The following is a 230,686-nucleotide window of genomic DNA, read 5'->3' as shown; positions in this document are numbered from 1 at the left end:
ACCAATGGATGCGGCCAAGGCGATGTGGCTGTTCTACGAGCATCCTGATGCAGAGTTTGATCATATGAAACAAAAATTTATGGATATCCGTAAACGGATTTACAAATATCCTAAGCTGGGACAGAAAGCTAAATTTGTGGCAATTCCAACAACCTCGGGAACAGGCTCAGAAGTAACCTCATTTGCAGTGATTACAGATAAGAATAAAGGCAATACCAAGTATCCGCTGGCCGATTACGAGCTGACACCGGATGTAGCTATTGTAGATCCAGATTTCGTATATAGTCTGCCAAGGGTAGCTGTCGCAGATACAGGTATGGATGTACTGACTCACGCAATCGAAGCCTACGTATCTGTCATGGCAAATGATTATACAGATGGCCTCGCGATCAAAGCGATTCAGCTCGTATTTGAATATCTCGAAGCTTCTGCTCTTACGGGAGATAAGCTGGCAAGAGAGAAAATGCATAACGCATCTACGATTGCCGGAATGGCCTTTGCGAATGCGTTCCTTGGCATCAATCACAGTCTTGCCCACAAATGGGGCGGACAGTATCACACGGCACATGGACGGACCAATGCCATTCTCATGCCGCATGTCATCAGATACAATGCGAAGAAACCGACGAAGTTTGCTTCCTTCCCGAAATATGATCATTTCACAGCAGACCTTCGTTATGCCGAAATTGCACGTATCCTGGGATTACCGGCGAATACGACAGAAGAAGGGATTAACAGCCTGATTCAGGCAATACGCGATTTGAATAAAAAGCTGGGCATACCGGCTTCGTTCCAGGAGCTTGGCTTTGATCCGAAGGATTTTGAAGCGAGAGTCGATTATTTGGCAGACCGGGCATTTGAAGATCAGTGTACTACTGCGAATCCGAAGCTGCCACTTGTCAGTGAGCTGGCAGATGTGTACCGGAATGCTTTCTATGGAAGATTTGATAAATAACCGTGTTCTTCATCGTAAATGGTGAAGCTGTGCTGAGCAGAAGGAATTTCCTTCGTTCAGCACGGCTTTTTTTTCGTATGCTTGTTCCGCACAATATAGGAATGGGAAGCATGACTACAACAGTAAAAATAAAATGGAGTAACAGGCTTAACTTTGTGATATTCATCACATAATTAATGTGATCTGTATAATATAATTTGAAATGTAAGAGAGAAGAAATCCATTTCATAGAACCCAAAAGGCAATTTCACTTCCCTATAAAGAGTGGAGAGAAGGGGAGTGAGCAGGCAGATTAGTGAAAATAATCACAAATAACCTTACCACAATAACAGAGCCGAGGGAGAAAGAGTAACAGCAGGGATGGAATTTCGTACCTGCCTTCATGATCTGTCTAGTGTAACCACGAATCTATTGGAGGGATTACCATGGCGGTAACCGAAAAAGAAATGCAAAACGTACAATCCGGCTGGAGAAGCTTCAAGTCCGGAAAATGGACAAAAGAGGTTAATGTTAATAACTTTTTAGAGAAAAACCTCATTCCGTATGAGGGTGACGAGAGCTTTTTGACAGGTGCGACAGACAATACAAAAGCGCTGTGGGAGATCGTTATGGATCTAACCAAGAAAGAGAGAGATAACGGCGGAGTACTGGATGTGGATGTCAACACCCCTTCAACAATTGTATCCCATCAGCCTGGATACTTGGATAAAGAGAAGGAGCAGATTGTCGGCGTTCAGACGGATGCACCATTTAAGCGTTCCATTCAGCCGTTTGGCGGTATCAAGATGATGATCGATGCTTGTGAAGCCTATGGCTTTAAGCTTCCTGAGCCGATTATTGAAATGTTCACCACGATCAGAAAAACACATAACCAAGGGGTATTTGATGCCTATACGAGTGAAATGAGAAATGCGCGGCGAGCCGGCATCATCACAGGCCTGCCAGATGCCTACGGCCGCGGACGTATTATCGGTGACTACCGAAGAGCAGCGCTGTATGGAATTGACTTTTTAATCAAGGACAAGATGAGAGAGCAGGCTGAGCTGGAAGTTGATGTGATCGATGAAGATGTCATCCGGCTTCGTGAAGAATTGTCTGAACAGATACGAGCGCTGAAAGAGCTGAAGCAGCTTGGTGAAATGCACGGATTCGATATTTCCGGTCCTGCACGTAATGCCAAAGAAGCCTTCCAATGGGTTTACTTCGCTTATCTGGCAGCAATTAAAGAGCAAAATGGTGCAGCGATGTCACTTGGACGTGTCTCTTCCTTCCTGGATATCTATATCCAGAGAGACCTTATAGAAGGAACACTGACTGAAGAGGAAGCACAAGAGCTGGTGGATCATTTTGTCATGAAGCTGAGAATTGTAAAATTCCTGCGTACACCGGATTATAACGAGCTGTTCAGTGGAGATCCAACATGGGTCACGGAATCCATTGGCGGCATGGGGATGGATGGCAAGACACGCGTCACGAAGAACAGCTTCCGCTTCCTGCATACGCTGTACAATCTCGGACCCGCACCAGAGCCAAACTTGACGGTGCTATGGTCAGAGCAGCTGCCAGAAGGGTTCAAGAAGTACTGCGCCAAGGTATCTATCGAAACCAGTTCCATTCAATATGAGAATGACGATCTGATGCGTCCGATCTATGGAGACGATTACGGTATTGCCTGCTGCGTATCTGCAATGCGGATCGGGAAGCAGATGCAATTCTTCGGTGCACGTGCGAACCTTGCTAAGGCGCTGCTGTATGCAATTAACGGCGGTAAAGACGAGAAATCAGGAGCCCAGGTGGGTCCAGAGTATCCGCCAATTACATCTGAAGTACTGAACTATGACGAGGTTATGAAACGCTTCAAGCCGATGATGGAGTGGCTCGCGAAGCTGTATATGAACACGCTGAACGTGATTCACTATATGCATGATAAATACAGCTACGAACGGATTGAAATGGCGCTGCATGATCGTGACATTCTGCGGACGATGGCCTGCGGTATCGCTGGACTGTCTGTAGCAGCCGATTCGCTTAGTGCCATCAAGTATGCAACGGTTCGCCCCATCCGCAACGAGAATGGAATTGCCGTGGATTTCGTTATAGAAGGCGAGTATCCTTGCTACGGTAATAACGACGACAAGGTTGACCAAATCGCAGTGGAGCTCGTCGAGTCCTTCATGACGATGATTCGCAAGCACAAAGCCTATCGGAATGCGATGCCGACACAATCGGTACTGACGATTACATCGAATGTTGTGTACGGCAAGAAGACGGGTACGACACCGGATGGACGTAAAGCAGGAGAGCCTTTTGCCCCAGGAGCGAATCCAATGCACGGACGCGATAAAAAAGGCGCACTGGCTTCCCTCAGTTCCGTTGCCAAACTGCCTTACGAACACAGCCTGGATGGTATTTCCAACACCTTCTCGATCATTCCGAAGGCACTTGGCAAAGAGGAAGAAGCCCGTAAGACCAACCTGACAGCAATGATGGACGGATATTTTGGAAGTGGAGCCCATCACTTGAATGTCAATGTCTTTAATCGAGAGCAGCTGATTGATGCAATGGAGCACCCTGAGAATTATCCACAGCTGACCGTACGGGTATCGGGTTATGCGGTTAACTTTATCAAACTGACACGTGAGCAGCAGCTTGATGTTATTAACCGGACATTCCACGGCAATATGTAACAGCTAACTGCTAGCTACTCAACAATCTGCACAGACGCACAAAGCGGATGCGATAGGAAAAGGGATGGTATAAATGGTCAAAGGTCATGTACATTCACTAGAAACATTTGGTACGGTTGATGGTCCCGGCATCCGCTTCGTGCTGTTCATGCAGGGATGTCTGCTGAAATGCCAGTACTGTCATAACCCTGACACCTGGGCACTGGATGGCGGGAACGCAATGTCACTGGAAGAGGTGATCGCTGAGATTGAGCCTTATATTCATTATTATAAGAGCTCTGGTGGAGGCTTGACTGTCTCTGGCGGTGAACCTACGCTTCAAGCGGCCTTTGTTACTCAGCTGTTCCGCGAGGTCAAGGATCGCTGGAATCTGCATACGACGCTGGATACGAACGGATTTAATGATATGGATCGTATAGATGAGCTCCTTAAGGTAACGGATCTTGTGCTGCTCGATCTGAAGCATATCGATAATGAGAAGCATGAGCGCCTGACAGGCAAATCGAATGTAAGAATGCTGGAGACGGCACGCTGGTTATCGGAACATGGCAAGCAGATGTGGATCCGCCATGTGTATGTTCCTGGCATTCATCATGATGAGAAGGATCTGCTTAATCTGGGCAGGTTTATAGGAACACTGGATGGAGTAGAAAAATTTGAGATTCTTCCCTATCATCAAATGGGAATTTATAAATGGAAGCTGCTAGGCAAAGAATATCCCCTTGAGGGTGTCCCCTCTCCTGAACAAGCGGAAATAGACCGTGCTTATCGTCTCATTGAGACGGGACGCAAGGAAGCAAGCAAGATCGAAATTTGATAAACGTGTCGTAATAACGAACTCCCTTCTAACATGAGAAGGGAGTTTTTACGTATTTTTCGAGGATTTTATCCCTCGATCTTTAAATTGTAGTCCTATCGGACACACAGCAATGTTTTTATAATGAAAATTGTAAAGCAAGTAAGTTACATACAATACAAGCTCATAGAAAGCGGGGGCAAACGAATGTTGAAGAAAAAGTTTGGTTCTATGATGTCGTTAATGCTGGCAGTGTCACTGACACTGGCAGGCTGTGGAGGCAGCACTAATACGGAAACACCTGCTGCGGAGCCTGGAACGTCTGGCGAAACACCGCCGGCAGCTTCGGCTGAGCCGTTTGAAATGACACTTCGGCATACGCAGGTCGGTGCGGACAAGGAACGCCGGCTTGCGATCCTGCAGGACGTGGTTAAGAAGGTGGAGGGGGAAGTCGAAGGCGCATCTTTTACCCTGGATGGAGTTGATTCTGACGTTAACCGCAAAGAAAAGCTGCGGGGCGAAATGGCTGCAGGTAATCCGCCGGATATCTTCGACCTGTTCGGCAGCCCAGATGCGAAGGTATACGCCAAAGAAGGCATGCTTCTCAATCTGACACCGATTCTTGAAGAGCTCGGAATTCAGGATAAATTCTCTTCACTTGAGCCGTTCACTTATGAAGGCAATGTATATGGTCTGCCGGTCGGAGGATCTGGCGAAGGGTTTTTCTACAACAAGGAATATTATGAGTCGAAGGGATGGCAGCCGCCGGCTACCTTTGCCGAATTTGAGCAGCAGCTGGCTGATATTAAGGCAGATGGCAAAGTGCCGCTGGCTGGAGCTTCGAAGGCAGGCTGGGTACCTCTTATGCTGACGAACCATCTCTGGTCGCGATACGCAGGCTCTGATATTACAAACAAGTTTGTTACCGGCGAAGCGGCTTGGACCGATCCGGGTGTTGTCAAGGCCTTTGCTAAGCATCAGGAATGGGTTGATAAAGAGTACTTCAAGAAGGGCGAGCTTGGATTTGAGTATGCGGAATATACGACGCAGTTCACGAGCGGTGAAGCTATCCTGATGTATGACGGTACATGGAAATCCTCCGTATTCAAGGAAGGGCAGTCTGGTGAAGGCTTGATCGGAAAGGTTGGATTCTTCAACTTGCCTCCTGTTGATGGAGGAGTCGGAGACCAAACCTCTCTCATGCGCGATGTGAATAACGGATATGGCTTTGCAGCTTCGGTTGCGGACGATCCACAGAAGCTCGCAGCAGTGAAATCCTTCATCAAGAATATGTTTAATGAAGAAATGCAAATTAGAGGTCTGGTTGAAGACGGTGTACTGCCGGCTATGAAATTCGATGAAGCTGTACTAACCGAAAGTATTACCGATGATTTGATGAAGGAGATCGTTGCTGTCCTTAATGCTTCCGCTACTTCTTTCCCTGCATTTGACTCGCTTGTTCAAGCGGATGTAACGACTGAGATCAGTAATATTCAGATTCAGAAGCTGATTGGCGGCCAAACGACCCCTGAGCAAATGGCAGAGGATCTGCAGAAAGTTCAAGAAGAAGCAAACGCAGCAGTGGAATAAAGAGGCTTAAGCACCGTTACCATTCATAATCGTGATCAGCATAAAACGATAAAATAACAGGACTGCTTACCCCGGATCAGCGTCCGGGGTTTTTTTACACACTAATATGGTATGAGACTGTACATTATTGGCTCTTCCATGGGAGGCTGTTGGCACATGAACAAATCACTCAAGAACCCTTGGGTATACTCCATGTTTATATTACCTGCCTTGATATTGTTTATATTGTTTTTTATTTATCCGATCTTGAATTCGATATACTACAGCTTTACCAGCTGGAATGGCGTATCTGAGAATCCGAAATTTATTGGGTTCGAAAATTATATAAAAGCATTTGGAGATGAGAGATTCTGGGAGTCGGCATTGAATAACGGATGGTTTATTCTTTTTTCGTGCGGTATTCAGGTTCCGCTGATTGTGCTCTTCTCTCTTCTCATTGCGAATGTGAAGCGGCTTAAAGGCCTTTACAAAACGGCGGTGTTCCTTCCCTCCATTATGTCTACAGCAGTTATAGGGATTCTGTGGGGCTTCATCTATGAACCGAATATCGGCTTGTTCAATCAGATATTGGGGTTGTTTGGCATCGAGCCGATCTACTGGCTGTCAGACGAGAAATACGCGATGTTCTCCATCCTGCTGACAAATGCCTGGCAATGGACTGGCTTCTACATCATCATGGTTCTCGCAGCGATTCTCGCCATTCCGCGTGATCTGGATGAAGCAGCTGAGATTGATGGAGCAAACCGGCTGCAAAGAGCATTATCCATAACACTGCCGCTCATCAAGCCTATCATTTCTGTTGTCATTATGCTGTCGATTGCAGGTGCAATGAAGGCAGCAGATATCGTCATTGTCATGACAAAAGGCGGTCCAGCCGGGTCCACAGACGTGCTAGCAACCTACATGATCAAATATGCGATCACGAATTTTAAATACGGCTATGGAAATACCATCGCTGTCCTTATCTTTGTATTTACACTCATTCTGACGGCTCTCTATCAAGTCATGATCGCCCGCCGAAGTGAAAGGATTGAATACTAATGATGCGAACCTTGAGTAAATCAATCCCCCATGTATTTCTGCTCAGCTACTTGCTTGTAATTCTATTTCCATTTCTATTTGTCATCTTCTCATCCGTCAAGAAGGATAACAATGCGATTGCGCTTAATCCGTTTGGCATCCCGCAAGAGTTTGCATTTGAAAATTATGTAGAAGCCTGGGTTAATGCCAAGATCGGAACGTACTTCTTTAACAGCTTATATATTTCAATCCTAGCCTCGGTGGTATCCATCTTGCTTGGCGCGATGTTTGCCTTTGCGGTAACAAGAATGAAGCATGGAAAATGGAACGCTGCCTTCTTCAGCCTGATCCTGGTCGGCATGCTCATTCCGAACAACTCCCTGATGCTGCCCATCTATCTGCTTGTCCGCAAGCTGGGTATCCTGGATACGCATCTCGCGCTCATCATTCCTTATATTGCAAATGCGCTTCCGTTTACGATTATTATACTGGCTGCTTTTATGCGTTCGCTCCCAAGTGAAATCGAGGAAGCTGCCGTTATGGACGGGTTGAGGGCACAGGGGATATTTGCTAGAATAGTGTTACCTCTAACCATTCCAGCGATCGTTACGGTATTTATCGTTAACTTTCTTGGCAACTGGAATGAATTTCTTCTAGCCAACTACTTTTTATCCACGGACACACTTCGTACCCTGCCTGTAGGAATGGTGCAGTTCAGAGATCAGTACCAGATGAACTACGCCCAGATGTCAGCGGGAATTGTCTACAGTGTCGTGCCGGTTATCATTATTTATTCCATTTTGCAAGAGCAGATCATTGAAGGTGTAACCGCAGGTAGCGTCAAAGGGTGACGAGACTTACGCTTATGCTCTTCGACCGGGGAGAAATGCGTTCTTGAACTTGCGTAGCAAACTTGTCGTGGCGTTTCTGGCATTGATCATCATCCCGATGTGTGTCATGGGCTTCGGAACCTTTCTCGTGACATCGAGTACAATTGAGAAAAAATACAGCGAGCAGGCTGAGTATGCGCTGAAGTCGATCAGCTACAGCATCGAAAGCGTGTTTCAGGAAATGAACAATGTAACAGACAATGGAATTGCTACGTCTGTGTTTCAGATGGCGCTTGAATCCGAGAAGCCCGTGAACCTTGGGGAGAGCGATCAGCTCTATCTGAATGCGAGTCAGCGGAATTTTCGCAGCATGCTCTATAATTATCCCGCAATCAGCTATGCATTTCTCTATAATTTGGAGTATTCCGCCAGGGAGAGGATTGTCTCTATTTTTACGAAGGAAGACTTCAAGGCACTGCCTTTCGGGGAGTTTACCAACCATCCGCTCTACAATCAAGTGAAAGAGTTAAATGGTGTGCCTCTGTGGATTGCTCCGCTGGAGCATCCGGAATTCACGGGCTATGAGCCTGTATTTACTCAAATCAGGCTTGTAAAAGAGCTGAGTTTTTTCCAGAACATTGGTGTTCTGGTCGTGCAGATCAAGAATTGGGAAATTGACCGGATCTTCCGTAATCTCAGCATGAGCGGGAATCAGGATACGGAATTCATGATGGTGAACCAAGACGGGCTCGTTGTATATGACCCTTCCGGTTTTTATATTGGACGATACATGTCGGAGCTGATGAGCGAGACCTTTGCAGGCGGGGACGGATATCGCAGCAGCAGGCTGAATTTCGATGGAACAGAGAGCATCCTGTCTCAATACCAGATGAAGGGATATCCATGGCAGCTTGTCTCTGTAACTGAATGGAACTCCTTGGCGAAAGAAACGAATCAGCTGGTCAGCTGGTATGTGATTATTATTATATGCTGTCTATTTGCCGCCCTTATGTTCAATGTCTTTTTTATGAATCGGATTACCGGAACGATTGCAGTCCTTGTACGCTTTATGCGCAGAGTTGAAGATGGGGATTTGAGTGCAAGGATTGAGGGCAAAGGCTACGACGAGCTCCAGCTGCTGGCACAAGGCATCAATGATCTTATGGACAAAATCAGCAGCTTGTTCCGCAGAGTCAAGGCCGAGCAGATGCAGAAGACAAGAGCCGAGCTCCGGGTGCTGCAGGCCCAGATCAAGCCGCACTTCTTGTTCAATACACTAGAGTCCATTAATGGACTTGCGCTTCGCGGGGAACGAAGGAAGGTCAGCGAGATGGTGAACAGGCTGGCTAGCATTTTACGTATCAGCATTCAGGATGTGGAAGAAATTCCGATCAAGGAGGAAGTGAAGCATCTCGAGAACTACTTGGCGATTCAACAATACAGGTTTGCTGAGCTGTTTGAATATGAGATTGATATTCCTGAGAAGCTTGAATCCTTTCCTATTCTTAAGCTTACCCTGCAGCCCCTTGTCGAGAATAGCATTCAGCATGGGTTTGAAGGAATTGATTACGTTGGATTCATCCGGGTAACAGCATGGGAAGATATGGGAAGAGTTGTGCTTGAAGTGCAGGATAATGGAATCGGGATGGCTAACACCGTCCTTGAACGGTTCGAATACATGGCGAAGACGACGGAAATGGAGGATGAACCGATATCACCGGCCATGTCTGAACGTCGTGGTCTTGGAGTGCGGAGTGTAGCCGACCGAATTCGCATTCAATATGGAGAACATTACGGTATATTTATCTGTTCTGCGAGTGGGGCAGGAACGACAATCCGGTGTGTGCTGCCCAAAAACGATTGGGGGGATTCGTCTTGGAATTGAGTGCGCTGCTAATTGATGATGAACAGCCTATACTTGATAACTTGAAGGAGTTTATTGATTGGGAATCGCTCGGAATCAAGGTGGCTGGAGCTGCCCGTACCGGAAATGAAGCGTTAGAGCTGAGTACCCATGTTCAGCCTGATCTCATATTATGTGATATTCGAATGCCTGTCATGGACGGACTAACATTCATTGAACAGTATCGGATAAGAGGCGGGAAAGCAGAGATTCTGCTGCTTACCGGCTACCAGGAGTTTGAATATGCGAGACTTGCATTGCAGCAAGGCGTTCGTGAATACATATGCAAGCCGATCGATTATTTTGAGCTGGAGTCAACCATTGGCGCACTTGCAGTCCGTATCCGCAATAAGAAGCAGCAGGAGCAGCAGGGCACGGTGCGAGAGCTGTATATGAGCAAGTGGATTCGTCGAAAATGGCTGCAGGAAGTATTGCTTGGTGAATCCCATAGTCCCAATCCATGTGAAGATGTGAAGTCAACCGCAGGTGGAAGTCGTTATACACTCATCTTGCTCGTTGCACAGGATTATTTCCTCAATTCCTTGTTATGGTCAGAAGAAGAGCGTAAGCATTGGCATGAGTTGGTTGGTGCAGTAATCGACGATCATTTGGCGGCTTCAACGCCAGCAGGAGAAGTAATCCAGACGCGGGATGGAGAATGGTGTATTGTTATTGAACATGATTCCTCCTTGTCTGAGTCTACTTCCCGTGTCCCTGATCCTGACTTACTCGAAGAGCTGGAACGTAGGTTTACAGATGCATCTGGCATGGCTGCAGAATTGTATGCTTCCGGCAAGAAGGTCTTTGATTACATGCTGGCCGAAGAATATAGAGATGCCCAGCGGGCGCTGATGATGTCTGAGCATTCAGGCACAAGGATTGCAAATATTGATGAGCAGGAGTCAGGCGAAGAGCTTGAATGGATGTCTCGTGTATGGTCGGATCGGTTGACCCTGGCGGTGAGGCAAAAAAATAAAAATGAGGTTACATCGGTGCTGAAGCAAATTTACAGCTTGATGTGCACCGACAAAGGGAGTAACAACGGCAAGGCCATCAAGTATTTCCATTACATTGTTGTTCTCATGCTCCGTGATATGCACGAAATGAAGCTGCTGAAGACAGAAGCAGAAGAACGGATCTGGAATGTGATGTTACAAACGCTTACACTCCGGGAATATTTTGAGCTGTCACTTACCTTGGCAGAAGCTTGTGCAAGCGAGCTGCCGAGGCGCACGGCAGGAGAGCTGGTGGCTACCGCAAGGGATTATATCGCGGCAAGGCTGGATAAAGATCTGGGTATTGAAGAGATGGCAGACCAGCTTGGGATCTGTTCAAGCTACTTCTGCCAGCTATTCAAGAGCCATTTTGGTGTCACTTTTGTTGAATATGTAACGAGAGAAAGGATGGAGTCTGCGAAAGCCATGCTCACCGGAACAGATCGGAGCATCGCTTCGATTGGAGCTGCCGTGGGGTATCGGGAACGGAGATATTTCTCAAAAGTATTTCATAAGTATTATGGAATGAAGCCTTCTGAATTTCGTGAGATGGCAGCCAAGACAAACTGAACTCTTCCAAATCATAAGTAAATGGCGACATAAGAGCAGCGTTTCCGACTTAGGGGATGTTGCTTTTTGTCATTTTTTAGAATGTGTAGAGCAACTTTTTCAGTATAACTGCGTCTAATAATGAGACATGCATCGTGATACAACTAAGTGATTAGAAGGAGTCGAGGAATGAATTTCAAGAAATTATCTATTCTCACCGTCTTTGCCGTTTCACAGGTACTGATGGCTTTTCCAGTGAGTGCACAATCAGACACAGCAGAAGTTCAGCAGGGACAAGCACTTGATCAACAAGCAGCAAGTGTGCAAGAAACCCTGTCCCAAGATGTTAAGAATGACGAGAGTACTTCACACACCAATAACGAAGTGAAGCAGGACACAGAAGCCGCAGAAGGATCCGTAAGCGGAGCTCAGGACATATCTGATGAAGCAGAGCTTCCAGATGATTCTCAAAGTGATGAATCCTCTGAGAAAGACCAGGCTTCACTTCCCGAAGAGGATTCTATAGAGTCGGATGCTGTAGAGCAGCAGCCGGTTTCACAGCAAACTGCTCAGGAGACAAGCTCGGTCAAGGCAAATACAGCAGCGAATACAGCTGTCAGCGCGAGCCAGCTGATCTTATTTTATAATAGCAGCAAGATGATTCAGGACGGTGTTACTTACTACGCTCCACAGCCGATGGTTGTGAAGAGCGGTGTTTCCTATGTGCCTATTCGCGCATTGGTTGATCGAGTCGGATACAAGGTATCATACAATTACAGCACCAAGGAAACGCTGATCATCCAGGGCAGCAACGAACTTCGCTTCAAAACGAACAGCAGCAGCTATACGGTTAACGGCGTTTCGAAGAGCATGAAGGGCGCTTCCTATCAGACGAACAATACATTTATGGTACCGCTGACATCCATTACCCAAGCACTTGGCATAACCTACAGTGTGGATAACATCAATAAACGGATTATTCTGAACCTGTCGAGTAAGCCGCTTGCTAAATTCAGCATTCAGCCGAGCAAGGTGTACGCAGGAGATCAGGTAACTTATGTAACAGCTCCTTATTCTCCGAAAGGTCTTGCGATCATTAATGAACGCTGGGAAGGCAGACAGGATGTATTTGAATCAGAAGGGAACTATACGGTCAGCTATTATGTTCAGGATTCAAGCGGTACATGGAGTGATGCCTATACCGTTACCATTAATGTAGAACGGCCGAATCAGCCGCCGATTCCGATGTTTACAACAGATAAAGAAGAATATAAGATGGGCGAGCTGATTACGTACAAGGACGAGAGTACAGATGACGAGTATATAGTAGATACACAGTGGGACAATAATGCAGCAGCGTTTTTCACACCTGGACCCAAGACGATTCGATTAACGGTTACTGATAATAAAGGGGCAAGCCGGACTTACGAAAAAACGATTATTATCACAAACGAAACGTTGTACACGCTCAATGAGTTTAATCGTCTCTTTACACCGGTTGGGGAGGAATTTGCCTTTGACGGTTCGATTGTCCCGACCTGGGATAAAGTGAGTTATACGTACACGGATCAACCAGGCACACTGATACGAAGCAATAGTCCTGAAACGGTAACCCGTGAAGGGATTCTATATCAGGATCGTGCCGTCGGCAACACGAGATTTTTGCTTCACCATCTCAATAACACCGGCAAAAAAGTGAAGATGTACGTGGTCGCAACGAACAACAACTCGGCTACAGCTACACTTCGCACAGAGAATCTAGGCTTCGCAGGTCCGACCAACATTGCACAGGCTGCAGGCAAAAAAGCGGTGCAAAGATATTTTGAAACGATGCAGGATGGTTCAAAGTGGTCGACTACTCAGCTGAAGCCGGGAGAGAGCAAGCTGATCCTTACCGATCTGAGCATGTCGAGTCTTGGCCAGAGTCAAATTATTTCACTGTATTCTGATGTTTACAGCAATTATCCAATTGACTACAAAGTCATTATGATTGATGAGAAGCTGGATCCGCTGTCTGCAGTGAAGAAGCTGCCGGTTCTTGATCGGGATGGTGTTCATAACCGCGGAACTTATGATAATCCAACTCGCATCATCAGATACAGCGAGACAATTGGCGAGAAGTCACAGCGGCTTGTGATTGGGGATAACAAGGATGACCCGAACGTGGCCGGCGTGGATCCGATGGTAGGGGTAACAGCCTCCAACTCGGGTAACTTCGGTGTCCTGTACAAGATCACACTGGACTCCGTAGCTCCTAATACACTGATCTCCTTTAATCCTCGCGGAGGAACCTATTCGGGCTATGCGATGGTGAATGGAATGCTCATACCTCTGGCGAAGAGTGGAGGAGTAAGTGCTCCGAATGAGCAGGTTGTATTATACCGAACAGGCAGCTATGAGCAAAAGGTCGAAATCTGGTTCACTGCTGCGCCGGCAAGCAGTCTTCCAATCAATCTGTTGTTTACGGCATTGCCGCAAATAGAGGAGTAAGAATTCATTCATACAAGAAAAGAGCTCTACATCAGAGTTCTTTTTTTGTTACGTTTGTGTCGAATACGAATCAATGTACTATACGTGTTCGTTGACGTGACTCTTGATTTCAGGCATTATAAGGGTATGACACAAATAGGTATGACAGGAGGGTTAAGAGTCATGCTGTCCACGGATCAAATTATTGAAGCTATGTCCGGTCAAGGACTTCGAATTACAGATCAGCGCAAGACGCTGGCAAGGCTTTTTGCCGAATCAGAAGGTTATTTGTCACCAAAAGACGTTTATGAATATATGGGCAAATCATACAGCGGACTAAGCTTTGATACGGTCTATCGCAACTTGAGAGTCATGCAGGAGCTCGGCGTACTGGAGCAGGTTATTTTTGAAGACGGGGTTAAATTCAAAGCTTCATGCAGCAGCGGTCATCACCATCATCATTTGATATGTCTGAACTGCCAGAAGACACTGCCGATCGAGTTTTGCCCGATGAATCTTACAGACACGCCGGATCAATTTCAAGTTGTTGAACACAAGTTTGAAATTTTTGGATATTGCAGAGAATGTCAGACTGAAGGCAAAGGCTATAAGAGTACGAAGAAGCCTGCTTCCAAAGGTCATTAATAATGAAGCCTGCTAGATTCATCGCGAAGGCTCCGGTTCAGTTCTATCGCAAATTCATCTCACCGCTGACGCCGCCCAGCTGTCGTTTTTATCCGACCTGTTCTGCTTATGCACTCGAAGCCATTGAGGTGCACGGTGCAGTGAAGGGATCACTCCTTGCGGCGAAACGGATAGCGAAGTGTCATCCTTTACACCCGGGGGGAGTGGACCTCGTCCCTCCCAAGAAGGGCAGTGAAGGAAATACGCCTTCATAGGCTGCGGAACCTTGACATTGATGCTGCCGTTTTGTATGATTTTTCTGAATAAGCTCAATATTATAGATGTACGCATATTTTTCCTATGAAGGGATAAGTACGATCATGCATGCTTTAGTACAGAGAGCCGGGGGAGCTGCAAGCCGGTCTGAAGCAGAGTTCGGAAAATGGTCCTGGAGGAACTGCTTTCGAGCCATATCCGTCCTAGTAGATGGAAGGTAAGGGAGCGGCGCATGCCAGCGTTAGCGGGCACAGTTAAGCAATGAGCTTGACTGGTATGAGCCTGATTTCTTACTTGAGTGTGAAGTGATCAGGGAATTTGGGTGGTACCACGTGAGTGTAACAGACTCTCGTCCCATATGGGATGAGGGTCTTTTTGTGTTGTTTTTACATGGTACCGCAATCCCTTGATTACATATTAATCATTAGGAGGCATACAAAAGTGACAGACAAAAAAACATTCTACATTACAACACCGATTTACTATCCAAGCGACAAGCTGCACATCGGTCATGCTTACACTACAGTAGCGGGAGATGCGATCTCAAGATATAAGCGCCTAAGAGGCTATGAGGTACGTTACCTGACAGGTACAGATGAGCATGGTCAAAAAATCGAGCAAAAAGCGAAGGCAGCAGGCAAAACACCGCAGGAATTTGTTGACCATATTGTCGCAGGAATTCAGGATTTGTGGAAAAAGCTTGATATCACAAACGATGATTTCATTCGGACGACAGAGCCGAGGCATACATCCGTCGTTCAGGACGTGTTTGAGCGACTGGTGCAGCAGGGCGACATTTATAAAGGGGAATACGAAGGCTGGTACAGTATACCTGATGAAACCTATTACACGGAAACACAGCTGGTGGATACCGAGAAGGATGCGAATGGCAAAATTATTGGCGGAAAAAGTCCGGACAGCGGTCATCCCGTCGAGCTCGTCAAAGAGGAAAGCTATTTCTTCAAAATGAGCAAATATGCAGACCGGCTGCTTCAATATTATGAGGAAAATCCGGATTTCATCCAGCCTAAATCCCGCAAGAACGAAATGATTAACAATTTCATCAAGCCGGGTCTTGAGGATCTGGCTGTATCCCGTACAAGCTATGAATGGGGAGTTAAAGTATCCAGTGATCCTAAGCATGTGGTCTACGTATGGATTGATGCACTGCTGAACTACATTACCGCTCTGGGATATGGCAGTGAGGATGCTTCCTTGTACGATAAATTCTGGCCGGCAGATGTTCATCTGATGAGTAAAGAAATCGTCCGCTTCCACACGATATATTGGCCGATTATGCTGATGGCGCTGGATCTTCCGCTGCCGAAGAAGGTATTTGCCCACGGATGGCTGCTGATGAAGGATGGCAAAATGTCCAAATCCAAAGGGAATGTCGTTGATCCCGTGACACTGATTGACCGCTACGGACTGGATTCCCTGCGTTACTACCTGCTGCGTGAGGTACCTTTTGGATCGGATGGTACGTTTACTCCGGAGAGCTTCGTAGAGCGTGTTAACTCGGATCTCGCGAATGACCTCGGCAATCTGCTAAACCGTACTGTGGCGATGGTGCACAAGTATTTTGACGGCAAAACGCCTGCATACCTATCCAGAGTAACTGAATTTGACAGCACGATTGAAGAGCTTGCGCTGAGTACTGTGGAGAAAGTGGAAGAGGCGATGGAGAATCTGGAATTCTCTGTAGCACTGACACTGATTGGTCAATTCATCAGCCGGTGCAACAAATATATTGATGAAACTCAGCCATGGGTGCTTGCTAAGGATGAGGCAAAACGCGAGGAGCTTGCTTCCGTTATGGCCCATCTGGTGGAGAGCTTGCGTGTAGCATCCATCTTGCTGCAGCCGTTCTTAACTCAGGCTCCGCGCAAAATTTGGGAGCAGCTTAACATTCAGGAGGGAGAGCTTACAAGCTGGGACAGCACCAAGCAGGCAGGATTGGTTCCAGCAGGAAATGAGCTTCGCAAGGGTGAGCCGATCTTCCCGAGACTTGATGTAGAGCAGGAGGTTGCCTATATTGCGGGTGCTATGTCAGGCGGAACCAAAGCAGAGCCAGCCAAAGCGGTAGAAGCCGCAGCAGAAGCAACGGAAGGACTGCCGGAGATCGGAATTGAGGACTTTGCCAAAGTAGAGCTGCGTGTTGCTCAGGTTACCGCGTGCGAGCCGGTGAAAAAGGCAGATAAGCTGCTGAAGCTGCAGCTTGATCTCGGTTATGAGCAGCGTCAAGTAGTATCGGGTATTGCGAAGTTCTATACGCCGGAAGAAATGGTAGGCAAGAAAGTCATTTGTGTGACGAATCTGAAGCCGGTGAAGCTGCGCGGCGAATTGTCTCAAGGGATGATTCTCGCTGCCTCTCATGGAGATCAATTGACTCTGGCTACGGTGCCTGAAAATATGCCGAACGGGGCAATCGTGAAGTAACCCCCTTTTTAATGAGTTATGAAATGGGTGCATCCTGCACATAATCTTAAAAAGAGGATTTTAAGCTTATACAATGAAGAGCGTTCCTTTTAGGGAACGCTCTTTTTTTCAGTAAATAGTATTGACAATCTTGGGAGGGATGCTATACTACTATTTGCTAGTAATCATTACGATTACGATTAAATAGATGCGGAGGTCATTATGAAATATAGTTTGACTGGAAAAAAAGTGCGGAATATGGCCGGGGGAGTATTACTTAGCGCTATCATGTTATTTACAGCCGCTTGTGGCAATGATTCAAACGGCAGCTCTCAAGGGCAGATTGAGGAAGATAAGTTCAACGTCGTTACGAGTTTTTATCCAATATATGAATTTGCTAAGACGATAGGCGGGGAAGATGCGAATGTAATCAATTTGCAGCCAGCAGGAGTAGATCCTCATAGCTGGACTCCACGCAGTCAGGATATCGTCAATACATCCAATGCAGGACTGTTTCTGTACAATGGTGCAGGACTTGAAGGATGGGTACCCAACTTCTTGAAGGGACTCGACAGCGATTCTAATGTGAAATCTGTAGAAGTAAGCGAAGGGATCGAGCTGATCGATTCAGAAGGTCATACCCATGATCATGCAGCAGAGGAAGCTGCTGATGAGCATGCCCATGAAGGCGAGGAGCACGCTCATGAAGAAGAGCATGCACATGAAGGTGAAGAATCTCATGAAGAGGAGCACGCTCATGAAGAAGAAGCTCCAGCTTCAGATGATGGTCATAATCATGGTTCCACCGATCCTCATACTTGGATAAGCCCCAAATCAGCTCTGATCATGGCAGAAAATATTAAGGACAGCCTAGTTGAAGCAGATCCTGAGCACCAAGCAGGTTATGAAGAACGCTATGAGGGTCTTAAACAGGAGCTAGAGGATCTGGATGCCAAATTTACAGAGGAGCTCGCAAAAGTACCCAATAAAGAGATTGTAGTATCTCATCAAGCATTTGGTTATCTTGCACGAGATTACGGACTGACTCAGCATTCGATCATGGGGTTATCTCCTGATGCAGAGCCAACGGGACAGGACATTGTGAAGCTAGCTAATCTCGTTGAAGAAGAAGGAATTAAATATATCTTTTTTGAAGAGCTGGTATCGGATAAGCTGGCCAAGACACTTGCTTCAGAAGCGGGTGTACAAACGATGGTACTCAATCCGGTTGAAGGATTGACTGAAGAGCAGCTGCAGAACGGAGAAACTTATTTTACTCAAATGGAGAAAAATTTACAAAATTTAATCACCGCTTTAAAATAAGCGAAGATAATGCTAGGATGATAATAGATTGAACTTGAAATAAAGGATGGAACGTCGATGCAACCAGCTACAGCACTATGCCATGATCCAGTCCTTGAGCTTAACAATCTATGTTTTTCTTACGGTGAACAACAGGTAATTAAGGATCTGAATCTTACCGTGAAAGAACGAGATTTCGTAGGAGTGATTGGTTCGAATGGAGCGGGAAAAACGACGCTGATGCGAATGCTTGTTGGACTGCTGCCCCAAGGATCCGGTGATATTCGGATGTTTGGTACACCGATCGCCAAATTTAAGGACTGGGAACGAATTGGATATGTACCGCAAAAAAATGCCTTTAATCCACTGTTTCCGGCTACAGTAAGAGAAGTCGTACAGTCTGGGCTGTACAACAACAAAAACATATTCCGCAGATTGAGTCAGAAGCATAAGCAGCAATGCGATGATGCGCTTGAAGTCATGCGGATTCAGGATTTGGCTGATAAGAGAATTGGCCAATTGTCTGGCGGTCAACAGCAGCGTACTTTTTTGGCCCGGGCGCTCATTAACCGTCCAGATTTGCTCATTCTTGATGAACCTACAGTAGGTATTGATGCGGAGACGCAGGCAAGCTTCTTCGAGCTGATCACGCATATGCATCAGCATCATCATATGACCTTCTTAATGGTATCGCATGATATCGATATGATTGAAGGTTATCTCGGAAGTGAGCCGGATCAGCAGAACGGCAAGATCAAGTTCTATGTTCGCCATTCACATGATCTGGAGAACTGTGCTCAGACTGATTTACAGCATACATTGTTATAAGGGCCGAAGGAGTCGTGGAAATTGGAAATATTAACGAGTGAATTTTTTCAGCGGGCGCTGGCTGGCGGGATACTGATCGGTATCACAGCCCCGCTGATTGGTTTGTTTCTTGTGCTTCGCAGATTATCGATGATCGGGGACACCTTGTCGCATGTAACCATTGCGGGGGTGGCCCTTGGCTTTTTGCTGGGGGTATATCCGATTGCGGTTGGACTTGTCTTTGCGGTCTTAGCCTCATTTGCCATAGAGAAGCTGCGTAAAGCCTACAAGAGTTATGCTGAATTATCGATCGCCATTATTATGTCCGGGGGAGTAGCGCTGGCTTCTTTATTCTTTACTCTTGGTAAAGGCTATAATGGGGACGTAATGAGTTATTTGTTTGGTAGTATATATACATTGGATATGACGGATTTGACGGTTGTTGGAATCGTAACGGTTATTGTTATTGCTGTAGTGTCTATTTTTCATAAGGAGTTCTTCCTTCTAAGCTTTGAGGAGGATGCCGCTGCCGTTACCGGACTTCCTACAAAATTGTTGAACATGCTGCTTACCGTGATGACAGCACTGGTAATCAGTACAGCTATTAAGATCGTCGGAGCGCTGCTTGTCTCGGCACTGCTGACCATACCGGTTGCCGTCAGTCTCTTGATTGCGAGAAGCTTCAGATCTTCCATTATATTATCTGTCATTATTTCGGAAATTGCCGTTATTGCAGGACTTATCATTGCAGGGGTATGGAATCTCGCTCCTGGAGCAACGATTGTTCTCTTGCTTATTGCGATGCTTATTGTCATTATGCTTGGTAAAAAAGGAATTCGGGCTTAAGATATTTATCTTACCCGAATTCTTTCATTCGTTCTTAGGGAGGCGTTATAGTCATGCCTGATGTGAACGTATTATTAGCCTTCTTGGCAGGGGTTGCTTCCTTCTTATCACCCTGCAGTCTGCCGCTGTATCCGTCCTATCTGTCCTACATAACCGGTTTATCCGTGCAGCAGCTTAAGCACGAGCAGAATAAGCGCGAGGTCCGTATGCGCACGTTAAGCCATACTCTAGCTTTTATCCTGGGCTTTTCCGTCGTATTCTACACACTCGGACTTGGCGCAGGCATCTTTGGAGAATTTTTTCACGAATACAAGGACCTCATTCGAATGCTGTCAGCAATACTTATTATGGTCATGGGCTTATTTCTCATTGGGCTCTTTCAGCCGCAGCTATTGATGAAGGAAAGAAAGCTTGATGTCAAATGGAAGCCGGCTGGCTACCTTGGCTCTTTTATTTTTGGCATTGGCTTTTCTGCTGGCTGGTCTCCTTGCATCGGACCTATTCTTACCGCAATCATCGCGATTGCAGCAACCGAGCCGGGAACCTGGGTTACGCTTATTACAGGCTATACTATAGGATTCGCACTTCCCTTTTTCTTGCTGGCATTCTTTGTTGGAACGACGAGATTTATCAGTAAATATTCAGGTGTACTAATGAAGGTCGGGGGTAGTGTTATGGTTCTGATGGGCATATTGCTCTTTACAGACCGAATGACACAAATTACGATTTGGCTGCAACGAATTACACCGGAATGGATGATATTCTAAAAAATAGTTTCGTTATGTAAGCCCATCAGTCGCTGACTGATGGTTTTTTCACATTATGCAGATGATTGGCAGTGGCTTTTGTCGAAGGCAAACTTAGGTGAAATATTCAATTTTAGCTTGTGGAAAAGCATCGAAGATACGTTCCGTAATAAATTCACGGAGTGCCTGCTGCTGATCTTTAGGGTATACATATTTATATTGTCCCCATTTTCCCCATTTGGTCTCACGTTTCGCTATATCCATTTCCAGCTTGGATTTGGGATAGCGCTGTTCAATCACATTTTTGGCCGTCTTGGTAAAGCGGTGCTGAATCATCTCAAAAGTCAAATCTTTGGTTGCTTCCTGTGGAAGATTTTCTTTAAGCCTTTCCAGCAGCTCGCTATAGCCCTCTTCCCACCCGTCGTACCAAATGATCGGAGCGATAATAAAACCGAGGGGATATCCGGCGTGAGCGATTTTTCCTGCGGCTTCTATACGTTCCTCGAAGCGGGAGGTGGCAGGCTCAAAATTTTTAATTACATATTCAGCATTTACACTAAATCGAATGCGCGTATGGCCGTTATGCTTGATGTTCAGCAGAGGATCTACATGATGATACTTGGTAACGAACCGAAGTCGTCCAAACTCTTCATCCGCCATAAAGCGAATGAGATCACCGAGGCTCCCAGTAATATGTTCGAGCCCGACAGGGTCAGAAGTACAAGCAGCCTCAAACCGGGTGATCTCCGGCTTGCGCTCTTCAATGTAATCCTTCGCTGCATGCAGAATGTCCTCCGTGTTTACATAGACACGAATATAAGGTTTGCTGCCAAGCGTGGTCTGCAGATAGCAGTAGTGACAGTGTCCCATACATCCTGTAGATATCGGAATCGCATATTCGGCAGAGGGCTTGGACTGATCGAATTTAAGCGTTTTGCGAAGGCCCACCACGAGCGTTCTTTTGGCTATACGGTATTTCTCCTGATCTGTCTCTCCCGGCAAGTTCGTAATTCGGTTGTGCGAAGTGGTCATACGATATTCAATATTATTCGCTTTAACCCATTCCATAATGCGTTTGCCTTTTTCATATTCCAATGCCTGTGGTTCAAAATAAACTAAATCAGGAACAAAGGGAGCTGTTGGCTTAAGCTTGCGTTTAGGCTTTTCCGGAACGAGTATTGTCATGGGCAGTTGGCTCCTCTCCCTGTATTCAATTCTTAGTTATTGTGCCATCAGTTTGCACCCATTAAGCGTGGTAAGTTCAGTCATGTAAGAAGTGCTTGTCAGGCTTTAAGACTTGCAAATCGCAAGTGATAACATGTATCATTACAAGAGCAAAGTTGTGCGATCGATCAGACGCTAGTTCATAAATGAAAAGAGGTAAGGCAAATGCCAACGCCCAGTATGGAAGATTATTTGGAGCGAATTTACAAGTTAATTGACGAGAAGGGCTATGCGCGTGTATCCGATATAGCTGAGGGACTGGAAGTCCATCCTTCCTCTGTAACCAAGATGATCCAGAAGCTGGATAAAGATGAATATTTAATCTATGAAAAATACCGCGGACTCGTGCTGACGCCAAAAGGCAAAAAGATTGGCAAGCGTCTAATGGACCGTCATGAGCTGCTTGAGGAATTTTTAACGATGATTGGCGTTAAGAATGAGAATATCTATACCGATGTTGAAGGAATTGAGCATCATTTGAGCTGGGATTCCATTACTTGCATCGAAACCCTTGTCGAATATTTTCGCAGAGACAACACCCGACTAGAGGATTTACAGAATGTTCATAAAGAACTGACCAACGAATCATAGAAGAGCACCGTCCTGATTTATTTGCGGGACAGGTGTTTTTTCTTTTTATACGCAACTATCAGAATAGAATCCGCGTCTATATTCATAGGAAATGGTTTATTTTTCTAATACCAAAGCTATGGAGGACAAGGGTTGTATGAGGAAATGGAAACAATGCATCGCATTATTGCTAGTCTGTTTGCTGGCATTTCAAGGGGGCTCTGTGACATTCGCAGCCAGTACGGCAGGAATTACGATTTATTTGGATGGTGAGGAGCTGGAGTCTGACGTTGCGCCTTATATCGTACCCAAAGTCAATGTCACGATGGTGCCGCTTCGTGTAATCAGTGAAGGCATTGGCGCTTCGGTTAAGTGGAATCAGGCGTCCAAAACCGTTCGGATTCAAGGATTTGGCAACGACCTGTCTTTGACCCAAGGGAAGAGCACGGCGATTGTGAACGGAAAAACGGTACAGCTGTCCGCGAATGTGACCAACACCAAAAACCGTGTGATGGTGCCGATTCGTTTTGTCAGCGAGCATCTGGGCCTGATTGTGAAATGGAATCAATCCGCCAAAACGATTCATCTCACCTCTACGAATTTGTGGCCGACAGATCCGGAAATTCCGGTTGTACCTGGAGAACCAGAGGACAGCGATATGAGAGGCGCATGGATCTCCACCATTAATGGAGACTGGCCGAAATCAGGATCTATGAATAATGTGGAGAAGCAGAAGAGTGATTTCATCCAGGAGCTTGATAAGCTGGAGTCTATGGGAATCAATGCGGTATTTGTTCAGCTGAGAGGTGCCGCTGACGCGATCTATCCTTCCACACTGGTTCCATGGAACAAAGTATTGACTGGCACCCAAGGGGTGGATCCAGGGTATGATCCTGTCAGCTTCATGATCGAGGAAGTACATAAACGGGGGATGGAATTCCATGCCTGGTTTAATCCTTTCCGCGCGAATACGACGGCAGACATTAGCAAGAATGCAGCCAATCATGTAGTGAATGTACATCCGGATTGGATCGTAACCGCTAAGAATCAGATGTACATTAATCCGGGTATCCCAGATGCAAGACAGCATATTATTGATGCCATCATGGAAGTGGTGAATCGTTATGACATCGATGGCGTTCATTTGGACGACTATTTCTACCCATCTAATGTCACTTTTAATGATGCAGCTGCCTTCAAAGCGTATAATTACAACAACTATAAAGATATTAATGACTGGCGTGTAGATAATATTAACAGGTTCGTTCAGTCACTGGGGGAACAGATACAAGCTGTGAAGCCTGGAGTCGAGTATGGAATTAGTCCATTTGGCGTGTGGAGAAACATCGCAGATGATCCGACAGGCTCGAATACGAAGGCAGGCGTGACCGCCTATGATGATATGCATGCGGATGTGCGTACTTGGATTCAGAAAGAGTGGATTGATTATGTTGCACCGCAGATTTATTGGAGCATGTCACTCCAAGCGGCAAGATACGATATTCTGGTTGACTGGTGGGTCGATGAGGTGTCAGGGACCGATGTGGATCTGTATATAGGTCACTCACCTTACAAGCTGGGAACATCCGAAGCGGGCTGGCACACCGCAAATGAAATCATTAATCAGCTCAAATATAATGAGCAGTATGAAGAAGTTGATGGCGACATCTACTTTAGTGCACAATACCTGACCAAGAATCCTCTTGGCTTGATCGGTTTACTGCAAAACTATTACGGAAAATGAAATGACTTTTCTAGAATATTAAAGGCTTCATAAACTGCTGATCTACAACATAAAAAGTCCTTTGACCTTTAGCAGGTCAAAGGACTTTTGCTTTTGCTAATGATATTTAGGAAGCTCATCGTCATTTTTGCTTTTCTTCTGTCCTTCAATGACATGAAAAGGGTAGCTCTTGCGCTTATTCATTGTCTGTCCGGGTTTATGTCCTGACTTACTCCGTTCGAGCTTCGCCATCGTTGCTTTGGAAGGCTTCACTTTAGGGTGTCTGCCGGTCAATGCCCGAGGGGGACGCTTATAGAACCAGAAGATGAGTCCTCCCAGGATCAGGGGGAAGATTAGTTCACTCCATAAACCAGATCGAATAATATCATATAAGCCGAAGACCGCCAATATCATGATGATCCAAAAAGCTACTGCATGCTTAACCATGTCAGATCCTCATCCTTTCACAGGATCAAGATTACCGCTAGTTACACTGAACGTTGCGGGTGATTTTTCAAATTCCGCATCAAGCTCACGCATACGGTTAAAGGAGGCAATCGATACCTCAACCTGCTCGTTCGTTGGTTCTTTGGTTGTAAGAAGCTGAAGCCACAGGCCCGGATAACCAAGGAAGCGAAGAACCGGTATGTCTCTTACTGCGTTTGTAAACTTTAATACTTCAAATGAAACACCGAGTACGATCGGCAAGAGCATGAGCCGCTGTCCTACACGCTCCCATACATTATCGTAAGGAAACGGGATCGAGAATACAGAATAGACAAGCACCCCGACAATGACACTGAGCACCAGGAAGCTGCTTCCGCATCTGTAATGGAGACGGCTGAATTTCTGTACACTCTCCGGAGTGAGCTCAGCTCCAGCTTCATAAGCACTTATTACCTTATGCTCTGCACCATGATATTGAAACAATCGCTTGATGGTTGGTGTCATGGATAAGAAGTACAGGTAAGCAAAGACAAGCAGGATCTTAATAATTCCTTCAATGAAAGTATGACCGAACTGGCTGATCGCCAGGCTGCCGAATAGAAATTCCTCTATGAATACCGGTACCGCCGTCAACACCACTTTGCCAAATACAAAGGATAGGATACCTACGGCAGCAACGCCGATAATCATCGACAGACTCCAGCCTGAATCTTCATTCTCTTGATACTTCGCACGTTCTTCTGGTGTCAGCTCGTCGTCAGCATAAGCATCTGCCGAGTAATTTAAATGCTTCGTTCCCTTGGCGCTGGAGTCTATCAGACTTACAATCCCGCGTAGAAAAGGGACCTTACGTAATTTGGTGACCCAGGATTTATCCTGTTTAGGCACTTCAAGAAAAGTGATTTCTTGGTTTTTACGACGTACTGCAGTGACATTCACATGCTTCCCGCCGAACATGACCCCTTCAATTACGGCTTGACCGCCATAAGCCACTCTTTTTGATTCTTGAGGCAAAGAGCTCACCTTCCTATTCTTAACTTCGATTGTCTACATTGTATCGAATTCCGCCAGCAATTTCTAGTTCTGACTAGTCTTCAGTAATTTGAACATACTACAAGTTATAACAAGGTTTTACATGAGAGTATGCATAGTGACATTTGCTGCAGCTAGGGCCATTCATTGCTTTTGGTTATCAGATGCAAAAGTGTGATCGTGTTTATGTACGAGCTGCAGCCCAAAAAGTTGCGGATCTCTTACTTCCGAGAAGATAAATAAATACATAAGCTGCAGGAGGATGAGTCATGAGTCACTTAGAACAGCGCAGAGAGATTACTAATAAATTTGTATTTGCGTTGGAAATCGGTTTTTTTGCAGGGTTGATCTGGGGAGGTATTCAGTGGATATTTTACTACTTTAACTTTACTGTCGTACCGATAGGTTTTCTGGCAGAGCCTTTTTTCAAGCATGCTTATATTTATAAAATACAGGGACATTTTATCGGGTGGCTGTTTTTCATCGTTTTTTCACTGATTGCATCTATCATATATACGTACCTGTTCCGCAAGCTGAAGGGGCCCATACCCGGTCTGATCTATGGGATCGCCTGGTGGGTCATTCTCTTCGTATGGATTGGTCCCTGGACAGGGATGATGAAGCCTCTAAACCAGCTGACCTGGGATTCCATCTTTAGCGAAGTCTGTTTGTTCCTGCTGTGGGGATTGTTCATCGGTTACAGCATCGCAATGGAGTTTACGGATGAACGTAAAAGAGACACCCAGATGGGCTGATAATAAATCGCTAGCGAATATGCGGTACTACCGAGCCCTCACCACTGCTGCCGTGATGCAAAAAAGCTTCTCAATCCAATATCCGGTATGGTAAAATAGCAGATGGTTATTTGCAGGAAAGGTGGTGCGCGAGGATATGAAACGGATTCTGGTTATGAACGGCCCGAACCTGAATATGCTTGGTGTGCGTGAGCCTGGTATTTATGGTAAGCAAAATCTTCAATGCATTGAAGAAATGCTTCGTGCTCAGGCGGAGAAGCTTTCCGTATCCATTACTTTTTATCAATCGAATCATGAAGGAGAACTTATCGACCGAATTCATGCTTCCTTGGGGGAAGTTGACGGAATATTGCTTAATGCAGGTGCCTTTACTCACTACAGCTATGCTATTCGTGACGCTTTGAGCACAGTTAAAATTCCTACCATCGAACTTCATCTGTCTAATATTCATGCGCGGGAGTCTTTCCGGCATACGTCGGTCATTGCAGCGGTAACGATTGGTCAAATTTCTGGCTTCGGAGCTTACAGCTATGAACATGCCCTAAACGCGATGTATCGCTATTTGGAGACACAAGACGCTTCGATGGATTGAATGAACGAGAGCGAAGAAAGAAGGTATAATCATGGGGAACAACCGAGTGTTGAAATTGCGTAAAGCGATGCAAGAGTCTCAGCTGGAAGCGTTCTTGGTCACCAGTCCTATTAATAGACGATACATGACCGGATTCACGGGTTCAGCAGGGTACGTATTGATTACGCGAGAACAAGCCTATTTGCTTACGGATTTCCGTTACATGACACAAGCTCCTCAGCAGGCGGCAGGCTACACGGTAGTGGAACATGCAGCCAAGCCGATGAGTACGGTTAAAGAGCTCCTGGATAAAGAGGGCATCAAGTCTCTGGGGTTTGAGCAGGATGTCGTCACTTTCTCTACGTATGGGGTTTATTCAGAGCAATTGAAGCCCGTGTCTCTCGTGCCTGTCAGCGGCCTGGTGGAGAAGCTGCGGATTTACAAGGATGAGAACGAGATTGCCATCATGCAGCGTGCTGCGGACTTGGCTGACTCGACTTTTTCGCATATCCAGAATGTGATCAAGCCGGGAATGACAGAGCGTGAAGTAGATCTGGAAATGGAATTCTTCATGCGCAAAAATGGTGCTTCATCATCTTCGTTCGATACGATCGTAGCTTCTGGCGAACGTTCGGCAATGCCGCATGGGGTTGCCAGTAACAAAGTGATTGAAACGTCAGACTTTGTTACGTTTGATTTTGGAGCGCTGCTAGACGGATATTGTTCAGATTTGACACGGACCATTGCAATCGGCAATCCTGCAGCTAAGCTGCTGGAGATTTACGATATTGTATTGGAAGCCCAATTACATACTTTGGAACATATTAAGCCGGGTATGACAGGAAGAGAAGCAGATGCTCTCGCAAGAGATGTGATTACGAAATACGGCTATGGAGACCAGTTTGGCCACAGTACCGGACATGGTCTAGGCATGGAGGTTCATGAATCTCCTAGGCTGTCCAAGCTGAGCGATGATATTCTTCAGCCTGGTATGGTCGTTACCGTGGAGCCGGGTATTTACCTGCCTGGAATCGGCGGTGTACGAATTGAGGATGATGTCGTGATTACAGAATCAGGGATTCGCCTGCTCACGCATTCCAACAAAGAACTTTTGAAGCTGTAACTATTATTAGGAGGGGTTTTTTAGTGATTTCAGTAAACGATTTTAAAACAGGCTTGACAGTAGAGGTTGACGGAGATATCTTTACGGTTCTTGATTTCCAACACGTTAAACCAGGTAAAGGCGCGGCTTTTGTTCGCTCTAAACTTAAAAACCTGCGTAACGGCAACACGGTAGAGAGAACCTTCCGCGCGGGTGAAACGATTGGACGCGCTCAAATCGATAACCGCGGCGTATCTTACCTCTATGCAAGCGGTGATGAGCATACCTTCATGGATAACGAAACTTACGATCAATTTACATTGACTAGCGATCAGCTCGAGTGGGAACTGAACTTCCTCAAAGAGAACATGAACGTGAACATCATCAGCTACCAAGGAGAGATCCTGGGTATTAACCTGCCTAACTCTGTAGAGCTGAAAGTTGTTGAAACTGAGCCTGGAATCAAAGGTAATACAGCAACAGGTGCTACCAAAAATGCAAAAGTGGAAACGGGTCTGAATGTGCAGGTTCCTCTTTTCATTAACGAAGGCGATGTTCTGATCATCGATACTCGCGAAGGTAAATACAACTCCCGCGCGTAATAAATAGACATTTGTAAGATAATAAATATGTAATATCATGCTGTACTATCCTCTGCTTAAGCATTATTCAGCAGGGGATATTGTTTTATTAAGAGAAAGAGAATCCATTTATCGCGAGTTCCATATTTTCACATCAATATCTTTACTGATTTACAGTAAAAAAGGGTTACAACAAAGCGCTATTCGTATTATACTGTTTAGAAGCAAGGTGAGCTTATGCTTACCATGGTTTACAATCTTACGTTACATACTGTAGGGAGTGAGTTCGGTTTGTCTTTGTTCGTAATGAAATTCGGAGGCAGTTCTGTTGGAGATACAGAACGGATGCAACGGGTAGCCAAACGTGTTGCCGAGAAACAGGATGAAGGGCATAAATGTGTAGTTGTCGTTTCCGCAATGGGAGATACAACTGACGATTTGATTGACCAAGCGAAATTGTTAAATAGTAAGCTTCCGGCGCGGGAGCTCGATATGCTGATGACGACAGGTGAGCAAATATCGATCGCGATGCTGTCCATGGCTATTCAGCAGCTCGGCCGAGAAGCAGTTTCATATACAGGCTGGCAGGCAGGATTTGTGACAGAGCCGGTACATGGCAAAGCAAGAATTACGGATATTAACCCGGAGAAGGTGCTGCGTTCACTTGATGAAGGCAAGATCGTCATTGTTGCAGGTTTCCAGGGTATTACGGCGGATGGAGAAATTACGACACTTGGCCGGGGCGGCTCGGATACAACAGCTGTAGCTCTGGCTGCTGCAATCAAGGCGGATGCCTGCGAGATCTACACCGATGTTGATGGCGTATATTCGACAGATCCCCGAATCGTCAAAGTAGCTCGTAAGCTCAAAGAAATTTCGTACGATGAAATGCTTGAATTGGCTCACCTGGGTACCGCGGTCCTGCATCCGCGTGCAGTAGAATATGCGAAGCATTCTAAGGTGCCTTTGGTTGTACGCTCAAGCTTTAACTATAATGAAGGAACGGTTGTGAAGGAGGAAGCGGCATTGGAACAGGGAGTAGTGGTAAGTGGCATCGCTTATGATAAAAACGTAGCACGAATTAGTATTCTGGGAGTAGAGGATATTCCAGGAGTGCTGGCCGGTATGTTCGGTGCACTGGCTCAAGCACAGCTAGACGTAGATATCATCGTACAGAGCGGTATTAGTGACGGTAAAGCGGACTTCTCCTTCACTGTAGCCTTGGATGATCGCGAGCGTGCAATTGAGGTTATCAATAGTATGAAGCAGGTGCTTCCTTATCGTGAAGTTACTTTTGAAGAGAACCTGGTTAAAGTATCTATCGTGGGTGCAGGAATGGTCAGCCATCCTGGCGTAGCCGCTCAAATGTTTGATGTTATTTCTAAACAAGGGGTCAACATTAAGATGGTGAGCACCTCTGAGATTAAAGTCTCTTGTGTCATCGAAGGCAACAAGCTGAATGAAGTTATTCAAGCGCTGCATACAGCTTATAACCTGGACACCGATGTCAAAGCTTTTGTCGGTGGTCCGCAGGACCGCAGATAACGAAGTGTGTTTATCACAAGTATTTTACTAGTTACAAGTTATAATCATAGCTGCCGAGAACTGATCGACGGCCTGGAGATCTGCACATTAATTGTGCAGATCTTTTTTTGTTGTCCAAGGCCGGATCACCTGGTTACTCTCAAGTACAGGCACAATGGAGCTGCTATTCATCTCTAAACAGTAGTCCACATCCAGGGCGTGGCCTTGCTTGATAAGACGTTTGGCCTCGTTTCCTTCATACACTATTTTCTTCAGCTGATCCTTGTTGTGAAGGTACGCCTGATGAACGGTTATACCGAGATCGTTGGAACGCACCTGCTGCTGGGTCATATGTTTTAGATCATCGATGAGCATTCCGGCACATAATCCATCCTCAAGGGCAAATCGATCCTGGCTTCCCGCACATAAGAGAACAACATCTCGATCAAGATGAACCAGGATCTCCGCGCATGCTCTCGCATTGAGAAAGGATGCAGAGAAGACGGTTAGAGCTTTAGAAGCCTTTATGAGCGCTCTTGTTCCACTTGTCGTCGTTAAGATCACATTTTTTCCTTGAATCAGTTCTTTCGTATATTCCAAAGGTGAGTTACCCGCATCAAAGCCTGTTATTTTTTTGCAGAATCGTTCTCCTCCAAGAATCATATCCTCATATTGAAGCTGCTTAGCCTGAGGAACCGTTTCAACCGGAATGACACAGGCTGCCCCGTGGGCGAGCGCCGTAACGATGGTGCTGGAAGTTCGAAATACATCAATAACGACAGCGTTTCGGTGTACCAGATCTTCAGATCTTACCTCACTGACACTCGCAACGACATCTATACGCAAAAAAATCACCTCCCTAACTTGCTTCTTCCACCTCAGTCATTGAAATGGGAGTCTGTTAGCTTACCATATGCACAATGAACAGGGCAGGTGCCTATAGAGAGTAGAAATTCTCTTAATAGAGGTGATATAGACAATTGCTATATTTCCTCTTAATTAATGAAAAAATTGATAGATTCCCGTCATAAAAAACAGGTACAGGCATACATATGGGTTAAGACCAACAAAAACGACCCGGAAGTAGCTCTCAGAAAACGTGCACGAGTTAAGGGGGTGCTTATATGAAATGGCTGGACCTGTTCCCGACTCCATTAAAAACAATATTGGAATATATTCCCCTGCAGCTGCTAGAAACGCTTGAAGAAATAAGAATTCGGGAAGGCAGACCGATGGAGATCAATACCAATGGTGAACATTATTTCGTTACAAAACAAGGTAGCCCGTCTAAAAAGCCAAGTGAAGCGTACAAGCCTTCAAGAGATGACACCTATCGTTTTCTGGATCTAATCAGCAATCATTCCCTTTATACATTGGAAGAAGAATTGAGAAAAGGCTTCATTACAGTTCCAGGCGGACACCGAATTGGACTAGCTGGAAGAACCGTTTTAAAGGGCGGAAAGGTTGAGCACCTGAGAGATATCAGCGGGTACAACATTCGAATTGCGAAGGAAATCAGAGGAGCAGCGGACAGGCTGATGCCACACCTTCTGGACCCTCAGACCTCACGAATCAAGCATACTCTCATCCTATCTCCTCCGCAGCAGGGAAAGACAACACTTCTCCGGGATATGTCAAGACAGATCAGTATGGGAAGCAATGAACGAAAGAGCTTTAAGGTCGGCATTGTGGACGAGCGCTCAGAAATAGCAGGCAGCTATAAAGGGGTCCCGACTTTTGATGTTGGTCCGAGAACCGATGTCATGGATGCTTGTCCGAAGGCCGAAGGAATGATGATGCTGATTCGCTCTATGTCACCGGAAGTACTTATTGTAGATGAGATCGGACGGGAGGAAGACGCAGAGGCGATTAAGGAAGCGCTGGGTGCAGGGATATCCGTCATCGCTTCAGCCCATGGAAGAGATCTATCCGAGCTTAAACGCAGACCTGCGCTGCATGAGCTGATGAGTGAAGATTATTTTCAATTAATCGTTATTCTGGATCGAACAGGAAAAAGGTTTCAGTACAAAATCTCCGATATGAGGCACAAGAGTTTGCATCCTCAAGGCATGCATCAGCAAGGAATGACCACAGGAGGCACTTATGCTTAAGCTGATTGGTTCCGTCCTTATTTTATTGTCAGGGACGCTTGCTGGTTTTTATCAGGCGAATCAATTTGCCTCACGACCGAAGCAGATCAGGGAGCTTACATTGATGCTGCAGCGACTTTTAACAGAGATCAATTACAGCTACAGACCTCTTGCCGAAGCCTTGAGTCAAATTGGTAAACAGGCAAGTGAACCGCTTGGGCGTTTGTTTATCTCGGCTGCGGATCATATGAATTCTTCACAGGGCCTGTCGGCTCAAGAGAGCTTTCAGCATGCGATGAATCGCTATTGGAGCCAAACAGCGATGAAGCAGCCGGAAAAAGAAGCGATTCGCCAACTCAGCTTCAGCCTGGGAACGAGTGACCGGGAAGAGCAGAACAAGCATATCACCCTTGCCATTCAGCAGCTGAATCATGAGGAAGCTTCGGCCCGGAACGATCAAATAAAGTATGAGAAGATGAGCCGCAGTCTTGGACTTCTGGTCGGGGCGCTGATCGTCATCCTGATCTTATAGCGAGGTGCCATACTCAAATGAATTTAGAAGTAAATGCAATATTTCAGATCGCAGGCATCGGAATTATCATAGCGATGATCCATACGGTGCTCAAGCAAATGGGCAAAGAAGATATGGCACACTGGGTTACCGTAATCGGATTTGTTGTTGTGCTCTTCATGGTCGTTCGCATGCTCGACAATTTGCTTCAGGAGATCAAGTCTATATTCTTGTTCCATTAAAGCAGGCTTAAGGTAAACAAAAGGTGATCATAACATGGAAATTATACAAATCGTAGGACTTGGACTAATCGCAACCATCCTGATCTTGATTGTGAAAGAGCAAAAGCCCATGTTTGCGTTTCTGATTGCAACCACAGCTGGGATACTCATTTTTCTGTTCGTTATTGGCAAGATTGGCAGTGTTATTAGCGTACTGGAACGAATGGCGGAATCCTCAGGAATGGATGAAGTACATCTTAAGACCATTCTCAAGATCATTGGCATTGCTTATATCGCAGAATTTGGAGCACAAATTGTAAGAGATGCAGGTCAAGAAAGTATTGCTTCAAAAATCGAGCTTGCCGGCAAAGTGTTGATTCTGGTACTGGCCATACCGATTATCAGCATTATTATCGAAACGGTAATGAAGCTGCTGCCGGTATGAGTGGAGGCGGAGGATAAAGGATGTGATCAATAAGTGGCATCACCGTCAGGATAAACGAATCGTTATCGTATTTGTCATCTGTTTTTTCTTCGCCTTGGGTACGAATGTATTCGCCAGCTCACCCGTTACAGACTGGGCTGGAGAACAATTGGAGCAGTTGCCCACAGAGCAGGTCGAGAGGTATTGGCAGTCTCTCATTAATGATTATGGCGGTTTTTTTCCTGAAGGACAGCTGCCCTCCTTCATGGACATGCTCCTTCCCGGCGGTGAAGGACTCAGCCTGAAAAATATATTCAGCGCGATCGGCAGATTTCTGCTCCATGAAATCCTGTTTAACGGAAAGCTGCTGGTCACTATTATCATGCTGAACATTATGAGCATGATTCTAGAAACGCTACAGACGGCTTTTGAGAAGAGCACGATCAGTAAGGTGGCCTATGCAATCTGTTACATGGTCATCGTCGTCATTTCGATCAACAGCTTTAACGTGGCTATCGGCTATGCAAAGGGTGCCATCGACCAGATGATTGATTTCATGCTTGCGATGATTCCGCTGCTGTTTGCGCTTCTGGCATCTATGGGAAATATCATTACCGTATCGGTTACTCATCCACTGATCGTGTTCATGATTCACACCATCAGTATGGTGATCTATAAGATTGTATTTCCGCTGCTGTTCTTCTCGGCAGTATTGCACCTGGTCAGCTCATTAACTGACAAATTTAAGCTTACTCAGCTTGCGAATCTGCTGCGAATAATCGGCGTGGGGCTGCTCGGTGTGGTCCTGACGATCTTCCTCGGTGTCATATCCGTGCAGGGGGCTACCAGCTCCGTAGCAGATGGCGTGACCATCAGAGCTGCTAAATATGTATCCGGTAATTTCGTTCCTGTTGTGGGGAAGGTGCTCGCCGATGCAACAGATACGGTCATTTCCGCTTCGCTGCTCGTGAAGAACTCGATTGGACTCGCGGGAGTGATCATCATCTTGTTCATCTGCGCATTTCCTGCATTGAAGATACTGACACTGGCACTGATCTATAACGTCGCAGCAGCGATCATGCAGCCACTTGGCAATACACCTATTGTTGGATGCCTCCAAGCGATAGGAAAAAGCTTAATCTATGTATTCGCTGCCCTTGCGGCAGTGAGTCTCATGTTCTTTCTAGCCATCACGATTATGCTGACTGCAGGAAATATGACGGTGATGTTGAGGTGAGAGGATGGAATGGCTCAGCGGCTGGCTCAGGGAATTAATACTGGTGGTGCTTCTCGCCACATTCGTGGATATGCTTCTACCGAACAAATCCATGGAACGATATGTCAAATTAGTGCTGAGTCTGCTTATTCTGCTTACTCTGATTTCACCGATCATCAATTTAATTAACCAGGATTCGAATGAAAGATTAAGTGCCGCCTTAACGGATTGGGGCGGAGGCTCTACAGAGGAGCAGGACATGACACTATCTGAAATTATGGACAAAAGCAGAGAGCTCACACAGCAGCATGAAATGAGTGCCATGGACTGGGCAGCCAATGAGGTTGCGGATCAGATGAAGGCACAGATTGAGCAGGAATCACAGCTGCCCGTAAAGTCGGTTACTGTGCAGCTCGGAGCTCTTGAGAGGTCGGGAAAGAAATCAGGGGAGACCGGGATTACAAGTGTGGAGGTCGCTATTGCTGACACCTATTCAGCGCAACAGGAAGAGCAGCGTCCTCCTGAAGAGACGGATGATGAGCTTGGACCGATCTATATTCAGCCGGTGGAACCAAGTGATATTCATGTGAATGCATCTGAGACGATGAATGCAGAGGATGATCAAGGAACCACCACAGATGACGAAGCCGTTTCAGCCATGACAATGACAGAGATCAGTCTGATTGAAGAGCTGCTTAAACAGGAATGGGAAGTGAATCCTGAGCGGGTTCGGATTCTTATTCCTTCTACAGATAACAATTATTGAATTCAGAATGATATAAGCGAGGTGAATATAACATGGGGAAATTCAGAGATCAGTTAAATAAATGGCTTGGATCAAGCGAGGATGGAGCTGCTAAGCGAGGACAAACGTTTCGCTGGCTAATCATTGTGGGGTTGATCGGCGTTGCCATCGTGATTCTTAGCTCCTTTGTTAACGTCAAAGAGATTGAACCAGAGAACGTAGGGCGAGAACCGCCGCAGGAGACCAGTGTACAGTCAGCCTTTGAGTCTTCCGTCAATGAGGCCACCCCTTTTGATACGATCGAAAGATCGTTTGAGGATAAAATGAAAGGAATTCTTGAGCAAATCGTTGGTGTAGGAACCGTGGATATTATGGTGACTATTGACTCTACCGAAGAGATCATCGTTCAGCGTAACATGCAGGACTCCCAGCAAAACACGGAGGAGACCGACGCGAACGGCGGTGAGCGAAACATTACCCAATATACACGCAACGGTGAGATTGTTACTTACAATGAATCCGGCGATGAGGTGCCGATCATTACGAAGAAGATCAAGCCTCAGGTTCGAGGGGTACTCGTTGTTGCCAAGGGAGCAGAGAACAAAGTGGTTAAGGACCTTATCGTTGAAGCGGTGGAGAAAGGTCTGAACGTTCCGTCGTACAGAATTTCAGTCGTACCCAGAAAACAGCAATAATGCACTGAATTAGTGCCTAATCTTAATCTTGATCCAATGTGGGAGGAATATAAAAAATGAAAAACAAAAGACAAACGATATGGCTCGTATCGATGCTGAGTCTGATGGTTGTTCTATCCGCTTATTATCTATTCACGGATGATTCAGGATCGTCCAATCAGACTGCAGAGTCAGGGCAGATGAGTAATGCCGAAGAAGCTTCTGCTCAAAACACACTGGAAGGGCTTGTCTTGAACGAAGTTGTAACTGAGGAACCAGCAACAGGTGAGCAAACAGACGAAACAGGAGCACCGGTTAACACTTCGGAAGAACCAGCAGCAACCGGGGAACAAACGGATGCGGCAGCACCAAGCACTGAAGGCACAGGTACAGAGACAGAGGCAGCAACGGAAGAAGCAAAGACAGATGAAGATGTACTGAACCAGCTGGAAGCTCAGGATGACCCTAATTCAGCAATCACGGTCTTCGAGAATTACCAATGGGAACGTTCTTCAGAGAATAGCAAGCTCTCAAATGATTTGATGGCTGCAGCATCCGACGCGACAAAAACACCGGAAGAAAATGCAAAGGCTTTGGAACAATTGCGTATATTAGAGGAAAAAAATGAGAAAATACTAGGTATTGAGGAACAGCTCTCCCAGCAGTATGCAAACGCTATTGTTCAAGAGGAAGAGAATGAGTACAAAGTGGTTGTGATCAGCGAGAAGCTGGAGGCGATCGACGCGGTAAACATTGTTGATCTGGTTATCAGCGAGCTGGATGTAACGCAGGACAAAGTCCGGGTTCAATATGTCAAAGAATAAATAAGCTGCAAGCAAGTTGGGAAGCGCCCAGAATCCCTTAATTCTTGGGCTCTTTCCATTTTTAGTGTTTGTGATATAATACATAAAGTTATGACTGTCCGAGTGAATATGGCAGTATGCCGAAGGAGTGAAAATAACAAATGTTTAAATTAAATGAAATCAAAGAATTAATTAAGGTTATTGACGAGTCTTCCGTACAGGAGCTTGAAATTGAGAATGAAGGGTCCAGACTGACCATTCGTAAACCAGGCAAGACTGAAATTGTCCAAGCAGCGGCTGCGGTCAGTGCTTATCCAGTAACAAGCCAGGTTCAGCCTGTACCACAAGCAATCGAAACACCGGCTGCTGCGCCCGTACAGGAACAAGCGACTGCAAACAGCAATTTACATAAAATTGTGTCTCCGATGGTCGGTACGTTCTACTCTGCACCTTCCCCTGAAGCTGGCGTTTTTGTCAATGTTGGCAGCAAGGTTACAGAGAAGTCAACCGTTTGTATTGTAGAAGCGATGAAGCTGATGAATGAAATTGAAGCTGACGTGAAAGGCGAGATTGTAGAAATTCTTGTACAGAATGGACAGCTCGTTGAGTATGGTCAGCCTTTGTTCTTGGTCAAACCGGAGTAAGCTCCTGTTGGTGAAATGACTATAGATAGCAGCGTAAATAGGTCAATGCTCCAAAGGAGGATATGGTAATCATGAAATTTCAAAAAATATTGGTAGCAAACCGCGGAGAAATCGCCGTTCGGATTATTAGAGCTTGCAGGGAAATGGGTATTGCAACGGTAGCTGTTTACTCAGAACCGGATCGTGACGCACTCCATGTCAGACTTGCAGATGAAGCTTATTGTATCGGACCGACTTTATCCAAGGACAGCTACCTTAACATAACTAATATTATGAGCGTAGCCACATTAACTGAATGTGACGCAATTCACCCTGGCTACGGTTTTTTGGCTGAGAATGCAGATTTTGCGGAGATTTGTGAATCCTGCAATGTTGCCTTTATCGGCCCTTCCGCTGATGCCATCACGAAGATGGGGGACAAAGCGGTAGCCAAACAAACGATGAAGGATGCGGGTGTTCCTGTCATTCCGGGCTCTGATGGTCTCGTGGAGAGTGTCGAAGAAGCAGTTATGATCGCCAGAGATATCGGTTATCCTGTAATTATTAAGGCGACTGCAGGCGGCGGAGGTAAAGGAATCCGAATTGCTGAAGACGAGGAAGATCTTGTGAAGCAGATCGTGGCAGCACAGCAGGAAGCCCAGAAGGCTTTTGGCAACGCTGGTGTCTATCTGGAGAAGTTTTTGACGGGAATGAAGCATGTTGAGATTCAGATCATTGCTGACAAGCATGGACATGCGGTTCATTTAGGGGAGAGAGATTGCTCAATCCAGCGCCGAAGACAGAAGCTTATTGAAGAAGCGCCTTGTCCAGTATTGGACCCAGAAACACGTACGAAGATGGGTGATGCCGCCGTACGTGCAGCACTTGCTGTCGATTACTGTGGAGCGGGTACACTGGAATTTCTCCTCAGCCCGAACGGTGAGTTCTACTTCATGGAGATGAATACACGTATTCAGGTTGAGCATCCGGTCACCGAGATGGTCACAGGGATTGACCTGATTAAGGAAATGATTTCAGTCATTGAAGGAAGCCCGCTCTCCTTTGCACAGGAGGATGTCGTCATTGACGGGTGGTCCATTGAATGCAGAGTCAATGCAGAGGATCCGAGCCGTAACTTCATGCCTGCACCGGGTAAGATTGATTTCTATCTTGCACCGGGTGGACCTGGTGTACGGGTAGACAGCGCAGCATATCAAGGCTACAGCATTCCGCCTTTCTATGATTCCATGATTGCCAAGCTGATCGTGTGGGCACCGACTCGTGATGAAGCGATCGCGAAGATGAAGCGCGCCTTGTCCGAATTTGCTGTAGAAGGGATCCCTACGACGATTCCTTTCCATCAAAGACTGCTTGATCATCCGGCCTTCTCCAAAGGTGACTTTGATATCAAATTCTTAGAGGAAAATGAAATTTAAATTTGGCAGGCTTGTTTGTCATAAAGTCCCTCGAATGCTATAGTATGAATAATAAGTACGCATGTCTTTCTTGTGGACGAGGAAACTTACTATTGAAAGGTGTGTTAAATGAGATGAGCACAGTGCCGACTGAATTTGAGAGAACGGATATTGGCGAGATCCAAATTGCGCCGGAAGTTATTGAAGTCATTGCTGGACTTGCAACCCTTGAGGTTGGCGGCGTGGCAGGCATGAGCGGCGGATTTGCAGGCGGATTTGCGGAATTGCTAGGACGTAAGAACCCCTCAAAGGGCGTCAAAGTTGAAGTAGGCCAGCGCGAGGCTGCTGTTGATGTTTCTGTAATTATTGAATATGGACATCGTATTCCGGAAGTCGCTTCCGCAATTCAGCAGAATGTTAAGCGCTCGATTGAGAATATGACGGGACTTACGGTCGTCGAAGTAAACGTTCAGATTCACGATGTTCAATTCAAGAATCAAGAGAAGCTTGACGATCAACCTGAGATCAGCCCTCAGCGCGTGAAATAAAATGATCTGAAACTTATAAACCCCCGGCGTCATGCGCCAGGGGTTTAGTCCATCTTTTTTATACTAGTTGTTGATGTTGGGAGGTTGAATACGTTCGTGGCTAAAATACTGGACAGGCTTCTGTTATTTTTATACAGTTTAGTTGTTGGTGTAGTATCAGTAATTATCATCCTCCTGTTTAGCGGACTTGTACCTGATTTGGATATGTATATTCAGAATGAACAGATGCTCATGGCAGTCATTCTGACTGTGGCGATCATCTTGTTTCTGCTTAGTATCCGATTTTTCTACATTTCTGTACGTAGGGACCATAACACTTATCCTTCGGTTGATCAGAAGACGGAATACGGGGATATTCAAATATCCATGGAGACGATTGAAAATCTGTGTCTGAAAGCTTCATCCAAATTCCGTGGCGTGCGTGAGGTGAAGTCACGTATCCAGGTCGCCCAGTCTGGTCTTGAGATTACAATCCGTGCTGTAGTTGACGGTGAAAGTTCCATTCCGGAGCTGACAAGCGAGCTTCAAAAGGCAGTACATGATCATGTACAAGACATTACTGGGATTCCGGTAGCAGTCGTATCGGTATACATCGCCAATCTTGTGCAATCACCGAACTATAAGAGCCGAGTGGAATAGAGGTGGTTGATGGATGCCGTGGAAGGAAATCTGGGACAGTTATAAAGGCCGGATTTTAGGCATTGCCGGTGGGATTTTTTTAGGTATTATTTATTTGATGGTTGGTTTTTGGGATATGTTGTTCTTTGCACTCGTGGTGTTTATCGGATATACGCTTGGCAGAAGAAGCGATCAGAAGTTTAGCAACGTCATTCCATGGCGCAGCTGGCTTGACTATCTGCTTAATGTTTGGCGTCCGTTCAAATAAACCCTGTGATATGCTTTTCTTACTCCAAAAAAGAGCTGCAGTCTTCATGCCCGTTTTTGGGAAGAATAGCATAAGCACAGGTTTTTTTGTGTGAAGAATACATTGTAAATCACGGATAGATTAGATATGAAGCAGGAGGCAGGAAATGAAAAGACGTTTGGCAAGGGAAATCGTGGTTCAAAGTCTGTATCAGATGGAAATGAATGAGGTCGAGGCGAAAGCTGCAGTGGATATGCTGTTTGAGGAAGCTGCAGAAGAAAATGAAGGTGAAGTGGTTATCAAGAATGAGGCGGTAATGCATGCCTATGTGCTAGAGCATGTACGCGGCATCTGGGAGAACAAAGAAGCACTCGACAGTCTGCTGGCTGATTATTTGAAGGGCTGGCAGGTCAGCCGATTGTCCCGCGTAGACCGCCAAATTCTGAGACTGGCTGCTTACGAGATGTTGTATCGTGAGGACGTCCCTGCCAAGGTAGCAGTAAATGAAGGGATTGAGCTCTCTAAACATTTTGGAACAGATGAGTCAGGGAAATTTGTAAATGGTGTATTAGGAAAAATGATTCAGGATGTTGAAGCTCTGAAGGCTCGTGTTAAATAATAGTGTACGATGATTCTAATGCATAACGGATGTTTATAAAGTTTGGATCCAAGGGAGAGAAGAGACATGACGGCAACAATTATTAGCGGAAAGCAAATTTCAGAAGATATTCGAAATTCGATTACAGAAGAAGTTCAGCAGCTGAAGGCAAAAAATATAGTGCCAGGTCTGGCCGTGGTACTGGTCGGCGAAGATCCTGCATCACAAGTGTATGTTCGCAATAAGGAAAAAGCATGCCATGATTTGGGCTTCTATTCAGAGGTTCATCGTCTTCCAAGTGATACAAGTGAAGAGGATCTTCTTGCTCTTGTTGACAAACTGAATCGTCAAATGAGCATTAACGGTATTCTGGTTCAATTGCCTCTTCCGGGTCATATTGATGAGAAGAAAGTGATCAATGCCATTGCTGTTGAAAAAGATGTGGATGGGTTCCATCCTGTCAATGTGGGTAATCTGGTAATTGGGGACGATAGTCTTCTGCCATGTACACCTGCGGGCGTTATTGAGATGATCAAACGTACAGGAATTGAGATTGCAGGCAAGCATGCTGTTGTTATCGGACGCAGTAATATTGTCGGCAAACCGGTATCTTTACTCCTTCAGCGTGAAAACGCTACGGTGTCGATGTGTCATTCTCGTACCTCAAATATGAAAGAAATTGCGCGTCAGGCTGATATTCTTGTCGTCGCTATTGGACGGGCTAATTTCATCGATGCAAGCTACATCAAGGAAGGTGCCGTTGTTATAGATGTAGGAATGAATCGACTTGAGAACGGAAAGCTTGCAGGCGATGTGGATTTTGCGAGTGCTAGTGAGGTGTCTGGACCCATCACCCCTGTTCCAGGCGGAGTTGGCCCTATGACAATAACGATGCTGATGCAGAATACTCTTCTGTCCGCTAAGCGTGCTCATGGTCTTGTCTAAAAAGGAGTGATTCCTCTGGCTGAAGAGCGCATTTATTCAATTAAAGATTTGAATCGATATATACGAATGAAGCTGGAATCCGATTCTGTCCTGACAGATGTATGGATTCGTGGTGAAATCTCCAATTTCACACATCATTCCAGCGGGCATATGTACTTTACACTGAAGGATGAAGGCAGCCGGATTAAGTCTATCATGTTTGCGACGCACAATCGCAGGCTGCCCTTCATTCCGAAGGAAGGCGCCCGTGTAATTGCACGGGGTAATGTGTCCGTATATGAACGGGATGGACAATATCAATTCTATGCCACACATATGCAGCCTGACGGGATTGGCAGCCTGTATATGGCTTATGAGCAGTTAAAACAGAAGCTGGACGAGGAAGGTTTGTTTGCGCCTGGACGCAAGCGGCCTCTGCCCCGCTATCCCAAATCCATAGGCGTGATTACCTCACCAACTGGAGCAGCAGTGAGAGATATTATTACGACCATCACTCGCAGATTTCCACTGGCTGAGGTTTATTTATATCCTGTGCTTGTCCAAGGGAAGACGGCCGCACCTTCAATCGTACGTGCACTTGATCTAGTCAATGAGATGGCAGAAGTTGACGTCATCATTGTCGGGCGTGGTGGCGGCTCATTAGAAGAGCTGTGGGCCTTTAACGAAGAAATGGTAGCAAGAGCGATTGCAAGATCCGAAATTCCGGTTATTTCTGCAGTCGGTCATGAGACGGATTTTACGATTGCAGATTTTACCGCAGATGTGAGAGCAGCCACACCGACAGCTGCCGCAGAGCTAGCCGTGCCCCATCAGATGGAGCTGAAGGAACAACTCGCTGGTTATCAGCGTAGGCTGAATCAGAGCTTGATAACAAGAGCCAAGCACAATCGAGATAAGCTTGAACGCTTATCCAAGTCTCCGGTTCTCATGAATCCGCGTAGAAGTCTGGTGCAGCATACGGAAAGGCTGGATCAGCTCCATATGAGGTTAACAAGGGCGATGGATTCTCGTAAAAGGTTTGCAAGAGAGAAGCAGGAACGGATGCGGATCTCACTCGTTCGTTTTAACCCGTCTGCACAGGTGTCTTCCGCGAAGAAGGAAATTATGTCGTACAGGAAGCAGCTAGAGACGGCGATGACATCTCTTGTGAAGGTGAGTAGGCAGCAGCTGCAGGGAAATATGAGGCATCTCGATGCACTGAGTCCACTGAAAGTAATGTCAAGAGGCTACAGCCTTGTATATGATGAGCAGGATAAAAAGTTAGTGAAATCAACCAAAGAGGTCGCTCCGGGTGACTTGGTCAAAATTAAACTGGTCGATGGGCAGCTTGCCTGCCAGGTCTGGGAGATAAAGGAGGCAAATGAAGATGGCAAATGAGCAGGAGCTGAATTTTGAAGCTGCGATGGCCGAGCTTGAAGAAGTTGTGAACCAGCTCGAACGGGGAGACGTTCCCCTTGAGCAGGCGATCGAGCTGTTCCAAAGAGGGATGAAACTGTCTCAAATGTGCAACCAGAAGCTCGAACAAGTGGAACGTAAGATTGAAATGATCGTAGAAGAGGATGGAGAGTTTCGGAAGCAGCCTTTTGGAGGTAATGAAGATGAAGGCGGTGTCTCTTTGTGACTAGACCATCCATAGAATTGTATATTCAGGATGTCGCCGACTTGATGGCGCGAGAGCTGAGAACCGTTTTTCCTGAAGCTTGGGATATTCCTGAGCATCTAAAAGAATCGATGCAGTATTCGCTGATGGCCGGAGGGAAAAGGCTTCGCCCAGCGCTTGTAATCGCAGCATGTGAAGCATTTGGCGTGGAGCGGGAAGCCGCTCTGCCGGTTGCTGCTGCCGTAGAGATGATACATACGTACTCTTTGATTCACGATGATTTGCCCGCCATGGATAATGACGATTATCGCAGGGGACGTTTGACCAATCATAAGGTTTACGGGGAAGCGATGGCTATTCTTGCAGGTGATGCACTCCTCACCCACGCTTTTTACAGTGTGATTCAGGCAGCTCGCAAGTTCAATATTCCATCAGATCGCGTACTCACTATTGTGGAGGAGCTCTCTATGCATGCAGGTGCACGAGGTATGGTCGGAGGACAGGTGGCTGATATGGAGGGCGAGCAGGGGATGACTTCCTTATCACAGCTTGAATATATTCATCTTCATAAGACGGGCGACCTCATCATCTTCTCCCTCATGGCTGGAGGCAGAATTGGCGGGGCTGATGATGTACAGCTGGAGGCGCTTCGTTCATTCGGCAGAGACCTTGGTCTTGCGTTCCAGATTCAGGATGATATTCTCGATCTAATCGGAGATGAGCAGAAGCTGGGCAAGAAGACACAGAGTGATGTGAATCAGCAAAAAGTAACTTATCCGTTCTTTATAGGTATGGATCAATCCTTGGCTGAGGTGGAGCGGTTAACGTCTTCTGCAAAAGAAGCGCTGATTACGGGACAGATTCCTGATCCATCTCGACTGCTGGAATTGGCGGATTATTTGATGAAGAGAGATCATTAGTCGTCAAGTGAAAGCATAGACATCAATTCACCTCTAACTGGCGAAATTTATGATTTAAAGTGGATTGTGGTATAATGTAGGCTATGACAATAACTAATTTACAAAAAATTATGAAGGAAAGCGGGGGGTTCACGTGCTCCTTCCACAAATTAAGGGACCAAACGATCTGAAAACATTATCTGTGGATGAACTTGTTTCATTATCGGGGGAGATTCGTCAGTTCCTGATAGAAACAATTTCTCGTACAGGAGGGCACCTGGCATCCAATTTGGGAGTGGTAGAGCTTACGATCGCCCTGCACTACGCTTATAATAGCCCTAAGGATAAAATGATATTTGATGTAGGCCACCAGGCTTACGTTCATAAAATATTGACTGGACGTATGGACAAATTTGACACGCTCAAGAAGTATAAGGGTCTGTCAGGCTTTGTTAAGCGTAATGAAAGTGAACATGATGTCTGGGAAGCTGGACACAGCAGTACTTCCTTGTCAGCTGCTATGGGAATGGCTTATGCAAGGGATCTCAAAGGCGAGGACAACAAGGTTATCGCAATTATTGGGGACGGAGCCCTGACTGGCGGTATGGCTTTTGAAGCGTTGAACCATATCGGACATGAACAGAAGAAGCTCATGGTCATTCTGAACGATAATGAGATGTCTATTGCTCCTAACGTTGGAGCAATGCATAACTATTTGAGCAAGATCCGATCGGACAGACATTATTTGAAAGCCAAGGATGAAGTTGAGCTTGTATTGCGTAAGATTCCGGCAATCGGCGGTACACTTGCGAAGTCTGCAGGCCGGCTCAAAGACAGCTTGAAATATATGATGGTTCCGGGTGTGTTATTTGAAGAACTAGGCTTTACTTATCTAGGACCGGTTGACGGGCATGATATGTCTAAGCTGATCGAGACCTTCAGACAGGCGGACAATGTCAATGGCCCGGTATTCGTTCACGTTCTGACCACCAAAGGCAAGGGATATAAACCGGCTGAGGCGGATTCTTTCAAATGGCACGGTATTTCGCCGTATAAGATCGAATCAGGACAAGTGCTTAAATCCGTAGGCAATCCCATGTATACCGACGTATTTGGAGAAACACTCATTGAGCTCGCTAGAGAAGATGAGCGGATCGTCGCTGTTACTCCGGCCATGCCGGGAGGTTCAGGACTCATTCCATTCAGCAAGGAATTCCCTGAACGGATGGTTGATGTTGGGATCGCGGAACAGCATGCAGCAACGATGTGTGCAGCGCTGGCAATGGAAGGATTAAAGCCGGTATTTGCAGTTTACTCGACCTTCATGCAGCGTGCATATGATCAGATCGTCCATGATATTTGCCGACATAATGCGAATGTGATGTTTGCAATTGATCGGGCTGGCTTTGTCGGCTCGGATGGCGAAACGCACCAAGGTGTTTATGATGTGGCGTTCTTACGTCATATTCCAAATATTGTGGTGATGATGCCGAAGGATGAGAATGAGCTGAGACATATGATGAAGACAGCGCTGGATTACAATGAGGGTCCAATCGCTTATCGATATCCAAGATTGAATGGATTGGGTGTGCCGCTTGATCCAGAGCTGAAGTCCATTCCGATTGGTTCATGGGAAACTCTGCGGCAAGGGGAGAATTACGCGATCATTGCAGCTGGACCTATGATTCCAATTGCGGAAGAAGCGGCAGAGCTGCTGAAACGTGAGGGAATGCAGGTAAGTGTCATTAATGCCAGATTCTTTAAACCACTGGATCAAGAGATGCTGGTATCCTTACATGCGAACGACACGAAAATGATCGTGCTGGAAGAAGCATCTGCAGCGGGGAGCCTCGGAAGCAGTATTCTTGAATTCTATTCAGAAGCAGGGCTGTACGACACCAAGATTCACATCATGGGAATCCCGGATGAGTTCATCGAGCACGGAAGTGTCAAGGAGCAGCGCGAGGAAGTGGGGCTTACGGTACAGGCGGTTATTGAAGAGATGCGGAAGCTGAAGCTTGAGTTCGCCTATGATCTTCCAAAGACCAGCACACCTTCATGATGAATGTGTTTCCGTAAAAATTTAGAAGATGAAATGATATAAACCAAGCCCGAGAATTATAGAGTCCAATAAGGGCAGTTATGCTCATATTGGGCTCTATAGCTATGTGGTTTAATCTACACGACAGGAGAAATTATGTCAGTTCCCAAAGAAAGAATGGATGTCCTGCTGGTAGAGCAGGGATATTACGAAAGCCGCGAGAAGGCCAAGGCAGCAATTATGGCAGGTCTGGTCTATGCCAATGAAGAACGCATTGAGAAACCAGGAATGAAAATTCCCCGTGAGGCTGTCATTCGAGTGAAAGGCGCAGTACATCCTTATGTGGGGCGCGGAGGACTTAAGCTGGAAAAAGCAATTCGTCAATTCCATATTGAGATGAAAGGGCGAACGATGCTTGATATTGGTTCTTCAACAGGCGGGTTTACAGATTGTGCACTGCAGCATGGTGCATCACATGTGTATGCGATCGATGTAGGTTACAATCAATTGGATTGGTCGCTTCGCAACCATCCACAGGTCACGGTTATGGAAAGAACCAATTTTAGGTATGTGACACCTGAGCATTTGACAGGTCCTGTACCGGATACCGCGAGCATTGATGTATCCTTCATCTCTTTAAAGATTATACTTCCACCTCTTATTCAGCTGCTTAAGCAGCCGGCTGATATTGTAGCCTTGATCAAGCCGCAGTTTGAGGCGGGAAGAGAAAAAGTTCCGAAGACAGGGGTTGTCAAAGATCCCAAGGTCCATGCAGAGGTTCTGCGTTCTCTTCTCGAATACGGAAGTGAGCTTGGCCTGGCATTGTCTGATTTGACATTCTCGCCGATTACAGGTGGAGAAGGAAATATTGAGTTTTTGGCCCATTGGCGTCTTGGTGGAGAAGATGTGGAATCTGCGGGACCTGATATTGATCATCTGATTGAGGCCGTGGTTAACGAAGCGAGCCATACCTTTCATTGAAACTCATCTTTTTTAGATGGGTTTCTTTTGCTGGATTCATAAAACCAGCGCATTTCCTAAATTCACAAGAGGATATTTTTTCTGGTTAACGAATATCTCCTTGTGAGAGGTGAGATGGATGGAAGGCCAATATGATAAATTTGTTATCGCTTTTCTCGGGATCATTATTGTATTCTGGGTGTTGTATGGCATTCGCAGATGGCTTCAGGAGCCGGTTCCTGAACAGCTGCCAGAGCTTGTACTCAATGAAGAAATTCAAGAGCATCCCGCACTCGAAATTTTGGAAAGAGAAGGTTATGAGGTCATTGGAGGAAGACTTAAAGTCCCGCTGACCTTCCAGGTAGATAAACAGACTCTGTACAGCCGGCTGTTCATTGATTACGTGGCAGAGAAAGAAGATGAGGTGTTCATTGTGAAGACCTCGAGAAGCCGGATGCCGCAGGAATGGACAGGCTCTGGACTTAGAGACCGCCTGCTGCCCTATTTGCTGCTGTACCCGAACTGTAACGGTTTACTGTATGTAGATACGGACGATAATAACTTGAAGCTAATCACGCTTATAGATGAAGATGATTATATTTGGGAGCATGAAGACGAATATTAATTTATAGCATTGGATGGAGGCAAGTATGAAGGGACAACGACACATCAAAATCAGGGAAATAATTAGTCAAAATGACATTGAGACTCAGGATGACCTTGTCGAGGCATTACGGCAGGCAGGTTATCAGGTAACTCAGGCAACTGTATCTCGTGATATTAAGGAATTGCTGCTCATAAAAATTCCGACCGACGATGGAAGGTATAAATATTCACTCCCTACGGACCAGAGATATAACCCAGGACAAAAATTGAAACGGGCCCTGGTTGATAATTTTCTCAGCGTCGATTATACGACAAATCTGGTGGTCATGAAGTTTTTGCCAGGCACGGCCAATTCGGTGGCCGCACTTCTTGACAGCATTGAGTGGCCGGAAATTATGGGTACGATCAGCGGTGATGATACCATCCTGGTAATATGCAGAAATGAAGAGAACAGCAAGACGGTTATCAATCAAATCATGAGTTACATTTCTTAATCAAAATTTCAAAAAAACAGACGAACGTATGTTTCTTTTTGGTGAGAAATAGTGTAAAGTATACATCGAAGATGAAAATAGCAACAGGTGTTCCCTTCCCTGTAGAAGGGCTGCCACAGTTATCATTGGAGGTGTTGGAACATGCTTTCCACATTATCAATCCGAAATTTAGCCGTTATTGAAGCAGTTGATGTACATTTTCATTCAGGATTTCACGTGTTGACCGGGGAGACGGGCGCAGGTAAATCAATTATTATAGATGCTTTGGGACTGATTGCAGGAGGACGAGGCTCCGCAGATTTAATCCGCTATGGCTGTGACAAGGCCGAGATGGAGGCCTTATTTGAGCTTTCTGCTCATCACCCCGTATGGAACACGCTTACCGAGCTCGGAATACAGGCGGAGCCGGATGAACATCTGGTTATTCGCCGTGAGCTTACAGTTTCCGGTAAGAGCGTATCCCGGATCAATGGTCAGCTCGTGAATCTGACAATGCTTCGCGAAATCGGAGAACAATTAATTAATATCCATGGACAGCATGAGCACCAGAGTTTACTTAGAGCAGAGAAGCATTTAGGTCTGCTCGATACATACGGAGAAACGATCATTCGACCCATCAAGATAAAGTATAGTGAGCAATACAGAGCTTTTGTCAAAGTAGAGAAGGAGCTTAGACAGCTTCAGGAATCCAGTCAAAAAGCATATCAAATGCTTGATATGTATCGATTTCAGCTGGAAGAAATTGCAGCTGCGAGCCTTGTTCCCGGTGAAGATGAATCCCTCGCCGAAGAAAGGGTCAAACTATCTCATAGCGAAAAGATGATGGATTCGGTATCAGGTGCGTATGAGCTGCTTCATGGTTCACAGGGACTCGAAGCCGTGAGCTACGCGATCTCGAAGCTCGAAGATATTAATGAATATGATCACAAAGGTATTCATCCCATACTGGAACAGCTTCAATCTGCATTTTATCAACTGGAGGATGCGGCATTTCAGCTGCGGAGCTACCGGGATGGGATCGAATTTAATCCTGTTCGGTTATCGGAGGTCGAAGAGCGCCTTAATATGATTACCGGATTGAAGCGTAAATATGGTGAAAGTGTAGAATCCATACTTCAGTATTATGTTCAGATTGAACGGGAAACCGATCATTTGGAAAATAAAGATGAACGCTTAGAGAAACTGCTTGCAGAGCGTAATCAATTATTAGAGGGATTATTGGAAACTGCAGAAGAGATGAGTGAGGCACGCAAAATTTGTGCTGAAGAGCTGTCCAATCAGGTGGAGCGTGAGCTCAAGGATCTGCAAATGGAGCGAACTACAATGCGTGCCCAGATTTCCATTATGGAAGATCCTAAGGGTGTGGAGTGGAAAGGGAAGCGCATTCGAATAACCAAGCATGGAATAGACAATGTAGAGTTTCTCATTTCAGCTAACCCTGGAGAGCCCCTAAGACCATTAGGCAAAATTGCATCCGGAGGTGAAATGTCGCGTATTATGCTGGCTCTAAAAAGCATATTTGCACGCCACGATCAAATACCGGTTCTCATATTTGATGAAGTTGATACAGGTGTCAGCGGCAGGGCAGCTCAGTCGATTGCTGAGAAATTGTTTATTTTGTCCTCAACATGCCAAGTGTTCTCAATAACACATTTACCTCAAGTTGCATGTATGGCAGATCATCAATATCTCATTGAGAAGAATGTCCACGATGAACGGACAATGACGCAGGTCGAGTCCTTATCAGAACAGGGCAGAGTGACAGAGCTTGCCCGTATGCTGGGCGGTGTTGAAATTACAGAAAAGACATTGCATCATGCTCAAGAAATGCTGAAACTTGCTGAAGCCAAAAAAGGGGCATAACTGCTGTACGGAACAATGATTGACAGTAATAAAAGGACCTGGCCAAGGTTATGTTATAGTTACGCAATTGGCGACCACCTTTCGTCAAGCGAACGAAGCAAAGGGAGCGTGACAGCCACTTGAAGCCTAGCCTTGGAAAGAAACTAATCGGTCTTATTGTTGTCTTCTCTATCTGTCTTATTGGACAGACCCTATTGCCCGTATTTAGTTACGCATCTTTGCCGGATGAGCTTCATCTGTTTGCCGGACGCGAAACGGATCTTAAAGTAGCAGCTCCAGTCGATGCAAGTGTGTCTGAACATCCTGAAGTTCTGCAAGTCAATCTCAGTAAGAATGGCGGCGGTCTTAAGGATGAATCCAAGTCCCACTCTGTTCATCTGTATCCGCAGCGTGAAGGTGCGACCAAGCTTACTTGGAAGCTATTTGGCAAAATTCCGTTCAAAACAACGGATGTCACGGTCGTTCCTGATCTCAAGGTTGTGCCAGGCGGCCAAACTATTGGTGTCAAAGTAAAATCAGCAGGGATATTAGTGGTGGGTCATCATTTGGTTCATTCCGCTAATAAGACACCGATATCTCCTGGAGAAACCGCGGGTATTAAGCTCGGTGATTTGATTACCCATATGAATGGAAAATCGTTAACTGGGGTCAATGGAGTGGCAGATGCAGTTCTTGAAGCTGGGAAGTCTAAGAAGCCTATTGAGATTACGCTAACTCGTCAAGGAAAAGTGTTGAAGACCAAGCTTACACCAGCATTTGACGAAGAAGATCAGGTATGGCGGCTTGGACTCTACATTAGAGATTCAGCAGCTGGTGTAGGGACTTTAACCTTCTATGCTCCCGATCAAGGTGTGTATGGAGCATTAGGTCACGTAATTACGGACATGAACACACAAACTCCGATTGTTGTGGGTAGTGGAGAGATTGTCCAATCCAATGTTACCTCGATATCCAAGAGTGAATCTGGAGATCCTGGAGAGAAGAGAGCTCATTTCTATAAAGAGAGCAAGATTCTCGGTAACATTGAGCGCAATACTCATTTTGGTATTTTTGGCAAAATGTCAGATAATCCAGAGCACAGCCTATATGGTAAACCGATTCCTGTTGCCTTTGCTCATGAAGTGAAAGAAGGTCCAGCAGAAATTCTTACTGTTGTCGACGGGCAGAAGGTTGAACGCTTTACAGTCGATATCGTTCATGTATCAGATCAGTCGCAGCCGGCAACCAAAGGGATGGTTATTCGAATTACAGATAAACGTCTCATTAACAAAACAGGTGGGATTGTTCAAGGCATGAGTGGAAGCCCGATTGTGCAGAATGGGAAATTGATTGGCGCGGTTACTCACGTGTTCGTGAACGACCCAACGTCAGGATATGGGTGTTTTATTGAATGGATGCTGCAGGATGCTGGTGTGGTCATTCCTCAGAAAAAACAAACAACGAATCTTAAGGCCAGTTAGAGCCTTAAGATTTTTTTGTCGAAATAATAAGAACTTCATCATAAATTGAAATAAAATAAAATATTATAAATCAACGCATATAAAAAATAAAGAAAAATAATTTTCGACAGAAGGATTTTCCTCCCCTATGTCGAAAATCTAAAGAGGTAAGGGAATGACAAATCAATAATCGTCTAAGGGAGGAAATACACTTGCAAAAAATCGAAGTATTATTGGCTGATGATAACAGAGAGTTCACGAATCTGCTGGCTGAATATATATCGGAGCAAGAGGATATGGAGGTAACGGGAATCGCTTATAATGGCGAGGAAGTTCTTCAGCTGCTTAGTGACGGAAGAACCGTTCCTGACGTTTTGATACTTGATATTATTATGCCGCATTTGGATGGCCTTGGTGTTCTGGAGCGTTTGCGCGAGATGGATTTGTCACCGCAGCCTAAAGTGATTATGTTAACTGCATTTGGTCAGGAGAACATAACGCAAAGAGCTGTTCAATTAGGAGCTTCGTATTACATTTTGAAACCATTTGATATGGAAGTGTTGGCAAATCGTGTTCGTCAGCTCATTGGTACTCAAACCATTACAAGCAGCAGCTCACAAGTAATCTCCTCCTCCAACAAGTCAAATGTCGTTCCAATCGGAAAAACAAAAAATCTGGATGCAAGCATTACATCGATTATTCATGAGATTGGTGTGCCTGCTCACATCAAAGGCTATCAGTATTTGCGTGAAGCGATTACGATGGTTTACAACAACATCGAGATCTTGGGCGCAATTACCAAAACATTGTATCCTGCGATCGCTGAGAAATTTAAAACAACACCATCCCGAGTCGAGCGAGCTATACGTCATGCGATTGAAGTCGCTTGGACAAGAGGGAATATTGATTCCATAAGTCATTTATTTGGTTACACCATCAACATCAGCAAATCCAAGCCAACGAACAGCGAATTCATTGCGATGGTAGCGGATAAGCTGAGAATCGAACATAAAGTGTCTTGAAAGGATAAAGATAGATAAATAAGCAGTGCATATGATCTGTTATGGTTTTCCTTGTCCTGAGATAGACGTAAATGAATAAATATACATGCGCTTGCCGAAATTGGAGGTAGGCGCTTTTTCTAGGGAAAAGACACAGGGGAGCGAGGGTACGCTGATGATGTATATGATGATTAGCGTTGCGGTCGTTATTATAATCATTACTGTCCTGAGATGGAAGAAGAGGCAGCGAGCCAAGTTAAGGAGCAATGTCATTTACTTGAAGAATGTTCGGAAACAGCGTACATTACAAAAGTGCTCCAAATGTAATAAAAAAGGTGAGCTTCGATTTTACTCAGACCCAAGTGGAAATGTTACCGGTATGTGTAAAGAGTGTAAGGGGAATTCAAACACTCAAAAAATGCTTCCGCTATGACAATTAACCACATAAGGAGCGTTATGGTATTATTGGTGGTTATTACATTACATTTTGCTTTGCTTTCGTTTTACAATTGTAGTACATTAGCAGAGAATAAGGAGGATTCTAATGTACTCAAGTAGACAAGACGATACGTTATACATCATGACATACACACTAAGCAGCGGAATTAAGGGGACCGTTCCTTTGTCTAGCAAGCAAATTCAGGATTGGCTCCAATGCTATAAAAGCGATACGAAATTCATTGCTGAGATTGGTAAAGAGTTCTTTGGATTGAATCCAACACTCGTATCGGATTTTAAAGTTCATAATCAATTTTCAGATTATCAGAATGTGATTATGCCGGTACAACAGGACAATATGGATCGTTTATCTACCGCATACCGCGCGAACGAAATTCTGATGAAGATTGATTGCAAATGCGGAACCGCTTATGTAACGGAATCTCCTTATAAGCGAACGAAGTGGTACTGCACTAAATGTAAGGAAATTGTATTCCTCGATATGAAGAAGGGCATGGTGGAAACGTCACGAGGAGATGCATATTACATGACCAATAAATATTTCGTGACAAGAGAATAGCCATGCGAGTCCAATATGGTGATGAGGCTTGTCCGACAGCCGAAATATAAAAAGGAGTGACCGACATTTCATACGGACACTCCTTTTTATTAGGTGCTGATTCTCATTCTAATCGAAGTTTGATGCAAAGCGAGTATTTGCCTATTTCCCCTAATGGATATCTAGCACTTAACCTTATGGGGAGGTACGAAGCATTTTCTGCATCTCGGCTCATAGGCTTCTGAATCCCCGATCATGATGACCGGTCCGAGTGTCACAGGTTCTCCATTGACAATTCTTTGAGTGAATACAGCCTCAGGACTTCCGCATACCGCACAAAAGGCAGTTAACTTTTCAATGTCATCGGAAATAGCTAGTAATCCGCCGATATAGCCGAACTCCTTTCCACGATAATCCATATTTAATCCATCGACGATGACATGCTTTCCACAGTAGGCCAGTTCCTCCACAATATCCATAATTTCACGGCTGAAAAACTGTACTTCATCAAAAGCAACCACATCAGCATCCTCGGTTTCGGTCATGATCTGTTTTATAATTTTAGGAGTCAGCTGTTTAGGAATGGCGATGGCAGGCAGCTTATAACCAATTCGGCTTACGATTTCATTAACTTCAAAACGATCATCTTCTGCGGGCTTATAAGCGACAACTTTGCGTCGGCCATATTTAATTAATTTTTGACAGCGTCGAATAAGCTCACCTGATTTCTCGCTGAACATGGGACCTGTAATGACAGTAATGCGACCTTTAGGCACGGTAATAATCTTCCTCTCTCTGTTACTATTCCGCTATAAATATGATTAATTTGAATTCAGTTAAGTATAGGTATCAAAAAAAGTGCCACTCTAGATTAACACATTCAAATGCATTGAAGCCACTTTTTTATCATCATTTAGGAAGTAATACTTGGAAGTGAAGCATACCCCATGGTATTGTTTTAAAGTTGAGGTGAAATAACAATGAATAATGATAAGAATGTACAGAGGCTGCGAGAGAAGTATGAGCAGCTACGTGATCATGCTGAGCTGACAGAGCCGGCTGTCAAGCTGTTTGAAGAAATACTGGGCGAGCTGGAGCACACGGCAGGTCAGAATGAACGACTCCGGAAAGTGATTCTCAAGCAATCCGGAAGCAGCCATAGAATGAACTCGAAATTGCGGGATGCTCTGATGGAGTAAAGAGTGTAAATAAAAAATCTCTTCCTTGTAGAAGAGACGAAGATGGAGCTCTATTTATCATCAGGAGATTCCACAGGCAAGGTTTCTTTGGGCTTCGCAGACAGCCGATCAGGCACGATAATGCCAAGGGTGATTCGCGCGATCATGCCAAATGTGATACCAATGCCTGCAAACATATAAATCACGGTAAAGATTTTGGCAAAGGTCGTTTGCGGTGATAGCTCTGGATGACCCACCGTTGTTAATGTAACAGCAGAGAAGTACAAAGCGTCAATCCAGTCCCATCCCTCCACGCTGGAATAAAAAATAGTGCCAGAGAGCAGCGTCGCGAGCATGACTACGAACAGAGCTAGAAACTTTTTGTCCTTGAAGCCGTGATAAATGCCTTGCAGCAATCGTTTGAGGGTCAGTATGAAGGATATCATGTAAAAAGCGTCTCCTATCCGTATAAGATGTTAATAGAATATTATACCGGAATACGGGAAGAAGGTTAAGCCATGAATATACTATGAGGCAGTATCGGTGTTCTGTTTCCCTTTGAAGCGCGGGCCTACATAATTACGTTTACGGTCACGGAATAATATCCAGCCGCCAAGAAACGTCATACAGCAGCCGAATAGTACAAGCCCGAGTGAAAAAGAAAGCCACTCAAAGGCAGGTCTGGCTACCTCGTCATTGCCATGCTCGGCATAATAGTGAAACAAGGAGTCTTTCATCATAAGGAAGCCCCTCATGGCTCCAAGGCCAGGAATGACAAGAATGATTATGGCGATAAATCGGGAAAGCATGAGCTTCATAAGGAGATACCCCTTTTCATACGCACGTATTTTTCTATATGATACCTTGTCTTCTAGTAACTGTCTATTGAAAGCGGAATTTTTGTTATTCCATAAGCAGAAGAGTACAATAATGCTATATTGGTTAGTTACGATAGATTGGAGGATTTTATAATCATGGCAATTCATTGCGATGTCGCTATATTAGGCGGGGGAACGGGCGGATACGTAGCCGCGATTCGCGCTGCACAGCTCGGTAAAGAGGTTGTCCTCATCGAGAAGGACAAATTAGGTGGAACATGCCTTCATAAGGGCTGCATTCCGAGTAAATCTTTGCTGCGGAGTGCTGAAGTGTATGCAGAGATTAAAGATAGTGCCAGCTATGGGATTGAGACCGCAGAGGCCACACTTGTCTTCCCTAAAGTGCAGGAACGCAAAAATGCAGTGGTAGAACAGCTTCACCAAGGGGTCCAGTATTTGATGCGCAAAAATAAAATTACCGTGCTGCAAGGGAAAGGCAGAGTCATTGGACCATCCATCTTCTCGCCGAAGAGCGGTGCTGTGGCTGTAGAGCTGGACAATGGAGAGATGGAGAATGTAGTTCCCAGCCATCTTATTATTGCGACAGGCTCACGTCCAAGAATATTGCCGGGACTCGAGCCGGATGGCCGGTATATCCTTAGCAGCGACGAGGCGCTGAATCTGGAGGAGCTTCCGGAATCGATCGTCATTATAGGCGGAGGCGTTATAGGGATTGAATGGGCTTCTATGCTGAATGATTTTGATGTGAAGGTAACTGTGGTGGAGGCTGCAGATCAAATCCTGCCGCAGGAGGATGGGGACATCGCTGCTGAGATGCAGCGCCAGCTGACGAAGCGTGGAGTGAGGGTTGTTACCGGCGCAGCTATTGAACCATCAACATATGGAATCCAGGATGGACAAGCTACGATCGAGATGAAGACAAAAAAAGGAACAGAAACGCTTACGGCTTCTCAAATTCTCGTATCGGTTGGACGTACGGCAAATGTGGAAGGAATCGGTATAGAGAATACCGATATCAAGACAAAGAACGGCTTCATTCAAGTGAATGGCAATTTGCAGACAGGGGAGCCGCATATTTATGCAATCGGTGATTGCATAGGTGGACTTCAGCTTGCTCATGCAGCAAGCCATGAAGGCATTCGTGCTGTCAATCACATCGCAGATGCTGCCATGCATGTGTCACCTGATCATCTCATTCCGCGTGCCATCTATTCGAGACCTGAGGCAGCGAGTGTAGGCTACACGGAACAGCAGGCAAGGGAGCTCGGCTACTCCGTCAAGACAGGAAAATTCCCGTTTCAAGCCATTGGAAAATCGCTTGTTTATGGCAATCGGGACGGATTTGCGAAGGTTATCGCAGATGAGGCGACAAATGATATTCTAGGGGTCCATCTTATCGGTACGCATGTGACGGATATGATCAGCGAAGCTGCGCTGGCCATGCTGCTGGATGCTACCCCATGGGAAGTCGGACAACTGATCCATCCACATCCATCCTTGTCTGAAATTATTGGCGAAGCCATGCTGGATGTAGATGGGAATGCAATCGGCATGTAAACGTAACATTACCGTATTTGTATCCATTGAAATATCAACAAACTTCAAAACGTCTTTTCTTTTTGGAAAGAAAACGAGTATAATGAATCTAAGCCAAGTCTTAGTACCAGGTTTTAAGACAAGACAGTACTTAATCTTGAGCTGCTCTCAAAAGGAGGTTTGAAGTTTGAATTCAGACACGACATCTAAACAACACAAACATACGAAGCTTGGACTCTCAGACGGTCAAGTCATTGATATGTACAAATATATGCTGCTTGCACGGAAGTTCGATGAACGCTGCTTGCTGCTGCAACGAGCAGGAAAGATTAATTTTCACGTATCGGGGATCGGTCAGGAGACTGCACAGGTGGCAGCGGCCTTTGCTCTGGATCGTGAGAAGGATTATTTCCTTCCCTACTATCGTGATTATGGGTTTGTTCTGGCCGTCGGGATGACGCCTCGCGATCTGATGCTGTCGGCCTTTGCCAAGGCTGAGGATCCGAACAGCGGGGGACGGCAGATGCCGGGCCATTTTGGAAGCAAGAAGCTGCGAATTGTAACAGGCTCAAGTCCGGTGACTACGCAGGTTCCACACGCGGTGGGCGTTGCTCTGGCTGCAAAGATGCAGAAGAAAGACTTCGTTTCTTTTGTCACCTTCGGTGAAGGCTCCAGCAACCAGGGGGATTTTCATGAAGGAAGCAACTTCGCCGGCGTACACAAGCTGCCAGTCATTATAATGGTGGAGAACAATCAGTATGCTATCTCTGTACCTGTCCACAAGCAGCTGAGCGGTAAAGTAAGTGACCGTGCTTTAGGTTATGGATTCCCTGGCTTCAGAGTCGATGGCAATGATGCCCTGGAAGTTTACGCAGCCGTTAAGGAAGCCAGAGCACGTGCAGTTGCGGGTGAAGGCCCGACCTTAATTGAAGCGATGATGTACAGACTTTCTCCTCATTCCACTTCAGATAATGACCTGGCATACCGGACCAAAGAGGAAGTTGAGGAAAATTGGAAGAAAGACGGACTCGTCAAAATGAAGCAATACCTTATTGATTGTGGTATATGGGATGAAGAGCGTGATGCTGATCTGGCGGCACAGCTTGCACTGGAACTAAAAGAAGCGACGGAATCCGCAGACGCGGCCCCTTATCCTAAACCGGAAGATACACTGCTTCATGTGTATGCTGACGACCATTTGGGAGGGGGACAATAAGATGGCAGTTATGGAGTATATAGATGCAATAAGACTGGCTATGAAAGAGGAAATGGAGCGGGATGAATCCGTATTTGTGCTCGGAGAAGATGTAGGCGTTAAAGGGGGCGTGTTTACCACGACCAAGGGTCTGCAGGATCAATTCGGTGAAATGCGGGTCATGGATACTCCGTTATCCGAATCAGCGATAGCCGGTGTTGCCATCGGTGCGGCGATGTACGGAATGAAGCCGATCGCCGAGATGCAGTACTCGGATTTCATGCTTCCTGCAACGAATCAAATCATCAGTGAAGCTGCGAAGATCAGATATCGCTCAAATAATGATTGGAGCTGTCCCGTTGTGATTCGTGCGCCAATTGGCGGAGGGATATTTGGAGGACTGTATCATTCCCAATGTCCGGAATCGATCTTCTTTGGTACCCCTGGACTCAAGATTGTTGCGCCTTTTACGGCCTATGATGCCAAGGGATTGCTCAAAGCAGCAGTACGCGATCCGGATCCAGTTCTATACTTTGAGAATAAGAAAATGTATCGCTTAACCAAAGAGGAGGTCCCCGAGGACGATTACATCGTACCGATCGGAGTTGCCAATCTGCTGCGTGAAGGGGAAGACATTACCGTGATCGGGTATTCCCAGCCTCTGCACTTTGTAATGCAGGCAGCGGAGGAGCTGGAGAATTTGCAGGGGATTACAGCCCATGTTCTGGACCTTCGTACACTGCAGCCCCTCGATAAGGAAGCGATAATTGCGGCCGCGAAGCACACAGGAAAAGTACTTATTATTCACGAAGATAACAAAACCGGCGGAGTAGGCGCTGAAGTTTCTGCTATAATTAATGAGGAGTGCTTGTTTGATCTGGATGCACCGATAGCACGTCTATGCGGTCCGGATGTTCCGGCCATGCCGATCAGCCCTCCGATGGAAAAATTTTATATGCTCAGTAAAGACAAAGTGAAGGATGCAATGCTTAAACTGGCGATGTATTAATATAAATGGCCTACTCTCGGTGTTTCGATGAGGAGGCCATTTAAGGTAAAGTGACTTGATTGGAGTGAAACAATATGGCAGGACAAAAAAAATGGATTGAAATCGTAATGCCTCAGCTGGCTGAATCATTAGTGTCAGCGACCATTGCAAAATGGCTGAAGAAGCCAGGCGATCCTGTGGAGCAATATGAACCGATCTGCGAAGTCATTACAGATAAGGTTAATGCAGAAATTCCTTCAACCGTCGAAGGAATTATGGGCGAAATTGCAGCTGAGGAAGGAAGAACGGTGGCTGTGGGTGAGCTGATCTGCCGTATGGAGGTTCACGCGGCGGCAGGAACAGGAATCGTCGCAGATTCCTCAACCCATGAGAGCAGCAGTACAGCAGCATCGGAATCCGAACCTCAAGATGCAGACGGTTCGATGCGCGGCCGATACTCCCCTGCAGTACAGAGCCTTGCAGCAGAGCACGGTCTGGATCTGAAGGATGTGCCTGGAACAGGAATGAATGGCAGAATTACTCGCAAGGATGTATTGCGCTATATTCAAGAAGGTGCGCATCGGAATCAGCAGGCGGTGATCTCAAATCATGTGGATCGAGAGTCCACCCAGCAAGAGGATATGCGTTCAGCTGCCGATGCAACCGGGTATGCGGCTGAGCAGGCTATGCCTGTTCGTCATTCAGGGATCCATTTGTCCGAGACACCTAAGATTCCGAAAATCGAGATGGAAGGCTTCCCTCAAGGCAGAGCTGAGCAGTATATTGATGTTACACCTGTACGCAACGCGATCGCCCGGAATATGCGTCAGAGCGTCTCTGAGATTCCGCATGCCTGGACGATGATTGAGGTGGATGTGACCAACCTGGTAACTCTTCGCAACAAACTGAAGGACGAGTTCAAGCGCAGTGAAGGCATTAACCTGACATACCTGTCATTTTTGCTCAAAGCAGTCGTTAACGCAATCAAGGATTATCCGATTATGAACTCGGTATGGGCAGTGGATAAGATTATTGTGAAGCGAGACATCAATATAGCTCTGGCGGTAGGAACGGAAGATTCCGTCATGACACCGGTCATTCAGCGTGCAGATACGAAAAATATTGCAGGACTCGCTCACGAAATTGACGATTTGGCGAGAAGAACGAGAGAAGGTACATTGAAGCTGGATGATATGCAGGGAGGAACCTTTACGGTCAATAATACAGGATCCTTCGGATCGATTCTGTCCTATCCGATTATCAATTATCCGCAGGCAGCCATTCTGACCTTCGAATCCATTGTGAAGCGGCCTGTGGTCATTAATGACATGATTGCGGTACGCTCGATGGCCAATCTCTGTTTATCGCTGGATCATCGAATTCTGGACGGAGTCATATCCGGTCGTTTCCTGCAGCGGGTCAAAGAAAATTTAGAGGGCTATTCGCTCGAAACAAAGCTTTATTAATTCGTAATTATAGACTTTTTGCAGCAGCAATCCCGGAACGTAATTTTTCTCGAAAGGGTGTATATGCGCATGAGCAGACCGCTTGTTGTGAGCTACACAGAATTGATGGATTACGAAGAGGCTTGGAATTTGCAGAAAAAGCTCGTTAAAGAGCTGGATGAAGAGGAGCAGCAGGAACATCTGCTGCTCTTGCAGCATCCACCGACTTATACGATCGGAACACAGCGTCACCCAGAGCACTTGTTATACAGCCCGGAGGAGCTTGCAGACAGAGGCATTACTCTTTTTCAAATCGATCGCGGCGGCGATATTACATATCATGGACCCGGACAACTGGTAGGTTACCCCATACTTCGACTCGGTCGAGAAGAGGCTGTTGACTTGCATGGTTATCTGAGGCTGCTTGAAGAAGTCATCATTCAGTATTTAAGCCGATTTGGAATTGAAGCAGAACGTAAGGAGCAGTATACAGGAGTATGGGTGGACAACCAGAAAATATGTGCAATCGGCGTTAAATTCAATCGCAGTAGACGGACCAGAGGCTTTATTACAAGTCATGGTTTTGCATTTAATATCAAGTCAGGGATTCAGCATGAGGGATTCTCGGGTATTATTCCTTGCGGAATTGAAGAGTACGGTGTCACTTCGCTCGAGGATTGCACAGGCCGGATGTTCTCCGTCGAGAATGTAGCGAATGAGCTGGTGTCCATCTTTGCAAGCTTGTTCTCATTCAATCCGGCTTGGATGCCGGTGATGGCTTCAAAATGATGGAATAATGGAAGGCAAGACGGGTCTGTACGCTGTACTTTATGAATTCGCATAAAAAAGCTCTCTTCCCCTGAGTACGAGAAGAAAGCTTTCTAATGAGCAACTCGGTATTGATTATCCATATAATAGAGGCTCAATAACAATCAATAGAGTAGATGCAATCATAGCAATGAGCATGAGATAGACAATGATTTTGAACCATTTTTTCTGCTGCATTCATTAAAGCTCCTTTATAAATTGAATGTTGTGAATCTGTTTTCATATATTTTGTTATTATGAAATTGATTCGTATAATAAAGTCTATTGTAACGTATCTGCACTTGTTGTGGAAGTCATTGAAGAAGGGAAGTTAACCATGATTAAACAGGAACGGATTGTGGAAGAATTTATTGAGCTTGTCCAGGTGGACAGTGTTACTACACAAGAACAGAACATAGCCAAAGTGTTGACAGACAAATTTAGTAAGCTGGGACTTGAAGTCGCAGAGGATCAATCTAAAGAGCGTACAGGACATGGAGCCGGCAATCTGATTGTGACATGGAAGGCACAAGGCGTGCAGTCAGCACCGAACATATTTTTTACCTGTCACATGGACACGGTAGCTCCTGGTGTAGGCATTAAACCTGTCGTATCCGAAGATGGTTATATTCGCAGCGATGGAACGACCATTCTCGGCGCTGATGATAAGGCCGGAATTGCTGCCTTGTTTGAAGCGATTCGCGTCATTCAGGAAAATGATATTCCTCACGGACAGATTCAATTCGTCATTACAGTTGGAGAAGAATCGGGTCTTATTGGAGTAAGAGGCATGGAGCGAGATGCAATTGACGCGGAGCTGGGCTTTGCTCTGGACTCCACTGGAGAAGTAGGCGGTATATGTGTATCTGCACCGGCTAGGGCTCAGATCAAAATGAAGATCACGGGCAAATCCGCACACGCCGGCGTTAATCCGGAGGATGGAATCAGCGCCATTCAAGTCGCTGCTAAATCCATAGCGGCCATGAAGCTGGGGCGTATCGATCATGAAACAACCGCTAATATTGGCAGCTTCTCGGGGGGCGGCCCGCTGAACGTTGTGTGCGATTATGCGGAGATTGCTGCCGAAGCGAGAAGCATTGTGCAGAGTAAAGTAGAGCAGCAGGTGGAGCACATGCGCGAATCTTTGCTTAATACCTGCCGTGAGTATGGTGCAACAGGCGTATTTGAGAGCGAAATTGCTTATCCTGCATTTAAGCTGACGGAACAAGATGAGGTAGTACAGCTCGCTGCTGCTGCAATCGAGAGCACTGGGTTGAAGCCGGAAACCTTCCCATCCGGCGGCGGCAGCGATGCCAATATCTTCAATGGATTTGGAATTCCAACCGTCAATCTTGCTTTGGGCTATGAGGATATCCATACGACAAACGAACGAATTAAGGTAAGCAGCCTTGTTGATGCAGCGAAGGTTGTTGTATCCATCGTGCAGGAAGCAGCTAAACGTTAATCCATTTTTTTGTTCATGCAGGTCTGGATAGGAATATTTCCTTCCAGGCCTTTTTGAAAGTATTCGAGAAAACTCAGGTTCTCGGGATAGCTCCGATCACTTCTTAATCGTTTGTATAAGCGGGGGAACGTCTTGTCTGCCCTTCATGAGCTCTTTGAGATGGGTTTCAGGTCCGTAATCTATAATCCAATGATTAAGTGTCTTTTTTATTTGATCTGCTTGTCCAATCATAAACAAGCCATTATTTGTTTTATAGCTCTTCATAAGGTGGGCCACTCCTTCAAATTAGGGTTATTATTACACCGTATGCCCACCGCCTTTAAACTATACACATGATTTAACGCCAGAGGAGGTCTTTATTTTGAAATCAAATCCGTACTTGAAACACCCGACATCGAATCCCGCACTGGTAGAAGAAACCATTTCAAGCAAAGAAATTTTTGACGGCAAGATCATTTCACTCCAGGTAGACACCGTAAAGCTGCCAAATGGACAGACCGGAACACGTGAGATTATTAAGCATCCTGGGGCTGTCGCTGTACTTGCGCTCAAGGGGGATAAGATGCTTGTTGTAGATCAGTACCGACAAGCGCTTGGCAGGACGCAGGTTGAAATTCCGGCAGGCAAGCTTGATCCTGGAGAAGACCCGATGGAAGCAGCTGGAAGAGAGCTGAGGGAAGAGACAGGGTATCATGCTCAGGAGCTCAAACCGCTGCCGGCGTTTTATACTTCACCAGGCTTTGCAGATGAGGTCATCTATTTATTTATGGCAGATCATCTTGAGGCAGGCCGTATGCAGCTGGATGAGGATGAATTCCTGGAAGTGATCGAGGTGACATTGGATGAAGCCTATGAGCTGATCCGGGAAGGCCGTATCAGTGATGCTAAGACGATCGTTGCGGTATATGCATGGCACTTGTATCAGCTGACAGGGAAGATATAAATCATGAATCCGAACGTGATAAAGACGGATCCTGTGCTGTCTACCTACTATGCTGATCTTCACATTCATATTGGAAGAACCGGTTATGGCGATGCTGTAAAAATTAGTGGGAGCCGTGATCTGACCTTTGTGGGCATTGCCAAGGAGGCGGCTGAACGCAAAGGGATCGATCTAATTGGTATTATTGATGCCCATTCTCCTGTCGTTCAGCGGGATATTATAGAAGCGCTTGATTCGGGTGAAATGACAGAGATTGATGGCGGAGGAATTGGTTATAAGGGTACAGTCATTCTGCTGGGAACCGAGCTAGAGGTGAGGGAGCCGGGTCGGAAAGAGTTCCATCTTCTTGCCTATTTCAGAACCTTGAAGGAGATGGAATCCTTCACAGACTATCTTTCCCGCTATATGAAAAATGTGAACCTCAGCTCACAGCGTGTGTACGTGCCGGCAATGGAATTACAGCGAGAGATCATATCCCGCGGCGGTATATTTGTCCCTGCACATATTTTTACCCCGCACAAAGGAATCTACGGAAGTACGGCGCATCGAATGGAAGAAGTGCTTGATTTAAGCCTGATCTCGGCTGTGGAACTGGGACTCAGTAGCGATACTGAAATGGCCGGCTATATTAGTGAATTGGACCGATATCCGTTCCTAACGAATTCGGATGCGCACTCCCTTGCCAAGATAGGCAGAGAGTATAATGAACTGGCTATGGCTGAAGCTTCATTCGATGAATTTAAGCTGGCACTTCAGTCACAGGCGGGACGCAGAATTGAAGCTAACTACGGTCTCAATCCGCGCCTTGGCAAATATCATAGAACCTACTGTGCTCTTTGCAGCAGCATATTAGATGAAGAGCAAATCTCAGAAGAACGATGCCCGTATTGTGGAAGGGACACGAAGTTGATACACGGGGTGCTGGATCGGATTCTGTCGATATCGGACCGTGAAACTCCTCTGGTGTCTGATCATAGACCACCGTATCACTATCAGGTGCCTCTTGAGTTTATTCCCGGTCTTGGGAAGGTGAAGCTACGAATGCTGATCGAAGCCTTTGGTTCTGAGATGGCGATATTGCACCGTGTATCCGAGGTGGATCTGGCAAGTATCGTGGGTAACGAATTAGCCGGGCTTATCGTTCGGGCAAGGAATGGTGAGCTTGGTCTATCCGCTGGTGGAGGGGGGACCTATGGAAGAGTCTCTCTATAGATTTCATTTTTAGAGTCATAGAGTAACGGACAAGTTCATAATGTAAGGTATGTAATGAGAAAGGGGACGACCTTAACCATGTTATTTCTCAAGCATACCTTCCGGGATCAAACTCCGCTCTATGTATTTGTCGCTGTTCTGTTTTTAGTCGGGGTCATTTTTGGTGCATTAATGGTGGGTGCGCTTACCCTTGATCAGCAGCAAGATCTGGCAGGGTATCTGGACAACTTTTTTGTTATGATGAATCAAGGAAATAGTTCAGGCAGCACATATATGGATATTGCGATGCTTCATTTAAAGTGGGTTGGTCTGATCTGGGTGCTTGGGCTGTCTGTTATCGGACTACCGGGCATACTAATATTAGATTTTCTAAAGGGAGTCCTTATCGGATTTACCGTTGGCTACATGGTGGGTCAATATTCCTGGAAAGGACTTCTCCTCGCCATGGTCTCTGTAGCACCGCATAATCTGCTCGTCATCCCTGTTATTCTCATATGCAGTGTGGCAGCCATCACCTTCTCGCTTCATATGATCAAGAGCCGTTTCTTCATGAACAGAAGCCGCGGGGTCAAGAGACCGCTGACAAGCTATATCGGGCTGACGATTGCTATGGCCGGACTAATGCTTGCCATTTCATCATTTGAGACTTGGGTAACGCCTCTCCTTATGCAGTGGGTTGCACCTCTGTTTGTATAATGTGACAAGTTGAACAGCCCTCTCTCTCATCGCTTGATATAGTTGACTTTATTAAAGATGAGACCCTATAATAATACAAGTGAGTTTTCGATCATGATGCAGTGATTTCCTAGGGGGAGGGAGAAGATGGAAGCACGAATCGAGAAAATAAAGCAGCAGTTACAATCCCAAGGCTATAAGTTAACGCCCCAGCGGGAAGCCACGGTAAGAGTCTTGCTAGAGAATGAAGAAGATCACTTGAGCGCAGAAGATGTGTTTATGCTCGTCAAGGAAAAAGCTCCCGAAATCGGTCTTGCTACCGTATATCGAACCCTTGAGCTGCTAAATGAGCTGCATGTCGTTGAGAAGATTAACTTTGGTGACGGAGTAGCACGCTATGATTTGCGCGGTGATACGAACAAGCATCATCATCACCATTTGATATGCGTTCAATGCGGCAGCATGGATGAGATACGTGAGGATTGGCTAGGACCGCTTGAAGAACGCTTGGAACGTGAGTTTAATTTTACAGTTCTCGACCATAGGCTTGATTTTCAGGGGATTTGTTTCCGCTGCAAAGACAAGAACGATCAGAAGCCTAATCAATAACATAAAGACTAGCAGATCAGACAAGCTCTCACCGGCTTTTGTTCGGGGGAGCTTTTTAGCGTTCTTATTCATAAATATGTGGTGAGCTTCTATTCTAAAGATATACATTTAGTATCCTGTTAGGTAAGATGGAGATAGAGTGAGAGCAAGCCTGTTTTTCCTTAAAATTTCGCGTTCGTCATAAAGCATGTGAATCGGTCATAGCCTAGACATAGCATGAGTGTAGGCTGGGAAGACTATCCGTGTAAATAAAGGACAAGACGTGAATGAAAGGCGGGATAATTCATGGTTTTTTCACTCCGCAGAATGTTTCGACTCGTTCGATTTCTTATCGTATTTGCTGCACTTGTATACATGTTCTATAATGTGTTCAATCTATTTTCGGAATGGATTACACCGGTGGATCACTACAAAATTCCAGAGGGAAATGCGCTTAAAGTATTTCATCATGAGGAAGGCACAGGCCTTGTTATGGAGAAGACGAGTATGCTCGAACGACTGCGCTTCTTCTATTGGTATGGTGAATAAGGGTGTTGATCTAAAGTCATAATGAAAATTTGTAGTAAGGGAGCGTAATAAAGCCGATGAGGAATTATGTGCAGCCTTACATGAATTATTTACAGGAAGACAAGGGCTCTTCCTTAAGTACACTGGAATCCTACAGACGTGATATAGAGCAGTTTATTGGGTATATGGATAAGGAACAGATTACACAGGCTCAGGACGTTTCACGCAATCAAATTGTGCTGTACATGGGATATTTGAAGAAGCAGAAGAAGGCAGCTTCAACGATTGCTCGTAATGTGGTTTCGATCCGTTCTTTTTTCCATTATTTGATGTATCAGGGTGTTGTGCAGAAAGATCCAACGTATCATTTGGACTCACCCAAATTAGAAAAGTCTCCTCCCAAAATTCTTACCATTGCAGAAGTGGACAGACTACTATCGCTGCCTGACTCTTCAACACCGCCTGGGGCAAGAGACAAAGCCATGCTTGAGCTGCTGTATGCGACGGGGATTAAAGTCTCTGAATTGGTGCAGCTTAATGTGAAGGATTTAAATCCGCAGCTGAGGTTTTTGAGAACCGGCAGCAACAGTGCCAAGGAGCGGGTAATCCCTATAACAGGGGTTGCTGCCCAAGCGACAGCCGAATACGTGAATCATGCCCGGAGTGCGCTGTTGAAGGCGAATGGAGAAGAAGAGGCACTGTTCGTGAATACGAATGGTGCCAGGCTGACCAGGCAGGGAATCTGGAAGATGATTAAGAAGTACGCTGAAGGTGCTGGACTCGCTGAAGGAAGAATTACACCACATACGTTAAGGCATTCCTTTGCGGCTCATCTACTGGAGAATGGCGCCGATTTAAGATCGGTACAGGAAATGATGGGACATGCAGATATTTCAACAACCCAGATGTACAGCCATGTAGTAAAACGAAATATGAAGGACGTATATGATCATTATCACCCGAGAGCGTAATCAATGCTGGGCACTAGATTGAATTGATAATACAGGAAGGGGTATTACGTACATCATGACAAACAATAAACCTAGATTCAAACGCATATGCTTTATCGTACTAGACAGTGTTGGGATTGGAGCATTGCCGGATGCACCCGAATTCGGCGACGAAGGTGCTCATACATTAGGACATATTTTGGAAAAAGTTCCTCATGTGAAGCTGCCGAACATGCAGAAATTAGGACTTGGTAATATCGCCGAAATTCCTCCGCTTGATCCAGTGGACAAGCCTCAGGCTTATTATGGCAAGATGAAAGAGGTATCGGCAGGTAAGGACACGATGACAGGCCATTGGGAGCTGATGGGTCTTAAGATTGACACGCCTTTTAATACATATCCTGATGGATTTCCTCAAGATTTGATTACCGAGTTTGAGAAGCAGACTGGCCGTAAGGTCATCTGTAACAAGCCTGCTTCGGGAACAGAAGTGCTGGACGAATACGGAGAAGAACAGATGAAGACCGGAGCCTGGATCGTATATACTTCGGCGGATAGTGTGTTCCAGATTGCTGCTCATGAAGATATCATCCCTCTCGAGGAACTGTACAAAGCCTGCAAGATTGCCCGTAAGCTGACGCTCGCTCCTGAGCATTCGGTAGGGCGTGTCATTGCACGTCCGTATGTCGGAACTCCAGGTGCTTTTAAACGGACCTCCAATAGACATGATTATGCGGTCAAGCCGCCAGAGCCTACCGTCATGAATGCGCTGCATAGTGCAGGGTATGATGTTATTGCCGTTGGTAAAATCAATGATATTTTTGACGGTGAAGGTGTAACTGAAGCGTATCCGACAAAAAGCAATGAGCATGGTATTGAAGTCACGATCCAGCAGCTGGGACGAGATTTCAATGGTCTTTTGTTCACGAATTTGGTCGATTTTGATTCATTATATGGACATCGCAGAGATCCGGAGGGTTATGCGGGTGCACTAGAAGTGTTCGATCAGGAGCTCCCTAAGATTATGGAGCGTATCAGTGAAGAAGATCTATTGATCATCTCGGCTGATCATGGGAACGATCCGATTCATCGCGGAACAGATCATACACGGGAGTATGTGCCGGTACTTATTTACAGTCCAGCTCTCAAGCAGCCGGGTGACACGATAGGAGTACGGGAGACGTATTCGGATCTGGGAGCTACGATCTCCGATAATTTCGGCGCAACGGCTCCGCTTCATGGGGAGAGCTTTCTGAATCAATTGAAGTAAGAAGAATGGAAATTCAAGCAAAAGGGGCTATTTAGCAAAATGGTAAAAATTCTAACACAAAGCATGGTACAAGAAGCAGCAGCTTTTATTAAAGAAAAAACAAGTGTGAAGCCCGAAATCGGGCTGATCCTTGGTTCCGGACTTGGCATTTTAGCAGAGCTTATTGAGGATGCGGTAGCGATTCCGTATGAAGATATACCTCATTTTCCCGTATCTACGGTTGAGGGACATGTGGGAGAGCTGCTGATTGGTAATATACAGGGCCGCCCGGTTGTCATGATGAAGGGCAGATTCCACATGTATGAAGGCTACGGTCCGGAAGTGACTGCCTTTCCGGTTCGAGTTATGAAGGAGATCGGCGTTGAAAAAATGCTGGTAACCAATGCGGCAGGCGGTGTAAATACCCATTATCATGCAGGCGATCTCATGATTATCTCTGATCATCTGAACTTGACCGGCCGTAACCCATTGGTTGGACCGAATGAGCCTGCTTTTGGTGTTCGTTTCCCTGATATGTCAGAAGCCTACAGCGGTAGACTGCGCAGTCTGGCTAAAACAACAGCTGAAGCACAGGGCTTTAACATTCAGGAAGGGGTATATGCAGGACTTCTCGGTCCCAACTATGAAACTCCAGCCGAAATTGTGATGCTGCGCAAACTTGGGGCTGATGCTGTCGGGATGTCAACCGTCGCAGAAGTCATTGTAGCGCGTCATACTGGTATTGAAGTGCTGGGTATCTCCTGTATTACGAACATGGCAGCCGGAATTCTGGATCAGCCTCTCTCACACGATGAGGTTATGGAAACCGCAGAACAAGTTAAAGGGAAGTTCCTTGGATTAGTTATGGCACTGATCCCATACATGTAAATTTACGAAGAGGGGAAATACACAATGAACCAAGTGAATACGACGATGTACGCTGGAAATATCGAGGAAGCCGCTGCATACATAACAAGCAAGCTGGGTAAATATTCTCCCAAAATTGGCTTGGTGCTGGGCTCAGGGCTCGGAGATTTGGGCGATCAAATCGAAGATGCCGTATATATTCCCTACGATGAAGTACCGCATTTTCCTAAATCTACCGTTGAAGGACATGCAGGACGCTTTGTGATCGGTCAGCTCGAAGGCAAGGATGTTATTATCATGCAGGGGCGTTTTCATTACTATGAGGGATATGACATGCGTACCGTTGTTATGCCCGTTTATGTAATGAAAAGACTTGGTATTCAGACTCTCGTATTAACGAATGCAGCAGGCGGCATGAACCGTGCTTTCAAGGCAGGAGATCTCATGCTCATCTCCGATCATATCAATATGACGGGAGCTAACCCGCTCATCGGACCCAATGATCCGAAGCTGGGAGTTCGTTTTCCAGATATGTCAGCAGCATATGATCCTGAATATCGCATATTGGCGAAGGAGCTGGCTAAAGATATACATGGTGAAGATGGATCCGTACTTGAGCTTCAAGAAGGCGTCTATTGCGGCATTAGTGGACCTACATATTCAACGCCTAAAGAATCCACGATGTTTGCTCTGCTTGGCGGGGATGCAATCGGGATGTCTACTGTAGGCGAAGTCATCGCGGCAAGTCATGCGGGACTGCGTGTACTGGGTATCTCCTGCATTACCGATATGGCGATTGGCGAAGAGCTTGAGCCGCTGACACATGAGCAGGTTGTCGCTGTAGCGAACCGGACAAAGCCGAAATTTATTGGACTGATCCGTGCATTTGTGAGCCGCGTGTAATTCTTTGAATTTGTTAAAAATAAAAGCAGCTAAAGGTGTGATCTAACGTATGAGAGCCGTTGATATCATTCAGAAGAAGCGAGATGGACAGGAGCTGTCAACAGAGGAGATCTCCTATCTGATTCAAGGATACAGCCGTGGAGACATTCCGGACTATCAGATGTCAGCTTGGGCGATGGCTGTCTTTTTCCAGGGCATGACAGCGAAGGAAACCGGGGATTTGACGATGGCGATGGCTAAATCTGGTGATCAGGTGGATCTGTCTCCGATTGCAGGCATTAAGGTAGACAAGCATTCAACGGGTGGCGTTGGTGACAAGACGACCATTGTTCTTGCCCCACTCGTGGCTGCAGCTGGTGTTCCGGTTGCTAAAATGTCCGGACGTGGTCTTGGTCATACCGGCGGCACATTGGACAAGCTGGAATCGATAAGCGGATTTCAGATTGAACTGGATCAAGAGCAGTTCTTCAAGCAGGTTAATGAGGTGGGGGCCGCGGTCATCGGACAAAGCGGCAACATGGCTCCAGCAGACAAGAAGCTGTACGCATTAAGAGATGTGACGGCAACGGTAAATGCGATTCCGCTGATTGCCAGCTCAGTGATGAGTAAGAAGATTGCAGCCGGTGCAGACGCAATTGTACTCGATGTCAAGACTGGCAGCGGTGCATTCATGAAGACGCTTGATGATTCAATCAAGCTGGCAGAAGCGATGGTCGATATCGGGACCCATGTAGGCCGTGAGACGGTAGCTGTCATCAGTGATATGGATCAGCCGCTCGGTCATGGCATCGGTAATGCCTTGGAAATTAAAGAAGCAGTAGAAACGCTGCAAGGAAACGGACCTGAGGATCTGGAAGAGGTCAGCCTGTTCCTGGCATCACATATGCTGGTTCTTGGCGGCAAAGCGGAGTCTGTAGAGGAAGCCCGCGAGAAATTGCGGGATATTCTATCACAAGGACTTGCGTTTGATAAGCTCAAGCAGATGGTCAAAGCGCAACAGGGAGATGTAGGACAAATTGAGGATTTGTCTCTTCTGCCGACCGCTAAGCGCACAATTGAAGTGAAGGCTCCAACGGATGGGTATGTGGCTGGGATTGAGGCTGAGGCCATTGGAATTAGCGCCATGCTGCTTGGCGCCGGCCGTGAAACGACCGATTCCGTCATTGATCATGCGGTTGGAGTAACCCTTGTCAAAAAAGTCGGCGATCAGGTGAAGGCTGGTGAGGTGATTGCGATGCTTCATGCCAATGATGGAAGCGACAGCAAGCTTCAGGAAGCAGAGCAGAAGCTTCAGCAGGCATATAAGATCTCAGAAGCTCCCGTGCCTGAGCAACCTTTGATCTATGCTTTGGTGACGAAGGATGGAGTTCAGCGCTTTGTATGATATATAGGTGGTATAACGAACAAGAAGCTGAAGGGCAGCATCACTGTCCTTCAGCTTCTTTTTATATTCATCTAGCTCTCAATTACATCTTTCGTCGCAAATTTTTAAATCCCCTTCGATTTGAACGGTGGAATGCTGGATATGAAACTCCTGACGCAGCATGTCTTTAGCTTGTTTTAGCAGCAGATCCCGATCGGCCGAATTCGATACAACCAGATGAACAGTCAGCGCTGTATAATCAGAGGTTATTGACCAGCTGTGGAGGTCATGAAGTTCAACTACACAAGGCAGACCAAGAAGCTTGCTGCGGATATCACTTAGATTTACGGATTCTGGCTTGCCTTCCATCAGTACATGCATGGAATCTTTGGTAACTCGGTATCCACTGACAAGTATAAGGACGGCTACGAGCAGACTGGCGATGGGGTCGGCAATAGACCATCCGAAGAACATCATCAGAAGACCTGCTGCAATAGCTCCGATTGATCCTAATAAATCTCCCAGGACATGGAGAAATGCACCTCTCAAGTTCAAGTTCCCTTTGACATCACCACCTGTCATTAATACAACGGCTACGATGACATTAATGATCAGGCCAAGCACAGCAATGGTCAGCATCCCTGTACTTGCCACTTCAGGTGGCGCAGCAAACCGCTGAATCGCTTCCCATATGATCAATACAGAAATGACAAGCAGGGTAATCCCGTTCAGAAAAGCAGCGATAATCTCGAATCGCTTATAGCCATAGGTTTTTGAGCTGCTCGCTGATTTCTCACCAAATTTAAACGCAAAAAGAGCGAGTGCCAGTGCGATCCCGTCGCTTAGCATATGTCCTGCGTCAGCAATCAGGGCCAAGCTATGTGTGATGAGCCCTCCAACCACTTCAATCAACATAAAGCCGGTGATAAGTAAAAAGGAAATTAACAGAGCCTTTTTATTATCCGTATGAATATGAGAATGACCAGGCCCATGGCTGTGATTATGACTGTGGCTGTGATCATGGTTGTGATCGTGTTCATAATCGTCGTGATCGTGATGATGACGCTGTTCGTGAACAGGCCGCTCATTGTGGTCATTTTGATGTGTATGCTTCATCGTCATTCCTCCGCATGATAATTTCTATGATTAGTGTTGTTGCAGACGATAGTGAATCTAAATTTACCTTACCCTTGACCCGTTATTCTATGTAAAGCCGAATGTATGAGAAGCTCTTCATTGGACTTACTGTACTTACTTACCCCTTATGTGATGTTCAATATCTTGTAATTGTAGGAACTGCTATTTTTCATAGACAGACGAATCAATTTCATAATTGATTCAGACAAGGAATAATTTGGAGGATTCCTGACGACAATGAATAGCAGTATAACGAATCAAGCTATCAAGCTACAATGTAGCATTCACATGAGGAGGATAATATTGCCATGAAACAAGGAGCTAGGCTACTCACCGCTATAATATTGTCGGCAGCACTGATCGTTCCAAGCAGCGCATATGCGGAAGAGCCTGCAGGGCCGCAAACGGAGAAGACAACCCCGGCAGTGGATCTTGCGGAAAATGCAAAATCAGCGGTCATGCTGGATGCGGACACAGGAACGATTATTTATGAGAAGAACGGCCATGAGAAACTGCCTCCTGCCAGTATCACGAAGATTATGACCATGCTGTTAACAATGGAAGCCATTGATTCCGGCAAGCTCAAGTGGACTGACAAGGTTCGAGCGAGTGAATATGCATCTTCCATGGGCGGATCTCAGATCTTTCTGGAGCCGGGCGAAGAGATGACCGTGGATGAGATGTTAAAAGGGATTGCCATGGCATCGGGAAACGATGCTTCCGTAGCAATGGCCGAGAAAATTGCCGGCTCTGAAGAAGCATTTGTACAGATGATGAACGATCGAGCAAAAGAGCTGGGCATGAATGATACCCATTTTGCCAATTGTAACGGTCTTCCGGTAGAGAATCATTATTCTTCAGCACATGATATTGCTATTATGAGCAGAGAGCTGCTTAAACATAAAGACATTACCAAATATACCGGAGCCTATCAGGACTATCTGCGAAAAGACAGTGCCAAGCCGTTCTGGCTTGTGAACACGAACAAGCTTGTGCGTTTCTATACTGGTGCCGATGGCTTAAAAACAGGCTATACCTCGGAAGCAAAATTTTGCTTGTCCGCCACAGCAATGAAGGATGGTATGCGTGTCGTCGCGGTCGTGCTGGGTGAGCCTAATACGAAAACGAGAAACAGCGAAGTGTCGAATATGTTCGATTACGCCTTTTCACAATATACGATGAAGCCTATTTATAAACAAGGGGACGTTATCGGTAAAGTGAATATTGAGAAAGGAAACATCAAAGAGCTGGAGCTGGTGGCTGATGAACCTTACAGTGTACTGATGAGAAAAGGCAGCGCCGGGGAAACGACGCAGCAGCTGACTGTCCCTTCTGAAATCAAGGCCCCGATCAAAAAAGGTCAGGTGCTGGGCAAGCTTGTAGTATCTCAGGATAACAAGGTACTCAAGGAGTTTGACATTACAGCAGCGGTAGACGTTGATAAAGCAGGCTTCTGGAAGCTCTTCAAACGGACAACCTCTGATCTTTTCCGCTAAAATAAGCAGCTTTGTTGATTCATGAGACATTTCTTCTAGTTTTGTCGGAGTGCAGGAAAGCTGCAAATCGGCGTAGAAATGGTTGGTCATGACAGGGAGGAGAGTGAGCAAGCATGAATTTACAGGTCAGTATGGAGTATGCACATGGGGTGCTTATTGTACGATTATCTGGAGAGCTCGATCACCACACAGCAGATCTGGTACGTCTACAGATGGATGAGGCGATTGCAAGACAGAACAGCAAGCACCTGATTCTTAGCTTGAAAGACCTTGACTTTATGGATAGTTCAGGACTGGGTGTCATTCTTGGACGCTATAAGTTGATACATCATAAAGGTGGAAAAATGGTCATATCCGGAGCCAATCCTGCTGTATACCGTTTGCTTGAAATGTCAGGCTTGTTCAAAATTATGCCGGTGTTCGAAAACGAGGGAAGCGCCCTCTCGGATCTGGAGGTGGTCTCATGAGCAGTGAGCAGCTATCAAATTTTATGAATTTGCAGTTTGCAGCCAAGTCGGAGAATGAATCATTCGCCAGAGTCGCGGTAGCAGCCTTTATTTCTCAGCTGGATCCGACAATGGACGAGCTGAGCGATTTGAAAACGGTCGTATCCGAGGCCGTGACGAACAGCATCATTCATGGCTACAACAATGACTCTGCCGGGGTCGTAACCATTAAGGCAGAAATTATTGGAGATATGATTACGCTTGTCATTGAAGACCAGGGTCAGGGAATTGAGGACTTGGAGCTGGCGAAGCAGCCGCTGTACACTTCTAAGCCAGAGCTTGAGCGTTCAGGTATGGGATTCACCATAATGGAAAATTTCATGGATGAATGTGAAGTGGTGAGCGAGCCTGGGCGAGGTACTTCGATCATGATGAAGAAACGGATAGAATCCAAGAAAGCACTGTATAATTAGGGGTTGGACCTATGGAAGCAGAAGCGAAACAATCTTCACATACGTATCTGGAGGATGCGGAAGTCAAGCGTCTTATCGCTCTATCCCAAAGCGGAGACCAGGTGGCGCGTGACACGCTTGTCAATTGTAATATTCGTCTCGTATGGTCTGTCGTTCAGCGGTTTATGAACCGGGGATACGAGCCGGAGGATCTGTTTCAGATCGGCTGCATCGGGCTTCTCAAATCAGTAGATAAATTTGATCTGAGCTATGATGTCAAATTTTCGACTTATGCGGTTCCCATGATTATCGGCGAAATTCAGCGTTTCCTGCGTGATGATGGGACGCTGAAGGTCAGCCGATCCCTGAAAGAGACCGCCAATAAGGTTCGCAAGAAGAAGGATGAGCTCTCTAAATACTTAGACAGGCTGCCCACCATCAAGGAGGTTGCAGACGAGCTGGGGATTACCCCTGAGGAGGTTGTATTCGCTCAGGAAGCGAATAAGCCTCCAACTTCCATACACGAAACGGTATTTGAGAATGACGGGGACCCGATTACACTTATGGATCAGATTGCTGATGAATCTCAGGAGCGTTGGTTCGACAAGATGGCCCTTAATGAAGCGATCGGAAATCTGTCTGAGCGGGAGCGACTGATCGTATACCTCCGGTATTACAAGGATCAGACGCAATCTGAAGTAGCTGCCAGACTGGGCATATCGCAGGTTCAAGTGTCTAGACTGGAGAAAAAAATACTGCAGATTATCCGGGAACAAATCGCACAGTAAATATGAAGTGCATATAACAACGACTAACACATATAGGGAGTCTTTTCTCGTTAGAGAAAAGACTCTTTTTTTGTGGGTCAGCTCGATATCAATCCCAAGGAATAGAAAAGCGGAGGAGTCTCCATACTATGAATAATTTCACAGTATAAAGGGGTGAGGTTAGGATGACCGCACCATCCACTCCTATCATTTATGTAAGGCTGCACAGCCGGATCAAGATGAAGCTTGGCGTTACACTCAAGATCAGGCATGTGGCACATGTGCTCACAGATCCGCCTGGCTTGGAAGACAAAGTGCTGGAAGCGGAACTGATGCAGACGGAGAAAAAGGACGGGAGCCTGCTGCTTGTTGATGTGCTTCAGATTATTGGTCAAATACAGAAGACGGTGCCGGGAGCAACGATTGAAACATTGGGCAGCAGCCATACGCTTGTCGAGCTGATCCCTCATGATCGGCCGCCGTCCAAATCGCTGTTTATACTTGTATGGCTCCTGCTGTTCTTTGGCTCGGCGCTGACCATTATGAACTTTCACGCGGATGTAAACATGAAGGAAGTGCATATTCGAATCGTTGAGATGCTGACGGGGTATCGGGATGAGAATCCTTACTTGTTTCAGACGGCATACTCTATTGGTATCGGTTTTGGCATGGCTGTATTTTTTAATCATTTGTTCAAGAAAAAATGGAATGATGAGCCTACCCCGCTGGAGGTCGAGATGTACCTTTACCAGCAAAATGTGGATCAATATGCAGTGAATGAAGAGTACGAACGAATTAAAAAAGAGCGTGCTTCTTCGGGTCAGAAATAATGATGACGGTTCTGGATGGCTGCATACTCATTGTTCTGGGCATTGCAGCAGGAATTGCTGTGGGGAGCGGAGTCATTGCTCTCTTCATCGTACTGGACATGATCCCTCGCTTAGCCCAGCTTACACGTTCATATGACAAAGCATATGCCTATGAAGGAGCTATGATTGCCGGTTCATTCGTTGGAACAGTCGCTGACTTATGGAACTTGAAGGTTTACGGTCTTCCGATTATTTCGATATTCGTTGGCCTGCTGTGCGGTATATTTATCGGTTTGCTCGCAGCAGCTTTAACTGAGGTATTGAACGTCCTGCCCATATTAGCCAAGAGACTGGGTATGAAATCTTATTTATTTGGATTATTAATGGCCATGGTGTTCGGCAAAGTTGCCGGTTCATTATTTGATTGGTTTGTGTACACCAGATAACAGCTGAATGCATACAACAGAAGGAGGAGACATCAAACAAATGTCAGATGAATCGCAGCAAATGACCGAGGAAGAGAAGCAGCTCCAGGAAAAAAAGGAACAAGAAATGTCAGATTCCATTGTGGAGTCGATTGAGTACTGGCAGAATGAGGACGTCATTGATCCTGATTTTGACGTACTGCGAAAGACGCTCAAGTATGTCATGGGCTTTGGAGAAACTTTTGATGTCAATTTCCGCGAGATGACCTTCGGTGGACGTCATACCGGACTTTTGTTCATCACGGGACTTACCAAAGATACGATTTTGACTGAAATTTTAAAGAGACTGTCCTATGTGCCCGAGGATGAGATGACATCCGATGCCTTGGAAAAATACTTTGAATTCTACATTCCCCATATCCAGGTATCCAAGGTAACGAAGCTGAGCGAAGCGTTCATCCAGGCAATGAGCGGTATGAGCGTCTTCTTTGTGGAAGGCGAAACAACAGCACTGATCATTGATACCCGTAGTTATCCTTCACGCGGTCCTGAAGAACCATCATTAGAGCGAGTCGTCAGGGGAGCCAGAGACGGATTTACAGAAACGATGCTGACCAATGTGTCCCTTGTCCGCAGACGTCTGCATGATCCTGGATTTAAGCTGGAGCTGTTCCGTGTAGGGGAAAGAACCAAAACCGATGTGTGCCTTGCTTATATCGACGATATCGTGGACAAGGTCCAGGTTGAGACGATTCGCAAAAAGATCGAGACTATCGATATTGATGGTATTCCGCTTGCTGATAAGCAGCTGGAGGAGATCATCATTAATCGAGGCTGGCATCCGTATCCGCTGGTACGTTATTCCGAGCGTCCCGATTCGGTTGCTTCCCACTTGCTTGAGGGCAGGGTGGTCCTGTTCGTGGATACTTCTCCTAGTGTTATGATTATGCCTACAACCTTTTTTGATCTGTGTCAGCATGCCGAGGAGAACAGGCAGACCCCGTTCATGGGCTCCTATCTGCGAATTATAAGAATTATCGGGATACTAGCCTCGTTGTTCCTGCTGCCTCTATGGATGCTGTTCGTCATTGATCCGGGATTAAAACCGGAGGGTCTGGACTTTATTGGTCCTCAGGAAAATGTAAAGCTTCCGATCATTCTGCAATTTCTCATTGTGGAGTTCGGGATCGATTTAATGCGAATGGCCGCGGTGCATACACCAACGCCGCTTGCCTCGGCAATGGGGCTTGTTGCAGCTATATTAGTCGGAGATGTAGCGGTGAAGACAGGTTTGTTCGTTAATGAGGTCCTGCTGTATATGGCGGTAGCAGCGATCGGGATGTTCGCAACTCCAAGCTATGAACTTGGGCTCGCAAATCGTATGGTCAGACTTATTCTTCTGGCACTCGTCGCGATCTTTAAAGTGCCTGGTCTGGTGGTTGGGACCACTGCAATCATTATTGGTCTCACGCTGCATCGTTCATACAATTCGTCTTATCTATGGCCATTTATACCCTTTAATGCAAAGGGGCTGGCAGCAACGTTCGTTCGTTCTCCAGTGCTTACAGGCAAGAAGAGACCTTCGTTTAACAAGCCTAGAGACAATACCAAGATGCCTTAATGCTGTTAAGATATCAGGCTTATGCCAATCAATATAATACAAATGATCTGCCGAATAATCCATTTCTAACAAAATCAAGAGTCTGCTATACTGATGTAAAAGTTCGATGGAATCTTTTTTCATTCCAGGAAAAGTGGAGGACTAGCGAATATGTATTTACACGGTACTAGCAAAGTTAATGAATCAGGACATCTCGAAATTGGTGGATGCGATACAGTTCAGCTCAAAGAAGAATATGGGACTCCACTATATATCGTTGATGAAACACTTGTCCGCAAGCGGGCTAGAGAATATATGGACGCATTCAGAGCTTCAGGCCTGAAATTTCAGGTAGCTTATGCGAGCAAGGCGTTCAGCGTAACGGCGATGTGCGCACTGGCCGAGCAGGAAGGCCTGTCTCTGGACGTTGTCTCGGATGGAGAGCTCTATACAGCTCTGCAGGCTGGCTTCCCGACAGAACGCATTCACTTCCATGGGAACAACAAAACACCGAATGAAATTGAAATGGCGCTGGATGCCCGTATCGGCTGCTTTGTCGTGGATAATCTGATCGAGCTGCAGATGCTTCAAGCCATGGCTGGTGAGAGGAATCAACAGGTCAATATTTTGCTGCGGGTAACCCCGGGTGTTGAAGCTCATACGCATGAGTATATTTCCACGGGTCAAACCGACTCGAAATTCGGCTTTGATATCGGAAACGGAGCCGCCCTTGAAGCAATAGAACGGGCTGTGAAGCAGCCGAACCTGAAGCTCCTTGGACTCCACTCCCACATTGGTTCGCAGATCTTCGAAGTGGAAGGCTTCCAAATGGCTGTAGAGCGAGTGGCTGCTTTTGCCAAAGAAGTGAAGAGTAAACTGAATGTGGTGTTCCCGGTTGTCAATCTTGGCGGTGGTTTTGGTATCCGTTATTTCGAAGGAGATACACCCCTTCAGGTATCCCAGTATGTCAAGGCGATCACGGATGGAGTGAAGCTGCATTTTGCAGGGATTGCAGAAGAGCTTCCGGAAATATGGGTTGAGCCGGGCCGCAGCATGGTAGGGGAAGCCGGTACAACGTTGTATACGGTAGGTGCAATCAAGAACATCCCTGGTGTACGCAAGTATGTATCGGTGGATGGAGGTATGACAGATAACCCGCGTCCAGCACTCTACGATTCGAAATACGAAGCGATGCTGGCTAACCGCGCTAATGAAGCAACAGAAGAGACTGTCTCTATTGCAGGTAAGGCCTGCGAGAGCGGAGATATGCTGATCTGGGATTTAGACCTTCCTCAGGTGGAATCAGGTGATCTCCTCGCCGTTTCCTGTACAGGTGCTTACAACTATTCCATGGCCAGCAATTACAACCGGATCCGTCGCCCAGCCGTTGTCTTCGTACAGAACGGTGAAAGTGATCTCGTTGTCCGTCGTGAAAGTAATGAAGATATCGTGCGTAACGATATTATCCCGGCAAGAATGAGCAAACAGACCATTAACAGTTGACTTTATACGCACTCTCCTCAAGGCTGTGTCTAGAACGTCAGCTTGCGGGGAGTGTTTTTTAGTTCGAGGTGACTTGGTTCCTGGCTCATCAGCCTCCCGAATAATTGCAAATTGTGGTCAAAGTAGATACAATCAGATAGTGATGCTTGAATTAAGGACAAGGCTTATGTATGGATCATGGCCTGCCTTAGAAAATAGTTGAAGGAAGTGACGCACATGAAAAAAGGAATTATCGAACTTGAAAATGGCGGAACCGTAGAAATTCAATTCCTGCCGGAAGAAGCACCAAATACAGTAGCAAACTTTGAAAAACTGGCTAACAGCGGTTTTTACAACGGCCTTAGCTTTCACCGTGTAATTCCAGGCTTCGTAGCTCAAGGCGGATGCCCGGTTGGCAACGGTACTGGTGGTCCTGGATACTCCATCGACTGCGAAACTGCAACTAACACAACGAAGCATGAAAAAGGTGTTCTCTCCATGGCACATGCCGGCAAAAACACAGGCGGAAGCCAATTCTTTATCGTGTATGAGCCACAGCCGCATTTGGATGGAGTGCATACTGTGTTTGGTAAAGTGACCAAAGGTATGGAGTACATTGACGGCGTGAAGCAAGGCGACAAAATGAAGAGCGTATCTGTATTTGACGCTTAAGTTGAAGCCTCTGTAACGACATAGCAAGAGCAGATTACGACATCCCGCATTCTATATGCGGGATGTTTTTTTATGCCGAGTATCTCGACGAGAATTTATGTAACTGCATTCCACACAGGGAGAGTAAGTTTTTTAATCAAGTAAGCGTATTCTTATTATTGGATGAGAGCTCAGCTGTTGATTTTTCAGTATAGGAGTGCTACTATTTTTCTATTACTAATGTTTCATAAGCTGTAATCCTTCGGGGCAGGGTGAAATTCCCTACCGGCGGTGATGACTTGTCTTCAAGTCTTAGTCCGTGACCCGTGAGCTGGAAGCTAGCGGTGGATCTGGTGCAACTCCAGAACCGACAGTATAGTCTGGATGAGAGAAGGAGAATAGGTACATAACAGACGACTCTATTTGTTGGCGTACCCAGCAGGACTTCTGCCTGTGTGTCAGTAATGATACTCGTGGTTTATTTGCCTTACCTTTAAAGAGATATCCTTAAGGTAGCGGCAGTGTTCTGCTGTATTTTCTATTGAACTCTCTAGCCCCTAGTCTGGCAGTTTAGCCGGATAGGGGCTTTTTTAATTAATGTCTTTTGCTGAAAAGAGGTAAGCATGATGGAAATGATGAATGATGAATTCTACATGTCGCTTGCTCTGGATATGGCAGAAAGAGCGCAGGGACAGACGGGTATCAATCCTGTTGTAGGCTGTGTCGTCGTGAAGGATGGACGAATGGTTGGTCTTGGAGCCCATTTGAAAAGGGGCACAGGCCATGCCGAGGTTCATGCCTTGAACATGGCGGGCAGTGAGGCGGAGGGCAGCACTGTCTATGTTACCCTTGAGCCCTGCAGCCACTACGGAAAGACACCGCCATGCAGCGAAAGGCTGATCAGTGAGAAGGTCAAGAGGGTGGTTGTCGCTTGCGAGGACCCTAATCCGCAGGTGGCAGGCAAGGGGTTTGATATGCTCCGCAGACACGGTATTGAAGTCAAGGTCGGCGTGCTGAGAGATCGGGCCAGACGGCTCAATGAGAAGTTCATTAAATATATTACAACGGGCCTGCCCTTTGTAACGCTCAAGACGGCCTCAACGTTAGACGGAAAGATCGCAACCAAGAGTGGAGACAGCAAATGGATTTCTAACGAACAAGCAAGAGAGCATATTCATATGCTTAGGCATCGTCACCAAGGAATTATGGTCGGGGTAGAAACCGTCATCGCTGATAATCCCGAGTTAACGACCCGGTTATCTGTAGATGGAATTAGTCCCATTCGGATTGTCGTAGATTCAAAGCTGAGAATTCCAATAGATACAAAGCTTGTTCGTGACGGAAATGCCAAAACCGTGATTCTGACGACAGATGAAGCGGAGGCTGATCGTGAGAAGGATCTGGAAAGTTATGGCGTACAAGTGATCCGATGCGGTCCGGGACCGAGGGTTGATCTACTGAGAGCGATGAGCTTGTTAGGTGAAATGGAGATCGGTTCAATATTGCTTGAAGGCGGCGGCACCTTGAACGGCGCGATGCTGGAGGCCAAGCTGATCGATCGCTTGCTGATGTTCATTGCACCGAAAATCGTCGGAGGATATGAGACTCCAGGCAGCTTCCGATTTGAAGGCGTGGAGCGAATGAATGATGCAATTCAATTAAATAAACTCGAAGTCGAGACCGTTGGAGATAATATTTGTGTGACAGGTTTACCTGTGTGGCCGTAAGGCTGATAAGGAGTGGATGCCATGTTTACTGGGCTGATTGAAGAAGTTGGACGAATTCGCAGCGTTGGCCGTAAAGGGGAGGCCATGGTCCTTGGAATTAGTGCCAAGCGAATAATGGATGATCTGAAGATCGGAGACAGTGTAGCTGTCAACGGGGTATGCTTAACCGCCACCTCTATAGAATCTGGAGGCTTCCTGGCAGATGTGATGCCCGAAACGTTCCGTCATACGACCCTACGTCATTTGGGAAGCGGCAGTCCTGTTAATCTTGAGCGGGCCATGTCAGCCGGAGGCCGTTTTGGAGGGCATATTGTACAAGGCCATGTAGATGGAACGGGACAGATTACTGCGATAACCCGAGACCAGAATGCGGTCGTGTTCGAAATTTCGCCGGTGAACAGTGATGTATTCCGGTTTATTATTCCGAAAGGCTCCATCACGATTGAAGGCATCAGCTTGACGGTTGTCGACACGACAGCTTCCTCTTTTACGGTATCCATTATACCGCATACATTAGGGGAGACTGTGCTCGCTCATCGTAGTATTGGAGATATCGTTAATCTTGAGTGTGACATTCTCGGCAAATATGTGAATCATTTGCTGCAGTATGGACAAGGAGCCGGTCCAGCTTCTGGAACGAGTGAGAAGTCGAAATTAAGCTTCGAATTTTTAAGCTCACACGGTTTTAACTGATAGAAATGAAGCAGTAACAAGGAGGGGAATGACATGGATGAGGAATCCATTTTTCATACAATAGAAGCTGCACTTCAGGATCTGCAGCAAGGCAAAGTGGTCATTGTCGTTGATGATGAAGACCGTGAGAATGAGGGTGATTTTGTAGCTCTGGCGGATAAAGCCACTCCGGAAGTCATCAATTTTATGATTACTGAGGGAAGAGGACTTGTCTGTGTGCCGATTACGCACGAACGCGCAGAAGAGCTTGACCTGAAACCTATGGTTCAGCAAAATACGGATTTTCATGGCACAGCCTTCACGGTATCCGTTGATCATAAGCTTACGACGACAGGAATATCGGCACATGAACGTTCCATTACGGTCAAAGCGCTGATCGACTCGGAAGCCACTGGAGCGGATTTCAGAAAGCCTGGCCATATGTTTCCACTGATTGCTAAGAAGGGCGGAGTGCTCAGACGGGCTGGGCATACAGAGGCTGCTGTAGATCTTGCCAGAATGAGTGGATCCTATCCTGCGGGTGTGATCTGTGAGATCATTAAGGAAGACGGATCCATGGCCAGACTACCTGATCTGAAGGAAATTGCGAAGCAGCATGATCTGAAGCTGATCAGCATCAAGGACATGATTGCCTATCGTAACGCCAAGGAGAAGCTGGTTACTCGTGAGGTTTCGGTGAGAATGCCGACTGATTTTGGTGAGTTTCAGGCGATAGCCTATACGAATGAAGTGGATAACAAGGAGCATGTAGCTCTTGTCAAAGGCACACTTAATACGGATGAGCCGGTTCTGGTGCGTGTACATTCCGAGTGTTTGACCGGAGATGTGTTCCATTCTCATCGTTGTGACTGCGGACCACAGTTTGAAGCTGCCCTGCGTCAGATTCATGAGAATGGGAGCGGCGTGCTGCTATATATGCGTCAGGAGGGCCGAGGGATCGGGCTCATCAACAAGCTCAAGGCCTACAAGCTGCAGGAGCAGGGACTTGATACGGTGGATGCGAATCTGAAGCTGGGCTTCCCCGCTGATCTTCGAGATTACGGCATCGGCGCGCAAATTCTCAAAGACTTGGGAATTCGCAAGATTAACCTGCTGACGAACAACCCGCGAAAGATCAAAGGGTTAGAGGGATGCGGTCTCGAAGTTGTTTCAAGAGTGCCGATTCAAATCGCAGAAAATAAAGATAATTCTTCTTATCTGCATACCAAGCAGTCCAAGCTGGGGCATATGCTGAAGTTTGATGATATTGAGCAGAACGAGCAGGAATTCAAATCTTAAGTTAAATACTACTTATTATAAGAAGGGCAGATGAATAATAATGGCTAACTATTTTGAAGGTAATTTAGTCTCCGAAGGATTAAGATATGGCGTTGTGGTTGGACGCTTCAATGAATTTTTAACGAGCAAGCTGCTGTCCGCGTCTCTGGATGCGTTCAAACGTCATGGTGTGCAGGATGATGAGGTTGATGTAGCTTGGGTTCCAGGAGCGTTTGAGATTCCTTTGATTGCTCAAAAAATGGCCGAGAGCGGCAAATATGATGCGGTGATTACACTCGCCACTGTCATCCGCGGCTCTACAACGCATTATGATTATGTTTGTAATGAAATGGCCAAGGGGGTCGCTGCAATTAACCTGAAGACAGGCGTGCCGACCATATTTGGACTGGTTTCTACAGAAAATATTGAACAGGCGATTGAGCGCTCTGGAACAAAAGCAGGAAATAAAGGCTGGGACGCTGCCGTAGCAGCAATTGAGATGGCAAACTTGACGAAACAGCTAAAATAGTGCTTAGTTAATATAAAGCCCTGTACTCAGGCTTCTCTTAGCCGGGGCAGGGCTTTACGTATTTTGTAACATTAGCGGGAGGATGCGTCCATTGACGGTTGTGACTTATAAGCTTGAATCGTTTGAAGGCCCGCTGGACCTTCTATTACATTTGATTGACAAACATGAGATTGACATCCAGGATATACCGATCAGCCGAATAACGGATCAATATATGGATTATATTCACTCCATGCAGGAGCTGGAGCTTGATATTACAAGCGAATTTTTGGTGATGGCAGCTACTCTTCTTGCGATCAAGAGTAAAATATTGCTGCCCAAGCCTCCTGTGTTTCTTGAATTTGAAGACGATCATTTCATGGAGGAAGAGGATGAAGACCCTCGTGCCGAATTGGTTCAGAAGCTTATTGAATACCGAAAATTCAAGAGCATCGCGCGTCATCTGCATGAACGGGAATCGGTTCGTAGTCTTATTTTCTCTAAAGAGCCGGAGGATCTAACGCCTTATGTTCATCATGAACCGTCGAATCCGGTTGAAGGGCTGCATACAGCGGATTTGATTACAGCCTTTCAGAAGGCACTCAGCCGGGCTGCAAGAAATACGACGGTGGCTAGGATTCATCGTGATGAAATATCGGTAAAAGATCGGATCCGGGATGTAGCGGGGACGCTTGGACGTAAAGGGTATGGCAGTAAAATGCTGTTCTCCAAGCTACTGAATGAGGACATGTATCGCCAAGAGATTGTTGTTACTTTTTTGGCTATTTTGGAATTAATGAAAATGAAACAAATTGTATGTTACCAGGAACGATTGTTTGAAGATATCGTGATGGAGTGGAGAGGGGAAAAAGAAAGCGATGGACTTTCCGGCATTGAAGTCGATTATTGAGGGCTTGTTATTCTTATCGGGTGAAGAAGGACTAGGTGTCAAGCAGCTCTCCGAAATTGTCGATCAGCGTCCAGAAGTCGTAACTGATGCGCTTGAGGAACTGAAAAGGGAATATACCAAGCAGGGAAGAGGACTGCAGATATTAAAAATTGCAGGAAACTACCAGATGGGAACCTTGCCTGAGCATGCTGTTTATTTTGAGAAGCTTGCTTATTCCCCTTCCAGATCCTCACTCTCTCAAGCCGCACTTGAAACGTTATCCATTATTGCTTACCGGCAGCCGATAACGAGAGTGGAGATTGAAGAGATCCGCGGAGTTAAGGCAGAACGGGCACTTCATACTTTAACAAGCAAGGATTTGATTCAAGAGGTTGGACGAGCTGATGCCATCGGCCGCCCTATTTTATATGGCACAACGAAAGCCTTCCTCGATTATTTTGGTCTTGGCACGATTAAAGATTTGCCTGAGCCGGCTGTATTCGAAGATGCTGACCCGCTCGAAGAAGAGACACAGCTCTTGTTCGGCAAGCTGGGACAGAACATGTTTGAAGAAGAGCCTTCTGGTGAAGCTCTGGTTGACAATGAGCGTAATAAAGTGGAATAGTGGTAGAATCGATGTCCTTGAGAGGGCATCGTTTTTTTTATGTCCAAATGGTTCGCATGGTTTCCATAATTAAGAACATACTATTGAGGAGTTTTTAATTTTACATATATCAGGGGGAAGACTCGTGTGGATCTGGATTGGGGCAGGCATACTGTTCGTTATCATTCTACTTATTGTGCTCGTACTTGTATCAAGAATACATATCCATCTGGTTGTGAAGTCTGCAAATAATAAGCAGGAGGTTCATGTTCAGCTCAAAATGCTGTACGGAATTCTCCGAATGACCAAGGAAGTCCCCGAACAGAAGATTCAGGAGCTCAAAGCCAAGCTGCTTAAGAAGCTTGAGGGTGCCATGTCAGATCAGCTGAATGGCAGCAATGAGCAAAAAGAATCGGTATTGCCTGATGAGAAGCATGGGAAAAAGGGGATATGGCATCAGTTCTTAGCTTTGCTCAAGAGTGCTTATGCTCTGAAAATATGGGATACGGCTCCTTTTGCATCGATTCGAATCCTGCAGCTCAGATGGAATACTCGTATAGGGACAGAGGATGTTGTATTGACTTCTGTTGCTACAGGTATCTTGTGGGGGATCAAAAATACGCTTCTCGGCTGGTTGTCTCACAAGGTGAGGCTTCTGGAGATGCCGCAGCTTGATATATCGCCGAATTGGACAGAACAATGGGATCTGAAGACGGATTTTGAAATAAGAGCCTGTATTCGCTTTGCCAAAGCGATGAGGCTCAGCAATATGCTCACCAAGCGGTTAGCTGAAGCTCATGGAGGTATTATGGCCTGGCGCAGAGATTTAGAGGAAGAGGCTTAGTCATAGAAAATATTTTAATTTCCAGTCCGCTTTTTGCACATACTGCTCCTGTACCTTGGGAAACCTATAGTTGTCAAACCATTGTTAGAAGGAGGCAATTTATCATGTCGGATCATCCAATTCAAGGATTAATGAAAACAGCGATGGAAAACATCAAGGCGATGGTCGATGTTAACACCATCGTAGGTGATGCAGTTGAGACACCGGATGGCACTGTAATACTGCCAATCAGCCGTGTTGGATTTGGCTTTGCAGCAGGAGGAAGTGATTTTCATCTCGATGCTGAAGCGGAATCTAAGAGCAGCAACAGCAGTGGAAATTCCGCTTCCAAGGCTAACCCGTTCGGAGGCGGCAGCGGCGGAGGTGTATCGATCCGGCCTATCGCATTTCTTGTTGTCGGTAAGCAGGGCGTACACATTGTTCCTCTAGATAATCAAACTCATCTGTTTGAGAAGATCATTGATTCTGCACCTCAGGTCATCGATCAAATTCAGAGCATCTTCCAGAAGAACAATGCGGGTTCAGGAATGGCAGGATCTACAGCTCCAACTTACGAAGTGTAAAAGAAGATGAGTCCCTTCCGAGGCATACGCCTACAGGAGGGGACTTTTTGTTGGACATACTTCCGCCTGTCCATACATAGAATAGTACAAGTTGAATCGAAGGACCCGGAGGGAAGCAAATGAATCTGTTTAAAAAAATGACTATATTGCCTTTGGTATTCTCGTTATTTACCTTACCATTTACAGCTCATGCTGACCATAAACCTGGTCATGTTGAAGCTCCTATGCTCAGTACTCATGCACAGACAGCCGCTCTCATTGATGTAACCTCAGGCCGAATCCTTTACAGCAAAGATGGAGAGAAGGAGATGCGAATTGCCAGTTTGACCAAAATCATGACCGCAATCGTGGCGATTGAGCAAGGGGATTTGAAGAGTACGGTTACAGTTAGTAAAAATGCAGCCGGCAAAGAAGGCTCGTCGCTGTACTTGAAACTAGGAGAAAAGATGACGCTTGAGAATATGCTCTTTGGCTTGATGCTTCGATCAGGCAACGATGCCGCAACGGCCATCGCAGAGCATATTGGAGGTTCAGAGGAAGGCTTTGTATATCTGATGAATAAGAAGGCTGACGAGATCGGACTTGTACATAGCCAGTTTAGAAATCCGCATGGGCTGGATGATGAAGGCCATTATTCAACGGCTGAGGATATGGCCAAGCTGACTGCTTATGCACTGCATAACGTGGATTTTAAGCGGATTGTAGCAACACCGGAACACAAAGCCCCTAATCCCGAAGAATCCTGGGACTATGATTGGCACAATAAAAATAAAATGCTTCGATTGTATGAAGGTGCAGATGGAGTGAAGACCGGATATACCAAAAAGGCTTTGCGCTGTCTCGTAAGCTCTGCAACACGCAATGGACAGCAGCTGGTCGCTGTTACATTAAATGATGGTAATGATTGGAATGATCATGCGAGTATGCTGGATTACGGCTTTGAGCATTATCCACTGAACGAACTGGCAGCCAAGGGACAATCCATTCAGCAGTACGAGTATATTACAGGGAATGCGTTCAAATATCCACTGCTGGCAGGAGAGACCGGTGAGGTTCGAACCAAGCTGGTGCTCTACAATCAGCGGTCGGAATCAGAGTCTCGGAGTGAAACGGCAGACGCCAATTTTGGCCTGAAGGGCCGAATTGAATTTTCATTGAATGGTGTGAAGATCGGTGAGGTTCCGGTCTATGAAAAAGGCAGCTTTATTCCAAAGGACAAAGCAGCAGAAACTATTGCGCTTCCTTATGATCAGTTAAAAGAGAATTCCCTGTTCGGCTCTCTAAAGAGAGTGCTTGACCAGCTCTTTAATTAGAAGGAGCAAGTGATCGAAGTGGGAGGGATCGCCGATGATTAACCTGATTTGGCTTGCCATGATCGTTATCGGATTTGTATTTGCCGCAGCGAAGGGGAATATTGAGCTTGTCACCCAGGCGGCTTTTGATGGGGCAGCGACGGGGGTTACCGTATGCTTCGGATTGATCAGCGTTCTCGTATTCTGGATGGGGATGACGAAGATCGCGGAGGACTCCGGTCTGCTGAGTAAAGTAGCGAAGCTTCTAGGTCCCATTGTATCTTATCTGTTCCCGGATGTGCCGAAGCAGCATCCGGCAATGGGATATATCTTATCCAATATGAGCGCTAACCTGTTTGGACTCGGAAACGCAGCGACACCCATGGGGATTAAAGCGATGCAGCAGCTTCAGGAGCTGAATCCGGACAAAACGACAGCCAGTCCGGCCATGTGTACCTTACTGGCTCTGAATACAGCAAGTATCACCATTATTCCGACCACCCTGATTGCGATTCGTCTGAACTATCATTCGGCTAATCCCGCTGAAATTGTAGGCACGACACTGATGGCGACAGCAATTGCTACATTTGCGGCTATCGCAGCAGATCGATATTTCCGAAGCAGAACACCGACACCTAAGGCACCATCACCTCCAAAAAACCGCCTCAATAAGCCGATCATTGAATCATCCTCGAAAGGGTGAGCTTACATGTTGTCCTTTATTAATCTCATTTCGACATGGGCGATACCTGTCATGATTGCCTTCATTCCTGTATATGCCTATTTCCGAAAAGTGCCAGTATACGAATCATTTGTCGATGGGGCAAAGGAAGGCTTCGGCACGGCGATATCGATCATTCCAAGCTTGGTCGCTATGATGGTAGCCATCAGTGTATTTCGGGCATCAGGCGCACTGGATTTTTTTATAGGGCTCATAGCACCTCTGTTTCAGTGGATGGGTGTTCCTCCCGAGGTGCTTCCGCTGGGCATACTTAGACCGTTAACAGGGACCGGCTCCCTTGCTTTTACGACAGACCTGATTCAAACGCATGGCCCTGACTCTATGATTGGCCGTATTGCTTCCACCATCCAAGGCAGTACGGACACGACACTTTATGTATTAACCGTATATTTTGGAGCCGTTGGAATACGGAATGGCAGATATGCCCTAAAGGTAGGATTGTTCTCCGATATTGTTGGATTTGTGGCTGCCATCACGATTTGTCTGCTCGTATTTGGATAATTGCTGCTTAATAAATGGCCTTCTGAATACCTCTCATACAACGGATGAGAGATTCAGGGGCTATTTTCCTGTCCTTGACCTTGTTATTTCTCTGTCTGATGGGTATCATTAATCCCTGAGGTGACTTATTTAAAATGGAGAGATTACAAAAAATTATCGCACAGGCGGGAATTGCTTCCAGACGCAAGAGCGAAGAGCTCATACTGTCCGGCAAAGTAGAAGTGAATGGAGAAGTTGTGACTGAGCTGGGTACGAAGGCAAATCCCGATGAAGATATCATTACGGTGAACGGCAAGCCGATTCGAAGTGAGAAGAAGATATACCTGATCATGAATAAACCCAAAGGTGTCATCACAAGTGCTTCTGATCCTGAGGGGAGAAAGATTGTTTCGGATTATCTTAAGGGAATCAAGGAGCGCGTCTACCCTGTAGGCCGACTTGATTACGATACAGAAGGGCTTCTACTGCTTACAAACGATGGTGAGTTTGCTCATTTGCTGACACATCCGAAGCACCATGTGCCGAAGACCTATCTGGCGACGGTTAAGGGAGTACCGCACGGTACATCGCTGGACAAGCTCCGTGATGGAATTATGCTTGAGGACGGGATGACTTCTCCGGCTGAAGTGGAGTACAAGGATGTAGATACGGAGAAGAACGAGGCTGTTATTCAAATTACGATTCATGAAGGAAGAAACCGTCAGGTTAGACGGATGTTTGAAGCGATCAATCATCCCGTGACTAGACTGAAGCGGATCTCCTTCGGAGGGCTGCTGCTGCAGAATTTGAAGCGGGGCTTATATCGTCACCTGACAGCAGAGGAGATCAATAATCTTCTTCAGGCGGCCAAATCCGATCCTTCCAAGAAGAAATCACGCAGATAACAACAAAATAGCAGCCACATAGATAACGACGAGAAAGAACTAAAGTGCAGATAACTTGATGCTTTAGTTCTTTTTTTGTGTTCATTCCACTCTAATCATTTCAAGACACATAATTTTCAAAAAACAGACGCAGATTTGTGACAATTTTCGTTATAATTAGGCTAGAAGTTGAATTGGACAAGATTGTCATAAAAGGAGAGTATTTACGATGGGGAGATCAAAGAGAACCGTTCAGGTTGTTATTTTGATATTCATTGTCATTTTAGGTGCTTATGCAATATTCTCTTCTACAGCCAAATCGGATGGCAAGCCTGTTGTAGGGGATTCGGTTCCTGATTTCGAACTGTTGGGCATAGATGAAGCGGTTCACAAGCTGGATCAATTCGAAGGTCAGCCGATGGTCATTAATTTCTGGGGAACCTGGTGTGAGCCCTGTGTTGATGAGATGCCGGCACTGCAGGAGCAGTGGGAGAAATGGAAAGAGCAGGGAGTTGCCTTTATCGGTATCAATGTAGGTGAAGATAAGATGACGGTTAACAATTTTGTGCGTCAGGTTGGGGTTGATTTTCCGATTATGTACGATGAGAAAAAGATCGCGACAAGCCGTTTTGCTGTGGGTCCAATGCCCTCCACTTTCTTTGTTTCCAAGGATGGAAAGATCTCCGAAATATTTGAAGGTCAGCTGAATTTAGACACGCTCGAGTATCATATCCAGCAACTGGTGAATTCAAACTGAGCAAACAGGGGGATTTGAGACATCATGATCCAAAATACAAAATGTGAATGCGGCCATCAGAATCCAGTAGGAACAGTGCTCTGTGAAGCATGCGGCAAGCCTCAGCACCAGGAGGATCTTGAGTCGAGAGAACCGCTGGAAATGCGGTATGACGGGATAGCCAGACGTTCACAGAAGAGCGATCCGACTATCATTGATCTCGTCTGGAATTTCTTCTCCTCCGTCAAAGTAGCTATCTATCTGATTGTAATCACTTTGCTCGGAGCCATGCTGGGGACTATTTATCCGCAGGAAAATGCGTTTATCAATATGGACCCTTCCGTGTATTACAAAGAGACATACGGAACACTCGGGCATATTTATTATTCACTTGGCTTGTCTCATACATACGAATCCTGGTGGTTTATTCTGCTGCTGGTTATGATCGGAGCTTCATTAGTTATATGCAGCTTAGATCGGGTACTACCGCTATACAAGGCATTGAGCAAACAGCGTATTCCGAAGCATATTCAATTCTTAACCAGGCAGAGGGTTACATACCAAACTGCGTTTCCAGATGAGGAAGCAGAAGAATGGATTAAGAAAGCGGTTGCGCCGCTCAAAAAGAAAGGCTATCGAGTAAAAACAGACGGCTCTGCATTGCTTGCTGAGAAATATCGATTTAGCCGCTGGGGACCTTACGTCATTCATATTGGTCTGATCATCTTCCTGCTGGCTGTTCTTGCCAGAGGACTGCCTGGACTGCATATGGACGAGCATATTTCGTTTCCGCAAGGGGAGATCAAGAACATTCCTGATACCACTCTATATCTTGAGAACATTGATTTTAGAGTGGAGTATTACTCGGAGGAAGAAACACCAGAGGAGTTCAGGAATCTTGGCAGGATTGTTCCTAAGCTGTTTGAGACGGAAGCTAAATTGTACGAGTGCACTGCGGATTGTACGGATCCATCCAGGACGCCTCAGCTTCAAGAGGTCACGCATCACTTTATAAGAGTTAACGACCCGCTGGATTATGAGGGCTTAAAGGCTTATCAATATGACTTTGACCTTACGCCGATCCTTCGCTCCGTATCTCCTGAGGTCATCGATCTTGACACTGGAATTTCCTACGGAAAGATTCAATTGGATATGCAGAATCCGGAGCAGCATTTTGAGGCAGGTCCTTATTCACTAACACTGAAAGAGAAGTACATGGATTTTGGACTGAATGATGAAGGAGTACCCGTCTCTAAGTCACCGAATCCGAACGCGCCGGCCTTTTTATTCGCCATTACCGGTCCTGACCTTCCGGAAGAAGGGATACAGTATTTATATTTTCCACTCGAAATTGATAAGGAGCGCTTCCAGCAAGATGTGATTAACGAACGTCTTAACGGTGGCAGTATGCCCCTTGAGCTGAATGTGGATGGAATGGAAAATGTGGATATTATCGAATCGACCTCATATTTGAATATACGAATTGATAAGGCGATGCCGTTTGTATGGGTCGGAGCTTCCATTGTGATGCTTGGTCTGGTTCTCGGATTCTACTGGCAGCATCGGAGAGTATGGATTCGAATAGATAACGGAACTCTCGTGCTGGGTGCACATACGAACAAGAACTGGTTTGGTTTAAGGCGTGAGGTAGCGGATGTGCTACAGCAGCTAGATATTATCGTTGACGAAAAACTCTTGGATAACGGAGGAAACAAAGCGTGAATAACTTACTCGATCTTAGCAGCAATGCGTTTCTGATCTCATTTTTCTTATATTGTGCTGCGTTTATTGTATATGCGATTGCCATTATGGGCCGTAAATTCAGCAACCGGGATCCAATCGTCCATGTGAAAAAATGGGGTAAAATTGGACTGATTACGACCTCGATTGCACTCGTGGCCCAACTGATCTACTTCTTTACACGTTGGGTTGGTGCGGGGCATATTCCCGTGAGTAATATGTATGAGTTTATGTCCTTCTTGTCAATGATGGTCATCATCGCTTTTATTGTCTTGTTTGCGATATACAAAACACCGCTTCTGGGACTGTTTGCACTTCCGATTACCATTATCTTAATGGCCTATGCAGCCGTATTTCCACAGGAGGTTCAGCCGCTTGTTCCTTCCTTGCAGTCGATTTGGCTTAATATTCATGTTACTCTAGCGGCGCTTGGAGAGTCCTTTTTCGCCGTTGGATTTGCGGCAGGTCTTATGTATCTATTGCGGACCGTTAAATTTGACAGTTCTGCGAAATCTGATAAGAAACAGCAAGGATGGGTTGAATTCACGCTGATTGTTATTATTATTGTAATAGGCTTTATCGGTACCGTGTTTGCATTTCGGGCTAGTGGATATGAGGCGGTCTTCACGCAGCAGGAAGTGGCTGACGTTGACACTGGGGGGACCGATAATAGTACAATAGAAAAAGTAATTTATCATATGCCGCCGATTGTGGCACCATACAATAGTGAAACCGAGAGCTACACATCATTCCTTGGAATGAAGGAACCTTTATTTGAAGCTCCTTCCTGGATGAATGGTGTTAATGCAGGACGCAAGCTTAATACAGTGATATGGTCAGTTGTTTCTGGTCTTGTTTTATATGGATTGCTGCGACTTATCGTTCGCAAACCTCTAGGACGAGCGATCAGTCCTCATTTGAAAGATATTGATCCGGATGATCTGGATGAGATTAGTTACCGTGCTATTGCGATTGGCTTCCCGATCTTTACGCTCGGAGCACTCATATTCGCTATGATATGGGCTGAGATCGCATGGGGACGTTTCTGGGGATGGGACCCTAAAGAAGTCTGGGCTTTGATTACATGGCTGTATTATAGTGCTTATCTGCATCTGCGTCTGTCAAAAGGGTGGCAGGGAAGAAATTCAGCGTGGCTTGCAGTGATCGGATTTTTAATTGTGATGTTTACATTAGTTGGCGTGAATTTAATTATCTCAGGTCTCCACTCCTATGCAGGAACAGAATAATACAATCACCGTCATTTTATATATTGTACATTCAACTAGCGCATACTACGGAGACTGGATTTTGGGAAAGTGGGGCGAATCTTGCTAATGGCAGAACATGAGAACCGAATATTGGTCGTCGATGACGAAGAAAGAATTAGAAGATTGTTAAAGATGTATTTGGAGAAGGAAGGCTATGAGATCGACGAAGCTGAGGATGGAGAAACGGCGCTACATAAAGCGACATCTGAAGATTATGGTTTGATTCTGCTTGATGTTATGCTGCCTGGTATCGACGGAATTGAAGTGTGTACCCGGCTGCGGCAAGCCAAGTCAACTCCGGTACTTATGCTGACAGCAAAGGGTGAAGAGATTAACAGAGTCCAAGGATTTGAAGTCGGAGCAGACGATTATGTGGTCAAGCCCTTCAGTCCACGGGAAGTGATATACAGAGTCAAGGCGATTCTTCGCCGTTCATCTGAAACAGCTTATCTATCCAAGGAGAACAACTCGAGCAATAACATCGTGTTTCCACACCTTCTGATTGAGCATGATGCCCACCGGGTTACAGCGAACGGCGAAGAGATCAGCTTAACACCCAAAGAATATGAGCTGCTTCACTATTTGGCCATTTCTCCGGACAAGGTATTCTCACGTGAGGACCTCTTGAAGGATGTTTGGAATTATGAATTTTTCGGAGATCTTCGTACCGTAGATACTCATGTTAAACGTCTGCGCGAAAAATTAAATCGCGTCTCTCCTGAAGCGGCTTCCATGATCACAACGGTGTGGGGCGTTGGCTATAAATTGGAGGTTCCGAAATAAGTGAACTTTTGGAAATCACTCGTTGGAAAGCTATGGTATACGATTATTTTGCTCGTCGCCTGTGTCCTAATGACATTAGGGGTGTTCCTGCTCCCTTATATCGACATTAATTTTTCGGCGGATGAATCCGGTGAGATCAAAAGAATGTTTGTGCTTGTGTGTATCATTGGGTTTAGCTTGACAACGTTCTTTGCGCTGTTTCTATTCACCAAAATTACGCAGCCTATGCAGCAGCTTATTCAAGCCACGAATGATATCCGCAAAGGCAACTATGGGACAAGACTGTCTCTTGTAACGAGTGACGAAATCGGTGAGCTTGCGAGTACATTTAATCATATGGCTGATGAGCTGGAGGATACGATCCGGAATCTGAATCATGAGAAGGAGCGTGTGGCAAGTGTCCTTCGGAGTATGACCGATGCCGTCGTATCCTTCGATGGAGAAGGAAGGCTGATCTCGACCAATCCTCCTGGAGCAAAAGTGATGTCGGTATGGCAGGGTATTGACTGGACTGAGGCAGATGAGAAATTTGCCTCCCAGGTTCATCCTTTTTCGAACATTCAGGATGTTCCTCCACCGCTCAGACCTTTATTTTATTCCGTAGTTACTGAAGGTCAGGACCAGAGTGCTGAGGTTCATGTGAAGCAGAGTGTATGGTCAATCCAAATGGCGCCTCTGCACGTCGAGCAGGGTAGCAGAGGTGCTGTGGCGGTGCTTCGTGATGTGACAGAAGAAGCCCATTTGGAAAAAATGCGGAGTGATTTTATTGCAAACATTTCGCATGAAATTCGAACTCCCCTTTCCATGATTCAGGGATACAGCGAGGCTCTGCTGGACGGTATGGCAGCCTCCCCCAAGGAAAGTGAAGAGCTGTTACAGGTTATACATGATGAATCGCTGCGGATGGGCAGATTGGTTAAGGACTTACTGGATTTAGCTCGTATGGAAGCTGGACATACAGATATTAACTTGCAAAAAATTGATTTGAATCAAATGCTGGAGAGAGTGTATCGGAAGTTCAGCGTAGCGGCCAAGGAACAAGGACTAATCTTAGACTATACTCATCCGGATGAGAGCCTTGTCCTGGAAGCGGCAGATGAAGACAAGCTGGAGCAAGTATTCACGAATCTGCTTGATAATGCATTTAGACACACACCATCCGATAAAAGGATTCAAATTATGGCGAAACAGATGAATGCAAGCTTTATCGAAATTCGAATTAAGGATGAAGGTAAAGGCATTCCACGTGATGATCTTCCCTTTATCTTTGAACGCTTCTACAAAGCAGACAAAGCGAGAGTGCGGGATGTAGGCAGAGGTACGGGTCTCGGGCTGGCGATCGTAAAGCATATTGTTGATGCACATCAAGGAACGATTGAGGTCGACAGCATCCCTGGGGAAGGTACAGAGTTCCGACTTCTTCTTCCTGTGAAGGCAGTTCTGCATCATAAAGCTTAGATCATTAGGTCATTTATATTCGAAATATAGTACATGCATCGTATGAAGCACCCTTATAGGGTGCTTTTTTTGTTGAACAATAGAGATTAATCTTGTTTATCGTGGAACATTTTTGATTTTGCCGAATATATTCAGAGCAGTATGTGTAGGTAAGTGTTGGAGAAATACGTCATAGAAATGAAGTAAGGAGGTTGTGAATAATGTCAAAGAAACGCAAACGAGTCAGTATTCGGTCACTTCTGGGAAGAGGCCCTGATGGCGACGCTTCTAATGACCGTTTTGTCGGGATTTCGATGCGGCTGGATGAATTAGAGCGTTACAGTCAGCTCTTGACCGCTTTACAAAAAACAGCTCCGGCTGCCATATCACAGTCGATTATATTGAACATATCTGCTCTTCAGCGAACTTTGCGGGATCTACTGCAATTTGTCAACAATTCTTCATTTCCTGGCGTCGTAAAGGCACAATTACAGTCTATTCTGGAGCTCACCATTGCCAGTTCAGAGGTAACGCCTTTCGTTAAATTGAACACCATCATTAATTTACAAGACCTGTTGGATGACTTGTTAGAAATTACTTTGCTGCTGCTCATCCTACCTGAAGAGAAGGACCGATTGGTTGGTATTATAAGAGCTACGGGAGTAGCACTGACCACAGCTTCTGAAGGCTTAGGCGGCGGTGGCCAAGGAGCTGCCGGACCACCTGGACCCCAAGGACCACCAGGGCCGCCGGGTGTTCCCGGACCAGCAGGCTCACAAGGTATTCCGGGACCGGCTGGTCCTGCAGGGCCTCCAGGCTTAACTGAGACGGTTGATTTTAATCCAGTGGATTCTGGTGCTTATGAGCCCGGTCAAATTGTAACTTTTGAAGGAAGCTCATATATTGTAAACACAGCGAACCCAGCAGGTATACCCGGATTTTCACCTGAATTTACGCTTCTCGTAAGTGTTGGTCAAACTGGTGCAACTGGAGCTACAGGTTCGACAGGTGCAACTGGGGTAGGCCTAGGTGGAGTAATTACGTATGATCCCTTTGTGGCCCCAGGTTATCCCGCAGGACAGGTGGTTACGTACCTCGGCAGTACGTATATCACGAAAGTGGCAGCACCAACCGGCACGCCAGACACGTCACCGGACTACACGCTGCTAGCAGGAGCCGGGGTAACGGGCAGTCCAGGTGCGACAGGAGCAGGCGTTACGGGAGCGACGGGAACAACAGGGGTCACAGGAGCCACGGGAGCCACAGGAGCAGGGCTAAGTGGAGTAGTGGCATTTGATCCACTGGCAGCACCTGGATATCCCGCAGGTCAGGTGGTTACGTACCTCGGCAGTACGTATATCACGAATGTGGCGGCACCAACCGGCACACCAGGTATATCAGCGAACTACACGCTGCTTGCAGGAGCCGGTGTAACGGGCAGTACAGGTGCGACTGGAGCAGGCGTTACGGGAGCGACGGGAATCACAGGAGTCACGGGAGCCACAGGAATAGGGCTAAGTGGAGTAGTGGCATTTGATCCACTGGCAGCACCTGGATATCCCGCAGGTCAGGTGGTTACGTACCTCGGCAGTACGTATATCTCAAATGTGGCAGCACCATCTGGCACACCAGGTACATCACCGGATTACACGCTGCTAGCAGGAGCCGGGGTAACGGGCAGTCCAGGTGCGACTGGAGCAGGCGTTACGGGAGCGACGGGAATCACAGGAGTCACGGGAGCCACAGGAGCCACAGGAGCAGGGCTAAGTGGAGTTGTAGCATTCGATCCACTGGCGGCACCCGGATATCCCGCAGGTCAGGTGGTTACGTACCTCGGCAGTACGTATATCACGAACGTGGCGGCACCAACCGGCATACCGGGTACATCACCGGATTACACGCTGCTAGCAGGAGCCGGGGTAACTGGAAGTACCGGTGCGACCGGAGCAGGCATTACGGGAGCAACGGGAACAACAGGAACTACAGGAGCCACAGGAGCAGGGCTAAGTGGAGTTGTAGCATTCGATCCACTGGCGGCACCCGGATATCCCGCAGGTCAGGTGGTTACGTACCTCGGCAGTACTTATATCACGAACGTGGCGGCACCAACCGGCACACCGGGTACATCACCGGATTACACGCTGCTAGCAGGAGCCGGGGTAACTGGAAGTACCGGTGCGACCGGAGCAGGCATTACGGGAGCAACGGGAACAACAGGAACTACAGGAGCCACAGGAGCAGGGCTAAGTGGAGTTGTAGCATTCGATCCACTGGCGGCACCCGGATATCCCGCAGGTCAGGTGGTTACGTACCTCGGCAGTACTTATATCACGAACGTGGCGGCACCAACCGGCACACCAGATACGTCACCGGATTACACGCTGTTAGCAGGAGCCGGGGTAACTGGAAGTACTGGTGCGACCGGAGCAGGCATTACGGGAGCGACGGGAATCACAGGTCAGACAGGAGAGACTGGACCGACAGGTGCTACAGGAACAGCGGGAGCTACAGGAAGTACCGGAGTCACGGGAGTTACAGGTCTCACAGGAGAGACTGGACCGACGGGTGCCACAGGCACAGCGGGTGCCACTGGAAGTACCGGAGTTACAGGATCTACCGGACAGACAGGAGAGATTGGAACGACAGGTGCCACAGGAACAGCGGGAGTCACAGGAAGTACCGGAGTTACAGGATCTACCGGACAGATACGTCACCGGATTACACGCTGTTAGCAGGAGCCGGGGTAACTGGAAGTACTGGTGCGACCGGAGCAGGCATTACGGGAGCGACGGGAATCACAGGTCAGACAGGAGAGACTGGACCGACAGGTGCTACAGGAACAGCGGGAGCTACAGGAAGTACCGGAGTCACGGGAGTTACAGGTCTCACAGGAGAGACTGGACCGACGGGTGCCACAGGCACAGCGGGTGCCACTGGAAGTACCGGAGTTACAGGATCTACCGGACAGACAGGAGAGATTGGAACGACAGGTGCCACAGGAACAGCGGGAGTCACAGGAAGTACCGGAGTTACAGGATCTACCGGACAGACAGGAGAGATTGGACCGACTGGTGCCACAGGAACAGCGGGAGTTACTGGAAGTACCGGAGCTACAGGATCTACCGGACAGACAGGAGAGACTGGACCGACGGGTGCCACAGGAACAGCGGGAGTCACAGGAAGTACTGGAGTTACAGGATCTACCGGACAGACAGGAGAGACTGGACCGACGGGTGCCACAGGAACAGCGGGAGTCACAGGAAGTACTGGAGTTACAGGATCTACCGGACAGACAGGAGAGACTGGACCGACTGGTGCTACAGGCACAGCGGGAGCTACAGGAAGTACCGGAGTTACAGGATCTACCGGACAGACAGGATCGACTGGACCGACAGGTGCCACAGGCACAGCGGGAGCTACAGGAAGTACCGGAGTTACAGGATCTACCGGACAGACAGGAGAGACTGGACCGACAGGTGCCACAGGCACAGCGGGAGCCACTGGAAGTACCGGAGTTACAGGAGTCACAGGTCTGACGGGATCGACTGGACCGACAGGTGCTACAGGAACAGCGGGAGTCACAGGATCTACAGGATCTACCGGATCTACAGGATCTACCGGAGCCACAGGAAGTACTGGAGATACAGGAGTCACAGGAAGTACTGGAGCTACAGGAGTCACAGGACTGACGGGATCGACCGGAGGGACAGGAGCCACTGGTTTAACGGGTACAACTGGAGCAACAGGTCTGACGGGAGCTACCGGAATTACCGGGGCCACAGGGACAATTGTAGGTACAGATGGATTCTCAGCATTTCTTCCTGCGCTGTCGACTGCAGCTAGTACTCAATTGGCAGGATGGACGGTTACAACGCCTTATTATGATAGTGCGACATTTGATGAGGTTACAGGAAACTTTACGGTTCCGACAACAGGTCGTTATACGATTAATGCGACGATCAATTATTCTACTACCGCAGCGCTCTCTATATCCTTAGGAGCAGGAGTTAATCCCGCATTTGTAGTACAAAGAACCTCTCCAACAACGACACCATTGATTAGTGGCTTGTTCCCTGTTCTCAACGTTAACGTCGCTTTGCTTCTTACTTTAAGAGCTATTCTTGGAAATGGAACCGTCACACTTACAGGAGATGTCCAGCTTACAGCAGGGGACGTTATAGGACTCTTCTACGCAGCCAATGGGTTAGCTGTTGCTTTGGATCTTGGTGGAGCAGGTACTCCAGGAATTGTCTGGTCCATTCATCGTATTTCGTAACTAAATTAGAGGTTAGATCCGATTGAAAAAGAGCTGGCCGATTGGCCAGCTCTTCTTACTGTTTAATCTATGAATACGATAGCTTAGTCCTATTTTTTGAGAATAATTTCTTTGGCAGAGTTCAGCTCAGGCAGCTGAGTGAGCTTCCCAAGGACTTCTTTAGGAACTTCCTTGTCGACAGTCAGGATCATGATGGCTGCTCCACCCACAATTTTCCGTCCTACCTGCATGGATGCGATGTTAACATCGTTCTCACCAAGCAGAGTACCAACCCGGCCGATAATACCCGGTTTATCATTATGCGAGATGAAGATCTGATGCTCTTCCGGTGCGAAGTCGACAGGGAAATGATCAAGTCTTACGATCCGCTCGCCATATCCCGCAAGTAAGGTTCCAGCGATACGACGTTCTTGTTCTTTCTGATTTTTGAGCGTAACGGTAATCAGGTTTGTAAATCCTTTCGTACGAGGTGCTTGAGATACAACTACATTAATCTCCCGAGTCTTGGCAAGATGCAGGGAATTAACAATATTCGCTTCACTTCCAAGATGGCGTTCAAGAATCCCCTTCAAAATGTAACGCGTCAGCTGCTGAGTGTCCACCTCTGACAATTCTCCTGCATAATCAACATGGATCTCTTGAACAGCTTCATTAGAGATTTGAGCAGCAAAACTACCCAGAGTTTCACCCAGTTTGAAATAAGGCTGGATTACATTCATGACACTTGCTGCAACAGGAGGCATATTAACCGCGTTCTTGAACGGTTCGTTACGCAAAATGTGGAGCACCTGCTCCGATACATCGATTGCTACATTTTCCTGCGCCTCAACAGTGGATGCCCCTAGATGCGGAGTTACAATAATCTTGGGATGAGTCAAGAAAGGATGATCCGCTTGAGGAGGCTCGCTTTCAAATACGTCAAAAGCAGCTCCTGCCACGATCCCTTCGTCAACCGCCTCAACGAGTGCCATTTCATCTATAATCCCGCCGCGAGCACAGTTAATAATACGCATGCCTCTTTTCATAACCTCGAATTGAGGACGGGCAATCATATGCTTGGTTTCAGGTGTCAGTGGTGTATGCACCGTCATGAAGTCGGCCTGACGCACAATTTCATCCACAGTAGCAAGCGTGATTCCCATCTTCTCAGCACGCTCTTGTGTAAGGAATGGGTCATAGCCCAGGATGTTCATACCAAACGCTTTTGCTCTCTTCGCGACTTCGCTTCCGATTCGGCCCATGCCGAGTACGCCAAGCGTCTTGTTTCTTAGCTCAACGCCAAGGAAGGTCTTGCGGTCCCAGGTCCCGTTAATGGTCTTGGCATAAGCTTGGGGAATATGTCTGGCCAGAGCCATCATCATTGCGAAGGTATGCTCACAAGTGGTAATTGTATTGCCGTCAGGTGCATTAATAACGATAATTCCTCTTTCCGTAGCAGCTTCCAAATCAATATTATCGACCCCTACACCTGCACGCCCAACAACCTTCAGGCGAACTCCTGCCTGCATAATCTTACGTGTTACTCTTGTCTGACTGCGGACAAGAAGGGCATCATAGTCACCGATAATTTGTACAAGCTCCTCTTCGCTAAGTCCCGTTTTCTTGTCAACCGTCACATCTTCAGCATCCACCAGCTGCTGAATTCCCAGATCACTGATCGGATCAGATACCAATACTTTTAACATGAATCTCTTCCTCCTTGATCGTTGTAACTAATATAGATTAAGAAGCGGCGCTCTAATATAACATTTGAGCAGGGCCATTTCATAAACTCGGTAAAATAGTAATGCGTCGCAGTAATAGAGTGTGATGCTGTAAGGATGTACACTTCGTGGGAATATTCTGGATACACAAAAAAACTCCCAATCCTCATACTATCTCCGTAGTAAGGGACGAGAGTTGTCGTGGTACCACCCTAATTCGCGATTGCTCTCACAAGCAAAAGCCTCATTGGTCATTCATATATGACCGAATTCTTAACGGGAATCATTCGATTGCATCTACTTAACGTTCAATGCAATAACTCAGGAGTGCTAAAGGTTCTCCGATTAATTACCGATTTCCACCTGCCATCGGCTCTCTGTTATATTACCCGGGCCTTCTCTCCGTCTTCGTATTTCGCATTCATATTGAATTTTTTCATAATGTATCATGGGTTACATCACCATGTCAATAGTTGATGCACTAATCAAGTTGAACGTCGTTATACGTCGATTTGCCTCTGGCTTTGGCAGCTCTTCCGATGTGTTTCTTGAATCTCTCATCTATTTTGGCTATCATTTAATTAGACCACAATTGTTCATTATACAATTTCTAGAATAGGAGTAAGAAGAGGCGATAATGAAGAAACAACAGCGAAGGAAATTTAAGTTGCAAAGGATAGAGCCTCATCAACTGACAGATCGCCTTTTGCTTATCAACTTGTATTTGACACAGGGACTTACCCTAATCATCGGACTGGTATGGATTTTTTTTCAGAAGCGTAATCCGCTTGATATCCTTGCATTACCGGACGGGTGGACCTTCGTCATATACGGCCTAGGGCTCGCTGCGGTTATGCTTATCATTGACTTTCTCTTATCATCCTTCATGCCCGAGGACAGCATGGATGATGGTGGAATTAATAACATGCTGTTTCAGAACAGGCCGATTTGGCATATTGTATGTATAGCTGCTATTGTCTCTGTCTGTGAGGAATTATTGTTCAGAGGAGCAATACAGCATGCCTTTGGTCCATATTGGACAAGCATTATTTTTGCATTGATTCACTTCAGATACCTTAATCACTGGCTTCCAACCGGTTGGGTATTCTTGTCAAGTTATGGTTTGGGATACATCTATGAGCAATCCGGAACACTATGGGCCCCAATATTGTGCCATTTCTTAATTGATTTGATATCCGGACTCGCCATTCGTTTTCGGAGGGGAAAATGACTAATCAACTTAGCAGGGCGGAAACTTACGGCCATCGTAAAAAGAGAGAAACCAAGCAGCGAAGCAAGAAGGATCATCACCAGCCTAATAAACAGGCTCGCAGTGATAACAAGGCGCAGAGCAGAAAGCACAACTCATCAAAGAAGGCAGCTTCTGCTCCTGCTACATTATCAAGAGTGCAGAAGAAACAGCAGCCAAATACAAAAAAATCATCGCAACAAATACAGGAAGCAGAAACTCTCCCTACAAGATCGGACTTATTTCCTTCGCAGCGAGTACGTCTAAGCAAGTGGTTTGTAAATTCACTCATTATCATATTTATACTGCTTACTGGAGCTCTTGTATATTGGGGGATCATTGGCGCACCGCCGCTTCGTACATTGTTATGACTTATAAGTTCTAATCAATTTGAAGAACTTCCTGTATTTATTACGCATGAGTTTGTCGCCATAAGCGAACAATAGATGTGCATTAATCATACAAGGAGGTTTTTATCAAAATGAGAACATCTTCTTTTCTGCTCGGTATTACACTGGGTGCTGTCGCAAGCTCGCTGCTCGCTAGAAATGTACACATGCCTACATCTAAGGATGCCCGCAGAATGCTGAACAACACGAAGGAAAAGATGATGGACATGACCTTTCCTGGTATGGAAAGCATGCTGAGCAAAGCAGGAATTGACTCACATGTCATTGATGCAAAAAGCACTGTTGTAAAGAAGCAGGTTTCACCGAAAGAAAGAGAAGAGAACATGAACTTGATCAAATCCTTTATTCGATCAAACCCTGATGTTAAGAAAGAAGTCGAGCAAGTGCTTAAAGAATCACATACCGTGATTCCAGGCGTGTAAAAAAGCAAGGGATTTGACATGGAATCATTACAGATCCTTTTTTCAAAAGGGCTGCTAATGATTCTTTTTTTATCATTTTTATTGCGTGCAATTGTGGGTATAAAATGATAACATACTTACATAATCCATTTTCAGCACACAACACGAATTAGCAACATATTTTATTTATAACACATGCAGATACAAGGGGAGGATCCTGTATGAAAATAGAACGCTTAAGCCACGATAAGATACGGATTTTCCTTACTTTTGACGATTTAAGCGAGCGAGGCATCCAAAAGGAAGATATGTGGCAAGAGGAGCCTAAAGTTCACGAACTGTTTACAGAAATGATGGATCAAGCATATACAGAACTTGGATTTGATGCTACAGGCCCACTAGCTGTTGAGGTTTTTGCTTTGCCTGCTCAAGGAATGGTCGTTATTGTGACCAGAGGGAAATATGATCGCGAACGTTATGGCGCAGGGCATGAAGATGACATCGCGGATGAAATTTACGAAATGGAAGTGACACTGGAGCAGAGTGATTCCGTTATGTACACTTTCAAGGATTTTGAAGTTCTAATTGAAGCAGCTCATATGCTTCGCAATAAAGTGACTGGAGCCGGTCGATTGTATCATTATCAGGACAAATGGTTCCTGCACCTTGAACCGGATGAAGTTGACTCAGAGCAGCACGGTGCGTTAATTGCTCTGCTTGCTGAATTTGGAGAAGGCAGCTCCGTAACGACGGCAGTCCTTCAGGAATATGGGAAGCTGGTAATGGCGGAGAATGCGATCGCCACAATTTGCGAGCATTTTAAACGTAATGACGCATAATAAATAAATGTTAAGGAAAACAATTTGGAGGGATGAACGGTGCTTCTGTTTTCGGTCTTAACCGCAGCAATTGCTCCGGGACTCGCCTTGCTGACCTATTTCTATCTCAAAGACCGTTACGATGCAGAGCCGCATCATATCGTTATTCGGATGTTTTTTTTCGGTATGCTGACCGTATTCCCAATTATGATTATCCAGCGGGGTCTTGAACTATGGCTTGGTCATAATCCATACCTTCATGCTGGGCTCATCTCAGCTGGTGTGGAAGAAGTGATTAAATGGCTCGTTATGTTTCATTTTATTTTTCACCACACAGAGTTTGACGAACCATATGATGGCATCCTTTATGCAGTAGCCATATCACTTGGATTTGCTACAGTAGAGAATGTATTGTATTCATGGGCTGGAAATGCCTCATTTGGACTTATGCTGTTTCGTGCTCTATTACCGGTCTCGGGACATGCGATGTTCGGTGTTATTATGGGGTACTACACAGGCAGAGCCAAATTCTCTGACTCCCAGAAACTTAGGAACAAATTCCTCGCCATGTCCCTCACCTTGCCAATATTCTGGCATGCGATATATGACATTGTGTTGAATAAGGGCGGAGGCTGGTATTGGTCTATTGTTCCCATTATGGTCATTCTCTGGTATGGTGGGATGGGCAAGGTATACCGGGCAAACAATCGCTCTCCGTTTCGATTCGTTAAGCGAGAAGAAGAGGTTAATCTGTAATTTATATGGACACACTTGTTGTATTCAAGCAGTTTTATAGCTGCTTACAACGAGTGTGTTTTTTTGTTGTCTACATGAATTCAAATGTGCTGAGGAAGGCGGCTTATTGATGAGAGTAAAGGTGAGAATCCGCTGCAAGCAGTGTGGCGAAAGATTTGTGCTTCGGGGGAAGAAGGAACGTGGAAAGATCGAAACCGGCTTCAAGCAATGCATTTGTGATAATCGAGATCGGTTTGAGATTGAAGAAGACGTAATTTGAATTTTAAGCACGATGATGCATAAGCTTCCTTTCTTCTTGTCACAATAAGGTCATCTTACCTGAAGGAAGGAGTAACGATTAAGATGTACAGACGAATAAGCTCGGTTCTGTTTCCTATTATGACAGTGCTGCTCATAGGTGCTATCATCTGGGGATATCAGCTAAACCAGCAAAAGAACAGCGTCATGGTTCAATCCGAGAATCATTATCAAAGAGCGTTTCACGACTTATCCTATAATATGGACCGGATTCACTCCGAGCTGGGAAATACACTTGCGGTCAGCTCTGCATCTGAGGGGATGCATCGTAAGGGACTCATGAATGTTTGGAGACTGAGTAGTGAGGCACAGAACGAAATCGCGCAGCTTCCAATCAGAACACTTCCATTTACGGAAACAGAGGAGCTTCTATCTCGCATTTCCAAGTTTGCTTACCAAGCATCAATTCGTGATTTAACCAAAAATCCGCTGACGGATGAAGAGAAAAAGAACTTGCAAACCTTGTACAAAAATACGGAAGAGATTAACAAAGATCTGGATAATGTACAAATGAGCGTACTCAATGATCACTTGAAGTGGTCGGATGCTGAAATGGCGATGACGAGTGATAAAGAAGTGAAAAATGGAATTGTGGATGGATTCCGCTCGGTCAATAAAAAAGTCGGGGAATATCCACCGCTTGAATGGGGGCCTTCGGTATCGAGCTTGTATGAACAGCGCCAGGTCCGCAAATTGAACGGTGTACCGGTGACCACTGCCGATGTTAAACGCAAAGCACAAAAATTCGCTGATCTGAATCAGGAAGAGATTCAAGTGACCGAGAACGGGAAGGGTACAGATCACAGATCTTATACTGCTTCTGCCGTTCAATCGAATGGACATAAAGTAAGTATGGATTTTACAGCTGACGGTGGTTTGCTCATTTCTTACAATGATGAGAGAGAAGTGGGTCCGAAGAAGGTCGACCGAGAGACGGCAATGAATAAGGCAGATCAATTTCTGGAGAAGAAGGGCTATCGCGAGATGGAGGCGGTTGCTTACAACGAATACGATAATCTTGGGAACTTCACTTATGTTCGTCAGCATGAGGATGTACTGGTATATCCCGAAAAAATTACGGTGCGTGTCGCTCTCGACAATGGCGAAGTTATTGGTCTACAGGCAACAGAGTTTCTGAATGAACACCAAGAGGATCGGGAATTCCCTGCACCGAAAATGAAAATGAAGGATGCCAAGGCGAAGCTGAATCCTGACTTTAAAGTCAGTATGGTACGTAAGGCGCTCATTAAAAATGAGTTCAGCGATGAAGTGATGTGCTATCAGTTTGTGGGCAAAATCAATGGTTCGCAGTATCGGATCTACCTGAACAGCGATACAGGTATAGAAGAAGCAGTTGAGGTTGTCCCAGGACAAACCAACCGCTTATAGTGTTCTTAATATAAGCTTCTCTCTTGTAAAGAGAGGAGCTTATTTGCATATACGTATGATCTTCATCACATGGTATAATATCCCTTAGTGTTATGAATAAGTTCTAAGGTGGAGATTGGCATTGAATCCGAAAGTGAATGAAGTGTTATATGTTCAAATCCCTTCAACAGAGGACAAAGAAAAGAAGCTGGAATACAAGTCAAGAATCGCAGAGGTTGAAGAAGATTTTATTAGTATGGAAGTTCCTATGCTTGAGGGCAAATATTTGCACAGATTGAGAATAGGGGATGAACTGGCGGCTAGCTTTGTGACGGAAGGCGGAGTTAAGCATTTTTTTAATACATATGTAACCGGATTTAAAGAGGATGTTATTCGACTCATCAAGATACGCAGACCTTCAAAAGATGAAATATCTCAAATTCAGCGCCGTAATTATTTACGCGTTCAGGCGAAGCTGGAGCTCGCTGTCAAATTCAAGCATGACTTCACAAGGTTCCTGGCCCACACAGACGATGTAAGCGGGGGAGGACTTTCCTTCTTCGAACACAGCAGCTACAGCGTAGAACAAGGACAGAGTCTGTCGTGCTGGTTATTGCTTCCCTATAAGAATGGCGAGATTGAACATGTTCCCTTTGAAGCTGCAGTGGTAAGAATTCAAGAACTCGAAAGCGGACGACGTTTAGTCATGTTAGAGTTCATAAGCATCACAGATATGGAGCGCCAAAAAATAATTAAATACTGTTTCGAGCGACAACTGGATTTTCGTGGAAGATAAATGAAGCCATGGAATAAGCTCATCTCCCTTAGGGCATAATTTACCAAACTCAAAGTCGGAGGGACTGCAGATGAGCCGCGATCAAGAAGTTAGTCAGGAATATGAGAAGCTGTTCGCCGAATTCAGCAATAAAATGGAGTATGTTATTAAGAGGATAATTATCGTGCTAATCACCCTGTTGGTTATTATTCAAATACTGCTCCATATACCCGGGATCGCCCCTTTATTATCCCCTGTGTTCGACATGGAAGGAATTCCTCTTCAGCCCGCTTTACGATCAGAAATTAAGGGTAATGAAGAGTGAACGCTTTTGCATCAGCTTAGGTTGTGTGGTATAATTTTCACGTCGCAGGCAATGCCTGCTTTTTTCTTGAGGCTTAAGTTTGAGGAGGAATGGCCCGTTGACAAGCCAGAAAGCAGCAGAGAACGGGAAATTGAATGTGGCTATTGACGGTCCGGCAGGTGCGGGAAAGAGTACTGTGGCCAGACGAGTGGCGAGTGAACTCTCATACATATACGTAGATACCGGAGCTATGTATCGAGCGGTTACCTACTATATGCTTCGCCATGAAATTGAACCAGAAGATGTAGATTCAGTTCTTAAGCACTTACGGGAGCTCAGCATAGAGCTTGTCCCGGATGCGAATGGGCAGAAAGTACTTCTTAACGGTGAAGATGTGTCAGGACCTATCCGATCAAGAGAAGTAACCGGGATTGTGTCTCTATATTCTCAGATTGAAGATTTGAGAACGCATCTGGTTGAACTGCAAAGAGTTATGGCACTCCGTAAAGGAGTGGTTATGGATGGCAGAGACATCGGTACTACCGTGTTGCCAGATGCAGAAGTGAAGATTTTTATGACTGCCAGCGTTAAGGAACGTGCACTTCGAAGGTTCAATGAATTGGAGAAGACCGATGATCTGACATTGGAACAGCTTGAATCAGATATTGCTGCTCGGGACAAGCTTGACCAGGAAAGGGAGATTTCTCCACTCCGTCAAGCAGATGATGCCATCGTACTAGATACGACTTCGATGAGTATTGATGAAGTTGTTGAGCATATTGTGTCACGCTGTTACGAAGTCGGGAGAGAGGTCGATTTATGATTTATTCAATCGGTCGGGGTTTGCTGAGATTCATTTATACAGTATTATTCCGTTTAGAAGCTGTAGGTAGAGAAAATATTCCCCGAGACGGTGGAGTGGTGTTATGCTGTAATCACATCAGTAATTACGATCCGCCTACACTTGGGATTAAGATTGAACGCAAGGTAAGGTTTATGGCGAAGAGCGAGCTTTTTGATGTTCCGGTGCTCGGCCCGGTTCTTAAGGCTGTTGGTGCTTTTCCTGTAAAGCGTGGAGGCGTCAGCAAGGAATCGATCAAGACGGCCCTTAACATACTGCGAGACGGACAAGTGCTCGGTATTTTTCCACAAGGAAGCCGTAACAATGATGGAGGAATTGGCAAGAAGGGAGCAGCCAGCTTTGCTTTGCGCAGTGGATCAGCAGTGGTGCCGGCCGCAATCATCGGTGAATATAAGCTGTTCCGCAAGATGAAGATTGTTTATGGTAAACCTGTGAATCTTGATGAGTTCAAAGATGATCCTTCAGGTGATGCGCTGGAAAGGGCTACAGAGAAGATTATGTCCAAGATTGACGAGATGACCAAGACGGGAGTACCTTCTCAGCCATAATAAACGTAGATGCATGATTCATTATATTTTATGGAAAGCTACGAAAGATCAGGTTTATGCAGTCATGTTTTGAACTCTGCCATGGCAGGTTTAAATAAATGGGGTTTTTGAATTGAGGAGGGTATTGATATGTCGGAAGAGATTAAAAATCAAGAAGTAACAGAAGCAGCAACCCAAGATGAGCTGGATTCATTCGTATCTTTGAAAAAAGGGGATACTGTTAAAGGAACCATTGTCAAATTGGAGGATAACCAGGCTTATGTAAGCATTGGATATAAATATGACGGTGTGATTCCAGTTCGCGAGCTTTCTTCCCTGCATGTGGATAACATTGGCGATGCTGTACAAGTAGGCCAAGAGGTAGAATGCAAGGTTGTAAGCATTGATGATGAGAAAGAAAGACTTGTTCTGTCCAAACGTGCAATCGACAGCGAAAATGCATGGGAACAGCTTGAGAAACACTTTGAATCTGGTGAAGTATTCGAAGTTACCGTTTCTGATGTTGTTAAAGGCGGCGTGGTAGCAGACGTAGGCGTACGCGGATTTATCCCGGCGTCTATGGTAGAACGCCATTTCGTAGAAGATTTCAGCGACTACAAAGGACGTACACTTCGCGTTAAAGTTAAAGAGCTTGATCGTGAAGCGAACAAAGTTATCCTTTCCCAAAAAGATGTATTGGAAGCTGAATTCGAAGCGAACAAACAAAAAGTGATCGCTGAGCTGAAAGAGGGCCAAGAGATCGAAGGAACCGTACAGCGTTTGACTCAATTTGGCGCATTCGTTGATGTAGGCGGCGTTGATGGTCTGGTTCACGTATCCGAGATTGCTTGGAATCATGTGGATAAACCAGCTGATGTCCTTTCTGAAGGCGATAAAGTGAATGTTAAGGTTCTGAAAGTAGATCCTGAGAAAGGCAAGATCAGCCTCAGCATCAAAGCAGCTCAACCAGGTCCATGGGAAACGGCTTCTACACAATTTAACACGGGTGATATCGTGTCTGGTGTTGTTAAACGTCTCGTACAATTTGGTGCGTTTGTAGAAATCGCTCCAGGCGTAGAGGGTCTTGTTCATATTTCCCAGATCTCTCACAAGCATATCGGAACTCCGAATGAAGTGCTTAAAGAAGGTCAAGAAGTGCAAGTGAAAATTTTGGAATTGAGCACTGCAGAACAACGTGCTAGCTTGAGCATCAAGGAAACAGAAGAAGCTCCGGCTCCAGCTCCTCGTGCAGAGAAGTCCAAAAATGCACCTCGTGAAGAAATTGACAACCCTAACGTTTCACTGAGCAACCAAGGTCTTAGTATTACACTTGGTGAGCGTTTTGGCGACAAGCTTAGCAAATTCAAATGATTATCACTTTAACATAAGATTTATATCTGGCAGTGTATAGTGGCTAATGGAATTGGCGAACCCTCCGGGGTTCGCCGATTGTCGTTCGAAGCGTGTTTTTTGGATATCAAGGTATCAAAATGCCTGCGTTTTGTTTCGAATCTTTAGTTCTATGTATATAAATGAACTATTTTTTGCTATGATATGAGCGTAAGATGTGACAGGAGGAGTGTATTTATGGCAAGACCCGTTGTGGCTATAGTCGGGCGACCGAATGTGGGGAAGTCAACGATCTTTAACCGAATCATCGGCGACCGGCTGGCCATTGTGGAAGACAAGCCGGGTATCACCCGTGATCGGCTATATGGTGTTGCAGAATGGAACGGCAAGCCTTTCAGCGTCATCGATACCGGAGGTATTGAGATTGACGGTGAGGATATTATTATCAAATCCATCCGTATGCAGGCTGAACTCGCCATCGAAGAAGCGGATGTTATTGTATTTATGTGTGACGCGAAGACAGGTGTTACGCAATCCGATGAAGAAGTAGCACAAATGCTGTATCGCTCAGGCAAGCCAGTAATTGTAGCTGTTAACAAGGTGGACAACATCGGTAGAAGCGATCTGATCTATGAGTTCTACTCATTAGGTTTCGGGGATCCGATTGGTGTATCAGGAAGTCATGGTACCGGAATTGGCGATCTGCTGGACGCCATTACGAACAATCTGCCTGTACTTGAAGATGATGAATACGATGAGGATGTTATTCGTGTTGCTCTGATTGGACGTCCGAATGTAGGGAAATCATCGCTGGTTAATGCGATTTTGGGCGAGGAACGAGTGATTGTCAGTGACATTGCGGGTACAACCCGGGATGCCATCGATACTCCGTTTGAAAAAGATGGACAACGTTATGTATTGATTGATACGGCGGGTATGCGTAAACGCGGGAAGGTATATGAAACGACCGAGAAATACAGCGTAATGCGTGCGATGCGTGCTATTGAACGAGCGGATGTTGTTCTCATCGTGATTAATGGTGAAGAAGGCATTATTGAGCAGGACAAGCATATTGCAGGGTACGCTTATGAGGCGGGCAAAGCCTCCTTGTTTGTTGTGAACAAATGGGATGTTGTCGACAAGGATGACAAAACAATGCATGAATTTGAGAAGAAGATCCGTGATCATTTCCTATTCATGACGTATGCTCCTATCGTATTTTTGTCTGCAAAAACGAAACAGCGTTTACAAAAATTGCTTCCTGTTGTGCAGCATGTTTCTCAGCAGCATGTTATGCGTGTACAGACGCATCTGCTTAACGATGTTGTATCCGATGCAGTTGCAATTAATCCGCCACCAACGGATAAAGGAAGAAGGCTGCGGATTAATTATGTAACACAAGTAGCCGTTAAGCCTCCGACAATCGTTGTATTCGTGAATGATCCAGAATTAATGCATTTCTCATATGAGCGCTACTTGGAGAACAAGATCCGTGCTGCTTTTAATTTTGAAGGTACACCGATTAGAATATTTACTCGGCGCAAGTCTGATGAGAGTTAGGAGAGAATCAATGTGGTTTGGTCAATCACAGCTATAATCGTCAGCTATCTTCTGGGATCGGTAAGCTTTAGCTTTTTATTTGGTAAGCTGATGAAGGGTATTGATATTCGGGATCATGGAAGTGGAAATGCAGGTGCCACGAATACGCTGAGAACACTTGGCAAAGGGCCGGCCATTCTTGTACTGGCCCTGGATATTGCTAAGGGCGTTGCTGCGGTATGGATCGGCAAATGGCTGGGAGGCGATTCGGCCTGGGTGCCAGCACTTTGCGGTATTAGTGCCATTATAGGTCATAACTGGCCGGTATTCTTCCGATTTCGTGGTGGAAAGGGGATCGCGACAGCCATTGGTGTATTAGCGACTCTCTGCTTTTTGCCTGCATTGTATGCAGGGATTATTGCGATTCTATCGATTTTCATTACAAGATATGTATCGCTCGGTTCTTTAATCTTCGTCTTTTTGACGCCATTATTTTTACTTATTCTTCTATATCCTTGGCCCCTATTCTGGTCAAGCTTCATTATTTGTATCTTTGCATTTTGGAGACATCGTACAAATATTACGAAGTTGATTCAGGGTAAGGAGAACAAGTTAGGATCCAGTTCATCGAAGGGAGGAAACCGGGTTGTCTAAAAAAGTAACGCTATTGGTAGCTGGAAGCTGGGGAACCGCACTTGCAAGTGTGCTCGCTGATAATGGACATGATGTATATGTGTGGACGAGAAGTGAACAGCAGGCGGCAGAAATCAATCTGCAGCACACAAACAGTCGTTACCTGCCCGGCGTCACCCTGTCAGATCGTATTGTAGCCTCCAGTGATATGGAAGAAGCAGTAAAGGGCACGAGCGCTATAATTATCGTGGCTCCTTCTTCTGCGATGCGAGCGGTAGTTCTGCAGTTGAAACCGTACTATACGAAGGGTACCCTCATTATTCATGCAACCAAGGGATTTGAGCTTCCCAGCTTGAAAAGGATGTCCACCGTGATTGCGGAAGATTTGGACTGCGCTGAGGGCGATATTGTCGTCTTGTCAGGGCCGAGTCATGCCGAAGAAGTAGTGAAGCGCAATCCTACGACGATTGTTGTGGCAGCATTAAACGATGACAAGGCAAACTACGCAAGAGATCTGTTTATGAATGTTAACTTCAGAGTCTATACCAATCGGGATCAAGTAGGTGTTGAACTGGCTGGGGCACTCAAGAACATCATTGCTCTCGGTGCAGGAATGTCGGATGGTCTCGGATTTGGAGATAATGCCAAGGCCGCGATTATAACGAGAGGACTTGCCGAGATTTCGAGAGTAGGCGTCCAGATGGGAGCGAATCCGCTCACCTTCTCTGGCCTTGCGGGTGTTGGGGATCTTGTCGTGACAGCGACGAGTAAACATAGCCGGAACTGGCGGGCTGGATACGCGCTTGGTCAGGGCAAACCACTGAATGAAGTACTTGAAGCAATGGGGATGGTGGTGGAGGGAATCCGTACAACGGAGGCCGCACACGCCATATCGATCAAATACAATGTACAGATGCCGATTGCTGACCAGCTCTATCAAGTGTTGTTCACAGGCAAGGACAGTCGTACGGCAGTAGAAGCACTTATGGGTCGCGATCCCAAGACGGAGATGGAAGTTATGAAGCTTGAGACCTGGGAGCAATGGCATAAATAACAGATTTAAGCTCGTTCGTTCTTTTCGTAGGCTGGAGCCCTAGAATTGTGGAGTCCATCACCTTTCCCTAAGACAGCTCATATGATATTGTGAGTTTTTGTCTTGAGGAGGGGAATAAATGGGAGATTTTTCTAAGGATGCTTTGGATGCGATTAACAAGAAGACCGGTAAGAAAATATCCGAAGGGGCCGTCAAAAAATTGGCCAATACGGTTAAGCCTTCTACAATGCAAAATGAAGCACAGCTGCGGACACTAATTAAACAGGTCTCTGCAATGGCCAATATACCGGTCAGTGAAGAAACAATTAAAGAAATCGTAAATGCTGTTAAAAAGAGCGGTATGAATCCAAGTAACATGGAAGCAATCATGAAAATGATGATGAAAAAGAAATAAGGTTTGATCTAGAACAAAGAGCGAGGCAGCAGCCTGTGATCTTTGTTCTTTTTTTCTTTTATTTGGAAGTTCAGGTCTGCTTTTCGTGATATAATAGGTCGTGTTTATGGACAAACGTACCTAAAATAATGTTGCAGCGAAAGGGAGCAAATCATGAGTGCAATGGATAAAATGTGGCTGTCCATTATCGCAATTTTGATTATGGGAGTGTCTGTTTTTCTCATTACTTTTGCCAGAGCCAAAACTAAGGGTATAATAAAAGGGATTTTATCCGTCATTGCTTTTATTATCATGTTAGTTGGTTTCTTCAGCGGCGTAGTGTCAATCATGTAGCAGCTATGAGTTAGTTTTTGATTGATCCCTGCTATAACATATAAGCGGCAAGCTTACTGAAGCATCAAGATTTGTACTTAAAGGATAAAAGGGAAGGTGAGCCGATTGGCAGGGCTATTTTCACCAAATGAATGGAGTCATGATGAGGTGCTGGATCGATCTTTGAAATTGTTAATCAACATGTGGAATACAAATGACTATCTCTGGTTATTGGGAGGAAGCAGCAGTTTAATGCTCCAGGGCGTTGAGCTCTCTAAACCACCGAATGACATTGATATTTATGCTGAGCTTCGGGTTGCCAAATTACTGCATAGACTCGCTCGGGACAAGCAAATAGATGAACAGGTTTTGGACCGCAGCGGCACCTATACTTCCCTGCTAAGCCATTACCGCATTGAGGATATCGCAGTTGAGCTGTCCGGCGGGTTTGAGATATGTACTGAGGGGTCGTTTTATCGCACAGAAGTTGAACTGTTAAGCTCCTATGCTGTACCTTACAGTGTCCAGGGAGCGGCGATGGTTAAGCTAACTCCGCTCAGTCATGAGCTGCTATTCAATGTATTACGCCAAAGAGAGGATCGTTATATTCCCATCGCCGCAAAAATGAGCAAGAGCTTGGAGCAGCACATGCCCCTCATTCAAGAGCTCATCGGAAGGAATGTATGGTCCGATCAAGATGTAAGAAGGGTAGAGGAGCTGCTGAATACTAGAATTTAAACGATGGATCCAGTAGGAAACTGCTCAGGAAGGAAGTTAATGATGAATGTGAAGGTAACGTTTTTGCCGGCGCGCAAGGAAATTACAGTCAAGCAGGGCACAACGTTGCTTCAAGCTGGGCGAAGTGCAGGAGTCCATATTCCTACCCGCTGCGGGGGGAAGGCGGGCTGCCTGATGTGCAAGGTAAAGGTCCAAGAGCAGGAACGCAAGAACCTGAGTGATCCGAGTACGGCTGAAATAAACAAACTGGGAACTTGGCTGAATGATGGAACCCGGCTTGCTTGTCAGGCGGTGATCCGTGATTCAGTTGTCGTAGAGCTTCCAGAGGACAAATTAAAGGCCGCCATCCGCAAGCAGCTTGAGAAACAGCAGGCTGAACGTGATGAATTGTGGTGATTTTAGATATTGATTCAGAATAGGAAGGACTTGCGATGTCACATAATCAAGAACGATTCGGTATGGGGAAGCTTCGGTTTGTTGTGCTCGGCGTATTTCTTCTGGCCCTGGTCATGTTGACAGGCTGTATGTATCCGGGGACAAGCAGTGAATCAGAGGCTGTAATTGTGAACTATGATGACAGTGTTAATAGAATTCAGAATGCGATTGACTCCTTCCAGTCAGACCAGCATATTTTGCCTATGATTACGGCTGGTAACGAGACGCCAAGATACGAAAAGTTTCGAATTGATCTGAACAAGCTGGAGCAGCAGGGATATCTGGATGATATACCGAATACTGCATTCGAAAAAGGCGGCAGCGTATATTATCTGCTTCAGAATGAAGAGACAGACCCGGTTGTGAAGGTAATGGAGCTTACGACGGTGCAGCGTGTAAACGATGTTCATCGTTCCGTTCAGACATACAGATCTACACATAATGAGTGGCCTGTGTCAGAGGAGGTTTCCCCGGGTGTATTTCGGGTGGATCTGGACAAGCTGCAGAGCGGTGCCAATCAGTTGCAGGAGTTAAAGAGTGTATACTCCGGAGAAGTTCTTCCGTATCTGCTTGATGATCAAGGAAATGTATATGCCGATTATGCAATAGATATTATGCAGGTGATTGAGCGGGAGAAGCTTACCCCTTCTCAAACTGAGGATCTTAGAGAGATACTTACAGAGCGATCGCATCATGTACCAGTCAAATCATTGCCTTATCATTGGGATGGCACAGCCCCTATTGCAGTACTAGAATAAATATATCCGAAGCCGCCAGATTGGCGGTTTTTTTTGTGCGTAGAGATGGAAGCGCCTTGCGCCCTTGAGAGAGTGCCTCTTTAAGTGAATTACTAGCCTCGAGCCACCTACAAAAAAACTTCAGTGGAATTTTTAGATCCCGAACGACTTTTGCGAAGCAACCGGAGGGAGGGAGGTAAAAATGGAACGTCTGAGAGGAACTAAAAATGGAACGTCGCGAGGAGCTAAAGAAGGAATGCGTTTAGTCCTTTAAGCGAACTACCATCCTCGAGCTACCTAGAAAAAACTTCAGTGGAATTTTTAGATCCTGAACGACTTTTGCGAAGCAACCGGAGGGAGGGAGGTAAAAATGGAACGTCTGACAAGGAGCAATAAACGGAACGTCAGCGAGTAGCTAAAGAAGGAACGTCTTGAGCTTTCAAGCGAATGACCAACCTCGAGCCACCTACAAAAAAACTTCAGTGGAATTTTTAGATCCCGAACGACTTTTGCGAAGCAACCGGAGGGAGGGAGATAAAAATGGAACGTCTGAGAGAGAGTTAAAAATGGAACGTCAGCGAGTAGCTAAAGAAGGAACGCCTTGAGCTTTCAAGTGAATTACCAGCCTCGAGCCACCAACAAAAAAACTTCAGTGGAATTTTTAGATCCCGAACGACTTTTGCGAAGCAACCGGAGAGAGGGAGATAAAAATGGAGCGTTTGAGAGGGAGATAAAAATGGAACGCCTAGATGAACGTTCTAAAAAGCGCCTGCGGTTCATATATTGAGTGTGGATGGACTGCAGAGGGTGACGTCTATCATCAAAGAAATCAGGTCTGGTGATAGAAATTTTAGAAAAGGCGTCATACCGCAGTGGTCATGTACATACTATGATACTAGTCCAAAAGCATGTACGAGTTACGCCGCTCATCTTCTCTCTTTGATCAGAATGTGATTGTCGGCGGCGGACGACTTCCGGGCAATTTTTATAAGCTGTTCTACCGCTTACAGGGTTTAACGTCTGATTGAAAACGAAGCGGATGCTCTTTAGCATTTTTCCTTCGGAGTATTTTTAGGAGGGGATTTCACTTGGAAAAAGTAGACATTTTCAAAGACATTGCCGAACGCACTGGCGGGGACATTTATCTTGGTGTTGTCGGCGCAGTTCGCACAGGAAAATCCACATTCATTAAACGCTTCATGGAAACGATCGTACTGCCAAACATTACAAGCGATTCCGATCGTGTCCGTGCAGTAGACGAATTGCCGCAGAGCGCTGCGGGTAAGACCATCATGACAACAGAGCCGAAGTTTGTGCCTAATACGGCAGTGCAGATCAAAGTGGCCGACGGCCTGGATGTTAATGTGAGACTGGTAGACTGTGTAGGATATGCGGTAGAAGGAGCGAAAGGCTACGAGGATGAGAATGGACCGCGGATGATATCGACGCCTTGGTTCGAAGAGCCGATTCCTTTTCAGGAAGCAGCCGAAATTGGCACACGCAAGGTAATTCAAGAGCATTCCACGCTCGGCGTTGTCGTAACGACAGATGGAACCATTGCCGAGATTCCGCGGGAGTCCTATGTGGAGTCCGAAGAGCGAGTCATCGCTGAGCTCAAAGAGGTCGGTAAGCCATTTGTTCTGATCATCAACTCCATCAAGCCAAAAAGTGAAGAAGCACAGCAGCTTCGTGCCGAGCTAGCAGAGAAATATGATATCCCGGTAATGACTGTAAGTGCAGCGACCATGACCGAAGATGATGTAACCGGCGTACTGAGAGAAGTACTCTATGAGTTCCCGGTTCATGAAGTGAACGTCAACTTGCCGAGCTGGGTCATGGTGTTGAATGAAAATCACTGGCTGCGTTCGAATTATGAAAATTCCGTGCGCGATACAGTCAAAGACATTCGCCGGTTGAGAGATGTCGATCGTGTGGTGTCCCAGTTCATGGAATATGAATTCATTGACCGCGCTGGACTGAGCGGAATGAATATGGGGCAGGGTGTTGCAGAGATTGATCTCTACGCACCCGATGAATTGTATGATCAGATTCTGTATGAAGTGGTGGGCATTGAGATTCGAGGCAAAGACCATCTGTTACAGCTCATGCAGGACTTTGCTCATGCGAAAAAAGAATATGATCGCTTTGCCGAAGCGCTCGAGATGGTGAAAACGACAGGCTACGGCATCGCTGCACCTTCACTGGCTGAAATGGCGCTTGATGAGCCGGAGCTGATCCGTCAGGGAACCAGATTTGGTGTGAGACTGAAAGCGACAGCACCTTCGATTCATATGATTCGCGTGGATGTCGAGTCTGAGTTCGCGCCGATTATAGGCACAGAGAAGCAGAGTGAGGAGCTTGTACGATACCTCATGCAGGACTTTGAGAATGATCCGATCAAGGTATGGGATTCAGATATGTTTGGCCGTTCGCTTCACTCTATCGTGCGTGAGGGCATTCAAGGCAAGATTGCCATGATGCCGGATAATGCAAGATACAAGCTGCAGGAAACACTCGGACGCATTATTAACGAAGGCTCTGGCGGTCTGATCGCCATCATACTGTAAATCTCCAGCATAGTTACTAAAATAACCGAAAGGAAGTATCCTTTTCGGTTATTTTGCTTGTCCATAAACGGTGAAAAGGTCGATTAGCTCATAAAACGACGAAGAATCTATCAATTTTAACTATATATAGCGCTGAATTCACTTGAAATTGTATTCTGACTGTATTACTATAAAGTTTGTCCGTTCAAGAGAAATATAGTCCTGTGACTAGATGTTTACCCCTCTTTGCAGCGGATGTAATGAGCCGGGCATATGAACCTATTAGTATAAAAATAGCCTAGCCACGTATATTTTGCGGTAAAACGGAAACACAGTATAACACTTAAGATATTTCAGGAGGTGAATACACTTGAATAAATCTGATCTGATTGCACAAGTTACAGAGGCAACTGAATTGTCGAAGAAGGATGTTACGAAAGCAGTGGATGCTGTATTCGAAGCGATTTCCGAAGCTCTGCAAAATGGAGATAAAGTACAACTCGTTGGTTTCGGTAACTTTGAAGTACGCGAGCGTTCTGCACGTAAAGGACGTAATCCGCAGACAGGTGAGGAAATCGAAATTCCTGCGAGCAAAATTCCTGCTTTCAAACCAGGTAAAGCGCTCAAAGATGGAATCAAATAAGATTTCTACATACGAGCAGGTAACCAAAAAGACCGTGAATACGTTCACGGCTTTTTTCATTTAATTGAAAAGGGGCAGTGAGCATGGAAATTCCATTAGGCGGCGATTATATCGTGATTAAGGCAAAAGAGAACGGTGTGCACGTCATTGGACTGACCCGAGGACATGATACAAGATTTCATCACACCGAGAAGCTCGATAAAGGTGAAGTCATGATCGCCCAATTCACAGATCATACTTCAGCAATCAAAGTGCGGGGCAAAGCAGAAGTGATGACCAAGCATGGGAAGATCGAAACAGATCAATAACCGCTTATTTTTACGCGACTTCAAATTGCAGGCATAGCCTGCTTTTTTTCTTTGTACAATGAGGTATGGGCCTTGTCTTACGGGCTCACAATAGGAAATGGGAGGCGAATTTTTTGAAGAAGAAAAAAGTCATTCTCATAGTCCTTTCCATCTCATTAAGTACACTCATGCTGCTGGCCACTTTTGTTTCCATTCAAAAAGACTCCTTTCTTCAGGACTCCCGCGAGGTTCTGCAGAACAGGAATCCGATTAGACTGGAGGATCATAATTTGGTCGATTACTTGCATGAATTGAAGCTTACGGCACAGATCAGCAAAGTGAAGTGGAACAGCGGTGTTCTAACCCTTGATTTGAGAGCGGGAGATGAATCAAGTGATCCATCGGATATATATGAAGATATAGCGACTGTCGCGTCCTTTTCCTTTGAGGAGACCGTTAATGTGCAGCAGCTGATGCTGCGGGTTATGGCTGAGGATGAATGGATGGGAAGCCGTCACTTGCTGTTATCGGCAGATATTAGGCGGAGGGAGTGGAGTCTTGAAGCGCTGCAATTGCTCGAAACCTGGAAGAGCGCTAAGCTCCCTGAGGAGCTTAAAATATGGTTTCATATGTCAGAAACGAATTTATGGCGCAGACAGTTCATTTTACGTTGAAAAGGGTTAATGATGCTTGTGCGATCATTTCGATCGTATGCTATAATAGATAAGATTGTGAATATATTCTATTTGAAACAATTTCATATTACCTTTATGGAGTTATGAAATTGATTCGTTACTTATTTAATGGCTCGGAGGATCAGGATGACTACATACCGCGTACCTAATCTTGCAAAAAAATATACAAACTATGATATGATTCAGCGGCATACGGAAATTCCGAATTTTCCTGATGGCCGTGTACGGCTGCTTGAGTTTTTTTTGAATCGTGGACCGGTTTGGTCAGCGGAGCATAGTGAGTTATATTCCCTCGTTACTGCGCTTGTACAAATGGGACTCGATACACATGAGATGATCGATGTTCATGAGGAAGATCTGAAGGAGCAGGAGATGCGATCTCGACAGCTAAAAGTGCTTGGCGGAGATTATTTCAGCGCGAGGTTCTATCAACTGCTGGCTGCAGCAGGTCAAATCTCCATTGTTGCGTCACTTAGTGAAGGAATCTGTATCGTCAACGAACGGAAAATGAATCTGTACAATCGCATGAGACGACAGCTGGTTACAGCTGAGGAATACGTTAACGAATCCGTGCAGCTGAAGAAGCAGCTGTTTCTTTCGTTTCAGAGCATGATTTCCCCAGGAGAAGTCTCGTTGTTCGATCGACTGCTCAGCGCATTTAGTTTATTTGATATGCTTATTGAGGAAATCGAACATGTGAGAGATATGGAGCGCTCTCGTTATCGTCTTGCCTATTATCAGATTCTAAGCCATACGGATTCGAGTGTTAAGGAAGCCCTCAACAGGAATGAGCTTGAGCCTAATGAGTGGATTCAGCTTACACTTAAGCACAGAACACAGGAATTTTTAACGGACAAGCTTCGTCATTCGGTGAATGATACTGAACGATTTATTGAGAATGAAGTAAGCGATCAGGTGGTTGTACAGGAGATCATGAAGATGATGGAATCGTACCGTACATACAGAGCACCTGGCAAAGTTGTTTGATAAGTGAATAAAAGGTGGTTCGAACATGCAGCATGAAGGGGAGAATCCGAAGGAGCAGCACGTTCATTCGGTGTTTCAAAGCATTGCTAGTAAATACGATTTTATGAACGATACGCTCAGCTTCAGGCGTCACAAGGCTTGGCGAAAGTTCACAATGAAGAAGATGAATGTGCAGCGTGGGCAAACGGCACTGGATGTATGCTGCGGGACCTGCGACTGGACGATCAGCCTTGCAGAAGCAAGTGAAACAGGTCACATCAATGGACTGGATTTCAGCAGCAATATGCTTGCAGTCGGACAGGAGAAGGTGGCACAGCAGGGCCGAGATCAGCAAATTACGCTTGTTCAAGGGAATGCCATGCAGCTTCCTTATGAAGATCATTCTTTTGATTATGTAACCATCGGCTTTGGTCTCCGCAATGTCCCGGATCTAAGACAAGTGCTGTTAGAGATGCAGCGGGTCGTCAAGCCGGGCGGAATGGTCGTATGTCTGGAGCTGTCAAAGCCGACCTGGCAGCCATTCAAGGGGATTTATTATTTTTATTTTAGACGTATACTTCCTGTTATGGGCAAGCTTCTTGCTAAACGCTACGAACAGTACAAATGGCTGCCTGACTCTCTAGCGATGTTTCCTGGAAGAGAAGAGCTTGAACAAATCTTCAGAGAAACGGGACTCAAGGATGTGAGGTCCTATCCGCTGACCGGCGGAATCGCAGCATTACATATTGGGAGCAAGGAGAGTCAGCATGTTTAAAAAGATCGCTATTTTTCTGGAAATGATTAAAATAGAGCATACCTTGTTTGCTCTGCCATTTGCGTTTATGGGAGCCATTCTTGGCTCTACTGAAATCAATGGAAGGCTGCCATTCTGGGCAGAGATTGGGTGGATTCTGCTCGCCATGGTGGGAGCCCGAAGTGCAGCCTTCGGTTTAAACCGAATGATTGACCGGGTTATCGATGGCAAAAATCCACGTACAGCCGGAAGAGCCATACCTGCAGGACTGCTCAAGATAAGTGAAGTTGTTATTTTTGTAATCATATCGTTTATTCTGTTATTCTGGGCCGCATCACAGCTCAATCCCTTATCGGTGAAGCTGCTGCCGATCGCGGTGTTTATGCTCGTTATTTACTCTTATACCAAACGGTTTACATGGCTGTGCCATGTTGTTCTCGGTTTGACGATTGGTCTAGCCCCGCTCGGCGGGTGGGTTGCAGTGACCGGGGAAATAAATCTTACTGCGATGGTGCTGTATCTCGCTGCCGCTTTTTGGACGGCAGGCTTTGATATTATATATGCTTGTCAGGATATCGATTTTGACCAGAAGGAAGGCGTGTATTCCATCCCTTCCCGATTTGGAACCCAAGGTGCACTGAATATCGCAAAATATTTTCATATCATAACGGCGATCGGATTTATTGCCTTATTCTTCATGACGGATTTGAGCTGGATATATGCAATAGGTATACTAATATCATGCGGACTTCTTATATATGAGCATATGATTGTGTCACCAAACGATATGAGCCGGGTACAGACCGCATTCTTTACGCTGAACAGCTGGGTCAGCATGGTCATTCTATTGTTTACTCTGATCGATGCGGTGGTGATCTAACCTATGAATAGATTAAAAAGACTCGCAGTCGGCATAACAGGCGCGAGTGGCAGTATATACGGAGTCAGGTTGATTGAGACATTGCTTGATCAGGAATACGAGATACATCTTGTCGTTTCGAATGCAGGCTGGCGTGTGTTAAAAGAAGAACTAGGCTGGAATGTTTCGGACCGGGAAGGGATTTTGAACGAGAAGTTCGGGAACCGTCCCGGTTCTCTTATATATCACCCTGTTAGCGATATAGGAGCTTCCATTGCGAGCGGGTCCTTCTTAATGGATGGAATGATTATTATGCCGTGTTCGATGGGGACGTTGTCAGCGATCGCGCACGGAGCCTCGGATAACCTGATGGCTAGGGCGGCTGATGTCATGATGAAGGAAGGACGTCCACTCGTACTGGTGCCCCGGGAAACACCGCTTCATGCGATTCACCTGGAAAATATGCTGAAGCTGAGCCGGCTTGGTGTCAAAATGATTCCAGCGATGCCGGCATTCTATTATCATCCTAAAACGATGGATGACCTTATCCATTTCTTGGTGGGTAAAGTACTGGATGTTCTTCACATCGAGCATAACTTGTTTAAGAGATGGGGGGAGGAGAATTGAAGGAATTACATCAAGTAACCACCATCGGAAAAATAAGCTATACCAATGCATGGCCCATGTATCATTACTTCGAGCCGGCTGCCCTTATGAATCCGGCAGAGCTGATTACAGAGGTGCCGGCCAGGTTGAATGAACGTATTCATGAAGGAACGCTGGACTTAAGCGCGATGTCGTCCTTTGCATACGGCATGGCATCTGATCGATTACTTCTGTTACCGGATATTTCAGTGAGCAGCCGCGGAGAAGTAAAATCCATCTTGCTATTCAGCAAGGAGCCCATCGAATCTATCGTAAACCGTACGATTGCTCTGACCAATACTTCAGCAACCTCAGTAAATTTGCTCAAAGTGATTATGACGAAGTTCTATGAGGGTAATCCTGATTATATTACGATGGAGCCTGAGCTTGAGCGTATGATGGAAAATGCAGATGCGGCTCTGCTTATTGGAGATCACGCTATCAAAGCGTCCTGGGCAGACCATCCTTATCATGTTTACGATCTTGGTGAGTTATGGTATCGGTATACCGGGCACCAGATGACTTATGCCGTGTGGGCAGTAAATCGAAGCTTCGCGGACAATAATGCAGACACTGTCAAAGAGATAGCTGAGGCGTTTTATAACAGCAAGACAGCGAGCCTGCGGGATCTTGCACCCGTTGTTAGGCATGCAGTACAGCACATTGGCGGTTCTGAAGCCTATTGGTATGCGTATTTTAGAAATTTGGTTTACGATTTTGGCGAAAATGAGTTGCGAGGGCTGCAGCTGTATTTCCGTTATGCACATGAGCTTGGTCTCATGGAGCATGAGGTCCAGGTGGATCTCTGGAATGAGAATAAGCTGATACGGGTGACGGAATGAAACTACTTGATATTTTGACTGCACTAAAGAAGGATATAAGTTATATAGAGAAAGAGTTATACCGCGGTGTAGAAACGAGTGAGCCTCTGCTTGCGGAAACTTCGCTTCATTTGCTTAAGGCAGGCGGCAAACGGCTCAGACCGGTCTTTGTCCTGCTTGGGGGAAAGTTCGGGAACTATGACATTGAGGTATTGAAGCACGTGGCAGTTCCGCTTGAACTGATCCATTCCTCGTCGCTTGTTCATGATGATGTAATCGACAATGCAGAAACAAGACGAGGGCAGCTTACCGTCAAATCGAAATGGGACAATCGTATCGCGATGTATACGGGTGACTACATCTATGCACGTGCCATGTCAATTATAGCGGAGCTGCCTAATCCGCTGATCCATCAGACGATGGCGAAGGCGATGGTGCAAATGACGATCGGCGAGATGGAACAGATCAGGGACTTCTTTAACACCGATCAAAATGTGCGTAACTATTTGCTGCGGATACGCCGCAAAACAGCACTCCTCATCGCAATCAGCTGTCAGCTTGGGGCTGTGGCGGCCGGTGCGGATAAAGAGGTGTGCAGAAGACTCTACAGCTATGGCTATAATGTAGGCATGGCCTTTCAGATTCAGGATGATTTGCTTGATCTAAGAGGCACAGAGAAGCAGCTCGGCAAGCCGCCTGGAAGTGACATGCTTCAAGGCAATATTACGATACCCGTTATTTTCGCATTGCAGGAAGAGCGTATTCGGGAGGATCTGCTCCAGCTTATTCACCGGATTCATGAAGATGGAGACAAGGGGTCCGTGCAAGCTGCAGTAGGCATGATTCGTGAAAGCGATGGAATGGCTAAAGCAGAGGCACTGGCTGACCGATATATGAATAAAGCTCTTGATGCGCTGGAAGGACTTCCTGACATTAAGACGAAGAAAAATCTACGGGATATCGCTCATTTTGTTGTAAAACGTTCATATTAACCTGGCAGGAACATCAAGAAAGCAAGTCGAAAGTCATTATGCAGCTAGCTGGGGCGTGTCTTAAAAATCACTGGAGTGAAATCTGTTTTAGAGTTTAAGACACGCCCTGATTCTTAAACAAAGCCTGGAGGGAATAGACGATGGAGCGTACTTTTTTAATGGTGAAACCAGATGGGGTTCAGCGTGGATTGATTGGGCGCATTATTAGCCGGTTTGAGGACAAGGGGTTTAAGCTGGTGGCAGGCAAGTTTGTACAGGTCACAGATGAACAAGCTAAACGTCACTACGCCGAGCATGATGGCAAACCTTTCTTTGATGACTTGGTGTCCTTCATTACTTCCGGACCTGTATTTGCGATGGTATGGGAAGGCGAAGACATCATCACTCTATCACGGATGCTCATCGGCAAGACGAATGTGAAAGAAGCGCTTCCTGGGACGATTCGGGGGGATTTTGCGGCGATCACACCACATAATTTGATTCATGGCTCTGATTCACCAGAGAGTGCGGCCAGAGAACTCCGTAACTTCTTTGCAGAAGAAGAACTTGTAGCTTATGACAAAACGATTGCTGTCTGGACTTAAAATGTGCGGTTCTTTTCCTAAGAAAGAAGGTTTCAGGTGTCCAATCTAGAGATTGAAACTACGCAATCCGATTACTTGCTATTTATTCGTAATGTAAAACAGGCCACGGGTATTGATCTTTCGCAATATAAAGAAGCTCAAATGAAACGAAGACTTACGACGCTTCGTAACAAGCACGGGCATGAGAGCTTTGCATCCTTTTTTGAAGAAATGACCCGCAACAAAGCTTTATTTCTTGAATTTCTGGATCGGATGACCATCAATGTCTCTGAATTTTGGCGTAACCGGAACAGATGGGAAGTGCTTAAAGATCGCATTCTGCCTAGTCTGACCCGGGATCACCAGAAGCTCAAGATCTGGAGTGCCGCCTGTTCTACTGGGGAAGAGCCTTACACATTGGCTATGATTGTGGATATGTTAGGCTTGTTAAACCAGACGGAATTGCGTGCTACCGATATTGATGAAGGTGCTCTGGCCAGAGCCAGTAAGGGTACATATCTGGAGCGTTCACTGAGAGAGGTACCTGAGTCCGTGTGCAGACGTTATTTTACCGAGGATGGGCTTCAGTATCATATTGATCCTAAGCTGAAACAGGCGGTGCGCTTTAGCAAGCAGAACTTGCTGTCTGATCCATTCGAAGAAGGCTTTGATCTCATTGTTTGCCGAAATGTAATGATATATTTTACGGAAGAGGCCAAGCATTTACTGTATCAAAAGTTCGCCAAAGCGCTTAGACCTGGCGGGGTATTGTTCGTGGGAAGCACAGAGCAGATTTTTTCTCCCGCTCAATATAATCTGGTTTCGGTGGACACCTTTTTTTACCAAAAGTCTGTATAAGTATAGTTCGAGTATGAATTGACCTATACTGGAACTATCTGTGTGAAGACTTTTTGGGGGTAATGAAATGGATAAAAGAACGGTAATCGCTGCATATAGACAAGGACTTATCAATATCCGGGAATGTGCCCAGATTATCGGGCTGGACACGACTCAAATGGAGCGAATGCTTGGTGAGATCAAGCCTCAGTCAGACGCTGATCGACATGAGCTGTCATGGCGGGCCGGACTATCTGCTGGCAAGTAATGAAACCTATACGGAAACGCCTGTCCTATGGTGAGGATAGGCGTTTCTTTGTTTCGCCAATCGCATAACTGGAGTGAGGCGAAATCAGATCCATTCTTGTCAAACATAACATGCTATACTATAATGATCAAAGATTAAACATTTTAGCAGTTTAAAGCTTAACAGTATAAAGGGGGAACGTATTATGAGTCTTCGTTATTTAACCGCAGGGGAAACGCACGGACCCCAATTGACAGCAATCGTAGAGGGACTTCCAAGTAATATGAAAGTGGATTTTGAGGAGCTGAATTTTCAGCTGCATCGCCGCCAGAAGGGATATGGACGCGGGCGTCGGATGCAAATTGAGAAAGATACAGCTGAATTTGTTGGCGGTATTCGCCATGGATATACAACAGGAGCCCCGGTAGCTCTAGTCGTGGAGAACAAGGACTGGACGCACTGGCGCAACATTATGAATATTGAACCGATTGAAGGTACAGATGAAGAGAAGCGCAGAGTGCATCGTCCAAGACCAGGACATGCTGATCTGAATGGCGGACTTAAATACAATCTGAAGGATCTCAGAAATGTGCTTGAGCGTTCCAGTGCTCGGGAAACGACGGTAAGAGTAGCGGTTGGAGCCATTGCACGTCAGCTTCTGGCAGAGTTCGGCATACAGATTGCGGGCCGTGTGCTGCGAATCGGTGAGATTGAAGCTCCGTATGAGGAACTGCCGATTGAAGAGCTGCGCAGCCGCACAGAAGCTTCCTCGGTCCGTGTAACGGATCCTGAAACAGAGAAGAAGATGGAAGCTTACATTGATCAGATCAAGAAAGATGGGGACTCGATTGGCGGCATTGTAGAATGTGTCGTGGAAGGTGTTCCTGTCGGGCTTGGAAGCTATGTACAGTATGATCGTAAGCTTGATGGACGTATTGCTCAGGCTGTCATGTCGATTAATGCCTTCAAAGGTGTCGAGATCGGTATTGGATTTGAAGCGGGTACGATTCCGGGATCACAGGTTCATGATGAAATCCTGTACAGTGAGGATAAGGGATACCATCGTGCATCCAATCGCCTGGGCGGATTTGAAGGCGGTGTGACGAACGGCATGCCTGTCGTTGTACGCGGTGTAATGAAGCCGATTCCTACGTTATACAAACCACTGCAAAGTGTAGATATTGATACAAAAGAGCCGTTTACAGCTCAAGTGGAACGTTCAGATGCTTGCGCAGTTCCTGCTGCCAGTGTAGTCATGGAGCATGTGGTTGCCTGGGAGATCGCAAAGGCATTCCTGGAGAAATTCGGCGGCGATTCCATTGAGGAGATAAGAGCCAATCTGGAGAACTATAATGCCCAGTTGGAGCGTTACTAATCATGAAGACGCTGAATGTTGACCTGGGCGAACGTTCATACCCTATTTATATCGGCAGCGGGCTGCTTGCTAAGACAGGCAGCCATCTGGCTCAGCACGGAGTAAGCAGCAAGAGTCCGATCATGGTTATTACGGACGATCAAATCGCTCCGTATTATTTGCAAATTGTGAAGGACTCCTTGGAGCAAGCAGGCTACAAGGTTGTATCCGCCGTGGTTCAGAGTGGAGAGACGTCCAAGTCTCTCACCGTTTACACGGAAATGATGACCCTAGCGATTGAAGGAGGTCTTGATCGAAGCTCTGCTATTCTAGCCCTTGGCGGTGGAGTCGTCGGTGATTTGGCTGGCTTCGTTGCTGCTACTTATATGCGTGGGATTCGATTTGTGCAGATTCCGACAACAATCCTTGCTCATGACAGCAGCGTAGGGGGCAAAGTAGCGGTCAACCATCCGCTTGCCAAAAATATCATCGGAGCATTTCATCAACCCGAGTTTGTTCTGTATGATGTGGACACGCTGAAGACGCTGCCTCCACGGGAAGTTTCGGCAGGTCTTGCAGAAATGCTGAAGCACGGACTGATTCAAGACGAGGAGTTTGCCTACTGGTGTGAAGAGCATGCGAATAAGCTGCTCTCCTTAGATAAGGATTCACTCGTATATGGTTTGCTGCGCGGCTGTTCGATCAAGGCAGATATCGTATCCCAGGACGAAAGAGAAAATGGGATTCGGGCTACACTGAACCTGGGTCACACCATCGGTCATGCGATTGAAGCGATCGCAGGATATGGCAAATTTCTGCATGGTGAGGCCATCTCGATCGGAATGGTTGGTGCCGCACAGCTCGGCGTATTAAGAGGAGCCGATCCGGTGCTGTACACAACGACGAGGCGCATGCTCGAATCATTGAATTTGCCTACATCACTTCCGGCTGACATGAGTACAGATGATATTCTGGCAGCTATGATGCATGACAAAAAATTTAGAGAAGGCCTAATGGTCTTTATCATCCCGACCAAGATCGGTGAAGTTGTCGTTGCGAATGATGTTCGAGTACAGGACGTCAGGGATGTTATCGATGGGCTGAAAGAAAGAGGCGTAAACGCATGATGTACACAAGAGGTATACGAGGTGCAACAACGGTAACGAGCAACACGGAAGCAGAGATTATGAAGGAAACTTCCAAGCTGCTTCAAGAGATCGTAGAACGTAATCAGCTTGAGCCGGAAGCCATCTGCAGCGTATGGATTACACTTACTCAAGATCTTGATGCTGCCTTTCCGGCCAAGGCGATTCGTGAGCTGACTGGATGGGAGCTAGTGCCCTTAATGTGTTCCTTGGAGGTTCCGGTCAAAGGAGCACTGGAGAAGTGCATTCGCTTTATGATCCATGTGAATACAGAGAAATCACAAAAGGAAATTCAACATGTTTATTTAAACGGTGCGAAGGCACTGCGTCCTGATTTGGCCGCTTCCTCTGGAAGCTAAGGGCAAATCGAACCTTGCCAAAATGGATTAAACTATGTATAGTGAACTGTAGCAGAGATGAGAAGAGTTAAGACGTTTGATGAGTAGAGCAGAGCTTAGCCATTTTCAGAAGGCTGTGGCCGATAGTGCATTCGCATGACGGTAGCATGGCTGGTGAAATGGGAGAAGTCCTTGGCCTTTAAGCATAAGGCAAGGCTTTTGAAGAGTTGAGAAACAAAGAAGAATATGGATACCCTGATGATCTGTAAGTACAGGATTATTGAGCATATATTCTGGTACTGAACTTATGGGCAATCATTGTAGGGGAAGTATATTTTCTTTAGGTTTCTTATTGCCTACATACTCATATAATCGTTAATGAACCTCTACAGTCTCGTAGAGGTTTTTTTGCATACACGCATACTTCTTGAACTTCATCTTTCGCCCATCTTAAGCTCAAGGGAGTGTTTTAAGGATGTTGAATATCGAAGCACAAGAGGTACTTAGGCAAGCCAGGGAATATAATCTGATTCCTGTCGTTAAGCGAATTCTTGCTGATATGGAGACCCCCATCCGGTTATTCAGCCGGTTCGCAGAGCAGGAATACGCATTTTTGTTAGAGAGTGTAGAGGGCGGGAGCAACTGGGCGAGATATTCATTTATCGGCACCGATCCTTTTATTACAATCTCCGGTAAGAACGGAGTTATTACTGTAGAACACGACGGACGTAGACAACAAATGCAAGGCAAACCGATAGAAGAGCTAAAGGTGCTGCTCAGACAGTACCGCAGTCCTATGGTGGACGGATTACCGCCGTTTACGGGCGGAGCGATCGGGTTTTTCGGATATGACCTGCTGCAGTATTACGAGAAGCTGCCGAAGCACGCGGTTGATGATCTTCAGATGGATGATATTCAGTTTATGTTCTGTGATCAGGTCATCGTATTTGACCATGTGAAGCAGCAGCTACTGTTAATAGGCAACGTACATGTTGCACCAGGGGATCGCGATGAGGATATCCTGCGTAATTATCAGCTAGTGGATGAGAAGCTGGAGAAGCTCGCAAGGATCTTGGCAGATGAAGGACCGAAGGAGAATGCCAATCGTCATGCTATGCCAAGTGGAGTTGAACTCGGTGATGTGAAGTCCAACCTGACAAAAGATCAATTTATTTCCAATGTAGAACAGGCTAAGGAATATATCCGTGCAGGGGATATTTTTCAAGTGGTGCTGTCCCAGCGCTTCCATATTGAGACCGAGGTATCTCCGCTTCAGGTATACCGGGTGCTCAGAACACTGAATCCATCACCATATATGTATTATTTAAAGCTGGGTGAGGAAGTGATCGTAGGCACTTCGCCAGAAGCGCTTGTCAAGGTCGATGGAGGAAGGGTACAGACTAGGCCAATCGCTGGCACGAGACCGAGAGGAGAAACGGCTGCGGAAGATGAGCGTCTAGCACAAGACCTGCTTCAGGACGAGAAGGAACGTGCAGAGCACCTGATGCTCGTTGATCTCGGCCGTAATGATATCGGAAAGGTCAGTCAGTTTGGTACCGTAAAGTGCGACTCTTTTATGGAGATTGAGAAATACTCGCACGTCATGCACATGGTGACGAATGTATCTGGCACGATAAGGGAGGATAAGGATTTCTTTGATGCTTTTCTATCCTGTCTTCCGGCGGGTACCGTATCCGGTGCACCGAAGCTGAGAGCCATGCAGATCATTGCGGAGCTGGAGCGTGAAGCACGCGGTGCCTATGCCGGAGCGATCGGATACTTGGGCTTCAGCGGGAATATGGACTCCTGTATCACGATTCGCACGATTATATTCAAGGAAGGCAAGGCCTATGTTCAGGCAGGGGCTGGCATCGTCTGGGATTCGGTTCCCGAGATGGAATATGAAGAGACAGTAAACAAAGCGAAGGCACTCTTAACTGCAATCCGTTATGCTGAACAAATGTTTCCAAAAGCAGCTGTGCCCCTGAGCTACGCGAATCAAGATTATATTTATACACCTAATTGATAAGGAGGAGATCACGATGAGCACCATCATCACTGGAAATGCCGTTCAGCAAAGCCTCATGAACATCATGGAAGGCAGAGATCTGACGCAGATTGAAGCGAGGAATGTCATGAGCCATATTATGAGCGGAGAAGCGACTGCAGCACAAATCGGGGGACTGCTGACGGCTCTGCGCCTAAAAGGAGAAACGGTCGACGAAATCACCGGATTTGCAGAAGCGATGCGTGAATCCTGTGCCAGAGTACTCACAGAGCAGAACAATCTGCTGGATACCTGTGGAACTGGGGGATCAGGGATCAGCAAATTCAATATTTCAACGGCTTCCGCAATCATCGCCTCCTCTTTATCTGTGCGGGTTGCGAAGCATGGGAATCGTTCTGCAAGCGGAAGAGCGGGAAGTGCGGATGTGCTCGAAGCACTAGGAGTTAACATCCATCTGAATCAAGAGCAGGCGAGAGACTGCCTGGATGCGATCAATATTTGTTTTTTATTTGCTCAGGTATATCATCCTTCCATGAAGTACGCAGCTGCACCGCGAAAGGAATTGGGGGTAAGGACGATCTTTAATCTGCTTGGGCCACTTACCAATCCAGCTGGAGCAGACCGCCAAGTACTCGGAGTGTATGACGTAACCAGAACAGAAGCCATTGCAGAATCGCTTGGCAGACTTGGACTGAAACGGGCGCTCGTCGTTGCAAGCTATGACGGACTTGATGAGATCAGTATTTCAGACCGGACGAAGATATCGGAATTAAAGGATGGAGCTGTTCAAACCTACGATATTCATCCCGATGATTTGGGACTCAAGACGTATCCTTTGCAGCAGGTACTTGGAGGAACAGCTACCGAGAATGCAGACATTATTAAACGTGTGCTCTCCGGCGAACAGGGAGGATATCGGGATATCGTTCTAGCGAACGCAGGGGCTTCCATTTATGTAGCAGGACTTGCGGGAAGTATCGCAGAAGGGGTCCACTTGGCCAAAAATGCAATTGATTCCGGCAAAGCATCTGATAAATTGACACAGCTTATTCAGAAGACGGGAGAGTATGATTATGTATCTTGATCGCATTGTAGCAACGAAGAAGGAAGAGGTTGCAGCATTATCCAGCGTATTCGATATAAATGAAGCGGAAAAAAGAATCGCAGCACTACCTGCTGCAAGAGGCTTCGAAAGAGCATTGTCCAAGGAACATGTGAGAGGCATGGGGCTGATCGCTGAAGTAAAGAAAGCTTCTCCATCAAAGGGATTAATCCGAAGTAATTTTGATCCTGTCGACATCGCAAAAGCCTATGAGGCCGCAGGTGCAGATTGTATGTCGGTGCTGACGGATATCCATTACTTTCAAGGGAAGCCCGAATATTTGACAGCAATCCGTCAGCAGGTAAACGTTCCGCTGCTGCGCAAAGATTTTATAATTGATGAGAAACAAATTGCGGAAGCCCGGATCATAGGTGCAGATGCAGTTCTGCTGATTGCAAGCATACTGGATTCAGCTCAGCTGTCCAGATATATAAGCTATGCCCGGGATTTGGGTCTGGATGCACTTGTCGAAGTCCATGATAAGGAGGAGTTGCTAAGTGTTCTGGATATTGGCAGTGCCTCTCTAATCGGGATCAACAACCGAAATCTTCGCACTTTTGAAACTCGCCTTGAGACGACGGCTGAACTGGCAGAGCTTGTGCCTGAGCATGTCACCTTAATCAGCGAGAGCGGTATTCGCACACCGCAAGATGTGGAGTATGTGAAGCAGGCAGGTGCAAAAGGCATCCTTGTCGGCGAGCAGTTTATGCGCCAGGATAATGTGAGTCAGGCTGTTCTTGAGCTTATGGGTGCAGGGGAACAGGTGAGAAAATGACGGTACAGCAGGCTAAACCGCTTCTAAAAATATGTGGACTTCAGGACGTTGAAGTGCTAAAATCAATGAAGCACTTAACTGTCGATTTTATTGGTTTTGTATTCGCGAAGTCGAGGCGCCAAGTATCTGCGGAACATGCAGCACAGCTCTGTAACGTGCTGAATGAATGGGAAGCCGTACCTTCTCCCAGATCAGCAGGGGTTTTTGTTAATCCTGACTGGGAAGAGCTTACAGCAATACTAGATCAAGCTCCGCTAGACGTGATTCAGCTGCATGGACAGGAATCCCCGGATTTTTGTCAGAAGGTCAGAGAAGTGCTTGGGGTACAGGTGTTTAAAGCTTTCTCCATTCACGAGAATCAGACTCCAGGCATGAGTGCCCATGATCAGCTGAACCCGTATAAAGGTAAAGTAGATGCCATTCTGCTCGATACTTACGATGGAGTATATGGCGGAGGATCCGGTAAGACCTTTGCTTGGGAGAAGAGCCTGCCCTATCAGCAGTGGGCTGATCGTACGGGAATTCCGCTGTTTGTAGCCGGCGGACTTGATGCGGAGAACGTAACCGGGCTTGTGCGTCGTTATGCTCCGGACGGAGTAGATGTTTCAAGCGGCGTTGAGACAGATGGACATAAAGACATCGTTAAAATGACAGCTTTTGTGGAGAGGGTGAAGAAGGCATGACGCAATTACCGGATGAATATGGTCGTTTTGGTCCTTTTGGAGGGCGGTATGTGCCGGAAACGTTAATGAATGCCCTGATCGAATTAGAGCAGGAGTATAAGCGTTTTTCAGAGGATCCTGAGTTTAATGAGGAATTGAACTATTTGCTGAAGCAGTATTCGGGCAGGGAGACTCCTCTTTATTATGCAGAACATTTAACCCAGCAGCTTGGCGGGGCCAAAATATATTTGAAGCGTGAGGATCTAAACCATACCGGCGCTCATAAAATTAACAATGCACTGGGGCAAGGCCTGCTTGCTAAGCGCATGGGTAAGAAAAAGGTCATCGCTGAAACAGGAGCAGGACAGCATGGGGTGGCAACGGCAACGGTTGCTGCGCTGCTGGGCTTGGAATGCAAGGTGTTCATGGGAGAAGAGGATACGAAGCGTCAGCAGCTTAATGTATTTCGGATGAACATGCTGGGAGCCGAGGTCGTTCCCGTCACATCAGGTACCCGGACGCTCAAGGATGCAGGGAATGAGGCTCTTAGGTACTGGGTCAGTAATGTAGAGGATACCTTCTATATTCTCGGTTCAGCAGTCGGCCCCCATCCATATCCACTGATGGTTCGTAATTTTCAGCGCGTCATCGGAGACGAAACGAGAAGACAGATTATTGAAGCAGAAGGAAGACTGCCTGATAAGATTGTAGCAGCTGTCGGTGGAGGCTCAAATGCAATCGGCATGTTCTACCCTTTTATAAATGACGACTCCGTAGAGCTTATTGGCTGCGAAGCTGCAGGCAAAGGCGTCGATACGGAATATCATGCGGCCACGATGAGCAAGGGAACACATGGCGTATTCCAAGGCTCCATGAGTCTCTTGCTGCAGGATAAATACGGACAAGTTCAGGAAGCACACTCGATTTCAGCAGGATTGGATTATCCAGGGGTAGGACCCGAGCATTCTTATCTCAAAGAGATCAAGCGTGCTCAGTATGTGCCGATTACTGACAAGGAAGCGCTGGATGCACTTCAATTGCTCAGCCGCACAGAGGGAATTATTCCTGCGCTCGAATCCGCTCACGCAGTGGCAGAGGTGGCCAAGATTGCTCCATCCATGGACAAGGACCAGATTGTGGTTATCTGTTTATCTGGCCGGGGAGACAAGGATGTTGAATCCATCATGAAGTACACGGGAGGTCAACTCTCATGAGCATACAGTTGAATTTAATGGATCTTACGTTTGAGAGACTCAAGTCTGAGAACAAAACAGCACTGATTCCTTTTCTTACGATTGGTGATCCTGACATTGAGACAAGTATCGAAATAATACTCGAGCTGGAAGCAGCAGGAGCTGACGTCATCGAGCTGGGTGTTCCCTACTCGGACCCTCTTGCAGACGGGCCTGTGATCCAGCGGGCTTCTGAGCGTGCCTTGAAGCAGCATATTACGATTCGCACCTGCATGGAGGCAGCAAAACGAGCCAGAGAAGCAGGGGCGAAGCTGCCGTTTGTGCTGTTTACTTATTATAATCCTGTGCTTCAAACCGGACTTGAGACTTTCTTTGAACTGCTGAAGGATCACGATATCAGTGGCATCATTATACCTGATCTGCCAATTGAGGAGTCGGAAGAAATCAGAGTTTATGCAGACAAGGCTAATATTCACCTTATACCCCTGGTGGCACCAACCTCAAAGACTAGAATTGAGAACATTGTCAAAAAAGCAAGAGGATTCATCTACTGTGTTTCATCGCTCGGTGTGACAGGAGAAAGATCCTCGTTCCACCTTGAAGTTGAAGAGTTTATTGACACGGTTAAATCGTACACTACTCTTCCTGTCGCCGTTGGCTTTGGTATTTCAAGCCGTGAGCAGGTGGAGCGATTCTCGAAGCTATGTGACGGTGTTGTCGTAGGGAGTGCGATCGTTAGACAAATTGAGACGAGCATTCCATTACTGTCAGATCCTGCAACCAAGCAAGAGGGGCTTTTGCAAATCCGGAATTTTGTGGCACAATTAAAGCTGTAGCGAATGCTGCAGCTATTCTTATTAAGCATACAGAGGAGGGGCTTTAACATTGAAACCTAAATCACAGATCGTTAACATACCCGTCTATAAACCAGGGAAGCCCATTGAAGAAGTCAAACGTGAACTAGGGTTAAGCGAAGTGATCAAGCTGGCCTCCAATGAGAACCCTTATGGCAGCTCACCAAAAGCAAGAGAAGCAATACAGGCTGAGCTGATGAATTTGAGTATTTATCCTGATGGAAGCGCTGGAGATTTGACTGCTGATCTGGCTGAACATCTTAACGTAGGCAGAGAGCAGATTATTTTCGGTGCAGGCTCGGATGAAGTCATTGCCCTCATTACTAGAGCGTTCCTTGTGAGCGGGGATGAGACAATTATGGCCGACCAGACATTCTCCGTTTATAAGAGCAATGCTGATATTGAAGGTGCGGTAAGCATAGAGGTTCCGCTGGTTGAAGGCAAACATGATCTTGAAGGAATGCTGGAGAAAGTAACCTCAAAGACGAAGATCATCTGGGTATGTAATCCGAACAATCCAACGGGAACGATTGTATCTGAAGCTGAGCTCGTATCTTTCCTGGACCGGGTGCCGCAGGATGTAATGGTCGTTCTTGATGAAGCATATTATGAGTACGTCACGGATGCAGCGTATCCGCAAACGATTCCTCTTCTCGCTAAATACGCTAATCTTGTGGTGCTGCGCACTTTCTCTAAAATATATGGACTTGCTGCGCTTCGCATTGGCTACGGTGTCGCACAGCCTGAGATAATCTCGCTCATCAATAAGGTTAGAGAACCGTTTAATACGAATCGATTAGGACAGTCCGCAGCCCGTGCAGCCCTGAGTGATCAGGCCTTTGTTACGCAATGCCGTGACTTGAACCGTGAAGGAGTAACGTATTTACAGGGCGAATTCGAGCGTCTGGGACTCCACTACTATGCAACACATGGCAACTTTATAATGGTTGATGCAGGCAGACCAGCAGGTGAGATGTTTGATGCGTTGCTGAGACAAGGGATTATTGTTCGTCCTGGTTTTCAAGTCTATCCTGCCTATATCCGAGTTTCTATTGGTACCAAAGAGCAGAACGAGGCTTTCATCAAGGCGCTGGAATATGTGCTGAAGGCTGAAACTACTGGAGTGTAACGGCTGCTTATGAATGAATCAGACAATCATACACAAAAAATAGCCATTTTCGGGGTGGGACTCATTGGTGGGTCCCTTGCCTTGTGTTTCAGAGGAAAACCCGGAATTACCGTCGTAGGATATGCTCACGAGCCTGCACTCCAGGAGCGATACATGCAGAGTGGAGTATTGGATGAAGTAACGTTGTCAATTGAAGAAGCGGCTATGGATGCGGATTATATATTTTTAAGCGTACCGGTGGGCATGCTGAATTACTATCTTGAACTACTTAGCAAGCTTCCACTTAAGAAAGGCTGCATCATTACAGATGTGGGAAGCACCAAAGCTTCGATTACCTCAGCCGCAAAATCGCTTGATTTTCAGGATGCCTATTTTATTGGCGGGCATCCCATGGCTGGCTCTGAAAGATCGGGTGTTGAAGCGGCTTCGGCTTTGCTGTTTGAGAATGCATATTATGTATTAACTCCTTTAGAAGGAATTCCTGAGCATGTGTACAATTCGCTCAAGGAGCTGCTTACCCATACGAAGGCACAGGTCATTCGAGTTGATCCGAAGCATCATGATGATATCGTCGGAGCCATCAGTCATTTGCCGCATATTATCGCTGTAGCTCTGGTCAATCAGGTCAGCGGGTATAACGAGGCAGAGCCGCTGTATCAGCTGCTTGCTGCCGGAGGCTTCAGGGATATAACCCGGATTGCATCCAGTGATCCTCTTGTATGGAGAGATATATTGTTAAGTAATCGGGAAGTGCTTCTGCGATTGTTCAAGGATTGGAATATGCAGATTCAGCGGTTTACGGATATAATAGAGCATCAAAATGGGGAAGCGATTGAAGAAGCATTCCGGTCTGCAGGTGCGTTTCGTAATCAGCTGCCAGAGAGAAGAAAAGGTGTTATTACCTCATTGTTTGATATTTATATTGATGTACCGGATACGCCAGGTATTATTGGCAGGATTGCAACAGAGCTAGGTACAGCGGCTATCAATTTGAGCAACATGCAAATTATCGAGAGCCGGGAGGACGTGCCGGGGATCTTAAGGCTGTCATTCAGGCAGGAAGAGGACATGGAGCGTGCGGCACAGCTGCTGATCTCCCAGAATTACACCGTTAGAAGCTAGGAAGCGTGCAAGCGGCTTTCTGGCTTTTTATATTGCCTTCTACATGGTTTTTAAACCTAATAAAATCGCTTTAACTGAGCAAATGAACAAGAAAATAAATTAATGTATAATAATGGTTGACAAAATGAAAACGTATACATATAATAAAAGTACAGTATGGTTTCTCTCCACTCCTATCCAATAACTGAGTTGCTCTGAAAATGGGCAACGGGTCGTGAACTCGGTTCACGGCCTCTTTTTTTTGTTAGAAGTGTGGAAATTTTATCCCAGCAAAAATGAATCAGTATCATGCGTCAATCGCTTCAGTGAACCTTTCGTTACATCGTCTAAATTATTCAATATTGAAGAGTCGCTCATAAAGAGCGGCTTTTTTTGTATATTATATATTTCTTCTGTGCGATCCAGTTCACAACCCCACTAAAAATCGTGATATCGCTTCATCAGAAAAATTAAATTCCAATTTACCTGCAACTATTTCCAGTTCAATTCCGTCACTAATTTAGTGGGATTTCAAAAGATGGGATATGAAAAAGAGGCTGACCTAGGCTGAAAGTAATGTTGTAACTGAAGTTTACAAAAATTTAACTATTTTATTGGGAAACTATGGTCGGTTGTATGGTATAATGTTCCTTGGTCATAAAGTCATGTTTAGGAAAGTGTTACTACATATGGGATGGAAATATACAGCAAGAACATGCTGCGGCTCCTAACGACCATTACATTTCTGTCATTTATTTATAATTTTTCAATTTAGATTAAGGTGTGAAATTCCTTTCAAACACAATATGTCATACCGTTTCATACGGTCTATCTTCATAACGAATTGTTAGATGTAATTATAGAAATGCGTGATCCCAATTTACTTATAAGTTGTTCTTAGATGCCTTACATGGGAGCAGGCTAAGGATAGGCAAGGAGGAGCATAGGCCTAATGGATGATTCAGAGCTGATCAAGGAGATTAAAGAGGGGAATATTGATTTATATTCAGAATTGATGAAGCGTTATGAGCGTAAAATGTATGCATTTGTATATCACATGTTGAGAAGTTCAGGGCTTGAACATTTAGCTGAAGATCTAGTATCTGAAACTTTTTACAAAGCTTACCGGAGCTTGCATTCTTTCCGTGAAATTGATGCATCCTTCTCTACATGGGTGTATACTATTGCTAGAAATACGGTTCTTAGCGAGCTTCGCAAACAACGAACTGCAAATATTCCACTGGAAGAGAGCGGCTTCATGCCAATCGCTTCTGCAGACACTGCGCCTGAACAGGCGATGCTTACGAGTGAACGCGTTGTGAAGGTGCGTGAAGCGATCAACAATTTGCCTGACAAGCAGCGTACTGCAATCATTTTAAGAGAGTATGACCAACTAGACTATCAAGAAATATCAAATATTTTAGGACAGACCGTAAGTTCTGTTAAATCCTTGTTGTTTCGTGCTCGAATGAGTGTCAAGAATCAATTGCAGTCTTATTTCTTTGAACCGATTTACGAGGAATACGAGGGGATGAAGAATCAATGAATTGCAGCGATGCCCGAGAGCATATGGCAATGATTTGGGATCTGCCTGCACATCACCCAATAAAGCTAGAATTTACGCAGCATATTCAGGGATGTAAAGCATGCAGGACAGAGTATGAGGAATGGACTGAGTTGTATGAGCTGATCCCTATGACTGCTGAACAAATACCTGAGAAGAAGATCCAATCCATGCACGCCAAAGTTATGGAACGGATCTATAAGGATAATCCGAATATTCAGAAGAGCGATGTGAGAACCTATCCATTGTTGCCACAGACGGTGAATCATCGGTTATCTATTTGGATATCTGCATGTCTGGCTTTGTTCTTGTGCAGTGTTGTCTTTATGACTTCAAGTCTGGGCTCTGACATGGGAGAAGCTGCGAAGCAGCAATCGGGTATCGTTCCGACGGCTGTAGCGAGTACTTCCACATCGTTATCTATCTGGCATCATGATGAAAGTAGAACAAGCGGTATAATGGAACCATTGGTTGTTGGAATGAAGGCTTATCCTGAGCATTGGATGATACTGTCTTTAATTGCTCTGGGAGTGGCGTTATTCTCTCTTCGCCGCATACATCATGGACGGGCGATCACTTCTCGAGAAGGGAGCAAGCAATGAGAATAGGTCTTATTCGTCATGGATTGACTGACTGGAATGTACTAGGTCGTATACAAGGTCAAAGTGATATTCCGCTGAACGAGGAAGGCAGGCAGCAAGCAAGACTGCTGGGTAACAGACTTCTTGAGGAACCTTACAAGTGGGATTATATCATTACCAGCGGATTGTCACGTGCGCAGGAGACAGGTGAGATCATTTCTGGTATTTTGAGTACACCTATGCTTCCGCCAGATGAGCGCCTCAAAGAAAGATCCTTTGGCCAGGCTGAAGGACTTACTGCTCTGGAACGTGAAGCGAAATGGGGGACCGACTGGAACCTGCAGGATCTGGGTCAAGAGAAAGAACCCGCAATGCAGGCAAGAATCCTATCCTTCATGCATGACTTAGCAGAGCAATACCCTGATCATCATATTCTTGTGATATCCCACGGTGCACTGCTTGCTCAGTTGTACAGAGCTCTGTATGAAGATCAATATTCTGAGCGGATCGGCAATTTATCACTAACGATTCTGGAGAAGTCGGAGTCGGATTGGAACCCGCTATTGTATAATTGCACGAAGCATTTACTAGCAGCAGATTCTGTTAACAAGAAATAGGTTTAAGCGGTAACCCGATAATATTCGGGTTATTTTTTTTGCGATTTTGGAATAAATGTTGTAATAATTCCCATAATGGTAGTAAAACGGCGAGGCGATGGAACAATGAATTTAGCGGATCTTCTCACATATGCCGATATCGGTCAGCTGAACCGCATTGCGAACCATTATGAATGCTCAAGCAAGACCAATTCAAAACATGAATTGATTCAGAGCATCTTAATTACGTTAGGCAGCAAATCCTTTGTTGAAGAACAGGTGGAGAAGCTTCCGATCGGACATCTTTGTTTTTTGAATGCGTTGTTGTTCGACACAAGAGCCAGGTTCAGTATGGAAGAGCTCACTGCGCTGGCTAGACAAGCCATTGATCCGAAGGGTGGACAACCCGGCTCTTATTTTAGAGATATTATTGTCCATTTCACCAAGTCCGGATGGTTATTTAATGGCTCGACTCATCAGACCCGGTATTTGTATCAAGTACCTAATGATCTAAAACTTAAATTTCTTCGCATATTGCAGGAAAGATTTAAACAGATGATGGTAAACATAAATGAACCCTCTGCATATCGAGATGAACACCACTTGCTTGCCGAGGATCTCAGACAGATGCTAAAGTTCGTTGATCAATATGAGATCCCTTTGAATCAGGAAGGATTTATGTACAGGCGAACTCAACAACAGCTGATGGAATTTCTGAACATTCAGGAACCTCTTCTCGGAAAGGGCGGCTGGCGCTTTGGATATGGCCGTACTTACAAAGAATACCCAGACCGATTAGCTCTGCTGTACGACTACGCGTATCATCGTCGATATGTAACTGAACATAATGGGCTGCTTGAACTGACTACAGAGGGCAGAGCATCGATGGAGACAGCGCGGGAAGAAGAGATGATACAGCTATTCCGCTTTTGGTTAAGACAGTATAAAGGGGCTATACCTAATGTAGCATCCGTCGTTTATTGGATTGGCAGGTGTGCTGAGAGGTGGGTCACAGTATCATCGCTATTGGAGAGCATAGGGGATTTGGTACATCCGTTCTACTATGATTCCAAGGAAGTCGTTTTTACGCAGCGCATATTACAGATGCTCTTGCATTTGGGGATGATCCGATGCGGAGATACCGAGCAGGAAGGGCAGGTTATACAAATAACGGCCTGGGGGAGTAAAGTATCCAGCTCCCATATTATCCTTCTTTAATGATCGGAACAGAAATTTGATTAAACAAACAATTGGTTGGAGGTGCATCCTATGGATAAAATGAAAGTTACTTACGAGGTCATGTTAGGACTGGCTGCTGAGATGGTGTGGGACGAGGCGTTAAAGAAACATCGAAGTGAAAAGCTCTTGGATGAAATTGATAAAGCACTGGCATCGGGGGATGAAGTGGCTTTTCGTAACCTGACGGATGAACTGAGATTAATTAACTAACAAACGCAAGCAAGTCATATTTTGCCTATAACCTAAATCAATTTCACAACTGATTTAGTCAACCCTACTTACTATATGGCTGGAGTCTACCCATATAATAAGTGGGTTTTTTTGCTTTTTATAATAAATCATTCAATGAATTGAAGCTCTTCCCAACGGGTGAAGACTAGCTTTATAATAGAGGGAAAATAACACAAACGATAGGGAGGAATACTGGCCTTGAAATTCAGCGAGATCAGTCAAGACGAATGGATGGAATGGAAGCCATACTTGGATACATGTATTATCCCATATACAGGCCTGACAGGACAGGAATCGCCTCTTGAAGCTGTAAGCGCTTTAGAAGATTTGAGAGATTTGCTTGATATCGTAGAAATTCCATTCAAAGGACGGGTAGTCACCTATCCGGCATTCCATTATACAGCGAAGGAGCATCAGGAGTCCTTGAATGATGTATGCAGACAATTGAAATCAAGCGGGTTTAAGTTTGTCATCATCATGAGCATAGGTCAAGAGATTAATCCCTCCGTGGTTACTGCTTCAGATTTGATATTTACTTTCCCTAAATGTGAAATTTCAGTGAGCAAGAGCAAGGAGGAGTCAGCTGAAAAAATCAATCAATTGTCACAAAAAATACATCGTGACGTGTATCGACTATGGGGATTACAATAGCTTGAAATAAATTGTGACAAAATACCAACATTTTCAATATAACGCTTCCATTCTTTATTTTAAAATGTGTGACAAATTCTTGACGGTCAATGGAGGCTAATATATGATAATGTATGTCCTAGTAATTTGTGGAATATTTTAAAAGAACAATGAAATATTTGGATGAAAAAGGGGGTTGGAAGAGGATGAGCAATCACAAAGACAAAGAGCACCAACTGCCTAAACCACCCGGTCGTAAAGAGATGTCACGCAGACAGTTTCTAACTTACACTTTGGGCGGTGCGACGGCTTACATGGCTGCGGGTGCAGCTCTGCCGATGATCCGTTTTGCTGTAGACCCGATACTGCAGAAGGACGATGAAGGCGATTTTGTGAAAGTCATTGAAGTGAGTAAGGTCACGGAAGAGCCTCAGGAAGTGACTTTTGAGCTTAAACAGCAAGATGGCTGGTATCTTAGCAATTCGTCCTTGGTTGCCTGGATCAGGAGAGGTGAGGATGGAGTCATATACGCCTTATCACCGATCTGCAAGCATCTGGGTTGTACCGTGCGTTACAATAACAACCCGACATATCCAGACGAATATTTCTGTCCGTGTCATGGTGCGCATTATACGAAGGAAGGCAAGCAGCTGGAGGTTGCTTCAGCGCCGCTTGATGAATACACCGTCAAGGAAGAGGAAGGCTGGGTGTATCTCGGAAGCATTGTTCCAAATACTAGAGTCCAATAGGGAGGGCGTGAGTAGATGTTTAAGAATATTTACAACTGGGTCGACGAACGTCTGGACATTACCCCGATTTGGCGTGACGTTGCTGACCATGAAGTTCCTGAACACGTGAATCCCGCTCATCACTTCTCGGCTTTTGTTTATTGTTTCGGCGGACTTACGTTTTTCATTACGGTAATACAGATTCTGTCCGGGATGTTCCTCACGATGTATTACGTACCGGATATCATTAACGCTTATGCGAGCGTAGAGTTCTTACAGACCCAGGTTGCATTCGGTCAAATTGTACGGGGCATGCACCACTGGGGAGCTAGTTTGGTAATAGTTATGATGTTTCTACATACGATGCGGGTGTTCTTTACAGGTTCATACAAAGCACCTCGCGAGATGAACTGGGTAGTCGGGATGCTGATCTTCTTTGTTATGCTTGGCTTGGGATTAACGGGATACCTGCTGCCTTGGGATAACAAAGCGTACTTCGCAACGAAGGTTACACTAGAGATTGCGAATACGGTACCTGTGCTTGGCCCGGTTATCAAAGAACTTCTACAGGGCGGGTCCATTGTCGGAGCGGAGACCTTGACCAGATTCTTTGCTCTGCATGTATTCTTCCTTCCGGCTGTTCTGCTCATTCTGCTTGTTGGACATTTTATTATGATTCGCAGACAAGGAATTTCCGGACCACTATAATCGAAGGGAGGATAAGCCTATGGCACACGGGAAGAAATCGGATGAGAAGGTTGTATTTGTTGGTGATTCTCGGGTTCGCAAGGGAGAGGGCTTTATTACTCCACCCGACTATACGTCATATCCGGGTAAGTCCGAAGCGTTCATTCCTAACTTCCTATTGAAAGAATGGATGGTAGGTGTCGTCGTTCTGGTTGGTTTTTTAGTACTGACCATTTCGGAGCCTGCTCCACTCGGATATCCGGCTGATCCAAGTGCTAACGTCATTCCGATGCCGGACTGGTACTTCTTATTCTTATACCAATATTTGAAATATCCATACGCTTCTGGCGATTACGTCGTTCTCGGTACCCTGGGTGTTTCTGGAGTTGCGTTCGGTGCACTGCTCCTGGCCCCTTTTCTTGATACGGGTAAGGAACGCCGCTTCTATAGAAGACCGATTGCCTCCTCGCTTATGCTGTTGTCGATTGTTTCGGTGATCTACTTGACGAATGTTGCCTGGACTCACTACAAGCATGAGCTTGAAGCTACGGGACAGGAGCCGGAGCATATTCAGCGGGAGAAGGAAGCGGAGGAGAGGCATGCGGCAGGCGAATCCACATCATTTGCTCCGTCTCAGGAGGAGGATGAGATCGCGATTGTCGAGCCTGATGCTGCGGGAGCTGAGATCTATAAGAAAGCGACCTGTGTAAGCTGTCATGCCGTGGACTTGAAAGGACAGGGTGCTCCGGCGCTGCTCGGAATCGGTGACAAGCACAGCCAGGAAGAAATTCTCACGATCATCAAAGAAGGTGTAGGTGGAATGCCGGCACAATATGATGGTAATATTGCGCAAGGACTCACAGACGAAGATATTAACACCTTAGCAGAGTGGCTTGCACTTCAGAAAGCAGAACAGTAAAATATAGGTTATAGCTGAAAGCCTGACTGCAGCCGCAGTCAGGTTTTTTTCGGAATGTAGAAATAATGTACATATGATACTTCATATTGCAATTTGTCAGAGGGGGATACAGGTGTTTTCGATTTCTTTCTTATGGAGCCGGGCCTTTCTCATGCATCGAGGCTTTCTTTGGTTGTTATTTTTGTGTAACCTACTGGGAACGGTATATGGTTATATATGGTACGGAGCGCAGCTGCAGTCCACGCTGGACCATTATCCTGCATGGCTGATTGTATTCGTTCCTGACAGCCCGACAGCAAGTCTGTTTTTTACCATATCACTTCTATTCTTATTGTATCCTGCTTCATCGTCTTGGCTGAAGAAAACAGGACATGTCATTCAAGCTTTGGCTTTTGTCACTTCATTTAAATATGGTATATGGGCAGTTGTCATGATCGTAGCAGGCTGGTCTCTTGGAGTGGATATGATCTGGTCGGATTTTATGTTGATTGCTTCTCACCTGGCCATGGCTGTTGAAGTGCTGCTGTATGCTCGATTCTTCGGTTTTAGACTGGGCAGTCTTGTGTTTGCTGGTACATGGACATTACTTAATGATACGCTGGATTATACGAAAGGCATCTATCCAGGTCTTCCGAATGCTGTTGACGTCTACATAAACCGAGTTCGTAATTTCACAGTAGTTCTCTCACTGGCTTCCATTCTTACCGGCTTCATCGCGCTCAGACAAACCAAACGATTATAGTACTAGGCTCTCACATCCCCTCATACGATAAGGTAGGAGGGGATGTCCATGTTTTCGCTTATAAAACGATCTTCCTGTGTGATTACAGCTATGCTCTGCTGCACGCTGCTCAGTGGTGCGATTGTTTCCAGTGTGTCTGCTGCAAGTGCTCAGGAGACACAAGCTGATTCAGAGCTCATGAAGCGGCTGAACGATACAGCGACTTCATTGTACCGGAAATCCCTCGAGAACAATCTAGTCGGTGTTCGGGAGGATGTTCAGTTGATAACTACCCAGGTTGGGCGATTGTCCTATGATGGGGTAACGAGTGTGGAAGGGATGCATGCATTGACTGAAACGATCGTTGAAGTCAAAGAGGCATCCGCGAGTACGGATGCAGCTGCCGATTCGCTGCAGCATGCTTCTGCTAAATTAAGACTGGCTGTGGATACCCTCGCACATCCTGAGAAACCGCTGTGGCTGCAATATTATAAAATATTGAAAGAGGATATTGCAGCGGTTCAAGAAGGGGCACTAAACCAACGAGCTGATCTACTCATGGTTACATATGGAGAGTTTGAGCAGCATTACGAAACCATTCGTCCAGCGGCAATTATCAAGAAGCAGCCATATGAAATTGAACGTTTTGACTCGTGGATGTCCTATTTAAAGGGGCTGACCATGCGTTCAGAGCCGAACTATGAAGCGGTTGCTGAAGCCTTGCAGCAGGGAGATGAATTTGTAAATGCTCTGTTCGGCAAGGAAAAGGATGAAACGGCCTTTACTCCGTTTGCGAGTGGTCCTGAGCCTTGGGCTGCCGAGCTGTTCATAGGCTCCACCATTATGGCGGTATTGGCTTATGTCGGATATCGTAAATTTCAAGGCACAGAAACAGCTCCATTCACAAGAAGATAGGCTATTGAAGATTGTGAATCGACGATATTTATTGGAAATCGATGTAATAGTCTCATGTCATTCCGTATCATTAAAAAGCCCGGTGATCCGGGCTATTCCTCTTTAAATCCCTCGCCATATACATCTTGCACCTCCGAAATAATAACAAAGGCTTTGGCATCTGCTAATTTAATAATTTCCTGCAGCTGTCTGATCTCTTGTCTGGCAACCACACAATAAGCCACATGCTTTGCTTGTTTAGAATAAGCTCCGACCGCGGGCACCAATGTCACTCCTCTATCCATTTCAATCGTAATTTTCTGTGCAATCTGATCCGCCTGATCACTTATAATAGTAAAGGATTTAAGGGAATAGGCGCCTTCCTGAATAAAATCAATTACCTTAGAGCTGATAAAGACGGACACCAGCGTATATAAGATCTTATCCAAAGGAATGAAAAAAAGCGAAGAACCAATAATGATAATATCGATGCCGAGCATCACTTTACCGATACTGATTCCTGATCTGCGGGATAAAATTCTTGCAATGATATCTGATCCACCGGTAGTGCCTCCGGCGCGAAAGACAATTCCAAGTCCTGTCCCAATCGTTACCCCTGCGTATAGAGCGGCGAGCAGATAATCATGTTCTGTCTTAAACGGAACAATATAGTCTGCTTCAATAAGTCTCTCGAACAGGCCAAGGAAGAAAGTGAGCAGAACAATCCCGATGCCTGTGTAGAGAATTTGTCTTCCGCCGAGTACCTTCCATCCCAGGATGAATAGCGGGATATTGATGACCAGGGTTGATAAAGAGGGAGATATACCAAACGCATAATTGAGCAGGACGGTTATTCCCGTTACTCCACCTTCCATCAGCTGATTCGGAATAATAAAGTACAGCAGTCCAAATGCAAAAACGGCAGTGCCGAGCATAATGGGAAGGATGATTTTTAATTGGTCCATCCATTTATTTTTCATTATCAATATACCTCACTGAGCTGTTTGTTCTTTCCATGCACTTTATAACCATAATTTTACTCGCTAGAAATGGTCTGAAGGGTGTACAAACGTAGTATGCCTGTTTCCTCCTCGTATTAAAAAAATGATTTGTTTTCACTATCTCAATACGTTAACATTGGAATAAAGCAAATTTATCGGTAAGGAGCTACAACTGGTATGGAGAAAAGTCTTGCTGAAATCCAACGGGAAGTGGACCGTTACATTTCACAGTTCAAGGAAGGGTACTTCAGCCCGATGACAATGCTTGCGAGAATGACAGAGGAAGTAGGGGAGCTTGCCCGTGAGGTTAATCACGAATTCGGGGAGAAACCCAAGAAATCTACGGAGGCTGACAACTCCATTGAGCTTGAACTTGGGGACATTTTATTTATTACCCTTTGTTTTGCGAACTCACTCGGCATTGATCTGACGGAGGCTCATAACAAAGTAATGCATAAATTTAATACAAGAGATGCGAATCGCTGGACCAAAAAGGACACCGAATAATCCATCCTTACATATGCTGTACTAACCCATATTCGGGAGGGACAGCACGCATGAAATCTTATCCTTATATCCAAGAAGCATATAAAGCTATTCTGCATGGTGATTACGAGCTTGCGGTGTACTGGTTCGAAACGGCAATAGAGAAGGAACCAAACAATGCCGAAATTCATTATCGCTGCTCGATTACCTATGCACGTAATGGGAAGCTGGAGCAGGCTTTGCTTCATGCTCAAAAAGCAGCAGAACTTGCGCCAGACCATGGTGAGTATATTATGCACCTAGGAAGCCTTGAGGCGAAGAAGCTGACTGCAGGTGCAAGACAGCTCATTGAAGCATCGGCGTCTGATTTGTCTAAGGCCAGAGAGGATATACTCGCACAGCTGAAGAAGTCGATTGAGCTTGATCCGCTCTATACGGATGCTTACGTATGGCTAGCCATTGCCTATGCCGAAATGGATGAGTACATTCTAGCGATCGCGGTGCTCAAAGAAGCGATATCGCTGGAGCCGCAGAATGAACAATTAACACAGCTGTTGCAGGATTTTCACAATCGAATGAAGTCTAATAAGAATAAATCATCAAGCTAGAATATAAGGAGTGTTTCTAAAGTGGCAGAGAAATTGAAGGTTATTGTTGTAGGCGCGGGAGGGCGTATGGGACGTGAAGTCGTCAAGCTAGTTCTGCAGGATGAAGAACTTGAACTGGCTGCAGCTGTCAATCGTTCCAGAGCAGGCGAGGATGCAGGAAGACTGGTTGGTCTGGAACCTTGCAGTGTACTGGTTACAGATCAGTTAGAGGATGCGCTCAGAGACTCGAATGCGGACGTTATGGTTGATTTTACTACACCCCAGTATGCTTATGAGCATACCTCCCTCGCCATTTCATACGGTGTAAGACCAGTAATGGGGACAACGGGATTTACTCCAGAGCAAATTCAAGATTTGGACAAGCAATGCCAAGATAAAGGAATTGGCGGGCTGATTGCACCCAATTTCTCAATCGGGGCTATTCTGATGATGAAGTTTGCAGCGCAGGCTGCCAAATATATGCCTAATCTCGAAATCATTGAGTACCATGGCGATCAGAAGCTGGATGCACCATCAGGAACGGCGATCAAAACTGCCGAAATGATTGCAGAGAACCGAGAGGAGCTCCGCCAAGGTAACCCGAATGAAGAGGAAACGATTGAAGGAGCAAGAGGCGGGTACTACAACGGATTCCGGATTCATAGTGTCAGGCTGCCAGGCGTATTTGCACAGCAGGAAGTCATTTTTGGTGATTTCGGACAAACCCTGAAGATTAGACATGATTCTTATGAACGGGCAGGATATATGCCAGGTGTTAAGATAGGGGTCCAGAAGGTCATGGAATATACCGGCATGATTTACGGTTTTGACCATTTTATTGACTAAATAGAATCGTTTTCATATTGCTGTTAAATCTAATTATATAGATATCAAAAGGGAGAGAACATAGATGCTTAATATCGCTTTTATTGCTCATGATCGTAAGAAGGATGAAATGGTTAACTTTGTAACGGCTTATGAAAAAGCTTTTGAAGGCAATAACTTGTTTTCTACAGGAACAACCGGTCAACGTATCATGGAAGGAACGAATTTAAAGATTCATCGCTTTATGTCCGGACCTCTGGGCGGCGATCAGCAGATTGGTGCGCTTGTGGCCAAAAACGAGATGGATCTAATTATCTTCCTACGTGATCCGCTTATGGCACAGCCGCATGAACCGGATATTAATGCGCTGTTAAGACTATGTGATGTGCAGGGAATACCGCTGGCTACCAATGTAGCGACGGCTGAAATCCTTGTTAAGGCTTTGGAGCGTGGTGATTTTGGCTGGCGCGAGCTTGTACATAAATATAAGCCAGGATCAGATATGGAAGTATAGGTCCATACAGCTCTTCTCATTTATTATTAGATCCGCATTATATATAGACATCATCATAAAGGAGGCCCTTCCCTTTGAATCAAGCGGGCAGACATCTAAAAATCGGGATCACCTGTTATCCGTCTCTGGGCGGTTCGGGAGTCGTAGCAACAGAACTTGGTAAGCGACTCGCCGAAAAAGGGCATCAAGTTCATTTTATTGCGAACAGCATCCCTTTCAGACTGGGCAAATTCCATCGCAATATCTTTTACCACGAGGTGGAAGTAAATGATTATTACGTGTTTCGTTATCCACCTTATGATTTATCACTAGCTACCAAGATGGCGCAGGTTGCCAAAGCCCAGCAGCTGGATTTGCTTCACGTTCATTATGCAGTTCCTCATGCCGTGTGTGCTTACCTGGCTAAGCAAATGCTGCCTGATGATCTGAAGGTCGTAACCACACTGCATGGTACGGATATTACCGTGCTGGCTCAGGATGAGTCGCTGAAGGACTTGATTGAGCTAGCCATTAATAAGAGTGACGCGGTGACCGCGGTATCGCAGGATCTCATCCGTGAAACGCATGAGCTGCTTGATGTTAAACAGAAGATTGATTTGACCTACAATTTTATTGATAACAAAATATATTATCCGCGTAACAGCACATCACTTCGGGCGGAGTATGCTTCCAAGGATGAGAAGGTGCTGATGCATATCTCGAACTTCCGTCCCGTTAAACGAACGCTGGATGTCGTCGATATCTTTGCCCGGGTGAACAGAGAACTTCCGACAAAGCTTATTTTGGTCGGGGAAGGACCTGATCTGCCCAAGATTCAGTGTAAAATTCAGGAGCTGGGACTAACAGATCGAGTACACTTGTTAGGTAAGCAAGATGATGTTGCTCAGGTCATCTCCATGGCTGATCTGCTGCTCCTCCCCTCGGAAAAAGAGAGCTTTGGCCTTGTAGCCCTTGAAGCTATGGCTTGCGGGGTTCCTACCATCGGCTCAACGGCTGGGGGAATACCTGAGCTGGTCACGCATGGAAGCACAGGACTTCTTGCAGGTATTGGAGATACGCAGCAAATGGCAGAATATGTATTAATGCTGCTGCGTAATGAAGAAATGATGAAGAGCTACAAGCAGGCATGCCTGGACAGAGCGAGCGATCATTTTGATATTGATAAAATTACAGCTCAGTATGAGCAAATATACAGCCGCGTACTTACACAGCAAAATGTGGGGGTTGGACTGGAGCATTGATCGGGAGATTCATAAAGGAGTTTAGGAAATGAACAATTGGAAGCATGTCGATCCTGCCATGGCAATTCAAGGCGAAGAAGTGCTTAGAAGGCTTAATGATCATGGCCATCAAGCCTATTTCGTAGGTGGCTGTGTTCGAGATGAGATCATGAATAGGCCCGTAACGGATATGGACATAACGACCTCGGCCAAGCCAGAAGAAGTGATGGCGCTGTTTGAGGGCTCCATTCCGACAGGGCTGCAGCATGGAACCGTGACCGTTCGGATGAACGGTTTTCATTTTGAGGTGACGACTTTTCGTACGGAAAGCGGTTATGAAGATTACCGAAGACCATCGGAGGTTCAATTTGTTGATCAGGTGGAAGAGGATCTCAAGCGCAGAGACTTCACCATGAATGCCATTGCACAAGATTATGCTGGGCAGATCATTGATCCCTTTAATGGTGTAACAGACATTGAACGGCGGATTGTTCGCGCTGTCGGGCTTGCAGAGGAACGATTTAGAGAAGACGCTCTTCGGATGCTAAGGGGCGTTCGTTTTGCTTCCATTTTTGATTTTGACATTGACTCCTTAACCTGGGATGGACTCTTGGCGGAACGAGACAAGCTCCCTCACATCGCAATGGAAAGAGTACGGACCGAAATGGACAAAATGTTGGCAGGACCATATCCTGCAAGAGGTGTCCGTCTGCTTATGGATAGTGAACTGCTCCATTATGTAAAGGCGCCAGTCAAATTATCCGGGCTGGATCGTACGGCTCTCAGTCTGTTAGATAAGCTGCCACAGGCAACAGAATTCAGATTGGGACTTCTGTTGCTGCTGCTGGGTGCAAATTCCAATGATGCGGATCAGAAGCTCAGAGCCTGGACTTACTCGGGTAAAGTGAAGGATAGAATGACGGAACTTCTTGATCTTCATGAAGCTGTTCTGAACCTTATTTCAAAGATAGTGAAGGAAGCTCAGATGGAACTTCGTAGTCGATATTTAGAAGAAGAATGGAAACGATCCGTTCTTCAGCACGGTGTTACGGCAAGTGAAGACTGGCATGCCCTTAATTCTCTGCTGCCTCAGTCATTCTATGACATGTCCAATGAGGAATATCTGCTGCTGGACGAACTGATGGAGCATGCAGCAGAATGGCGAATGGAGATGGGGATATACAGCTTGAAGGAGCTTGAGCTGTCAGGCTCTGATCTGCTTCGTGTCACTGGCCGCAAGGGTGGTCCTTGGCTGGGTGAAACGATGAATTGGCTGCTGCGGCAGGTGGTGACTGGACAACTCGTCAACAAACATGACATATTGCTTGAGGCAACAAAGAAGGTGATATCGGATGAAAAATAAGTTGCTGCTTGATTTATTTATACATTCCTCCCAAACCTTTATTTCGGGTGAGGAAATTAGCAAAAGACTGAAAATCAGCAGAACAGCGGTCTGGAAACAGATCAACCAATTGAGAGACATGGGCTATGAATTTGAGGCGGTATCTCGGAAGGGGTATCGAATGACATTTATTCCGGATTTTTATATAGAGGCTGATATTGACGTGAATCTAAACACCAAAATATTAGGCAGGAAGATCCATATTATGGATTCCACCGCTTCGACACAAGTGGATGCCATGACCCAAGCGGAGAACGGAACGGAGGAAGGGTCCCTGTTCATTGCTGAGCAGCAGACTTCCGGACGAGGCAGGCTCGGTAGAAAGTGGTTCTCTCCTTCAGGCAAAGGTATCTGGATGAGTCTCGTGCTTCGGCCGGAGCTTCCTATCCGATATATGCCTCAGCTTACACTTCTGACTGGAGTTGCTGTCTGCAAGGCTATTCGCCGCGTGACAGGAGCGGAAGCAGCGATCAAGTGGCCTAACGATATTTTGATTCACGGGAAGAAGGTATGCGGGATTCTACTGGAATCGGCGACTGAGGATAACAAAGTAAAATACTGTATTGCGGGAATTGGGATCGACGTCAATCTCTCCGCAGAAGATTATCCAGAGGAATTAACGGAGATTGCCACATCGCTCAAGCTGGAAACAGGACATACTATAAACCGAGCGCTGCTCATTGCAGAAATTCTGAATGAAATGGAGCTTCTCTACGATCGTTATACCAATGAAGGGTTCAACCCTATTCAAGTGGAATGGGAAGAGCATTCTGTATCGATCGGTCAAGCGGTGCGGACTGAGACTTTGACGGAGACCATACAAGGAGTCGCGAAACGGCTTGATCCGAGCGGAGGACTGGTTATTGCTGCACCCAGCGGTGAGGAGAGAGTAGTATATTCCGGTGAGGTTGAAATTATTAAACAGCAGTAAGCGTTTAGCTTGCTGCTGTGTCCTTTTTGAGATGGATTAGCTAAAGCACGATTCGGGTTATTCAATTAGAGAGAACCAATTTTTTAACTTTTTATAAGTAGACAATTACTTTATTTTTGGTATACTTTCTTGGTGAGGCGGTATTGATCAATCATCGAACTGCACTCGTTAGTTAGTTATCCTGAGTTTTAAACAATTAAATCGTATGCCAAGTTGTTGGATTCTGCTCTGAGCCGAAGAGGACCGAGACAGAAGGGACGATCGCAAGTGACTCTTTTTTGACTTATGGGACCTTTTTAGTTTGATACTAAAAGGTTTTTTTGTGCGTCTGGAGTAGACGCCATCCCCGTTAGATCGGCTGAAGCACATCCGTAGGATCACAGATTTTTAGACATGGCATCAAAACTTACGGTATTTTCAGAACAGAAGGGAGCCACTTGTATGGCAGCAACTAAAAAACCGCTTAATATTGTGAAAATGAAGAAAATGAAAGAAAATAAAGATCCGATTACGATGCTCACTGCATATGATTATCCTTCTGCTGTGCTGGCTGAAGAAGCTGGCGTAGATATTATCCTGGTAGGGGATTCTCTTGGAAATGCAGTACTCGGATATAATTCCACCATCCCGGTTACGATTGATGATATGGTATATCACTCCCGTGCCGTTGCAAGAGGTGCACAGAGCACGTTTATCGTAACCGATATGCCATTTATGACGTATCACGGCGGTATAGATGAGAGCCTGAAAGGTGTGCGCCGCATCATGCAGGAAGGCCATGCCCATGCGGTGAAGCTTGAAGGCGGTGCTGAAATAGCAGACACGGTGAGGGCTGTTGTGAAGGCGGGCGTACCTGTGCTTGGACACATTGGACTGACACCTCAGTCCGTGAATCAAATTGGCGGTTTCCGAGTGCAGGGGAAGGATGCTGCAGATGCCAAACGACTGCTTGAGGATGCAAAGGCACTTGAAGAAGCCGGGGCATTTGCCATCGTACTGGAGCTGGTTACCGAGGCGGTGGCCGAAGCCATTTCCAATGAACTGTCGATTCCAACGATTGGAATTGGAGCTGGACGTGGTACGGATGGTCAAGTGCTCGTCTTCCACGATGTTCTTCAATATGCATCTCCATATATGCCTAAAAGATTCGTGAAGACTTATGCAGATGTAGGTACCATTATTCGTGATAGCATCGGTAATTATGTACAGGATGTCAAAAATAAATCTTTTCCTGCTGAGGAGCATGTATTCACTGCTGAAGATGGCGTAGTTGACTCCTTATATGGAAGCAGTAAAGCAAAGGTGGAGAACAGATCATGATAACAGTTCGGAATATTGAAGAACTGCGAGCACAAATAGCCTCCATGAAAAAGAATGTTCTTGGAAAAGAACCGGCAGTTGGACTCGTACCAACAATGGGATTCCTGCATGAAGGACATGCAAGCTTGATGCGTGAAGCCAGAAAGAACAATGACATCGTTGTTCTGAGCATCTTCGTGAATCCTATTCAGTTTGGTCCGAATGAAGACTTTGAAACGTATCCACGGGATGAACAGCGGGATCTGGGGATTGCTGACAAAGAAGGAATAGACATCGTATTTATTCCGACTGTAGAAGTCATGTATCCTCATCCGACCAAGACCAAGATTAGAGTGGCTGATATTACAGACCGCCTGTGCGGCGCATCGCGCCCTGGTCACTTTGATGGTGTAACGACCGTGGTCGCGAAGCTGTTCAATATGGTTCAGCCGGACAACGCATATTTTGGAATGAAGGATGCACAGCAAGTGGCTGTTCTGTCGCAGATGGTATTAGACCTGAATATGCCGATCAATATTGTGCCTTGCCCGATTGTCCGCGAAGCAGATGGGCTTGCCCTCAGCTCACGTAACGTGTATCTGAGCTCTAAGGAGCGCAAGGAAGCACTTGCTTTGTCCCGTTCACTCAAGCTGGCTCAATGGAAGACGGAGCAGCAGGAAGATGCGACTGTGGGTCAGATTCGCAAGCTTATTATAGATGAGATCAACACGTCCGAAACGGCTGTTATTGATTATGTGGACATTTTAACTTTCCCAGGACTTGAGCCGATTGAAGATCGTGTGCAGATTACAGAGCCGGATGATGTAATTATTGCGCTGGCTGTTAAATTCGGAAAAACAAGGCTGATCGATAATCATCGGCTGCAGAAAACGGAGGTGCTCTCCCGTGTTTAGAACATTGATGAAATCTAAAATTCACCGTGCAACGGTAACGGAAGCCAACTTGAATTACGTAGGCAGCATTACCATTGATCGTAACTTGATGGAAGCTGCAGATATTCTGGAGAATGAAAAGGTTCAAATTGTGAATAACAACAATGGAGCCAGACTTGAGACTTATGTCATTCCTGGGCCGCGCGGAACAGGTACAATTTGTCTCAATGGCGCTGCTGCACGGCTGGTTCAGCCTGGAGATACGGTAATTATTATTGCTTATGCGTTGATGACGAATGAAGAAGCGGTTCAGCATAAGCCGACGGTTGTATTTGTGGACGGGGAGAATAAGCCGGTTCAAACCATGCATGAGGAAGTTCACGCAACGATTTTGTAATCCATGGAATGAAGAATGAAAAGTGCCCAAAGCGCAAAAAATGTGATTAGGTTACTGCACTAATCCATTTTGCTAAGGGTGGGATGCATGCCATGTTTCAACATCTATTTGCGGAAATGAATCAATCGCTTGATGAGATTGCCACTTACTACACCGCCGCACCCGTCGAGAAGAAACAGGAAATGCTCCAGCGATGGAACCTGCTTAAGAAAATGAGCGACGGCATTATCGACGAATGGATGTCATTTGAAGAGAAAATGGCCAAAATTCGCGAAAGTGGGATTTTCCGAGGTACGGATCCTTTCACTTCCATTCCGGAGCTGGAACTTCATGCCTTTGTTAAAGGACTTGGTTATTTTAAACTGCTTATGTATCAGCATGCTGCCGAGGAGTTTGGCAAAGTGGTGGAAGTATATCCGGATAGCCTGTTGTCGAGGCTGTACCTGGCTATGTGCTATCTCCACCTGGAACAAATGCATACCGCATCTGCGGAGCTGAATCGGATCATTCTAAGCTGTGAACAGCCTAGAATGAAGGCCATGGCATACAATGCACTTGGTTGTGTTCATGCCAAGCAAATGGAGCTCAAGCAGGCCCAGTCCTGCTTTGCCCTTGCTTTGGAACATGATCCCTCCCTGCCGGAGCCGCTCTACAATCTGGAAGCATGCCGTTCCAAAAATGCCGTGCTCCAGTACGGAACACAGCTGCTTGCCCTCTCCTAGGTACTACTGAAACAGCGCAATCGCAAAAGGCGATGTCCTGACAAGACATCGTCTTTTTGTCTGTTTCATGTTCAAAAGTCTTTTTTTTTGCTATGCTACTAAAGAGACTGTAGAAGGGAACGTTTACTCATCATGAAATTTGCTGTGCTTGATTTTGAAACAACAGGTACTCAGTCGCTTGGTGAAATTATCCAGGTTGGACTTGCCATCATAGATCATGATTATACAATTAAAGACACATTCAGCTCCTATGTGAATCCCGGCGTTCCCATTCCTCCTTTTATAACGGGGTTGACGGGAATTACGGACGATGATGTGAAGGATGCTCCTGAGCTTGAGGAAATGATGATGGAGCTCGTTCCATTGCTGGATGATGTCGTACTCGTAGGACATAATGTAAGCTTTGATTTTCACTTTTTACAAAATGCGCTTGACAGATGCGGGTACTTGCCATTTACAGGCCGGATTTTGGATACCATGGATTTCCTCAGAATTTGCTTTCCTTCCTTATCCTCCTATCAGCTGGGATATGTAGCAAGCGAATTTGGATTCACCCATGACCGTCCTCATCAGGCGGATAGTGATGCGATGGCAACAGCGCATATTTTCTTGAAGAGTCTTGAGGAGCTTAAGAGCCTGCCATTGATCACTTTGCAGCGGCTTACCGATCTATTTGCTGCGGAAGATAGTGATTTGGGCTGGTTTTTTGATGGGATTCTTACAGAAAAAGAAATGGAGCCTATTCACGATCTGGACAATCAGACCTATTATAGGCAGCTCGCTCTAAAGATCGACGATTGGTCACAGATTGCTCCGCCCAGGGATGAACATGAACCCAATCCATTAGAAAAATTAACTTTTCAGGAATTTATGGATGAGGTTCAGCTGCGTCTGAAGCAAACACTGCCTCATTATGAGGAACGCGAGTCCCAGAATATGATGTTCGCAGAAGTGACGAAGGCGATGGAAGAGGACAAGCATTTACTAATTGAAGCCGGGACAGGCACGGGTAAGTCACTCGGTTATTTGCTGCCTTCGATTTATCATAGTGTCAGACAGGAGACGAAGGTAACAGTAAGCACACATACGATCAATCTTCAGGAGCAGCTTCGTGAGCGGGATATTCCGCTCCTCACGGAGGTGGTTCCTTTTCCGTTCAAAGCAGCTGTGTTTAAAGGCAGAGGACATTACCTGTGTCTGCGTAAATTTGAGCAAAAGCTGAACAACAAGGAGTTTGTAACTCCGAAGGAGGACGTATTTACTGCTGCGCAGATGCTTGTATGGCTCACGCAAACCGAAACCGGAGATGATGAGGAGCTCAATCTGAGTCATCGCGGCGGCGATTTTTGGGAGACTGTACAAAGCGATTCGGATTCCTGCCTGGGACGAAGCTGCCCTTGGTTTAAGAAATGCTTCTATCATCGTGCAAGACATGAGGCGGGCATTGCTGATGTAGTCATCACCAATCATTCCAAGCTGTTTACGGACGTTAAGGCTAGTCACCAATTGCTTCCTGCTTATGAGCATCTCGTCATAGATGAGGCGCATCAATTCGAGGAGGTCGCCGGTAAGCATCTTGGAATGCATATGAAATATTTCACGGTGGTTCATGCGCTTACCCGATTATTTAAAGATAGTCGGAACGGTCAATTCCCAGCTCTGCGTCAAAAAATAGCGCAGTCCAGTCATGAGCAAATGGTGGAGTGGACCTCTGCCATTGATCAGCTGTTCCCATCCGCTCTGGAAGCGAAGGAAGCCTGGGACCAGCTCAGTGAGATGCTGTTCAGCTTACTGCCAGAACGAAGTGATGCTGCCCCTGGAGAAGCAGGACAGTTTACACTAAGACTGAAGCCGCAGAACAAACCAAAGAAATGGGATAAGCTCGCTGCGGTTGAGAATCAGTTCTATGTGACCGTATCCGAATTGGTTCGGAAGGCAGATAAGGTCCTTAGTGAAGTAAGGGAAGATCTCGATGACTATACGGCCGACAGCCTTATCACTGACGTAACAGGGCTTGTTAAGGATCTAGCTGGCTTCAAAGACCAATTAAGACATTTCATGCGCCTTGATGATGCAGGGACCGTATATTGGCTGGAAGCCAGCGGACAATTCAAGAGCAAGTCGCTTCAGCTGTATGCCGTTCCTGTAGATGTAAGTCCTCAGCTGAAGGAAATGTTCTTTGATAAGAAGCGAAGCGTTATTTTAACCTCTGCTACTTTATCGGTAGATAAATCGTTCCAGTTTATGATAGATCAGCTCGGATTGACCGAAGCACAGGAGCAGCAGAGGTTGCTCACATCACAGCTTCCATCTCCTTTTAATTACCGGGAACAAGCCCTTCTTGTAGTTCCGCGTGATTTTCCAAGTGTGAAGGGCAGTGTGGGTGATGATCACTTTGTCAGTATGCTCGTCAAGTCTCTGTCAGAGGCCGCGCAGGCGACTAAGGGCAGAATGCTTGTCCTGTTTACCTCTTACAAGATGCTGAGACAGGTACATGAGCCGCTGAAGGAAGCTTTGGCTTCAAGTGATATTTCTGTGTTTGGACAAGGGGTGGACAGTGGAAGCAGGACGAAGCTGACGAGAAGATTCCAGGAGGCCAAAGCTTCTGTACTGCTTGGAACGAGCAGCTTCTGGGAAGGTGTCGATATTCCAGGAGAAGCTTTATCCTGTTTGGCTATTGTACGTTTGCCCTTCCAGCCGCCTAACCATCCAGTTGTCGAAGCCAAGAGCGAGCTGCTGCAGGCGGAGAAGAAGAATCCGTTTATGAAGCTCTCCGTACCGCAGGCGGTTATACGGTTTAAGCAAGGTTTTGGAAGACTGGTGCGGACCGCTAAGGACCGAGGCATCGTTATCGTGTATGATACAAGAGTGATTGAATCGTATTATGGCAAGTACTTTTTATATTCCCTGCCAGGTCCTAAAATGGAGCATATGACAACGGACAAGATGGTTCCGCGTATAAGCGAGTGGTTAGAGGAACATATAACGAATGAAGAGAAGTAATATTAAGCACGGACACTGCTTGCAGGTGTGAGGGGGAATTATAATTGAAGTCGGACAAAATTTCAGAGGCTGTTGTAAGAAGACTGCCTGTATATCTGCGTTATTTACAAGAGCTGTACAAAAGAGAAGTGACCACAGTATCGTCACAGGAGCTTGGTCTCAGACTGGATTTGAATCCAGCGCAAATTCGTAAGGACCTCGCTTATTTCGGGGATTTTGGACGCAAGGGTATCGGCTATGATGTGGCATATCTCATCGATAAGATCAGACAAATATTGAAGCTGGATCAACAGATCAATGTGGCACTTGTCGGTGCCGGTAATCTGGGTCATGCCTTGTCGAACTATAATCGATATGTAAAAGACAATATGAAGATTGTCGCTGTATTTGATTCCCAGCCCTCGAAGATTGGCTCCAAGATTAATACACTGACGGTTCTGCCTATGGAAGAGCTGGTGAAGACAGTGAAAGATCTGAGCATTAGAATCGGCATTATAACGGTTCCGGATTCGGAAGCTCAGCGTGTGGCGGACTATCTGGTGGAGGCGGGAGTCGAAGCGATCCTTAATTTTGCCCCGATTATTATCAAGGCGCCTGCTCATATCCGGATTCATACAGCGGACTTCACTACAGATCTGCTTAGTCTGGCTTATTATCTAGAGAACGAAGCAGGGAAAGAGGAGGAAGAGGATGTCAAGTCATAAGTGGCTCATCAAGAACGGCAAATTTGCGGTAAGCGATCCTGAATGGCGAATCGTCAGCGGTTATATGCTGATTGAGGATGACCGCATTTCATATATAGGCGAAGATCTGCCCGAAGGAACAGAGGGCATTCCAGTTCATGACGGCAAGCATCAGCTGTTTATTCCTGGCCTTATTAATACGCATGGTCATGCCGCAATGTCCCTACTACGCGGCTATGGCGATGATCTTGCCCTTCAGGTCTGGCTTCAAGAAAAAATGTGGCCAATGGAGGAAAAGTTCACAGCTGAGGATGTCTACTGGGGAACCTCGCTATCTGTGCTGGAAATGCTGAGAGGCGGCACTACCGCCTTTCTTGATATGTATGACCAGATGAATCAGGTGGCAAAAGTAGCAGAGGAGTCGGGCATTCGCGCAAGTCTGATGCGGGGAGCGATTGGCTTCGGCTCAGATGAGCTGCGTGCTTTCAAGCTGAAGGAAGCAATGACCTTTGCCCGGGAATGGCATAATCAGGCTGACGGACGCATCACGACGATGCTGTCACCACATTCGCCATATACTTGCGGACCAGAGTTTATTGAGAAGTTTGTAGAAGCGGCACATGAGCTGGACTTGCCGCTGCATACACATATGTCTGAAACGGCCGCTGAAGTAGAACAGAATGTAAAAGAGTATGGACTGCGTCCAGTAGCGCATCTGGAGAAGCTCGGCTTCTTCTCTAGACCTTCTCTCGTGGCTCATGCCGTGCATTTGACGGATGAAGAAATAGAGGTGCTTGCCAAATACAATGTGGCAGTGGCTCATAATCCTGGAAGCAATCTGAAGCTGGCGAGCGGTGTTGCGCGAGTACCTGAGCTGTTAAAAGCAGGGGTTGTTGTGTCCCTTGCCACAGACGGTGCAGCAAGCAACAATAATTTGGATATGTTTGAGGAAATGCGTCTAGCTGCATTGATTCACAAAGGAGTCAGCGGTGATCCAACCGCCGTACCTGCTACTGAAGCACTTCGTATGGGAACAGAATATGGAGCGAAATCCATCTACGTCAAGGACACAGGAGTGCTGGCGCCAGGCAAAAAAGCGGATTTCATTGCAATAGACCTGGATCAAGCTCATTTCCTGCCTTACACCGATTTGATATCACATGTCATCTATTCTGCGAGCAGCAAGGATGTTCAACATGTCTGGGTGGATGGTAAGCAATTAGTTAAGAACGGTGAGATGCTCACGTTGGATGAAGAACGGATTAAACGCGAAGCACAAGCTGCTTTCGAAGGACTGACGTCCCGCTGATTGATGCTGGGGGCAAGAAGGGAGTTCAGCCTTGAGAAAAAAAAGAAAGTGGATCCTCATAAGTATTGTGGCTTTTATACTCGTGCTCTTAGGCATTTATATATTTTATGAATATGTAATGAAGGATACATGGGTAGAAGAAGAAGCTGCAATCGCTATTGCGAAAGAAAAAGAAGACCTGGTTACAGTAACGAAGACGCAAAAATCGGTCTGGTCTGAGGATGCCATTTATTGGACAATTGAAGGTGTAAATGCGGATAATGAGCCCATTATGGTATGGGTACAGTACGGTACTGACAAGAAGCCAAAGACAGATGAAAAGAGTGTACACAGCGAGAAGATTGAAGAAGGAACGTCTGAGGAAGAAATGCGCTCCAAGATCAGCTCACAGCTGCCTGGAATTGAAATCGTCAGACTGCAGCCGGCAGTTTATGATGAGACGTATGTCTGGCAGTTATTTTATAAAGAGAATGATCGTTACTACTATCGCTTCTATCGTTTCAGTGATGGAACCGAGCTAGAGGAAGGATTTCAGCTTCCGGTCAAAGAATAATGCACTCAAAAAATACCCTGAAGTGGTCTCCATTGGCCATTTCGGGGTTATTTGGATTGGAAACTTTGAAAAATAATTCATAGTTTAGATTTGGACCGCTGTATATGGTATGCTATATCTATATCCCATTTTGATAGGAATAGAGTGGGTAAAATAGATGAGGAGGTTGTCACTTGAAATTACGTCCTATTCGGATAGCAATTACAGTTATGGTTACGGCTACGCTGCTGTTTGGAGGATGGTTTGTGTACCGTCAGGTGGCCCTTGAGAAGCCAATCGAAAAGTTGGTTGCCGAGTATGACGGCGTAAACGATGTTCAATTAGATATTAACCAGAATCAAGTTGTTTTGAATCTCGATCTCGAACCGAATACCAATATAAGAGGTCTTGTTGATTATATCCGCACAGATGGCAAGGAGCTTCTGAACGGTAGAACGATGCAGCTGGAGGTTAAGGATCATTCGACGGAAACGCTTGATGATTTCTGGTCCAGCGCTTTATTTACCGTCGCTGAAGCGATGGAGACTAGACAATACACGCAAATTCCTGAGAAGCTGAAGGAAATGAGCGAAGGCAGCATCCAGGTTGACTATGATATTGATAATGAGAACGTATATGTAAGCCTGTCAGATGGAGAAGCAAGCAAGTATATTATTCTGCCGAGACAGCCGGCTACGATGGGAGTGTGGCCTAATGCCTAATTGGTTGAAGGAGATTTTAATCGGGGTCGTTCCGGTCGTACTTCTTTTTCTGGTCTTTATAGGAGTTAATATTATTCCAGTACTGCTTATTGCCCTGCTTGCAGGGGGCGTGGTGTTCCTGATGCAGACACGCGGCGGACTCGCGGTCGGTGCCAGCAGTGAGAAGAAGCGCAAGAAGGCTGGTCCCGCCAAGCTTACCTTCGAGGAAATTGGAGGACAGGACAGCGCCAAGCAGGAGCTCCGTGAAGCGCTGGACTTTTTGGTTAGACATGAAGAAATTCAGAAGTTTGGCATTCGCCCACTAAAGGGTATTTTGCTGACAGGCCCTCCGGGTACGGGGAAGACACTGATGGCGAAGGCGGCTGCACATTACACCAATTCTGTATTTATTGCAGCTGCCGGCAGTGAGTTTGTTGAAATGTATGTTGGTGTCGGGGCAGGACGTATCCGTGAATTATTTAAAGATGCCAGAGCTCGGGCTGCCAAGGAAAACAAAGAAAACGCCATTATTTTTATTGATGAGATCGATGTCATCGGCGGCAAAAGAGAGGGCGGCCAGCAGCGTGAATATGATCAGACTCTGAACCAGCTGCTTACGGAGATGGACGGTATATACAACTCTGATGCACCCCGCATTCTGATTATCGCAGCGACGAACCGCAAAGAAATGCTCGACAGCGCACTTCTTCGTCCGGGTCGTTTTGACCGCCATATCCAAGTGGAGCTTCCGGATAAGAAAGGGCGCAAGCATATTCTGGAGCTGCATGCCAAAAATAAACCGCTTGCTGAGGATGTAAGCTTGGACAAAATAGCTGAAGAATCGTATGGCTTCTCCGGGGCGCAGCTCGAGAGCTTGATGAATGAGGCTGCAATCTATGCAATGCGGGATAGTCTGGAATTTATTACGCAGCGGAACCTGTCTATGGCTATAGATAAAGTGATGATGGGTGAGAAGACAGACCGTGAATCCAATGCAGACGAGAAGAAGCGGGTTGCCATTCATGAGCTCGGACATGCGATTGCAGCAGAAGCAGTTCGACCGAACAGTGTGGGCCAGGTAGCACTCAGTCCGCGGGGACAGGCACTCGGTTATGTTCGACATAATCCGCAGGAAGAGCAGTACTTATATACGAAGGATTTTCTTGAAGCTCAGATTATGATTGCACTCGGTGGTGCTGCTGCCGAGGAAATTTATTATGGAGGGCGGAGCACCGGTTCCAGAAATGACTTTGAGCAATCGCTCGATATTGTCAAAACCATGATCAGCTCTGGACTGACCTCGCTCGGCATTGTTAATCTTGACATGGTATCCCAGGAAGACATGATGCGTGAGAATAACTACATCTTGAATGAGCTGTTTGCCCGTACAAAAGAGCTGCTCCATGAGCACGCAGCCATCTTTGATGAGTCGCTGGACATTCTCATGAAGGAAGAAGTGTTGTCCGGTGGTCAATTCCGTGAATTATTTAAGAAAAATGCACTTTTGCCAGCATAATTATTTATGCTGGTTATTTTTTTTTACTTTTGATTCATGCTAAGATATTATTATATGTTGGGTCATAAAAATGTATTTTTCGACAAAGAAGAATACAAACTATTCAGAAGAGACCAGGAAGGGATGGAGCAGTAACCATGTTGTTTAAAAAGATAGGAGTTATCGGCGGAGGTACGATGGGTCAAAGTATTGCTGAAATGCTGGCAGCTAAAGGCCTCGACGTTATGCTGGTAGAGCTTTCCCCGAATAAGCTTGATTATTCCATCGGAATGATCGAGACAGGGTTAGATAAAAAATTGGAGAAGTGGGCAATTACCCAAGCAGAGAAAAAATTGATCTTATCTAGAATTCATAGAGCGAATCTTAGTGATCTGTCTGCTTGCGACTTGATTATAGAGACCATTACTGAAGACCTGGAAGCAAAGATCAAATTGTTCAAACAGCTTGAGGAGATTGTGTCTGAAGATATCATTCTAACAAGTAATACTTCAACACTGAGCTTGACTGAACTTGCAAGTTCTACAAATCATCCTGAGCGTGTGATCGGCCTGCACTGGATTTATCCGGTATCAAGTATCGATGTTGTCGAAATCATTCGTGGTCTTAAAACATCAGATGATACATTTGAGTTCACGAAGAAGTTTGCTGAGGAAGTATTGGAGAAAAAAGGCGTCATGGTCTATGAGTCTCCTGGATTCGTAACTTCCCGGCTTATTTGTCTGCATATCAATGAAGCCCTTCATCTGCTTGAAGAGGGCGTTGCATCTGCCGAGGATATCGATCAAGCGGTTCGGATTGGATACAAATTCCAGCATGGCCCATTTGAAATGGCAGATCGTTTTGGCCTCGATTCCGTTCATGCTGCACTTGACGGTATGTTCCGTGAGTTCGGCGAATTGAAATACAGACCTTCCACTATACTTAAGAAAATGGTTCGCGCAGGGCAATTAGGTGTGAAGACGGGCGAAGGCTTCTTCAAGTATGACAAGGATGGTGACCGGATATGAAAGTATTAGTAATTAATGCGGGAAGTTCTTCCCTGAAGTATCAAGTGTATGACATGACTGACGAGTCTGTTCTGGCTAAAGGCTTGGTTGAGCGGATCGGAATGGATTCTTCCATTCTTACACATAAGCCGACAGGCAAAGAAGAAGTGACCGAAGTAAGCGAGATTCTGGAACATACGACAGCGATCCGTAAAGTATTGGACAAGCTCGTACATGCTGAGCACGGCGTACTGTCTTCAATCGAAGAGATTCAAGCTGTCGGACACCGTGTTGTTCACGGCGGTGAATTCTTTAACGGATCTGCATTGGTTACAGATGAAGTCAAAGCGAAGATTCGTCAATTGATCGACCTTGCACCGCTTCATAATCCAGCTGCGATTATGGGTATTAATGCCGCTGAAGCCAATATGCCTGGAGTACCGCAAGTGGTTGTATTTGATACCGCATTCCATCAAACGATGCCGGAGTCTGCTTATCTATACGCAATTCCACGTGTACTGTATAACAAGTACAAGGTTCGTCGTTATGGAGCCCATGGTACATCCCATTACTATGTAAGCCAGATCGCTGCTGAATTCTTGGAGCGTCCGATTGAGGACCTGAAGATCATAACGTGCCATGTAGGTAACGGGGGAAGTCTTACAGCGATTCAAAATGGCGTGTCTGTCGATACATCCATGGGAATGACGCCTCTGGAAGGACTTATGATGGGAACGCGCAGCGGAGATCTTGATCCTGCGATTGTTCCATATGTCATGAACAAAGAGGACTTAACGCTGAATGAAGTGAACTCTATGCTTAACAAGCACAGTGGACTTCTTGCCATCTCTGGAATCAGCAGTGATATGCGTGAAATTACAGAGGGTATGGAGAACGGAGATCCGAATTCTACACTCGCATTCAACATGTACGAATATCGTCTTCGCAAGTACATCGGTTCCTATGCTGCGGCGATGAACGGAGTAGACGTCATTGTCTTCACTGCTGGGGTCGGAGAGAACTCTGTAGTCCTTCGTCAAAGAGTACTGGAGCAGTTGACTTATCTCGGAGTAGAGCTTGACGAGGAGCTGAACAAGATTCGTTCTGGCGAGCCTCGCCGTATTTCTACTGCGAATTCCAAAGTCGAAGTATTGATCATTCCAACGAATGAAGAGCTTGTTATTGCTCGCGACACGAATCGCATTGTAGAAGAGTCAAAGTAACATTTGAATTTGAATTTTAATAGAACGGGGAGAGATGAGACATGAGCACAAAGAGCGACATTCGCCATGTCAGTCAGCACGTTGGAGAAACGGTAACGATTGGTGCTTGGATTAACAATAAGCGCTCCAGCGGCAAAATACAGTTTTTGCAGCTTCGAGATGGTACGGGCTATATCCAAGGGGTTGTTGTAAAAAGCGAGGTTTCTGAGGAAATCTGGAATAATGCGAAGAGCTTGACTCAGGAAAGCTCACTATATGTAACAGGTGTGATTCGAGAGGAGCCACGCAGTCAATCCGGATATGAAATGACCGTGACGGATATCGAAATCATTCACTTAACAGAGAATTATCCGATTACTCCTAAAGAGCATGGGGTCGACTTCCTAATGGATCATCGCCATCTGTGGCTGCGTTCATCCAAGCAGCGTGCGATTATGATTATCCGTGCCGAGATCATTCGTGCGGTTCAGGAGTACTTTGATACGAACGGATTTACGATCGTGGATCCACCGATTTTGACTCCTTCTTCTGCAGAAGGAACAACGAATTTATTCCATATCAAATATTTCGATGAGGATGCATATTTGACGCAGAGCGGTCAGCTGTACATGGAAGCTGCTGCAATGGCGCTTGGTAAAGTGTATTCCTTCGGACCGACGTTCCGTGCAGAGAAATCCAAGACACGCCGTCATTTGATCGAATTCTGGATGATTGAGCCGGAGATGGCCTTCGTAGATCATGAAGAGAGTCTGCGTATCCAGGAGCAATTCATCGCTCATGTTGTACAGTCAGTAGTGAAGAACTGCCGTACAGAGCTTGAAAGTATCGGACGTGATGTTTCCAAGCTGGAGAATGTTACAGCTCCATTCCCGCGGATCACTTATGACGATGCGATCCAATTCCTCCAAGGCGAAGGCTTTGATATTCCTTGGGGTGAAGATTTTGGTGCGCCGCATGAAACGGCAATTGCAGAGAAATATGACAAGCCTGTATTTATTACCCATTATCCAGCCGGAATCAAAGCATTCTACATGAAGCCAGATCCGAATCGTCCTGAGGTCGTTCTATGTGCTGATATGATCGCTCCTGAAGGCTATGGAGAAATTATTGGGGGCTCCCAGCGTATTGATGATCCGAAGCTGATGGAAGAACGCTTTGAGGAGCATAATCTCTCACGTGAAGCTTATCAGTGGTATTTGGATCTTCGTACGTACGGCTCAGTACCTCACTCCGGATTCGGACTTGGACTTGAGCGGACAGTAGCTTGGATTTGCGGACTTGACCATGTTCGTGAGACGATTCCGTTCCCACGGATGCTGTATCGTCTATATCCATAAGTCCAGGAGGAATATGAATGAGCGAACCTAGCGTAGGAACTTGGGCGGACGGTGTCGCTTACGGCATGGCAACGGGAAGCATCCAGCTTCCCTATGCACTGCTTCGTTATCATGCCCGGCTGGGATTATCAGAAGGAGAAGTACTGCTTATAGAGCATTTGCTTGGATTTCAGCAGGTGGAGGGAAATGAATTTCCGACGCTTCAGGAGCTGGCAGATCGAATGGGAATCATGCCTGATGAGATAGCCAAACGGCTTCAGCGGCTTATGAAGGAAGGGTTTATTCGGATAGAAGAGGACATGGATGCTGTGCAAGGCATTCAGTATGAACGATATAATCTGATCGGGTTGTATACCATATTGGCTCAGTGCTTGTCAGAGGACCGAGCCACTTCTCTGTCGAAGTCATCTGTCCGCAGCCGTTCCTTGGAGAATGCCATGAATCCGCCTGCTGAGGAGCAAGAGGAGAAGAACATCTTCCGTATTTTTGAGAAGGAATTCGGCAGACCCTTATCTCCAATGGAGCTGGAGCGGATTTCCAGCTGGCTGGATCAAGATCGATATCCTGATGAGTTAATTCTGCTGGCGCTAAAAGAAGCGGTATTTGCCGGCAAAGTGCACTTTACGTATATCGACCGTATATTGCTTGAATGGAGCCGCAACCGGGTTAGAACACCACAGGATGTTAAAGCTTATGCAGCTCGTTTTCGCAATGGAGGTCGTTAAATAAATATCTGTTATTTATTCGAGATAGACATTCCTTAATTTGAGGGGTGTCTATTTTTGTTGCAATACTTCAGAATAACAACCATAGAAATCTATTTCAAAAACACCTATAGATTTATGAAATTGATTCACACGAATTTTTTTTGATAATAATGCAGGGTTATTCAAATCGCGGTCGTCTATTTAAGTGGGGAAGGAGGAGAGAAGCCATTGATGAAGCAAGTTTGATCGATCAAATATTAAAGGGTGACCATGCCAAGTTTCGCGAAATTATTGATCGCTATGGAAGGCATGTGTATCAGGTAACTTACTCCGTGCTTCACCAGGCACAGGATGCGGAGGACGCAGCACAGGAAGCGTTTATTCAAGTCTTTAAATCTCTCCCCCAGTACCGATCTGAAGGATTCAAGACATGGATCACCCGAATTGCTCTACATAAGGCAATTGACTTAAAAAGAAAATTAAATCGCAGGGAGGCAGAGGTGGTTGGCCGTGAGGATGAGGTTGTACAAATGGCCGATCACCAGGCTGATATCATACATCAGCTGTTAAAGAAGGAGAGAAAAGAGACGCTGCTTCACAAAATATCTTCACTTCCGGCTCAGCATCGCGATATTATTGTTGATTTTTATCTGAAAGAAAAAAATTATGAACAAATTGCAGAAGAATCACAAATTGCCATAAAAACTGTAGAATCCAGACTATATCGGGCACGTCAGTGGATTAGAGCGCATTGGAAGGAGGGATCTTGGCGTGAATAAACAAGAACAGCAAGACTGGAAACGATATATTCAAGGCGAACTGCCGGCGCACGAGCGTGAAGCGATGGATCAACGTCTGCTAGAGGATCATGAAGCACTTGAGACTTATCTGGCCGTACTTGAACACTTCTCAGACACAGGATTAAGGGATGCAGAAGCCTTTGAGCAGCAAGTCATGAGCCAGATCGAGCGTGAGTACAAGCAACTACAATCAAGCTCCAGTCGTAGAAACATCCAGTTCAGAAAATGGTCGAATAATAAGCTGGTCCATTATACCCTTGCCGCCTCCATAACGCTGCTATTCTTATCTACAGGCGTATTTGACCGAATGTTACCCGGGCAGTTAAACGTGGATTCAGGAGATAAACAGCCCTATAGCGAACAAATGGTGAGGAAAGCAACCCATTGGCTTGATGAAATTAAGCCTGAGCCGAATCAATTTCATCAATCAATAAAAAGGTGAATTTGAAACTATAATTAAAAGGTGAAAGGAATGAAGAATGTGCAGCAAGATCGCAGCAAGCTGCTGGCTTTTCTGCTTAACATGGTGCCTGGTTTGGGGCATTACTACTATAGAAGCCGCGTGAAGGGATTTATTTATGGATTTATATTTTTTGGGCTGTTAGGGATCGGTTTTCTTTCGCTTATTGGTGGAGGGGAGGAAGTGACCTTACTCTGTATTTTTGCTGCAGGAATTATATGGTTAATCAGTATGTTTGATCTCGTCATCAAGCTCATCCGAGAGCCGGATCCGCAGGCATATCCACATTATCCAGGGTACCCGAATCACATTCCGCATGAGAAAATGTACTACGGACATGAAGGAATACAAGGTGAACCCGATATTCCCTTTCATAATCCGGAGGATCCGGGAGTTCCTCCTTCATACGGATTTCCGCCGCACGAAGGATATGTTTATCCAGATCAGGGAAGGGGACGCGGCAAGGAAAGTGAACGGTTCTATACCATTCTCTTATCCTTTGTTCCCGGCTTAGGCCATTTGCATCTTGGACTGCTGCAGCGGGGATTATCCTTTCTCATCGGGTTCTTTGGACTCGGTATTATGCTGGTTTTTGTCACTGCCATTACAGGACAGGAAATCTTTCTTCTCTTCCTGCTGCTGCTGCCGATCATGTGGCTGTACTGTATGTTTGATGCGGTGCAGCATGTGAACCGGAAGCAAGCCGGTGAGATTCTGGAGGACAAGACGTTATTCGAGCAGCTTGAACATGGCACAAGCACAGGCAAGAAGAGCAAAGTCATTGCAACCCTGCTGGCAGCATTTCCAGGAGCAGGACATATGTATCTTGGACTGCAAAAAAGAGGATTGCAGCTAATGCTGATCTTCCTAGGAAGCATTTATGTTCTAGATTTACTTGGTTTGTCCTTGTTTCTTTTTCTCATTCCGATTATTTGGTTTTATAGCTTTTTTGATGGATTACAGCAGTCGAGTAAGTATGGAAGAGAGCGCCTATATGATAAACCGGTCATTGAGAGCTGGACCCGATATCAGAAATGGATTGGGATTGCCCTGTTGTTCCTGGGTGTTTACTATATACTAGTCCGGCTTGTTGTTCCTGAGTTTGGAGATCCGTTTGGAGCTTACATCTATCGCATCCAGTCGCACATGAATACGATCATTGTATCTTTGCTGCTCATTGGCGGAGGCATCAAATTGTTATTTAAGCCGAGTAGAAGAGAATATGATGGGGAGCAGCTTCTTAGAGATTTGGAACGTGATTTCGAAGGCTCGCCATTTTCCGACGAACGCAAATAAGAGTGGTTCAGAAAAAAGACCGGAGGAAGCATCACCGTTTAACAGGTGATCTTTCCTCCGGTTCTCTATTATAACTAGCCTGCATAGCCGCATCATACATAGGATGATCCAAATAGATGATCTGCTTATTCTATCCTTACCTGGCGGCTTCCTTTAATTCTTCGCCCATCTCACGAGATCGTTCGGCACACCGCTGGACTGCTGCAATAACCGTCTCATTAAAATGGCCTTTAGCCATAACCTCAATGGCAGCCTGGGTTGAGCCATTAGGTGATGTAACGTTCTTCCGAAGTGTAGCAGGGGCCTCACCTGTGAGCTGCACCATACGTGCTGCTCCCAGGACAGTCTGGACGGTCAGATCATGCGCTTGTTCGGCTGTAAGACCGCCTCTTACGCCTGCTTCCACCATTGCCTCCATCATATAGTAGATATAGGCCGGGCCGCTTCCTGAAATTCCGGTCAAGGTCTCAAACTGCTCTTCTTCGATCAAAGTAATTGTTCCAATCGCTTCAAAGACGGTGTTTACAATCTGGCGATCCTCGTCCGTCACTTCAGGCGAGAAGGCAATTCCTGTCGCACCGAGTCCGATGGAACTGGATGTATTGGGCATCGTGCGAACGACAGCTGCAGTACGTCCAAGCAGGCTTTGAATCGTTTCTATGGTAAGCCCGGCAATGACAGAAACGACAACTTGTCGTTTGGATAGCAGAGGTCCCAAATATCGAAGCGATTCAGCCGCATCCTTCGGCTTCATAGACAAGATGATCAGATCAGCTTGTGTAAGCGCAGCTTCTTTGCTAGCCGCATCTGCAGCAGTCGTCACGTTGTATTTGCGCTGCAGCTCCGTTAGCCGGTCTTGGTTGCTGCGATTGAACATCGTTATTTTTTCGGAAGAGACTACTTTACGTGCGATGAGACCTTTAGCAATGGCTTCAGCCATAGCCCCGGCACCAAAGAAAGTAATCTTACGATTGATTAGAAATTGATTTCCACTCATATTAATTCCCCCAGCAATGTCTAGTGTTTGATTTGTCCAGAACCGTAGATTCGATACTTTGTAGATGTCAGCGCTGGAAGCCCCATTGGACCACGTGCATGCAGCTTCTGAGTACTGATGCCGATTTCTGCACCAAAGCCAAATTCGAACCCATCTGTAAAGCGAGTAGAAGCATTATGATACACGGCAGCGGCATCTACTTGCTCCATAAACTTGGCGGCAGTCTCAGGATTTCTAGTCACAATGCATTCAGAGTGCATGGTTCCATATTTTCGGATATGATCTATCGCTTCTTCTATATGATCAACCATTCGAACGTTCAGGATATAGTCGTTATATTCCGTAGCATAGTTTTCCTCAGTTGCAGCTGTCGCCCAAGGCACCAGCTTAAGGAAAGATTCGCAGCCTCGGAGCTCGACAGCGGAATTTCTGAATTGCTCCGCAAGCTCCAAGATTGCATCAGCACCGTAATCACTGTGAATTAGGAGTGTCTCCATCGCATTGCACACAGAGGGGCGTTGAACCTTCGCGTTAAGCGCAATTTGCAGTGCCATTTCCGGATCAGCCGCAGCGTCGATATAGGTGTGACAAATACCGGCTCCAGTTTCAATAACAGGAACCGTCGAATTTTGTACGACATTTTGAATTAAGGACGCTCCACCTCTTGGAATGATGACATCAAGATATTCATTACATCTCAGCATCTCATCCACGCTGGAGCGATCCGCATCCTCCACCAGCTGTATTGCATCGGCAGGCAGGTCTGTTTTCGCTAGCGCTTGCTTCAACACATGGATGATTTGCTTGTTGGATGACAAGGCAGAAGAGCCGCCTCGCAGCAGAACGGCATTACCCGTCTTCAGCGACAAGCCGACAGCGTCAACCGTCACGTTGGGACGAGCTTCATAAATGATGCCGATCAGACCGAGAGGAACACGTTCCTTCTCAATGCGAAGCCCGTTAGGCCGTTTGATGACTTCCAGAATATCGCCAATCGGATCTGGCAAATCGATGATTTGACGCAGTCCTGAGGCAATCTCTTCGATTCGCTCATCCGTCAGGGAGAGTCTATCCAGCATAGGTAGAGCGGTTCCGTTCTGTCTTCCCCGTTCAAGATCTTCTGCATTCGCATGGATAATGGATGCCTTCTCAGCAATCAAAGCATCAGCCATTACCGACAGTGCTGCGTTCTTCTTCTCTGAGCTCAAGCGGCCCAGTACCAGGGAGGCTTCTTTGGCAAGTCTTGCTTTATCATTAACTTCACTCATCATATTTACACTCCTATCTGTATTAAATGAATATCATCGGGTTGCACATATCAGTACACTAGCAATAAAATCACTTTAAAGTAATCCATTCATCGCGATGAACGACCTCAAGCCTGTGAAGTGATCCCTCCAGCTTCTTAAGCACATCAGGACTCGGCAGCCCAATAATGCTCCGCAGCTGTTCTGCATCATAATTAACGATGCCGCGTCCAATCAGAGAACCCTGAAGATTAACCACCTCGATTACATCACCTGTATGAAATTGTCCTTCAACCCGTCTGACGCCAACTGGAAGCAGGCTGTGTCCACCATAGATGAGCGCTTCTTCAGCACCTGAGTCAACTTGAATGGAGCCTAACGGTGAGGAGATGAACCCAAGCCATTGTTTTTTTCGAGATAGTGAATTCAATCGTGTGTCAAAATAAGTACCCTTGCCATGGCCTGTTGTAGCGTTAAGAAGATCTCCGGGCTCGCTTACACGTCCTACGAATACAGGGACTCCGCCCCGGGTAGCGACTTTGGCTGCATCTACTTTGGAACGCATCCCTCCAGTGCCTACCGCAGAGCCGCTTCCTCCGGCCATTTCGTATATTTCAGCCGTTATTTCATCAATGCGTTCATAGCGCTTCGCATCCGCATGATATCTTGGATCTGCTGTGTATAATCCGTCCGTATCGGTTAATATGATCAGTTTCTTGGCTTTGGTCAAGCCGGCAACCAGGGCAGACAGCATGTCATTATCCCCGAATTTGAGCTCGTCGACAGATACAGTATCATTTTCATTAATAACCGGAATTACGTTCTGTTTAAGAAGCTCATCGATCGTCATTCCGGCATTACCCATTCGCTTCCGATTCGTAAAATCTGTACGTGTAAGCAAGATCTGCGCTGTTTTGATGTGGTGATGTGCAAAAGCCTGTTGATATGCCTGCATAAGCAGTGCTTGACCTACAGCAGCTGCGGCTTGCTTCTCATGAAGCAGCTTAGGCCTGGTCTCGTAGCCGATATGTCCAAATCCTGCAGCTACAGCCCCTGAAGTGACCAGCAGGACTTCATGCCCGGCTTGATGGAGAGCCGCAATTTCGGAGGCGTAAAACGACACGGCGTCGTGATTCAGTGATCCGGAATCCGTAGTGAGCGAGCTGCTGCCGATCTTGACAACAATTCTAGATGACAAGAAGCATCAACATCCTTTCTTGTGATAAAAAAATAAAAACTTTCATCCTTGGCTGCTTAGCAAAGGACGAAAGTTTATTCTTCCGCGGTACCACCTTTATTGATGAGGGTATCATCCGACTCTTAAGCCTTATAACGTTAAGGCAACGTCCTGTATGAACAGGCCGCTCAAGGGGTAGGTTTCAGAAAAATCCGCGGTAAATTCTCTCAGCCTACTGGAATTTACTCTCTGCAAGCACGGAATTCAATTTCTTACTGGTCCCTGTCAGCACGTTTTCGCAATTTAAATTAATGATAGAATACCATGGAACCTTACATGATGCAAAAAGAATCTGATAAAAGATGTTAAAACAAATTTAGTCTGCCTATTCGTTGAACCGCTTCACGCAATCGTTCCTCATCACTGAGGAGGCCGACTCTGACATAGCCTTCCCCATGCCTGCCAAAACCAATCCCAGGTGCGACGGCAACCTTCGCCTCTCTAAGCAACAAGTCAGCAAAGGAGTCTGAGGAATATCCGGCAGGAACGGGCAGCCAGCTGAAGAAAGAACCGCTGGGTCGATTGGCCTTCCATCCGATCTGATCCAGTTCACTGAAGAGCGCATTCCGACGAGATTCATAGCGGTGAACAAGCTTATTTACACTATCCTGTGATGAAGTCAGCGCAGTTGCGGCCGCGGCCTGGATCCCGCCGAATAAGCTGACATACATATGATCCTGCAGTAAATTGATGAGGCTAATGACCTCTCTGTTACCAAGTGCAAATCCGACACGCCAGCCTGCCATGTTGTAAGACTTGGATAGCGTGTAGAATTCGATTCCGACCTCTTTAGCGCCCGGTGTTTGAAGAAAGCTTACAGGCCGTTTTCCGTCAAATCCGATGGCTCCATAGGCAAAATCGCTTGCTACGACGATATTGTGCTGTGCTGCAAATTCAACGGTGTCTTGATAAAATGACAAAGGAGCCGTGACTGCTGTCGGGTTATTCGGATAATTTAGAAACATAAGCTTTGCTTTTTGAACCTGGGGGCTGGGGATTTCATTATAATCAGGTAAAAAGTTGTTTGATTCAAGAAGGGGCATGCCTACCATTTCTGCTCTGGCCAGCGCAATACCTGACCAATAATCAGGATAGCCTGGATCAGGCACAAGACAAACATCCCCTGGATTAAGCAGTACTTGAGGAAGCTCGACCAGCCCGGACTTCCCCCCGAACAAGATGGCTACTTCCTTCTCCGTGTCGAGCTCAACTCCGTAATCCTCCTTATACCGATGAACGATCGCTTCCTTCAAAAAGGAATATCCGCGAAATGGCGAATATTTATGATACAAAGGATTGGCTGAGGCCGATTGAAGAGATTCTACAATGTGGTCCGGTGTTTTTGTATCCGGATTTCCTTGTCCAAGATTAATGACATCATGTCCTGCAGAAATTTCTTGGTTGACTTTTTGAACGAGTGCAGCAAAAAATTGAGTAGGTAAGCTCTTCATGACCTCTGCAGGTTCGATATGAAATGCGGAGGCAGTGAAGGATTCTCGAGCAGATTTCATTTCATCACTCCGGTTCAGTTTGTTAAATAAATTATTATTAATCTAGCATGCTTATTCCAAGCTGTATAGATGGTTTAAAGTGCTGAAGAGTGATCAGGGATCGGAAAGGGGTGCAGGATGAACATACAGAGTATGGATACCGAAACCGTACAGCAGCATGACAATATGAAGCTGGCATTACTGCAGTGCGATATTAAGATTGGTGATACAGCAGCTAATCGGGAACGGATACAGCAATTGATTCATGAAACAATACAGAAGCACCCTGATGTGAAGGTGATTCTTCTGCCGGAAATGTGGAACACCGGTTATGCCTTGACCGAAATTCATGAGCTTGTCGATGATGAGGGAAGGGTCGAACGAGAGTGGATCAGCGAGTATGCTAAACACTACAAGGTAAATATTGTGGCTGGCTCCATTGCAGAGAAAAAGAATGGGAAAATATATAACAGCATGTATGTGTTTGACATGTATGGAGAACAGGTGGCACGTTACGCAAAGCTGCATTTGTTTCGATTAATGGATGAGGAAAAGTATCTCACGGCAGGAGATGAACCCGTTACCTTTACCTTAGATGACAAATGGTGCTGCGGAGCGTCGATCTGTTACGATATTCGATTCCCCGAGCTTATTAGATCGCTCGCTCTTAAGGGGGCAAAAATGCTGTTTGTACCGGCAGAATGGCCGCAGCCTAGACTTCACCACTGGCGGACTCTGCTGATGGCTCGAGCGATTGAAAATCAGATGTATGTTATCTCCTGTAACCGGGTGGGAACAAGCGGAAGCACTTCCTTCTTTGGTCATTCGATGATTATTGACCCGTGGGGCGAAATTGTCGCTGAAGGTAAAGAGAATGAAGAGATTCTGGTGGGAAGCATAGATCCTGCTATGGTAGATGCAGTGAGAGAGCGGATTCCGGTATTTGAGGACAGAAGACCAGAAATCTATCTAAAAAAATAAATAAAAAATGGAATGGTGATGTTTCGTTTCCTTGGGACAGGTTAATATATAGTATCCCGTCACCAAAGGAGGATGATCACCATGGATTACCGCAAGGCTAACCATCTGTAAGACAAACTCAGGCGACAGGTTCACAAATTCGTAAGAGATGATAGGCACAGGCCTTTCTTAGAGAGCCGTGAGGGAGATTTATCACCCCCGTGAGTACTTTGAACCGCCGGATACAAATCAATCAAACCGATTGGATTCCGGTAAAAGATTTCAAACCTACCAATGAAGATTGACACTTTGTCCTTAGAAAGTAAGATTACTGTAATGAAATAGACAGGCGGTCCGGGAATGTATCCCGGGCCGCCTGTTCTGTGTATGGTTCGTATTTTTTATTACATAATTACATAGCTCGGCACGTTAGTCTAACAGGGTCTGCATCGTGTCCTTAAAGGTTTGAATGAACGCTTCTGCTGCACCGGAGAGATACCGTCCCTGCCGATAAGCAATAACGAGTGTACGGCTAGGAGCAGGTGCAGTTAAAGGAAGATAAACCGGGACAAATTCACTGCGGGGAGCTCTTGCAATAAAACGGGGGACGAGCGTAATGCCCATTCCGGTTGCAACCAGTGATTTGACCGTTTCCATATTGTTGCTCTCAAACACGACTTTGGGCTCGAAGCCCGCTTGCTGACACAGATCAAAGGTCAGCTTGCGAAAGCCTTGTCCCTTCTTAAGAACAATGAATGATTCATCCACGAGCTCTGCGATGTCGACCGTCAAGTCAGGATACTCCTCCCATTTACATGCAAGCGGATGCTCCTTCGGAACAGCAAGATCAATTTGCTCTTCTGCAATTTCTACATAAGAGAGGGAGGACTCCTGAAGCGGAAGTGAGAGCAGGCTTAGATCCGTCTTTCCGATGGCTGTTAACTTCTCCAGATTCATAGAAGAGTCCTCAAGCAGCGTAATTTCAATATCAGGATAATGGTCACGAAAAGCCGGGAGAACATAAGGCAATAAATGAGAGCCTGTAATCGGCATACTGCCAAAAATAACTTTACCCTTTCGCACTTGGGAAATATCGGCCATCTCTTGCTTCAGCAGCTCCACAGCATCTAAAATGTCGCTTGCCTTGGATACGAAGGAAGCTCCCGCATGTGTCAGCTCTACCGAGCTTGTATTGCGCTGAAACAAGAGAACGCCAAGCTCCTTCTCCAGCTTAGACAGCTGCTGACTGAGTGATGGCTGTGCGATATGCAGCTTCTCGGCCGCTCTTGAGAAGTTTTTTTCGGATGCGATTTGTAAGGCGTATTGTAATTGTCGAAGTTCCATGGGAAGGTCACGTCCTTAAGAAGATTTCCGAATGTTGAGTACCATGTTTATCTATTATATAGGAAATTCCTCTAAAGCGATAATTAGCTAATCATGATAATTAATAAGGGATAATATCTTGATTCTTACAGAACAATAAATAGATGATTTCCTTTCTAGAGGATCAAATGAAGCTGACTAAGGAGTATATCTTATGAATAGGATCGTTTACCGTCTGGTAACAGCTGTGTTGATGACAAGTGTGATTATTGTTTATACGGCCCTTATGACCAATCCAACAGCTGCAGCAGCGGCGCAGCCTGAGTATGCACAGTGGGGTAACATCGCCGTGCAGGAGGCAAAGAAGCATTATAATGCGGTGATCACCGATTATCAGCATTTGGGACGCAGGGTGCTGACAAACCAAATAGCAGAAGAGAGATTTCGCTTAATCGTGAAAAAGGACGGTTCTGAGTTTCCAGTTACGGTTATCGTAAAATTTAATTCACGCAGCAATGAGCTGATTGATGTGTTATTCAGCGAATAAGAAAAGGATACGGAATTAGTACATGGACTGGAATTTGTCTATAGGGCAATCCTATCAGATCTATAGTTTTTATATCTTGGAACAATATGTCTTGCTCATGTTATATTGGGTCTAATAAAGCACGGCATGACCTTGCCGTCACAATAGATCGAATAATAACTTTGAGGTGAGAATAATGAGCAAAAAGACGATGTTCGAGAAAATCTGGGATAATCACGTCATTACGCAGGAGGAAGGAAAACCAAGCATCCTCTATATTGATTTGCACCTTGTACATGAAGTAACGTCCCCGCAGGCGTTTGAAGGTCTTCGTCTCAGCGGTCGCAAGGTTCGCCGCCCAGAGCTCACTTTTGCAACGATGGATCATAACGTGCCAACACAAGACCGATTCAATATCAAGGACCCAATCTCTAAGCAGCAGATCGATACCTTGTCTAAGAACTGCCACGATTTTGGTGTCAAGCTGTTTGACCTTGATACGATTGATCAAGGGGTAGTACACGTAATGGGACCGGAGCTCGGACTTACTCATCCGGGTAAGACCATCGTGTGCGGTGACAGTCATACATCTACACACGGTGCTTTTGGAGCACTTGCATTCGGTATCGGTACTAGTGAGGTTGAGCATGTACTGGCAACACAGTGCCTTCAACAGGCCAAAGCCAAAACGATGGAAGTACGCTTTGTAGGTAACCGCAAGCCTGGAGTAACGGCTAAAGATATGATTCTGGGCGTTATTGCGAAATATGGTACAGACTTTGCTACAGGTTATGTCATTGAATATACAGGAGAAGCGATTCGGAGCCTCAGCATGGAAGAAAGAATGACCGTCTGCAACATGTCTATTGAAGGCGGTGCAAGAGCAGGGATGATCGCTCCTGATGAAACAACCTACACTTATCTTCAAGGCAAGCAGTATGTCCCTCAAGGTGACAGCTTCGAAGAAGCGAAACAAAGATGGGACGCTCTGACGACAGACGAAGGCGCTGAATTTGATGTAGTGGTAGAGTTTGATGTTGAATCCCTTATCCCTCAGGTAACTTGGGGAACCAGTCCAGGTATGGGTACGGATATTACTTCCCGTGTGCCTGTTCCAGCAGAGCTTCCGACAGAGAATGAACGCAAAGCAGCGGAAAAAGCAATCGAATACATGGGGCTTGTCCCAGGCACGCCGATGTCCGAAATCGAAATCGACTATGTATTTATTGGATCATGCACGAATGGACGGATCGAGGATTTACGAGCTGCAGCTGAAGTCGCACGCGGCTACAAAGTATCCGAGCGGGTAACGGCAATCGTCGTACCAGGCTCCGGACGAGTGAAGCTTCAAGCGGAGAAAGAAGGGCTTGATGTCATATTTAAGGAAGCCGGTTTTGAGTGGCGGGAAGCGGGATGCAGCATGTGTCTTGCAATGAATCCGGATGTGCTTCAACCGGGTCAGCGCTGTGCATCCACCTCCAACCGGAACTTTGAAGGCCGTCAAGGACGCGGTGGAAGAACACATCTGGTATCTCCGGCAATGGCTGCCGCTGCAGCTGTCGAGGGACGGTTTGTAGATGTTCGTGACTGGAAGATCAAAGAAGAAGTAATGAGCTAGGGTCAGCAGATAAAGTTGGGTTATCTTTTGAATCGAGAGGAGAATACAAGCATGGAGGCTTTTACGAAATTAACAGGTCTTGTTGCACCTGTAGACCGAGTGAATGTGGACACGGATGCGATCATTCCGAAGCAATTCCTAAAAAGAATTGAGCGTACGGGATTCGGACAGTTTTTGTTCTATGAATGGAGATTTGATGAACAGGGTAACGAGATTCCTACCTTCTCCTTAAACCAAGATCAATATAAGGGGGCATCTGTTCTCATATCCAGAGCTAACTTTGGCTGCGGATCGTCTCGTGAGCATGCTCCATGGGCAATTCTGGACTACGGATTCCGCTGTGTTATCGCTCCTTCGTTCGCGGATATCTTCTATAATAACTGCTTCAAGAACGGCATCCTTCCAATCAAGCTGTCTGAGGAGCAAGTAGAGGATTTATTCCAGCGTACGAATGCGAACCCGGGTTATGAGCTGAATGTAGACTTGGAGAACAAGACGATTACAGATCAGCAAGGCTTGTCGATCTCATTTGATCTGGATGAGCACCGCAGACAATTCTTGCTGCAAGGGCTTGATGATATCGGCTTAACGCTTCAGCATGAGGATGCCATTACTGCTTACGAGCAGAAGCATGCTGCTAAATTATTTGCATAATACAATCCATTCAATAGACTTAAGAGAATAAACATATCAGTAAGCAGGTCCGGATAAGAGATATCCGGACTTATTTTTTATACACAAAGAGCTATATTTCTCGTGAATGTAATATGAAAGTAACATAGTTGATAGCTGGCATGCTAAAATATGACAAATTCGTAGCACCACAGTGGATACTTTTTTGATATGATGAGATAGATCCGCAACTTTTATCCATTTCTGTCGTCTAATATTTTGTTAATAGCTGGATTCTTTCTGTAATTTAATAGAAAACGAGCTATGTTCAAAAAAAAGCAGAATTGGAAGGGTGACGGATGAAAAAGTTAAAAGTTTTAGTCGCATTGCTATGCTTCATGTGGATCTTCCCTGGTCTCGGACAAGCAGCGACAGACATCAAGATCGTTCTCGATGGCAGTCAGTTGAGTCTTCCCTCTGGCGTAAAGGCAGAGAATATCAACAGCAAAGTTATGATACCCATTCGTGTCGTCTCAGAGAAGTTAGGTTACAGTGTCGGTTGGGAGCAGAAGACGAAGACGGTTACTATAAAACAAGATCAAACAGTAATTAAGATGGTAGCTGGCAAGAAGACCGCGACCGTCAATGGTTCTACCGTCAATCTTGACGCTGCGCCAATCATCAAAAATGGAACAACGCTTGTACCCATCCGCTTCGTAGGTGAGACCATGGGATTGCAGGTGAGCTGGAACAATCAAAGCAAGACGGTGTACCTCAATTCAAACAGCGGCTCAGGCGGAAGTGAAATTCCTCCTGCTGGCGGTAACGGCAGTGATTCGAATTTGATTCAAGTGAATGGAATCAGCTTTACGGACAGCAAGCTTATGATTGCAACAAGCGGAGGAGCGGCGCCGACGGCATTCAAAATGTCTGCCCCAGACCGAGTTGTTGTAGACATTCCGAATGCCGAATTCAGCAGCTTGTTCGCAGATACACAAGCGCTTGACATCACCAAGAGCATAGCCGGGCAAATTGTCGTCGATGGTTATGAAGGTGTAGAGAAAGTAAGATATGCGCTCTTCAGCAATGATCCTTCCACAGTACGAGTGGTTATTGATCTGAGCTATGCGATGAATTATAAGATGACTTCCTCGAATGCAGGCTTGATTACCGTTACATTGGATACGGATAGTGGTACAACGACACCGCCGGCGACGAAGAAGAAAACGGTTGTTATTGATGCAGGGCATGGAGATCAGGATCCAGGCGCAATCGGAGTAACAGGCAAATATGAGAAGAACTTTACCTTGACGATGGCACTCAAGATCGAACAGCTCCTTAAAAAGGAGCCGGGCATTAACGTTATTACGACTCGTGATGATGATACATTCCTTGAACTGTCCGAACGAGTTAAAATCGCAAACAATGCAAAGGCAGATGTATTTCTATCGATTCATGCGAATGCCGGACCGGCATCGGCAACAGGTTCAGAAACTTACTATAACCGTTCCAACAGCAAGTCACTGGCGAACACAGTGCACAAGTACATGGTACAGGCTGCAGGTCTTAGAGACCGTGGGGTCAAAACAGGTAATTTTGCCGTTATAAGAGATACGACAATGCCTGCAATATTGCTCGAGGTTGGATTCCTCAGCAACAAGAACGATGAAGCAGCACTCTTTAATACAACCTTCCAGAATCGTGTAGCAGAAGGCGTAGTGAAGGGCATCAAGGAATACTTGGGATTGTAGAATCCAAATGGATGAAGCAGCAAGAGCTTGTGAATGAAAGAAATGACAATCCTTAAACGTCTCTACAATTAGCAGACAGTACATTCTTCGTTCGAACGATTTAATAGCTGACAAAAAAGGGTGATAGAGATGATGAGAAAAAAATGGTGGATGGTCGCATTATTGGCTGTATCACTGACTACACTTGCAGCCTGCGGAAACAATCCAACCGCCTCTCCACCGAATTCCGATTCGGAACAGCAAACAGGCAGTGAAACGGATCCGCAAACGGATGATACACAAGGAGAAACGGAGCCGGCTGAACCTCAAACGCCTCCCGAAGAGAGCAACACTACTGGAAATGGAGGGACAAGCACCGGCGGCACGAATGGAAGCTCTAGTGAGCAAGCTGAGGATGTAGAGACCAAGGAAGCTGACATTCAGGTCTATTACACCGATCCGGAGCTGCTTGAGGTGAAGTCTGCGACGCAAACGATCTCTTACAAAGCGGATTGGAGTAAGTATGAAGCTGCCTTTAAGGCACTTCAGCACAGTGACAGCGAAGAGCTGGTTCCATTGTGGTCTGAAGAAATAACCATTAATAAGCTGGAAGTCGATGGAGGAAATATTACACTTGATCTGAAAATTCCAGCAACCGCAAATCTGGGATCGAGCGGAGAATCCTTTGCTATTGATGCCCTGAAGCAGACCTTCTTCCAATTCGAAGAAGTAGAGTCACTTGAGCTGCTTGTTGATGGTGAGCAGAAAGAAAGTTTGATGGGACATGTTGAATTAGAACATCCCATGACAAGAGAATAGATATAGGTGAATCCATTTCATAAACTTTATACTTTTATGGAATGGATTCCAACTATACAGCAATATCTTGCTGACGATCATGGTATACAAATTGATGTGCACATATAGAGAGGAGAAGTAATCTTGACTTTCAAACCTAGCGATATCAATGCCAAGCATTCCAAAAAAATGGTATCTGCCATGCTCGCCAGTCTGATGGCGCTGAGTGCCGGTGCGGGAGTGGCGGGAGCTGATACAGCTCCCGCTGCTGTCACGACGGCGGCTCAAGGCGCATTCAGCGATGTAAAGAGCGGATACTGGGCAGAAAAGCATATATACAAACTTGCATCTCTAGACATCTTGGTGGGAGACAGAGGGCTGTTTAGACCGGGAGATGCAGTGACCAAGCAGGAAGCTGTGACCATAGCCATTCGATTTATGAACCAGAAATCCAACCTGCCTGCTGGCAGCAGTATAAAATTACCTGATGGCATTAGCACGAGTGAGTATGCCAAATCCTATGTATCTCTTGCTTTTGATCTGGGTCTGCTAGAGGAAGCAGAAGAAGCTAAGGGGATTTCAGAGAAGGCGATTTGGGGGCAGCAGGCAGCTTCGAGAGAATGGATCGCGAAGCTTGTCATTAGAGCCATTGGTAAAGAAGCGGAAGCAAACGCAGCAGGAAGTGCCAATTCCAGCTTCGTTGATGACAGCCAAATTACAGTAGCCAATAAGCCTTATGTCAACCTGGCGGCAGAGCTTGAAATTGCACAAGGAACAACAGGCAATAAATTTAATCCGCAAGGCACTGTAACTCGAGCTGAGATAACAGCATTCTTCAATCGCGGCAGTGAATACACCGATTATAAATATGAGAATCAGTACAAAGGATACATAACCGAACGAACAGACAGCAAATTAACTTTGTACACGGGAAGCGAATATGTAAGCTTTACTATTAATCCAGCTACAGCGTTTTATAATCGTTCATCTTCATCCAAAATCGCGCCATCCGATATTAAACTGTACACAGAAATGGTTGTATCAGGTACAAATTTCAATGCAGCCTATGTAGAGAGCACAAGTGATACTCCTCAGGTTGAAGCCATTGAAGGCAGCTTTGAACGTCTGTCAGGCAACAAATTATGGATGTTCACCGGAGATACGTATCAAGAGTTTGCATATACGGATCGTACGGTTTTCTATGATCAGAATGGGCAAGTGATCAAGCCGGAGAACATGACTGCCGGCAGCATCGTTGAACTACAGCGTGAAACCTTTACCTCAGCCAAAAATCCGGTTGTTGTTCAAGTCAAATCCGGGATGGTTAACAAATCGGCAGAAGGCACCATTCAATCCATTGATCCAGTAGCCGGCACTGTAACGGTGGTGAGCACCACAGGTACAACGGATGTGTTAAAGATTCAGGAAGGAACGACAGTCATTCGTTACCATAACGAGATCGTAGCTTTATCTGAGCTCAAAACAGGCACTGTGATTAAATATTCGATAAAAGATAGTATTACCCAATCCATTGAAGTTACAGCGGGTGTTGAACGTACGGTACGAGGAACCCTGTATGAGCTGGGCTCAAATCTATCAACCATTACTTATGATCGGAATGGGTCACTTGAAGTGAAGCTGCTTGCACCAGATCCGCAAATTATCATTAGTGGTATGGACAATCCCAAGCTGACGGATCTGCTTGCAGACAAAACCTCTGGTGATGAAGTTGAGCTTACGCTGAATGCAGAGGATCAAGTAACCAAGATAGAAGTGCTTAATCGTCAAATGGAACCGCTGAATATGGTTACGGTCGTATCCTATAACAGCAAGACCAAATTACTGACGGTGCTTGATTCTAACCAGAAGCCGCATGTGTTTACACTGAATGATGCAACAAAAGTAGATTACAACAGCACCAAGCCGACGCTATCTGGGATCGAGCCTTATTTGACGGATGGAAGAAAAGTGAACTTAACGACGATTGGCACGCGTGCACTTTCCATTAGTATTGTGTACAAATACGAAGGTACGGTGTCGGAGATTAATACCTCCTCCAAGACAGTGAAGCTGATTCAATCTAATGGGCAAAGCATCAGCATCCCGTATCAATCAGCACCGACGGTTGAACTATATGGCAAGGCTTCGGCATCCTTATCTGATATCAGTATCGGAGATCAAGTAACGGCAATGCTTAGCAGTAATCAGGACAACTTAAGCAAGTTGTATGTCAAATCGGCTGCTCAGTTTGAGGTCGTATCTCTGAATACCTCAAATTATCGGGCAGAAGTGAAAAAAGATGGAGTAACGAGCTCTATTTATGTGGATAGTCTACCGATTACGAATGATAACGGAGCAGTCATCAAGCCTTCGGATCTTCAGAAGGGGATGCTGATTAACGTAGCTTTTGATGGTTCTTCCCCAACGGCTGTATCGGTCGTCAAGCAAACATGGGGCGAAATTAGTTCCATTAACGGTGGAGTTGTCACCTATAAGACGACAACCGGATCAAATGAGACGATAAATGCAGGAAGTAAAGTGAAGGTTGTGAAGAACGGAACGACTTCAAGCAGCATGAGTACACTGATTGAAGGAGATCATGTAATTGTGACTAAGGATGCTGATGGAACACCTGTATTCCAGGTGCTGACACCGCTTAGCAAAACGTTCTGGAAGTACAATGTTGCAGCAAATGAATTGCAGGTCAAGCGTGCATCCATGACAGACAATAACTATCGCTTTAATTTGTCACCAAATGTTTACATTCATGAAGGAGACACGACTTTAAGCGTGCAATCTCTCAAAGATAATGATAATATTGTAGTGTATCTGCTCAATAACGTAGTTATCGAGATTTCTAAACAGTAGTCATTTCTTTAAACGGCAAGCGAAAGAATGACCGTCTTGATACGGACCAAACGTATCAAGACGTTTTTTTTGTGGGAGGTAAGCTCTTCATGAATGCAGCGACAGTACGTCACATTCTTGATACGATCGCAAATATGTTTCCAGACGCTCATTGTGAATTGAACCACAGCAACGCGTTTGAACTCACCATTGCTGTATTGTTATCTGCACAATGTACGGATGAGACTGTGAATAAAGTGACAGCCGATCTATTCCAGAAGTACAAAACACCGGAGGATTATGTCTCCGTGCCGCTCGAAGAGCTCGAGCAGGATATTCGGAGAATCGGATTGTACAGGAACAAGGCAAAGCATATACAAAATTTGTGCCGGATATTAATTGAACAGTACAGAGGAGAAGTTCCTAGCAGGCATGATGAGCTGGTTCTGCTCCCGGGAGTGGGCCGTAAGACGGCGAATGTGGTCGTTTCAAACGCATTCGGAGTCCCAGCCATAGCGGTAGATACTCACGTTGAGCGTGTATCGAAACGGCTGGGATTGGTGAATTGGAAGGATTCTGTGCTTGAGGTCGAGAAGAAGCTGATGAAGAGAGTTCCTATGGATGAATGGACCCTTACGCATCATCGATTAATCTTCTTTGGTCGATACCACTGCAAAGCGCAGGCTCCCAAATGCCAGGTGTGCCCGCTTCTCGATGTATGCCGTGAGGGCAAGAAGCGTATGAAAACGTCCCAAATCAGGAAAGATAAGGAACGTAGTTCATCTGCTTTACCTAAAAAAATTGCAAATGAATAGTAGAGGATGAGTTAACCATGAAATGTATTTCCGTGTATACTGACCAATTTGAAGCTTTTTCTGATATTTTTGAAGAGATCGTTTCAACTGAAATGAGCGAAAATGAAGAAAAAGAAATCGAGGGCATCACAGTGAGCCATTCCGGAGATGTACCCGAGCATTATTTGGAGCGCATGTCTCAGAAGCCTGAAGTGGTTGTAATGAAGGACAAGAGCAGAAATATTACCATTCTTCAGCATGGACAAGTGTTCGAAATCCTGCTTCCTGCGATGGAAAATGCAGTTTAACGAAGCGTTTTCAGCTTAAGCGATTTAACAGCTGAGCCGCTATAGGCAATAGATCATACTTTGACCGGGCACCTTTCATTAGGTACCCGGTTATTTGGTATGAAGAACATTTTGAGCCGCGGTGGTTCATTTCTATCAAGGTCAGTGATAAAATATACATATTTAACGAGATGAAGAGAAGGAGTCTTTAGAGGACATGCTGACGAGTGTAAAGAGACAGAACGACGATTTACGTATGCGTTTACAAGATTTGCAGAAGCTCTTCCTAGACCATGATGATTCGAAGGCTGCAGCGTCAATTGCCGATCTTCAAGGAAAGGCAGAGGCAGGTGAACTGACCCTGGCGTTTTGCGGACATTTTTCGGCAGGAAAATCGAGTCTCATTAACCGCTTATGCGGCAAAAAAGTACTGCCTTCGAGTCCAGTGCCGACAAGTGCGAATGTCGTAGCCATCCGGAATGGTCCGAGACAAGCGAAGATTCATCGAACTGCACCCATTTCGAATCAAGGAGAGCTTTCGGATCAACCTAACCATGAGATAGATGCCGTGAATGCTGCGAGCCTGTATCCCATTACCGTGTCACCCGATGAGCTGGACGAGTACTGCAAGAACGGAGAGCAGTATGCTTATATTGAAGTGTGGGAGCAGGTCGGACTTCTCCAGGAACGAGCAGTTCTGCTGGATACGCCTGGAGTGGATTCAACGGATGGCGCTCACAAGCAAGCGACCGATTCAGCACTGCATTTGGCGGATGCGGTGTTCTATGTGATGGATTATAACCATGTCCAATCCGAGAATAATCTCACTTTTGCGAAAAGTCTGTCAGATTGGGGCAAGCCGCTCTATTTAATTGTAACTCAAATTGACAAGCATCGAGATGAGGAGCTGTCTTTTGCTGAGTACCGGGCTGCGGTAGAAGCTGCGTTTAACGCTTGGGAAGTCTCTTACGCTGGGCTGTTGTTTACAACTCTGCGGAAGCCTGAACATCCATATAACCAGCTGAATGTCCTTCCGGACGTAATAGAGAAGCTGTTGTCCATTCGAACTGATCTGTTGAATCACAGCCTGGCATCCTCGGCGATTCATATTTCGAAGCAATTTCTTATGAGATATGAGGATGGAAGAGAGGAACGCAAAGGAGGGCTCCTGACAGAGCTCGGTGGAGAAGAAGGCGCCGCGAGGCTTGCTGCCCGAAAGCAAGCGATTGAACAAGAAATTCAGGCAGTCACAGAGCTCCCGCAGCTTGAACTCAACCGGATTCGAGATGAAGTGGATCGTCTGCTTCAGAACGCTAATTTGACGCCTGCCGATGTCAGAGAGGCAGCTGGGAAGTACATCGAGAGCCGGCGCCCTGGCTTTAAGGTGGGGTTTCTCTTTTCGGCGGGCAAGACGGAACAGGAGAAGCAGGAACGCTTCAATCAATTCTGGTCCTTGTTCAGCAAGCAGGCAGAAGGCCAGGCAGCATTTCATTTGAGAACCTTGCTCCGCCAATTGGGCCATACGCACGAGCTGTGGAATGAGGAGTGGGATCAGAAGCTGGATGAACAGCTGTACAGTATCGATGAAGGGCTAATCACCTCGAAAAGCACTCCAGACGGAACCGTAACGGGTGAGTATGTGCTGAATTATTGTAAAGAGCTTCGAGCCGAGCTCATTGCAAGGTACCGCAAGTCTGCCCTGGAGCTTGCCGAACAGCTGCTGGAGGGATTAAAGTCTGCGGCTGCAGATAAACATGGAGAGCTGTTAAGGGAGCTTGAAGAGCTCCGCAAACAATCTGCTGCAGCCGAGGCGTTAACGGCGATCGAGCAGGAGATCGCCGCGATGTCCGCTGCCGTGCAGGCTCTGCTGCCGGCAAAAGACCAGCTGACCGCAGGTGCGCTGCCTGCGGTCACGGCCCCTGCTGTGCCTGAGCAGCTCGGCACAGCCTCCGCCGGAATATCAGCCATGTCCACATCGGCTGATATTCCGGCCGCAGCACGCGAGCCCCGCACGAGGCTCGCGCATGCGCCGCTGGCCGCTCGCAGGCACGAGCGGCTAGCCGCTGCGGCAGCCGGCCTTACGCAGGCGGCTGCCCTTGTAGCCCCGTATACCGCCATGAAATCGGCGGTACGGGGGCTCACCGCCCGCGCGGCGTCGCTTGCGGGCGGTACCTTTACCCTGGCGCTGTTTGGTGCCTTCAGCGCCGGGAAGTCCTCCTTCGCCAACGCCTTGCTGGGCGAAGCGGTGCTGCCGGTATCGCCGCATCCAACGACCGCGGCGATCAACCGGATTATGGCGCCAGCCGAAGGGGCGGCACACCGGACGGCGCGGGTTGCGATGAAGACCCGCGATGCCTTATGGCAGGACCTGACCTTCTCTTTTGATCTGCTTGGACTCGGGAAGGCCGAAGAGCATTCCTGGAGAGAAAAGGTTGCTGCGCTGACTCCCCAGCAGGTACACCCGGCAGGAAGACCTCACTACAGCTTCCTCAAGGCAGCAGCTGCTGGATACGATGAAGCAGAGCCTAAGCTTGGAAGTGCGTGGATTGCCAGCATGGACGAATACCGTGCCTATGTGGCAGAGGAGCAGAAGTCCTGTTTCGTGGATTCAATTGATCTGTACTATAACTGTGAATTGACCTCGCAGGGAATTATTTTAGTCGATACGCCTGGGGCGGATTCCATCAACGCGAGACATACGGGTGTAACCTTTAATTATATGAAAAATGCGGATGCTCTCGTATTTGTCACTTACTACAATCATGCTTTCTCACAAGGTGACAGGCAGTTTCTAAATCAGCTTGGAAGAGTCAAGGATGCCAAATCACTGGATAATATGTTTTTTGTCATCAATGCAGCAGACTTGGCATCCTCGGAGGAAGAGCTGGAATTAGTTAAGGAGCATGTAACAAACCAGCTGCAGCACAATGGGGTGCGTGTTCCTAAGGTCTATCCGGTATCCAGTCTGCTGGCACTTCAAGCCAAACAGCAAGGAGATGAAGCCAAGCTGGATGCATCTCGGTTCACTGTATTTGAACGTGCGTTTAGTCATTTTGCCGGAGATGAGCTCCCTGATCTAGCGATCCATGCAGCCAGTAAGGAAGTCGGTTATGTTCGACAGCGTGTGGAGCAATGGATTCGTGATGCCCGACAGGGAGAAGCCGAGCGCCTGGCCCGCAAGCAGAAGCTGACGGATATCAAACAGCACGGACTTGAGCTGTTATCGGCTTATGGCTCATCTAACAAGGATGCGGAAATTGCCCAGGAAATGAAAGAGCTGCTATTCCATGTCGGACAGCGTATCAGCTACCGGATGTCTGAGTTTATGTCTGAAGCTTTTCATCCATCTGTATTGAGAGAAGACCAAGGCGATCTTAAAGGGATATTCCATGCCTCGGGAAGAGAACTTCTGCGAATACTGTATCTCGAAATTGAGCAGGAGCTGCTGGCTACAACACTGCGGATGGAGAGCAAGGGCCAGCGGCTCACTCAAGAGGAAGCAGAACGAACAAGCAGACGACTTGCGGAAATTTCGGATGGCATCCAAGTGTATTCCGAAGTTACTGGCCATTGGGAGACACCTACTCTTAAGAGAACCGATGTGAAAGAGCCGATTGCTTGGAAGAACGTTTGGAAATATTTCAAAAATCCAAAGCACTTTTTCGAAGGACCTGGGAGAAAACAGCTTCAGGCTGCATTGGAGCCGGAATTAAAAGCACTCCTTCTTCAGGAGCTTGAACACAACGAAGCGTATCTGATTACGTATTTTCAAGATTTAACCCGGGCCTCTCTAATGGATCATAAAGAACGAATGGAAGAGCAGTGGTCCGAGGAGATCGCTGGACTGATCGGTGCATTGGAATACGCGAGTGATATCCATACACTGGAAGAGTTAGTCACACGATTAAATGAAGCCCAGGAAAGTTTAATTTAAACCGTTTATTACCTTGAGAAGCATCCCTCCTTTCGGGGCAACCGAAAAGGGATGCTTTTATGTTGACATCACCTAGCTAAGCTGAGAATATCCGACTATTTAATTGAGAGTTGCCCATTATTTCCTGATATTGCCCTTTCAAACCAAAAGAAGCCTGAAAATGAGGTCTTTTTCGCTTTGCCGGGGTTTTAAGCCGGTGATAAACTTCATTAATGTTCATAAGATTTTATACAAGATGAGTAAGATTTTTGAGGAGGAGAAACATGGATGTTCTCAGGCAGCTGCAGGGCTTCTTCTGGTCCAAACGGAATTTGATGTTTATGTCTATTTTTTGTTTGGCCATTGCCACTGCACTCGGGCTCGTGTACCCGAACCTTCTACGCGTGCTGATTGATGATGTCATTACCCCCGGGAATTATGAATACGTTCCCATGCTTGCCCTATCGGTACTAGGCGTAGTGATCATCAAAGCATCATTTCAATTTTTACACGGATTTTTTGGTGCAAGACTAGGGAACTACCTGGCGTATCGTCTTCGGAATGCATGCTATGAGAAGCTGCAATTCTTGTCCTTCCGTTACTATGATACCGCCAAGACAGGTGACCTGATGTCACGCCTAACCGGAGACTTGGAGGCAATTCGTAACTTTATTGGATTTGGATTTGCCCAGATTCTCAATATGGTGCTTATGGTGGTCTTTGGTGCGATTATGATGATCTCCATCAACTGGCAGCTGACATTACTTACCCTTATTTTTATGCCTGTGCTGGTCATTGTCGCCTTGAAATTTGAAACCCAGATTCACCCCGCATTTCAGGAAATGCGGCTGGCTATGAGCTCTTTGACAACCGCTGTCCAAGAGAACATTACCGGAGTACGTACCGTTAAATCCTTTGCCCGAGAGCCTTACGAGGTAGATAAGTTCTCTCTTCGCAACGAACGCTACAAATCGAATCAAATCTTCGCCTCCTCACTGTGGGCCAAGTTCTTCCCAGTTATGGAGCTGCTGGCATCCCTCAGCGTAGTTCTGCTGCTTGTCATCGGAGGAAGACTCGTCATCCATCAGGAGCTGACACTAGGTGAGCTTGTTGCTTTCTTTAGTTTAATTTGGTACATAATCGGACCGATGTGGAACATCGGATTTCATATCAATAACTATACCCAGTCCAAAGCATCTGGTGAGCGGGTGCTGGAGCTGCTAAACCAGCCAATTGACGTACAGGATGGAGAAGATCCTATCACACTGGTGCCGGAGCATGTCAAAGGGCATGTCACCTTCGATCATGTTACGTTTGCCTACGGTAACAAAATTCCTGCTGTTGTGGATATCAATCTGGATGCACCTCCAGGGACAGTGGTCGGCTTCCTAGGCGGCACCGGATCAGGCAAATCGACGATTATCCAGCTGCTTATGCGTGCCTACAACATTTCGAGTGGAACGATTAAGATTGATGGAATAGACATTAACGACATGAATATCAAAAGCTTGCGTAGTCAGATTGCGGCGGTCTTTCAAGAAACCTTCTTGTTCTCGTCCAGTATCCGTAATAACATTTCCTACGGCATGAAGGATGTGTCGATGGATGAAATTATTCGTGTATCCAAGCTGGCAAAAGCCCATGATTTCATCATGGAGATGCCGTTAGGCTACGATACTGTTGTTGGTGAACGCGGAATGGGGCTGTCCGGAGGACAGAAACAGCGGATCGCCATCGCAAGAGCGCTGCTGCTGAATCCGAAGATTCTTGTCCTCGATGATGCAACCAGTGCGGTGGATATGGAAACAGAGCATGAAATTCAGTCCGGATTCCAGGAAGTGATGCGGGGAAGAACGACCTTTATTATCGCCCATCGTATATCTTCGCTGCGTCATGCGGATGAGATCCTTGTGCTAAATGAAGGCCGTGTCGTTCAGCGGGGCACACATGAAGAGCTCATCAGCTCTCCTGGACAATATCAAGATGTATATCATATTCAATACGCAGATCATATTGCCCGCATTAAACGGGCGCCTGGAAAGCAGGTGACACATGAGTAACGATGCAGCTGTCGAAAAACAAAACATTCCAGGTGTGAATGAGAAGAAAGCGCAGGAGCGTTTTGTTTATCAAGACGATGAAGTTATTGAAAAACCATTTAACTGGGGTCAGTTTTCACGACTCTTTTCCTACATGAAACCTTACGCCAAACAGCTGCTTCCGATCGTTATTGTCATGATGGTGCTAGGAACAGTTACAAAATTGACCGTTCCTTATCTTACCAGTCTGGCTATCGACAGAGCGATCGCACCCACGGATGGAAGCAGTCCGAGTCTGACGCTGCTGTATTGGATCGCAGGTGGAATCCTGCTTCTCTATATTATCCAATGGGGAGCAGCCACAATCCGGATCAAATATACGAATATTATTGGGCAGCGGGTAATTTACGATCTAAGATCGGATCTGTTCAAGCATATTCAGAAGCTTTCCTTCTCGTTTTTTGATAAACGGCCGGCGGGCTCGGTTATGGTCCGGATTACAAACGACATTAACTCGCTTCAGGATCTGTTTACGAACGGGGTAGTCAACCTGCTGATTGACTGTGTTCAGCTCGTCGGAATTATAGTCATTCTGATGTTTATTAACTGGAAGCTGGGTCTGGCCGTCGTTCTGACGGTACCGCTCATGTTCTTTATTTCTACGAAATTACGGGTGAAGATTCGGCGGGCATGGCAGGATGTGCGTATGAAGAACTCGCGTATCAACTCGCACTTGAATGAATCTATTCAAGGCATTCGCGTAACCCAAGCTTACACGCAAGAAGAAGAGAACATGAAGTTCTTTGATCAAATGAACATGACGAGCCGTAAATCCTGGAACCGCGCTTCGACGATGAACCAAGCGTTTGGTCCACTGATTGAAATTACGGGCGGAGTGGGTTCCCTCATTTTGTTCTGGTTTGGTGCTTATTTGATTCAAGAAGGGGAGCTGACCATCGGGCTTCTTGTCGCCTTTGCCAACTACGTCGGCAACTTCTGGGATCCGATCAACCGCTTGGGCCAAATGTACAATCAGCTTCTTGTGGCGATGGCATCATCTGAGCGTATTTTTGAATTCATGGATGAGGAGCCGGGCATCGCTGACAAACCAGGAGCGAAGCCGATTCCGAAGATCCAAGGCAATATCAAGTTTGAGAACGTCATATTTGAATATGAGAAGGGACGGCAGGCTCTCAAAGGAATTGATCTTGATGTCGAGGCAGGTCAGTCGATCGCTCTTGTTGGTCATACCGGATCAGGGAAGAGTACGATCATTAATCTGCTGAGCCGTTTCTATGATGTAACAGATGGCAGGCTGACGATTGACGGGTACAATATCCGGGATATTACAATCCGAAGCCTGCGGAGTCAGATTGGTATTGTGCTGCAGGACACGTTTATATTCTCAGGCACGATCCGTGATAATATCAGGTTCGGACGATTGGATGCGACAGACAAGGAAGTCGAGGCAGCGGCCAAAGCCGTCAATGCACATGAATTCATCATGAAACTGCCTGGAGGCTACGAAACGGAAGTGGAGGAGCGAGGCAATGTTCTCTCCATGGGACAGAGACAGCTGCTGTCCTTCGCAAGGGCACTCCTTGCGGATCCTCGGATACTCATACTCGATGAAGCGACAGCGAGCATCGATACCGAAACCGAGCTTAAGATTCAAGATGCACTGAAGGTATTACTTGAAGGAAGAACATCGTTCATGGTAGCCCATCGCTTGTCCACCATTCGCAATGCAGATAACATTATCGTGCTTGATCATGGTGAAATTAAGGAGCAAGGAAATCATGAACAACTTATCCAAAAACAAGGGATTTACAATGGCTTGATCGAAGCCCAATTCAGATTTTTGTAAATTTTATTCGCGAAATTTAAAATTTCCATGTAATATTCACAAGAAATAAGTCGAGCACTCTTGCATTATGTCTCAAGTTCCCCGAAAATAGAGAAATAGATATAGATTTCTCAGGTAGGGGGATTAGAGAGAAAATGTGGGGTGCTCCTTTTTCGGCAGAAACCAAAAAAATGCTGCTGCTTGGCAGCGGTGAACTGGGCAAAGAAGTCGTTATAGAGGCACAAAGACTGGGTGTAGAGACAATTGCAGTTGATCGCTACGACCATGCTCCTGCAATGCAGGTCGCCCATAGGTCCTACTGTATTGACATGCTGAATGCAGAAGCACTCAAAGATTTGATTCGAAAGGAGCAGCCTGATTTTATCATTCCCGAGATCGAGGCGATCGCCACAGAGGCACTCCTAGAGCTTGAACAAGAGGGATTTCGGGTTGTACCTACTGCAAGAGCAACTAGACTTACAATGGATCGTGAAGGTATACGCCGGTTAGCAGCTGAAGAGCTGGGCTTGCCTACGGCAGCCTATCGTTTTGCAGATAGTCTGGAAGAACTAGAGAAGGCAGTTCAAGAACTCGGTACACCTTGTGTTGTCAAACCACTTATGAGCTCTTCTGGCAAGGGACAAACGGTATGCCGTGCTCCAGAGGAGGCGTCAGCAAGCTGGAATGCTGCACTAGAAGGAGCCAGGGCTATTGCAACACGTGTCATTGTAGAAGCTTTTGTTGAATTTGAGAGCGAGATCACGCTGCTTACGGTTCGTTCCTCATCTGGTACTGTATTTTGTCCTCCCATTGGACACATACAGAAGGATGGAGATTATGTAGAATCTTGGCAGCCCCATTTCATGAACGAGGAACAGCTGATCCAAGCACAGCAAATCGCTAAGCGTATTACAGACGAGCTTGGTGGATATGGATTGTTTGGCGTAGAACTCTTCTTGACAAGAGAAGGAGTCATATTCAGTGAAGTTTCTCCTCGGCCGCATGATACAGGGATGGTAACGATGGTTACGCAAGATTTATCGGAATTTGCCCTTCACGTAAGAGCAGTTCTCGGTTTTCCGGTGACCGGTGTTGAACTATTGACACCCGGAGCGTCTGCAACGCTGAAGGCAGATGAAATTACAGCATCTTATATGATTCAAGGTGTTCCGGAAGCACTCGCTCTGCCTCGTACCCAGGTTCGTATATTTGGCAAGCCTGAGACGAAGGTTGGAAGAAGAATGGCTGTTGCACTCAGTGCAGCCAGCAGTGTAGAAGAAGCACGCCAAACGGCAACACAGGCCGCAAATTTGCTGAAAGTGGAGGTAAACCATGTTAAGTAATGTAGAAGCCCCAGTTCTGACCATTCGCTCATGTGAGAAGCAGGATGCAGAGTGTGTTACACATCTCATGCATGAGGTCAGCTATCCAACGACGCCAGGAGTTATGCGGGAGAGGATTGAATCTGCCCAGGTGAATGATAATACCTGTATGCTGGTGGCGGAAATGGATGGAGAGGTTGTAGGAATGCTAGGTCTGCAGTGTGTTCAAACGCATTCAGATCCAGAACAAGCGGCACAAATTACATCTTTGATTGTATGCAAAGCGCATCGCGGAGAAGGTATTGGCCGTAGACTTTTGGAATATGCGGAATCTTGGGCAAGCGAGCACGGCAGTCAGAAACTGCTTATTATCGAGGGCAATCGAGAGCAGCATAAGCCGTCTTACAGTTTTTATGAGCATCTTGGCTTTACGAAACATGGATACCGGTTCAGCAAGAAGCTGTAATCCGAATAGATCATATTATATGTCAGGCAGGTCTCTAATAAGACACTGCTAACTTAACCTAACGATCTCTGATCGTTAGGTTTTTTTGTTTCCGCATTTTACGCAGGTCAAAACTATGAAGTGAAGAGTGTAAATCTAGCAGAATGGAATCGTTCAAGCTGTCGGAATTATTACATTTTGGTTACGTAAATTTAACCTTTACCAAAATTTATGGGTTAACAAATCGAAAAAGTGCTGTTATAATCCTAAACATACCAGTTACAAAATTGTAATATTTCATAACTAGGAGCTGATATTTTTGAAGAGATCGTCTATTAAGAAAACAGTCATCGCTGGTAGCTTGAGTGCAGTTCTTGCAGCAGGAATGCTTCTGCCAGGCGCTGGTGTAGCTTCCGCTTCTCCAGCTAAGGATAAGCTCGAAAGCTATCAGCAATCCATTTTAGATTTCCTTAAGGAAAATGGTCATGACGTGAAGGTTGATGGTAACACGATTACGATCGGCGGGAAAGTCATTACCGTTGGTGGTAACACAACTCAAAAACCGGATACAGGATCTAACACAGGCTCGAATACTGGATCTGAAACAGGATCTAGCAACGGATCTAACACCGGATCTAACACTGGTTCCAATACGGGATCTAACACTGGTTCCAATTCTGGCTCTGGTAACACTTCTACAGACTCCAGCTCTGTTGTCTCCGCATATGCGAAGGAAGTTGTTGCCTTGGTTAACAAGGAACGTGCAGCAGGTGGTCTCAAACCACTTACAATTCATACGAATCTGACAAAAATGGCCGTAGCGAAAGCGAAGGACATGAGTGACAACAATTACTTCAGTCACACATCTCCAACTTACGGTTCTCCATTCGATATGATGAAGACTTTCGGTATCAGCTACAGCTATGCTGGTGAGAACATTGCCAAAGGGCAAAAAACACCTGCTGAAGTAGTTAAAGCATGGATGAACAGTCCTGGACACAAAGCCAACATCATGAACAAAAACTTTACACTTATTGGTGTAGGGTATGTGAATGGTTACTGGGCTCAGGAATTTGTCGGAAAATAAGTTTTTGTCAAATGAATTTCATAACGCATTATCAAGGTAATATGAAATTGATTCAGTTAGTAAGGCTTTAAATGACCCTTAAGTCATCTCAAGCAAAATGCCATATTTTTTAGGTGCAAACATATTATGCTGTTGTTTTGGGATCTCCGTAACCGGAGGTTCTTTTTTTTGGTGATTATTTGCAAATCGAGGCCTGAAGTTTTATGTTTATCATTAGAACGCTTTTACAATATGAAAATAATTCATTTTCGGGTTGTAAATTTAGAGTGAATTTGGACGATCCTAATAATCCGGTTTTTGCATATAACCTCATTAAGTACTTTTTATCAGGAATATGATGAATAAATTGTTGTGGAGGGAAGGTCCTTGTGAAATCTTCAACAAAAATATGGGCAATTGTAAGTACTGCTTCAATGATAGTGACCATTATTCTTGTCACCGGTTTTGTCTTGGCGGTGCAGGATATTATCGCTCCATCGGGGAATACCGTACTTATGGAAGATGAAGGGGCAGATCGTGAAGTACCGTTGGCAGCGCCGCTGGAGCAAAGTGCAGAAATAAAAGTAGCAGCCATTGGAGATTCTCTTGCGAAGGGAACCGGAGATGACGATGGTAAAGGCTTTATTCGACGTGTGGTTGGAATGCTGCAGGATGAAGAGAATGAGGTTCGAGTTACAGCCAATCTGGCCATTAATGGTTTGACTACAGAAGGGCTGCTGCCGCAGCTGGATGAGACGGGAGTACAGTACGTATTAAAGCAATCTAATTTAATTCTGCTGTCCATTGGAGGCAATGACTTATTCAAGGCAGCTGAGGCGTATGAAGAGGGAGCAGCTGAGCTGCCTGATGCTGAAGAGCTGTATGATACTTTGCCGGCTGCGACAACGAATCTCAAAGAAATTTTACGAAAAATTGCGGATATTAATCCAGAAGCCTGGATCGTATATGTGGGTTTATATAATCCCTTCAGTGATTTGCCTGATATGAAGCTGCTGGGTAATACCGTGGTATCTGCTTGGAATAGTCAGGCGCTGCAGCTTATTAATACAGATGATCAGATGATGATGGCGGAAACGTTTGATCTATTTGAGCATAGTGTTCCGCAATTGCTGGCTTCCGATCATTTTCATCCCAATGCACAGGGATATGAGGAAATCGCTGAACGGATCATTGAAGTGCTGGGAATTCATGATGTACATGGTCAAAGGGTGGAGTCAGATGACGAATAATACGAGTGAGATTGTGTTGTCAGTTGAGCACTTAAAGAAGAAGATTAAGAAAAAGTGGATTATCAAGGATGTTTCATTTGAGGTTCGTGCTGGAGAAGTATTCGGCTTCCTAGGTCCCAATGGAGCAGGGAAGACTACGACGATTCGTATGCTGGTGGACTTGATCAAGCCCACGAAGGGAGTAGTGAGTGTATGCGGATATTCTGTGCATCGACAACCGGAGCAAGCGCTGAAGTATGTAGGCTCCATCGTGGAGAATCCAGAAATGTACTCCTACCTGACCGGATATGAAAATTTAGAGCATTTTGCGAGAATGCAGCCAGGTATTACCGAAGAACGCATTAATGAAGTTGCCCATATTGTGGGTCTTGATCAGCGAATTCACGAGAAAGTCAGTACATATTCTCTTGGCATGAGACAGAGACTGGGCATTGCCCAAGCCCTTCTTGGTGATCCGAAGCTGTTAATTCTGGATGAGCCGACCAATGGACTTGATCCAAAGGGGATCAAGGAGCTCAGAGCTTTTATACGCAAGCTTGCGGATGAAGGACTTGCAGTGTTTGTCAGCAGCCATTTGCTTAGCGAGATTCAGCTTATGTGTGATAGAGTTGCGATTATAAGTAACGGAGAGATTCTTACAGTAGGCAAGGTTGATGAGCTCATTGAGGATCACAGCAATATTACGATCTGGCATTTATCTCCCAGGGAAGAAGGGGTCCGCTGGCTGCTCAGCCATCCGCAGGTTAGAGAGCTTGCGGATACGAGCATGCTGGATGATACTTTGACGGCAAGCCTGGGCAATAACGCCATTATTACGGAAATGCCCGAAGGTCTGATTCCGGATCTGGTAAGAACTATGGTGCGTGCCGGAATTCAAGTAGAAGGAGTACAAAAAGTAAATCCTACGCTCGAACAATTATTTTTGAAGATGACAGAAGGTGAATTGTTTGAATAGTGTGCTGCCTCTTGTTCGAAATGAAGTAATTAAAATGATCAAGAAAAAGAGGTTTTATGTCATTCTGCTGGTATTAGTCGTATTAACACCGATGTTTACGTACGCGCAGATGAGAGAAGCTGAAACAAAACGTGAAAAGTTCGGGCATGACTGGCGGCTTGAAATGCAGCAGGCAATCACGGATAATCAGAATTCACTAGGCAGTGATCGTGTGCCGGAAGAGTGGAAGCAATATCGGCGAATATACATTCAACAGCTTCAGTACTATTTAGATCACGATATCAATCCGAATGAACCGAGCGGAGTCACGTTTACGAGAGAGTTCATGAACAATTCCATCAATTTGTTTATTCCTCTGCTTGTGGTTGCCATGGCTTCTGATCTCGTATCCGGCGAGAGGACGACGGGGACGATTAAGATGCTGCTTACAAGACCCGTCAAGCGTTGGAAGGTTCTGCTGAGCAAACTAATCACACTGCTGATGTTTGTATCGCTTATTGTTCTTGCTGTATTTGTCATTTGTTATCTTATTTCAGGTCTGTTTTTCGGATTTAAGGGCTTTACCTTCCCCATCTTTACCGGGTTTCAGATTCATGGCTCTGATGTGGATATGAGCAAAGTGCATGCGGTGGAGCAGTGGGAGTATCTGCTGATGCAGTCCGGATTGATATGGTTTGTCAGTATCATTGTGGCAGTGCTGTCCTTTATGGTATCTACCCTTGTAAAAAGCACATCCGCAAGCATCGTCATTATGATGGCCGCACTGATCGCCGGCACAATATTGACGAATATGGCCTCCTCTTGGGACAGCGCAAAATATTTATTCATGGTAAATTTAAATCTGACTGGTTATTTAGCCGGGAATTTGCCGCCAATAGAAGGCATGACGCTTCTATTTTCGCTCTGTGTACTGAGTGTATGGGGGATAAGTTCACTGGTTGTTTCATTCCTTGTCTTTACGAAACGGGATATCTTGAATTAAAATGGACAAGGATAAGAAACATCTGTTTGCATTTTTAAGCTGAGAACAGCATAGCTTGAAGACAACTTTATTCGTTCTTTATCTCTATCAATTTCATAAATCATTAAAAAGGTGAATTTGAAACGATATATACCCTTGATTGAAGCAGCTAAAGGTATTATGAAATTGATTCATTTATCTAAATAAATTTTAAAAGTGTGATCATTCATGAAGAGTGAAGGCATAAGAGGGGGAGCATTCATGACCCAAGAGATGGATCTATCTGCTGACGTATCCAGGAATACCGGTTATGGAGCAGACGACATTCAAGTGCTGGAGGGACTTGTCGCTGTACGAAAAAGACCGGGTATGTACATTGGCAGCACAAGTAGCTCTGGCTTACATCATTTAGTCTGGGAAATTGTCGACAACGCTGTCGATGAGCATTTAGCAAAATACTGTGACAAGATTGAAATTACGCTACATAAAGACGCATCTGTTACGGTGCAGGATAATGGACGAGGCATTCCGACAGGGATGCACAAGACAGGAATTCCTACGCCCCAGGTCGTGTATACGATACTGCACGCAGGCGGAAAGTTTGGCGGAGGCGGTTACAAAAAATCCGGTGGTCTCCATGGTGTCGGCGCCTCGGTAACGAACGCTTTATCCGAGTTCCTGGAGGTAGAAATTTATCGAGAGGGTAAGATTCACCGGCAGCGCTTTGAATACTGGGTAGATAAGAAGGGAACGGAGCATGTCGGGGAGCCGGTTACGGGTCTTGAAGTCATGGGTAACACACGGCAAACCGGTACCAAGGTAAGATTCAAGCCGGACATCAAAGTGTTTAAATCTGGTATCTCGTTAAGCTACGATACACTGGCTGAGCGTCTGCAGGAGATCGCATTCCTGAACTCAGGGCTGCGAATTGTGCTTAAGGATGAGCGCAGCGGCAATCAAGACGAGTATTACTACGAAGGTGGGGCAAGTCAATTCGTCGCCTATCTGAATGAAGGCAAGGATCTTCTGACAGATGTCATCCATTTCAATGCAGAAAAAGAGGATATCGAAGTCGAAATTGCAATCCAGTATAACGCAGGATATACCGAAACGATTGTATCGTTCGTTAACTCTATACCTACACGCGGCGGCGGAACACATGAAACCGGCTTTAAGACGGCCTATACGCGAATCATGAATGAATATGCGCGGCGTACGAGCATGATTAAGGAAAAAGACAAAAATTTGGAGGGTAACGACCTCCGCGAAGGCATGATGGCTGTCATCAGTGTGAAAATGTCCGAAGTAGAGTTTGTTGGCCAGACCAAAGACCAGCTCGGCAGTGCGTCAGCCCGCAGTACAGTGGACCAGGTTGTTACCGAGAGCATGCAGCGTTTTCTCGAAGAGAATCCGCAGGTTGCACAGACGTTGATTAAGAAGGCAGTTCAGGCTTCCAGAGCGAGAGAAGCGGCCCGTAAAGCGAGAGACGATATGCGATCCGGTAAGAAACGGAGCGAAAGCTCTAATCTGGGCGGTAAGCTGACACCGGCACAGTCCAAAGATTACTCTCGTAATGAGCTGTTTATCGTTGAAGGTGATTCTGCCGGCGGCTCAGCGAAGCAAGGACGTGATTCCAAGATTCAGGCTATTTTACCGCTCAAGGGCAAGCCGATGAATCCGGAGAAGGCGAAGCTGGCCGATATTATGAAGAACGAAGAATACCGGGCGATCATGTCTGCCATCGGTGCAGGAATCGGCACTGAGTTTGCTGTAGAAGACAGCAATTACTCCAAGATCATTATTATGACGGATGCGGATACAGACGGCGCGCATATTCAGGTATTATTGCTAACATTCTTTTATCGCTATATGAAGCCACTTATTGATGCAGGCAAGGTGTATATTGCACAGCCTCCTCTATATAAGATCAGCCGCAAGACCGGCAAGCTTGAAACGGTGCGCTATGCATTTACGGACGATCAACTGCAAATTTACCTGAAGGAATTCGGCAAAAATTATGAGTTACAGCGTTATAAAGGTCTAGGAGAGATGAATCCGGAGCAGCTGTGGGAGACGACGATGGATCCGGATACTCGTACCTTACTGCAGGTGAAGATTGAAGATGCAGCCAAGGCCGAAAGAAGAGTAACCACATTAATGGGTGATAAGGTTGATCCGCGTAAGCGCTGGATCGTTGAAAACGTAGATTTTACAGAGTACGAAGAATAGAAGGTGCTTTGAATGAGTTTATCTGAACAGTTTTTACCGGCATTTCTAGAAGAAGTGGTAGGCGATCGATTCGGTCGTTATTCTAAATACATTATTCAGGATCGGGCGATACCTGATGTGCGTGATGGTCTCAAGCCAGTTCAGCGTCGTATCTTGTATGCCATGTACGATTCAAACAATACGCCTGACAAACCGTACCGCAAATCTGCGAAAACTGTCGGTGATGTCATGGGTAATTATCATCCCCACGGGGATTCCTCCATCTATGAGGGAATGGTGCGTATGGCGCAGCCTTGGAAGATGGGACATGTGCTTATCGACGGACATGGAAACTGGGGCTCACAGGATGATGATCCGGCGGCAGCAATGCGCTATACCGAAGCACGTTTATCACCAATTGCTATGGAAATTCTACGCGACATTGAGAAGCGTACAGTTCTATTTAAAGACAATTTCGATAACACGGCCAAAGAACCCGTTGTTCTCCCATCCCGTTTTCCGAATCTGCTTGTGAATGGGGCAAGCGGGATCTCGTCTGGCTTCGCTACAGAGATTCCGACACATAATTTAAGAGAAGTGATTGATGCATGTATTGCTGTTATGGAGAAGCCTTCCATCTCTCTTGAAGAAATTATGACCTTCATCAAAGGACCGGACTTTCCAACAGGCGGTATCATTATGGGCGGAAGTGGAATTCTGGACGCCTATCGTACAGGCAAGGGCCGCATCTATATTCGTTCCAAGACCGAAATCGAAAATTTGCGGGGCGGTAAGCAGCAGATTGTCATCACCGAAATTCCTTATCAGGTTGTTAAGTCACGGCTGGTTACCGCGATGGAAACGATTCGCCTGGAGAAGAAGATCGAAGGTATTGCTGAAGTGCGTGACGAGAGCGGGCGTGAAGGCTTGCGTATTGTCGTTGAGCTCAAGAAAGAAGCGGATGCCCAAGGGATCCTTAACTATTTGCTCAAAAAAACAGATCTTCAGGTCACGTATAACTTCAATATGGTGGCTATCGTTAATAAAGCGCCCCATCAGCTTGGGCTTAAGCCGATACTTGAAGCTTACATTGCACATCAGCGCGAGGTTGTGACCCATCGGACGCAATACGATCTCGAAAAAGCCGAGGACCGGGCGCATGTCCTTGAAGGACTTGTTAAAGCCCTTAACATTTTGGATGAAGTTATTGCAGCCATTAAAGCGTCCAAGAATCGGCAGGATGCCCAGAACAACCTGGAATGGATGTTTGGCTTTACGGAGCGCCAGGCAGACTCTATTCTTACGTTGCAGCTGTATCGTCTAACGAACCTAGAGATCACTACACTGCAAAAAGAGCTGGATGAGATCCAGAAGAAAGTCGCCGAGCTGCGGAGTATTCTCGAAAGTGATCGGAAGCTCATCAGTATCATTCGGAAGGAACTCAAAGAAATCCGCGAGAAGTACGGAATAGAACGCCGATCTTCTATTCAGGAAGAGGTAGAGGAGCTGAAGGTGAATCTTGAGGTTCTCGTCAATTCGGAGGATGTGCTCGTGACATTGTCCAACGAAGGTTACATCAAGCGCACAAGTAAGCTCTCCTTTACTCGTTCAGGGGGAGACCGGAGCAGCTCGGGTGTAATTGAAGGCGATGTGATCTCTTCTTATTATGATGTAAATACGCTGGATAATTTGCTTGTGTTTACACAGCGGGGGCAATATTACCTTCTACCAGTTCATCAGGTGCCGGAATTCAAATGGAAGGACCCGGGAACAGCAATTGTTAACGTCATTCCATTATCGAAGGAAGATCGGGTCGTCACCATTATACCGGTACGCAGCTTCGAACAAGAAGAGGCAAGTCTCGTCTTTGTAACACGGAGAGGGCAGATTAAGCGCACCGCGCTAAAAGACTACGTGACCAAGCGTTCCTCCGCAGTTGCCGCATGCAAGGTTGGAGCGAATGATGAGGTTATCCGTGTCCATCTCAGTACGGGAGGAAGGCACATTCTGCTAGTCTCCAAGCTGGGCCAAAGTGTCAGATTCCTTGAGGATGAAGTAAACACAATGGGCCGTGTATCCGGCGGGGTGAAAGGTATTCAATTAAAAGACGAGGATGAGCTCGTTACTGCGGTATGGGTTGATGAGGATGAAGGAGAGATCTTCACAATAACGGATCTTGGTTATGGAAAGAGATCCCTTCTGCTTGATTATCCGCTGCAATCCCGCGGCGGCAAAGGTGTTGCCACCTTCGAGTTCAAGGAAGGCAAACGTGTTAAGCCGAATGGCAGTCAAATCGTCGCTGCATACCATGTCAAAGAACCGTTGCGGCTGCTCGCGTTGACAGATCAAGGCAAAATGCTTGGATTTTCTACAGAATCGGCACCGATCTCTGATAAGCGAAGTACTGGCAAAGCGCTGGTCAGCGTAGAGAAGAATGACTCAATTGTACAGATCATAGATAATCGGGCGGATGATACGTCATCCTAAAATATGTCATAAGAGCCTCTGATACGCCAGAATACGGCATCAGGGGCTTTTTTTGACGTTACATTGCAAAGATTAAGAACCTTCGTCGATACCGGTCGAGTCGCCAAAATGGGGAAGGAATTGCATTAAAAAGAGCGAAATGATTCATCAGCTAAATAATTAATGATCAAAGCAAGCACTTAATTTCTACAAGAGAGGGGAGAAGAACAGATGCATTCTTCTGAATTCGCCAAACTATGGGCAAGGCTGACGAAGGACTACAAAGCCCATATGGATCAGGCCCTTGCTCCTGCACTAACTGAGGCTCAGCTGACAGTGCTTGAACTGTTGTCCGAGCAGCCTCGTATGAAGCCGTCCGAATTCATTCCTTATCTGTCTACAACACCAGCAGCTATTACGATGCTGCTCGATCGTATGGAGAAGAATGAACTTATCCTTCGCAGCAGAGACGATCGCGATCGCCGAATTGTGTGGGTCACATTAACAGAGAGAGGAAAACAAGAGGCACAGCGCGGAATGATTATCCGTGAAGATTTTATCAGCGGGACACTTGGCAAGATATCTTCACACAATCAACAGCTGCTTGTCTACCTGCTGACCAAGATCACTTCCCAAAGCTCTCCAACGAAGCAAACCTCTTGATACAAATGAATCTGTTTTAACTTTCTAAGGGATACGTGCTGCGTATTCCTTTTTTGTTTGGGCAATATATATGATAAGAAAATAATTACATATAGAAGGTGTTGACTATTTTTAAAATCGGTCTATAATATTACTTTGTACTCCTTATATTTCGTATACGAAATATTTTGTAAAATAATTATTTTGTAGCAAAGGTGAGTATCATGCTGGAATACGATGAGATGTACCAGATATTCTCGTCCTTTCGTCAAGTGAACCAGAGCTTTCATCGACTATTCTGGAAGCAGGAAGAGGAGAAGGAGATTACCCGTATTCAAATGCTGGTATTATCCATCCTAATTGAGCATCCTAACATTGGATTGGCTGAATTAGCGGAGCTCTGTCACATGGGCAGCAGTACAACGAGCGGTGTCGTTGACCGTCTTGTTAAGGCTGAGCTTGTGGAGAGAGGCAGATGCCTTCATGATCGGAGGTCATTGGAGCTTCAGGTTACGGAGAAAGGGAGAGAAGTTCAGAAGAGAGTCTATGAGCTATGGATGTCTAAAGTATCTCATATGATGGATTTACCAAGGGAGGATATCGATAATTTGCTTCGTATTCATTCCTTGATGCTTGAAAAGATGGAGAAAGAGAGATGATTGATTAATATGAGTAGTATTGCTGCAAATCAGTCTGGAAAGACGATCGAATTCAAAAAAGGTCCAATCTTATTTGCGATGCTGCTAGGTGCGTTTGTAGCCTTTTTGAACCAAACATTACTTAACGTAGCTTTGCCTAAAATTATGGAGGATCTCAGCGTAGGTGCAACAACAGTCCAATGGTTATCCACTGGCTTTATGCTCGTCAATGGCGTTCTGATCCCCATTACTGCGTATTTGATGGCGAAGTTTACGACTAGACAAATTTTCATTACCGGAATGACTTTATTTACAATAGGTACTTTGCTGTGTGCATTAAGCCCTACCTTTGCTATCCTTATGACGGGGCGCATTGTTCAGGCAGCAGGTGCAGGTGTTATCATGCCGTTGTTATCCGTTGTTATCCTTAATATATTCCCAATTGAACAGCGTGGACGTGCGATGGGGATGATTGGTCTTGCCATGATCCTGGCTCCAGCGATCGGCCCTACATTATCTGGATGGGTTGTTCAAACCTTTGACAGCTGGAAATTGCTATTCTACATTATTCTCCCAATTGCTGTAATCGCCGTGCTTGTGGGAATGAAGTTTGTAAAAAATGTTACAGAAGTATCCAATCCGACGCTTGATATTACTTCGGTTATTTTATCAACAATCGGTTTTGGCGGACTGTTGTATGGCTTCAGTGATGCCGGCTCTAACGGCTGGAACGATCCGATCGTTATCACTTGCTTGGTTGTGGGTGCGATCTCCTTATTGGTGTTTGTCCTTCGTCAATTCAAGATGGATGATCCACTGCTCGAGTTCAGAGTGTTCAAGAATTCTATGTACACGCTGAACACAGCGGTTCTGATCGTCGTAACGATGGCCATGTTCTCAGGTATGATTCTCCTGCCCATTTATTTGCAAACGATTCGTGGAATCAGTGCTCTTGATTCCGGGCTGCTGATGCTTCCAGGTGCAATCGTTATGGGTATCATGTCCCCGATCACCGGTTCCTTGTTTGATAAATTTGGAGCAAAATGGCTGAGTATTATCGGTCTAGTCATTACGATTATTACAACATGGGAATTCAGCACGTTAACGATGGATACATCATATACACAGCTGATTATCGTGTATACGCTTCGGATGTTCGGTATGTCACTTCTCATGATGCCGGTTCAAACCGCTGCCTTGAATGATATACCTCAAAATCTGAATGCTCACGGAACGGTTATGCTAAACACACTGCGTACCGTATTCGGAGCCATCGGAACAGCTATTTTTATCACCATATTCAGTAACCGTACGACTCATTATGTGGATACGCATATGGCAGATATTAATCCACAGGATCAAGCTGCAATGCTTCAATTAGCAAATGATGCGCAAATCAACGGTATTAACTTCTCGTTTATTATTGCTACTGGGGTTACCGTTGTTGCACTGGTTCTCGCCTTCTTTATTAAGCGATCCGTACCGAAGGATGCAAAAGGCGTAGCCATGAAAGTGGCAGAAGTCAGCACTAGCGATAACAAGTAATTAGATACATCCATTTCTTAAATCATGGATTCAAATAATATAAAAATCCCGATCTGCGTAAGATGCAGATCGGGATTTTTACATATATTCGTTTTTATACGAAAGGCTGATTCGCTGCACTTTTATACAACGGTTCAGGCCATTCACTCCATGGAAAATCACGGGGCGGAATGGATATCAACTGCACATGTTCCTTCGTCACGGGATGAGGGAAACCGACGGACACGGACCATAACGCAAGCTGCTGTCCTGGCTTGTTTAATTCCACTCCATACTTTTGGTCCCCATATAAAGGACATCCCATAGCCAAACATTGAACTCGAATCTGGTGGGATCTCCCTGTATGCAGCACGACCTGAACGAGTGACAGCTTGTCTGTCTGTCCCAGCACGTAATAATCCAATATGGCATTTTTGCCGCCAGGTGTGCCTTCCGGCACAACAGATACGATGTTTGTCTTCTCGTTCTTCAGCAGTGTGTGCGTAAGTCTGCCTTGTTTGGCAGGAGGAGTCCCATGAACAACAGCCATATAAGTCTTCTCAAACTTTCGGGTTCTGACCGCATCTGATAGCCTGGAAGCCGCTTTTGAAGTTTTGGCAAAGATCATAGCTCCTCCGACGGGGCGATCCAGACGGTGAACGAGGCCGAGATATACATTCCCCGGCTTAGAGAATCGAACTTTGATATCCTCTTTGAGGATGGACAGCATGTCCATATCGCCAGATGCATCGGCCTGTGTTGGCACATTGATCATTTTTTCGACACCAAGCAGGTGGTTGTCCTCGTATAATATAGATAGCGGCTGTAAATCACTCATCGGATTAAGACTCCCAGCGACCCAGGATTCCACAAGGCAGCATCATATTGGATGCTGTAATCGGGAGCCCGATCTCACCAGACGAAATTTTGCCGCCGTATTTATTTTGCATCGTCATCGTTAACATATTGGACAGCACGGTAGGTGAGATTCCTGTTGTATAGGAGTTGATGAGAACAAACAGCGGGTTATCTGTCAGAATTCCTGTACATGACTCTAGGAATGGATAAAGGTTCTGCTCCAGCTTCCACGTCTCACCGTTCGGTCCACGTCCATACGATGGAGGATCCATAATAATTGCGTCATAGCGATTACCGCGGCGATGCTCGCGTTGAACGAATTTGAATACATCGTCTGTTATATAACGGACAGGACGGTCGCCAAGTCCTGAGAGCTGTACATTCTCTTTAGCCCATTGAACCATACCCTTTGCTGCATCAACGTGTACAACGCTGGCACCTGCGTAGGCGCTAGCTACAGTGGCACCACCGGTGTAAGCGAACAAATTCAGAACTGAGATCGGCCTTCCGGCATTCTGAATCTTGTCGATCATCCAGCTCCAGTTCGCTGCTTGTTCAGGGAATAAGCCTGTATGCTTGAAATTGGTTGGCTTAATGTAGAATTTGAGCTCATCATATGAGATCGTCCAGCGCTCAGGGATTGGTTTTTTCATATCCCAATTGCCTCCGCCGGAGGAGCTGCGATGATAGTGGCCATGGACGTTTCTCCAGTCCCCAGTTTCCTTCTCTAGCGGCCAAATAATCTGCGGATCAGGTCTGCGGAGAATAATATCTCCCCAGCGTTCGAGCTTCTCGCCGCCGCCTGTATCTATAAGTTCATAGTCTTTCCATTGCTGTGATGCGTACATGTAATAATCCATCCTTCAAGTTCATCTTATATTTACGAATTGCTATAATTACAATTAGGTTCTATTGTACAACAATTACGTGTTTTCATGCCAGTATTCCCCGTTTTTTGCGTTATATTAGCTTAAGCTTGGAATCCATGCGGATTTGAATTCATTGGAAATGTGCCTAATCGTCTATTTTGGGGTAAAGTAAAAGAAGGGAGGTTTGATGATGAGCAATAGCAGAACTTGGATCGCAGTAACTCTTGTCGCCCTTGGTTTATTCTCCATCGTGTTGTATACATACTCATTTGTTGCGATGCAATCCGGATTTGATCTTGGATTTGTGCTATTCGGTGCTGCACCGCTGGCTTACGGCCTGTATGAGCTCTCTTCGATGAAGAAGAGACGGGAGCTTACCCTAGAGAAGGAGCTTATGAAACTCGCCATGAAGCATGAGTATCTCTTAACGATACCTGAAATATCGCTCTACACTGACCTTCACAGTAAGGAAGCAGAACAAATTATAGCCAGCTTGCGCAAAAAAGGGCTGGTCAAGATCAAGGTTGCAGAGAATGGAACATGGGTGTACGAATTTGAGCCTTTGCTGACGAAAGAACAAAAAATGACCGCTGAACGCGTATAATGCTGTGACCAGGCTGGATTCATATAAAATATAGTAAATAGAGGCTGAGCTGTTTTCTCTTCAGAGAAGGCGGCTCATTTTTGTGTCGAAAATTCAGGGTTAATTGCAATTGTCATTTAATTGTCGCAAGATAGCAGATCGGGCTGTCGTTCATTTACTGTTGACAATGAGAATCATTATCAAATATGATGATTTCATACCAAAAGTAAATGAGGGATAATTAACGATGGCAAACATCTTAATCGTATATGCAAGCTTAACAGGGAATACAGAAGAAATCGCCGAGCTTATTGCTGAAGGGGTACAGAATGCCGGTCATACAGCTGTGCTGAAATCAGCGGAGAATTGTAATGCTGACGAAATGCTGAAGTATGATGGCACAATGATCGGTCTGTACACCTGGGGAGACGGGGATCTGCCGGATGAGTTCCTAGATTTTTATGATGAGCTGGATGAGGTGGATCTAAGTGGATATAAAGTTGCCTTGTTTGGAAGTGGAGATACGTCATATGACTTGTTCTGCGGCGCTGTAGATACGGCTGAAGCCAAGCTGAAGGAGCGCGGTGCCATTGTCACTGAGCCTTCACTAAAAATAGAGTACAGTCCGCTGGACGAGGAGAAGAAGGACTGTAGAGCACTGGGTGAGCGTTTTGCTGGAATTTTAGCACAAGTATCCTAGACAGAGACATACATGGGAGAAGAGCTTAAGCGAGAAGGAGAGAGATATCAATGGAGAGACCTTCTGAAGCGATACCACATAAGAGGATATTAACGGATTATAAGCTGGAGGAAATGCTCTGGTCTGAAAGGTCCCTTAACCGACTAAGAAATTTAGCCAAGGGCAAGCAGCAGGGACTGGAATGGAGACATCGAGTTCAGTATGCTGTCAGTCATACGATAAACGATTACTACACCCTGACTCCGGAGGTTCGCAGAGAAGTACCGATTCAGTATTTGTTAGAGAAAAGATGGCCTAAACACGCTACAGGCTTTGAATCCAGTGATCACTTTTGGAATGTGAAATGGGGAGTAACCGATGAGCTTATCCGGTTGCTGACACAGCATACCGAGCTGTTACAGCCTGTCCTGCTGTATGAAGAGCACAAAGCTTATGTATCAGACTTACATATGGACCTGTCTGTTATTTTTCAGGTGGCATGGCAGCCTGATCATATGGTACACAAAGGGTTATATATCCAAAAGTATATCGTCAATTATAATGAAGAGGTCATTCGGGCATACCAGAACATGATGATTGTATTCTGCTACCATGCTTTTGGATGTATTCCGGAACGAATCGAAGTCAATTGTTTGCTGGACCGGCGTAAGATAACTCTAATACCAGATGAGCACAGATATGATGAGGCCTTGGATTATGTTAAGCTCGTTACCCCTCTATGCCTGGATACAGTTGGAGCGTCGGATATCCCGCTATACGACGCTCCAAGCAAAGTCAACTAACAGCTCAGAGATCATTTATCTTGCTGGGCTAGAAAGCTTTGCACCAGCTGACGATAATCTTCGTGATTATCATAGCTGTTGTACATCCGAATATGAACCGTTTGGGCGCTACCGAAGAAGAAGCGTTCAAATTGGCTTTGTCTTCCTCCAAAGGGTCCGGCAGTCAGCTCCCATACCAATCTGAATATAGCAATTCGATCCTTGGCCTCCGTTGTGAGGCCTTTTAAATATTGATTTACATATGGACTTAGTTCAGACGAAATATCATTATTCATAGGTGTCATGATGATGCCGCTGGATCCAAGCAATTGGAGCATATTGATTACTTCAAGATAAAATGGCGGAAACTGAATGCTTGCAGCGAGAAGTGGACTGCTTGAAGGGATCAGAATACCTTGTTCATCCAGCTCAGCAGAAGTCTCAGAAGCGAGTCTGAGCGCTTTAAAGTTTTCCAGCATAGTCATGATTTTTGCAACATTGGCAATAGAAAGAGACTCCAGCCCGACATTTTGTTCATCTGCCAATGCTTCAAATAAACCGAGAAGAAATTCAGTTTTGGCAATATAACGTGATATAATTTGATGTCCGATATGGGTATGAAAATGTCCCTCTTGAAAGAGCTTGAAGCCCATAGTCTCATCCCCATAATAGAACATGCGGTTATGAGGTACCAGTACCTTGTCAAAAATAACAAGGGTGTCCATCTCCTCAAATCTTGAGCTCAGGGGATGATCGTAGGATGATTCTGATGCATGACTTTCACGGCAAATAAAGGTCATTCCCTCAAGATCATTTGGAACGGCAAAAGCAAAAGCATAGGGGTTCACTTCTTCATCAGGTGTGAGAGAAGGGGTAGGGAAGACAATCATCTCATCACAGGTTGCTCCTTGCGTTGCCATCATGAAGGCTCCGCTGACGATGTATCCTTCCTCGGTGATTTCCTCCACTTTTGCAGCGATGGAATCCTCAAAAGGATCGATTTGACCGGACCATTTGCTAGCAGGAGGCTGAATAAAGGCATGGGATAGGGTGATATCATGATCTCTGCAATAGGCATAGTAATCTCTTAAGTTTTGAGCGAATGCGGGGTTATGCTCCTCCAGCGTATACGCGGCGGTATAGAAGGACATCATCGCCGTATTCATGTAATCGGGTGATCTTCCAAGAAAACCGTGATGCTCTCTTGACCATAGCTCTATCATCTTTCTTCGCTTCTGTAAATCTTCCAAGCTGCTTGGTGGTAGATACGATAGACCCACGGGCTCACCTGTGTCTGGAGATAAATAAGTCATTTGATCTTTATATTTGTCATCACACTGCATGTCATACAACTTGGCCTGCGTCTGAATGAGTCCACTAAAAATGGGATGCTTAGATAATGGCCCCGTAACTCGTTCACCTTTATACCATAAGTTAATGTTTTGGCGATCGATTCGTTCAATGTACTGTTTACCGTTCTTGATAGGCATATCTCTCACCTCTTTGGGTACTGTTCAACTCATGCGTCCCGATTTTATTTTTAGCATAATGTACGGGAGAACGAGTTCATAAGTACCTTGTACCTGGGCTTCTAGCCGAAGAAAGGGCGTTTGCCCTGCCATGACCAACCAGCAAAGTAGGGTGATCGTTAGGCTGCATATATTGAAGAAAGGAGCTTCTTGATTTTGAAACTTTTGTATAATGAAGATTTGCTAATGAAGTTTATCCAAATGTATGAGCTGGATATACTGCTGAACACCGTAAGTATTAACGATATGAAGCTGTATGAGCTTATGCATGGAGATCGGGTGTGCTCGAGCGGTGACGAGATTGACCATTTGTTTTTCCTGGTACAGGGCAGGCTTAAGGTCTATACGACCATGTCAAATGGAAAGTCTCTCGCTCTAAGGTTCAATGATCCGCTCAGCCTGATTGGAGACGTGGAGCTGGTGACGAAGAATAAAGCAAGTACGACAGTGGAATGTGTAAGGCCTGCCATTTTGATTGGGATCAGCTATTCAGCTCTTAATCAGCATTACATCAGTCAGCCGGCATTTCTGCATTTCCTGCTGGAGCATATGTGCTACAAGCTGACGAGTCTGAATCGTTCGAGCAGTGTTAATTTGCTATATCCGTTAGATAAGAAATTTGCGGGATATCTGACCTTCATGATGCTGGACTCAGAGAAGGGTGTTGTGTTGAGTAAAATACCCAGCCACAGCTTGAATGAAATTGCTGACTTGCTCGGAACAAGCTATCGTCATCTGAATAGGGTGGTCAAACAATTTTCGGAGATCGGCATCTTAGAGCGCAGGCGAGGGGAGCTCATCCTGTTAGATGAACAAAAGCTGAGAGAAATGGCACCTGATGATTTGTATTTAAAGCGATAGCACTCGCATCAAAATAAAGATGACAGCGATTCGCTGTCATCTTTAATATGTTCTATGGTCAATAGCAATGTGCTTAATAAAATGGTTGATTAAAACATGCGGTTAGCTGAGAAACGGAAGCATTTTTGCGCAAGGATTCAAATAAATGGATTGCCTTTTTGAAATAATTATCATTGTTGAGTCTGTCAGCCGCCCATAAGGTATAGACTGCTGTACACAGCGCCTCAGAATGCTGATCGTTCAGCTGCTCATACTGAGCAAGCAAATATTGATACGATAAATAATGGGAAGCCATTTTGCGTTCTGCATAATAATCGTAGCTGTTGATATTCTGCTTAAAACGCAATAACTGTCGATCAATACAGTATCCATGCTCAATTGCAGATTCAAGCAATGTAGAGAGACCGATCAGCACCGCATCACCTGAATGATTATCAAGATAAGTTTCATACTCGGACAGCTTGCTAATATTTCCGCGTAATATTTCCAATGTTAACAAATGAACTGCAGCGAATGATTTGAATTCTTCAATTACGGCTTCTCCCGCCTTCGTACCATCCCTAAGCCAGCTCAAATCCGAATATAAAGAAATATATTTGATCGACTCAGAGTATTGTTTTAGCTTTTGATACGATATGCTGGTCATTAAGTGACTATAGGCAAAATAGTAGATGATATGCTTGTCGTATACATTGGTGGGACAATTTCGATGTACAATATCAAAATGTACCCGTTCAGCAGCATGTAACAAAGCTTGAGATAAAGTAGTGACTTCCTCCCAGTCCTCGTGTGTGCAGCGTACTTCGATACTTTTGATAAGTGAATCCAGATGATTAGCTTTAACAAGTATATCAGGCTCTACGACCATACTCACCTTCTCCTCAGTCTCACGAATTTACTTTATTTTACATATAGGTATACCAAAGGTCAATATATTCGTGAAAATTGTTAGTTAATTAGATAAGAAAAATGTAAAGCTCATATAGCTAAATTAATTAGGGTCTAAGTTAGTGAATGATGACAAAGCAGATAGAACAGAATAGACAAATTATCGAGAAGAAAAATTAGGGGGGATCAAGGCTTTCCTATTGCTAAGAACTCAATTATTATTAAACGATTTTTTTGAAATATAAACAAGAATAAAGAATGTTTTGTGGCAACATATATTGATGGTTAATATGAATTTAATGCTTCATGTTGTGAGTTTCTGTTGAAGTATGAATAAGTGTATTTGCAGTTATCATAAACAGAATGGATTATTGCAGAAATGGAGGAGCTTATGATTAGAGAAACGGAAGGCCATCATTTAAATCAACTCACTCAAGAAAATCAAAAACTCACGGCTGCAGCTCACGAAGAACTTCTGCATGCGGCTTACCGTCAGTTGAAAAATGATTTTGATTCCAAACTCGCAGAAACAGATACGGTGTACCCGCCTCTCTCTCCGGCTCAGCTTATGTTCTTAATGAACTATGCCAAGGTACATAATCAGTCCAAAGCGTTGGAGATGGTGGAATATACACTTCATCAAATGTACAAAAGCAATATTTATGATCACGTGGGTCATGCGTTTTTCACATATTCGGCAGATGAGAAGGGCTTTGTTCCGCATTTTAAAAAAATGCTGAATGACAATGCCTGGCTCGCAATGACTTACCTTGAAGCATATCAGTTAACAGAGCATCCGCTGTATGCGGAAATCGCAGAATCCATCTTCTCATATGTGTTAAGCGAGATGACGTCGCCTGAAGGGGCTTTTTATGCTGTAGAAGGTGACAACTCGGAAGGGGAGACGGAAGGGTATTATGGATTTACTCGGCAAGAGATTGAAGACGTACTGGGTGTAGAGGAGATGCATCGATATTGTAATGTATACAGTATTGAACCTGAGAGGGATACTCCAGGACAAAGCATTCCTAATCTGATGAAAGGGACTCCCGAGGAGCAGGCAGAACGGAGAGGATTAAATCCACTCGCCCTGCGTAATTTGCTCGAGGAAGACCGGAAGAAGCTGTTGCAATATCGCGAGACGAGAGTGCGTCCAGTCAAGGATAACCGCATAGGAACAGCTTCAAATGGACTGATGATCGCAACCTTGGCCAAGGGGGCTAAAGCATTGCAGCAGACGAGATATGCTGATGCTGCAGCACAGGCTGCTGAATTCATATGGAACAAGCTGCGTGATGACGAGGGCAATTTGCATTCAGTCTATCATGATGAAGAGCTGACTCATGCAGCGAATGTAGACGACTATGCCCATTTGGCTTGGGGACTGATGGAATTATATGAAGCAACAGGGCAGCCCGCCTATTTAGCTAAGGTACTGGAGCTTAAGGATGCACTGTTCAGACTGTATTGGGACCCCGCAGAAGGCAACTTCCAACGGTTTGGAGTAAGTCGAGTGCAGCGATATAATGACAATAATGGGATGGATGGAAGAGCAGGGCTTGCAAGTGCTGGGGTTCTCCCCTTGCTGATCACCAAATGGGCAGCTACAACTCAGGATGGTGAGCTGAAGCAGAAGGGAGAACGATGGCTTTATACTATGGCAGGAGCTGCGAATGCTCATGCTGACAGTCAGGCCATGTATCTGCTTGGCGTGTCCTATGCACGGCAAGGAGGGCGCCAAATTATAATCAGTGGAAGAACGAATGATATCAAGGTGCAGGAGATGATCTCCATCATCCAAAAATCATATATACCTGATGCTTCCCTTATCATTAATTATGAAGGCAAGCAAGATCATGAGGTCTTAGCCGAACTTATTCCTGGTCTCGTCGACAAGCCCGCCATTAATGGAGAGGGAACCGTGTACATTAGTCGGGACTTCTCCTGCAGCGATCCTATAACTTCAACGGAGCAGCTTCGAGAAGAGTTTAAGCCTGTGAACTAATAAGTAAAAATAAAACCGCCTCGAGCTTATGCTCGAGGCGGTTAACGTTAACCGACTACGTACGAATTCTGGCTGTAATTTCTTCATCAAGCTCTAGTGTAACATCCTCACGGTAGGCACGGACATTATACTCTTGATGTACATATCGTAGAATAGCTTCAATCATATTGGATTCAATGAGAAATTGACTGCGGCCTTGAGCCCAAACCTCGGCTGAGTAGCCTGTATCTTCATCCCAACTAAGCTCCACCTGGACATCTGTCGGTTTGATTTGCTTACGTTCAGCGATATGAAGACATATGGCATTAACGATCTCATCCATTGTGATAACCATAGAGCTTAGTATCGTCCGTTTCCGTCATAGATGTTGCGGGATTTTTCCTTCTCTTCACGACGTCTCTTGATGGCTCTGTAGATACCTACACCCAGGCTGATTAATACAAAGATAGCAAGAAGGTTGATTGCAAGACCAAGAAGTTCTCCGAAGAAGCCCATACCTCCGAACAATCCGCCGAAGAGCATACCTGCAAGTCCACCAATCATTAGACCTTTCATAAGTGAGCCGCCGCTAAAGAATCCGCGGTTTTGGTTCGTTGTAGAGTTGGTAGCATTGTTATTACGATTCGTTGTGGAATTTGAAACATTGCTGTTACTATCATTCGAACGATTAGGTGTATTTGTATAAGATTTAGTTCCGGATTTGAAACCGCCGCCACCACGGCGTGCATCTGCATTATCTGGAATTGCTACGGTCGAGAAAATCAAAGTAAATGCCATCATGACCATAAGTAGACGTTTTGAACTGAACCATTTTTTCATGTGAGAAATGTTACCTCCTAAGAGTGATTTTTAGTGTTTAATACATACATACGCTCAAAAAATATGTTGGTTTCATATTTTTTAATTTAATGTGAATTGGATACTTCTTGTTCAGCATGACCGGAACGAATCAGGTCGGATACCCAATCACACCATTCCATTCCTGCCTTGGCTTTCATTGCTGCCTTCGTGTTGACAATATAATCACCGAAATAGGAATGTGTGGGTTGCACCGCTTCGTCTGGAAGCGCTTTGAGAAGATCTTCATAATAATCTTGACGAATCTGGTACCACTGTCTGCGTTCTTCAATCCATTGTCTGAGCAGAGCCGGATTCGTGATTTGAAAACAAATCAGCCGAAGACTCAGTTCGTCCCGAATAGGCGATGTTGACACGGGTGTATACATCCATTCCAATAATACCTGTATTCCCTTATCCGTGATCGTATACATCTTCTTATCCGGCTTATCTGTCTGCTCAATCCAGCGTGAAGAGAGAAGCTCATCCTCTTCCATACGGGATAGCAGCGGATAGATCTGACTGTGTTTGGCCGGCCAGTGGGGCTGAATCCTCAGCATGAGATCATAGCCAGATGATTCATCACGTGTCAATAACCCGAGCAAACCATAAGACAGTATGTTCAAGTGGACATGTCTCCTTTACTAAACTATAGTCTTGAATAATAGCGTAAAAGCGTTTTCCAAGACTATATATGTTTAAAAGTGTACACCACGACTGTATGGTTTGACAACCGTTATTGCTGTATGACGGATAAACTGTTGTTATAAATGTCACAGAAATTTAATAAAAAATGGCCTGGACTGCTGATCAGCAATCCAGACCCAAGGGATTAGAGAGATGCCTGGTTCTCATAACCATCCACAACAAGATCGAGTGCGCCTGTCTTAGGATCAATGATCATGCCGTGAACAGGAGTACCTGGGGGCAATAGTGGGTGATTACGAATCAACTCCACAGTTTCCATTACCCCTTCATGGACATTGTCAAACCCGCGCAGCCAGCGATCGAGCTTAATTCCTGCATGGTCGATCGTCTTGAGCACTTTCTCGTCGATGCCACGTTCCACCATATGCGAGAGCATCGCTTCACCATTTAGAGAGGCCATGCCGCATTCATGATGACCGACGACGACGACCTCATCAGCACCCAGCTCATATAAGCCGACTAGAACGCTTCGCATCGCACTTCCGAATGGATGAGAGATGATAGCCCCGGCCGTTTTAACGATCTTGACATCACCGTTTTTGAAGTTCATTGCTTTGGGAAGCAGCTCGACAAGACGGGTGTCCATACATGTTACGATCATCATTTTCTTCTGCGGGAATTTATCGGAGATATAGGCTTCATATTCTTTTTTCTCCACAAAGTTACGATTATGCTCCATGATTTGACTAATACTGTTCATTGTTTATACCTCCAGTTAATGAGTAGTTATTTTCTAAGCATTGACCGCACGTTCATCGCGCGGAAAAATGTATAACCCATAGTGCTGACCACTGCTGGATAGACGTAAGGACAGGTCTCCGGGATCGGTTGCCAAATTCAGCTCTTCTTCAAAAAAAACAGCCTTCTGGCTGTCCAAAATAAACGTAAGATCCGAAACGTTCGTATCCATTACGATATCCCCGTCTTCTTGCTCATCTACAATACGAAACGCAGGGACTCCGCTAACCGCACAGCCGCATCCCTCGCTGTCGTACATCAGTCGAATGAAGCCTGGCCTGTTACCGAGAACTTTGGTCAGGAGTTCTTCAGCTGCCTTACTAAGATTGATTTTCATAATGTAGGCCCACTCCTTTATTTAATCTTTTAGGGCGTGTCTTAAAACCCTAGTTAACGCTCTTAAATGTTGATTATAATCTTACCTAAAAGTATGATCAATAGGTAGGCGAATTAAAATATGGATGGGGTGACGATTATGAGCCAGCAATTACAGGCTAAATTAGAGCAATTTCTGGATCTGAACAAAAAAATCAAAAGCTACAATGAAGCGATTGGACTCCTGCACTGGGACATGAGCACCGGGGCACCGCGCAAAGGAATTGATACCCGTTCAGAGACGATCGGAATGCTGTCATCGGAAGCTTTTAAACTGCAAACATCGGAAGAAATGAAAGAATTGATCTCGTATTTAAATGAGGAGAGCGCATTTGCTGCCCTGTCAGATGTGCATCAGCGATTGATCAATGATTGCAAGAAAGAGCTCGAACGCACACAATCTGTTCCGCCCGAGAAGGTTCGTGAGTTCAGTGTTCTTACGGCTCAATCTCAAGCGAAATGGGAAGTAGCCAAGGAGAAGGCTGACTTTGCTTCGTTTGAACCCTACTTATCCCGAATTGTTGCCATGCAGAGTGAATTTATTGACTATTATGGTGTAAAAGATACACGTTATGACACATTGCTGGATATGTATGAGCCGGATTTAACGGTTGAGAAGCTGGATGAAGTATTCAGCCGATTAAAAGCTCGAATTGTTCCCCTGCAGGAAGCAATTAGTCAGTCTATACATAAGCCGGACACTTCCTTCCTCAATCAATCCTTTGATATTAAGCAGCAGTCCGAATTCAGTAAATATATATTGAAGGAAATGGGATATGATTTTGAGGCAGGCCGATTGGACGAGAGTGTACATCCTTTTGCAATGGGATTAAATCCCGGTGATGTTCGTATTACAACTCATTATTATGATACAGATGTGGCGAGCGCCATCTTCAGCTCTCTTCATGAAGGCGGTCATGCCCTCTATGAGCAAAATATTGATTCAAGCCTGGCAGGGACTCTCCTTGCCGAAGGTACATCGATGGGAATTCATGAGTCTCAATCGAGATTATGGGAGAATATGATCGGCAGAAGCCGGGCTTTCTGGGAGCATTATTATCCGGTATTACAGAACTATTTTCCAGAGCAGCTGGAGAACATTTCTCTGGATCGTTTCTATGAAGCCATCAATAAGGTAGAAAGCTCGCTGATCCGCATTGAAGCCGATGAGCTTACTTATAATCTTCATATCATTATCCGCTATGAGATCGAGAAGATGCTCTTTAATGAACAGCTGGATGTGAAGGACCTTCCGCAGGTATGGAACGAGAAATATAAACAATATTTAGGCGTTACTCCTCCTGATGACGGAGCAGGTGTGCTTCAGGATGTTCACTGGTCAGGCGGAGACTTTGGTTACTTTGCCTCCTACTCGCTTGGAAATATGTATGCAGCCCAAATCATGAATACAATGGCCAAGGAGCTTCCAGAATACGAGAATTATATAAAGGAAGGGAACCTTGCTCCAATCAAAGAATGGCTGACAGAGAAGGTCTACCAATACGGCAAATCCCGCAAGCCTTCCGAATTGATTGTTGCTATTACAGGAGAAGAGCTGAATCCGGATTACCTTGCCGATTATCTGGAGAGTAAATATAAAGAAATCTATAAACTATAAAGAGATAACTGTATCGTTAAACATAACTTGTCAAGCTGAAGGATTCTACAAGAGTCCTTCAGCTTTTTTTGCGTGAATAAGAGCGTAGTTTAAGAGAGTTTATACCGGGCTGATTAACCAATTGCGAATGGACTGCATAAATATGGTTCATACATTCTTTATTTCAAGGGAGGGCTATTCAATGAAAGGAAAAGCTTGGTGGATGCCTGCTGCAATTCTGCTGCTGTTATTCAGCGTCGTCCTAAGCGGCTGCAGCTCAAGCAGCAGCGGTAACGTGAAGGTTAACGTTGGCGAAGTAACCCGCTCTGTTTTTTATGCACCAGAGTATGTCGCTCACGCGCAAGGCTTCTTCGAGGAAGAAGGTCTGGATGTTGAGATTCAAACCACGGCAGGGGGAGACAAGACGATGGCGGCACTGCTTGCAGGCTCCGTCGATATCGCGCTGGTCGGTTCGGAAACGTCAATCTATGTGTATCAGCAGGGAGCAGAGGACCCGGTCATTAACTTTGCACAGCTGACGCAAACGGATGGCACCTTCTTATTTGCGAGAGATCAATCGGCGGAGTTCGATTGGGATCAGCTGAAGGGGAGCGAATTCCTTGGTCAAAGAAAAGGCGGCATGCCGCAAATGGCCGGTGAGTTTGCCCTAGGTAAGAAAGGGATCGATCCACATCAGGATTTGACACTGATTCAGAACATTGATTTTGCCAATATCACGTCTGCGTTTGCATCAGGAACAGGCGATTATGTACAGCTGTTCGAGCCGCAAGCTTCCATCTTCGAAAAAGAAGGGAGAGGCAAGGTCGTTGCTTCCTTTGGTGTGGAGAGCGGCAAGCTTCCGTATACCGTATTTATGACCAAACAGAGCTTCATCAAAGACAACCAAGACGTGGTCAGCAAATTTACGAACAGTATTCATAAGGCACAATTGTGGGTGGAAGAGCATACGGCAGAAGAAATAGCCGATGTGATCATGCCCTATTTTAAAGACGCGGATCGTGACATTATTGTGAGCAGTGTACAACGCTATAAGGATCAAGGTACGTATGCTTTGGACCCGATTATTGACGATAGCGAATGGAATAACCTGCTTGATGTAATGGAGAATGCTGGCGAGCTGCAGGAGAGAGTCCCTGCGTCTGCGATTGTAGACAATACTTTTGCTGAAGAGGCTGCTGGAAAGTAAGGTTCGCCGTTCATAAAAAGGATGTGAACAAATGACACGGATAGAACTGGATCAGATAACACATGTGTACGTAACGGAACGGGAGGCAAAGCTGGCTCTGGATTCCATCAGTCTGAAGGTCGAGGCTGGCGAATTCGTCAGCCTGGTAGGTCCAAGCGGATGCGGCAAAACGACCATTCTGTCCATGATTGCAGGCCTGCTGCAGCCAACGAAGGGAGAGGTGCGACTAGCCGGAGAAAAAGTCACTTCACCTTCTTCCCAAGTGGGCTATATGCTGCAGCAGGACTATTTGTATCCATGGCGCACAATTATGGCAAATGCCTCGATTGGACTTGAGCTTACTGGACAGCTCAGTGAAGCTTCGCTTCAAGCAACGCGAGATCTGCTCGCGGAGATGGGGCTTGCAGGAACAGAGGACGCGTATCCGCAGGCATTGTCAGGTGGAATGCGTCAGCGTGTGGCTCTGGTAAGAACGCTCGCAACGAACCCTGATCTGCTGCTGCTCGATGAGCCCTTCTCGGCTCTGGATTATCAGACCAAATTGCAGCTGGAGGACCTGATCTCAGATACGCTGAAGAAGCAGGGCAAGACAGCTATTTTGGTTACACATGATCTATCTGAAGCTATTGCAGTAAGTGACAGAGTCATCGTGCTGGACAAAAATCCGGGACGAATCCGCAAGACGTTTGAGGTTCCTGCATCCATCAGGGATGCTCAGCCGTTCCGTGCAAGAGAACAGCAAGGATTTAATGATCTGTTTAACGAAATTTGGGGAGAGCTTGATGACTCCGGGGGAAAGGGGTGATCATGTCTAATGGAAGAAGCAAAACCGTTGGAAGCAGCACGTCATGAAAAAACGCAGGAAGAGCAGTGGCTACACAACATTCATCTCCAGCACAAGAAGCGGAGAAGAAGATGGGGAAGATATGTCAGTCTGACACAGATTGCGATTCTTATCATGATGTTTCTATATTGGGAAGTTGCGGGCAGATTAAAATGGATCGACGTGCTTCTGTTCAGCTATCCTTCAAAGATTGGCGCACAGCTGTGGAAGGATGTGGTCAGCGGCGAAATATGGCTCCATACCTCAGTCACGGTGTTTGAAACGATTGTCGGCTTCCTGCTGGGTACACTTCTTGGCACACTCATCGCTGTACTGATCTGGTGGTCCCCTTTCTTATCGAAGGTGTTTGATCCTTATTTAGTCGTACTGAATAGTATGCCGAAGGTGGCGCTTGGACCGATATTTATCGTCATGTTTGGCGCAGGCTTTACTGCGATTGTCATGACCACCATATCGATTACAGTTATCATTACAACGCTTGTTGTATATAACAGCTTTAATGAAGTGGATCCTAACTATGTAAAGGTTGTACGTACATTTGGAGGAAACCGGAAGCATATTTTTCGCAAAGTGATCTTCCCTGCATCCTTTCCTGCGATCGTCTCCACACTTAAGGTAAATGTAGGTCTGGCCTGGATCGGGGTCATTGTGGGAGAGTTTCTTGTTGCGAAGGAAGGCTTGGGATATTTAATTATATATGGTTTTCAAGTGTTCAATTTTACACTCGTTATGTCGAGTCTGATTGTAATTGCTGTAGTCGCGACGGTAATGTATCAACTGGTAGCATGGCTCGAGCGTAAGCTGATGAATGGCAGGGAGCATTAATTTTCCACAGGGCTGAACTATTGATTCTATCCCGCATCAGTCCATATGTCTGTGACATGTCACATTGTTCCAGAAGGGAAAATCGTGTACGATTGATACCTACGATCTGAATGGGTACTAATATAATGGAATCGTTATTTATTGTACTCGCCTTATAGAGAGAAGAGAGGGTTATCATACATGGGTTTCCGCGTTATCAAAACAGCGATTGCTGCCTTAATGGCTGTGCTGCTGGCTGATGCTATGCAGTTAAAAGGACCAACGTCAGCAGGATTGCTGGCCATACTGGGTGTCGATGTTACACGTAAAAGAAGCCTGAAGACGATCTCGGCGCGATTTTTTGCGTCCGTAGTAGGGCTTCTTTTTGCTTCTGTACTTTTTTTCCTTTTTGGATTTCATTACTGGGTGCTGGCGATTTATATCCTCACGGCATTTCCTGCGATTGTGCGGTTTGGCTTTAAAGAAGGCATTGTCACAGGGTCCGTCGTTGTCTTCCGTGTATTTAGCGGAGGAGAGATGAGCCTTGAAGTCATTTGGACACAAATACTGCTGCTCATTGTTGGGCTTGGCTCGGCGATGGTCGTTAATTTAGCTTATATGCCAAAATCGGATAACATGCTCTTGAACATCCGTCATGAGATCGATGAGCTGTTTTCGGTAATTTTCACCCAGTTTGGCCGTACACTGAGAGATCCCTCTTACGTGTGGACAGGTGCTGAATTGATGGAAGCTGAGAAGGCAATAGACAAAGGAGTAGCAGCCTCCAAGCTGTATCTTGAGAATCAAGTGATCCACCCCAACGAGGAATGGACTGCATACTTTTATATGCGCAAGACCCAGCTGGATTCAATTCAGCATATGATGCATCTGATCTCACAGGTATATACGACAATGCCGCATGCAGAAATGGTAGCTGAATTGTTCGAGCAGTTAAGTGATGATGTATGCAATGAGTTCTATACTGGACGGACCGAGAAACTTCTAAGCATGGTAGAGCAAGAGTTTAGAACGATGGATCTGCCCACAACAAGAGAAGAATTCGAGATTCGTTCGTCGATCCGGCAGCTGTGCCGGGAACTCGCTTTGTACTTGAAGATTGCGAAAAAGGACAAGGCACCGTTCCCTGTCCCAGCAAAAGGAAATTAGCTGATTCAGCATCTAAGCCGCTATAAATTAAAAGTTATCTTTTTCAATTATATTTATCTTTAAATTGGTAACAAACGCCCATGTCCTGCATACATATAAATGGAATGATTGTATGGAGGAGGTTCAAAGATGTCATTGAGTCATAAACATCAATGTAGAGAGATTATAACGAAGGCG

The 230,686-nt window shown here is 45.9% G+C and carries 231 protein-coding genes, 2 pseudogenes, 1 riboswitch and 1 other annotated feature (2 of these 235 cut by a window edge); of the genes and pseudogenes, 207 read left to right on the top strand and 26 right to left on the bottom strand.

Features of this window, described 5'->3' with window-relative positions:
- The 16 genes from adhE to PUW25_RS17495 all read left to right on the top strand — a co-directional run.
- Nucleotides 1-955: the end of a bifunctional acetaldehyde-CoA/alcohol dehydrogenase gene (gene adhE, locus PUW25_RS17570; RefSeq protein WP_274337343.1), read on the top strand. Its footprint begins 1,658 nt before the window's first position; 955 of the gene's 2,613 nt are visible here — the last part of the coding sequence; the start codon falls outside the window, past its left edge; its stop codon occupies nucleotides 953-955.
- 425 nt (nucleotides 956-1,380) lie between these two features.
- Entirely contained in the window at nucleotides 1,381-3,642 is a 2,262-nt protein-coding gene (gene pflB, locus PUW25_RS17565; protein WP_047911020.1) for a formate C-acetyltransferase, read from the top strand.
- 73 nt (nucleotides 3,643-3,715) lie between these two features.
- The gene (pflA, locus tag PUW25_RS17560; RefSeq protein ID WP_047911021.1) at nucleotides 3,716-4,459 is read left to right on the top strand and encodes a pyruvate formate-lyase-activating protein; all 744 of its coding nucleotides are present in this window, start codon (nucleotides 3,716-3,718) and stop codon (nucleotides 4,457-4,459) included.
- Between the two features lie 186 nt (nucleotides 4,460-4,645).
- The gene (locus PUW25_RS17555; protein ID WP_047911022.1) at nucleotides 4,646-6,028 is read left to right on the top strand and encodes an ABC transporter substrate-binding protein; all 1,383 of its coding nucleotides are present in this window, start codon (nucleotides 4,646-4,648) and stop codon (nucleotides 6,026-6,028) included.
- 156 nt (nucleotides 6,029-6,184) lie between these two features.
- Complete coding sequence (locus PUW25_RS17550) at nucleotides 6,185-7,069, top strand: carbohydrate ABC transporter permease (RefSeq protein WP_047911023.1); 885 nt, start codon at nucleotides 6,185-6,187, stop codon at nucleotides 7,067-7,069.
- A 2-nt stretch (nucleotides 7,070-7,071) separates the two neighbouring features.
- The gene (locus PUW25_RS17545; RefSeq protein ID WP_047911242.1) at nucleotides 7,072-7,899 is read left to right on the top strand and encodes a carbohydrate ABC transporter permease; all 828 of its coding nucleotides are present in this window, start codon (nucleotides 7,072-7,074) and stop codon (nucleotides 7,897-7,899) included.
- 43 nt (nucleotides 7,900-7,942) lie between these two features.
- The gene (locus tag PUW25_RS17540) at nucleotides 7,943-9,763 is read left to right on the top strand and encodes a cache domain-containing sensor histidine kinase (protein WP_047911024.1); all 1,821 of its coding nucleotides are present in this window, start codon (nucleotides 7,943-7,945) and stop codon (nucleotides 9,761-9,763) included.
- Nucleotides 9,754-11,346, top strand: a complete 1,593-nt coding sequence (locus tag PUW25_RS17535; RefSeq protein ID WP_047911025.1) for a response regulator transcription factor — start codon at nucleotides 9,754-9,756, stop codon at nucleotides 11,344-11,346. Before PUW25_RS17540 ends, PUW25_RS17535 begins: the two co-directional genes overlap by 10 nt.
- Before the next feature lie 168 nt (nucleotides 11,347-11,514).
- Nucleotides 11,515-13,815, top strand: coding sequence for a copper amine oxidase N-terminal domain-containing protein (locus tag PUW25_RS17530; RefSeq protein WP_047911026.1), 2,301 nt, complete (start codon nucleotides 11,515-11,517; stop codon nucleotides 13,813-13,815).
- A 162-nt stretch (nucleotides 13,816-13,977) separates the two neighbouring features.
- Nucleotides 13,978-14,439, top strand: a complete 462-nt coding sequence (locus tag PUW25_RS17525; RefSeq protein ID WP_047911027.1) for a Fur family transcriptional regulator — start codon at nucleotides 13,978-13,980, stop codon at nucleotides 14,437-14,439.
- A 2-nt stretch (nucleotides 14,440-14,441) separates the two neighbouring features.
- Nucleotides 14,442-14,693, top strand: coding sequence for a membrane protein insertion efficiency factor YidD (yidD, locus tag PUW25_RS17520; RefSeq protein WP_081872308.1), 252 nt, complete (start codon nucleotides 14,442-14,444; stop codon nucleotides 14,691-14,693).
- Between the two features lie 442 nt (nucleotides 14,694-15,135).
- On the top strand, nucleotides 15,136-17,133 hold the full coding sequence (metG, locus tag PUW25_RS17515; protein ID WP_047911028.1) for a methionine--tRNA ligase: 1,998 nt from the start codon (nucleotides 15,136-15,138) through the stop codon (nucleotides 17,131-17,133).
- 201 nt (nucleotides 17,134-17,334) lie between these two features.
- Entirely contained in the window at nucleotides 17,335-18,435 is a 1,101-nt protein-coding gene (locus PUW25_RS17510; protein WP_081872309.1) for a metal ABC transporter substrate-binding protein, read from the top strand.
- Nucleotides 18,436-18,492: 57 nt separating this feature from the next.
- Nucleotides 18,493-19,242, top strand: coding sequence for a metal ABC transporter ATP-binding protein (locus PUW25_RS17505; RefSeq protein ID WP_047911029.1), 750 nt, complete (start codon nucleotides 18,493-18,495; stop codon nucleotides 19,240-19,242).
- Between the two features lie 21 nt (nucleotides 19,243-19,263).
- Nucleotides 19,264-20,067 (top strand): metal ABC transporter permease, encoded by an 804-nt coding sequence (locus tag PUW25_RS17500; protein WP_047911030.1) that lies wholly within the window; start codon nucleotides 19,264-19,266, stop codon nucleotides 20,065-20,067.
- Between the two features lie 53 nt (nucleotides 20,068-20,120).
- Nucleotides 20,121-20,834: a cytochrome c biogenesis CcdA family protein gene (locus PUW25_RS17495; RefSeq protein WP_047911031.1), complete on the top strand. Its 714-nt coding sequence runs from the start codon at nucleotides 20,121-20,123 to the stop codon at nucleotides 20,832-20,834.
- 93 nt (nucleotides 20,835-20,927) lie between these two features.
- Here PUW25_RS17495 and splB read toward each other — a convergent pair whose 3' ends face one another.
- Nucleotides 20,928-21,998: a spore photoproduct lyase gene (gene splB, locus PUW25_RS17490; protein ID WP_047911032.1), complete on the bottom strand. Its 1,071-nt coding sequence runs from the start codon at nucleotides 21,996-21,998 to the stop codon at nucleotides 20,928-20,930.
- Between the two features lie 204 nt (nucleotides 21,999-22,202).
- Here splB and mntR point away from each other — a divergent pair, with 204 nt between their 5' ends.
- Together mntR and PUW25_RS17480 are read left to right on the top strand one after the other, a co-directional pair.
- A complete protein-coding gene (gene mntR / locus PUW25_RS17485) occupies nucleotides 22,203-22,628 on the top strand; it encodes a transcriptional regulator MntR (RefSeq protein ID WP_047911033.1) in 426 nt (141 codons plus the stop codon).
- 136 nt (nucleotides 22,629-22,764) lie between these two features.
- Nucleotides 22,765-24,351 (top strand): family 10 glycosylhydrolase, encoded by a 1,587-nt coding sequence (locus PUW25_RS17480; RefSeq protein ID WP_047911034.1) that lies wholly within the window; start codon nucleotides 22,765-22,767, stop codon nucleotides 24,349-24,351.
- Between the two features lie 96 nt (nucleotides 24,352-24,447).
- On the opposite strand, the gene PUW25_RS17475 is transcribed toward PUW25_RS17480, so the two are convergent.
- On the bottom strand, nucleotides 24,448-24,777 hold the full coding sequence (locus PUW25_RS17475; RefSeq protein ID WP_047911035.1) for a hypothetical protein: 330 nt from the start codon (nucleotides 24,775-24,777) through the stop codon (nucleotides 24,448-24,450).
- Between the two features lie 9 nt (nucleotides 24,778-24,786).
- On the bottom strand, nucleotides 24,787-25,791 hold the full coding sequence (locus PUW25_RS17470; RefSeq protein WP_274337341.1) for a DUF1385 domain-containing protein: 1,005 nt from the start codon (nucleotides 25,789-25,791) through the stop codon (nucleotides 24,787-24,789).
- A gap of 287 nt (nucleotides 25,792-26,078) precedes the next feature.
- Between PUW25_RS17470 and PUW25_RS17465 the strand changes: the two genes are divergently transcribed.
- The 5 genes from PUW25_RS17465 (at nucleotide 26,079) to PUW25_RS17445 (ending at nucleotide 30,363) form a co-directional block, all read left to right on the top strand.
- Nucleotides 26,079-26,564 (top strand): YqhR family membrane protein, encoded by a 486-nt coding sequence (locus tag PUW25_RS17465; RefSeq protein WP_274338422.1) that lies wholly within the window; start codon nucleotides 26,079-26,081, stop codon nucleotides 26,562-26,564.
- 136 nt (nucleotides 26,565-26,700) lie between these two features.
- Complete coding sequence (gene aroQ / locus PUW25_RS17460; protein ID WP_274337340.1) at nucleotides 26,701-27,156, top strand: type II 3-dehydroquinate dehydratase; 456 nt, start codon at nucleotides 26,701-26,703, stop codon at nucleotides 27,154-27,156.
- Nucleotides 27,157-27,187: 31 nt separating this feature from the next.
- The gene (locus PUW25_RS17455) at nucleotides 27,188-28,258 is read left to right on the top strand and encodes a M24 family metallopeptidase (RefSeq protein WP_274337339.1); all 1,071 of its coding nucleotides are present in this window, start codon (nucleotides 27,188-27,190) and stop codon (nucleotides 28,256-28,258) included.
- 23 nt (nucleotides 28,259-28,281) lie between these two features.
- Nucleotides 28,282-28,839, top strand: coding sequence for an elongation factor P (gene efp, locus PUW25_RS17450; protein ID WP_047911040.1), 558 nt, complete (start codon nucleotides 28,282-28,284; stop codon nucleotides 28,837-28,839).
- Nucleotides 28,840-29,109: 270 nt separating this feature from the next.
- Entirely contained in the window at nucleotides 29,110-30,363 is a 1,254-nt protein-coding gene (locus PUW25_RS17445) for an aspartate kinase (RefSeq protein WP_047911041.1), read from the top strand.
- 87 nt (nucleotides 30,364-30,450) lie between these two features.
- On the opposite strand, the gene PUW25_RS17440 is transcribed toward PUW25_RS17445, so the two are convergent.
- A complete protein-coding gene (locus tag PUW25_RS17440) occupies nucleotides 30,451-31,188 on the bottom strand; it encodes a 2-phosphosulfolactate phosphatase (RefSeq protein WP_274337338.1) in 738 nt (245 codons plus the stop codon).
- Nucleotides 31,189-31,466: 278 nt separating this feature from the next.
- Between PUW25_RS17440 and spoIIIAA the strand changes: the two genes are divergently transcribed.
- From spoIIIAA to PUW25_RS17310, 26 genes are all read left to right on the top strand, one after another.
- Entirely contained in the window at nucleotides 31,467-32,453 is a 987-nt protein-coding gene (spoIIIAA, locus tag PUW25_RS17435) for a stage III sporulation protein AA (RefSeq protein ID WP_274338421.1), read from the top strand.
- Nucleotides 32,446-32,964: a stage III sporulation protein SpoIIIAB gene (spoIIIAB, locus tag PUW25_RS17430; RefSeq protein ID WP_274337337.1), complete on the top strand. Its 519-nt coding sequence runs from the start codon at nucleotides 32,446-32,448 to the stop codon at nucleotides 32,962-32,964. The genes spoIIIAA and spoIIIAB overlap by 8 nt, the downstream gene beginning before the upstream one ends.
- Before the next feature lie 17 nt (nucleotides 32,965-32,981).
- Nucleotides 32,982-33,185, top strand: a complete 204-nt coding sequence (gene spoIIIAC / locus PUW25_RS17425; protein WP_047911045.1) for a stage III sporulation protein AC — start codon at nucleotides 32,982-32,984, stop codon at nucleotides 33,183-33,185.
- Nucleotides 33,186-33,219: 34 nt separating this feature from the next.
- Nucleotides 33,220-33,609 carry a stage III sporulation protein AD gene (spoIIIAD, locus tag PUW25_RS17420; RefSeq protein ID WP_274337336.1) on the top strand — a complete coding sequence of 130 codons (390 nt, stop codon included), beginning with the start codon at nucleotides 33,220-33,222 and terminating at the stop codon, nucleotides 33,607-33,609.
- Nucleotides 33,610-33,703: 94 nt separating this feature from the next.
- Nucleotides 33,704-34,825: a stage III sporulation protein AE gene (gene spoIIIAE, locus PUW25_RS17415; RefSeq protein WP_420799986.1), complete on the top strand. Its 1,122-nt coding sequence runs from the start codon at nucleotides 33,704-33,706 to the stop codon at nucleotides 34,823-34,825.
- Nucleotides 34,826-34,829: 4 nt separating this feature from the next.
- Complete coding sequence (spoIIIAF, locus tag PUW25_RS17410; RefSeq protein ID WP_047911047.1) at nucleotides 34,830-35,570, top strand: stage III sporulation protein AF; 741 nt, start codon at nucleotides 34,830-34,832, stop codon at nucleotides 35,568-35,570.
- Nucleotides 35,571-35,602: 32 nt separating this feature from the next.
- A complete protein-coding gene (gene spoIIIAG / locus PUW25_RS17405; protein ID WP_047911048.1) occupies nucleotides 35,603-36,244 on the top strand; it encodes a stage III sporulation protein AG in 642 nt (213 codons plus the stop codon).
- A 56-nt stretch (nucleotides 36,245-36,300) separates the two neighbouring features.
- The gene (locus PUW25_RS17400) at nucleotides 36,301-37,047 is read left to right on the top strand and encodes a SpoIIIAH-like family protein (RefSeq protein ID WP_047911049.1); all 747 of its coding nucleotides are present in this window, start codon (nucleotides 36,301-36,303) and stop codon (nucleotides 37,045-37,047) included.
- A gap of 140 nt (nucleotides 37,048-37,187) precedes the next feature.
- Nucleotides 37,188-37,670 carry an acetyl-CoA carboxylase biotin carboxyl carrier protein gene (gene accB, locus PUW25_RS17395; RefSeq protein WP_047911050.1) on the top strand — a complete coding sequence of 161 codons (483 nt, stop codon included), beginning with the start codon at nucleotides 37,188-37,190 and terminating at the stop codon, nucleotides 37,668-37,670.
- A gap of 71 nt (nucleotides 37,671-37,741) precedes the next feature.
- Nucleotides 37,742-39,085: an acetyl-CoA carboxylase biotin carboxylase subunit gene (gene accC / locus PUW25_RS17390; protein WP_047911051.1), complete on the top strand. Its 1,344-nt coding sequence runs from the start codon at nucleotides 37,742-37,744 to the stop codon at nucleotides 39,083-39,085.
- Between the two features lie 113 nt (nucleotides 39,086-39,198).
- Entirely contained in the window at nucleotides 39,199-39,612 is a 414-nt protein-coding gene (locus tag PUW25_RS17385) for an Asp23/Gls24 family envelope stress response protein (protein ID WP_274337335.1), read from the top strand.
- 96 nt (nucleotides 39,613-39,708) lie between these two features.
- Nucleotides 39,709-40,251, top strand: coding sequence for an alkaline shock response membrane anchor protein AmaP (gene amaP / locus PUW25_RS17380; RefSeq protein WP_047911052.1), 543 nt, complete (start codon nucleotides 39,709-39,711; stop codon nucleotides 40,249-40,251).
- Nucleotides 40,252-40,264: 13 nt separating this feature from the next.
- Nucleotides 40,265-40,498 carry a DUF2273 domain-containing protein gene (locus tag PUW25_RS17375; protein WP_047911053.1) on the top strand — a complete coding sequence of 78 codons (234 nt, stop codon included), beginning with the start codon at nucleotides 40,265-40,267 and terminating at the stop codon, nucleotides 40,496-40,498.
- A 145-nt stretch (nucleotides 40,499-40,643) separates the two neighbouring features.
- Entirely contained in the window at nucleotides 40,644-41,096 is a 453-nt protein-coding gene (gene nusB / locus PUW25_RS17370; RefSeq protein ID WP_076313090.1) for a transcription antitermination factor NusB, read from the top strand.
- Nucleotides 41,097-41,162: 66 nt separating this feature from the next.
- A complete protein-coding gene (folD, locus tag PUW25_RS17365) occupies nucleotides 41,163-42,020 on the top strand; it encodes a bifunctional methylenetetrahydrofolate dehydrogenase/methenyltetrahydrofolate cyclohydrolase FolD (RefSeq protein WP_076313089.1) in 858 nt (285 codons plus the stop codon).
- 66 nt (nucleotides 42,021-42,086) lie between these two features.
- On the top strand, nucleotides 42,087-43,397 hold the full coding sequence (gene xseA, locus PUW25_RS17360; RefSeq protein WP_420800544.1) for an exodeoxyribonuclease VII large subunit: 1,311 nt from the start codon (nucleotides 42,087-42,089) through the stop codon (nucleotides 43,395-43,397).
- Nucleotides 43,387-43,641, top strand: a complete 255-nt coding sequence (gene xseB, locus PUW25_RS17355; RefSeq protein WP_047911056.1) for an exodeoxyribonuclease VII small subunit — start codon at nucleotides 43,387-43,389, stop codon at nucleotides 43,639-43,641. The genes xseA and xseB overlap by 11 nt, the downstream gene beginning before the upstream one ends.
- Nucleotides 43,638-44,540, top strand: coding sequence for a polyprenyl synthetase family protein (locus tag PUW25_RS17350; RefSeq protein ID WP_337999877.1), 903 nt, complete (start codon nucleotides 43,638-43,640; stop codon nucleotides 44,538-44,540). The genes xseB and PUW25_RS17350 overlap by 4 nt, the downstream gene beginning before the upstream one ends.
- Before the next feature lie 133 nt (nucleotides 44,541-44,673).
- Entirely contained in the window at nucleotides 44,674-46,581 is a 1,908-nt protein-coding gene (dxs, locus tag PUW25_RS17345) for a 1-deoxy-D-xylulose-5-phosphate synthase (RefSeq protein ID WP_047911058.1), read from the top strand.
- Between the two features lie 135 nt (nucleotides 46,582-46,716).
- Entirely contained in the window at nucleotides 46,717-47,541 is an 825-nt protein-coding gene (locus PUW25_RS17340; RefSeq protein ID WP_047911059.1) for a TlyA family RNA methyltransferase, read from the top strand.
- A gap of 118 nt (nucleotides 47,542-47,659) precedes the next feature.
- Nucleotides 47,660-48,145 (top strand): hypothetical protein, encoded by a 486-nt coding sequence (locus PUW25_RS17335; protein WP_047911060.1) that lies wholly within the window; start codon nucleotides 47,660-47,662, stop codon nucleotides 48,143-48,145.
- A 25-nt stretch (nucleotides 48,146-48,170) separates the two neighbouring features.
- Nucleotides 48,171-48,620, top strand: coding sequence for a transcriptional regulator AhrC/ArgR (gene ahrC, locus PUW25_RS17330; protein WP_047911061.1), 450 nt, complete (start codon nucleotides 48,171-48,173; stop codon nucleotides 48,618-48,620).
- A 141-nt stretch (nucleotides 48,621-48,761) separates the two neighbouring features.
- The gene (gene recN, locus PUW25_RS17325) at nucleotides 48,762-50,483 is read left to right on the top strand and encodes a DNA repair protein RecN (protein ID WP_047911062.1); all 1,722 of its coding nucleotides are present in this window, start codon (nucleotides 48,762-48,764) and stop codon (nucleotides 50,481-50,483) included.
- A 119-nt stretch (nucleotides 50,484-50,602) separates the two neighbouring features.
- Complete coding sequence (spoIVB, locus tag PUW25_RS17320; RefSeq protein WP_047911063.1) at nucleotides 50,603-51,943, top strand: SpoIVB peptidase; 1,341 nt, start codon at nucleotides 50,603-50,605, stop codon at nucleotides 51,941-51,943.
- A 191-nt stretch (nucleotides 51,944-52,134) separates the two neighbouring features.
- Complete coding sequence (spo0A, locus tag PUW25_RS17315) at nucleotides 52,135-52,944, top strand: sporulation transcription factor Spo0A (RefSeq protein ID WP_047911064.1); 810 nt, start codon at nucleotides 52,135-52,137, stop codon at nucleotides 52,942-52,944.
- Nucleotides 52,945-53,467: 523 nt separating this feature from the next.
- Nucleotides 53,468-53,941, top strand: a complete 474-nt coding sequence (locus PUW25_RS17310) for a hypothetical protein (RefSeq protein ID WP_047911066.1) — start codon at nucleotides 53,468-53,470, stop codon at nucleotides 53,939-53,941.
- Nucleotides 53,942-54,102: 161 nt separating this feature from the next.
- Here PUW25_RS17310 and PUW25_RS17305 read toward each other — a convergent pair whose 3' ends face one another.
- The gene (locus PUW25_RS17305) at nucleotides 54,103-54,696 is read right to left on the bottom strand and encodes a thymidine kinase (protein ID WP_090723910.1); all 594 of its coding nucleotides are present in this window, start codon (nucleotides 54,694-54,696) and stop codon (nucleotides 54,103-54,105) included.
- Between the two features lie 204 nt (nucleotides 54,697-54,900).
- On the opposite strand from PUW25_RS17305, the gene PUW25_RS17300 reads away from it, so the two are divergent.
- Nucleotides 54,901-55,119 (top strand): hypothetical protein, encoded by a 219-nt coding sequence (locus PUW25_RS17300; RefSeq protein WP_090723912.1) that lies wholly within the window; start codon nucleotides 54,901-54,903, stop codon nucleotides 55,117-55,119.
- 50 nt (nucleotides 55,120-55,169) lie between these two features.
- Here the strand turns inward: PUW25_RS17300 and PUW25_RS17295 are convergent, their stop codons facing one another.
- Both PUW25_RS17295 and PUW25_RS17290 read right to left on the bottom strand, forming a co-directional pair.
- Nucleotides 55,170-55,544 carry a potassium channel family protein gene (locus PUW25_RS17295; protein ID WP_274337334.1) on the bottom strand — a complete coding sequence of 125 codons (375 nt, stop codon included), beginning with the start codon at nucleotides 55,542-55,544 and terminating at the stop codon, nucleotides 55,170-55,172.
- Nucleotides 55,545-55,625: 81 nt separating this feature from the next.
- Nucleotides 55,626-55,916 carry a DUF2627 domain-containing protein gene (locus tag PUW25_RS17290; RefSeq protein ID WP_274337333.1) on the bottom strand — a complete coding sequence of 97 codons (291 nt, stop codon included), beginning with the start codon at nucleotides 55,914-55,916 and terminating at the stop codon, nucleotides 55,626-55,628.
- A 156-nt stretch (nucleotides 55,917-56,072) separates the two neighbouring features.
- Between PUW25_RS17290 and lpdA the strand changes: the two genes are divergently transcribed.
- The 5 genes from lpdA to lipB all read left to right on the top strand — a co-directional run bounded on the left by lpdA (nucleotide 56,073) and on the right by lipB (nucleotide 61,890).
- A complete protein-coding gene (lpdA, locus tag PUW25_RS17285; protein WP_274337332.1) occupies nucleotides 56,073-57,494 on the top strand; it encodes a dihydrolipoyl dehydrogenase in 1,422 nt (473 codons plus the stop codon).
- 166 nt (nucleotides 57,495-57,660) lie between these two features.
- Nucleotides 57,661-58,689, top strand: a complete 1,029-nt coding sequence (locus tag PUW25_RS17280; RefSeq protein ID WP_076313081.1) for a thiamine pyrophosphate-dependent dehydrogenase E1 component subunit alpha — start codon at nucleotides 57,661-57,663, stop codon at nucleotides 58,687-58,689.
- A gap of 1 nt (nucleotide 58,690) precedes the next feature.
- Complete coding sequence (locus PUW25_RS17275; protein WP_274337331.1) at nucleotides 58,691-59,677, top strand: alpha-ketoacid dehydrogenase subunit beta; 987 nt, start codon at nucleotides 58,691-58,693, stop codon at nucleotides 59,675-59,677.
- 74 nt (nucleotides 59,678-59,751) lie between these two features.
- Entirely contained in the window at nucleotides 59,752-61,122 is a 1,371-nt protein-coding gene (locus tag PUW25_RS17270) for a dihydrolipoamide acetyltransferase family protein (protein ID WP_274337330.1), read from the top strand.
- Nucleotides 61,123-61,191: 69 nt separating this feature from the next.
- On the top strand, nucleotides 61,192-61,890 hold the full coding sequence (lipB, locus tag PUW25_RS17265) for a lipoyl(octanoyl) transferase LipB (RefSeq protein WP_274337329.1): 699 nt from the start codon (nucleotides 61,192-61,194) through the stop codon (nucleotides 61,888-61,890).
- A gap of 114 nt (nucleotides 61,891-62,004) precedes the next feature.
- Here the strand turns inward: lipB and prli42 are convergent, their stop codons facing one another.
- Nucleotides 62,005-62,106 carry a stressosome-associated protein Prli42 gene (gene prli42, locus PUW25_RS17260; protein WP_090723921.1) on the bottom strand — a complete coding sequence of 34 codons (102 nt, stop codon included), beginning with the start codon at nucleotides 62,104-62,106 and terminating at the stop codon, nucleotides 62,005-62,007.
- A gap of 139 nt (nucleotides 62,107-62,245) precedes the next feature.
- On the opposite strand from prli42, the gene PUW25_RS17255 reads away from it, so the two are divergent.
- Nucleotides 62,246-63,373, top strand: a complete 1,128-nt coding sequence (locus PUW25_RS17255) for a M20/M25/M40 family metallo-hydrolase (RefSeq protein WP_274337328.1) — start codon at nucleotides 62,246-62,248, stop codon at nucleotides 63,371-63,373.
- 96 nt (nucleotides 63,374-63,469) lie between these two features.
- Here PUW25_RS17255 and PUW25_RS17250 read toward each other — a convergent pair whose 3' ends face one another.
- A complete protein-coding gene (locus PUW25_RS17250) occupies nucleotides 63,470-63,637 on the bottom strand; it encodes a Z-ring formation inhibitor MciZ (RefSeq protein WP_143042077.1) in 168 nt (55 codons plus the stop codon).
- Between the two features lie 97 nt (nucleotides 63,638-63,734).
- Here PUW25_RS17250 and PUW25_RS17245 point away from each other — a divergent pair, with 97 nt between their 5' ends.
- The 10 genes from PUW25_RS17245 to PUW25_RS17200 all read left to right on the top strand — a co-directional run bounded on the left by PUW25_RS17245 (nucleotide 63,735) and on the right by PUW25_RS17200 (nucleotide 72,672).
- The gene (locus tag PUW25_RS17245) at nucleotides 63,735-64,316 is read left to right on the top strand and encodes an NUDIX domain-containing protein (protein ID WP_274337327.1); all 582 of its coding nucleotides are present in this window, start codon (nucleotides 63,735-63,737) and stop codon (nucleotides 64,314-64,316) included.
- 3 nt (nucleotides 64,317-64,319) lie between these two features.
- The gene (locus tag PUW25_RS17240) at nucleotides 64,320-65,528 is read left to right on the top strand and encodes an endonuclease Q family protein (RefSeq protein WP_205052717.1); all 1,209 of its coding nucleotides are present in this window, start codon (nucleotides 64,320-64,322) and stop codon (nucleotides 65,526-65,528) included.
- A gap of 78 nt (nucleotides 65,529-65,606) precedes the next feature.
- Nucleotides 65,607-66,224, top strand: coding sequence for a stage II sporulation protein M (gene spoIIM, locus PUW25_RS17235; protein WP_047911078.1), 618 nt, complete (start codon nucleotides 65,607-65,609; stop codon nucleotides 66,222-66,224).
- Nucleotides 66,225-66,350: 126 nt separating this feature from the next.
- Nucleotides 66,351-66,812 carry a ferric iron uptake transcriptional regulator gene (gene fur / locus PUW25_RS17230; RefSeq protein WP_047911079.1) on the top strand — a complete coding sequence of 154 codons (462 nt, stop codon included), beginning with the start codon at nucleotides 66,351-66,353 and terminating at the stop codon, nucleotides 66,810-66,812.
- Between the two features lie 285 nt (nucleotides 66,813-67,097).
- Nucleotides 67,098-67,340 carry a DUF4227 family protein gene (locus PUW25_RS17225; RefSeq protein WP_047911080.1) on the top strand — a complete coding sequence of 81 codons (243 nt, stop codon included), beginning with the start codon at nucleotides 67,098-67,100 and terminating at the stop codon, nucleotides 67,338-67,340.
- Nucleotides 67,341-67,396: 56 nt separating this feature from the next.
- Nucleotides 67,397-68,290 (top strand): site-specific tyrosine recombinase XerD, encoded by an 894-nt coding sequence (xerD, locus tag PUW25_RS17220; RefSeq protein WP_274337326.1) that lies wholly within the window; start codon nucleotides 67,397-67,399, stop codon nucleotides 68,288-68,290.
- 55 nt (nucleotides 68,291-68,345) lie between these two features.
- Entirely contained in the window at nucleotides 68,346-69,539 is a 1,194-nt protein-coding gene (gene deoB / locus PUW25_RS17215; RefSeq protein WP_047911082.1) for a phosphopentomutase, read from the top strand.
- Between the two features lie 39 nt (nucleotides 69,540-69,578).
- Nucleotides 69,579-70,406 (top strand): purine-nucleoside phosphorylase, encoded by an 828-nt coding sequence (locus PUW25_RS17210; RefSeq protein ID WP_047911083.1) that lies wholly within the window; start codon nucleotides 69,579-69,581, stop codon nucleotides 70,404-70,406.
- A 24-nt stretch (nucleotides 70,407-70,430) separates the two neighbouring features.
- Nucleotides 70,431-71,288 (top strand): purine-nucleoside phosphorylase, encoded by an 858-nt coding sequence (locus PUW25_RS17205; protein ID WP_238546321.1) that lies wholly within the window; start codon nucleotides 70,431-70,433, stop codon nucleotides 71,286-71,288.
- A 49-nt stretch (nucleotides 71,289-71,337) separates the two neighbouring features.
- Nucleotides 71,338-72,672 (top strand): pyrimidine-nucleoside phosphorylase, encoded by a 1,335-nt coding sequence (locus PUW25_RS17200; protein WP_047911084.1) that lies wholly within the window; start codon nucleotides 71,338-71,340, stop codon nucleotides 72,670-72,672.
- 78 nt (nucleotides 72,673-72,750) lie between these two features.
- Here the strand turns inward: PUW25_RS17200 and PUW25_RS17195 are convergent, their stop codons facing one another.
- Complete coding sequence (locus PUW25_RS17195) at nucleotides 72,751-73,767, bottom strand: cation diffusion facilitator family transporter (protein ID WP_081872317.1); 1,017 nt, start codon at nucleotides 73,765-73,767, stop codon at nucleotides 72,751-72,753.
- A 329-nt stretch (nucleotides 73,768-74,096) separates the two neighbouring features.
- On the opposite strand from PUW25_RS17195, the gene PUW25_RS17190 reads away from it, so the two are divergent.
- The 28 genes and pseudogenes from PUW25_RS17190 to PUW25_RS17055 all read left to right on the top strand — a co-directional run bounded on the left by PUW25_RS17190 (nucleotide 74,097) and on the right by PUW25_RS17055 (nucleotide 102,639).
- The gene (locus tag PUW25_RS17190) at nucleotides 74,097-75,284 is read left to right on the top strand and encodes a D-alanyl-D-alanine carboxypeptidase family protein (protein ID WP_047911085.1); all 1,188 of its coding nucleotides are present in this window, start codon (nucleotides 74,097-74,099) and stop codon (nucleotides 75,282-75,284) included.
- A gap of 113 nt (nucleotides 75,285-75,397) precedes the next feature.
- A complete protein-coding gene (gene spoIIAA / locus PUW25_RS17185) occupies nucleotides 75,398-75,751 on the top strand; it encodes an anti-sigma F factor antagonist (RefSeq protein WP_047911086.1) in 354 nt (117 codons plus the stop codon).
- On the top strand, nucleotides 75,748-76,203 hold the full coding sequence (gene spoIIAB / locus PUW25_RS17180; RefSeq protein ID WP_047911087.1) for an anti-sigma F factor: 456 nt from the start codon (nucleotides 75,748-75,750) through the stop codon (nucleotides 76,201-76,203). The genes spoIIAA and spoIIAB overlap by 4 nt, the downstream gene beginning before the upstream one ends.
- An 11-nt stretch (nucleotides 76,204-76,214) precedes the next feature.
- Nucleotides 76,215-76,970: an RNA polymerase sporulation sigma factor SigF gene (gene sigF / locus PUW25_RS17175; protein ID WP_047911088.1), complete on the top strand. Its 756-nt coding sequence runs from the start codon at nucleotides 76,215-76,217 to the stop codon at nucleotides 76,968-76,970.
- A 164-nt stretch (nucleotides 76,971-77,134) separates the two neighbouring features.
- Complete coding sequence (locus PUW25_RS17170) at nucleotides 77,135-77,779, top strand: stage V sporulation protein AA (RefSeq protein ID WP_047911089.1); 645 nt, start codon at nucleotides 77,135-77,137, stop codon at nucleotides 77,777-77,779.
- 2 nt (nucleotides 77,780-77,781) lie between these two features.
- The gene (locus tag PUW25_RS17165) at nucleotides 77,782-78,204 is read left to right on the top strand and encodes a stage V sporulation protein AB (protein WP_047911250.1); all 423 of its coding nucleotides are present in this window, start codon (nucleotides 77,782-77,784) and stop codon (nucleotides 78,202-78,204) included.
- Nucleotides 78,205-78,244: 40 nt separating this feature from the next.
- A complete protein-coding gene (locus tag PUW25_RS17160) occupies nucleotides 78,245-79,804 on the top strand; it encodes a spore germination protein (protein WP_274337325.1) in 1,560 nt (519 codons plus the stop codon).
- A 150-nt stretch (nucleotides 79,805-79,954) separates the two neighbouring features.
- A complete protein-coding gene (lysA, locus tag PUW25_RS17155; protein ID WP_274337324.1) occupies nucleotides 79,955-81,286 on the top strand; it encodes a diaminopimelate decarboxylase in 1,332 nt (443 codons plus the stop codon).
- 216 nt (nucleotides 81,287-81,502) lie between these two features.
- The gene (locus tag PUW25_RS17150) at nucleotides 81,503-81,937 is read left to right on the top strand and encodes a peptidylprolyl isomerase (RefSeq protein ID WP_047911091.1); all 435 of its coding nucleotides are present in this window, start codon (nucleotides 81,503-81,505) and stop codon (nucleotides 81,935-81,937) included.
- 233 nt (nucleotides 81,938-82,170) lie between these two features.
- Nucleotides 82,171-82,316: riboswitch (FMN riboswitch) on the top strand.
- A gap of 226 nt (nucleotides 82,317-82,542) precedes the next feature.
- Nucleotides 82,543-83,643: a bifunctional diaminohydroxyphosphoribosylaminopyrimidine deaminase/5-amino-6-(5-phosphoribosylamino)uracil reductase RibD gene (ribD, locus tag PUW25_RS17145; RefSeq protein ID WP_047911092.1), complete on the top strand. Its 1,101-nt coding sequence runs from the start codon at nucleotides 82,543-82,545 to the stop codon at nucleotides 83,641-83,643.
- A gap of 21 nt (nucleotides 83,644-83,664) precedes the next feature.
- Complete coding sequence (gene ribE / locus PUW25_RS17140; RefSeq protein ID WP_205052722.1) at nucleotides 83,665-84,336, top strand: riboflavin synthase; 672 nt, start codon at nucleotides 83,665-83,667, stop codon at nucleotides 84,334-84,336.
- A 33-nt stretch (nucleotides 84,337-84,369) separates the two neighbouring features.
- A complete protein-coding gene (locus tag PUW25_RS17135; protein ID WP_274337323.1) occupies nucleotides 84,370-85,614 on the top strand; it encodes a bifunctional 3,4-dihydroxy-2-butanone-4-phosphate synthase/GTP cyclohydrolase II in 1,245 nt (414 codons plus the stop codon).
- A gap of 40 nt (nucleotides 85,615-85,654) precedes the next feature.
- Complete coding sequence (gene ribH / locus PUW25_RS17130) at nucleotides 85,655-86,122, top strand: 6,7-dimethyl-8-ribityllumazine synthase (RefSeq protein WP_047911095.1); 468 nt, start codon at nucleotides 85,655-85,657, stop codon at nucleotides 86,120-86,122.
- Between the two features lie 91 nt (nucleotides 86,123-86,213).
- A complete protein-coding gene (locus tag PUW25_RS17125; RefSeq protein WP_256702822.1) occupies nucleotides 86,214-87,011 on the top strand; it encodes a segregation and condensation protein A in 798 nt (265 codons plus the stop codon).
- Entirely contained in the window at nucleotides 86,980-87,615 is a 636-nt protein-coding gene (gene scpB, locus PUW25_RS17120; RefSeq protein ID WP_274337322.1) for an SMC-Scp complex subunit ScpB, read from the top strand. The genes PUW25_RS17125 and scpB overlap by 32 nt, the downstream gene beginning before the upstream one ends.
- A gap of 124 nt (nucleotides 87,616-87,739) precedes the next feature.
- On the top strand, nucleotides 87,740-88,438 hold the full coding sequence (locus PUW25_RS17115; protein ID WP_274337321.1) for a DUF2953 domain-containing protein: 699 nt from the start codon (nucleotides 87,740-87,742) through the stop codon (nucleotides 88,436-88,438).
- A 104-nt stretch (nucleotides 88,439-88,542) separates the two neighbouring features.
- A complete protein-coding gene (gene ytfJ, locus PUW25_RS17110; protein WP_205052726.1) occupies nucleotides 88,543-89,001 on the top strand; it encodes a GerW family sporulation protein in 459 nt (152 codons plus the stop codon).
- Nucleotides 89,002-89,120: 119 nt separating this feature from the next.
- The gene (locus PUW25_RS17105) at nucleotides 89,121-90,314 is read left to right on the top strand and encodes a D-alanyl-D-alanine carboxypeptidase family protein (RefSeq protein ID WP_274337320.1); all 1,194 of its coding nucleotides are present in this window, start codon (nucleotides 89,121-89,123) and stop codon (nucleotides 90,312-90,314) included.
- A gap of 34 nt (nucleotides 90,315-90,348) precedes the next feature.
- A complete protein-coding gene (locus tag PUW25_RS17100; protein WP_274337319.1) occupies nucleotides 90,349-90,996 on the top strand; it encodes a nucleoside recognition domain-containing protein in 648 nt (215 codons plus the stop codon).
- A 6-nt stretch (nucleotides 90,997-91,002) separates the two neighbouring features.
- Entirely contained in the window at nucleotides 91,003-91,536 is a 534-nt protein-coding gene (locus tag PUW25_RS17095) for a spore maturation protein (protein ID WP_047911102.1), read from the top strand.
- Between the two features lie 134 nt (nucleotides 91,537-91,670).
- Nucleotides 91,671-92,420 carry a pseudouridine synthase gene (locus PUW25_RS17090; protein ID WP_047911103.1) on the top strand — a complete coding sequence of 250 codons (750 nt, stop codon included), beginning with the start codon at nucleotides 91,671-91,673 and terminating at the stop codon, nucleotides 92,418-92,420.
- A 208-nt stretch (nucleotides 92,421-92,628) separates the two neighbouring features.
- Nucleotides 92,629-93,156: a redoxin domain-containing protein gene (locus PUW25_RS17085; protein WP_047911104.1), complete on the top strand. Its 528-nt coding sequence runs from the start codon at nucleotides 92,629-92,631 to the stop codon at nucleotides 93,154-93,156.
- 24 nt (nucleotides 93,157-93,180) lie between these two features.
- Nucleotides 93,181-94,857 carry a cytochrome c biogenesis protein ResB gene (resB, locus tag PUW25_RS17080; RefSeq protein ID WP_047911105.1) on the top strand — a complete coding sequence of 559 codons (1,677 nt, stop codon included), beginning with the start codon at nucleotides 93,181-93,183 and terminating at the stop codon, nucleotides 94,855-94,857.
- Entirely contained in the window at nucleotides 94,854-96,122 is a 1,269-nt protein-coding gene (gene ccsA / locus PUW25_RS17075; RefSeq protein ID WP_047911106.1) for a cytochrome c biogenesis protein CcsA, read from the top strand. The genes resB and ccsA overlap by 4 nt, the downstream gene beginning before the upstream one ends.
- An 87-nt stretch (nucleotides 96,123-96,209) precedes the next feature.
- Nucleotides 96,210-96,926, top strand: a complete 717-nt coding sequence (locus PUW25_RS17070) for a response regulator transcription factor (protein WP_076312917.1) — start codon at nucleotides 96,210-96,212, stop codon at nucleotides 96,924-96,926.
- Nucleotides 96,927-98,384: an ATP-binding protein gene (locus tag PUW25_RS17065; RefSeq protein ID WP_047911108.1), complete on the top strand. Its 1,458-nt coding sequence runs from the start codon at nucleotides 96,927-96,929 to the stop codon at nucleotides 98,382-98,384.
- Nucleotides 98,385-98,584: 200 nt separating this feature from the next.
- Nucleotides 98,585-99,028: pseudogene (locus PUW25_RS17060) on the top strand (collagen-like repeat preface domain-containing protein); the annotation flags it as partial.
- 621 nt (nucleotides 99,029-99,649) lie between these two features.
- Nucleotides 99,650-102,639: pseudogene (locus tag PUW25_RS17055) on the top strand (beta strand repeat-containing protein).
- Nucleotides 102,640-102,728: 89 nt separating this feature from the next.
- Here PUW25_RS17055 and serA read toward each other — a convergent pair.
- The gene (serA, locus tag PUW25_RS17045) at nucleotides 102,729-104,324 is read right to left on the bottom strand and encodes a phosphoglycerate dehydrogenase (RefSeq protein WP_047911109.1); all 1,596 of its coding nucleotides are present in this window, start codon (nucleotides 104,322-104,324) and stop codon (nucleotides 102,729-102,731) included.
- Between the two features lie 200 nt (nucleotides 104,325-104,524).
- Nucleotides 104,525-104,760, bottom strand: a binding site (T-box leader).
- Between the two features lie 219 nt (nucleotides 104,761-104,979).
- On the opposite strand from serA, the gene PUW25_RS17040 reads away from it, so the two are divergent.
- The 55 genes from PUW25_RS17040 to PUW25_RS16770 all read left to right on the top strand — a co-directional run bounded on the left by PUW25_RS17040 (nucleotide 104,980) and on the right by PUW25_RS16770 (nucleotide 150,628).
- Complete coding sequence (locus PUW25_RS17040; RefSeq protein WP_047911110.1) at nucleotides 104,980-105,573, top strand: CPBP family intramembrane glutamic endopeptidase; 594 nt, start codon at nucleotides 104,980-104,982, stop codon at nucleotides 105,571-105,573.
- Nucleotides 105,570-105,962, top strand: coding sequence for a hypothetical protein (locus tag PUW25_RS17035; protein WP_274337317.1), 393 nt, complete (start codon nucleotides 105,570-105,572; stop codon nucleotides 105,960-105,962). Before PUW25_RS17040 ends, PUW25_RS17035 begins: the two co-directional genes overlap by 4 nt.
- A 110-nt stretch (nucleotides 105,963-106,072) precedes the next feature.
- Complete coding sequence (locus PUW25_RS17030; RefSeq protein WP_047911112.1) at nucleotides 106,073-106,423, top strand: hypothetical protein; 351 nt, start codon at nucleotides 106,073-106,075, stop codon at nucleotides 106,421-106,423.
- 200 nt (nucleotides 106,424-106,623) lie between these two features.
- Nucleotides 106,624-107,241: a genetic competence negative regulator gene (locus tag PUW25_RS17025; RefSeq protein ID WP_274337316.1), complete on the top strand. Its 618-nt coding sequence runs from the start codon at nucleotides 106,624-106,626 to the stop codon at nucleotides 107,239-107,241.
- A 39-nt stretch (nucleotides 107,242-107,280) separates the two neighbouring features.
- On the top strand, nucleotides 107,281-107,976 hold the full coding sequence (gene prsW, locus PUW25_RS17020) for a glutamic-type intramembrane protease PrsW (RefSeq protein WP_274337315.1): 696 nt from the start codon (nucleotides 107,281-107,283) through the stop codon (nucleotides 107,974-107,976).
- Nucleotides 107,977-108,085: 109 nt separating this feature from the next.
- Nucleotides 108,086-108,235, top strand: a complete 150-nt coding sequence (locus PUW25_RS17015; RefSeq protein ID WP_177178677.1) for a hypothetical protein — start codon at nucleotides 108,086-108,088, stop codon at nucleotides 108,233-108,235.
- Nucleotides 108,236-108,318: 83 nt separating this feature from the next.
- Nucleotides 108,319-109,662 (top strand): germination protein YpeB, encoded by a 1,344-nt coding sequence (gene ypeB / locus PUW25_RS17010; RefSeq protein ID WP_047911114.1) that lies wholly within the window; start codon nucleotides 108,319-108,321, stop codon nucleotides 109,660-109,662.
- A 121-nt stretch (nucleotides 109,663-109,783) separates the two neighbouring features.
- A complete protein-coding gene (locus tag PUW25_RS17005; RefSeq protein WP_274337314.1) occupies nucleotides 109,784-110,437 on the top strand; it encodes a flagellar brake protein in 654 nt (217 codons plus the stop codon).
- Nucleotides 110,438-110,507: 70 nt separating this feature from the next.
- On the top strand, nucleotides 110,508-110,741 hold the full coding sequence (locus PUW25_RS17000) for a DUF5359 family protein (protein WP_047911116.1): 234 nt from the start codon (nucleotides 110,508-110,510) through the stop codon (nucleotides 110,739-110,741).
- Nucleotides 110,742-110,838: 97 nt separating this feature from the next.
- A complete protein-coding gene (cmk, locus tag PUW25_RS16995) occupies nucleotides 110,839-111,543 on the top strand; it encodes a (d)CMP kinase (protein ID WP_047911117.1) in 705 nt (234 codons plus the stop codon).
- Nucleotides 111,540-112,130 (top strand): lysophospholipid acyltransferase family protein, encoded by a 591-nt coding sequence (locus tag PUW25_RS16990; protein ID WP_047911118.1) that lies wholly within the window; start codon nucleotides 111,540-111,542, stop codon nucleotides 112,128-112,130. Before cmk ends, PUW25_RS16990 begins: the two co-directional genes overlap by 4 nt.
- Nucleotides 112,131-112,259: 129 nt before the next feature.
- A complete protein-coding gene (gene rpsA, locus PUW25_RS16985) occupies nucleotides 112,260-113,480 on the top strand; it encodes a 30S ribosomal protein S1 (RefSeq protein WP_205052737.1) in 1,221 nt (406 codons plus the stop codon).
- Between the two features lie 216 nt (nucleotides 113,481-113,696).
- Nucleotides 113,697-115,019 carry a ribosome biogenesis GTPase Der gene (gene der / locus PUW25_RS16980; RefSeq protein ID WP_047911120.1) on the top strand — a complete coding sequence of 441 codons (1,323 nt, stop codon included), beginning with the start codon at nucleotides 113,697-113,699 and terminating at the stop codon, nucleotides 115,017-115,019.
- 12 nt (nucleotides 115,020-115,031) lie between these two features.
- The gene (gene plsY, locus PUW25_RS16975) at nucleotides 115,032-115,652 is read left to right on the top strand and encodes a glycerol-3-phosphate 1-O-acyltransferase PlsY (RefSeq protein WP_047911121.1); all 621 of its coding nucleotides are present in this window, start codon (nucleotides 115,032-115,034) and stop codon (nucleotides 115,650-115,652) included.
- The gene (locus PUW25_RS16970; protein ID WP_047911122.1) at nucleotides 115,645-116,685 is read left to right on the top strand and encodes an NAD(P)H-dependent glycerol-3-phosphate dehydrogenase; all 1,041 of its coding nucleotides are present in this window, start codon (nucleotides 115,645-115,647) and stop codon (nucleotides 116,683-116,685) included. The genes plsY and PUW25_RS16970 overlap by 8 nt, the downstream gene beginning before the upstream one ends.
- Nucleotides 116,686-116,803: 118 nt before the next feature.
- Nucleotides 116,804-117,079, top strand: a complete 276-nt coding sequence (locus tag PUW25_RS16965) for a stage VI sporulation protein F (RefSeq protein ID WP_047911123.1) — start codon at nucleotides 116,804-116,806, stop codon at nucleotides 117,077-117,079.
- A gap of 153 nt (nucleotides 117,080-117,232) precedes the next feature.
- Complete coding sequence (locus tag PUW25_RS16960) at nucleotides 117,233-117,412, top strand: DUF2768 family protein (RefSeq protein WP_047911124.1); 180 nt, start codon at nucleotides 117,233-117,235, stop codon at nucleotides 117,410-117,412.
- A gap of 105 nt (nucleotides 117,413-117,517) precedes the next feature.
- A complete protein-coding gene (locus PUW25_RS16955) occupies nucleotides 117,518-118,129 on the top strand; it encodes a hypothetical protein (RefSeq protein WP_205052738.1) in 612 nt (203 codons plus the stop codon).
- 42 nt (nucleotides 118,130-118,171) lie between these two features.
- Nucleotides 118,172-118,525, top strand: a complete 354-nt coding sequence (locus PUW25_RS16950; RefSeq protein ID WP_205053765.1) for a 2Fe-2S iron-sulfur cluster-binding protein — start codon at nucleotides 118,172-118,174, stop codon at nucleotides 118,523-118,525.
- A gap of 35 nt (nucleotides 118,526-118,560) precedes the next feature.
- Entirely contained in the window at nucleotides 118,561-119,322 is a 762-nt protein-coding gene (locus tag PUW25_RS16945) for a hypothetical protein (protein WP_274337313.1), read from the top strand.
- A gap of 1,067 nt (nucleotides 119,323-120,389) precedes the next feature.
- Nucleotides 120,390-121,868 carry a stage IV sporulation protein A gene (spoIVA, locus tag PUW25_RS16940; protein ID WP_047911125.1) on the top strand — a complete coding sequence of 493 codons (1,479 nt, stop codon included), beginning with the start codon at nucleotides 120,390-120,392 and terminating at the stop codon, nucleotides 121,866-121,868.
- Between the two features lie 349 nt (nucleotides 121,869-122,217).
- Nucleotides 122,218-122,490: an HU family DNA-binding protein gene (locus tag PUW25_RS16935; RefSeq protein ID WP_047911126.1), complete on the top strand. Its 273-nt coding sequence runs from the start codon at nucleotides 122,218-122,220 to the stop codon at nucleotides 122,488-122,490.
- Between the two features lie 83 nt (nucleotides 122,491-122,573).
- Entirely contained in the window at nucleotides 122,574-122,798 is a 225-nt protein-coding gene (mtrB, locus tag PUW25_RS16930; RefSeq protein WP_047911127.1) for a trp RNA-binding attenuation protein MtrB, read from the top strand.
- A 113-nt stretch (nucleotides 122,799-122,911) separates the two neighbouring features.
- Nucleotides 122,912-123,451 carry a hypothetical protein gene (locus PUW25_RS16925; RefSeq protein WP_205052739.1) on the top strand — a complete coding sequence of 180 codons (540 nt, stop codon included), beginning with the start codon at nucleotides 122,912-122,914 and terminating at the stop codon, nucleotides 123,449-123,451.
- A 147-nt stretch (nucleotides 123,452-123,598) separates the two neighbouring features.
- Entirely contained in the window at nucleotides 123,599-124,459 is an 861-nt protein-coding gene (locus PUW25_RS16920; RefSeq protein WP_205052740.1) for a heptaprenyl diphosphate synthase component 1, read from the top strand.
- Nucleotides 124,460-124,484: 25 nt separating this feature from the next.
- Complete coding sequence (locus PUW25_RS16915; RefSeq protein WP_047911129.1) at nucleotides 124,485-125,213, top strand: demethylmenaquinone methyltransferase; 729 nt, start codon at nucleotides 124,485-124,487, stop codon at nucleotides 125,211-125,213.
- Nucleotides 125,206-126,072: a UbiA-like polyprenyltransferase gene (locus tag PUW25_RS16910; protein WP_205052741.1), complete on the top strand. Its 867-nt coding sequence runs from the start codon at nucleotides 125,206-125,208 to the stop codon at nucleotides 126,070-126,072. Before PUW25_RS16915 ends, PUW25_RS16910 begins: the two co-directional genes overlap by 8 nt.
- A 3-nt stretch (nucleotides 126,073-126,075) precedes the next feature.
- Nucleotides 126,076-126,678, top strand: coding sequence for a UbiX family flavin prenyltransferase (locus PUW25_RS16905; RefSeq protein WP_047911131.1), 603 nt, complete (start codon nucleotides 126,076-126,078; stop codon nucleotides 126,676-126,678).
- Nucleotides 126,679-126,734: 56 nt separating this feature from the next.
- On the top strand, nucleotides 126,735-127,538 hold the full coding sequence (locus PUW25_RS16900) for a menaquinone biosynthetic enzyme MqnA/MqnD family protein (protein WP_238546329.1): 804 nt from the start codon (nucleotides 126,735-126,737) through the stop codon (nucleotides 127,536-127,538).
- Complete coding sequence (locus PUW25_RS16895) at nucleotides 127,535-128,509, top strand: polyprenyl synthetase family protein (RefSeq protein ID WP_047911133.1); 975 nt, start codon at nucleotides 127,535-127,537, stop codon at nucleotides 128,507-128,509. Before PUW25_RS16900 ends, PUW25_RS16895 begins: the two co-directional genes overlap by 4 nt.
- Nucleotides 128,510-128,649: 140 nt before the next feature.
- The gene (gene ndk / locus PUW25_RS16890) at nucleotides 128,650-129,093 is read left to right on the top strand and encodes a nucleoside-diphosphate kinase (protein ID WP_047911134.1); all 444 of its coding nucleotides are present in this window, start codon (nucleotides 128,650-128,652) and stop codon (nucleotides 129,091-129,093) included.
- Between the two features lie 36 nt (nucleotides 129,094-129,129).
- Nucleotides 129,130-129,930: a CheR family methyltransferase gene (locus PUW25_RS16885; protein ID WP_047911135.1), complete on the top strand. Its 801-nt coding sequence runs from the start codon at nucleotides 129,130-129,132 to the stop codon at nucleotides 129,928-129,930.
- Between the two features lie 67 nt (nucleotides 129,931-129,997).
- Nucleotides 129,998-130,177 (top strand): hypothetical protein, encoded by a 180-nt coding sequence (locus PUW25_RS16880; RefSeq protein ID WP_047911136.1) that lies wholly within the window; start codon nucleotides 129,998-130,000, stop codon nucleotides 130,175-130,177.
- 184 nt (nucleotides 130,178-130,361) lie between these two features.
- Nucleotides 130,362-131,531, top strand: a complete 1,170-nt coding sequence (gene aroC / locus PUW25_RS16875; RefSeq protein ID WP_047911137.1) for a chorismate synthase — start codon at nucleotides 130,362-130,364, stop codon at nucleotides 131,529-131,531.
- A gap of 2 nt (nucleotides 131,532-131,533) precedes the next feature.
- Complete coding sequence (aroB, locus tag PUW25_RS16870) at nucleotides 131,534-132,637, top strand: 3-dehydroquinate synthase (RefSeq protein ID WP_047911138.1); 1,104 nt, start codon at nucleotides 131,534-131,536, stop codon at nucleotides 132,635-132,637.
- Nucleotides 132,637-133,014 carry a chorismate mutase gene (gene aroH, locus PUW25_RS16865; RefSeq protein ID WP_047911256.1) on the top strand — a complete coding sequence of 126 codons (378 nt, stop codon included), beginning with the start codon at nucleotides 132,637-132,639 and terminating at the stop codon, nucleotides 133,012-133,014. Before aroB ends, aroH begins: the two co-directional genes overlap by 1 nt.
- A gap of 454 nt (nucleotides 133,015-133,468) precedes the next feature.
- Entirely contained in the window at nucleotides 133,469-135,019 is a 1,551-nt protein-coding gene (gene trpE, locus PUW25_RS16860) for an anthranilate synthase component I (RefSeq protein ID WP_047911139.1), read from the top strand.
- A 16-nt stretch (nucleotides 135,020-135,035) separates the two neighbouring features.
- On the top strand, nucleotides 135,036-136,085 hold the full coding sequence (trpD, locus tag PUW25_RS16855; protein WP_047911140.1) for an anthranilate phosphoribosyltransferase: 1,050 nt from the start codon (nucleotides 135,036-135,038) through the stop codon (nucleotides 136,083-136,085).
- Nucleotides 136,075-136,878 carry an indole-3-glycerol phosphate synthase TrpC gene (gene trpC, locus PUW25_RS16850; RefSeq protein WP_047911141.1) on the top strand — a complete coding sequence of 268 codons (804 nt, stop codon included), beginning with the start codon at nucleotides 136,075-136,077 and terminating at the stop codon, nucleotides 136,876-136,878. Before trpD ends, trpC begins: the two co-directional genes overlap by 11 nt.
- Nucleotides 136,875-137,561 (top strand): phosphoribosylanthranilate isomerase, encoded by a 687-nt coding sequence (locus PUW25_RS16845; RefSeq protein WP_047911142.1) that lies wholly within the window; start codon nucleotides 136,875-136,877, stop codon nucleotides 137,559-137,561. Before trpC ends, PUW25_RS16845 begins: the two co-directional genes overlap by 4 nt.
- On the top strand, nucleotides 137,558-138,754 hold the full coding sequence (gene trpB, locus PUW25_RS16840; RefSeq protein WP_047911143.1) for a tryptophan synthase subunit beta: 1,197 nt from the start codon (nucleotides 137,558-137,560) through the stop codon (nucleotides 138,752-138,754). Before PUW25_RS16845 ends, trpB begins: the two co-directional genes overlap by 4 nt.
- An 8-nt stretch (nucleotides 138,755-138,762) precedes the next feature.
- Complete coding sequence (trpA, locus tag PUW25_RS16835) at nucleotides 138,763-139,569, top strand: tryptophan synthase subunit alpha (RefSeq protein WP_047911257.1); 807 nt, start codon at nucleotides 138,763-138,765, stop codon at nucleotides 139,567-139,569.
- Between the two features lie 49 nt (nucleotides 139,570-139,618).
- A complete protein-coding gene (gene hisC / locus PUW25_RS16830; protein ID WP_047911144.1) occupies nucleotides 139,619-140,716 on the top strand; it encodes a histidinol-phosphate transaminase in 1,098 nt (365 codons plus the stop codon).
- Nucleotides 140,717-140,725: 9 nt separating this feature from the next.
- Nucleotides 140,726-141,838: a prephenate dehydrogenase gene (locus tag PUW25_RS16825; protein WP_047911145.1), complete on the top strand. Its 1,113-nt coding sequence runs from the start codon at nucleotides 140,726-140,728 to the stop codon at nucleotides 141,836-141,838.
- Between the two features lie 931 nt (nucleotides 141,839-142,769).
- The gene (locus PUW25_RS16820) at nucleotides 142,770-143,363 is read left to right on the top strand and encodes an RNA polymerase sigma factor (protein ID WP_047911146.1); all 594 of its coding nucleotides are present in this window, start codon (nucleotides 142,770-142,772) and stop codon (nucleotides 143,361-143,363) included.
- Complete coding sequence (locus tag PUW25_RS16815) at nucleotides 143,360-143,983, top strand: anti-sigma factor family protein (protein WP_047911147.1); 624 nt, start codon at nucleotides 143,360-143,362, stop codon at nucleotides 143,981-143,983. Before PUW25_RS16820 ends, PUW25_RS16815 begins: the two co-directional genes overlap by 4 nt.
- Nucleotides 143,980-144,579, top strand: a complete 600-nt coding sequence (locus tag PUW25_RS16810; protein WP_047911148.1) for a histidine phosphatase family protein — start codon at nucleotides 143,980-143,982, stop codon at nucleotides 144,577-144,579. The genes PUW25_RS16815 and PUW25_RS16810 overlap by 4 nt, the downstream gene beginning before the upstream one ends.
- A gap of 105 nt (nucleotides 144,580-144,684) precedes the next feature.
- Nucleotides 144,685-145,776: a hypothetical protein gene (locus PUW25_RS16805; protein ID WP_047911149.1), complete on the top strand. Its 1,092-nt coding sequence runs from the start codon at nucleotides 144,685-144,687 to the stop codon at nucleotides 145,774-145,776.
- A gap of 51 nt (nucleotides 145,777-145,827) precedes the next feature.
- Complete coding sequence (locus tag PUW25_RS16800) at nucleotides 145,828-146,007, top strand: IDEAL domain-containing protein (RefSeq protein WP_047911150.1); 180 nt, start codon at nucleotides 145,828-145,830, stop codon at nucleotides 146,005-146,007.
- 219 nt (nucleotides 146,008-146,226) lie between these two features.
- The gene (locus PUW25_RS16795) at nucleotides 146,227-146,679 is read left to right on the top strand and encodes a DUF2487 family protein (protein ID WP_047911151.1); all 453 of its coding nucleotides are present in this window, start codon (nucleotides 146,227-146,229) and stop codon (nucleotides 146,677-146,679) included.
- A 185-nt stretch (nucleotides 146,680-146,864) separates the two neighbouring features.
- Nucleotides 146,865-147,407: a QcrA and Rieske domain-containing protein gene (locus tag PUW25_RS16790; RefSeq protein ID WP_047911152.1), complete on the top strand. Its 543-nt coding sequence runs from the start codon at nucleotides 146,865-146,867 to the stop codon at nucleotides 147,405-147,407.
- Nucleotides 147,408-147,422: 15 nt separating this feature from the next.
- Nucleotides 147,423-148,094, top strand: a complete 672-nt coding sequence (gene qcrB / locus PUW25_RS16785) for a menaquinol-cytochrome c reductase cytochrome b subunit (RefSeq protein WP_047911153.1) — start codon at nucleotides 147,423-147,425, stop codon at nucleotides 148,092-148,094.
- Between the two features lie 19 nt (nucleotides 148,095-148,113).
- Nucleotides 148,114-148,992, top strand: a complete 879-nt coding sequence (locus tag PUW25_RS16780; RefSeq protein ID WP_047911154.1) for a menaquinol-cytochrome c reductase cytochrome b/c subunit — start codon at nucleotides 148,114-148,116, stop codon at nucleotides 148,990-148,992.
- A gap of 73 nt (nucleotides 148,993-149,065) precedes the next feature.
- Nucleotides 149,066-149,734, top strand: a complete 669-nt coding sequence (locus tag PUW25_RS16775) for a DUF1405 domain-containing protein (protein ID WP_047911155.1) — start codon at nucleotides 149,066-149,068, stop codon at nucleotides 149,732-149,734.
- A 48-nt stretch (nucleotides 149,735-149,782) separates the two neighbouring features.
- Nucleotides 149,783-150,628, top strand: a complete 846-nt coding sequence (locus PUW25_RS16770) for a sporulation protein YpjB (RefSeq protein ID WP_052511828.1) — start codon at nucleotides 149,783-149,785, stop codon at nucleotides 150,626-150,628.
- Nucleotides 150,629-150,720: 92 nt separating this feature from the next.
- Here PUW25_RS16770 and PUW25_RS16765 read toward each other — a convergent pair whose 3' ends face one another.
- A complete protein-coding gene (locus PUW25_RS16765; RefSeq protein ID WP_047911156.1) occupies nucleotides 150,721-151,587 on the bottom strand; it encodes a YitT family protein in 867 nt (288 codons plus the stop codon).
- 198 nt (nucleotides 151,588-151,785) lie between these two features.
- Here PUW25_RS16765 and PUW25_RS16760 point away from each other — a divergent pair, with 198 nt between their 5' ends.
- The 24 genes from PUW25_RS16760 (at nucleotide 151,786) to PUW25_RS16645 (ending at nucleotide 175,437) form a co-directional block, all read left to right on the top strand.
- Nucleotides 151,786-152,115 carry a nucleotide pyrophosphohydrolase gene (locus tag PUW25_RS16760; protein WP_047911157.1) on the top strand — a complete coding sequence of 110 codons (330 nt, stop codon included), beginning with the start codon at nucleotides 151,786-151,788 and terminating at the stop codon, nucleotides 152,113-152,115.
- Nucleotides 152,116-152,165: 50 nt separating this feature from the next.
- Entirely contained in the window at nucleotides 152,166-152,702 is a 537-nt protein-coding gene (locus tag PUW25_RS16755; RefSeq protein ID WP_047911158.1) for a tetratricopeptide repeat protein, read from the top strand.
- A gap of 21 nt (nucleotides 152,703-152,723) precedes the next feature.
- Nucleotides 152,724-153,527: a 4-hydroxy-tetrahydrodipicolinate reductase gene (gene dapB / locus PUW25_RS16750; RefSeq protein WP_274337311.1), complete on the top strand. Its 804-nt coding sequence runs from the start codon at nucleotides 152,724-152,726 to the stop codon at nucleotides 153,525-153,527.
- Between the two features lie 64 nt (nucleotides 153,528-153,591).
- Nucleotides 153,592-154,020, top strand: a complete 429-nt coding sequence (locus PUW25_RS16745; RefSeq protein ID WP_047911160.1) for a methylglyoxal synthase — start codon at nucleotides 153,592-153,594, stop codon at nucleotides 154,018-154,020.
- Between the two features lie 74 nt (nucleotides 154,021-154,094).
- A complete protein-coding gene (gene bshA / locus PUW25_RS16740; RefSeq protein ID WP_274337310.1) occupies nucleotides 154,095-155,261 on the top strand; it encodes an N-acetyl-alpha-D-glucosaminyl L-malate synthase BshA in 1,167 nt (388 codons plus the stop codon).
- Between the two features lie 28 nt (nucleotides 155,262-155,289).
- Entirely contained in the window at nucleotides 155,290-156,603 is a 1,314-nt protein-coding gene (locus PUW25_RS16735) for a CCA tRNA nucleotidyltransferase (RefSeq protein ID WP_274337309.1), read from the top strand.
- Nucleotides 156,593-157,573, top strand: coding sequence for a biotin--[acetyl-CoA-carboxylase] ligase (locus PUW25_RS16730; protein ID WP_274337308.1), 981 nt, complete (start codon nucleotides 156,593-156,595; stop codon nucleotides 157,571-157,573). Before PUW25_RS16735 ends, PUW25_RS16730 begins: the two co-directional genes overlap by 11 nt.
- A gap of 441 nt (nucleotides 157,574-158,014) precedes the next feature.
- Nucleotides 158,015-158,893, top strand: a complete 879-nt coding sequence (gene panB / locus PUW25_RS16725) for a 3-methyl-2-oxobutanoate hydroxymethyltransferase (RefSeq protein WP_274337307.1) — start codon at nucleotides 158,015-158,017, stop codon at nucleotides 158,891-158,893.
- Nucleotides 158,890-159,786, top strand: a complete 897-nt coding sequence (gene panC / locus PUW25_RS16720; protein ID WP_047911165.1) for a pantoate--beta-alanine ligase — start codon at nucleotides 158,890-158,892, stop codon at nucleotides 159,784-159,786. The genes panB and panC overlap by 4 nt, the downstream gene beginning before the upstream one ends.
- Nucleotides 159,779-160,162, top strand: coding sequence for an aspartate 1-decarboxylase (panD, locus tag PUW25_RS16715; protein ID WP_274337306.1), 384 nt, complete (start codon nucleotides 159,779-159,781; stop codon nucleotides 160,160-160,162). The genes panC and panD overlap by 8 nt, the downstream gene beginning before the upstream one ends.
- A 92-nt stretch (nucleotides 160,163-160,254) precedes the next feature.
- The gene (locus PUW25_RS16710; protein ID WP_047911167.1) at nucleotides 160,255-160,884 is read left to right on the top strand and encodes a hypothetical protein; all 630 of its coding nucleotides are present in this window, start codon (nucleotides 160,255-160,257) and stop codon (nucleotides 160,882-160,884) included.
- Nucleotides 160,885-161,016: 132 nt separating this feature from the next.
- Nucleotides 161,017-163,887 carry an ATP-dependent DNA helicase DinG gene (gene dinG, locus PUW25_RS16705; protein ID WP_274337305.1) on the top strand — a complete coding sequence of 957 codons (2,871 nt, stop codon included), beginning with the start codon at nucleotides 161,017-161,019 and terminating at the stop codon, nucleotides 163,885-163,887.
- A 44-nt stretch (nucleotides 163,888-163,931) separates the two neighbouring features.
- Nucleotides 163,932-164,591 carry a redox-sensing transcriptional repressor Rex gene (locus tag PUW25_RS16700; RefSeq protein WP_047911169.1) on the top strand — a complete coding sequence of 220 codons (660 nt, stop codon included), beginning with the start codon at nucleotides 163,932-163,934 and terminating at the stop codon, nucleotides 164,589-164,591.
- Nucleotides 164,578-165,879 carry an amidohydrolase gene (locus PUW25_RS16695; protein WP_274337304.1) on the top strand — a complete coding sequence of 434 codons (1,302 nt, stop codon included), beginning with the start codon at nucleotides 164,578-164,580 and terminating at the stop codon, nucleotides 165,877-165,879. Before PUW25_RS16700 ends, PUW25_RS16695 begins: the two co-directional genes overlap by 14 nt.
- Before the next feature lie 31 nt (nucleotides 165,880-165,910).
- Nucleotides 165,911-166,432, top strand: coding sequence for a cell wall elongation regulator TseB-like domain-containing protein (locus PUW25_RS16690; protein ID WP_047911171.1), 522 nt, complete (start codon nucleotides 165,911-165,913; stop codon nucleotides 166,430-166,432).
- A 173-nt stretch (nucleotides 166,433-166,605) separates the two neighbouring features.
- Nucleotides 166,606-167,133: a hypothetical protein gene (locus PUW25_RS16685; RefSeq protein WP_047911172.1), complete on the top strand. Its 528-nt coding sequence runs from the start codon at nucleotides 166,606-166,608 to the stop codon at nucleotides 167,131-167,133.
- Nucleotides 167,126-168,628 (top strand): AAA family ATPase, encoded by a 1,503-nt coding sequence (locus tag PUW25_RS16680; protein WP_047911173.1) that lies wholly within the window; start codon nucleotides 167,126-167,128, stop codon nucleotides 168,626-168,628. Before PUW25_RS16685 ends, PUW25_RS16680 begins: the two co-directional genes overlap by 8 nt.
- 137 nt (nucleotides 168,629-168,765) lie before the next feature.
- A complete protein-coding gene (locus PUW25_RS16675) occupies nucleotides 168,766-169,635 on the top strand; it encodes a 3-hydroxyacyl-CoA dehydrogenase family protein (RefSeq protein ID WP_047911174.1) in 870 nt (289 codons plus the stop codon).
- Nucleotides 169,632-170,837 (top strand): acetate/propionate family kinase, encoded by a 1,206-nt coding sequence (locus PUW25_RS16670; RefSeq protein WP_047911175.1) that lies wholly within the window; start codon nucleotides 169,632-169,634, stop codon nucleotides 170,835-170,837. The genes PUW25_RS16675 and PUW25_RS16670 overlap by 4 nt, the downstream gene beginning before the upstream one ends.
- 41 nt (nucleotides 170,838-170,878) lie before the next feature.
- On the top strand, nucleotides 170,879-172,174 hold the full coding sequence (gene asnS, locus PUW25_RS16665) for an asparagine--tRNA ligase (RefSeq protein ID WP_047911176.1): 1,296 nt from the start codon (nucleotides 170,879-170,881) through the stop codon (nucleotides 172,172-172,174).
- A gap of 17 nt (nucleotides 172,175-172,191) precedes the next feature.
- Nucleotides 172,192-172,899 carry a DnaD domain-containing protein gene (locus PUW25_RS16660; protein ID WP_047911177.1) on the top strand — a complete coding sequence of 236 codons (708 nt, stop codon included), beginning with the start codon at nucleotides 172,192-172,194 and terminating at the stop codon, nucleotides 172,897-172,899.
- Between the two features lie 152 nt (nucleotides 172,900-173,051).
- On the top strand, nucleotides 173,052-173,660 hold the full coding sequence (locus PUW25_RS16655; RefSeq protein ID WP_193746010.1) for an RNA polymerase sigma factor: 609 nt from the start codon (nucleotides 173,052-173,054) through the stop codon (nucleotides 173,658-173,660).
- Complete coding sequence (locus PUW25_RS16650; RefSeq protein WP_047911178.1) at nucleotides 173,653-174,123, top strand: hypothetical protein; 471 nt, start codon at nucleotides 173,653-173,655, stop codon at nucleotides 174,121-174,123. Before PUW25_RS16655 ends, PUW25_RS16650 begins: the two co-directional genes overlap by 8 nt.
- A gap of 30 nt (nucleotides 174,124-174,153) precedes the next feature.
- The gene (locus PUW25_RS16645) at nucleotides 174,154-175,437 is read left to right on the top strand and encodes a hypothetical protein (RefSeq protein ID WP_052511830.1); all 1,284 of its coding nucleotides are present in this window, start codon (nucleotides 174,154-174,156) and stop codon (nucleotides 175,435-175,437) included.
- 136 nt (nucleotides 175,438-175,573) lie between these two features.
- Here the strand turns inward: PUW25_RS16645 and proC are convergent, their stop codons facing one another.
- From proC to PUW25_RS16625, 4 genes are all read right to left on the bottom strand, one after another.
- Nucleotides 175,574-176,434 carry a pyrroline-5-carboxylate reductase gene (gene proC, locus PUW25_RS16640; RefSeq protein WP_047911179.1) on the bottom strand — a complete coding sequence of 287 codons (861 nt, stop codon included), beginning with the start codon at nucleotides 176,432-176,434 and terminating at the stop codon, nucleotides 175,574-175,576.
- 20 nt (nucleotides 176,435-176,454) lie between these two features.
- Entirely contained in the window at nucleotides 176,455-177,702 is a 1,248-nt protein-coding gene (locus tag PUW25_RS16635) for a glutamate-5-semialdehyde dehydrogenase (RefSeq protein WP_047911180.1), read from the bottom strand.
- A gap of 70 nt (nucleotides 177,703-177,772) precedes the next feature.
- Complete coding sequence (proB, locus tag PUW25_RS16630; RefSeq protein WP_047911181.1) at nucleotides 177,773-178,879, bottom strand: glutamate 5-kinase; 1,107 nt, start codon at nucleotides 178,877-178,879, stop codon at nucleotides 177,773-177,775.
- Between the two features lie 344 nt (nucleotides 178,880-179,223).
- Entirely contained in the window at nucleotides 179,224-180,429 is a 1,206-nt protein-coding gene (locus tag PUW25_RS16625; protein ID WP_047911182.1) for a pyridoxal phosphate-dependent aminotransferase, read from the bottom strand.
- Nucleotides 180,430-180,546: 117 nt separating this feature from the next.
- Between PUW25_RS16625 and PUW25_RS16620 the strand changes: the two genes are divergently transcribed.
- A complete protein-coding gene (locus PUW25_RS16620) occupies nucleotides 180,547-181,389 on the top strand; it encodes a carbon-nitrogen family hydrolase (protein ID WP_238546323.1) in 843 nt (280 codons plus the stop codon).
- 408 nt (nucleotides 181,390-181,797) lie between these two features.
- On the opposite strand, the gene PUW25_RS16615 is transcribed toward PUW25_RS16620, so the two are convergent.
- A complete protein-coding gene (locus PUW25_RS16615) occupies nucleotides 181,798-182,712 on the bottom strand; it encodes a LysR family transcriptional regulator (RefSeq protein ID WP_047911183.1) in 915 nt (304 codons plus the stop codon).
- A gap of 193 nt (nucleotides 182,713-182,905) precedes the next feature.
- Here PUW25_RS16615 and PUW25_RS16610 point away from each other — a divergent pair, with 193 nt between their 5' ends.
- The 22 genes from PUW25_RS16610 (at nucleotide 182,906) to PUW25_RS16505 (ending at nucleotide 213,199) form a co-directional block, all read left to right on the top strand.
- The gene (locus PUW25_RS16610) at nucleotides 182,906-183,238 is read left to right on the top strand and encodes a DUF3889 domain-containing protein (RefSeq protein WP_047911184.1); all 333 of its coding nucleotides are present in this window, start codon (nucleotides 182,906-182,908) and stop codon (nucleotides 183,236-183,238) included.
- Nucleotides 183,239-183,413: 175 nt separating this feature from the next.
- A complete protein-coding gene (gene leuC, locus PUW25_RS16605; RefSeq protein ID WP_047911185.1) occupies nucleotides 183,414-184,835 on the top strand; it encodes a 3-isopropylmalate dehydratase large subunit in 1,422 nt (473 codons plus the stop codon).
- Between the two features lie 51 nt (nucleotides 184,836-184,886).
- Entirely contained in the window at nucleotides 184,887-185,489 is a 603-nt protein-coding gene (leuD, locus tag PUW25_RS16600; RefSeq protein ID WP_047911186.1) for a 3-isopropylmalate dehydratase small subunit, read from the top strand.
- A gap of 317 nt (nucleotides 185,490-185,806) precedes the next feature.
- Complete coding sequence (locus tag PUW25_RS16595) at nucleotides 185,807-187,198, top strand: N-acetylmuramoyl-L-alanine amidase family protein (RefSeq protein ID WP_274337302.1); 1,392 nt, start codon at nucleotides 185,807-185,809, stop codon at nucleotides 187,196-187,198.
- Nucleotides 187,199-187,327: 129 nt separating this feature from the next.
- Complete coding sequence (locus PUW25_RS16590; RefSeq protein WP_238546324.1) at nucleotides 187,328-187,996, top strand: GerMN domain-containing protein; 669 nt, start codon at nucleotides 187,328-187,330, stop codon at nucleotides 187,994-187,996.
- 123 nt (nucleotides 187,997-188,119) lie between these two features.
- Nucleotides 188,120-190,843 carry an S-layer homology domain-containing protein gene (locus PUW25_RS16585; protein ID WP_052511832.1) on the top strand — a complete coding sequence of 908 codons (2,724 nt, stop codon included), beginning with the start codon at nucleotides 188,120-188,122 and terminating at the stop codon, nucleotides 190,841-190,843.
- An 89-nt stretch (nucleotides 190,844-190,932) separates the two neighbouring features.
- Entirely contained in the window at nucleotides 190,933-191,637 is a 705-nt protein-coding gene (gene nth / locus PUW25_RS16580; protein WP_047911188.1) for an endonuclease III, read from the top strand.
- A 17-nt stretch (nucleotides 191,638-191,654) separates the two neighbouring features.
- Nucleotides 191,655-191,924, top strand: a complete 270-nt coding sequence (locus PUW25_RS16575) for a hypothetical protein (RefSeq protein ID WP_047911189.1) — start codon at nucleotides 191,655-191,657, stop codon at nucleotides 191,922-191,924.
- Nucleotides 191,925-192,120: 196 nt separating this feature from the next.
- Nucleotides 192,121-195,837, top strand: a complete 3,717-nt coding sequence (locus tag PUW25_RS16570; protein WP_052511834.1) for a dynamin family protein — start codon at nucleotides 192,121-192,123, stop codon at nucleotides 195,835-195,837.
- Nucleotides 195,838-196,100: 263 nt separating this feature from the next.
- The gene (locus tag PUW25_RS16565) at nucleotides 196,101-197,876 is read left to right on the top strand and encodes an ABC transporter ATP-binding protein (protein WP_047911190.1); all 1,776 of its coding nucleotides are present in this window, start codon (nucleotides 196,101-196,103) and stop codon (nucleotides 197,874-197,876) included.
- Nucleotides 197,869-199,722, top strand: coding sequence for an ABC transporter ATP-binding protein (locus PUW25_RS16560; RefSeq protein ID WP_047911191.1), 1,854 nt, complete (start codon nucleotides 197,869-197,871; stop codon nucleotides 199,720-199,722). Before PUW25_RS16565 ends, PUW25_RS16560 begins: the two co-directional genes overlap by 8 nt.
- A gap of 134 nt (nucleotides 199,723-199,856) precedes the next feature.
- Nucleotides 199,857-201,044 carry a formate-dependent phosphoribosylglycinamide formyltransferase gene (gene purT, locus PUW25_RS16555; protein ID WP_047911192.1) on the top strand — a complete coding sequence of 396 codons (1,188 nt, stop codon included), beginning with the start codon at nucleotides 199,857-199,859 and terminating at the stop codon, nucleotides 201,042-201,044.
- Nucleotides 201,034-201,489 (top strand): GNAT family N-acetyltransferase, encoded by a 456-nt coding sequence (locus PUW25_RS16550; RefSeq protein WP_047911193.1) that lies wholly within the window; start codon nucleotides 201,034-201,036, stop codon nucleotides 201,487-201,489. The genes purT and PUW25_RS16550 overlap by 11 nt, the downstream gene beginning before the upstream one ends.
- A gap of 298 nt (nucleotides 201,490-201,787) precedes the next feature.
- Nucleotides 201,788-202,555: a CAP domain-containing protein gene (locus PUW25_RS16545; RefSeq protein WP_047911194.1), complete on the top strand. Its 768-nt coding sequence runs from the start codon at nucleotides 201,788-201,790 to the stop codon at nucleotides 202,553-202,555.
- 368 nt (nucleotides 202,556-202,923) lie between these two features.
- Nucleotides 202,924-203,784, top strand: a complete 861-nt coding sequence (locus tag PUW25_RS16540; RefSeq protein ID WP_047911195.1) for a GDSL-type esterase/lipase family protein — start codon at nucleotides 202,924-202,926, stop codon at nucleotides 203,782-203,784.
- A complete protein-coding gene (locus PUW25_RS16535) occupies nucleotides 203,774-204,739 on the top strand; it encodes an ABC transporter ATP-binding protein (protein WP_047911196.1) in 966 nt (321 codons plus the stop codon). The genes PUW25_RS16540 and PUW25_RS16535 overlap by 11 nt, the downstream gene beginning before the upstream one ends.
- On the top strand, nucleotides 204,732-205,721 hold the full coding sequence (locus tag PUW25_RS16530; protein WP_047911197.1) for an ABC transporter permease: 990 nt from the start codon (nucleotides 204,732-204,734) through the stop codon (nucleotides 205,719-205,721). The genes PUW25_RS16535 and PUW25_RS16530 overlap by 8 nt, the downstream gene beginning before the upstream one ends.
- A 240-nt stretch (nucleotides 205,722-205,961) precedes the next feature.
- A complete protein-coding gene (gene parE / locus PUW25_RS16525; protein WP_047911198.1) occupies nucleotides 205,962-207,929 on the top strand; it encodes a DNA topoisomerase IV subunit B in 1,968 nt (655 codons plus the stop codon).
- A gap of 12 nt (nucleotides 207,930-207,941) precedes the next feature.
- Nucleotides 207,942-210,395 carry a DNA gyrase subunit A gene (gyrA, locus tag PUW25_RS16520; protein ID WP_047911199.1) on the top strand — a complete coding sequence of 818 codons (2,454 nt, stop codon included), beginning with the start codon at nucleotides 207,942-207,944 and terminating at the stop codon, nucleotides 210,393-210,395.
- 210 nt (nucleotides 210,396-210,605) lie between these two features.
- Entirely contained in the window at nucleotides 210,606-211,037 is a 432-nt protein-coding gene (locus PUW25_RS16515; RefSeq protein ID WP_047911200.1) for a MarR family winged helix-turn-helix transcriptional regulator, read from the top strand.
- Nucleotides 211,038-211,240: 203 nt separating this feature from the next.
- Complete coding sequence (locus PUW25_RS16510; RefSeq protein WP_047911201.1) at nucleotides 211,241-211,675, top strand: MarR family winged helix-turn-helix transcriptional regulator; 435 nt, start codon at nucleotides 211,241-211,243, stop codon at nucleotides 211,673-211,675.
- Between the two features lie 9 nt (nucleotides 211,676-211,684).
- Nucleotides 211,685-213,199: a DHA2 family efflux MFS transporter permease subunit gene (locus tag PUW25_RS16505; RefSeq protein ID WP_047911265.1), complete on the top strand. Its 1,515-nt coding sequence runs from the start codon at nucleotides 211,685-211,687 to the stop codon at nucleotides 213,197-213,199.
- A gap of 94 nt (nucleotides 213,200-213,293) precedes the next feature.
- Here PUW25_RS16505 and PUW25_RS16500 read toward each other — a convergent pair whose 3' ends face one another.
- Complete coding sequence (locus tag PUW25_RS16500) at nucleotides 213,294-214,016, bottom strand: RluA family pseudouridine synthase (protein WP_047910690.1); 723 nt, start codon at nucleotides 214,014-214,016, stop codon at nucleotides 213,294-213,296.
- Nucleotides 214,017-214,020: 4 nt separating this feature from the next.
- Nucleotides 214,021-214,884 (bottom strand): class I SAM-dependent methyltransferase, encoded by an 864-nt coding sequence (locus tag PUW25_RS16495; protein ID WP_047910689.1) that lies wholly within the window; start codon nucleotides 214,882-214,884, stop codon nucleotides 214,021-214,023.
- A gap of 211 nt (nucleotides 214,885-215,095) precedes the next feature.
- Here PUW25_RS16495 and PUW25_RS16490 point away from each other — a divergent pair, with 211 nt between their 5' ends.
- From PUW25_RS16490 to PUW25_RS16480, 3 genes are all read left to right on the top strand, one after another.
- A complete protein-coding gene (locus PUW25_RS16490; RefSeq protein WP_047910688.1) occupies nucleotides 215,096-215,509 on the top strand; it encodes a hypothetical protein in 414 nt (137 codons plus the stop codon).
- A 226-nt stretch (nucleotides 215,510-215,735) separates the two neighbouring features.
- Entirely contained in the window at nucleotides 215,736-216,188 is a 453-nt protein-coding gene (locus PUW25_RS16485) for a flavodoxin (RefSeq protein WP_047910687.1), read from the top strand.
- 50 nt (nucleotides 216,189-216,238) lie between these two features.
- On the top strand, nucleotides 216,239-216,970 hold the full coding sequence (locus PUW25_RS16480) for a hypothetical protein (RefSeq protein ID WP_052511784.1): 732 nt from the start codon (nucleotides 216,239-216,241) through the stop codon (nucleotides 216,968-216,970).
- Between the two features lie 11 nt (nucleotides 216,971-216,981).
- Here the strand turns inward: PUW25_RS16480 and PUW25_RS16475 are convergent, their stop codons facing one another.
- Nucleotides 216,982-218,439, bottom strand: a complete 1,458-nt coding sequence (locus tag PUW25_RS16475) for a 4-hydroxyphenylacetate 3-hydroxylase family protein (protein ID WP_047910686.1) — start codon at nucleotides 218,437-218,439, stop codon at nucleotides 216,982-216,984.
- Between the two features lie 195 nt (nucleotides 218,440-218,634).
- Between PUW25_RS16475 and PUW25_RS16470 the strand changes: the two genes are divergently transcribed.
- Nucleotides 218,635-219,339, top strand: coding sequence for a Crp/Fnr family transcriptional regulator (locus PUW25_RS16470; protein WP_047910685.1), 705 nt, complete (start codon nucleotides 218,635-218,637; stop codon nucleotides 219,337-219,339).
- A gap of 73 nt (nucleotides 219,340-219,412) precedes the next feature.
- On the opposite strand, the gene PUW25_RS16465 is transcribed toward PUW25_RS16470, so the two are convergent.
- On the bottom strand, nucleotides 219,413-220,207 hold the full coding sequence (locus tag PUW25_RS16465; protein WP_047910684.1) for a hypothetical protein: 795 nt from the start codon (nucleotides 220,205-220,207) through the stop codon (nucleotides 219,413-219,415).
- Between the two features lie 411 nt (nucleotides 220,208-220,618).
- Between PUW25_RS16465 and PUW25_RS16460 the strand changes: the two genes are divergently transcribed.
- Nucleotides 220,619-222,232 (top strand): thioredoxin domain-containing protein, encoded by a 1,614-nt coding sequence (locus tag PUW25_RS16460; protein ID WP_274337299.1) that lies wholly within the window; start codon nucleotides 220,619-220,621, stop codon nucleotides 222,230-222,232.
- 55 nt (nucleotides 222,233-222,287) lie between these two features.
- On the opposite strand, the gene PUW25_RS16455 is transcribed toward PUW25_RS16460, so the two are convergent.
- The 5 genes from PUW25_RS16455 to PUW25_RS16435 form a co-directional block, all read right to left on the bottom strand.
- Nucleotides 222,288-222,566, bottom strand: coding sequence for a YxcD family protein (locus PUW25_RS16455; protein WP_205052795.1), 279 nt, complete (start codon nucleotides 222,564-222,566; stop codon nucleotides 222,288-222,290).
- Between the two features lie 5 nt (nucleotides 222,567-222,571).
- On the bottom strand, nucleotides 222,572-223,051 hold the full coding sequence (locus PUW25_RS16450) for a hypothetical protein (RefSeq protein WP_047910682.1): 480 nt from the start codon (nucleotides 223,049-223,051) through the stop codon (nucleotides 222,572-222,574).
- An 86-nt stretch (nucleotides 223,052-223,137) separates the two neighbouring features.
- A complete protein-coding gene (locus PUW25_RS16445) occupies nucleotides 223,138-223,695 on the bottom strand; it encodes a PadR family transcriptional regulator (RefSeq protein WP_047910681.1) in 558 nt (185 codons plus the stop codon).
- A 206-nt stretch (nucleotides 223,696-223,901) separates the two neighbouring features.
- Nucleotides 223,902-224,477, bottom strand: coding sequence for a beta-class carbonic anhydrase (locus tag PUW25_RS16440; protein WP_047910680.1), 576 nt, complete (start codon nucleotides 224,475-224,477; stop codon nucleotides 223,902-223,904).
- A gap of 33 nt (nucleotides 224,478-224,510) precedes the next feature.
- Nucleotides 224,511-224,852 (bottom strand): iron-sulfur cluster biosynthesis family protein, encoded by a 342-nt coding sequence (locus PUW25_RS16435; protein ID WP_047910679.1) that lies wholly within the window; start codon nucleotides 224,850-224,852, stop codon nucleotides 224,511-224,513.
- Nucleotides 224,853-224,990: 138 nt separating this feature from the next.
- Between PUW25_RS16435 and PUW25_RS16430 the strand changes: the two genes are divergently transcribed.
- The 6 genes from PUW25_RS16430 to PUW25_RS16405 all read left to right on the top strand — a co-directional run.
- Nucleotides 224,991-226,508, top strand: a complete 1,518-nt coding sequence (locus PUW25_RS16430) for a carboxypeptidase M32 (RefSeq protein ID WP_047910757.1) — start codon at nucleotides 224,991-224,993, stop codon at nucleotides 226,506-226,508.
- A 181-nt stretch (nucleotides 226,509-226,689) separates the two neighbouring features.
- Entirely contained in the window at nucleotides 226,690-227,694 is a 1,005-nt protein-coding gene (locus tag PUW25_RS16425; protein ID WP_047910678.1) for an ABC transporter substrate-binding protein, read from the top strand.
- Between the two features lie 31 nt (nucleotides 227,695-227,725).
- Complete coding sequence (locus PUW25_RS16420) at nucleotides 227,726-228,499, top strand: ABC transporter ATP-binding protein (RefSeq protein WP_274337298.1); 774 nt, start codon at nucleotides 227,726-227,728, stop codon at nucleotides 228,497-228,499.
- 9 nt (nucleotides 228,500-228,508) lie between these two features.
- Nucleotides 228,509-229,363, top strand: a complete 855-nt coding sequence (locus PUW25_RS16415) for an ABC transporter permease (RefSeq protein WP_274337297.1) — start codon at nucleotides 228,509-228,511, stop codon at nucleotides 229,361-229,363.
- A gap of 180 nt (nucleotides 229,364-229,543) precedes the next feature.
- Entirely contained in the window at nucleotides 229,544-230,509 is a 966-nt protein-coding gene (locus tag PUW25_RS16410; protein ID WP_047910675.1) for an aromatic acid exporter family protein, read from the top strand.
- 129 nt (nucleotides 230,510-230,638) lie between these two features.
- On the top strand, nucleotides 230,639-230,686 hold the beginning of the coding sequence (locus PUW25_RS16405; protein ID WP_047910674.1) for an outer spore coat protein CotE. Its footprint extends 513 nt past the window's final position; 48 of the gene's 561 nt are visible here — the first part of the coding sequence; the start codon lies at nucleotides 230,639-230,641; its stop codon lies off the right edge, out of view.

Origin of the sequence: Paenibacillus urinalis, from assembly GCF_028747985.1 — a bacterium.
Lineage (GTDB): Bacteria > Bacillota > Bacilli > Paenibacillales > Paenibacillaceae > Paenibacillus > Paenibacillus urinalis.
This window is presented reverse-complemented; position numbering and strand designations above follow the sequence as displayed.

Coding starts and splice junctions, on each gene's coding strand:
- PUW25_RS16780 (WP_047911154.1), top strand. CDS start 148,114: ATGGCACACGGGAAGAAATCGGATGAGAAGGTTGTATTTGTTGGTGAT.
- PUW25_RS17210 (WP_047911083.1), top strand. CDS start 69,579: ATGGTAAAAATTCTAACACAAAGCATGGTACAAGAAGCAGCAGCTTTT.
- PUW25_RS16415 (WP_274337297.1), top strand. CDS start 228,509: ATGGAAGAAGCAAAACCGTTGGAAGCAGCACGTCATGAAAAAACGCAG.
- PUW25_RS16450 (WP_047910682.1), bottom strand. CDS start 223,051: ATGAAAAAATGGTTCAGTTCAAAACGTCTACTTATGGTCATGATGGCA.
- PUW25_RS16730 (WP_274337308.1), top strand. CDS start 156,593: ATGAAAAATAAGTTGCTGCTTGATTTATTTATACATTCCTCCCAAACC.
- PUW25_RS17530 (WP_047911026.1), top strand. CDS start 11,515: ATGAATTTCAAGAAATTATCTATTCTCACCGTCTTTGCCGTTTCACAG.
- xseA (WP_420800544.1), top strand. CDS start 42,087: ATGAAGCTGGAATCCGATTCTGTCCTGACAGATGTATGGATTCGTGGT.
- purT (WP_047911192.1), top strand. CDS start 199,857: ATGTGGGGTGCTCCTTTTTCGGCAGAAACCAAAAAAATGCTGCTGCTT.
- spoIIM (WP_047911078.1), top strand. CDS start 65,607: ATGTTATTTCTCAAGCATACCTTCCGGGATCAAACTCCGCTCTATGTA.
- folD (WP_076313089.1), top strand. CDS start 41,163: ATGACGGCAACAATTATTAGCGGAAAGCAAATTTCAGAAGATATTCGA.
- accB (WP_047911050.1), top strand. CDS start 37,188: ATGTTTAAATTAAATGAAATCAAAGAATTAATTAAGGTTATTGACGAG.
- PUW25_RS16595 (WP_274337302.1), top strand. CDS start 185,807: ATGAAAAAGTTAAAAGTTTTAGTCGCATTGCTATGCTTCATGTGGATC.
- xseB (WP_047911056.1), top strand. CDS start 43,387: ATGGCAAATGAGCAGGAGCTGAATTTTGAAGCTGCGATGGCCGAGCTT.
- dinG (WP_274337305.1), top strand. CDS start 161,017: ATGAAATTTGCTGTGCTTGATTTTGAAACAACAGGTACTCAGTCGCTT.
- PUW25_RS16465 (WP_047910684.1), bottom strand. CDS start 220,207: ATGGTCGTAGAGCCTGATATACTTGTTAAAGCTAATCATCTGGATTCA.
- mntR (WP_047911033.1), top strand. CDS start 22,203: ATGCCAACGCCCAGTATGGAAGATTATTTGGAGCGAATTTACAAGTTA.
- PUW25_RS17290 (WP_274337333.1), bottom strand. CDS start 55,916: ATGAAGCTCATGCTTTCCCGATTTATCGCCATAATCATTCTTGTCATT.
- PUW25_RS17505 (WP_047911029.1), top strand. CDS start 18,493: ATGCAACCAGCTACAGCACTATGCCATGATCCAGTCCTTGAGCTTAAC.
- ndk (WP_047911134.1), top strand. CDS start 128,650: ATGGAGCGTACTTTTTTAATGGTGAAACCAGATGGGGTTCAGCGTGGA.
- PUW25_RS17385 (WP_274337335.1), top strand. CDS start 39,199: ATGAGCACAGTGCCGACTGAATTTGAGAGAACGGATATTGGCGAGATC.
- PUW25_RS16695 (WP_274337304.1), top strand. CDS start 164,578: ATGTCAAGTCATAAGTGGCTCATCAAGAACGGCAAATTTGCGGTAAGC.
- PUW25_RS16490 (WP_047910688.1), top strand. CDS start 215,096: ATGAGCAATAGCAGAACTTGGATCGCAGTAACTCTTGTCGCCCTTGGT.
- PUW25_RS17135 (WP_274337323.1), top strand. CDS start 84,370: ATGGATGAGGAATCCATTTTTCATACAATAGAAGCTGCACTTCAGGAT.
- spoIIIAC (WP_047911045.1), top strand. CDS start 32,982: ATGAATTTAGAAGTAAATGCAATATTTCAGATCGCAGGCATCGGAATT.
- lpdA (WP_274337332.1), top strand. CDS start 56,073: ATGGCAATTCATTGCGATGTCGCTATATTAGGCGGGGGAACGGGCGGA.
- PUW25_RS17250 (WP_143042077.1), bottom strand. CDS start 63,637: ATGAAGAGCTATAAAACAAATAATGGCTTGTTTATGATTGGACAAGCA.
- PUW25_RS17525 (WP_047911027.1), top strand. CDS start 13,978: ATGCTGTCCACGGATCAAATTATTGAAGCTATGTCCGGTCAAGGACTT.
- PUW25_RS16915 (WP_047911129.1), top strand. CDS start 124,485: ATGCAGCATGAAGGGGAGAATCCGAAGGAGCAGCACGTTCATTCGGTG.
- PUW25_RS16430 (WP_047910757.1), top strand. CDS start 224,991: ATGAGCCAGCAATTACAGGCTAAATTAGAGCAATTTCTGGATCTGAAC.
- leuD (WP_047911186.1), top strand. CDS start 184,887: ATGGAGGCTTTTACGAAATTAACAGGTCTTGTTGCACCTGTAGACCGA.
- PUW25_RS16900 (WP_238546329.1), top strand. CDS start 126,735: ATGTATCATTACTTCGAGCCGGCTGCCCTTATGAATCCGGCAGAGCTG.
- PUW25_RS16410 (WP_047910675.1), top strand. CDS start 229,544: ATGGGTTTCCGCGTTATCAAAACAGCGATTGCTGCCTTAATGGCTGTG.
- PUW25_RS16960 (WP_047911124.1), top strand. CDS start 117,233: ATGAGTGCAATGGATAAAATGTGGCTGTCCATTATCGCAATTTTGATT.
- PUW25_RS16800 (WP_047911150.1), top strand. CDS start 145,828: ATGGATAAAATGAAAGTTACTTACGAGGTCATGTTAGGACTGGCTGCT.
- PUW25_RS17455 (WP_274337339.1), top strand. CDS start 27,188: ATGGGGAACAACCGAGTGTTGAAATTGCGTAAAGCGATGCAAGAGTCT.
- PUW25_RS17040 (WP_047911110.1), top strand. CDS start 104,980: ATGAAGAAACAACAGCGAAGGAAATTTAAGTTGCAAAGGATAGAGCCT.
- PUW25_RS16440 (WP_047910680.1), bottom strand. CDS start 224,477: ATGAACAGTATTAGTCAAATCATGGAGCATAATCGTAACTTTGTGGAG.
- PUW25_RS16670 (WP_047911175.1), top strand. CDS start 169,632: ATGAAAGTATTAGTAATTAATGCGGGAAGTTCTTCCCTGAAGTATCAA.
- PUW25_RS16590 (WP_238546324.1), top strand. CDS start 187,328: ATGATGAGAAAAAAATGGTGGATGGTCGCATTATTGGCTGTATCACTG.
- PUW25_RS17480 (WP_047911034.1), top strand. CDS start 22,765: ATGAGGAAATGGAAACAATGCATCGCATTATTGCTAGTCTGTTTGCTG.
- PUW25_RS16550 (WP_047911193.1), top strand. CDS start 201,034: ATGTTAAGTAATGTAGAAGCCCCAGTTCTGACCATTCGCTCATGTGAG.
- aroQ (WP_274337340.1), top strand. CDS start 26,701: ATGAAACGGATTCTGGTTATGAACGGCCCGAACCTGAATATGCTTGGT.
- PUW25_RS16660 (WP_047911177.1), top strand. CDS start 172,192: ATGAGCGAACCTAGCGTAGGAACTTGGGCGGACGGTGTCGCTTACGGC.
- PUW25_RS16635 (WP_047911180.1), bottom strand. CDS start 177,702: ATGAGTGAAGTTAATGATAAAGCAAGACTTGCCAAAGAAGCCTCCCTG.
- PUW25_RS17310 (WP_047911066.1), top strand. CDS start 53,468: ATGTACTCAAGTAGACAAGACGATACGTTATACATCATGACATACACA.
- PUW25_RS16775 (WP_047911155.1), top strand. CDS start 149,066: ATGATACTTCATATTGCAATTTGTCAGAGGGGGATACAGGTGTTTTCG.
- lipB (WP_274337329.1), top strand. CDS start 61,192: ATGAGCAGACCGCTTGTTGTGAGCTACACAGAATTGATGGATTACGAA.
- der (WP_047911120.1), top strand. CDS start 113,697: ATGGCAAGACCCGTTGTGGCTATAGTCGGGCGACCGAATGTGGGGAAG.
- PUW25_RS16515 (WP_047911200.1), top strand. CDS start 210,606: ATGCATTCTTCTGAATTCGCCAAACTATGGGCAAGGCTGACGAAGGAC.
- recN (WP_047911062.1), top strand. CDS start 48,762: ATGCTTTCCACATTATCAATCCGAAATTTAGCCGTTATTGAAGCAGTT.
- scpB (WP_274337322.1), top strand. CDS start 86,980: ATGGACTTTCCGGCATTGAAGTCGATTATTGAGGGCTTGTTATTCTTA.
- PUW25_RS16920 (WP_205052740.1), top strand. CDS start 123,599: ATGACTACATACCGCGTACCTAATCTTGCAAAAAAATATACAAACTAT.
- pflA (WP_047911021.1), top strand. CDS start 3,716: ATGGTCAAAGGTCATGTACATTCACTAGAAACATTTGGTACGGTTGAT.
- PUW25_RS17035 (WP_274337317.1), top strand. CDS start 105,570: ATGACTAATCAACTTAGCAGGGCGGAAACTTACGGCCATCGTAAAAAG.
- trpC (WP_047911141.1), top strand. CDS start 136,075: ATGTATCTTGATCGCATTGTAGCAACGAAGAAGGAAGAGGTTGCAGCA.
- spoIIAA (WP_047911086.1), top strand. CDS start 75,398: ATGAATTTACAGGTCAGTATGGAGTATGCACATGGGGTGCTTATTGTA.
- PUW25_RS16680 (WP_047911173.1), top strand. CDS start 167,126: ATGCCTAATTGGTTGAAGGAGATTTTAATCGGGGTCGTTCCGGTCGTA.
- ribE (WP_205052722.1), top strand. CDS start 83,665: ATGTTTACTGGGCTGATTGAAGAAGTTGGACGAATTCGCAGCGTTGGC.
- PUW25_RS16675 (WP_047911174.1), top strand. CDS start 168,766: ATGTTGTTTAAAAAGATAGGAGTTATCGGCGGAGGTACGATGGGTCAA.
- PUW25_RS16945 (WP_274337313.1), top strand. CDS start 118,561: ATGTCACATAATCAAGAACGATTCGGTATGGGGAAGCTTCGGTTTGTT.
- PUW25_RS16950 (WP_205053765.1), top strand. CDS start 118,172: ATGAATGTGAAGGTAACGTTTTTGCCGGCGCGCAAGGAAATTACAGTC.
- lysA (WP_274337324.1), top strand. CDS start 79,955: ATGTATTTACACGGTACTAGCAAAGTTAATGAATCAGGACATCTCGAA.
- ahrC (WP_047911061.1), top strand. CDS start 48,171: ATGAAGGGACAACGACACATCAAAATCAGGGAAATAATTAGTCAAAAT.
- PUW25_RS16615 (WP_047911183.1), bottom strand. CDS start 182,712: ATGGAACTTCGACAATTACAATACGCCTTACAAATCGCATCCGAAAAA.
- spoIIIAA (WP_274338421.1), top strand. CDS start 31,467: ATGAAATGGCTGGACCTGTTCCCGACTCCATTAAAAACAATATTGGAA.
- spoIIIAF (WP_047911047.1), top strand. CDS start 34,830: ATGGAATGGCTCAGCGGCTGGCTCAGGGAATTAATACTGGTGGTGCTT.
- sigF (WP_047911088.1), top strand. CDS start 76,215: ATGGAAGCAGAAGCGAAACAATCTTCACATACGTATCTGGAGGATGCG.
- PUW25_RS17090 (WP_047911103.1), top strand. CDS start 91,671: ATGGAGAGATTACAAAAAATTATCGCACAGGCGGGAATTGCTTCCAGA.
- spoIIIAB (WP_274337337.1), top strand. CDS start 32,446: ATGCTTAAGCTGATTGGTTCCGTCCTTATTTTATTGTCAGGGACGCTT.
- spoIIIAD (WP_274337336.1), top strand. CDS start 33,220: ATGGAAATTATACAAATCGTAGGACTTGGACTAATCGCAACCATCCTG.
- PUW25_RS16570 (WP_052511834.1), top strand. CDS start 192,121: ATGCTGACGAGTGTAAAGAGACAGAACGACGATTTACGTATGCGTTTA.
- accC (WP_047911051.1), top strand. CDS start 37,742: ATGAAATTTCAAAAAATATTGGTAGCAAACCGCGGAGAAATCGCCGTT.
- PUW25_RS17150 (WP_047911091.1), top strand. CDS start 81,503: ATGAAAAAAGGAATTATCGAACTTGAAAATGGCGGAACCGTAGAAATT.
- trpD (WP_047911140.1), top strand. CDS start 135,036: ATGAGCACCATCATCACTGGAAATGCCGTTCAGCAAAGCCTCATGAAC.
- PUW25_RS16500 (WP_047910690.1), bottom strand. CDS start 214,016: ATGAGTGATTTACAGCCGCTATCTATATTATACGAGGACAACCACCTG.
- parE (WP_047911198.1), top strand. CDS start 205,962: ATGACCCAAGAGATGGATCTATCTGCTGACGTATCCAGGAATACCGGT.
- PUW25_RS16625 (WP_047911182.1), bottom strand. CDS start 180,429: ATGAAATCTGCTCGAGAATCCTTCACTGCCTCCGCATTTCATATCGAA.
- aroB (WP_047911138.1), top strand. CDS start 131,534: ATGAAGACGCTGAATGTTGACCTGGGCGAACGTTCATACCCTATTTAT.
- PUW25_RS17545 (WP_047911242.1), top strand. CDS start 7,072: ATGCGAACCTTGAGTAAATCAATCCCCCATGTATTTCTGCTCAGCTAC.
- PUW25_RS16420 (WP_274337298.1), top strand. CDS start 227,726: ATGACACGGATAGAACTGGATCAGATAACACATGTGTACGTAACGGAA.
- PUW25_RS16475 (WP_047910686.1), bottom strand. CDS start 218,439: ATGCCTATCAAGAACGGTAAACAGTACATTGAACGAATCGATCGCCAA.
- PUW25_RS17190 (WP_047911085.1), top strand. CDS start 74,097: ATGAAACAAGGAGCTAGGCTACTCACCGCTATAATATTGTCGGCAGCA.
- PUW25_RS16760 (WP_047911157.1), top strand. CDS start 151,786: ATGGAGAAAAGTCTTGCTGAAATCCAACGGGAAGTGGACCGTTACATT.
- ribH (WP_047911095.1), top strand. CDS start 85,655: ATGGCTAACTATTTTGAAGGTAATTTAGTCTCCGAAGGATTAAGATAT.
- PUW25_RS16735 (WP_274337309.1), top strand. CDS start 155,290: ATGAACAATTGGAAGCATGTCGATCCTGCCATGGCAATTCAAGGCGAA.
- PUW25_RS16560 (WP_047911191.1), top strand. CDS start 197,869: ATGAGTAACGATGCAGCTGTCGAAAAACAAAACATTCCAGGTGTGAAT.
- leuC (WP_047911185.1), top strand. CDS start 183,414: ATGAGCAAAAAGACGATGTTCGAGAAAATCTGGGATAATCACGTCATT.
- PUW25_RS17255 (WP_274337328.1), top strand. CDS start 62,246: ATGATTAAACAGGAACGGATTGTGGAAGAATTTATTGAGCTTGTCCAG.
- PUW25_RS17300 (WP_090723912.1), top strand. CDS start 54,901: ATGAATAATGATAAGAATGTACAGAGGCTGCGAGAGAAGTATGAGCAG.
- PUW25_RS16510 (WP_047911201.1), top strand. CDS start 211,241: ATGCTGGAATACGATGAGATGTACCAGATATTCTCGTCCTTTCGTCAA.
- PUW25_RS16655 (WP_193746010.1), top strand. CDS start 173,052: ATGCAGGGTTATTCAAATCGCGGTCGTCTATTTAAGTGGGGAAGGAGG.
- PUW25_RS16535 (WP_047911196.1), top strand. CDS start 203,774: ATGACGAATAATACGAGTGAGATTGTGTTGTCAGTTGAGCACTTAAAG.
- PUW25_RS16495 (WP_047910689.1), bottom strand. CDS start 214,884: ATGTACGCATCACAGCAATGGAAAGACTATGAACTTATAGATACAGGC.
- panC (WP_047911165.1), top strand. CDS start 158,890: ATGATAACAGTTCGGAATATTGAAGAACTGCGAGCACAAATAGCCTCC.
- PUW25_RS17070 (WP_076312917.1), top strand. CDS start 96,210: ATGGCAGAACATGAGAACCGAATATTGGTCGTCGATGACGAAGAAAGA.
- aroC (WP_047911137.1), top strand. CDS start 130,362: ATGAGTCTTCGTTATTTAACCGCAGGGGAAACGCACGGACCCCAATTG.
- PUW25_RS16810 (WP_047911148.1), top strand. CDS start 143,980: ATGAGAATAGGTCTTATTCGTCATGGATTGACTGACTGGAATGTACTA.
- asnS (WP_047911176.1), top strand. CDS start 170,879: ATGAGCACAAAGAGCGACATTCGCCATGTCAGTCAGCACGTTGGAGAA.
- PUW25_RS17170 (WP_047911089.1), top strand. CDS start 77,135: ATGACCGCACCATCCACTCCTATCATTTATGTAAGGCTGCACAGCCGG.
- PUW25_RS17475 (WP_047911035.1), bottom strand. CDS start 24,777: ATGGTTAAGCATGCAGTAGCTTTTTGGATCATCATGATATTGGCGGTC.
- PUW25_RS17195 (WP_081872317.1), bottom strand. CDS start 73,767: ATGAAGCATACACATCAAAATGACCACAATGAGCGGCCTGTTCACGAA.
- PUW25_RS16770 (WP_052511828.1), top strand. CDS start 149,783: ATGTTTTCGCTTATAAAACGATCTTCCTGTGTGATTACAGCTATGCTC.
- fur (WP_047911079.1), top strand. CDS start 66,351: ATGGAAGCACGAATCGAGAAAATAAAGCAGCAGTTACAATCCCAAGGC.
- ytfJ (WP_205052726.1), top strand. CDS start 88,543: ATGTCGGATCATCCAATTCAAGGATTAATGAAAACAGCGATGGAAAAC.
- nth (WP_047911188.1), top strand. CDS start 190,933: ATGAATGCAGCGACAGTACGTCACATTCTTGATACGATCGCAAATATG.
- ypeB (WP_047911114.1), top strand. CDS start 108,319: ATGTACAGACGAATAAGCTCGGTTCTGTTTCCTATTATGACAGTGCTG.
- PUW25_RS16765 (WP_047911156.1), bottom strand. CDS start 151,587: ATGAAAAATAAATGGATGGACCAATTAAAAATCATCCTTCCCATTATG.
- xerD (WP_274337326.1), top strand. CDS start 67,397: ATGAGGAATTATGTGCAGCCTTACATGAATTATTTACAGGAAGACAAG.
- rpsA (WP_205052737.1), top strand. CDS start 112,260: ATGTCGGAAGAGATTAAAAATCAAGAAGTAACAGAAGCAGCAACCCAA.
- PUW25_RS17510 (WP_081872309.1), top strand. CDS start 17,335: ATGAAATATAGTTTGACTGGAAAAAAAGTGCGGAATATGGCCGGGGGA.
- resB (WP_047911105.1), top strand. CDS start 93,181: ATGATCCAAAATACAAAATGTGAATGCGGCCATCAGAATCCAGTAGGA.
- PUW25_RS16745 (WP_047911160.1), top strand. CDS start 153,592: ATGCTTAATATCGCTTTTATTGCTCATGATCGTAAGAAGGATGAAATG.
- PUW25_RS16990 (WP_047911118.1), top strand. CDS start 111,540: ATGATTTATTCAATCGGTCGGGGTTTGCTGAGATTCATTTATACAGTA.
- PUW25_RS16825 (WP_047911145.1), top strand. CDS start 140,726: ATGAATGAATCAGACAATCATACACAAAAAATAGCCATTTTCGGGGTG.
- serA (WP_047911109.1), bottom strand. CDS start 104,324: ATGTTAAAAGTATTGGTATCTGATCCGATCAGTGATCTGGGAATTCAG.
- ribD (WP_047911092.1), top strand. CDS start 82,543: ATGGAAATGATGAATGATGAATTCTACATGTCGCTTGCTCTGGATATG.
- PUW25_RS17085 (WP_047911104.1), top strand. CDS start 92,629: ATGGGGAGATCAAAGAGAACCGTTCAGGTTGTTATTTTGATATTCATT.
- PUW25_RS17095 (WP_047911102.1), top strand. CDS start 91,003: ATGTTGTCCTTTATTAATCTCATTTCGACATGGGCGATACCTGTCATG.
- PUW25_RS16815 (WP_047911147.1), top strand. CDS start 143,360: ATGAATTGCAGCGATGCCCGAGAGCATATGGCAATGATTTGGGATCTG.
- PUW25_RS17200 (WP_047911084.1), top strand. CDS start 71,338: ATGAGAGCCGTTGATATCATTCAGAAGAAGCGAGATGGACAGGAGCTG.
- PUW25_RS17275 (WP_274337331.1), top strand. CDS start 58,691: ATGGCAGTTATGGAGTATATAGATGCAATAAGACTGGCTATGAAAGAG.
- PUW25_RS16710 (WP_047911167.1), top strand. CDS start 160,255: ATGTTTCAACATCTATTTGCGGAAATGAATCAATCGCTTGATGAGATT.
- PUW25_RS16455 (WP_205052795.1), bottom strand. CDS start 222,566: ATGGTTATCACAATGGATGAGATCGTTAATGCCATATGTCTTCATATC.
- PUW25_RS16610 (WP_047911184.1), top strand. CDS start 182,906: ATGAATAGGATCGTTTACCGTCTGGTAACAGCTGTGTTGATGACAAGT.
- PUW25_RS16575 (WP_047911189.1), top strand. CDS start 191,655: ATGAAATGTATTTCCGTGTATACTGACCAATTTGAAGCTTTTTCTGAT.
- PUW25_RS16790 (WP_047911152.1), top strand. CDS start 146,865: ATGAGCAATCACAAAGACAAAGAGCACCAACTGCCTAAACCACCCGGT.
- PUW25_RS16505 (WP_047911265.1), top strand. CDS start 211,685: ATGAGTAGTATTGCTGCAAATCAGTCTGGAAAGACGATCGAATTCAAA.
- PUW25_RS17025 (WP_274337316.1), top strand. CDS start 106,624: ATGAAAATAGAACGCTTAAGCCACGATAAGATACGGATTTTCCTTACT.
- PUW25_RS17495 (WP_047911031.1), top strand. CDS start 20,121: ATGCCTGATGTGAACGTATTATTAGCCTTCTTGGCAGGGGTTGCTTCC.
- PUW25_RS16435 (WP_047910679.1), bottom strand. CDS start 224,852: ATGAAAATCAATCTTAGTAAGGCAGCTGAAGAACTCCTGACCAAAGTT.
- spoIIIAG (WP_047911048.1), top strand. CDS start 35,603: ATGGGGAAATTCAGAGATCAGTTAAATAAATGGCTTGGATCAAGCGAG.
- PUW25_RS16895 (WP_047911133.1), top strand. CDS start 127,535: ATGAAACTACTTGATATTTTGACTGCACTAAAGAAGGATATAAGTTAT.
- PUW25_RS17165 (WP_047911250.1), top strand. CDS start 77,782: ATGACGGTTCTGGATGGCTGCATACTCATTGTTCTGGGCATTGCAGCA.
- qcrB (WP_047911153.1), top strand. CDS start 147,423: ATGTTTAAGAATATTTACAACTGGGTCGACGAACGTCTGGACATTACC.
- PUW25_RS17105 (WP_274337320.1), top strand. CDS start 89,121: ATGAATCTGTTTAAAAAAATGACTATATTGCCTTTGGTATTCTCGTTA.
- PUW25_RS17000 (WP_047911116.1), top strand. CDS start 110,508: ATGAGCCGCGATCAAGAAGTTAGTCAGGAATATGAGAAGCTGTTCGCC.
- aroH (WP_047911256.1), top strand. CDS start 132,637: ATGTACACAAGAGGTATACGAGGTGCAACAACGGTAACGAGCAACACG.
- PUW25_RS17160 (WP_274337325.1), top strand. CDS start 78,245: ATGTCAGATGAATCGCAGCAAATGACCGAGGAAGAGAAGCAGCTCCAG.
- PUW25_RS17270 (WP_274337330.1), top strand. CDS start 59,752: ATGGCAGGACAAAAAAAATGGATTGAAATCGTAATGCCTCAGCTGGCT.
- PUW25_RS16460 (WP_274337299.1), top strand. CDS start 220,619: ATGATTAGAGAAACGGAAGGCCATCATTTAAATCAACTCACTCAAGAA.
- PUW25_RS17465 (WP_274338422.1), top strand. CDS start 26,079: ATGAGTCACTTAGAACAGCGCAGAGAGATTACTAATAAATTTGTATTT.
- trpB (WP_047911143.1), top strand. CDS start 137,558: ATGACGCAATTACCGGATGAATATGGTCGTTTTGGTCCTTTTGGAGGG.
- panB (WP_274337307.1), top strand. CDS start 158,015: ATGGCAGCAACTAAAAAACCGCTTAATATTGTGAAAATGAAGAAAATG.
- proC (WP_047911179.1), bottom strand. CDS start 176,434: ATGAGTGGAAATCAATTTCTAATCAATCGTAAGATTACTTTCTTTGGT.
- PUW25_RS17240 (WP_205052717.1), top strand. CDS start 64,320: ATGAATCCGAACGTGATAAAGACGGATCCTGTGCTGTCTACCTACTAT.
- PUW25_RS16805 (WP_047911149.1), top strand. CDS start 144,685: ATGAATTTAGCGGATCTTCTCACATATGCCGATATCGGTCAGCTGAAC.
- PUW25_RS16880 (WP_047911136.1), top strand. CDS start 129,998: ATGGATAAAAGAACGGTAATCGCTGCATATAGACAAGGACTTATCAAT.
- PUW25_RS16910 (WP_205052741.1), top strand. CDS start 125,206: ATGTTTAAAAAGATCGCTATTTTTCTGGAAATGATTAAAATAGAGCAT.
- PUW25_RS16425 (WP_047910678.1), top strand. CDS start 226,690: ATGAAAGGAAAAGCTTGGTGGATGCCTGCTGCAATTCTGCTGCTGTTA.
- prli42 (WP_090723921.1), bottom strand. CDS start 62,106: ATGCAGCAGAAAAAATGGTTCAAAATCATTGTCTATCTCATGCTCATT.
- PUW25_RS16485 (WP_047910687.1), top strand. CDS start 215,736: ATGGCAAACATCTTAATCGTATATGCAAGCTTAACAGGGAATACAGAA.
- PUW25_RS16905 (WP_047911131.1), top strand. CDS start 126,076: ATGAATAGATTAAAAAGACTCGCAGTCGGCATAACAGGCGCGAGTGGC.
- PUW25_RS17340 (WP_047911059.1), top strand. CDS start 46,717: ATGTCAGTTCCCAAAGAAAGAATGGATGTCCTGCTGGTAGAGCAGGGA.
- PUW25_RS17100 (WP_274337319.1), top strand. CDS start 90,349: ATGATTAACCTGATTTGGCTTGCCATGATCGTTATCGGATTTGTATTT.
- PUW25_RS16845 (WP_047911142.1), top strand. CDS start 136,875: ATGACGGTACAGCAGGCTAAACCGCTTCTAAAAATATGTGGACTTCAG.
- PUW25_RS16965 (WP_047911123.1), top strand. CDS start 116,804: ATGGGAGATTTTTCTAAGGATGCTTTGGATGCGATTAACAAGAAGACC.
- splB (WP_047911032.1), bottom strand. CDS start 21,998: ATGACAATACTCGTTCCGGAAAAGCCTAAACGCAAGCTTAAGCCAACA.
- PUW25_RS17030 (WP_047911112.1), top strand. CDS start 106,073: ATGAGAACATCTTCTTTTCTGCTCGGTATTACACTGGGTGCTGTCGCA.
- mtrB (WP_047911127.1), top strand. CDS start 122,574: ATGGAAATTCCATTAGGCGGCGATTATATCGTGATTAAGGCAAAAGAG.
- PUW25_RS16565 (WP_047911190.1), top strand. CDS start 196,101: ATGGATGTTCTCAGGCAGCTGCAGGGCTTCTTCTGGTCCAAACGGAAT.
- PUW25_RS17335 (WP_047911060.1), top strand. CDS start 47,660: ATGGAAGGCCAATATGATAAATTTGTTATCGCTTTTCTCGGGATCATT.
- trpE (WP_047911139.1), top strand. CDS start 133,469: ATGTTGAATATCGAAGCACAAGAGGTACTTAGGCAAGCCAGGGAATAT.
- PUW25_RS17225 (WP_047911080.1), top strand. CDS start 67,098: ATGGTTTTTTCACTCCGCAGAATGTTTCGACTCGTTCGATTTCTTATC.
- PUW25_RS17015 (WP_177178677.1), top strand. CDS start 108,086: ATGAGAGTAAAGGTGAGAATCCGCTGCAAGCAGTGTGGCGAAAGATTT.
- PUW25_RS16645 (WP_052511830.1), top strand. CDS start 174,154: ATGAAGAATGTGCAGCAAGATCGCAGCAAGCTGCTGGCTTTTCTGCTT.
- yidD (WP_081872308.1), top strand. CDS start 14,442: ATGAAGCCTGCTAGATTCATCGCGAAGGCTCCGGTTCAGTTCTATCGC.
- PUW25_RS17375 (WP_047911053.1), top strand. CDS start 40,265: ATGCCGTGGAAGGAAATCTGGGACAGTTATAAAGGCCGGATTTTAGGC.
- nusB (WP_076313090.1), top strand. CDS start 40,644: ATGAAAAGACGTTTGGCAAGGGAAATCGTGGTTCAAAGTCTGTATCAG.
- PUW25_RS16620 (WP_238546323.1), top strand. CDS start 180,547: ATGAACATACAGAGTATGGATACCGAAACCGTACAGCAGCATGACAAT.
- PUW25_RS17550 (WP_047911023.1), top strand. CDS start 6,185: ATGAACAAATCACTCAAGAACCCTTGGGTATACTCCATGTTTATATTA.
- pflB (WP_047911020.1), top strand. CDS start 1,381: ATGGCGGTAACCGAAAAAGAAATGCAAAACGTACAATCCGGCTGGAGA.
- PUW25_RS16820 (WP_047911146.1), top strand. CDS start 142,770: ATGGATGATTCAGAGCTGATCAAGGAGATTAAAGAGGGGAATATTGAT.
- PUW25_RS17205 (WP_238546321.1), top strand. CDS start 70,431: ATGAACCAAGTGAATACGACGATGTACGCTGGAAATATCGAGGAAGCC.
- PUW25_RS17400 (WP_047911049.1), top strand. CDS start 36,301: ATGAAAAACAAAAGACAAACGATATGGCTCGTATCGATGCTGAGTCTG.
- spoIIAB (WP_047911087.1), top strand. CDS start 75,748: ATGAGCAGTGAGCAGCTATCAAATTTTATGAATTTGCAGTTTGCAGCC.
- PUW25_RS16480 (WP_052511784.1), top strand. CDS start 216,239: ATGGAGAGACCTTCTGAAGCGATACCACATAAGAGGATATTAACGGAT.
- gyrA (WP_047911199.1), top strand. CDS start 207,942: ATGAGTTTATCTGAACAGTTTTTACCGGCATTTCTAGAAGAAGTGGTA.
- PUW25_RS16755 (WP_047911158.1), top strand. CDS start 152,166: ATGAAATCTTATCCTTATATCCAAGAAGCATATAAAGCTATTCTGCAT.
- PUW25_RS17555 (WP_047911022.1), top strand. CDS start 4,646: ATGTTGAAGAAAAAGTTTGGTTCTATGATGTCGTTAATGCTGGCAGTG.
- PUW25_RS17295 (WP_274337334.1), bottom strand. CDS start 55,544: ATGATATCCTTCATACTGACCCTCAAACGATTGCTGCAAGGCATTTAT.
- deoB (WP_047911082.1), top strand. CDS start 68,346: ATGACAAACAATAAACCTAGATTCAAACGCATATGCTTTATCGTACTA.